Annotated in this window: 195 protein-coding genes, 2 tRNA genes, 8 pseudogenes, 4 CRISPR repeat arrays and 1 riboswitch (1 of these 210 cut by a window edge); of the genes and pseudogenes, 99 read left to right on the plus strand and 106 right to left on the minus strand. The window is 47.3% G+C overall.

The window, feature by feature from the left end:
* The 20 genes from SPI9445_RS0105395 to SPI9445_RS0105495 all read right to left on the minus strand — a co-directional run.
* A partial coding sequence (locus tag SPI9445_RS0105395; protein WP_026079551.1) for a hypothetical protein occupies window positions 1–831 on the minus strand: 831 nt, incomplete at its 3' end.
* Window positions 821–3,421, minus strand: coding sequence for an eCIS core domain-containing protein (locus SPI9445_RS27360; RefSeq protein ID WP_017303713.1), 2,601 nt, complete (start codon window positions 3,419–3,421; stop codon window positions 821–823). The genes SPI9445_RS27360 and SPI9445_RS0105395, both read right to left, overlap by 11 nt.
* Before the next feature lie 106 nt (window positions 3,422–3,527).
* Window positions 3,528–3,956, minus strand: coding sequence for a hypothetical protein (locus tag SPI9445_RS0105405; RefSeq protein WP_017303714.1), 429 nt, complete (start codon window positions 3,954–3,956; stop codon window positions 3,528–3,530).
* Window positions 3,957–3,980: 24 nt separating this feature from the next.
* Complete coding sequence (locus SPI9445_RS0105410; protein WP_017303715.1) at window positions 3,981–5,891, minus strand: phage tail protein; 1,911 nt, start codon at window positions 5,889–5,891, stop codon at window positions 3,981–3,983.
* On the minus strand, window positions 5,870–6,859 hold the full coding sequence (locus SPI9445_RS0105415) for a baseplate J/gp47 family protein (protein WP_017303716.1): 990 nt from the start codon (window positions 6,857–6,859) through the stop codon (window positions 5,870–5,872). The genes SPI9445_RS0105410 and SPI9445_RS0105415 overlap by 22 nt, the downstream gene beginning before the upstream one ends.
* 198 nt (window positions 6,860–7,057) lie before the next feature.
* On the minus strand, window positions 7,058–10,669 hold the full coding sequence (locus SPI9445_RS0105425; protein WP_017303718.1) for a baseplate J/gp47 family protein: 3,612 nt from the start codon (window positions 10,667–10,669) through the stop codon (window positions 7,058–7,060).
* 9 nt (window positions 10,670–10,678) lie between these two features.
* The gene (locus SPI9445_RS0105430) at window positions 10,679–11,065 is read right to left on the minus strand and encodes a GPW/gp25 family protein (protein ID WP_017303719.1); all 387 of its coding nucleotides are present in this window, start codon (window positions 11,063–11,065) and stop codon (window positions 10,679–10,681) included.
* On the minus strand, window positions 11,065–11,772 hold the full coding sequence (locus tag SPI9445_RS0105435) for a phage baseplate assembly protein V (RefSeq protein ID WP_017303720.1): 708 nt from the start codon (window positions 11,770–11,772) through the stop codon (window positions 11,065–11,067). The genes SPI9445_RS0105430 and SPI9445_RS0105435 overlap by 1 nt, the downstream gene beginning before the upstream one ends.
* Window positions 11,769–12,836 (minus strand): phage late control D family protein, encoded by a 1,068-nt coding sequence (locus SPI9445_RS0105440; RefSeq protein WP_017303721.1) that lies wholly within the window; start codon window positions 12,834–12,836, stop codon window positions 11,769–11,771. The genes SPI9445_RS0105435 and SPI9445_RS0105440 overlap by 4 nt, the downstream gene beginning before the upstream one ends.
* Window positions 12,837–12,843: 7 nt before the next feature.
* Window positions 12,844–13,488 carry a CIS tube protein gene (locus SPI9445_RS0105445; protein ID WP_017303722.1) on the minus strand — a complete coding sequence of 215 codons (645 nt, stop codon included), beginning with the start codon at window positions 13,486–13,488 and terminating at the stop codon, window positions 12,844–12,846.
* On the minus strand, window positions 13,479–15,854 hold the full coding sequence (locus SPI9445_RS0105450; RefSeq protein WP_017303723.1) for a hypothetical protein: 2,376 nt from the start codon (window positions 15,852–15,854) through the stop codon (window positions 13,479–13,481). Before SPI9445_RS0105450 ends, SPI9445_RS0105445 begins: the two co-directional genes overlap by 10 nt.
* Window positions 15,855–15,902: 48 nt before the next feature.
* Window positions 15,903–16,361 carry a phage tail protein gene (locus SPI9445_RS0105455; protein WP_017303724.1) on the minus strand — a complete coding sequence of 153 codons (459 nt, stop codon included), beginning with the start codon at window positions 16,359–16,361 and terminating at the stop codon, window positions 15,903–15,905.
* Window positions 16,362–16,665: 304 nt separating this feature from the next.
* On the minus strand, window positions 16,666–16,839 hold the full coding sequence (locus tag SPI9445_RS31945; RefSeq protein WP_017303725.1) for a DUF6760 family protein: 174 nt from the start codon (window positions 16,837–16,839) through the stop codon (window positions 16,666–16,668).
* The gene (locus SPI9445_RS0105465; protein WP_017303726.1) at window positions 16,839–17,201 is read right to left on the minus strand and encodes a hypothetical protein; all 363 of its coding nucleotides are present in this window, start codon (window positions 17,199–17,201) and stop codon (window positions 16,839–16,841) included. The genes SPI9445_RS31945 and SPI9445_RS0105465 overlap by 1 nt, the downstream gene beginning before the upstream one ends.
* 41 nt (window positions 17,202–17,242) lie before the next feature.
* Window positions 17,243–17,683: a phage tail protein gene (locus SPI9445_RS0105470; protein ID WP_017303727.1), complete on the minus strand. Its 441-nt coding sequence runs from the start codon at window positions 17,681–17,683 to the stop codon at window positions 17,243–17,245.
* 47 nt (window positions 17,684–17,730) lie between these two features.
* On the minus strand, window positions 17,731–18,930 hold the full coding sequence (locus tag SPI9445_RS0105475; protein ID WP_017303728.1) for a phage tail sheath family protein: 1,200 nt from the start codon (window positions 18,928–18,930) through the stop codon (window positions 17,731–17,733).
* 142 nt (window positions 18,931–19,072) lie between these two features.
* Window positions 19,073–20,383 carry a phage tail sheath family protein gene (locus tag SPI9445_RS0105480; RefSeq protein WP_017303729.1) on the minus strand — a complete coding sequence of 437 codons (1,311 nt, stop codon included), beginning with the start codon at window positions 20,381–20,383 and terminating at the stop codon, window positions 19,073–19,075.
* Window positions 20,384–20,429: 46 nt separating this feature from the next.
* Window positions 20,430–21,305: a carboxypeptidase-like regulatory domain-containing protein gene (locus SPI9445_RS0105485; protein ID WP_017303730.1), complete on the minus strand. Its 876-nt coding sequence runs from the start codon at window positions 21,303–21,305 to the stop codon at window positions 20,430–20,432.
* 6 nt (window positions 21,306–21,311) lie between these two features.
* Window positions 21,312–21,893 (minus strand): Pvc16 family protein, encoded by a 582-nt coding sequence (locus SPI9445_RS0105490; protein WP_017303731.1) that lies wholly within the window; start codon window positions 21,891–21,893, stop codon window positions 21,312–21,314.
* 6 nt (window positions 21,894–21,899) lie between these two features.
* On the minus strand, window positions 21,900–23,909 hold the full coding sequence (locus SPI9445_RS0105495) for a hypothetical protein (protein WP_017303732.1): 2,010 nt from the start codon (window positions 23,907–23,909) through the stop codon (window positions 21,900–21,902).
* A gap of 1,022 nt (window positions 23,910–24,931) precedes the next feature.
* Here SPI9445_RS0105495 and lepA point away from each other — a divergent pair.
* Both lepA and SPI9445_RS24465 read left to right on the plus strand, forming a co-directional pair.
* The gene (gene lepA, locus SPI9445_RS0105500) at window positions 24,932–26,737 is read left to right on the plus strand and encodes a translation elongation factor 4 (protein ID WP_017303733.1); all 1,806 of its coding nucleotides are present in this window, start codon (window positions 24,932–24,934) and stop codon (window positions 26,735–26,737) included.
* A 107-nt stretch (window positions 26,738–26,844) separates the two neighbouring features.
* The gene (locus SPI9445_RS24465) at window positions 26,845–27,282 is read left to right on the plus strand and encodes an AAA family ATPase (RefSeq protein ID WP_017303734.1); all 438 of its coding nucleotides are present in this window, start codon (window positions 26,845–26,847) and stop codon (window positions 27,280–27,282) included.
* A 228-nt stretch (window positions 27,283–27,510) separates the two neighbouring features.
* Here the strand turns inward: SPI9445_RS24465 and SPI9445_RS0105510 are convergent, their stop codons facing one another.
* A complete protein-coding gene (locus SPI9445_RS0105510; protein ID WP_017303735.1) occupies window positions 27,511–27,828 on the minus strand; it encodes a P-II family nitrogen regulator in 318 nt (105 codons plus the stop codon).
* A 138-nt stretch (window positions 27,829–27,966) separates the two neighbouring features.
* On the opposite strand from SPI9445_RS0105510, the gene SPI9445_RS31585 reads away from it, so the two are divergent.
* Together SPI9445_RS31585 and SPI9445_RS0105515 are read left to right on the plus strand one after the other, a co-directional pair.
* Window positions 27,967–28,098: a hypothetical protein gene (locus SPI9445_RS31585; RefSeq protein ID WP_272943225.1), complete on the plus strand. Its 132-nt coding sequence runs from the start codon at window positions 27,967–27,969 to the stop codon at window positions 28,096–28,098.
* Between the two features lie 289 nt (window positions 28,099–28,387).
* Window positions 28,388–29,530, plus strand: coding sequence for a sodium-dependent bicarbonate transport family permease (locus SPI9445_RS0105515; RefSeq protein ID WP_017303736.1), 1,143 nt, complete (start codon window positions 28,388–28,390; stop codon window positions 29,528–29,530).
* Window positions 29,531–29,673: 143 nt separating this feature from the next.
* On the opposite strand, the gene SPI9445_RS0105520 is transcribed toward SPI9445_RS0105515, so the two are convergent.
* A complete protein-coding gene (locus tag SPI9445_RS0105520) occupies window positions 29,674–30,933 on the minus strand; it encodes an S-layer homology domain-containing protein (RefSeq protein WP_017303737.1) in 1,260 nt (419 codons plus the stop codon).
* A gap of 874 nt (window positions 30,934–31,807) precedes the next feature.
* Between SPI9445_RS0105520 and SPI9445_RS24470 the strand changes: the two genes are divergently transcribed.
* From SPI9445_RS24470 to SPI9445_RS0105590, 14 genes and pseudogenes are all read left to right on the plus strand, one after another.
* Window positions 31,808–32,950 (plus strand): GGDEF domain-containing protein, encoded by a 1,143-nt coding sequence (locus tag SPI9445_RS24470; RefSeq protein ID WP_017303738.1) that lies wholly within the window; start codon window positions 31,808–31,810, stop codon window positions 32,948–32,950.
* A gap of 303 nt (window positions 32,951–33,253) precedes the next feature.
* Window positions 33,254–34,609, plus strand: a complete 1,356-nt coding sequence (locus tag SPI9445_RS0105530; RefSeq protein ID WP_017303739.1) for a sensor histidine kinase — start codon at window positions 33,254–33,256, stop codon at window positions 34,607–34,609.
* A gap of 13 nt (window positions 34,610–34,622) precedes the next feature.
* Window positions 34,623–35,219, plus strand: coding sequence for a hypothetical protein (locus SPI9445_RS0105535; RefSeq protein WP_017303740.1), 597 nt, complete (start codon window positions 34,623–34,625; stop codon window positions 35,217–35,219).
* A 595-nt stretch (window positions 35,220–35,814) separates the two neighbouring features.
* A pseudogene (locus SPI9445_RS24475) lies at window positions 35,815–36,666 on the plus strand (ribonucleotide reductase N-terminal alpha domain-containing protein); the annotation flags it as partial.
* Between the two features lie 283 nt (window positions 36,667–36,949).
* Window positions 36,950–39,355, plus strand: a pseudogene (locus SPI9445_RS28215) (LAGLIDADG family homing endonuclease); the annotation flags it as partial.
* 199 nt (window positions 39,356–39,554) lie between these two features.
* Window positions 39,555–40,277 (plus strand): Uma2 family endonuclease, encoded by a 723-nt coding sequence (locus tag SPI9445_RS0105550; protein WP_017303741.1) that lies wholly within the window; start codon window positions 39,555–39,557, stop codon window positions 40,275–40,277.
* Window positions 40,278–40,345: 68 nt separating this feature from the next.
* Complete coding sequence (locus SPI9445_RS0105555) at window positions 40,346–41,110, plus strand: Uma2 family endonuclease (RefSeq protein ID WP_017303742.1); 765 nt, start codon at window positions 40,346–40,348, stop codon at window positions 41,108–41,110.
* A 68-nt stretch (window positions 41,111–41,178) separates the two neighbouring features.
* On the plus strand, window positions 41,179–41,880 hold the full coding sequence (locus SPI9445_RS0105560; protein ID WP_017303743.1) for a Uma2 family endonuclease: 702 nt from the start codon (window positions 41,179–41,181) through the stop codon (window positions 41,878–41,880).
* A 74-nt stretch (window positions 41,881–41,954) separates the two neighbouring features.
* The gene (locus SPI9445_RS0105565) at window positions 41,955–42,146 is read left to right on the plus strand and encodes a hypothetical protein (RefSeq protein ID WP_017303744.1); all 192 of its coding nucleotides are present in this window, start codon (window positions 41,955–41,957) and stop codon (window positions 42,144–42,146) included.
* A gap of 282 nt (window positions 42,147–42,428) precedes the next feature.
* Window positions 42,429–43,307: pseudogene (locus SPI9445_RS0105570) on the plus strand (ribonucleotide-diphosphate reductase subunit beta); the annotation flags it as partial.
* 260 nt (window positions 43,308–43,567) lie between these two features.
* Window positions 43,568–43,930, plus strand: a complete 363-nt coding sequence (ndhC, locus tag SPI9445_RS0105575; RefSeq protein ID WP_017303746.1) for a photosynthetic/respiratory NAD(P)H-quinone oxidoreductase subunit C — start codon at window positions 43,568–43,570, stop codon at window positions 43,928–43,930.
* Window positions 43,927–44,673 carry an NADH dehydrogenase subunit K gene (locus SPI9445_RS0105580; RefSeq protein WP_033374235.1) on the plus strand — a complete coding sequence of 249 codons (747 nt, stop codon included), beginning with the start codon at window positions 43,927–43,929 and terminating at the stop codon, window positions 44,671–44,673. Before ndhC ends, SPI9445_RS0105580 begins: the two co-directional genes overlap by 4 nt.
* Window positions 44,666–45,184, plus strand: coding sequence for an NAD(P)H-quinone oxidoreductase subunit J (locus tag SPI9445_RS0105585; RefSeq protein WP_017303748.1), 519 nt, complete (start codon window positions 44,666–44,668; stop codon window positions 45,182–45,184). Before SPI9445_RS0105580 ends, SPI9445_RS0105585 begins: the two co-directional genes overlap by 8 nt.
* Window positions 45,185–45,353: 169 nt before the next feature.
* Complete coding sequence (locus SPI9445_RS0105590; RefSeq protein ID WP_017303749.1) at window positions 45,354–47,387, plus strand: diguanylate cyclase; 2,034 nt, start codon at window positions 45,354–45,356, stop codon at window positions 47,385–47,387.
* Here the strand turns inward: SPI9445_RS0105590 and SPI9445_RS0105595 are convergent.
* The 4 genes from SPI9445_RS0105595 to SPI9445_RS0105610 all read right to left on the minus strand — a co-directional run bounded on the left by SPI9445_RS0105595 (window position 47,357) and on the right by SPI9445_RS0105610 (window position 53,564).
* A complete protein-coding gene (locus tag SPI9445_RS0105595) occupies window positions 47,357–47,758 on the minus strand; it encodes a response regulator (protein WP_017303750.1) in 402 nt (133 codons plus the stop codon). The genes SPI9445_RS0105590 and SPI9445_RS0105595 overlap by 31 nt on opposite strands.
* Before the next feature lie 14 nt (window positions 47,759–47,772).
* Entirely contained in the window at window positions 47,773–49,143 is a 1,371-nt protein-coding gene (locus SPI9445_RS0105600) for a hybrid sensor histidine kinase/response regulator (protein WP_017303751.1), read from the minus strand.
* Between the two features lie 4 nt (window positions 49,144–49,147).
* On the minus strand, window positions 49,148–51,691 hold the full coding sequence (locus SPI9445_RS27365; RefSeq protein WP_017303752.1) for a sensor histidine kinase: 2,544 nt from the start codon (window positions 51,689–51,691) through the stop codon (window positions 49,148–49,150).
* A gap of 553 nt (window positions 51,692–52,244) precedes the next feature.
* Window positions 52,245–53,564, minus strand: coding sequence for a Glu/Leu/Phe/Val family dehydrogenase (locus tag SPI9445_RS0105610; protein ID WP_017303753.1), 1,320 nt, complete (start codon window positions 53,562–53,564; stop codon window positions 52,245–52,247).
* 460 nt (window positions 53,565–54,024) lie between these two features.
* Here SPI9445_RS0105610 and SPI9445_RS0105615 point away from each other — a divergent pair, with 460 nt between their 5' ends.
* The 3 genes from SPI9445_RS0105615 (at window position 54,025) to SPI9445_RS0105625 (ending at window position 58,201) form a co-directional block, all read left to right on the plus strand.
* Window positions 54,025–54,600, plus strand: a complete 576-nt coding sequence (locus SPI9445_RS0105615; RefSeq protein WP_017303754.1) for a DUF4126 domain-containing protein — start codon at window positions 54,025–54,027, stop codon at window positions 54,598–54,600.
* A gap of 189 nt (window positions 54,601–54,789) precedes the next feature.
* Complete coding sequence (locus tag SPI9445_RS0105620) at window positions 54,790–57,072, plus strand: hypothetical protein (protein ID WP_017303755.1); 2,283 nt, start codon at window positions 54,790–54,792, stop codon at window positions 57,070–57,072.
* Between the two features lie 235 nt (window positions 57,073–57,307).
* On the plus strand, window positions 57,308–58,201 hold the full coding sequence (locus tag SPI9445_RS0105625) for a hypothetical protein (RefSeq protein WP_017303756.1): 894 nt from the start codon (window positions 57,308–57,310) through the stop codon (window positions 58,199–58,201).
* A 186-nt stretch (window positions 58,202–58,387) separates the two neighbouring features.
* Here SPI9445_RS0105625 and SPI9445_RS0105630 read toward each other — a convergent pair whose 3' ends face one another.
* Complete coding sequence (locus SPI9445_RS0105630; RefSeq protein ID WP_017303757.1) at window positions 58,388–58,822, minus strand: DUF29 domain-containing protein; 435 nt, start codon at window positions 58,820–58,822, stop codon at window positions 58,388–58,390.
* A gap of 324 nt (window positions 58,823–59,146) precedes the next feature.
* The gene (gene ndhM / locus SPI9445_RS0105635) at window positions 59,147–59,500 is read right to left on the minus strand and encodes an NAD(P)H-quinone oxidoreductase subunit M (protein WP_017303758.1); all 354 of its coding nucleotides are present in this window, start codon (window positions 59,498–59,500) and stop codon (window positions 59,147–59,149) included.
* 228 nt (window positions 59,501–59,728) lie between these two features.
* On the opposite strand from ndhM, the gene SPI9445_RS0105640 reads away from it, so the two are divergent.
* Together SPI9445_RS0105640 and SPI9445_RS0105645 are read left to right on the plus strand one after the other, a co-directional pair.
* Window positions 59,729–60,664 (plus strand): hypothetical protein, encoded by a 936-nt coding sequence (locus tag SPI9445_RS0105640; RefSeq protein ID WP_017303759.1) that lies wholly within the window; start codon window positions 59,729–59,731, stop codon window positions 60,662–60,664.
* A 25-nt stretch (window positions 60,665–60,689) separates the two neighbouring features.
* Window positions 60,690–62,048, plus strand: coding sequence for a TrpB-like pyridoxal phosphate-dependent enzyme (locus SPI9445_RS0105645; protein ID WP_017303760.1), 1,359 nt, complete (start codon window positions 60,690–60,692; stop codon window positions 62,046–62,048).
* Window positions 62,049–62,251: 203 nt separating this feature from the next.
* On the opposite strand, the gene sfsA is transcribed toward SPI9445_RS0105645, so the two are convergent.
* The gene (gene sfsA / locus SPI9445_RS0105650) at window positions 62,252–63,010 is read right to left on the minus strand and encodes a DNA/RNA nuclease SfsA (RefSeq protein WP_017303761.1); all 759 of its coding nucleotides are present in this window, start codon (window positions 63,008–63,010) and stop codon (window positions 62,252–62,254) included.
* A 128-nt stretch (window positions 63,011–63,138) separates the two neighbouring features.
* Between sfsA and dxr the strand changes: the two genes are divergently transcribed.
* Both dxr and SPI9445_RS0105660 read left to right on the plus strand, forming a co-directional pair.
* Entirely contained in the window at window positions 63,139–64,329 is a 1,191-nt protein-coding gene (dxr, locus tag SPI9445_RS0105655) for a 1-deoxy-D-xylulose-5-phosphate reductoisomerase (protein WP_017303762.1), read from the plus strand.
* A 230-nt stretch (window positions 64,330–64,559) separates the two neighbouring features.
* On the plus strand, window positions 64,560–64,778 hold the full coding sequence (locus SPI9445_RS0105660; RefSeq protein ID WP_017303763.1) for a hypothetical protein: 219 nt from the start codon (window positions 64,560–64,562) through the stop codon (window positions 64,776–64,778).
* 109 nt (window positions 64,779–64,887) lie between these two features.
* Here SPI9445_RS0105660 and SPI9445_RS0105665 read toward each other — a convergent pair whose 3' ends face one another.
* Window positions 64,888–65,130, minus strand: coding sequence for a hypothetical protein (locus tag SPI9445_RS0105665; RefSeq protein ID WP_017303764.1), 243 nt, complete (start codon window positions 65,128–65,130; stop codon window positions 64,888–64,890).
* A 339-nt stretch (window positions 65,131–65,469) separates the two neighbouring features.
* Here SPI9445_RS0105665 and SPI9445_RS0105670 point away from each other — a divergent pair, with 339 nt between their 5' ends.
* From SPI9445_RS0105670 to speB, 3 genes are all read left to right on the plus strand, one after another.
* Window positions 65,470–65,835, plus strand: coding sequence for a VOC family protein (locus SPI9445_RS0105670; RefSeq protein ID WP_017303765.1), 366 nt, complete (start codon window positions 65,470–65,472; stop codon window positions 65,833–65,835).
* Between the two features lie 9 nt (window positions 65,836–65,844).
* Window positions 65,845–67,161, plus strand: a complete 1,317-nt coding sequence (locus SPI9445_RS0105675; protein ID WP_033374238.1) for a recombinase family protein — start codon at window positions 65,845–65,847, stop codon at window positions 67,159–67,161.
* Window positions 67,162–67,254: 93 nt separating this feature from the next.
* Window positions 67,255–68,205 (plus strand): agmatinase, encoded by a 951-nt coding sequence (gene speB / locus SPI9445_RS0105680; protein WP_017303767.1) that lies wholly within the window; start codon window positions 67,255–67,257, stop codon window positions 68,203–68,205.
* Here speB and SPI9445_RS24490 read toward each other — a convergent pair.
* Window positions 68,154–69,053: a polysaccharide deacetylase family protein gene (locus SPI9445_RS24490; RefSeq protein WP_017303768.1), complete on the minus strand. Its 900-nt coding sequence runs from the start codon at window positions 69,051–69,053 to the stop codon at window positions 68,154–68,156. The two genes, speB and SPI9445_RS24490, sit on opposite strands and share 52 nt — an antisense overlap.
* A 133-nt stretch (window positions 69,054–69,186) precedes the next feature.
* Window positions 69,187–69,387 carry a hypothetical protein gene (locus SPI9445_RS0105690; RefSeq protein ID WP_017303769.1) on the minus strand — a complete coding sequence of 67 codons (201 nt, stop codon included), beginning with the start codon at window positions 69,385–69,387 and terminating at the stop codon, window positions 69,187–69,189.
* 204 nt (window positions 69,388–69,591) lie between these two features.
* Between SPI9445_RS0105690 and SPI9445_RS0105695 the strand changes: the two genes are divergently transcribed.
* Complete coding sequence (locus SPI9445_RS0105695; protein ID WP_100227066.1) at window positions 69,592–70,905, plus strand: YcjF family protein; 1,314 nt, start codon at window positions 69,592–69,594, stop codon at window positions 70,903–70,905.
* Window positions 70,906–71,008: 103 nt separating this feature from the next.
* Here the strand turns inward: SPI9445_RS0105695 and SPI9445_RS0105700 are convergent, their stop codons facing one another.
* Window positions 71,009–72,538 (minus strand): alanine/glycine:cation symporter family protein, encoded by a 1,530-nt coding sequence (locus SPI9445_RS0105700; protein WP_017303771.1) that lies wholly within the window; start codon window positions 72,536–72,538, stop codon window positions 71,009–71,011.
* Window positions 72,539–72,790: 252 nt separating this feature from the next.
* Here SPI9445_RS0105700 and SPI9445_RS0105705 point away from each other — a divergent pair, with 252 nt between their 5' ends.
* Window positions 72,791–73,219, plus strand: coding sequence for a universal stress protein (locus tag SPI9445_RS0105705; protein WP_017303772.1), 429 nt, complete (start codon window positions 72,791–72,793; stop codon window positions 73,217–73,219).
* Between the two features lie 242 nt (window positions 73,220–73,461).
* Here SPI9445_RS0105705 and recJ read toward each other — a convergent pair whose 3' ends face one another.
* Entirely contained in the window at window positions 73,462–75,771 is a 2,310-nt protein-coding gene (recJ, locus tag SPI9445_RS0105710; RefSeq protein WP_017303773.1) for a single-stranded-DNA-specific exonuclease RecJ, read from the minus strand.
* A gap of 146 nt (window positions 75,772–75,917) precedes the next feature.
* On the opposite strand from recJ, the gene SPI9445_RS0105715 reads away from it, so the two are divergent.
* Window positions 75,918–77,456 (plus strand): TM0106 family RecB-like putative nuclease, encoded by a 1,539-nt coding sequence (locus SPI9445_RS0105715; RefSeq protein ID WP_017303774.1) that lies wholly within the window; start codon window positions 75,918–75,920, stop codon window positions 77,454–77,456.
* A gap of 244 nt (window positions 77,457–77,700) precedes the next feature.
* Here the strand turns inward: SPI9445_RS0105715 and SPI9445_RS0105720 are convergent, their stop codons facing one another.
* Both SPI9445_RS0105720 and dndD read right to left on the minus strand, forming a co-directional pair.
* Window positions 77,701–78,144, minus strand: coding sequence for a DUF4168 domain-containing protein (locus tag SPI9445_RS0105720; RefSeq protein ID WP_237747928.1), 444 nt, complete (start codon window positions 78,142–78,144; stop codon window positions 77,701–77,703).
* 137 nt (window positions 78,145–78,281) lie between these two features.
* On the minus strand, window positions 78,282–80,279 hold the full coding sequence (gene dndD / locus SPI9445_RS0105725) for a DNA sulfur modification protein DndD (RefSeq protein WP_017303776.1): 1,998 nt from the start codon (window positions 80,277–80,279) through the stop codon (window positions 78,282–78,284).
* A 297-nt stretch (window positions 80,280–80,576) separates the two neighbouring features.
* On the opposite strand from dndD, the gene aqpZ reads away from it, so the two are divergent.
* Window positions 80,577–81,356, plus strand: coding sequence for an aquaporin Z (gene aqpZ / locus SPI9445_RS24495; protein ID WP_017303777.1), 780 nt, complete (start codon window positions 80,577–80,579; stop codon window positions 81,354–81,356).
* 80 nt (window positions 81,357–81,436) lie between these two features.
* Here the strand turns inward: aqpZ and SPI9445_RS0105735 are convergent, their stop codons facing one another.
* A complete protein-coding gene (locus tag SPI9445_RS0105735; RefSeq protein ID WP_017303778.1) occupies window positions 81,437–83,167 on the minus strand; it encodes a helicase HerA domain-containing protein in 1,731 nt (576 codons plus the stop codon).
* Between the two features lie 684 nt (window positions 83,168–83,851).
* On the opposite strand from SPI9445_RS0105735, the gene SPI9445_RS0105740 reads away from it, so the two are divergent.
* Window positions 83,852–85,150: an RNA-guided endonuclease InsQ/TnpB family protein gene (locus tag SPI9445_RS0105740; RefSeq protein ID WP_017303780.1), complete on the plus strand. Its 1,299-nt coding sequence runs from the start codon at window positions 83,852–83,854 to the stop codon at window positions 85,148–85,150.
* Window positions 85,151–85,200: 50 nt separating this feature from the next.
* On the opposite strand, the gene SPI9445_RS0105745 is transcribed toward SPI9445_RS0105740, so the two are convergent.
* Window positions 85,201–85,719 carry a Ycf51 family protein gene (locus SPI9445_RS0105745; protein WP_017303781.1) on the minus strand — a complete coding sequence of 173 codons (519 nt, stop codon included), beginning with the start codon at window positions 85,717–85,719 and terminating at the stop codon, window positions 85,201–85,203.
* A gap of 138 nt (window positions 85,720–85,857) precedes the next feature.
* Here SPI9445_RS0105745 and SPI9445_RS24500 point away from each other — a divergent pair, with 138 nt between their 5' ends.
* Window positions 85,858–86,112 carry an NfeD family protein gene (locus SPI9445_RS24500; protein WP_017303782.1) on the plus strand — a complete coding sequence of 85 codons (255 nt, stop codon included), beginning with the start codon at window positions 85,858–85,860 and terminating at the stop codon, window positions 86,110–86,112.
* Complete coding sequence (locus tag SPI9445_RS30345; protein ID WP_164674471.1) at window positions 86,060–86,230, plus strand: AraC family transcriptional regulator; 171 nt, start codon at window positions 86,060–86,062, stop codon at window positions 86,228–86,230. The genes SPI9445_RS24500 and SPI9445_RS30345 overlap by 53 nt, the downstream gene beginning before the upstream one ends.
* A 13-nt stretch (window positions 86,231–86,243) precedes the next feature.
* Here SPI9445_RS30345 and hflX read toward each other — a convergent pair whose 3' ends face one another.
* Window positions 86,244–87,971: a GTPase HflX gene (gene hflX / locus SPI9445_RS0105755; RefSeq protein ID WP_033373967.1), complete on the minus strand. Its 1,728-nt coding sequence runs from the start codon at window positions 87,969–87,971 to the stop codon at window positions 86,244–86,246.
* Window positions 87,972–88,157: 186 nt separating this feature from the next.
* Between hflX and SPI9445_RS0105760 the strand changes: the two genes are divergently transcribed.
* Window positions 88,158–89,096, plus strand: a complete 939-nt coding sequence (locus SPI9445_RS0105760; RefSeq protein WP_017303784.1) for an undecaprenyl-diphosphate phosphatase — start codon at window positions 88,158–88,160, stop codon at window positions 89,094–89,096.
* On the opposite strand, the pseudogene SPI9445_RS24505 reads toward SPI9445_RS0105760, so the two are convergent.
* Window positions 89,093–89,443 (minus strand): annotated as a pseudogene (locus SPI9445_RS24505) (MgtC/SapB family protein); the annotation flags it as partial. The gene SPI9445_RS0105760 and the pseudogene SPI9445_RS24505 overlap by 4 nt on opposite strands.
* 43 nt (window positions 89,444–89,486) lie before the next feature.
* Between SPI9445_RS24505 and SPI9445_RS0105770 the strand changes: the two are divergent.
* Complete coding sequence (locus SPI9445_RS0105770) at window positions 89,487–89,951, plus strand: CYTH domain-containing protein (protein WP_017303786.1); 465 nt, start codon at window positions 89,487–89,489, stop codon at window positions 89,949–89,951.
* Window positions 89,952–90,033: 82 nt separating this feature from the next.
* On the opposite strand, the gene rpmB is transcribed toward SPI9445_RS0105770, so the two are convergent.
* From rpmB to SPI9445_RS0105785, 3 genes are read right to left on the minus strand one after another with little or no spacing between them, the layout of a single operon-like run.
* Window positions 90,034–90,270, minus strand: a complete 237-nt coding sequence (gene rpmB / locus SPI9445_RS0105775) for a 50S ribosomal protein L28 (protein WP_017303787.1) — start codon at window positions 90,268–90,270, stop codon at window positions 90,034–90,036.
* Between the two features lie 55 nt (window positions 90,271–90,325).
* Window positions 90,326–91,306, minus strand: coding sequence for a cysteine synthase A (locus SPI9445_RS0105780; protein ID WP_017303788.1), 981 nt, complete (start codon window positions 91,304–91,306; stop codon window positions 90,326–90,328).
* A 48-nt stretch (window positions 91,307–91,354) separates the two neighbouring features.
* Window positions 91,355–91,891 (minus strand): tetratricopeptide repeat protein, encoded by a 537-nt coding sequence (locus SPI9445_RS0105785; RefSeq protein ID WP_017303789.1) that lies wholly within the window; start codon window positions 91,889–91,891, stop codon window positions 91,355–91,357.
* A gap of 239 nt (window positions 91,892–92,130) precedes the next feature.
* Between SPI9445_RS0105785 and SPI9445_RS0105790 the strand changes: the two genes are divergently transcribed.
* Window positions 92,131–92,682, plus strand: a complete 552-nt coding sequence (locus SPI9445_RS0105790) for a cyclic nucleotide-binding domain-containing protein (RefSeq protein WP_017303790.1) — start codon at window positions 92,131–92,133, stop codon at window positions 92,680–92,682.
* A gap of 193 nt (window positions 92,683–92,875) precedes the next feature.
* Here the strand turns inward: SPI9445_RS0105790 and sir are convergent, their stop codons facing one another.
* From sir to SPI9445_RS0105815, 5 genes are all read right to left on the minus strand, one after another.
* Window positions 92,876–94,783, minus strand: a complete 1,908-nt coding sequence (sir, locus tag SPI9445_RS0105795; protein WP_017303791.1) for a sulfite reductase, ferredoxin dependent — start codon at window positions 94,781–94,783, stop codon at window positions 92,876–92,878.
* A gap of 394 nt (window positions 94,784–95,177) precedes the next feature.
* Window positions 95,178–96,050 (minus strand): S-methyl-5'-thioadenosine phosphorylase, encoded by an 873-nt coding sequence (locus SPI9445_RS0105800; RefSeq protein ID WP_017303792.1) that lies wholly within the window; start codon window positions 96,048–96,050, stop codon window positions 95,178–95,180.
* A gap of 4 nt (window positions 96,051–96,054) precedes the next feature.
* Complete coding sequence (gene mreD, locus SPI9445_RS0105805; protein ID WP_017303793.1) at window positions 96,055–96,678, minus strand: rod shape-determining protein MreD; 624 nt, start codon at window positions 96,676–96,678, stop codon at window positions 96,055–96,057.
* An 85-nt stretch (window positions 96,679–96,763) separates the two neighbouring features.
* Window positions 96,764–97,507 (minus strand): rod shape-determining protein MreC, encoded by a 744-nt coding sequence (mreC, locus tag SPI9445_RS0105810; protein WP_017303794.1) that lies wholly within the window; start codon window positions 97,505–97,507, stop codon window positions 96,764–96,766.
* A gap of 145 nt (window positions 97,508–97,652) precedes the next feature.
* A complete protein-coding gene (locus tag SPI9445_RS0105815) occupies window positions 97,653–98,660 on the minus strand; it encodes a rod shape-determining protein (RefSeq protein ID WP_017303795.1) in 1,008 nt (335 codons plus the stop codon).
* Window positions 98,661–99,174: 514 nt separating this feature from the next.
* Between SPI9445_RS0105815 and SPI9445_RS0105820 the strand changes: the two genes are divergently transcribed.
* Both SPI9445_RS0105820 and SPI9445_RS0105825 read left to right on the plus strand, forming a co-directional pair.
* Window positions 99,175–100,683, plus strand: a complete 1,509-nt coding sequence (locus tag SPI9445_RS0105820; RefSeq protein WP_017303796.1) for a DUF2079 domain-containing protein — start codon at window positions 99,175–99,177, stop codon at window positions 100,681–100,683.
* Window positions 100,684–100,795: 112 nt separating this feature from the next.
* Window positions 100,796–101,455: a bifunctional 4-hydroxy-2-oxoglutarate aldolase/2-dehydro-3-deoxy-phosphogluconate aldolase gene (locus tag SPI9445_RS0105825; RefSeq protein ID WP_017303797.1), complete on the plus strand. Its 660-nt coding sequence runs from the start codon at window positions 100,796–100,798 to the stop codon at window positions 101,453–101,455.
* On the opposite strand, the gene SPI9445_RS0105830 is transcribed toward SPI9445_RS0105825, so the two are convergent.
* Complete coding sequence (locus SPI9445_RS0105830; protein WP_017303798.1) at window positions 101,432–102,751, minus strand: glycosyltransferase family 4 protein; 1,320 nt, start codon at window positions 102,749–102,751, stop codon at window positions 101,432–101,434. The two genes, SPI9445_RS0105825 and SPI9445_RS0105830, sit on opposite strands and share 24 nt — an antisense overlap.
* Before the next feature lie 1,282 nt (window positions 102,752–104,033).
* Here SPI9445_RS0105830 and SPI9445_RS27370 point away from each other — a divergent pair.
* Window positions 104,034–108,470, plus strand: coding sequence for a CHAT domain-containing protein (locus SPI9445_RS27370; protein WP_017303799.1), 4,437 nt, complete (start codon window positions 104,034–104,036; stop codon window positions 108,468–108,470).
* A gap of 128 nt (window positions 108,471–108,598) precedes the next feature.
* On the opposite strand, the gene SPI9445_RS0105845 is transcribed toward SPI9445_RS27370, so the two are convergent.
* Together SPI9445_RS0105845 and SPI9445_RS0105850 are read right to left on the minus strand one after the other, a co-directional pair.
* Complete coding sequence (locus SPI9445_RS0105845; protein ID WP_017303800.1) at window positions 108,599–112,207, minus strand: DUF4347 domain-containing protein; 3,609 nt, start codon at window positions 112,205–112,207, stop codon at window positions 108,599–108,601.
* A gap of 177 nt (window positions 112,208–112,384) precedes the next feature.
* Window positions 112,385–114,145, minus strand: a complete 1,761-nt coding sequence (locus SPI9445_RS0105850) for a beta-barrel domain-containing protein (protein ID WP_017303801.1) — start codon at window positions 114,143–114,145, stop codon at window positions 112,385–112,387.
* A gap of 288 nt (window positions 114,146–114,433) precedes the next feature.
* Here SPI9445_RS0105850 and SPI9445_RS0105855 point away from each other — a divergent pair, with 288 nt between their 5' ends.
* From SPI9445_RS0105855 to proA, 6 genes are all read left to right on the plus strand, one after another.
* Window positions 114,434–114,664, plus strand: a complete 231-nt coding sequence (locus tag SPI9445_RS0105855) for a hypothetical protein (RefSeq protein ID WP_017303802.1) — start codon at window positions 114,434–114,436, stop codon at window positions 114,662–114,664.
* Window positions 114,665–114,710: 46 nt separating this feature from the next.
* A complete protein-coding gene (locus tag SPI9445_RS0105860) occupies window positions 114,711–115,223 on the plus strand; it encodes a Tic20 family protein (protein ID WP_017303803.1) in 513 nt (170 codons plus the stop codon).
* 105 nt (window positions 115,224–115,328) lie between these two features.
* Window positions 115,329–115,598: a 30S ribosomal protein S15 gene (gene rpsO, locus SPI9445_RS0105865; protein ID WP_017303804.1), complete on the plus strand. Its 270-nt coding sequence runs from the start codon at window positions 115,329–115,331 to the stop codon at window positions 115,596–115,598.
* A 20-nt stretch (window positions 115,599–115,618) separates the two neighbouring features.
* Window positions 115,619–116,119: a PAM68 family protein gene (locus tag SPI9445_RS0105870; protein WP_017303805.1), complete on the plus strand. Its 501-nt coding sequence runs from the start codon at window positions 115,619–115,621 to the stop codon at window positions 116,117–116,119.
* 104 nt (window positions 116,120–116,223) lie between these two features.
* Window positions 116,224–117,282 carry a 3-deoxy-7-phosphoheptulonate synthase gene (gene aroF / locus SPI9445_RS0105875; protein WP_017303806.1) on the plus strand — a complete coding sequence of 353 codons (1,059 nt, stop codon included), beginning with the start codon at window positions 116,224–116,226 and terminating at the stop codon, window positions 117,280–117,282.
* 104 nt (window positions 117,283–117,386) lie between these two features.
* Window positions 117,387–118,664: a glutamate-5-semialdehyde dehydrogenase gene (proA, locus tag SPI9445_RS0105880; protein ID WP_017303807.1), complete on the plus strand. Its 1,278-nt coding sequence runs from the start codon at window positions 117,387–117,389 to the stop codon at window positions 118,662–118,664.
* 213 nt (window positions 118,665–118,877) lie between these two features.
* Window positions 118,878–120,796: a CRISPR direct-repeat array (repeat unit 37 nt; unit sequence GTTTCAATACCTAATAGGCATTATACAGCATTTCAAG).
* Between the two features lie 262 nt (window positions 120,797–121,058).
* Here the strand turns inward: proA and SPI9445_RS0105885 are convergent.
* On the minus strand, window positions 121,059–121,481 hold the full coding sequence (locus SPI9445_RS0105885) for a secondary thiamine-phosphate synthase enzyme YjbQ (RefSeq protein ID WP_017303808.1): 423 nt from the start codon (window positions 121,479–121,481) through the stop codon (window positions 121,059–121,061).
* Between the two features lie 5 nt (window positions 121,482–121,486).
* Entirely contained in the window at window positions 121,487–122,233 is a 747-nt protein-coding gene (locus tag SPI9445_RS0105890) for a phycocyanobilin:ferredoxin oxidoreductase (RefSeq protein WP_017303809.1), read from the minus strand.
* A gap of 106 nt (window positions 122,234–122,339) precedes the next feature.
* Between SPI9445_RS0105890 and SPI9445_RS0105895 the strand changes: the two genes are divergently transcribed.
* Window positions 122,340–122,504: a Sec-independent protein translocase subunit TatA/TatB gene (locus tag SPI9445_RS0105895; RefSeq protein WP_017303810.1), complete on the plus strand. Its 165-nt coding sequence runs from the start codon at window positions 122,340–122,342 to the stop codon at window positions 122,502–122,504.
* A gap of 195 nt (window positions 122,505–122,699) precedes the next feature.
* Window positions 122,700–123,239, plus strand: coding sequence for a YdcF family protein (locus SPI9445_RS24520; RefSeq protein ID WP_100227129.1), 540 nt, complete (start codon window positions 122,700–122,702; stop codon window positions 123,237–123,239).
* 51 nt (window positions 123,240–123,290) lie between these two features.
* Here the strand turns inward: SPI9445_RS24520 and ilvC are convergent, their stop codons facing one another.
* Entirely contained in the window at window positions 123,291–124,286 is a 996-nt protein-coding gene (gene ilvC / locus SPI9445_RS0105905; protein WP_026079560.1) for a ketol-acid reductoisomerase, read from the minus strand.
* 158 nt (window positions 124,287–124,444) lie between these two features.
* Entirely contained in the window at window positions 124,445–125,581 is a 1,137-nt protein-coding gene (locus SPI9445_RS0105910) for a GNAT family N-acetyltransferase (protein WP_033374252.1), read from the minus strand.
* 250 nt (window positions 125,582–125,831) lie between these two features.
* Between SPI9445_RS0105910 and SPI9445_RS24525 the strand changes: the two are divergent.
* Window positions 125,832–126,239, plus strand: a pseudogene (locus SPI9445_RS24525) (Uma2 family endonuclease); the annotation flags it as partial.
* Window positions 126,240–126,478: 239 nt separating this feature from the next.
* Here the strand turns inward: SPI9445_RS24525 and queD are convergent.
* Together queD and SPI9445_RS0105925 are read right to left on the minus strand one after the other, a co-directional pair.
* Window positions 126,479–126,865: a 6-carboxytetrahydropterin synthase QueD gene (gene queD, locus SPI9445_RS0105920; protein ID WP_017303815.1), complete on the minus strand. Its 387-nt coding sequence runs from the start codon at window positions 126,863–126,865 to the stop codon at window positions 126,479–126,481.
* Between the two features lie 8 nt (window positions 126,866–126,873).
* A complete protein-coding gene (locus SPI9445_RS0105925; protein ID WP_017303816.1) occupies window positions 126,874–127,446 on the minus strand; it encodes a 7-carboxy-7-deazaguanine synthase QueE in 573 nt (190 codons plus the stop codon).
* Window positions 127,447–127,465: 19 nt separating this feature from the next.
* Here SPI9445_RS0105925 and SPI9445_RS30350 point away from each other — a divergent pair, with 19 nt between their 5' ends.
* The gene (locus SPI9445_RS30350) at window positions 127,466–127,801 is read left to right on the plus strand and encodes a hypothetical protein (RefSeq protein ID WP_164674472.1); all 336 of its coding nucleotides are present in this window, start codon (window positions 127,466–127,468) and stop codon (window positions 127,799–127,801) included.
* On the opposite strand, the gene SPI9445_RS0105935 is transcribed toward SPI9445_RS30350, so the two are convergent.
* Entirely contained in the window at window positions 127,779–128,120 is a 342-nt protein-coding gene (locus SPI9445_RS0105935) for a hypothetical protein (protein ID WP_017303818.1), read from the minus strand. The two genes, SPI9445_RS30350 and SPI9445_RS0105935, sit on opposite strands and share 23 nt — an antisense overlap.
* A gap of 528 nt (window positions 128,121–128,648) precedes the next feature.
* Here SPI9445_RS0105935 and SPI9445_RS0105940 point away from each other — a divergent pair.
* Window positions 128,649–129,074: a hypothetical protein gene (locus tag SPI9445_RS0105940; RefSeq protein WP_164674473.1), complete on the plus strand. Its 426-nt coding sequence runs from the start codon at window positions 128,649–128,651 to the stop codon at window positions 129,072–129,074.
* A 134-nt stretch (window positions 129,075–129,208) separates the two neighbouring features.
* Here SPI9445_RS0105940 and SPI9445_RS0105945 read toward each other — a convergent pair whose 3' ends face one another.
* Entirely contained in the window at window positions 129,209–129,463 is a 255-nt protein-coding gene (locus tag SPI9445_RS0105945; RefSeq protein WP_017303820.1) for a CRR7 family NDH-1 assembly protein, read from the minus strand.
* A 48-nt stretch (window positions 129,464–129,511) separates the two neighbouring features.
* Here SPI9445_RS0105945 and SPI9445_RS0105950 point away from each other — a divergent pair, with 48 nt between their 5' ends.
* Window positions 129,512–130,936, plus strand: coding sequence for a protein adenylyltransferase SelO (locus SPI9445_RS0105950; RefSeq protein WP_017303821.1), 1,425 nt, complete (start codon window positions 129,512–129,514; stop codon window positions 130,934–130,936).
* Here the strand turns inward: SPI9445_RS0105950 and SPI9445_RS0105955 are convergent.
* On the minus strand, window positions 130,900–132,108 hold the full coding sequence (locus tag SPI9445_RS0105955; protein ID WP_033373974.1) for a helix-turn-helix transcriptional regulator: 1,209 nt from the start codon (window positions 132,106–132,108) through the stop codon (window positions 130,900–130,902). The two genes, SPI9445_RS0105950 and SPI9445_RS0105955, sit on opposite strands and share 37 nt — an antisense overlap.
* Before the next feature lie 621 nt (window positions 132,109–132,729).
* On the opposite strand from SPI9445_RS0105955, the gene csx18 reads away from it, so the two are divergent.
* From csx18 to SPI9445_RS0106060, 15 genes are all read left to right on the plus strand, one after another.
* A complete protein-coding gene (gene csx18, locus SPI9445_RS0105970; protein ID WP_017303825.1) occupies window positions 132,730–133,011 on the plus strand; it encodes a CRISPR-associated protein Csx18 in 282 nt (93 codons plus the stop codon).
* 268 nt (window positions 133,012–133,279) lie between these two features.
* Window positions 133,280–134,266, plus strand: coding sequence for a CRISPR-associated endonuclease Cas1 (gene cas1, locus SPI9445_RS0105980; RefSeq protein ID WP_017303827.1), 987 nt, complete (start codon window positions 133,280–133,282; stop codon window positions 134,264–134,266).
* Window positions 134,263–134,541, plus strand: coding sequence for a CRISPR-associated endonuclease Cas2 (gene cas2 / locus SPI9445_RS0105985; RefSeq protein ID WP_026079564.1), 279 nt, complete (start codon window positions 134,263–134,265; stop codon window positions 134,539–134,541). The genes cas1 and cas2 overlap by 4 nt, the downstream gene beginning before the upstream one ends.
* 195 nt (window positions 134,542–134,736) lie before the next feature.
* Window positions 134,737–136,702: direct repeats of the CRISPR family, unit length 36 nt; unit sequence GTTCCTCTTTAATGGGGGACTAAATTGAATGGAAAC.
* 281 nt (window positions 136,703–136,983) lie between these two features.
* A CRISPR array of direct repeats spans window positions 136,984–137,383; the repeat unit is 36 nt; unit sequence GTTCCTCTTTAATGGGGGACTAAATTGAATGGAAAC.
* A gap of 443 nt (window positions 137,384–137,826) precedes the next feature.
* Entirely contained in the window at window positions 137,827–138,288 is a 462-nt protein-coding gene (locus tag SPI9445_RS0106005; protein WP_017303831.1) for a hypothetical protein, read from the plus strand.
* A gap of 428 nt (window positions 138,289–138,716) precedes the next feature.
* On the plus strand, window positions 138,717–141,731 hold the full coding sequence (gene cas10 / locus SPI9445_RS0106010; RefSeq protein ID WP_017303832.1) for a type III-B CRISPR-associated protein Cas10/Cmr2: 3,015 nt from the start codon (window positions 138,717–138,719) through the stop codon (window positions 141,729–141,731).
* 94 nt (window positions 141,732–141,825) lie between these two features.
* Window positions 141,826–142,074 (plus strand): UPF0175 family protein, encoded by a 249-nt coding sequence (locus SPI9445_RS0106015; protein WP_017303833.1) that lies wholly within the window; start codon window positions 141,826–141,828, stop codon window positions 142,072–142,074.
* 1 nt (window position 142,075) lies between these two features.
* Window positions 142,076–142,564: a PIN domain-containing protein gene (locus tag SPI9445_RS0106020; RefSeq protein WP_017303834.1), complete on the plus strand. Its 489-nt coding sequence runs from the start codon at window positions 142,076–142,078 to the stop codon at window positions 142,562–142,564.
* A 146-nt stretch (window positions 142,565–142,710) separates the two neighbouring features.
* A complete protein-coding gene (locus tag SPI9445_RS0106025; RefSeq protein WP_017303835.1) occupies window positions 142,711–143,799 on the plus strand; it encodes a type III-B CRISPR module-associated Cmr3 family protein in 1,089 nt (362 codons plus the stop codon).
* A gap of 52 nt (window positions 143,800–143,851) precedes the next feature.
* Window positions 143,852–144,745 (plus strand): RAMP superfamily CRISPR-associated protein, encoded by an 894-nt coding sequence (locus tag SPI9445_RS0106030; protein ID WP_017303836.1) that lies wholly within the window; start codon window positions 143,852–143,854, stop codon window positions 144,743–144,745.
* 2 nt (window positions 144,746–144,747) lie between these two features.
* The gene (locus SPI9445_RS0106035; RefSeq protein ID WP_026079566.1) at window positions 144,748–145,323 is read left to right on the plus strand and encodes a hypothetical protein; all 576 of its coding nucleotides are present in this window, start codon (window positions 144,748–144,750) and stop codon (window positions 145,321–145,323) included.
* Window positions 145,323–147,011, plus strand: a complete 1,689-nt coding sequence (locus SPI9445_RS0106040) for an RAMP superfamily CRISPR-associated protein (RefSeq protein WP_017303838.1) — start codon at window positions 145,323–145,325, stop codon at window positions 147,009–147,011. Before SPI9445_RS0106035 ends, SPI9445_RS0106040 begins: the two co-directional genes overlap by 1 nt.
* A 102-nt stretch (window positions 147,012–147,113) precedes the next feature.
* The gene (gene cmr4, locus SPI9445_RS0106045) at window positions 147,114–147,923 is read left to right on the plus strand and encodes a type III-B CRISPR module RAMP protein Cmr4 (protein ID WP_017303839.1); all 810 of its coding nucleotides are present in this window, start codon (window positions 147,114–147,116) and stop codon (window positions 147,921–147,923) included.
* Window positions 147,924–147,940: 17 nt separating this feature from the next.
* Window positions 147,941–148,336: a hypothetical protein gene (locus tag SPI9445_RS0106050; RefSeq protein ID WP_017303840.1), complete on the plus strand. Its 396-nt coding sequence runs from the start codon at window positions 147,941–147,943 to the stop codon at window positions 148,334–148,336.
* Between the two features lie 98 nt (window positions 148,337–148,434).
* Window positions 148,435–150,357, plus strand: a complete 1,923-nt coding sequence (locus SPI9445_RS0106055) for an RAMP superfamily CRISPR-associated protein (protein ID WP_017303841.1) — start codon at window positions 148,435–148,437, stop codon at window positions 150,355–150,357.
* A 62-nt stretch (window positions 150,358–150,419) separates the two neighbouring features.
* Window positions 150,420–151,247, plus strand: coding sequence for a DUF3037 domain-containing protein (locus SPI9445_RS0106060; protein WP_017303842.1), 828 nt, complete (start codon window positions 150,420–150,422; stop codon window positions 151,245–151,247).
* A 168-nt stretch (window positions 151,248–151,415) separates the two neighbouring features.
* Here the strand turns inward: SPI9445_RS0106060 and SPI9445_RS0106065 are convergent, their stop codons facing one another.
* From SPI9445_RS0106065 to SPI9445_RS0106085, 5 genes are all read right to left on the minus strand, one after another.
* Entirely contained in the window at window positions 151,416–151,610 is a 195-nt protein-coding gene (locus tag SPI9445_RS0106065; protein ID WP_017303843.1) for a hypothetical protein, read from the minus strand.
* Between the two features lie 166 nt (window positions 151,611–151,776).
* Complete coding sequence (locus tag SPI9445_RS24535) at window positions 151,777–153,033, minus strand: polysaccharide biosynthesis/export family protein (protein ID WP_017303844.1); 1,257 nt, start codon at window positions 153,031–153,033, stop codon at window positions 151,777–151,779.
* Window positions 153,034–153,050: 17 nt separating this feature from the next.
* Complete coding sequence (locus tag SPI9445_RS0106075) at window positions 153,051–153,770, minus strand: cyanoexosortase B system-associated protein (RefSeq protein ID WP_017303845.1); 720 nt, start codon at window positions 153,768–153,770, stop codon at window positions 153,051–153,053.
* On the minus strand, window positions 153,767–154,690 hold the full coding sequence (gene crtB / locus SPI9445_RS0106080; protein WP_017303846.1) for a cyanoexosortase B: 924 nt from the start codon (window positions 154,688–154,690) through the stop codon (window positions 153,767–153,769). The genes SPI9445_RS0106075 and crtB overlap by 4 nt, the downstream gene beginning before the upstream one ends.
* Before the next feature lie 46 nt (window positions 154,691–154,736).
* Window positions 154,737–155,873 carry a DegT/DnrJ/EryC1/StrS family aminotransferase gene (locus SPI9445_RS0106085; protein WP_017303847.1) on the minus strand — a complete coding sequence of 379 codons (1,137 nt, stop codon included), beginning with the start codon at window positions 155,871–155,873 and terminating at the stop codon, window positions 154,737–154,739.
* A 352-nt stretch (window positions 155,874–156,225) separates the two neighbouring features.
* Here SPI9445_RS0106085 and SPI9445_RS0106090 point away from each other — a divergent pair, with 352 nt between their 5' ends.
* Window positions 156,226–157,176 (plus strand): sensor domain-containing diguanylate cyclase, encoded by a 951-nt coding sequence (locus SPI9445_RS0106090; protein ID WP_017303848.1) that lies wholly within the window; start codon window positions 156,226–156,228, stop codon window positions 157,174–157,176.
* A gap of 114 nt (window positions 157,177–157,290) precedes the next feature.
* Here the strand turns inward: SPI9445_RS0106090 and nadC are convergent, their stop codons facing one another.
* Window positions 157,291–158,154, minus strand: coding sequence for a carboxylating nicotinate-nucleotide diphosphorylase (gene nadC, locus SPI9445_RS0106095; RefSeq protein ID WP_033374256.1), 864 nt, complete (start codon window positions 158,152–158,154; stop codon window positions 157,291–157,293).
* 212 nt (window positions 158,155–158,366) lie between these two features.
* On the opposite strand from nadC, the gene gatA reads away from it, so the two are divergent.
* The 3 genes from gatA (at window position 158,367) to SPI9445_RS0106110 (ending at window position 161,694) form a co-directional block, all read left to right on the plus strand.
* Complete coding sequence (gene gatA, locus SPI9445_RS0106100; RefSeq protein WP_017303850.1) at window positions 158,367–159,824, plus strand: Asp-tRNA(Asn)/Glu-tRNA(Gln) amidotransferase subunit GatA; 1,458 nt, start codon at window positions 158,367–158,369, stop codon at window positions 159,822–159,824.
* Window positions 159,825–160,024: 200 nt separating this feature from the next.
* Window positions 160,025–161,119 (plus strand): AAA family ATPase, encoded by a 1,095-nt coding sequence (locus tag SPI9445_RS0106105; protein WP_017303851.1) that lies wholly within the window; start codon window positions 160,025–160,027, stop codon window positions 161,117–161,119.
* Window positions 161,119–161,694 carry a DUF3226 domain-containing protein gene (locus SPI9445_RS0106110; RefSeq protein WP_017303852.1) on the plus strand — a complete coding sequence of 192 codons (576 nt, stop codon included), beginning with the start codon at window positions 161,119–161,121 and terminating at the stop codon, window positions 161,692–161,694. Before SPI9445_RS0106105 ends, SPI9445_RS0106110 begins: the two co-directional genes overlap by 1 nt.
* A gap of 521 nt (window positions 161,695–162,215) precedes the next feature.
* Here SPI9445_RS0106110 and ilvD read toward each other — a convergent pair.
* A complete protein-coding gene (ilvD, locus tag SPI9445_RS0106120) occupies window positions 162,216–163,901 on the minus strand; it encodes a dihydroxy-acid dehydratase (RefSeq protein WP_026079570.1) in 1,686 nt (561 codons plus the stop codon).
* Between the two features lie 375 nt (window positions 163,902–164,276).
* On the opposite strand from ilvD, the gene SPI9445_RS0106125 reads away from it, so the two are divergent.
* Window positions 164,277–165,137 carry a pentapeptide repeat-containing protein gene (locus SPI9445_RS0106125; protein WP_017303855.1) on the plus strand — a complete coding sequence of 287 codons (861 nt, stop codon included), beginning with the start codon at window positions 164,277–164,279 and terminating at the stop codon, window positions 165,135–165,137.
* A gap of 146 nt (window positions 165,138–165,283) precedes the next feature.
* Here SPI9445_RS0106125 and cax read toward each other — a convergent pair whose 3' ends face one another.
* The gene (cax, locus tag SPI9445_RS0106130; RefSeq protein ID WP_017303856.1) at window positions 165,284–166,369 is read right to left on the minus strand and encodes a calcium/proton exchanger; all 1,086 of its coding nucleotides are present in this window, start codon (window positions 166,367–166,369) and stop codon (window positions 165,284–165,286) included.
* A gap of 128 nt (window positions 166,370–166,497) precedes the next feature.
* On the opposite strand from cax, the gene SPI9445_RS0106135 reads away from it, so the two are divergent.
* Window positions 166,498–169,209, plus strand: a complete 2,712-nt coding sequence (locus SPI9445_RS0106135; RefSeq protein WP_017303857.1) for a DUF3536 domain-containing protein — start codon at window positions 166,498–166,500, stop codon at window positions 169,207–169,209.
* 213 nt (window positions 169,210–169,422) lie between these two features.
* Here the strand turns inward: SPI9445_RS0106135 and SPI9445_RS0106140 are convergent, their stop codons facing one another.
* Both SPI9445_RS0106140 and SPI9445_RS30355 read right to left on the minus strand, forming a co-directional pair.
* Window positions 169,423–169,776, minus strand: a complete 354-nt coding sequence (locus SPI9445_RS0106140; protein WP_017303858.1) for a hypothetical protein — start codon at window positions 169,774–169,776, stop codon at window positions 169,423–169,425.
* 24 nt (window positions 169,777–169,800) lie between these two features.
* Window positions 169,801–169,953, minus strand: a complete 153-nt coding sequence (locus SPI9445_RS30355) for a hypothetical protein (protein WP_164674474.1) — start codon at window positions 169,951–169,953, stop codon at window positions 169,801–169,803.
* A gap of 207 nt (window positions 169,954–170,160) precedes the next feature.
* On the opposite strand from SPI9445_RS30355, the gene SPI9445_RS0106150 reads away from it, so the two are divergent.
* Window positions 170,161–171,300, plus strand: a complete 1,140-nt coding sequence (locus tag SPI9445_RS0106150) for an esterase-like activity of phytase family protein (protein ID WP_017303860.1) — start codon at window positions 170,161–170,163, stop codon at window positions 171,298–171,300.
* A 16-nt stretch (window positions 171,301–171,316) separates the two neighbouring features.
* Entirely contained in the window at window positions 171,317–171,907 is a 591-nt protein-coding gene (locus tag SPI9445_RS0106155) for a chromophore lyase CpcT/CpeT (protein ID WP_017303861.1), read from the plus strand.
* Between the two features lie 280 nt (window positions 171,908–172,187).
* Here SPI9445_RS0106155 and rnc read toward each other — a convergent pair whose 3' ends face one another.
* Window positions 172,188–173,321 carry a ribonuclease III gene (gene rnc, locus SPI9445_RS0106160; protein WP_017303862.1) on the minus strand — a complete coding sequence of 378 codons (1,134 nt, stop codon included), beginning with the start codon at window positions 173,319–173,321 and terminating at the stop codon, window positions 172,188–172,190.
* Between the two features lie 450 nt (window positions 173,322–173,771).
* Between rnc and SPI9445_RS30360 the strand changes: the two genes are divergently transcribed.
* A complete protein-coding gene (locus SPI9445_RS30360) occupies window positions 173,772–173,945 on the plus strand; it encodes a hypothetical protein (RefSeq protein WP_017303863.1) in 174 nt (57 codons plus the stop codon).
* A gap of 76 nt (window positions 173,946–174,021) precedes the next feature.
* Window positions 174,022–175,425: a hypothetical protein gene (locus SPI9445_RS0106170; RefSeq protein ID WP_017303864.1), complete on the plus strand. Its 1,404-nt coding sequence runs from the start codon at window positions 174,022–174,024 to the stop codon at window positions 175,423–175,425.
* A gap of 23 nt (window positions 175,426–175,448) precedes the next feature.
* On the opposite strand, the gene SPI9445_RS0106175 is transcribed toward SPI9445_RS0106170, so the two are convergent.
* Both SPI9445_RS0106175 and SPI9445_RS24540 read right to left on the minus strand, forming a co-directional pair.
* Entirely contained in the window at window positions 175,449–177,110 is a 1,662-nt protein-coding gene (locus tag SPI9445_RS0106175) for a mechanosensitive ion channel family protein (RefSeq protein WP_017303865.1), read from the minus strand.
* 191 nt (window positions 177,111–177,301) lie between these two features.
* A complete protein-coding gene (locus tag SPI9445_RS24540) occupies window positions 177,302–177,775 on the minus strand; it encodes a helix-turn-helix domain-containing protein (RefSeq protein ID WP_017303866.1) in 474 nt (157 codons plus the stop codon).
* Between the two features lie 242 nt (window positions 177,776–178,017).
* Here SPI9445_RS24540 and SPI9445_RS0106185 point away from each other — a divergent pair, with 242 nt between their 5' ends.
* On the plus strand, window positions 178,018–179,082 hold the full coding sequence (locus tag SPI9445_RS0106185; protein WP_017303867.1) for a RuBisCO accumulation factor 1: 1,065 nt from the start codon (window positions 178,018–178,020) through the stop codon (window positions 179,080–179,082).
* A 97-nt stretch (window positions 179,083–179,179) separates the two neighbouring features.
* Here SPI9445_RS0106185 and SPI9445_RS0106190 read toward each other — a convergent pair whose 3' ends face one another.
* The 6 genes from SPI9445_RS0106190 to sufB all read right to left on the minus strand — a co-directional run bounded on the left by SPI9445_RS0106190 (window position 179,180) and on the right by sufB (window position 185,214).
* Window positions 179,180–180,442, minus strand: a complete 1,263-nt coding sequence (locus SPI9445_RS0106190) for a SufS family cysteine desulfurase (RefSeq protein WP_017303868.1) — start codon at window positions 180,440–180,442, stop codon at window positions 179,180–179,182.
* Window positions 180,443–180,547: 105 nt separating this feature from the next.
* On the minus strand, window positions 180,548–181,069 hold the full coding sequence (locus SPI9445_RS0106195; RefSeq protein ID WP_017303869.1) for a hypothetical protein: 522 nt from the start codon (window positions 181,067–181,069) through the stop codon (window positions 180,548–180,550).
* Between the two features lie 12 nt (window positions 181,070–181,081).
* Window positions 181,082–181,357, minus strand: a complete 276-nt coding sequence (locus tag SPI9445_RS24545; RefSeq protein WP_052646626.1) for a hypothetical protein — start codon at window positions 181,355–181,357, stop codon at window positions 181,082–181,084.
* Window positions 181,358–181,415: 58 nt separating this feature from the next.
* On the minus strand, window positions 181,416–182,795 hold the full coding sequence (gene sufD / locus SPI9445_RS0106205) for a Fe-S cluster assembly protein SufD (RefSeq protein ID WP_017303871.1): 1,380 nt from the start codon (window positions 182,793–182,795) through the stop codon (window positions 181,416–181,418).
* Window positions 182,795–183,586 carry a Fe-S cluster assembly ATPase SufC gene (gene sufC, locus SPI9445_RS0106210; protein WP_017303872.1) on the minus strand — a complete coding sequence of 264 codons (792 nt, stop codon included), beginning with the start codon at window positions 183,584–183,586 and terminating at the stop codon, window positions 182,795–182,797. The genes sufD and sufC overlap by 1 nt, the downstream gene beginning before the upstream one ends.
* Before the next feature lie 185 nt (window positions 183,587–183,771).
* A complete protein-coding gene (gene sufB / locus SPI9445_RS0106215) occupies window positions 183,772–185,214 on the minus strand; it encodes a Fe-S cluster assembly protein SufB (RefSeq protein WP_017303873.1) in 1,443 nt (480 codons plus the stop codon).
* Window positions 185,215–185,490: 276 nt separating this feature from the next.
* Here sufB and sufR point away from each other — a divergent pair, with 276 nt between their 5' ends.
* Window positions 185,491–186,135, plus strand: a complete 645-nt coding sequence (gene sufR, locus SPI9445_RS0106225; RefSeq protein WP_017303874.1) for an iron-sulfur cluster biosynthesis transcriptional regulator SufR — start codon at window positions 185,491–185,493, stop codon at window positions 186,133–186,135.
* Between the two features lie 5 nt (window positions 186,136–186,140).
* Here the strand turns inward: sufR and SPI9445_RS0106230 are convergent, their stop codons facing one another.
* From SPI9445_RS0106230 to SPI9445_RS30870, 3 genes are all read right to left on the minus strand, one after another.
* A complete protein-coding gene (locus SPI9445_RS0106230; RefSeq protein WP_017303875.1) occupies window positions 186,141–186,680 on the minus strand; it encodes a CPBP family intramembrane glutamic endopeptidase in 540 nt (179 codons plus the stop codon).
* 100 nt (window positions 186,681–186,780) lie between these two features.
* Window positions 186,781–187,878, minus strand: a complete 1,098-nt coding sequence (locus tag SPI9445_RS0106235) for a DUF3326 domain-containing protein (protein WP_017303876.1) — start codon at window positions 187,876–187,878, stop codon at window positions 186,781–186,783.
* A gap of 91 nt (window positions 187,879–187,969) precedes the next feature.
* The gene (locus tag SPI9445_RS30870) at window positions 187,970–188,683 is read right to left on the minus strand and encodes a hypothetical protein (protein WP_017303877.1); all 714 of its coding nucleotides are present in this window, start codon (window positions 188,681–188,683) and stop codon (window positions 187,970–187,972) included.
* Window positions 188,684–188,934: 251 nt separating this feature from the next.
* Here SPI9445_RS30870 and SPI9445_RS0106245 point away from each other — a divergent pair, with 251 nt between their 5' ends.
* Complete coding sequence (locus SPI9445_RS0106245) at window positions 188,935–190,590, plus strand: ABC1 kinase family protein (RefSeq protein ID WP_017303878.1); 1,656 nt, start codon at window positions 188,935–188,937, stop codon at window positions 190,588–190,590.
* 168 nt (window positions 190,591–190,758) lie between these two features.
* On the opposite strand, the gene SPI9445_RS0106250 is transcribed toward SPI9445_RS0106245, so the two are convergent.
* Window positions 190,759–191,559: a class I SAM-dependent methyltransferase gene (locus SPI9445_RS0106250; protein ID WP_017303879.1), complete on the minus strand. Its 801-nt coding sequence runs from the start codon at window positions 191,557–191,559 to the stop codon at window positions 190,759–190,761.
* A gap of 187 nt (window positions 191,560–191,746) precedes the next feature.
* Here SPI9445_RS0106250 and SPI9445_RS0106255 point away from each other — a divergent pair.
* Both SPI9445_RS0106255 and SPI9445_RS0106260 read left to right on the plus strand, forming a co-directional pair.
* A tRNA-Gln gene (locus tag SPI9445_RS0106255) sits at window positions 191,747–191,818 on the plus strand.
* Window positions 191,819–191,831: 13 nt separating this feature from the next.
* Entirely contained in the window at window positions 191,832–192,656 is an 825-nt protein-coding gene (locus tag SPI9445_RS0106260) for an HAD family hydrolase (protein WP_017303880.1), read from the plus strand.
* A gap of 10 nt (window positions 192,657–192,666) precedes the next feature.
* On the opposite strand, the gene SPI9445_RS0106265 is transcribed toward SPI9445_RS0106260, so the two are convergent.
* Both SPI9445_RS0106265 and ftsH4 read right to left on the minus strand, forming a co-directional pair.
* Complete coding sequence (locus SPI9445_RS0106265; RefSeq protein ID WP_017303881.1) at window positions 192,667–193,041, minus strand: phage holin family protein; 375 nt, start codon at window positions 193,039–193,041, stop codon at window positions 192,667–192,669.
* A gap of 256 nt (window positions 193,042–193,297) precedes the next feature.
* Complete coding sequence (gene ftsH4, locus SPI9445_RS0106270; protein WP_017303882.1) at window positions 193,298–195,172, minus strand: ATP-dependent zinc metalloprotease FtsH4; 1,875 nt, start codon at window positions 195,170–195,172, stop codon at window positions 193,298–193,300.
* 403 nt (window positions 195,173–195,575) lie between these two features.
* Window positions 195,576–195,856: riboswitch (cyclic di-AMP (ydaO/yuaA leader) on the plus strand.
* A 432-nt stretch (window positions 195,857–196,288) separates the two neighbouring features.
* Between ftsH4 and SPI9445_RS0106275 the strand changes: the two genes are divergently transcribed.
* On the plus strand, window positions 196,289–196,621 hold the full coding sequence (locus SPI9445_RS0106275) for a hypothetical protein (RefSeq protein ID WP_164674475.1): 333 nt from the start codon (window positions 196,289–196,291) through the stop codon (window positions 196,619–196,621).
* 6 nt (window positions 196,622–196,627) lie between these two features.
* On the opposite strand, the gene queC is transcribed toward SPI9445_RS0106275, so the two are convergent.
* The 6 genes and pseudogenes from queC to SPI9445_RS0106300 form a co-directional block, all read right to left on the minus strand.
* Window positions 196,628–197,293: a 7-cyano-7-deazaguanine synthase QueC gene (queC, locus tag SPI9445_RS0106280; protein ID WP_272943226.1), complete on the minus strand. Its 666-nt coding sequence runs from the start codon at window positions 197,291–197,293 to the stop codon at window positions 196,628–196,630.
* Between the two features lie 260 nt (window positions 197,294–197,553).
* Entirely contained in the window at window positions 197,554–198,144 is a 591-nt protein-coding gene (gene leuD, locus SPI9445_RS0106285; protein ID WP_017303885.1) for a 3-isopropylmalate dehydratase small subunit, read from the minus strand.
* Window positions 198,145–198,390: 246 nt separating this feature from the next.
* Window positions 198,391–198,765, minus strand: a complete 375-nt coding sequence (locus SPI9445_RS0106290) for a hypothetical protein (protein ID WP_017303886.1) — start codon at window positions 198,763–198,765, stop codon at window positions 198,391–198,393.
* A gap of 210 nt (window positions 198,766–198,975) precedes the next feature.
* Window positions 198,976–199,356: pseudogene (locus tag SPI9445_RS31950) on the minus strand (DUF4912 domain-containing protein); the annotation flags it as partial.
* Between the two features lie 1,242 nt (window positions 199,357–200,598).
* Window positions 200,599–201,546: pseudogene (locus SPI9445_RS31955) on the minus strand (DUF4912 domain-containing protein); the annotation flags it as partial.
* A 573-nt stretch (window positions 201,547–202,119) separates the two neighbouring features.
* Window positions 202,120–203,265, minus strand: coding sequence for a hypothetical protein (locus SPI9445_RS0106300; RefSeq protein ID WP_026079574.1), 1,146 nt, complete (start codon window positions 203,263–203,265; stop codon window positions 202,120–202,122).
* A gap of 132 nt (window positions 203,266–203,397) precedes the next feature.
* On the opposite strand from SPI9445_RS0106300, the gene SPI9445_RS0106305 reads away from it, so the two are divergent.
* From SPI9445_RS0106305 to SPI9445_RS0106315, 3 genes are all read left to right on the plus strand, one after another.
* Window positions 203,398–204,585, plus strand: coding sequence for a GNAT family N-acetyltransferase (locus tag SPI9445_RS0106305; RefSeq protein WP_017303889.1), 1,188 nt, complete (start codon window positions 203,398–203,400; stop codon window positions 204,583–204,585).
* Between the two features lie 80 nt (window positions 204,586–204,665).
* Complete coding sequence (locus SPI9445_RS0106310) at window positions 204,666–205,838, plus strand: response regulator (RefSeq protein ID WP_017303890.1); 1,173 nt, start codon at window positions 204,666–204,668, stop codon at window positions 205,836–205,838.
* Between the two features lie 339 nt (window positions 205,839–206,177).
* Window positions 206,178–206,528, plus strand: coding sequence for a YbaB/EbfC family nucleoid-associated protein (locus tag SPI9445_RS0106315; protein ID WP_017303891.1), 351 nt, complete (start codon window positions 206,178–206,180; stop codon window positions 206,526–206,528).
* 233 nt (window positions 206,529–206,761) lie between these two features.
* Here the strand turns inward: SPI9445_RS0106315 and SPI9445_RS24555 are convergent, their stop codons facing one another.
* The 3 genes from SPI9445_RS24555 to SPI9445_RS0106330 form a co-directional block, all read right to left on the minus strand.
* A complete protein-coding gene (locus SPI9445_RS24555) occupies window positions 206,762–208,345 on the minus strand; it encodes a HAMP domain-containing methyl-accepting chemotaxis protein (RefSeq protein WP_017303892.1) in 1,584 nt (527 codons plus the stop codon).
* A gap of 238 nt (window positions 208,346–208,583) precedes the next feature.
* On the minus strand, window positions 208,584–209,228 hold the full coding sequence (locus SPI9445_RS0106325; protein WP_017303893.1) for a pentapeptide repeat-containing protein: 645 nt from the start codon (window positions 209,226–209,228) through the stop codon (window positions 208,584–208,586).
* Between the two features lie 642 nt (window positions 209,229–209,870).
* Window positions 209,871–210,269, minus strand: coding sequence for an AbrB family transcriptional regulator (locus SPI9445_RS0106330; RefSeq protein WP_017303894.1), 399 nt, complete (start codon window positions 210,267–210,269; stop codon window positions 209,871–209,873).
* Between the two features lie 389 nt (window positions 210,270–210,658).
* Between SPI9445_RS0106330 and SPI9445_RS0106335 the strand changes: the two genes are divergently transcribed.
* From SPI9445_RS0106335 to SPI9445_RS0106360, 6 genes are all read left to right on the plus strand, one after another.
* Window positions 210,659–211,102 (plus strand): Rrf2 family transcriptional regulator, encoded by a 444-nt coding sequence (locus SPI9445_RS0106335; protein ID WP_017303895.1) that lies wholly within the window; start codon window positions 210,659–210,661, stop codon window positions 211,100–211,102.
* 113 nt (window positions 211,103–211,215) lie between these two features.
* Window positions 211,216–211,755, plus strand: a complete 540-nt coding sequence (locus tag SPI9445_RS0106340; RefSeq protein ID WP_017303896.1) for a hypothetical protein — start codon at window positions 211,216–211,218, stop codon at window positions 211,753–211,755.
* Window positions 211,756–211,784: 29 nt separating this feature from the next.
* Window positions 211,785–212,099 carry a hypothetical protein gene (locus SPI9445_RS0106345; protein WP_017303897.1) on the plus strand — a complete coding sequence of 105 codons (315 nt, stop codon included), beginning with the start codon at window positions 211,785–211,787 and terminating at the stop codon, window positions 212,097–212,099.
* Between the two features lie 269 nt (window positions 212,100–212,368).
* Window positions 212,369–212,674, plus strand: a complete 306-nt coding sequence (locus SPI9445_RS0106350) for a hypothetical protein (protein ID WP_202803645.1) — start codon at window positions 212,369–212,371, stop codon at window positions 212,672–212,674.
* 77 nt (window positions 212,675–212,751) lie between these two features.
* On the plus strand, window positions 212,752–213,099 hold the full coding sequence (locus tag SPI9445_RS0106355) for a YtxH domain-containing protein (protein ID WP_017303899.1): 348 nt from the start codon (window positions 212,752–212,754) through the stop codon (window positions 213,097–213,099).
* Complete coding sequence (locus tag SPI9445_RS0106360) at window positions 213,092–213,508, plus strand: hypothetical protein (RefSeq protein WP_017303900.1); 417 nt, start codon at window positions 213,092–213,094, stop codon at window positions 213,506–213,508. The genes SPI9445_RS0106355 and SPI9445_RS0106360 overlap by 8 nt, the downstream gene beginning before the upstream one ends.
* Window positions 213,509–213,744: 236 nt before the next feature.
* Here SPI9445_RS0106360 and rbsK read toward each other — a convergent pair whose 3' ends face one another.
* Window positions 213,745–214,665 carry a ribokinase gene (gene rbsK / locus SPI9445_RS0106365; protein ID WP_026079575.1) on the minus strand — a complete coding sequence of 307 codons (921 nt, stop codon included), beginning with the start codon at window positions 214,663–214,665 and terminating at the stop codon, window positions 213,745–213,747.
* A gap of 105 nt (window positions 214,666–214,770) precedes the next feature.
* On the opposite strand from rbsK, the gene SPI9445_RS0106370 reads away from it, so the two are divergent.
* Window positions 214,771–215,340 (plus strand): Uma2 family endonuclease, encoded by a 570-nt coding sequence (locus SPI9445_RS0106370; RefSeq protein ID WP_026079576.1) that lies wholly within the window; start codon window positions 214,771–214,773, stop codon window positions 215,338–215,340.
* Window positions 215,341–215,421: 81 nt separating this feature from the next.
* Here SPI9445_RS0106370 and SPI9445_RS0106375 read toward each other — a convergent pair whose 3' ends face one another.
* From SPI9445_RS0106375 to SPI9445_RS0106385, 3 genes are all read right to left on the minus strand, one after another.
* Entirely contained in the window at window positions 215,422–216,150 is a 729-nt protein-coding gene (locus SPI9445_RS0106375; protein ID WP_017303903.1) for a class I SAM-dependent methyltransferase, read from the minus strand.
* Between the two features lie 43 nt (window positions 216,151–216,193).
* Entirely contained in the window at window positions 216,194–217,405 is a 1,212-nt protein-coding gene (locus SPI9445_RS0106380) for a glycosyltransferase (protein WP_017303904.1), read from the minus strand.
* Between the two features lie 88 nt (window positions 217,406–217,493).
* Window positions 217,494–217,566: transfer RNA gene (locus SPI9445_RS0106385), tRNA-Thr, on the minus strand.
* A gap of 251 nt (window positions 217,567–217,817) precedes the next feature.
* On the opposite strand from SPI9445_RS0106385, the gene SPI9445_RS0106390 reads away from it, so the two are divergent.
* Both SPI9445_RS0106390 and SPI9445_RS24560 read left to right on the plus strand, forming a co-directional pair.
* Window positions 217,818–218,084, plus strand: a complete 267-nt coding sequence (locus SPI9445_RS0106390; RefSeq protein WP_017303905.1) for a DUF3493 domain-containing protein — start codon at window positions 217,818–217,820, stop codon at window positions 218,082–218,084.
* Between the two features lie 159 nt (window positions 218,085–218,243).
* Entirely contained in the window at window positions 218,244–218,972 is a 729-nt protein-coding gene (locus SPI9445_RS24560) for an FHA domain-containing protein (RefSeq protein ID WP_017303906.1), read from the plus strand.
* 38 nt (window positions 218,973–219,010) lie between these two features.
* On the opposite strand, the gene recA is transcribed toward SPI9445_RS24560, so the two are convergent.
* From recA to SPI9445_RS0106425, 6 genes are all read right to left on the minus strand, one after another.
* Window positions 219,011–220,087: a recombinase RecA gene (gene recA / locus SPI9445_RS0106400; protein ID WP_017303907.1), complete on the minus strand. Its 1,077-nt coding sequence runs from the start codon at window positions 220,085–220,087 to the stop codon at window positions 219,011–219,013.
* A gap of 126 nt (window positions 220,088–220,213) precedes the next feature.
* Complete coding sequence (locus SPI9445_RS0106405; protein ID WP_017303908.1) at window positions 220,214–220,966, minus strand: amino acid ABC transporter ATP-binding protein; 753 nt, start codon at window positions 220,964–220,966, stop codon at window positions 220,214–220,216.
* A gap of 12 nt (window positions 220,967–220,978) precedes the next feature.
* The gene (locus tag SPI9445_RS0106410; RefSeq protein WP_017303909.1) at window positions 220,979–221,698 is read right to left on the minus strand and encodes an amino acid ABC transporter permease; all 720 of its coding nucleotides are present in this window, start codon (window positions 221,696–221,698) and stop codon (window positions 220,979–220,981) included.
* 5 nt (window positions 221,699–221,703) lie between these two features.
* Complete coding sequence (locus SPI9445_RS0106415) at window positions 221,704–222,519, minus strand: transporter substrate-binding domain-containing protein (protein ID WP_017303910.1); 816 nt, start codon at window positions 222,517–222,519, stop codon at window positions 221,704–221,706.
* Between the two features lie 113 nt (window positions 222,520–222,632).
* Window positions 222,633–223,316 (minus strand): DUF4276 family protein, encoded by a 684-nt coding sequence (locus tag SPI9445_RS0106420; RefSeq protein WP_017303911.1) that lies wholly within the window; start codon window positions 223,314–223,316, stop codon window positions 222,633–222,635.
* Window positions 223,316–224,419: an AAA family ATPase gene (locus tag SPI9445_RS0106425; RefSeq protein ID WP_026079578.1), complete on the minus strand. Its 1,104-nt coding sequence runs from the start codon at window positions 224,417–224,419 to the stop codon at window positions 223,316–223,318. The genes SPI9445_RS0106420 and SPI9445_RS0106425 overlap by 1 nt, the downstream gene beginning before the upstream one ends.
* A 266-nt stretch (window positions 224,420–224,685) precedes the next feature.
* Between SPI9445_RS0106425 and SPI9445_RS30365 the strand changes: the two genes are divergently transcribed.
* Complete coding sequence (locus SPI9445_RS30365; RefSeq protein WP_017303913.1) at window positions 224,686–224,856, plus strand: hypothetical protein; 171 nt, start codon at window positions 224,686–224,688, stop codon at window positions 224,854–224,856.
* Window positions 224,857–224,863: 7 nt separating this feature from the next.
* Here the strand turns inward: SPI9445_RS30365 and SPI9445_RS31960 are convergent, their stop codons facing one another.
* Complete coding sequence (locus tag SPI9445_RS31960) at window positions 224,864–225,142, minus strand: DUF5615 family PIN-like protein (RefSeq protein WP_017303914.1); 279 nt, start codon at window positions 225,140–225,142, stop codon at window positions 224,864–224,866.
* Complete coding sequence (locus tag SPI9445_RS0106440; protein ID WP_017303915.1) at window positions 225,139–225,363, minus strand: DUF433 domain-containing protein; 225 nt, start codon at window positions 225,361–225,363, stop codon at window positions 225,139–225,141. The genes SPI9445_RS31960 and SPI9445_RS0106440 overlap by 4 nt, the downstream gene beginning before the upstream one ends.
* Window positions 225,364–225,780: 417 nt before the next feature.
* Here SPI9445_RS0106440 and SPI9445_RS26910 point away from each other — a divergent pair.
* Window positions 225,781–227,594, plus strand: a pseudogene (locus SPI9445_RS26910) (aspartate kinase).
* Window positions 227,594–229,267: an AMP-binding protein gene (locus tag SPI9445_RS31965; protein ID WP_026079579.1), complete on the plus strand. Its 1,674-nt coding sequence runs from the start codon at window positions 227,594–227,596 to the stop codon at window positions 229,265–229,267. The pseudogene SPI9445_RS26910 and the gene SPI9445_RS31965 overlap by 1 nt, the downstream one beginning before the upstream one ends.
* A gap of 67 nt (window positions 229,268–229,334) precedes the next feature.
* Window positions 229,335–230,686: direct repeats of the CRISPR family, unit length 37 nt; unit sequence GTTTCAATACCTCATAGGCATTATACGTTATTTCAAG (it continues 656 nt past the right edge of the window).

A 230,686-nucleotide genomic window follows, 5' to 3' on the forward strand; every position in this document is an offset into this window, starting at 1 on the left:
AACGTCCTTTTGTTCACATCCCCATTTCCCTTCCTCATAGGTCACGGTCAGATGACCCTTCCCTTTCAAGGCGAGGAGTTCGGGTGAACCCAAATCTATCCCAAAGTCTCCCTCAAATTTTGACTTATACTTTTCAGATGCCCCGGCAATGGTGGCTTGAGCGTTGGTTAGCTGGACGTAATTCCCTAGGGCTAACTTGGGGGCTTTGAGTTGGACTTCTTTCCAGTTCAAGCCACTGGGGTCAATCTTGGCTTCACTCACACTAGCCGTGACGTTGTTGAGGTCAGGAACGCTAATTCCTGCTTTCTCTATGGTGACGGTTTTGCTGCTGTGGTCGTATTGAATATTACTAGCCTTGAAGGTCAGAAGCTTGGCTATTTCTCCCTCAATGCCAACGTCCTTTTGTTCACATCCCCATTTCCCTTCCTCATAGGTCACGGTCAGATGACCCTTCCCGTTCAAGGCTAGGAGGTCGGGTGAACCCAAATCTATCCCAAAGTCTCCCTCAAATTTCGACTTGTACTTTTCAGATGCTCCAGCAATGGTGGCTTGAGCGTTGGTTAGACTAACGTAATTCCCTAGGGCTAACTTGGGGGCTTTAAGTTGGACTTCTTTCCAGTTCAAACCACTGGGGTCAATCTTGGCTTCACTCACACTAGCCGTGACGTTGTTGAGGTCAGGAACGCTGATTCCTGCTTTCTCTATGGTGACGGTTTTACTGCTGTGGTCGTATTGAATATTACTAGCCTTGAAGGTCAGAAGCTTGGCTATTTCTCCCTCAATGCCAACGTCCTTTTGTTCACATCCCCATTTCCCTTCCTCATAGGTCACGGTCAGATGACCCTTCCCTTTCAAGGCTAGGAGGTCGGGTGAACCCCAAATATATCCCAAAGTCTCCCTCAAATTTCGACTTGTACTTTTCAGATGCTCCGGCAATGGTGGCTTGAGCGTTGGTCAGACTAACGTAATTTCCTAGGGCTAACTTGGGGGCTTTGAGTTGGACTTCTTTCCAGTTCAAACCACTGGGGTCAATCTTGGCTTCACTCACACTAGCCGTGACGTTGTTGAGGTCAGGAACGCTGATTCCTGCTTTCTCTATGGTGACGGTTTTGCTGCTGTGGTCGTATTTAATATTACTAGCCTTGAAGGTCAGAAGCTTGGCTATTTCTCCCTCAATGCCAACGTCCTTTTGTTCACATCCCCATTTCCCTTCCTCATAGGTCACGGTCAGATGACCCTTCCCGTTCAAGGCGAGGAGGTCGGGTGAACCCAAATCTATCCCAAAGTCTCCCTCAAATTTTGACTTGTACTTTTCGCTGGCTCCGGCAATGGTGGCTTGAGCGTTGGTTAAACTAACGTAATTTCCTAGGGCTAACTTGGGGGCTTTAAGTTGGACTTCTTTCCAGTTCAAACCACTGGGGTCAATCTTGGCTTCACTCACACTAGCCGTGACGTTGTTGAGGTCAGGAACGCTGATTCCTGCTTTCTCTATGGTGACGGTTTTGCTGCTGTGGTCGTATTGAATATTACTAGCCTTGAAGGTCAGAAGCTTGGCTATTTCTCCCTCAATGCCAACGTCCTTTTGTTCACATCCCCATTTCCCTTCCTCATAGGTCACGGTCAGATGACCCTTCCCGTTCAATGCTAGGAGGTCGGGTGAACCCAAATCTATCCCAAAGTCTCCCTCAAATTTCGACTTGTACTTTTCGCTGGCTCCGGCAATGTTGGCTTGAGCGTTGGTCAGACTAACGTAATTTCCTAGGGCTAACTTGGGGGCTTTAAGTTGGACTTCTTTCCAGTTCAAGCCACTGGGGTCAATCTTGGCTTCACTCACACTAGCCGTGACGTTGTTGAGGTCAGGAACGCTGATTTCTGCTTTCTCTATGGTGACGGTTTTACTGCTGTGGTCGTATTGAATATTACTAGCACTAAAGTTGAGCAGGTTAGCAATGGTTCCCTCAATGCCAACGTCCTTTTGTTCACATCCCCATTTCCCTTCCTCATAGGTCACGGTCAGATGACCCTTCCCTTTCAAGGCTAGGAGGTCGGGTGAACCCAAATCTATCCCAAAGTCTCCCTCAAATTTTGACTTGTACTTTTCGCTGGCTCCGGCAATGGTGGCTTGAGCGTTGGTCAGACTAACGTAATTGCCTAGGGTTAAATCGGGGGCTTTGAGTTGGACTTCTTTCCAGTTCAATCCCTCCTGATTAATTTGAGCCTGACTGACTGTGGCCTCGACGTTGTTAAGGTCGGGGATTTTTAGCCCAGCTTGTCCAATAATGATGCTTTTCTGGGTGGGGTCGTATTGGAGATTGGTGGCGTTGAATTGGAGGATGTCGGAAATTTGTACCTCTACACCAATATTTTCAGTTTTATAGTCCCATTTTTTCGTTTGGCTCTGATAATTGATTTTGAAAGTTCCCTCGGGTTTGATGGTTGCTAAATCAGAACCTAGATTAAGTTCTACTCTTCCCTGAATATCAAGCCCGTAGTTTTTGCCTTGCTGGTCTAGTTTTAATTTGGGCTGAGTGACTTTTAGCCAGGGGAATAGTTCAATTTCTGTGGGTGTGGATTCTAACCAGGTGGCTGAAAAACTAGAAATTTCTTGGGAAACTTCTTCAACCAAACTGCTGAGGATGGCTGGTACTTGTTCTAGGGTGTGAAGTGACCCGTCTCCTTTACGTTGGATGGTTCTCGCCCTCGAATTTTGCTGGACAACATGGGTAAGCTCATGGGCTAGGAGTTCTTGGCCTTGAAGACTATGGGGTTGATACTTGCCGCGCTGAAAAAAGATATCCTGTCCGGTGGTGAAGGCTAGGGCGTGAATGGAGTGATTTAACTGATGGGATTCTTCATCGGTGTGAATCCGAACACGTCTGAAATCGGTTTGAAAGGCTTCTTCGAGGGGTTCGCGTATATCGCTTGGCAGGGGTTGTCCTTGACCTCGCTGTTGCCGGATGGCTGTTTCAACTTGGGGGGTGACGGTTGTCCCAAGAGGGCTAGAAGTTGGGGTGATTTGGGGGAGGATGGGTTTGGCTTGGATGGTTTGGGATGGGTTGGGAGTCGGGATAGTTTTATGATGTATCTTTTGCATGACTTGAGCGGCCATGCGGTCGGCTTCTTGCTCGTGGCGATTCCTTTGGAAGGCTACGCTAACGCCTGCTGGGGTAATTGTTAACTTAGCTTGTACCCTGTTTTCCTTTGGGGGATTTAGTTCTTGAGATAAGCCCCGAAATGGGGACTCCCCCCCTCCCTTCGGCTGCCCAGATTGGCGTTGAGCTTGTAAAAGCCCTAATGCTTGGTTCCCCCAAGGGGTTGGGAAGTCTTCCTGTAATAATGATGGTGGCGTGTGGTAGGTCTGCGCCGTTGGAGTTGCTGACTGGACTCGTACTTTAGGTTCAGATTGTTGTCTATCCCTCATGATTCCCCTCTCCCGATTCAATCGGTCCCTTGTTGTTCAACCAAGCTCTTAGCTCCCTAAGCGGGAATCCTCCCGTGATTCCCCTTCTATGTCTATTCTCTAGGATTTAGGTGCCTTTAACCCTAAAATTGGTGGTGACAAAGCTCCCAGTCCCAGCATATTGAGGAGTGGCATCAGGTACAGGCCCTCCGGGTGTGGGTTGTTGAGCGGGGACAAGGACTTGGAATTTTGCATTAAAGGTCCCTCCCTTCAGTAATACGGGTTTATGATTGGACTTGACGCGGAGTGCTTTTTGATTGGGGGCTAGGGAGGCAATACTGAGGATGCCTACTCCGGGAATGTTGTAAACCGGGGTCATATAGGGACAACCGGGAACAATCACGGTTTTTTCATCTCCATCGATACAGACCAGTTTTTGATTGATTTTCATTTTCCCGGTTCCGCTTAGGTTGCCGGGTCGAACTGTGACAATGGCTGGCCCAAAGGTTGGGTTAAACATCGCTAAATCCCCTGTTGTTAAAATAAAGTCAGACATAAATCTCCCCCAAAATTAAGCGTTTTAATCGATCCAGTCCTCAGTTTGTACGGCGTTTCGCAGCATATAGGGCGTAAGTCGGCCAATAATGGTATTCCCTGCCATGGTGCCATCGGGATGGTGATGACAAATTTCTAGGGCGTGAACTCGTGGACTCAGGGCAAAACTTTCTTCTAATATGACTAAGGAAATCGGTCGCTGATTGAGGTTAAATTTGATCCGAATGGTGACAGTTCCGGTCACGATTTGAGGATTGAGATTAGTTAACACTACATAGAATCCCTGAAGATTGGCTAAAAACTGTCGGTAGGTGACGGTGTGGGTGGCGCGAATCCCTTGGGCGGAAAACTCTAGGTTTGGGGTGTTGGGATAGTATGACCCGGGAAAGGGCGAAAGTTTGGCGGTTTGGGATTGGATGCGCAGGAGCAAAAGATGGTTAATTTTTAGGGCTTCTTCTGGGATGGGATGATCTGGTTCAACCCACACCTCAATCTCTAGTTTTTGTTGTTGGGGAAGCTCGAAAAGACGGAAGCGGTAGATTCGCTCTAACCATTGGGAGTTTGGAATGAGGCGCAGGGTGTCGCCGATGGCTGGTCCGAGGCGGGTGTTGCCAATTTTGTACTCTGTACGGCGAGTATAAACCCGGAGGGTGGGTGTTTGGGGGTCACGGGGCAATTGTAGGGTTGATTGTTGGTCTGAACCGAGGCGGGTGGTTTGTTCTACGGGGTCCCAGAGGGGGCGCGGTTGATAGATCCGCAGTCGGGCATCATGGACTAAACGCAGGGTTTGAGGGCGTTGTGAACCGAGGCGGGTGTTGCCGTCGATGGGCTGGATTTGAGGTTCATGGATTTGCAGGGGGGGGTCATTTTGCAGTTGCAGGGTGCTGGCTGGGTTGCTGTCGAGGCGGGTGTTACCGGACATGGCGGCTAAGTCGTTCCAAGGCCGATAAATCCTCAAGTTTGGCTCTAGGTCAAAGGGTGCGGTTAGGATGAGACAAGAGAAGGGTTGACCATTGAGTGTAAAGTGCAGATGGAGGGTGAGGGTACCCCGGAGATGGCGATCGCCTAAATTCGCTAAAGCCACAAAAAAGCCCCGAGGATTCCCCACCCACTGGTCATAAAATATCCGTTGGCGAACTACAGGCCCCCTCTGGCTACCCTTGGGTTCTAACAGTTTCTCGGTCCCCTGAATGCGAATTAAAATATCTTGCCCCAATTGACTCTCAAACTCTTCGGGATCGAGATGAACCGAGGCCTCAAGTTCTAATCGCTGCTGGGAGGGGTCTTCCCACAGGGTAAAGGGATAACAACAGCCCCACCCCTGACTTAGCTGCATCGTAAGGGTTAAAATCCGCAGCGCGTAAAAGGTATGAGCGGGCTTTTCTTGGTTAATAATCGCCTGGGCTGCTCGGCATTCTCGCCAGTAACGCTCCGGTTGGATCACCTGATGACTGGGTAAGGCTAACTGAACCTGAAAATAATGGGGTTGATCGGGAAATTCAAAAATCGAAATCGTCCGCTCTGGGTAGCTCAACCCAGAATTCTCTAGGTAAATGGTGAGCATTTTTTTCAACCCCGGAACCGTTCCCCGAATCCGGTACAGCGGCACCATTTGGCTGATAAATTGCCGCTTTACAGCTTCGTTCCAATCTTCCTGTAAACTCAGGGCAATCCACCCCGCCAACCACGGCAAAAATTCCGCCGGAGTCTGTTGGGGGTCAAAATAACGATGAATCTCGGAAATCACGGTTTCTACCCCCACGGTCGATTCTGATTCAGCCGTGAGGATGTGGGGTTGAAAAGGGGGAGCTTCTGGGGAGGGAATCCCGCTCAAAATCTGCTCAAAAGCCCCGAGAAACTGACCAATTAAGGGGTCAGTTTGCAGGTAGGCCGGGAGGTATTCTAAATAACTGCTTAATTGGGGTTGGTTTTCCATTGCTCTCTGAACCGTTGTAAGGTTGGCATCTCACCGATCTGAATCCGGACTAATTCATGGTCTTGAATGGACAGACCAATCACTTGATTTTGTTCGTTAAACTGTTGGCGTTCCGGTTCAATATCCGTTAGGGTCAAGTCTTCGACATAATCAACCCCCGGCAGACCATCGAGGAGTTCATAAAGTTGGGAGAAATAAATATCAGCCCCAAAGGGGTAGCCTTGACCTTGCCAAAAGTCTTGGGAGTCTAGGGGGGCAAAGTATTGATGAACCCGCTCTTGGGCAATCTGTCGGACGCGGCGGAAATCGGCACTATCTTCAAGGTAAAGACGGGCGTTGAGGGTGACGTTGACCCAGTGGGGTTCAATAATGTGCAGGTGGGTACTCAGGAGGCGGCGTTGATTCAGGAAGCGTCCTAGGGTGTGCCGTAGGAGTTGGGTGTCAGCTTGGGGATAGCGGGTCAGGACGACTAAGGTAATATGACCCTCAACCACTTGGTTAATCTCGGCATGGTCTAGATCCCGTTGGGGGAGGCAGTGAACCCGGGCAATTTCGGCATCGGTGCCAAAGTCTCGCTGGGCGGTGCGGGTTTTAAGCCAGTCGATGAGGATTAGTTGCTCAAAGTCTTGGGGGGTGACGGCACGGTAGGGGTGACGGAGTTCGGCGAGGGTTTTTTGTATTTCGGCTTGGATGAGGGCGGCTTGAGCGGTGGTGGTCAGGTCTGGGGGCAGGGTCCAGGGTTTGCCTTTCAACAGGGAGAGGAAGACGGCCTGATTGGCGGGGGGGATTTGGTGGAGACGGTAGAGAACCATCTCGGTGAGCCAAGCGAGGAGTTCAATGAGAATGATCCCGGGGTCTGAGGGGTTATGGTCAGTCCACTGGGGGGCTTCGAGGGGAATTCGATTAATGGCTTCGGCTACCAGGTCGTCCCAGGTGCGTTCTTCTAGGGGTGGATTGGGGATGGGCATGGTTTTAGGATTGGGGGTTGGGAGTTGGGAGTTGGGAGTTGGGAGTCGGGTGTCGGGTGTCGGGTGTCGGGTGTCGGGTGTCGGGAATCGGGAATCGGTGTAGGGGCGCAATGCTTGCGCCCTAGGGAGTCGGGAATCGGGAAAAGGCAATAGTCAAGAGTTTTAGCTATTCCCCTGCTCCCCCTCTCCCCCTCTCCCCTATTCCCCATTCCCTGTTCCCCGTTCCCTGTTCCCCGTTCCCTGTTTAAGAATGACTTGGTGGTTTCCCGAGTAGATCAGGGTTTGGGGGTCAATCTGGAGTTCGGTGGGTTGGATCTCTAGGGAGTAGACATAACCCAACTCAGGAATGGCTTCGAGAACGGCGTAGATGTCTGAGGGTTGGGGGCGACGGCCAAACTGCCAGCCCGTCCCGTCTTGACCTCCGGTGAGGGGGTGCAAAAATTCCTCTAGTCTTTGGAGGACGGTGGCTTTAAGGGCTCCGGCTTGGGCGAGGTTTTGGGGGACAATTTCGGTGATGATCTGGATTTCTTGCCATTTCGGCCCTGAGAGGTGAAGGTGTAAGGTGGGAATAGAGCGGGCTTTGAGGAATTGTTCAACGCGGTTGAGTAGGGCAAGGTTCGGGGTGGGTTGACGGTCGGGGCTATGGGGGACGATGATCACGTCTACATGACCCGCCCGGATAGGATGGTTAAAGACATCGATTTCGTTCCCTGCAATGGGGGTTTGTGGGTTAGGGTTGGGATCTATCCAGAGTTCCTCTAGGAGGGGGTTAAAGCCGGGGGCGAGCATTTCGGGGGTGATGACTTGAACGCGGGCGACTTCGATGGAGGCTTCATAGGTGAGGTCGGCGAAGTCTTGGGCGGTGACGGCGCGATCGCGATGTCGGAGATGTTTGGGCGATCGCAATTTCAGACGCTCCACAGATTCTCGGTCGCTGCCCCCTAATGCCGCTTCCGGGTTGATTACCCCGTCCAAGTAGGGGATCGTAGTCTTCAGCGTGGCGATGGTTTGGGTGCCTTGATTTCCCCGCACTCCCCCGCCAATACTATAGTGAGCCAGACGGATGTTCTGACGACCCCGAGGAGGAATTCTACCCCCCTGACCATCCCCAAAGCGAATAGTCCCCAGTTGACGATCAATGACATAGTGGCGATCGCTCGGACCCGAACTATAGAAATCCGGCACTTCCTGCCAACGCACCCAAACCCTTTCCAGACGACCATTTTCATCCCAACTCGGTCGAATGGCATCGCCTCCCCAAAGACGGTTTAAAGCCTGTTGATCAGAGGCCGAGGGCATCTGTCCCTCCTGAACCTCCAATTGCTGCCCCCACAAAATGGGAACCTGACTGCTCCGAAAAACCTGATTCGGTTCATGATTACTCGATCCCAACACCTCCCCACGCAGACCAATAGACTGACTCGCCCAAGTGGTATTCGTGCGCACCGCCTGAATCCGAGGAGCCGGAGTCAAGTCCGCCGAACGAGCCACCTGACCACAGAAATAGCGCATCAGACCCCAGAGCCTAAACCGTGGGTAGGTAATCGCCCACCGGAAGAGAGCCAATAAAGGCCAAGGTAACTCACCCGGAGGAGTCAGTTGTTGGCGAACCCGCAACCAATACCGGGATTGACCAAAATGGGGAGACTCCATCCAATCAGTCGGTCCAATAAACTGCACTAACCCTTTTTCCGAAAAACCCTGAGTCTGATCTTCCACCACCAAAGGCTGCCAGCCTTGGGGACTGGGATATTCCCAAACCTGACGCAGACTATTGTAGGCTGACGAATCCAGGCGTTTTCCGGGAGCAACCTCTTGGGGTTGGGGGGGCTGGATCTGAAAATAAAGGCTATTGGCGCGGTTAGGGAAAGGACGATTAAACCCCAGATAAAGGGCTGAATCCGAATTCAGTTGAGGAGTCAGGGGATGAAAACAACGGGCGACCCGGGTTCCCCCCGGATAATCTTGCTCTAAAGGGTCACGCAAAATCACCTGTTGACCCCCTCGATCAATCAGTTCAATTTGCCGTTTTTCGGGAGGCTGTCCCGGAAAAACCAACAATTCCCCCAAAGCCAAAGAACTCACCTCTTTAAACTGCACCACTCGCTCCCCTTGGTGAACCGGACGCTGGAGAAACAAATCGAGAGGCTGGGCATCCGCAAAAATAAAATCATTGTAGGCTTTGACCCTCGCCGGACTCTGGAAAACAAAGCGATAGGTCAACGTCAAACTCTGGAGAATAGGCGGGTCAAACGTATCCGGTGTAGATTCCGTCAGGGTTAATTTCCGCAAAATCCGACTACCGCTTTCGTAAGGATGGCGGGTAGGATGATTGAGAACAATCATCTGCTCTTGGGGGCGCAAATCTACCACTTTCGCCTCTTCCTGACGGAGTGGATCCACCAGAGATTGTAGGCGGAGCGTATCCCCTAGCGCGACACCCTCTAAATCATCCCCCTCAATTTCCAGTTGACCCGAGGAGATAGTCCGAGCCACCATCGTCACCTCGTTATACACCACATAGGGGCGCGTTCTGCCTCGACTGCCATACAATCCCTCAACAATCCGCGCCCGTAACCAGTAAATCGCCTCCCCCGCCGTCCCCGACCCGGGCAAAATCGAGGGAAACTGAAACGCCCCCACCACACTCCCCGCAACCAAGCGCAGGGGTTCAGAATCCGGCAACCAACGGAATTTAGCCTCCTCATCCGTTCTCTCAATTTCCTGCCATTCCACCCCTTGCCCCACTTCCCAAACCACCCTTAAATCATCGGTATAGCGAGGGCTACGGCTCATTTCGGCCTGAATTTCCATCACCATCCCCGGCTGAATCAGGCGACCATCTAAGGCAATCCGAAAAGTGTCGTTATACTGAGGTGCCGTGCCGAACGGATAAAAATCCTTACTCAAATCCAGCAGACTCGTATTAAAAAAACAAGCCCGGGGAGACTTCCTTTGATCCACCGCCGTACTCACCCCCATGGTTCGCAATTCCGGCAATTGCTGCCGTTGATGGTGACTCAACCTCACCCGCAACCATTTCCCAGACACCCCATCCACCTTAACCTCTTGGAGTTTCGGCAATTGGCCCAGAGTAACAACGACTTGCCCCCCTCCAGACAACCCCGACGGCTCCACCCCCCGCAAACCTTGCCACTGTTTGCCATCCCAAGCCTCCCAATCCACCAGACGACCCGCCAACTGTTCGGCGCTGGCCGTTGAGTCCGTTTCTAACATGACCGTGATTTGGGTCAACTCCGGCAAATCAAAGAGATCCCTAGCCTGCCAGTACAGATAATGGTCTACAGGTCTATCCCCATGCCAAGGACAAAAAGGCGGATCTTCCTCCTGAGTTTTTGGGTTGCGTTGGCTATAGTAATCATGATCCTCAATGACAAAAATTGACCGGAGTTGAGTCTCTGTGACCAGCAACTCCTGCTCCGTCTCAAACACCACATCCTCATCCTCCCCAGCCCTCGGGGGAGCCGCCACCTGAGTCTGGGGCGGAATTAATACCCCTGACCCCCCCGTAGCCAAACGGAACGTTACAGGCACCCGCGCCGCTTGGGGCGGAATTAACTCAGTTCCAATAAGATTGAGAAAAGCCAACTGATTGCGATTCGGCACATCATTCAAATGGTTTTGAACCACGGTCATCATCTGACCAAAAATCCGCACCAACGCCAGACCCAAATCCGGCGCATCAGTTCCCGGTGTTTGCCAATCGGAATAAGATTCCACCAAGGTAAGAGTCTGTTGAATAATCTCTTCCCGACTCCGTTGATCTAATTTAGGGGGGTCTAAAGACATCTTCGTTATTTATTGCAAATAGAAAGGATAAACTAAATTAAATTCATTAGTAGTCGTTCTGACTTGATAATGAATCGAAATTTGTAATAAATTCGGCTGGGCAGATTGGGGCAACAAATCAACATCTAAAACATCAATCCGAGGTTCCCATTCCATCAAAGCCGACCGTACATCGCTAATAATTTGCCCCACCGTTCCCGGAGTATTGGGCGCGAAAACATGATCATGAATCCGACAGCCAAACTCAGGACGCATCAGCCGTTCACCCCGGGCTGTACTGAGAATAGCCCAGATGGATTGTCGCACCGCCGCCTCATATTTCGCCGTCGCAATCTGCTGTTCCTCATCCAGTTGTACCGGGAATGACCAACCCACTCCCAAAAAATCAATATCCATTACATCACTTCCAACGCACTATTATTAACTTTCACTCCAGCAGAACAAGTCAACTCCAGCCCAGACTGTGCCTCAAACTCCGCTTTAGTTTGTGCCTTAATCTTACAGTTTGAACCCGCCTCAATTTCACAATCTTGTTGGGTCTTAATCTGCAAATTGTTACACTCAATCACCAAATCATCATCACTGCTTTTTAAAGAAATCTTACCCTTCGCCTTAATTTTTAAATCCTTCTCTACCTCAATTGTCATCTCATCATTTTCGCAGTCAATCATAATTTTATTCTTGCCACTTTTATCCTGAATAATCACCTGCTCCTTATCTTCCGTATCATCCAGAATAATCATGTGACCACTGCGAGACTTAATCAGACGTTTATTATTTTCTCCATCATCATTTTTTTCCGGTGGCTTATCTTTTCCATTCCATAAACTGCCCAAAATATAGGGAAACGCCATATCCCCATGTTCAAACGCGACTAACACCTCATCATCCACCTCCGGCAAAAAGTAAAACCCCCGATCATCCCCCGCCATCGGAGTCATCACTCGCGCCCAAGGACTCTCATCCTCATCCGTTAACCAAGGAAATTTTACCTTAATTCGTCCTAATCCATCCTCATCTTTAATATTAGTCACTACCGCAATTGTCACCCCATAAAATCGGGCGGATTGGTCAGGAGGCATTAATAAATCAAATCCCATCATGATGCAGTTCTCCTCGCAGTAAATGACGTTTTATAACCCGATCTTTGACTATAAAAATGTTCAGTTGATGTCACATAATAAAGCCCACTAAAGCGTTTTCCGACCTGTTCAATCTCAATCACCTTCGCAATGCGTAGCGTGGGATTGCCGGGACAAGTCCCCTCCGCCGTGATGTACGCGATCGCCATATCCTTAAACTGCCCTAAAGCAATTTCATCAGCCTCCGCCTTAGTCGCTACAGGCTGATGAACAATAGTCGCCGTCGATTCCCCAAAAGTTTCTACCACCTTCGGCCCGGTTTTTTGCCCCCCCATCTTACTCCCCTCCTTCCCACTTCCTGCCTTTCCTAGCACCTCCTTTTTATCCTCCGGTAGCCAGCCTCGAACCTCCACCTTTTCCACCTGATTCATCGTACTTAAGCGCGGAAAAAACTCGCTTAAATTCTCCTTAAATTTCAAAGTCATTACTTTTTGACCATCATTTTGGGGCGGTTTAAAAGAAATATTTTTTTTCTCAATCACAATTTCATAACCAATCCGTTCAGCCCGCCCCCTTAAAAAATCCCAATCCGTTTGATTTCGTTGTAAAACATAATCATGCTGAACGTCACTATCCTTAACTTGAGGGGTTAAACTCCTCTGCCGCGCAATATTACTAAAAATTTCACTATCCTTCATCTTCGTAAAAGATTTAGTCTTTGTTCCTCGTAACAATCGGTGTCGGAGATCATGACCTCGCACCACTAAACGAGGTGTAGAACCTTGGCTAAATTCAGGCTCTAGCCCCGTAATTTCCCCATAAATAACCGTCTGCAAACTATTCTCATAGCCCATTTTAATTTCAACTTCATTCCCCAAATCAAATAAATCATCATCCACCCAAGTAAACTTTTCTTTCGGCAAATCCCAACTAATCAATTCCAAAGTAAACATACTTGGTGCGTCAATATCTTCAAAAACCTGAACCCCAATCAGATCCGCGTCAGTTTTCGCCGATAGTTTTTTCCCTTGAACTAAAATTTCCACATTAGGAGCAAGAGTTTTAGCCCCAGAATAGTTAGACATTCCCCCATTACCTCCCCTTCAAAGCCGGAATCGTTAAAACCAATCCGGGCGTTAAAATTCGCGGATTCGTGAGCTTATTTTCATCGGCAATAATGCGCCATAAAGCCGAATCTCCATACTCCTCATAGGCAATCCGACTCAACGTTTCTCCCCGTCGGACAATCCGCACCGGATCATCAATTAAATTCGCTTCTTTCTTGCGTTTTTCCGAATCCGCCCACTCTCGGAATGTACAGTTTAATAAAGCACGGACTGGCGTTCCATCTTCCAAAAAATGGGTCAAAGTTTTACTCACTCGTTCTAAAAAACCATCCGGGAGCAAAATACTATCATTTCCCCCAATAGTCCCCCAAATCAACTTACAGCGCGGCGGTCGTTTTTCGCTGTTGCCAATTTTGGGATGGGTGAGGTTAAAAATTTTCTTAGTGTGTTTCTGGACATTCTCCGGGGGCGAACCGCTTAGGGTAGTATCAAAGAATAAGTTAATAGTCAAAGTGGCTAACTCATTGGCAGCCACCGGATAACCGTCCCCAACTCTCCAGCCCGTTTTATCAATTTGCAGTTGATTGGGATTAAAGAGAACCTCGATTTCTTCCGCAAAATCCCCTTCTTGATCTTTTTCCGCTTTAATTTTTAATTTTTCTAGAGCCATTTTCGTTTACCTCGACGTTCACTTTCAACAACTAATCTTTTGAGTATTTTTCGCTCTACTTTGGTCACTAAAGCCTCCAGATCCACCTCGCTTAAACCTTGCCCTTCACCTTCCCGTCGAGGGACTGGGGAAACAGTCTGTAGGGCATTAAAAACACTGTTTTTGGGGGCTTCCTGACTCACGACCGATGCTTTAGGGGCAGCGACATCCGCGCTGGATTGAGTGGGTACAAGAGGGGTCAGTGGGGTAGGTTCAAGGGGGGTAACGAGAGGATTGGGGTAGGTGAGCGGGGGTTGGGAGTTCGGGGCGGAGGGACTATCTCTGCCCAGTTGTGGGGTTCGCCGGGTACCTCGGAAGGTGAAAGGAACGGTACTGTTGGGATAAGACAAAATCAGGGGTTTAACGGGTAGTGGAGGCGGTTCTAGGGTGGCCTCAATGATGGGTAGGGTGGGTTGCTGGACTGGAGCGGAAACTGGCTCCGAAGTCTCAGGAGAGGAGGGAGTTGGGGAAGTCACAAAGGACTGGGAGTGAGGACGAGAGGGCTGGGGGGGGTGTGACTGGGTGACAGGGGTGTTAGCGTTGTATCTCCCAAGGGTGGGGTTTTCCCGCTCAAGAATCGGGGGGTCTGAGGGGGGGGTGAGGGGATGAATGTTGGCGTAGCCTTCCAAAGGAATCGGCAGGACGGGCGACCTTGAGGGATCTAAATCTCTGGGGGGAGGGGTTGCTGTTTTGGGGGGCAATGACTCGCGTTCGTCGCGTCCCACTGGGATGGGTTGAGAAGGGACTACAACATTCTGGGGGATAGGACTTGCATCTCTCCGGGTTGGAAGGGGTGCTAGGGGTTGAGCTTGAACCACTGGCACGGAATCCCAGACCACTGGGGCTGAGGATGAGCGGTCGAGTTCAAGGGGTGGATAGAGAGGGTTAGGGGCAACATCCATCACCGGGACTGGGGGGGTGATGTTGGGGGTTGAGAGGTCGTACCGAGCCTGAATAATGGTGTTTTCTGGGGAGCGAAGGGTTAGGGGTTGGAGGGGGACAGGGTTTCCCCCGGGTGTTGCCTCAAGCGGTTCTATCGGAGTGGGTGAGGGGTCTATAACCTGTTCTCTCTGAGTGGGTGCTATAACCTGTTCTCTCTGAGTGGGTGAGGGGCTTACAAGCGGCTCGATTTGGGAGGGCGAGGGGGCTACAGATGAGGGAGTTGGGGAAACCCGGGGGGTTTCAAGAGTCCCCTGTGAGGGGGGGGCAACGGGTTGACTCTCTAGCGGTTGGGGCAAGACGGTAGAGGGTGGGTGGGCTGCCGTGAAGTCTGTGTCGCGGTTGGGATGAACCGAGAGAATGGGTTGTTGGGGTTCTAAGTGCGTTTGGGGGAGGGTTCTAGGGTGAGGTGGGGTGGGGAGATTCGCGGACTCGGTTGGGGGCAATTCTGCACTAAGGAGCGGGGGAATGGTTCGCTCTGGATTGGGATCGGGTTTGGCCTGAATGATTCCCTCACCGCCAAGGGGGGTTAGGGGAGTTAGGGCTTGGGGGATGGGCCCGACGGAAGGTAGGGCAGGGGTGGCAACCTCTGGGTCAGTGGGGGAGAGGGCTGGCTCAGAATGGGGGCTGGTTAGGGCGGGAGAAAAGGAGTCAAGGGGGTTCTGTTCCCGTGGGGAGGGAAGGTCAGGGGATGGGGTAGGGGTGGGTTGTACCACAAGGGGGGCCAGGGTTGCCGTCTCGGAGGGCTGTGTTGGGGGTGGAGTTGGGGGAGTCAGGGGTTGGGGAATTGCCGTCTGAGGGGGCGTGGCTGTCTTGTCTCCCTCGGAACGCATTGGTTGACGGGCTTGTTGGCGGGCTTGTTTACGGGCTTGTTTACGGGCTTTCCGGTTAGTGGGGGGGGCGGGATGGTGAACCTCTCTCCCTCTGCTCTCAGGGGGCTGTTGCGCTTGAATGAGTCCCTCACCTTGAAGATGGGGGTTTACTGGTTCTAAGATGGGCTGGGTTCGCGGGGCTGGTTCTGGGGTAATGGGGGGTTGCACTGGGGATTGAGCCTCAGTGCTGTGGGCTGGGGTGGGGGGGATGAGGGGATGATCTGCGCTGGGTGCTTCTCTCTTGGTGGGGACTTCTAAGGGGCGCTGGTCGGGGGTTTTAAGGGGTTCGGTTTCGAGAACCTCTGGGTCTGAATTTTCGACATAGACAATAGGAACTTGCTCTGGGTCTAGTTCTACTACTGTTGACCAACGACTCAATTGTTGATCGAGTAAGGGTAAACGATCTAGGAAATACTGCGATCGCGCAATCAAATGTTCCGCCATCCGATGATTGGTTACACCCGGACGCTGTAACGGTCGATTCAAACGTTGTACCAGTTTAGGATCAAAATACATAGGCCCCCAGCCAAAACATTAACCCGTCTGATTAAAAACTCGCAAAAACTAGGCTTTATACACGCCCCGATGAACCAATTCCAAGCGCTCAAATGCAACCTCTGTTCCATTCGATGCGTTCAGTTGTGGCCCTTCCCACGCTACCGGATAAGCCTTCTTAAAATTCCACGCTAAGACCTTCGATTGTTGGCTATCTTTCAAGATAATTGTCCCGTTTTGTAGGCGGATCTTTCCCCGTGTAACATCCTCGTACCATTTCCAAAGATCATCCCGTTCGGTCAAACCTCGCACCAACACTAAGTTAGGATAATCCATCTGTTTTGGGAAGCGATGCACACGATGATTAACACCGCCCTCTACATAAGTCTCAAGTTCTAGCTTGCCACTTAATCCAATGACCTCTGAGAATCCCCCTACTGTTAAACCTTCAATTTCTACGGTGAAATTAAAAGCCATATAGGGATCACGATTTTTCTCTTTCCCTCCTTTCTGCTTAGATTTTGCCATTCCTTTTCCTCCTTCAACCAATGAGGATTATTTTAAACAACGGGTTACTATTTTGTTGGGTTTCGCTCACGCTACACCCAACCTACAGAGCATTTAAAGATGCTGTTTCTTGGTGTTTTGTTGGGTTTCGCTCACGCTACACCCAACCTACAGAGCATTTAAAGATGCTGTTTCTTGGTGTTTTGTTGGGTTTCGCTCACGCTACACCCAACCTACAGAGCATTTAAAGATGCTGTTTCTTGGTGTTTTGTTGGGTTTCGCTAACGCTACACCCAACCTACAACGGGTTACTACAAATCAAAAGCTAGGCTCGACTATTATGGGATTGTCGATTAATTTGTTGATTCATTTCAGACAATTGTGCAACCCATTGCTGACGCTCCCAATGTTCCATATTCATGACATTTTCATAGGACCAATGGAAATGATAAGAAAGGTAGGCTACCTCCTCAAGTAAGCGCTTGTGGGGGTAGCACATCACTCCCCCACAGGAGATGTTTCTACCTCAAACTCACCACTACAATGGGGACAAGTCACCCGAAAGCGAGTGTTCCCATTTTGGTTAATGCGTTGATAAAAGTCCTGAAGATAGGCAAAATCTCCAGAAAATAACTCCTCAATAATTTTTGTATTGAGTTGGTCAATTGTACCCAGCCTCGTGATAACCCGTGCTAACAGAATAATCACGAGATAGCCTGAATTCCTCTGCACTCTTGGATCGCGAAGGGGTATAATTTCATCGGCGGCTTTAGAGAGTCGCATCACTCCTTCTCGATGTAAGCAGCCCTCAGCATCAATATAGCCGTGGGGTAAGGTAAAAGGAAATTCAGTTTGGTGCATTTTTGACTCCATTAACCAAGAGTGAATTAATTACCCGTGAATTAATCAACAGTGATCCCTTCATGAACCAATTCTAGGGACTCAATCGCTACTTCACTCCCTGTTGCATTAAATTCAGGCCCATTCCAATTAGTCGGCCAGCAATTTTCTAAATTCCAGCGAATTTGTTCCTTGCCTTTATCATCAGCCAAAATAATAGAAACATTACGACGTTCTGTTTCTCCACTTAACAGTTTTTCGTGCCATTCCCACAATTCAGCATTGTCTGTAAACCCTCGTTTCAGACTAATATTGCCGAAACTATTCAAGCCCGGAATCTGTCGCTGTGCTAAATTTTTATCAGTTCCTTCACGATACAAACTCGCTGTCCTTGTTCCGGTTAAACCACTACATTCACGGAATCCAGCATGAACAATGCCATCCCATTCAACCCAAAAGTTATAACCATTATAAGGATCGTGAGTGTCTTTAATATTCGGCATAGAATTTGCTCTCCTTTCGTTCAAACAAGGGAAGTGTTAACCATTTTTTAGGCAAAGCTGACACCACCATTACCATGAATCAGAGAAATGACAATAAACTCTGCGGGTGTGTTGGGGGATAAACCGATTTCGACTAAAACTTGACCTGCATTCCGAATATCGGGCGGGTTGGTTTCTTCATCACACTTGACATAAAACGCCTCTTCTGGTTCGTTGCCTTGGAGAGCGCCTTGCTCCCACAGAGATTCACAGTAAACTGTTAATTCTCGGGTGACGCGAGTCCAGAGTGTTGTGTCGTTGGGTTCAAAAATAATTCCCCCTAAGTTATATTCAGCCCAGCGCAAAAGGGTAATCATCAGTCGTCGGACATTGACATACTGCCAACCCGGAATTTGGCTTAGACTTCTGGCCCCCCAAACCCGAATCCCGCGATTTCTAAAACTCCGAATGCAGTTCACCCCAGGGCCATAGTCTAGATTGAGATATTGCCAATCCTGATCTCTAAATAAAAGACTCAGGTCTAATACACCATTCAACACATAGTTAGCGGGGGCGCGATGGACTCCACTCTCTCGATCATTCTGGGCATAAATCCCCGCAATATGTCCACAAGGGGGAATATAATGGGCAACGGTTTCAACTTGAATCCAAGGTGCATAAATCGCGCCATTGTTGCCGATTAATTGCTGTCGCTGTTGATTGATCTCTTCAAGATTAGTGGTATTAATACTATCTAGAATGGCGAAACGATCACCCATTCGATCACAATGTTCCAGGACGAGGGATTGTAGATGAATGATTTCGGTGCCCGAAGGGGTCTGCATCAGGTCTGGGATACAGATTAGATCAATGGTTGTGAGGGATTCCAGTATTTCTAACCCGTGACCTAATGTGGCGGTGTTTAAGGAAAATAATGGCTCTTGTTCTGACTCTTGGGGTAAGAGCAGAACATAACATAAACGGCCACCATTTTCAAAGAAACCTCGCAGGGCTTGAGTTAAATAAGAACTCAGGGGAAATTCTGCAAACTGTTGCAAAAATTCAGGCCAAAGGGTTAGTTTTTTGGGGCTGGCTAAATAGTCAAGTTGTTGTTGATCTAGCCTTCCGTGGGAATCACTTTGCGCTTGAGTCCCTCCAACAAACACCGGAACACCTGTCATTAACCCCTCTCTGGGAGTGGGGGCAATGTCTTGAAGGATGACACCGGGGGCGGTGAGTGTTGGGGCAGGGAGTTTAAAGCGGCTCACGGGACAATTTTGATCTAATTTAGGGTGGGCGATTAAGGGGTTAAGCCTTTAATGTTTTGTCTCGATTCCAGTTAGCTAAATTTTAGCTTGGGGCATCGGTGGTTTAAAGAGAAACCCGCTTAAACGTTACGCTGAAAGGCTATTATTGATCTTCGTTTACTAACTGGGTGATGCGGAAGATCACAAATTCGGCGGGTTCAATGACGGCTACGCCAATTTCGGTGACGACTTGACCGAGTTTCCGAACGTCAATGGGGTTGGTTTCGGCATCACATTTGACAAAGAAGGCTTCTTGAGGACTGGTGCCAAATAGGGCTCCTTTGCGCCATTCATTGGTTAAAAAGGCGGAAATGTTGCGCCGAATTCGCGCCCAAAGTTCGGGGGTGTTGGGTTCAAAAACGGTCCACTGGGTTCCTTGATCAATGGATTCGCGGATATAGTTGAAGTGCCTCCGAATGTTGATGTATTTAAAGTCGGGATTGTCTTGGCCGGAACCTAGGGTGCGTGCGCCCCAGATCCGGATGTTGCCGTTCATATTTCGGATGCAGTTGATCCCCACTTGGTTCAGGGGTTCTTGTTTAATTTTGCTGATTTCTTGCTTTAAGCCAATGGCACCGAGCAGGGGTTCATTAGCGGGTGCTTTGTGTACTCCGCGCTGATTGTCAACTCGGGCGTAGACTCCTGCGACATAGCCACTGGGGGGAATATATTTGGGCTGGTTGAGGATGGGATCAAAGACTTCAATCCAAGGGAAGTACAGGGCGGCATAATCGGAGTTACCGAGAATTTTGGGGGTGCCGGGTTTGAGTTGATCGATGGGAATGTCTTCTTCTGCATCGAGGATGGCGAAGCGATCGCCTAATGAACGACAATGAATATCCAACTTGGCTAGGATTGCCTTGGATGTTACACCCGGAGCGGCGACAATGGCAATTTCATCAATGGCTTCAAAGACATCTAAAGCGGCATCCATTTGTTTTTCGGCGGGTATCCAAAGGACAAAACACCGAGTCCCACCGTTGCGAAAGAATCCATAAACGGCATGGGTTAGGATACTGTGTCCGGGATGGGCGGAAAAGTCGCCAAAGTATTTTTTATATTCACTAAAGTTTGTACAAAGTTTGACTTCTCCGGCCGGGACGGATTCAGATGACACCACAGAATCATCTCCGGTTTTTTGATCCTGAAGGACGACGGAATAGGTGTCATTACTGGGGAGAAAGTCTCCTTTTTTCGCCAGTTTCTTTTTCGCCGCGCTTTTGTCTTTTTTAGACGTAGAGGTTGAGTCCCCAGCCGCGGCCTCTTCGGCGGATTCTGATTCGCTTCCGGTGAGGGTTTCGGTCAGGGCAATCACACCGATAAATCCGGCGGTACTGGTTCCTACTCCCGCAATGGGAGCGAGTCCTGATGGAACTTCTTCAACATAAACACCGGGGGATAAATAAGTAGGCATTCTCCTTATTCCTTGGTTTGAAAATGATTGTAAGCGGTTGAATTAATTATCTTTGAGCATGGAGTTGAAAGTTCAGTTTTTTGATTTCTCCTGTTTGAATGGGAATGTTTTGGGTTTGGCTGATATAACCTTGAGCGGATACGGTAACGGTAGTTAAGGGATCTTGTGGCTCAAAGGCACTCAGGCAATAGTTCCAGTTTCCGAGATCATAATCTTCGATGGTTTGGGATCTAATGGTTCTGGAACTGATGGCTTTAGAACCATTGGCTTTAAACCCATTGGCTTTAAAACTGATGGTTTCAAATCTGAGGGTCGGGTCTTCACTCTGGTTAATTTTAACCGTCGCAAGGTCGATCATTTCTTGATTTTCTGCGTCTATGATCTGACCTACAAGGGTTGTCGGTTTTATCCATAGGTTTAGATCCAGTTTATCAGAAAATCGGCTATTTTTTGAGGGTTGATTGTTTTTTAGTGGGTCTTCAATTTCTACGGTCAAGGATGCGGTGCTATAGCGTAATTTTGCTCTAGGAAGAGAGGCTTCAAGCTGATAACAACCGGGGGGTAAATCGGTGAAGTAAAACCAACCATCGGGGGCGGTTTTTGTCCGATCTGGGATGGCGTGAGAGGATGGGTTTTTGTGTTTCTGATCTAGGTGATCAAAAAGCTGTTGAAGGATTTGGAATTTCTCTCCTAGGGTGAGGTTGGGGTCTGTGAGGGATTGGGGAAAGGAGGGGTTAGACCATCCGGGGCGGGCGAGAGGTCGGGGTAAGCCATACAAGCGGATTTTCAAGATCAGCCTCTGAATAAAGGCATCGGGGGCTTGAACTATTTTGACGGTGGCTTGGGCGATCGCATTTCCTGTGACCTCATTGTTGACCTGTCCAGCGAGGGCAATCCGATGACGACGTTTTAAGGGAATCATAGGCGGTTAAGACAGACGGGAGAGGCGGGGTTGATTTTCCAAGACTAAAGGCCATTCTCCCGTATCCTGCTCAATGGGAATGGCGATGGTTGCCATACAGTGTAATGACAGTTTCGGGCGGCCTCCTAGGGCTTGCCAAAACTCTCCCGGACTCTGTAAATACCCCGGTTGCAGGGCTTTCAACAGTACGGGATAGTCTTGATTCCCTAAGCTACCTTGGAGCAGTTCTGGGGGCAAAACTGGATGGTGTAGGAGCAGTTTCAGGATCTGACTGAGAAGGTGATGTTCTTCTTGAGGATCATCGCCATTAACCCAGACGGTGATTAAATAAGAACAATTAATGCGGGCGGGAGGCTGAATTTTAATCGCCGTCCCGTTTGCTTTGCGCTCCATTGCCCAGTCTCCACGGCGGAGTTCCAAGTTTTCTCGCACATCATAGAGAAACAAATTAATGGCGGGTTTTTGTTGAATTTCCCCTTCTAAGGGCGTGACAAAACTAATCGAAACCTGGGTTTCTGATTGATTTTGCAGTTCTGGCAAGCCGTAGAGTAAAAATCGCTTCAGGCTGCTATCTAAATCCTCCAGCATGAGTTTTTACTCCTCTGAGGTTGGGGGCTTCAGTAAGGGAACTTCGAGGTCATGGCTGCCGATTTCTCGGAAGTAGATTCGATCCTCAAAATCATTCTTGGCCTCTTGCTGTAAGCTGAGATCGACTTTAATGGTAATCAGTTGGGTGGTGCGATCGCCCGGTTGACTGTTCGGTAGGGCTTTAGCGATTAAATCCGCAGAAATGCAGGCCGCGATATAGCGGTTATACGATCTACTGTTCCAATGGCGGGCAAAGGGGTTGTCATAGCTGGCGAGGAACCGTTCAATGGGGACATATTCGTTGCCAATTTTGATCGAAAGGCCTGTATGGAGGCACCCATTCCATTCGGCGTTGTGTTCGATCACATACAGCAGTTTATCGCGACCCGATGGAACAACCGGAACCCTGATGTCATAGGTTCGGAGATTATCAAAACAAAATAAGATATCATCGTTCCAGCTATCAGAGTTCCAATCCACTGGATCGCCTTGATTGACCCGATCAGCCGAATGATAGCCAAATCCCGATTGAGCCGCATGACCCCAAGGGTTTTGACTAAAAGCGACCCCAGAAAGCAGCATCCACGCTCCGGTCTCTCCTTTGTGAACTAACTTCACTTGACCCGATTGACCAATGGGGATGGGCAACCATTGATGATAGGGTCGGCTTGAATCGCCTAAAGACCCGTCTGGACAGTATTGATTCCCTTGTCTGTAGCCTGCGGTCCAGTTGCCTAAGTCTCGGAAGGTCTTGCCATCGGAGGAAAACTGGGCATTGACAATGTGCCATTCACGAGAATTAGCAATCCGAATCCAAACGGTATCATAACCGGGGGGAAGGTTTAAAATAGCCCCGCCTTTGTCTTCTTTCCCTACGCCATATCGAATGCCCTTACGCCCCCAATAGGAACCTTTTGCGGCATAGGTCTTGTTATCGTAGGAGCTAACGGGTAAGTCATCAGATTTGGCGATCGCGCCTGCTTTCTCGGCCTCGAAAATATCCTGGTAGATGATCGGATTATTCGGATACATTCGATGGCGCATAGGGTTACTTAACTCCAAATGCACCGCACGAATGACCCCATTCACATCTAAGGCCGCGCTGGGGTTTGTCACCCCAACCCCCACATTGCCACTGTCTCGCATCACAATGAGACGGGATTGATCCAGATTATCCTGGGTAGAGATTAACTCAATCCAAGCGGTGGGGTCATTGGCGGGGCCGCCTTCGGTTTTCCAGCCAATGGTTTTCCCGTCTTTGGTGGTGAGACGGACTGAAGATTGTTCTTCTGTGGGGGCGTTTAAACTGGCCAGACGATCATTGATCCGCCGATTGATATGTTCTTTAACGGCTTTTTCTGAGGGAATCACATCAATCCGGTCTTCATCTAAGGCGATACTTTGGGAGATCGCGGCGAGGAGGGAATGACTTAACTGTAAGGCTCCCGAAATGGTGAGATTGCCTTGAATGCTCAAGCCATTACTATCAGCGCGAAGCCCCATTGCGTCCCCAGGACTGGGTAATCGCACTCCTGAATATTGCCGGACGCTTGAATCAATGGTGACTTGTCCCTCTTCTAGGCTGACTTTGGCCAGAGTAATGGTTTGCAGATCCTTTGATTCAATGGCTTCTAAGGTCAGCAGGGGCGTTTCTTCAAAGCGGGTGAAACTATCGGGAATTTCGGGCTGTTGTAGGACTTTGGGTTCTTGGTGATAACGTAGACATAGCCACCCTAAGCCGTTAATTTTCCGGGTGACGGCTTGGGGCAGAATAACTAGATTCCCTTCTCCATCAATGGCGCTCCCAGCTTTGATGATGACTTCCGGTTGACCTGCGATCGCCTCTACCTCTAGTCCTTCCACAATCCCGGCTAAGTGCAACCGACTATTGATATAGCGCAGGCGATCGCTCAAATAGCGATGAGCTAATTCAAAGTCTTCGTCTAGCAAATATTGTCCCGGAAAATAATTAGGACGTTGTAATACAAAGTTAACCCAATCCCATTGTGTTGACATAAGATACTCAACTTCATGAAATGAAATGTATGCAGGGCATAACGACCCAGCAAAGCGCACTGTTCGGACAACAGCAAACCCAATAGACCCATGTTTGCAAAGGGTAGCTGAGAAGAAAAACCCTATACTGTGTTAGGGAGAATACTTCCTAAACCCAATATTCTCGAAGAACAATCAATACTCTCTCATGAAAGAACTTTGAGAGGGTACTTATGATGAAAACCCTTTAGGCACGACCCTTTTAGTTGAGTCAATTAACCTTGGAATCCCGACAGCGAAAAGAACCCCCTGACCCAAACAAAACCGCATAGGCACAAGCGGCAAGCCTGTTTCCATCAAGTCTCCAGTAATATTTTGAGGTACGTCGGCATCACACAGTAAACTACATTGTGCTGTAGATTACTACCTTCAAAAAGACCTGACGCGATTCAACGGGTCAAATCAGATATTTCGGAGAATACCATTAAACTTCAATAACTTTTGACCTTTTGTTTTATTTCTTAATCTTTTTTATTCTCCCTAAAAAGGTTAATAGAACTAAATTAGCCGTAGGACAGAAGAGATATAATTACCCATTAGAAATTGATAGTTTATTATTCAAAACTTAAAATTGATGCTTCATTTTATAAAGATTGCCGGGAAAACTCGATCCCCTGGTGGGTGGGGCAGTTGGCTTGAATGTCATCAGAACAACCACGCCAGAAGCGACAGCTTTTGTCTTTCGGGCTTGCTGAATAAGCCCGAAAGTCGGGACTCAGGGAATTCAAAATTCTGGCCTTTTGCCTCTTGCCTCGTGCCTATTCCCTAGGATTCAGGAACGCTGGCGACGGGATGAATTGCGACTGAGGCCAAAAATGCGTTAATCTTAACGTGGCAAATGCCTTTTGACAGACCTTTTCAGGTGTGGTCTGAAGAATCTGCGTGGCCTCAGCCCGCAGATTGTCAACATAAGCCAGATTCTTTAAGCCAGATTTTTTGGTGTTAGGTCGTTCAAAACTTTGGTTGGTCGTTATTTAACTCTTATGACTGACGTTCCCGTATCCCGGATTCGCAATTTTTCGATTATTGCCCATATCGATCATGGTAAATCAACCTTGGCCGACCGTCTCCTACAGGCGACTGGCACCGTTGAAGATCGCAAGATGAAACAGCAGTTCCTCGACAACATGGAGTTAGAACGGGAACGGGGGATTACCATTAAATTACAGGCTGCTCGGATGGTGTATAAAGACCAAGCGGGAGAGGAATATGTCCTCAACTTGATTGACACTCCCGGCCATGTAGACTTTTCCTATGAGGTGTCCCGCTCTCTGGTGGCCTGTGAGGGGGCGCTCTTGGTGGTGGATGCCTCCCAAGGGGTAGAAGCCCAAACCTTGGCTAATGTCTATCTCGCCCTTGAACAGAATTTAGAAATTATCCCGGTTTTGAATAAAATCGACCTGCCGGGGGCTGAACCAGAACGGGTGATCCAAGAAATTGAGGAAGTGGTGGGCTTAGATTGTAGTCAAGCCATTTTAGCTTCTGCCAAGGAAGGGATCGGGGTTCCCGACATTTTAGAATCCATTGTGCATCTGGTTCCCCCGCCCCGAGATACGGTAACAGAACCCTTGCGGGCGTTGATTTTCGATAGTTATTATGATGCCTACCGGGGGGTGATTGTTTATTTTCGGGTGATGGATGGGAGGGTGAAAAAAGGCGATCGCGTTCGTCTCATGGCCTCGGGTAAAGAGTACCAAATTGATGAACTTGGCGTACTCTCCCCCCACCAAATCGAAGTAGACGAACTGCACGCCGGAGAAGTCGGTTATTTCGCCGCCGCCATCAAAGCCGTAGAAGATGCCCGAGTGGGGGATACTATCACCCTCGCCAACAGTCCGGCACCCGAACCCTTACCCGGTTACACCGAAGCCAAACCCATGGTCTTCTGTGGCCTGTTCCCCACGGACTCAGATCAATATGAGGATCTGCGGGAAGCCCTCGAAAAGCTGAAACTCAGCGATGCCGCCCTCTCCTACGAACCGGAAACCTCCACCGCCATGGGGTTTGGCTTCCGTTGCGGCTTTTTAGGCTTGCTCCACATGGAAATTGTCCAAGAGCGCCTAGAGCGGGAATATGATCTTGAACTGATTACAACAGCCCCCTCGGTGATCTATCGCGTAACCACCACCGCCGGAGAAGTCTTTGAGATTGACAATCCTAGTCAGTTACCCCCAGCCACCAACCGGGAGAAAATCGAGGAGCCCTATGTGGCCGTGGAAATTATCACCCCAGAGGACTATGTAGGAACCCTGATGGACTTGTGCCAAACACGGCGGGGGGTATTCAAGGATATGCGCTACTTCGCCCAAAATCGCACCACGTTGGTTTATGATTTGCCCTTAGCGGAAGTGGTAACGGACTTTTTTGATCAACTCAAATCCCGTTCTCGTGGTTATGCCAGTATGGAGTACCACTTTATTGGCTATCGAGAGGATGCCCTCGTCAAGTTGGATATTTTGGTCAACGGGGATCAGGTGGACTCCCTCGCTATGATTGTCCATCGGGATAAAGCCTACAGTGTAGGGCGGGCTTTAGTAGAAAAACTGAAAGAATTAATCCCCCGTCATCAGTTTAAGATTCCCCTACAGGCTTCCATCGGCACCCGCATTATTGCCAGTGAACATATTCCGGCCTTGCGGAAAGATGTGTTAGCCAAGTGTTATGGCGGGGATATTAGCCGTAAGAAAAAACTGTTACAGAAACAAGCCAAAGGGAAAAAGCGGATGAAATCCATCGGCACCGTAGATGTTCCCCAAGAGGCGTTTATGGCGGTTTTACGCTTGGAATAGAGCGCATTAATTGACAATTAACCGGGGTTTCCTCAAGGGGTTTGTGGGTCAACAATATCCTGAGAGTAACTCCGGTTTTTCAGTTAGGATGAAACGGGAACTTAAGGATGAAAATTCAGGTTAAAAATTTAGGCGTTCTCAAACAAGCGGAGTTTTCCCTAGGAGAGATTACCATTATTTGCGGAGGGAATAACACGGGAAAAAGTTATGCAACTTACGCACTGTATGGCTTTTTATCATCGTGGAAATATCTGGTTAAAGAACTGAATACTTTGATTATGTTAAGTCAAGATAAACCTTATTTAAAAGACATTGCCAAGCAGGAAGGATATAGTTTAGATGAACTTTTATCTGTTGATCAAGTGAAAGCCTATATTGCAGAACAGGGTTTAATTTCAGTAGAAGGGAAAAGTCGTCGGAGTCGTTGTCAAACGTTAATCCCAGCGAAAATAACACCAGAATTTGGCGTAGAGATCACAAGTTTTGATACGGCTATTGCTGAAATGAATCGGATTCAAGAGGCTATTGTTTGGGGTGGTGAGTAGTGTATGAGTCACAAGATTTACACATTTTAGATCAGATGATTGCAGAGGAGGGAAGAGCTAGAATTATTACCGACAATTCTAAATCTAAAGCGGATTAGCAGTTTAATAGTCAACTCAAGAATTCAGATAAAAGAACAAAAAGAACGGGGTTTAGGGATAGGCGCTCAAATCCCTGTTCTACCCCGCTCCAGCATAGACGGGGCTAGTAAGCTCCCGTTTTTTCTTGTATCAAAACTTGTGCGCGTGCAGTACCTCCATCACGTCACAGAGATAGGCGATACCGGAATAATCGTTGAAAAACCGCGCTGCGACTTCATCGGAAATCTTCAGGGCCATATCCCGATTGGCAGTGAGTACCTCGATTTTTATATTCGAGTTGGTGTCGGAAACGGTGGGTTGTCCCGAGGAGCGCACGTTGCGACTCCCTTTCCCGCCAGTTTCAATCACTGTGTACCCGGTAGCCCCGGCTTCGTCGATGATTTTGACGATCTTTTTCAGCAATAACTTTTCTGTGACAATGACGAGCTTGCTGGCTTGCTGGGTCATGTAGGTTACCTCTTGATCTGTTCTGTTGTAAAAAACTCAAGACAATTCTCTATGGTTCTGTCTTGAGCCATGTATTTAAGTGTATACCAAAGATCGGCGAATTCATGACCCTCTCTGGGGCAGGATTGATTCAGATTAATGGAAGGATTTTATAAAAAACACTTATCCTTTTGGGGCTATAACCCCTATCTACCCGAAGGAATAGACCAAATCTTGCGATCGCCATTGGCATTGACCAAAGCTATAGAGGTCTTGACTGAATATAAATAAAACTTATTACTTAAATTGGAAATTACTTAGTCGATCGAGGGGATTGCTTGCTAATTTGTGCAGATTTCACGATAGACTTAAGCGCATAGAAATTCTGGTATCGATAGAAATTAGTCTATGGAACGTGGTGTGGGACAGCAACCCCTGATCTTCCAGCACACGATGCACCAGGATAGAGAGGCCGTTCACAGGTGACTCATCCGGATGCGTTAAGCCAGCTACCTAGGATTCGATGCCGCGTTTGCCTACCGTCCTGACCCCTAAAATCTCATTAAGGAGGAATTACAAAGTGGATTTCTTATCCAGTTTCTTAGTGCGCTTCTTAGCGCAGTTGCAGTCCCCGACACTCGGCTTTCTGATTGGTGGGATGGTTATTGCTGCCGTTAATAGCCGACTGGCCATTCCAGATGCAATCTATAAGTTTGTCGTCTTCATGCTACTGATTAAAGTTGGCCTGAGTGGCGGTATTGCGATCCGCGGATCCAATCTAACGGAGATGTTGTTGCCCGCCCTGTTTGCCGTGGCAACAGGGATCGTGATCGTGTTCATTGGGCGCTACACTTTAGCCAAGCTGCCCAACGTCAAAGTGGTGGATGCTATTGCTACTGCGGGCTTGTTTGGTGCTGTAAGTGGCTCGACTATGGCCGCCGCCCTGACACTACTCGAAGAGCAAGGCATCGAATACGAGGCCTGGGCGGCCGCCCTCTATCCCTTCATGGATATCCCGGCACTGGTGACGGCGATTGTCTTGGCGAGTGTTTATGTCAGCAAACAGAAGCAGCGCCTTGCAGCAGAGGAGTCTTTCAGTAAGCAGGAGTCTCTCAGCAGGCAGCCTGTGGCCGCAGGGGATTATTCCAGTCAGTCGGGATCCGGGTATCCGACTACTAAGCAGGAGTATTTCGGCCAAGAGCGTGATAACGCACCGAAGCGGGTTGAGATTTGGCCGATTGTACAGGAAAGCCTCCAAGGTTCTGCTCTATCGGCACTGTTGCTCGGTCTTGCTTTGGGGCTGCTCACCCGGCCTGAAAGTGTTTTTGAAAGCTTCTATGAGCCTCTCTTTCGCGGTCTGCTTTCGATCTTGATGCTGGTTATGGGTATGGAGGCCACGGCAAGGCTGAATGAGTTGCGTAAGGTGGCTCAGTGGTACGCTGTATATGCCTTGGTCGCGCCTTTGCTCCACGGGTTCATTGCCTTTGGTTTCGGGATGATTGCCCACTATGCTACGGGCTTTAGCTTGGGTGGGGTCGTGATCTTGGCTGTCATCGCTGCCTCTAGTTCGGACATCTCGGGGCCTCCCACGTTACGAGCGGGTATTCCCTCGGCTAATCCTTCCGCTTATATCGGTGCTTCTACGGCCGTTGGTACGCCAGTTGCGATCGCCTTGGCCATACCACTCTTCATCGGACTCGCCCAGGCACTGATGGGCAATTGATTCCAGACGGGTCGGGGTCTATGGGTGATCCCCTGGCCTATTCTGGATTCCCGAAACCCACTCGATACGCTCACAAAAAATGAATCGGGGCAAGGTTAACCTTGCCCCGACTGTGATAGAAGAGATGCACTGAATTAAGACGATTAACGAGCGCTGACCACAAAATCAGAATTTAAGGTGAGGTTCAGGTTCGTATCCGGTTTAACGACTAACACATCTACACTGTTCCGACCGAGGAAGCTTTGAATTAAGGTGGTTAAAGCGCCTACACCCGTTCCGATTAAGACCTCTTCTGTGGCAATGGCGCGATCGCCTGTTACCGCAGAGATAGCGGCCGCGGCAGCGGTCCCTAAAGCCGCATTCCTTACTACATTCCAGGCATTCGTTCCCTGACGGATGGTTTCTTTTTCCGTGATGATGTTGGATTGTGCGTCTAGGGTGCGGGTTTGCCCGTTGGGGAACACAATTTGCTCGGCGACAAAGCGAGTCCCACTTCCGGCCGGAACCAGCTTCCCTCTGACTTGGCTATTGACGGGAATCAATAACTGTCCTTCACGACTTAAAACATTGGTCGTAGTGCTAAAGGTGACAGGTAAGGTTTCATTGGCCATTAACAAAATTTTCTCTTGTTGGTAAGACACCGGAAGATTAGTCCCCGCCGGAATGCGATAATCCACAGCTACCGGAGTGGGTGAAACAATATAGCTGGAACTGATTGCTGGGGCGGTGCCTTGGCTGACTAGGGCTTGATACAAGAAGGCGGCTACTTCGGCGCGGGTGGCATTGCGTCGGGGGTTTAAGCTGCTTAAAGAGGGGTGGTTGACGACCATCCGCCGTTCAGTGGCGGCCGCAATGGGAGAACGGGCAAAGTTGGAAATGTTGACCTGATCGTTGTAGAAACCCAACACTTGATCCACCGAATTGGAGGCGCTGTAGTTTAACCCGTTGGCTAAGGAAACTAACACTTGTTCCCGAGGGATATTTTGTTCCGGTTGGAAGATGTTGCCGGGATATCCGGCTAAAAAGCCTGTTTCGTAGGCGCGACTGATGGCAGAAGCGGCCCAGTGAGTATTGGGAACATCAACGAATCTGGGGGCGTTGCGCACTCTGTTGTTATTGAATGCCGCTTGTAACATGGAGGAAAATTGAGCGCGAGTCACAGGTGCATCGGGGCGGAAGGTGCCATCAGGGAAACCTGCAATTACACCTCGACTGACTAAGGCTTCAATAAAGTTAGCGGCCCAATAGTTGGAGGGAACGTCTCGGAAGCTGCTGTTAAAGTTTTGGGCGATCGCGGGTTGGGCGGAAAGCATGGGTGCGGCAATCGGTGCGATCGCTCCAGCATTCATTCCGAGGGCAAGAACAACGGCAGTAGTGGCTTTCAAGCGTTTGAGGTTCAACATAATCACAGTCTCCCTTTAATGTTGATTGGCTGAGTTATTTGACTTGAGAAAGAGTGAGAAGTTCCAAAAAGAAATTAGGCTATTATTTTAGGAACTTTTTGTTTAAAAACAGGTCAATTTCGCCGTCTTTAGCGGTTTTAATTGCGCTGCTTTGTTCCCTAAGACGGTGATAGATGCAAATATGTTGCCAAGGCAGAAAGAATTTTTGGCTTGGGGTAGAACGTTATATATAGGGCTTGCTGAAAAGCCGGGGAATAGCCGGGTGTAGCGGTGATTCACAGCAACTCCCTCCAGAAGGGCGATCGCTGATGCCCAACACAAAACCTATCTTCCCTATTTAAGGTGTCGGGGAGAGCCAACCTCAACATTGACCCTGACTTTGAAAAAACTGTGCTTGGAAAGGAAGGCTAAAGGTAGATCGATAGGGGTTTTTGTGACTTATGATGGCATTACAAACTTTACCCTTTAGGTACTGTATAGCAATAGTAGGAACTTTATTAAATTTTTCATAAAGCTAAGTATAGAAGATCACATTATTGCCCATTTAGTCCCTTGACACTATACCACCCCTTCCCATAAATTGAGATAATAGCAAATAGGAGAGTCCCAACAGAATTCATTGTATCCCAACGGTTGCGAACCAGAGGAATTATGCCACCACTCAAAACCCTTTTTTACGTCTTCGCTTTAACCAGTGGCTTATGGCATTGCTTAAATTTTGTTGAATTAATAATTAAAGTTACTTAAATAAACTGTGGAAAATACTCATTTCTGAAGTCCTGTATATTTGATAAACTTAAGTGTTGATTCCCTCGGAAGATTGAAAATTAGATTGAAAACTTCTGAGTATCTCTGCCGTTTATTCTGAAAAATCATGGTTTTGCAACAACAAATTCTAGAAATGTTTCCTTCTTTTAAAGCCGTGTGTTCTGAAAATTATCACCCACCATTTTATCACCATCCTGATCCGGAGTCAACAGAATTAACTGTAGATTCAAGATTAGAAGAACTATCCTTAGATTTTATTCAAGTGGACTGGTCTTGTATTACTTGGGAAGTGGCTAAAAATCTAGAGAATAATCGTACTAGGGCAGGAATTATTTTAACTGAAAATCAACAATTTCAAGGCATGATTTCCCGTCGTCGGTTTTGGGAACAGATGAGTCGTCCTTATAGTTTAGACTTATTTGCACAGCGTCCCATTCAGTTCCTTTATCCTTTTGTTGAAACAGATCTGTTAGTATTAAATAGTAAAACAACCATTGTAGAAGCCACTCAATTAGCTCTTAAACGTTCGGCAGAGTTAGTTTATGAACCTCTAGTCGTTTTCACCGATCAGGGCAAGTATGGAATTTTAGACACCCATCATTTATTAATGGCTCATGCTCACATTCATATTCTCACCACAAAACTTTTACAGCAATCCTCTCAGCAGTTAGAAGCCGTTAATCTCGAACTAAAACGTTTAGCCTCGTTAGATGGTTTAACTGAAATTGCTAATCGTCGTCATTTTAACGACTATTTATGCCAAGTTTGGCAACAAGCCTATCAAGTTAAATCCCCTTTGTCTCTGGTTTTAATTGATGTGGATTACTTCAAACGTTACAATGATGCCTATGGTCATTTAGCAGGAGATGATTGTTTACGTCAGGTGGCTAAGACCTTAAAAAAAGTCGAGCGCAATTCTTATAATTTAGTCGCTCGTTATGGGGGTGAAGAGTTTGCTGTTATTTTGCCTAATTCCACCCCAGAACAAGCCCGTGAAATTACTTCAGTAATTCAACGGAGTATGAATGACTTGGCCATCCCTCATGTTCGTTCTAAAGTGAGTCCTATTGTTACGCTGTCTATGGGGGTGGCGACTTGTATTCCCAGTTGGGAAAAATCACCACAGGATTTAGTTCAAGCGGCAGACGATGCACTGTACCAAGTGAAAAAAAGTGGCCGGAATGGCGTACTTTTTGCCGAGGAACTTGTTGCTTATTCTGAATCAGAGTCCAGTCGGGAGCAACCCTGAAATCAGGTCAATTTTCAGCCAGACAGTAGCCAGGCTGGGGACCAGTAGATTAAAAATTAAGTCCGTGGATTTATCTCCTAGGTTTAAGTGAGATAAAAATTGTATACATAATAGGTTAATTTTGAGTTAAGAAAATGTAATTTTTTGTTTAAAAAAACGCAGCTTTATCAGAACTTTATTTTAAAAAAAATTCTAGCTTTTGTGATTTATTAGAGACAAAATAGGGAAGAATAATAAAAGGCTGGGGGTACTATATCCCTAGTTTCTTTTGGGTCTATATCGTGTTGTAAGGATGTTGAACTTATGTTAACTTTAGCCATGACTCCTCACCTTTCTGTTCCCTCCACTCATTTTGATTTCAAAACTCTAACCCTGGATTCCACACTGTCTAAGTTGTTTCTTTACGATGCGGAAATTGAGGACACTCACCCAGTCGTTGAAGTGGCGGAATTATTTGATAATTACCCAATTTTGCCGGGGATTATTTTGAAACATCAAGGTAAGTTTGTAGGGATGGTTTCCCGACGACGGTTTTTAGAACGGATGAGTCGTCCCTATGCGCGGGAGTTATTTTTACAGCGTCCTATTCAGTCTTTATACGGATTTATTCAAACGGAGTTAGCCATTGTACCGCTAGAGACTGGTATTGTAAAAGCAGCTCAATTGTCTTTAAAACGTCCGGCAGAGTTATTATATGAACCTCTAGTGGTAGAGATAGGAGAAGATGACTATCGTTTGGTTGATATTCATCAGTTATTAGTGGCACAATCTCAAATTCATAAGTTAACCAGTCGTTTGTTAGATGAAAGTCATTATGCGCAACAGGTGCAAACGGAAAAGATGGTGAGTTTGGGGCGAATGGTGGCAGGTGTAGCCCATGAATTGCGCAATCCGATTAATTCGGTGAGTGGGAACATTGATTTTTTAATTAACTATTTTGATAACTTGTTGTGTTTATTAAATTGTTATCAAGAGGAGATGGGAATCAAGAGTGAACGGGTGAAGCAACTGGAGGAAGAGCTAGATTTAGAGTTTGTGCTGGAGGATATGCCACGCTTGTTAAAGAGTATGCAAATTGGCTCTGAACGTTTAACCCAAATTGTCAATAGTTTGCGCAATTTTGCCCGGATGGATGACCGGAAAAAGCAAATAATGGATGTTCATGAGTGCCTTGATGGGACATTGTTGATTTTAGATAATCGTTTGAAACAGGGGATTCGGGTGTTGAAAGATTATGATAAAATTCCGTTGCTGGATTGTTATTCAGGCCAGTTAAGTCAGGTGTTTATGAATTTGTTGGCGAATGCTATTGATGTGTTGATGGAGAAGAAAGAAAAACAAGCGGATGCAGAGTGGGAGCCTCAGATTGAGGTGGTGACGCGGTTGTTGAAGGGGGAACAGGGGCGACAAGGGGTGAGTGTTAAAATCATTGATAATGGTTCGGGGATTTCTGAGGAAAATCAGGCGAAATTATTCCAAACCTTCTTTACGACAAAACCCCTAGGGAAGGGAACGGGTTTTGGCTTGCCGATTAGCTATCAAATTGTGACGGAAAAGCACCAAGGAGAGTTAAAATTTAAGTCACAGGAGGGAGTGGGAACGGAGTTTGAGGTGATTTTGCCTTTGTCTTCCTCGGTTCCTAATCCTGAGTTGAATTAAAGGCAGGATTGTTATGGCGAAAAGTAAATCGGTGGCACATTTTGTGGCGGTGAGTGATACGTCTAAACCTCTGGCGGAACAGGAGGGAATTTTAGTCACCGTTGATGGCAGAGGGGGGGATACGGAAAAAAATCGAGCGAAGGCGTTGGAAGTGGTAACGCAGATGTGGGAAGTGGGGGAAATTGAGGAGGAAAAGTTTCCCAATGGGATTTCTCAGGAAAATATTTTTTTTGTTCCTCCCCAAAGTCCTCAATTACAAACGCCAGATGATTTAAAGCAGGAGGAGTTACCGCCAATTGTGCAGGGTGCGCAGGAAATTATTGAGTTGACGCGCTTACAGGTGGAGGTGCAGGAGGCGGCGGAGGATGTGGCTCCCTATACGCCGATTATTGAGGCGGTTTTAGAGCGTACTCGGCCGTTAACGGCGGAAGAGAAGGAGATGGCGAAGGAGCGAAAGTATGGCAAGGCGATTGAACGGGTGGGATATGCGATCGCCCAACAAGATGAATGTCGGGAACGTTCTACAGGCAACGGGAAGTTAATTCTCAATGCGATCGCTTGGCAACTGCAACAAAATTCCTCAACAGCACCCCCAGATAACCCAAAATAAGCTCGATTTTGTCTGTGTTCACAGAACCCTAGATGTCCTCTATTCATATTCCTCCGCAGCGATTTGCTTATCTAAGAATATATGAGTAAAATCGAAAAGTCAAGAAATAAGCTGTTCGTCCATTTTAGATTTGCCTGAACCGCTTGAGATTGAGTTAACTGGAGCAGAGTTAATAGAGCATTTAAAACAGAAAAAAATGTGGTTAAATCTTGAGGCTTTGACCTTCTTCTGGCCGCTCCGTTAGAGTCCGTCACTGGTACAATCAATCTCCCTTGACAGAAACTGTATTTAGTGGCAAGAGCTTACAAATTGTTGAAAAATCCACCATAACTAGGGAGAGGGTGTACACTTGGGAGAGTCAAGACAAAGAGTTGGTCGATTGAATTTAAGCAGTTCGATTGTTCGCAAAATAGCTAAACTCTTTGTGGAAATACTTACCCTTCAGCAGTTGAAAATGCAATTAGAACAAAGTTTATCTGGTGCGATTCCTCAAGGGAAGGCTTACGCCAACGCAACTCCCCTAGAAATCGAGGAGCGATTCCCCCATGGAAAGCCAACGCCAACGCCTGTTCCCCTAGCTGCTCACCATCCCAATATTCACGTGATTAAGCGGGATGGTTCAAGCGCGGCGTTGGATGTGGTGAAAATCCGCAAGGTCGTAGAATGGGCTTGTGAGGGGTTGGAGGTGAACCCCATCACCTTGGAAGCGGGGATGAAAACCCGGTTACGGAACGGGGTGACTACTCGTGAGATTCAGGATAATTTAATCAACTGTGCTTTAGAGTTATGTAGTCCTGAAAATCCCGACTGGCGCTATGTGGCCGGGAGGCTGCATATTTGGAGTTTGTGGAAGGATATTCTAGCGAGTCGGGGGTATCAGTACGGAGATTATGCCCGCACGGTGCAGATGAAGGTTTGTGAGAATTATTATGATCATCGGATTTTAACCTATAGTACCGAGGAGTTAGCTGAGGCTGGGTCTTGGATTAACCCGGATTGGGACACGGATTATGATTATGCGGGGGCGGTATTACTGACGAAACGTTACCTCTTACCCAACGAATTGCCTCAAGAAGCCCTGTTAACCTGTGCGTTGTTGTTAGCAGTCCCTGAAGCCCCGGATAAGCGGTTATTTTGGGCGAAACGGTTTTATGAAGCGATCGCACAACGGAAAATTTCCCTCGCTACCCCCATTCTGGCCAACCTTCGGATTCCCCACGGTTCCTTAAGTAGTTGCTTTATTGTCGCCATTGAAGACAATCTAGAGTCTATTTTCGGCGAAATTACCAACACCGCCCGCATTTCTAAAAATGGCGGGGGTGTGGGCGTGAATGTCTCCCGGATTCGATCCACAGGTAGCACCGTGATGGGGAAACCCAACGCCTCGGGGGGGGTGATTCCTTGGATTAAATTGTTGAATGATACGGCGATCGCCGTTAATCAGGGTAAACCCATCTGCCCCCTGGCGGCGTAAGTCGCCCGGAAAACTCCTCTAATTGCTGGAAACTCTTACTAAGACAATCAGCAGCCAAGGGAGTGCAGGAGGTCAAACCCTTGTATCTCTGCACTTCAAGGTTCAACGACCAGAGCGTGATGGCTCGTAGCTCCAAGCGGGGCGAAATGGGGAGCATCCTGTGTCTAGGATGGTGATATGGTCTGATCTATCAGGTAACTGGTAGCAGTGGCGAAAAGCAGCAATCGTCACGGGGTAGAAGTCGCGAATCTATCCGAACAAAATGGGACGAAGAGCGGGCGCTGTCACCGTTTCCCTTGATGTCTGGCATTTAGATGTTCCCGAATTCCTCGAAATGCAGACAGAAAACGGCGACCAACGGAGGAAAGCCTACGATATTTTCCCCCAACTGGTCATCCCAGACGAATTTATGCGCCGGGTGATCAATTGTGAGGATTGGGTTTTGGTGGACCCCTACGAAGTGCGAACCCAGCTAGGAATTGAACTCGCTCCCCTGTGGGGGGAAGGGTTTGAACTCGCCTATCGGCAAGTGGAAAACGCCCTAGATCAGGAGATTACCCTTTATAAACGGGTGAATGCGCGGGAACTGTTTAAAACCATTATGCGATCGCAAGTGGAAACAGGAATGCCCTACCTCGCCTTTAAAGACACCATCAACCAAGCCAACCCCAACAAACATGAGGGTTACATTCCCAGCGTGAACTTGTGTGTCGCGCCCGAAACCAAAATCCTGACTCGTCACGGTCAACTCCCCATCGCCGAATTAGAAGGACAGCATATTGATGTTTGGAACGGCGAAGAGTGGTCAAATGTTCTGATTCGCAAAACCGGTGAAAACCAAGAATTAGTCAAAGTCACCTTGAGCAACGGGGAAATCTTAGAATGCACCCCTCAACACCACTTTTGGGTTCAAAATAACTACCGACAGCGACCGGAACGGATCAGCGCCCAAGACCTACAACGGGGGGACAAGCTCATAAAATATGAACTCCCTGTGATTTCTTCAGAATTTGATGTTGATTTTCCCCATGCTTATACGGCTGGGTTTTTCACAGGTGACGGGAGTTACGGCGGAAACAATAATCAATTTCCTGAAATCGACCTCTACGGGGGTAAGCGTGATTTACTCCCTCACCTTGAAGTGCGCAATAAATTCAAAGGCAGTCGCTACTACAGCAAAGAGACGGAAGAAATCGCTGTATTGGATGACCCCAACTCAAACCGCATCGTTTGTAAACTCCCCTTAACTGTCCCCCCAAAATTCACCGTTCCCACCAATGGCTACACAGTTAAATCACGCATCGAGTGGTTAGCGGGACTGTTGGACAGTGACGGAACCGTTTCGCGCAATGGACTCAATGAAAGCCTGTCGATTTCATCGATCAATCTTGAGTTTTTGCGTGAAACTCGCTTAATGCTTCAGACCTTGGGCGTGGATTCCTTTATCAACGAAATGCAGTCATCTGGCGATCGCCTATTACCCGATGGCAAAGGTGGAGTCAAAGATTACTATTGCCAGACAGGTTATCGCTTGCTGATTAGCAGCGTAGGTCTAGCCAAATTAGCAGAACTCGGCCTAAAAACCCATCGCTTACAGTGGACGTATCGAAAGCCCCAGCGTGCCGCCTCTCGATTTATTCAAGTGGTAGCCGTCGAGCAAACAGGGCGGATTTCAGACACTTACTGCTTCACTGAACCCAAGCGTCACATGGGGATGTTTAACGGTATCCTGACCGGGCAATGTGTCGAGAGCTTTTCCAACGTCGTTCCCGGACAACTCGCCCACACCTGTAACCTCAACTCCCTGAATCTCGCTAACCTAGAACTCGACGAACTCCCCCTAGTGTGTGAAATCGCCGTTCGTCTCCTCGACAACACCATAGAAATCACCCACACCCCCTTTGAAGCCAGCGCCGCCCATAACCATCGTTACCGTACCATTGGCGTGGGGGCGATGGGACTCGCCGACTGGATCGCCAAACACCACCTCTCCTACAGCAACTTAAACGAAATTAACCACCTGTTCGAGGAAATTGGTTATCACTGTACCCAGGCCTCCATGAAACTCGCCCAAGAACGCGGCGCTTATACCGCCTTCCCCGGCAGTGATTGGAGTCAAGGAAAACTGATCGGCTCAAAACCCGTCGAGTGGTTCAAAGAAAACGCCCGACACCCCGAACGCTGGGAGGCTTTAGCCCAAGACATTCAAACCTACGGCATCCGGAATAGTCATATTACCGCGATCGCCCCCAACACCTCCTCCTCCCTCGTCCAAGGCTGCACTGCCAGCGTCCTCCCCACCTACAGTCGCTTCTTCTACGACAAATGGGCAAAAGGCACCGTCCCCATCGCCCCCCCCTTCATTCGGGATTGCTTCTGGTACTACCCCGAAAACAAAAACCTCGACCAGCGCACCGTCATCCGCGCCGTAGCCGCCATGCAGAACTGGATAGACACCGGAATCAGCATGGAACTCCTATTCAACCTCAACGCCGGAGTCTACTTCCCCGACGAACCCGAACGCTGCATCCAAGCCAAAGACATCTTTGAAGCCCTCATCCTCGCTTGGCAACAAGGATGTAAAGCCGTTTACTACATCCGCACCGTTCAAAAAGACACCTACAAAGACGGCGTTGAAGCGTGCAGCAGTTGCGCCAATTAAACCCCGTTGACTTTAACCAATCTATAATTTTGTACCGTCTTCGCAAAATTCAATGACAACGTTTAATTGACTTGGGGGTAAGAAACACTTACCCCCAAAAAAATGCTTTCATTCCCCCCCACCCCAAACAGTAAAGCTCAATTGAAGACTTGCTAAACTAAAAAAGACAATTCCCCCTCACCCAGAGGAGATAATTGATATGACCATTTCCTTGGATTGTGAGAGACTCTACCCCGACAGTGACGGTCAGCCCATGGCAGACAATACCTTACAATTTCGCTGGATTGTCCTGATTAAAGAAAACCTAGAACTCCTCTTTGCTGACCGACCCGATGTTTTTGTAGCCGGAGATTTACTCTGGTATCCTGTAGAAGGACACCCAGAAATCCGCGTCGCTCCCGATGCTCTAGTAGCATTTGGTCGCCCCAAAGGAGAACGAGGGTCTTATAAACAGTGGGAAGAGGATAATATTGCTCCGCAAGTAGTCTTTGAAATCCTGTCCCCCGGCAATCGTTCAGGGGAAATGAGCAAAAAGCAGCAATTCTATGACGATTACGGAGTAGAAGAATATTATATTTACAACCCAGACCGGAACAATTTACAGGGATTTTGCCGTACAGAGTCAGGATTGAGAGGGATTGAAGAAATCCAGAACTGGACAAGTCCCCGTCTAGGGATTCGGTTTGTTGTAACGGCGACCACATTGGAACTGTATCGTCCCGATGGGCGAAGATTCCTGAGCTTTTTGCAGTTGGAACAAAGGGCCGAACAAGCTGACCAGAGGGCGCAACAAGCTGACCAGAGGGCAGAACAAGAGCGCGAACGAGCCCAACAAGCTGACCGAAGGGCAGAACAAGCTGACCGAAGAGCCGAGCGATTAGCCGCACAACTGAGAGCGTTAGGCATTGACCCTGACAGCTAAATTCTGGACTCTGAAGACTTGCTAAACTAAAAAAGACAATTCCCCCTCACCCAGAGGAGATAATTGATATGACCATTTCCTTGGATTGTGAGAGACTCTACCCCGACAGTGACGGTCAGCCCATGGCAGACAATACCCTCCAATTTCGCTGGATTGTCCTGATTAAAGAAAACCTAGAACTCCTCTTTGCTGACCGACCCGATGTTTTTGTAGCCGGAGATTTACTCTGGTATCCCGTAGAAGGACACCCAGAAATCCGCGTCGCTCCCGATGCTCTAGTAGCATTTGGTCGCCCCAAAGGAGAACGAGGGTCTTATAAACAGTGGGAAGAAGGGAATATTGCCCCGCAAGTGGTCTTTGAAATTCTCTCCCCCGGCAATCGTTCAGGGGAAATGAGCAAAAAGCAGCAATTCTATGACGATTACGGAGTAGAAGAATATTATATCTACAACCCAGACCGGAACAATTTACAAGGATTTTGTCGTACAGAGTCAGGATTGAGAGGGATTGAAGAAATCCAAAACTGGACAAGTCCCCGTCTAGGGATTCGGTTTGTTGTAACGGCGACCACATTGGAACTGTATCGTCCCGATGGGCGAGGATTCCTGAGCTTTTTGGAGTTGGAACAACGAGCGGAACAAGCTGACCAGAGGGCGCAACAAGCAGACCAAAGGGCAGAACAGGAGCGCCAACGAGCCCAACAAGCTGACCAGAGGGCAGAACAGGAACGCCAACGAGCCCAACAAGCTGACCGAAGGGCAGAACAAGCTGACCGAAGAGCCGAGCGATTAGCCGCACAACTGAGAGCGTTAGGCATTGACCCTGACAGCTAAATTCTGGACTCTGAAGACTTGCTAAACTAAAAAAGACAATTCCCCCTCACCCAGAGGAGATAATTGATATGACCATTTCCTTGGATTGTGAGAGACTCTACCCCGACAGTGACGGTCAGCCCATGGCAGACAATACCCTCCAATTTCGCTGGATTGTCCTGATTAAAGAAAACCTAGAACTCCTCTTGGCTGACCGACCCGATGTTTTTGTAGCCGGAGATTTACTCTGGTATCCTGTAGAAGGACACCCAGAAATCCGCGTTGCTCCCGATGCTCTCGTAGCATTTGGTCGCCCCAAAGGAGAGCGAGGGTCTTATAAACAGTGGGAAGAAGGGAATATTGCCCCTCAAGTCGTATTTGAAATTCTCTCCCCCGGCAATCGTTCAGGGGAAATGAGCAAAAAACAGCAATTCTATGACGATTACGGAGTAGAAGAATATTATATTTACAACCCAGACCGGAACAATTTACAGGGATTTTGCCGTACAGAGGCAGGATTGAGAGCGATAGAAGAAATCCAGAACTGGACAAGTCCCCGTCTAGGGATTCGGTTTGTTGTAACGGCGACCACATTGGAACTGTATCGTCCCGATGGGCGAGGATTCCTGAGCTTTTTGGAGTTGGAACAACGAGCGGAACAAGCTGACCAGAGGGCAGAACAAGAACGGCAACGAGCGGAACAAGCTGACCAGAGGGCGCAACAGGAACGCCAACGAGCCGAGCGATTAGCCGCACAACTGAGAGCGCTAGGTATTGACGCTGACAGCTAAATTCTGAAGTTTGCCGTTCTATTTTTCCCTTTTTTCTATACAATGCGGAAGGACTTATAACAGCAAAATCTCTCATGACTTATACACCGGAAAAACGGCAAAAAATGCCCGTCAACCCCATTTTTAATCCCCAAGGCGACGACACGATTGAAAACCGTACCATGTGGTTTGGCAACACCACCAACCTCATGCAACTTAATGATGTCCGCTATTCTTGGGCTGTGGGATTATACAAACAAATGAGAGAGAACTTCTGGATTAACTAGGTAGTCCAGACTAAATCCCTCGAAAACGGGGAAACTCTGGTTTTTACAAATTCGTAAAAATACCGAATATTGCATGACAGACAATCCCGTGCCAAGCTTGCCAAAAGCAAGAAGGTGTAGAGACTATCCGAGTTTACGGAGTAGGCAGTAAGCGATTGACTGTCGAAGCGGGGGACTCTTTTGCTAGGGCAAAGGATGATGATATAGTCCGATCTGTGTGGTGACACATAGCAGCTTAAATAAAGCGGGCAAAGTGTAGCGAACTTTGTTGAACATGAATGACCAGAAAAGCTCGATATTACCCAAGATGTTACAGATTACTGGAATTTGACTCCAGAAGAACGCTATGCCTTTGATGGAATTCTTTCCTATTTAACTTTTTTAGATTCCATCCAAACCTACAATATCCCTTACCTAAAAAGCCCCATTACTGCCCCGGAAGTTACCCTATGTATGACGGAACAAGCCTCCCAAGAAGGCTTACATAATCAAAGCTATCAATGGATGATTGAAACCATTATTCCCGCCGAAAAACGGAGTAGTGTTTATGATTTTTGGCGAACTGATAAAGTCTTACTAGAACGTTGTGAATTCATCGCGTCCCTCTATCAAAAATATGTCGATGACCCTAGCTATGAAAACTATTTCATCGCCCTAGTTGCCGATTATTTACTAGAAGGATTGTATTTCTACAATGGCTTTATTTTCTTCTACAATTTAGCCTCACGAATGTTGATGCCCGGTAGTGCTGACATTTTTAAAATGATCAACCGCGACGAATTAAGTCATGTCCGCTTATTTCAGCGTTTAGTCCCCGAAGCCATGACGACGTTTACTCACTCTGTCGAACAAATTTATGAGATGTTCGACAATGCTGTTCGCCATGAGTGCAAGTGGACTAACCACATCGTCGGCAACCAAATCCTAGGGATTACCGAGGCCAGCACGGAACAATACACCAAATATTTAGCCAATATTCGTCTCCGTGCCATTGGTCTAGAACCCCTGTACAAGGAAGACAAGTTTACTAAGAGTCCCTACACCCACCTAGAGAAATTCGCGGACACCAAAGCTGATGGCAACACTAAGGCCAATTTCTTTGAATCGGGAGTTACCAGTTATGTCATGTCTTCGGGTTTAGGCGGTTGGGACGAAATCTAAAATAGGGTTTCCCTCGTTCGTAGTTGCGCTTTAGCGCCTTTGGTTTAGGGCTAAAGCCCAACAACGAGCCAACAACGAGCCAACAACCAGCCAATAATGAAGTAGGACAAACTCACAACTTATCGCACAACCCAGACTGAACCGCCCTATAAGGGCGGGGCTTGTGTCCCATTATTTTTGGTCGTTCCTTCCCCTATAATGAACAAAGTGTTCAGACACTGAGCCAATAGTTTCAGCAATCAGCAACGGGGAAATCAGTAGTGTTTCACTTAAGCGGTTACGAATATTTTCTAGGATTTTTGCTCATAGCCAGTTCCGTCCCCATTTTGGCGCTGACAGCTTCTAAGCTGCTCCGCCCGCCAACCGGAGGGCCCGAACGACGCACCACCTATGAATCTGGGATGGAACCTTTGGGGGGTGCGTGGATTCAATTTAATATCCGGTACTATATGTTCGCCCTTGTCTTCGTTGTCTTCGACGTGGAAACGGTCTTTCTCTACCCCTGGGCGGTTGCTTTTAATCAATTAGGGCTACTAGCCTTTGTAGAGGCTTTAATTTTTATTGGAATTTTAGTAGTAGCTCTGGTCTACGCATGGCGAAAAGGAGCGCTGGAATGGTCATGAAATCTGATAACCCAACGGATGCTGCACTTTTGGAGCAGCAGCAAAAAGAAAAAATTCTCAATCCTATTGCTCGGACAACGGTCACTCAAGATTTATCGGAGAATGTCATCCTAACGACGGTGGATGATCTGTATAATTGGGCGAGATTATCGAGTCTCTGGCCGATGTTATACGGAACGGCCTGCTGCTTCATCGAATTTGCGGCGATGATTGGTTCTCGTTTCGATTTTGACCGTTTTGGCCTTGTTCCTCGTTCCAGTCCGAGACAAGCGGATTTAATCATCACGGCGGGAACGATTACCATGAAAATGGCTCCGGCTTTGGTGCGACTCTATGAGGAAATGCCTGACCCCAAATATGTGATTGCTATGGGGGCTTGTACTATTACTGGGGGAATGTTTAGTATGGACTCTCCTAGTGCGGTGCGAGGGGTGGATAAGTTAATCCCGGTGGATTTATATATTCCCGGTTGTCCTCCTCGTCCTGAAGCGATTATGGACGCGATTGTTAAATTGCGCAAAAAGGTGGCTAATGAGTCGATTCAGGAACGGGCGAGAGTTCAATCTCAAACGAATCGCTACTACAGCACGACTCATAATATGGTGGCGGTTGAACCGATTTTAACGGGAGAATATCTCCAATCTGGTACTCGTCAAGCTCCCCCGAAGGTGTTAACGGAAGGGTACGGAATGCCTGTCGCGCCGGGTTTTGCAGAATCTAAAGAGGAAGTCAATCGTGGCTGAAGAAGAAAATCAAGTTGAAACAACTGCCATTGTAGAAGCGGGTCCGGTTTCTCAGTGGTTAACGGAAAATGGTTTTGACCATGAAGCCCTCGAAAAGGATCATTTAGGGGTGGAATTAATTAAGGTGGATGCGGAGTTTCTCATCCCGATTGCTACGGCTTTATATGCCTATGGCTTTAATTACTTGCAGTGTCAAGGGGGGTATGATGTCGGCCCTGGTAAGGAGTTGGTCAGTTTCTACCATTTAATTAAAGTGGGGGATAATGTCACCCAACCGGAGGAGGTGCGGGTGAAGGTGTATTTGCCTCGGGATAATCCTAAAGTGCCTTCGGTTTATTGGATTTGGAAGGCGGCGGATTGGCAAGAGCGGGAAACCTATGATATGTATGGCATTGTTTTTGAAGGACATCCTAATCTGAAACGAATCTTAATGCCGGAAGATTGGGTCGGTTGGCCGTTGCGGAAGGATTATATTTCGCCGGACTTCTACGAGTTACAAGATGCTTATTAAAAGGAATCAATTCTTAATGTTTTCAGCACTTCCTAGAGGGGGGTGCTTTTTTGTGGGGTAGGGAGAGGAGGGGGGGTTATGATTCACCAATTTAGTCACTATGATGGAAGAACATTCCCCTTGATTTTGCTTTCCTCATCCCCTTGATTTTGAGTTGCACGCAGTTATTGTGCTGAAACATCGCTTTGCTCTGTTTTTATCCGGTGCGATCGCCTTTGGGGTAGCAGTTCTCCTGTGCCTGCTTCCCGGCTTCCCTTCGAGTCCCCACACCACCCTTGCGAAAAGTCCCTCTCCTCCCCCCCTAGAAACCGTCACCCTCCAACTCAAATGGCGGCACCAGTTCCAGTTTGCCGGATACTACGCCGCCAAAGCCCAAGGCTATTATGAACAAGCGGGATTAGATGTTCAAATGCAGGAAATGCCCGAAAATACCCCCCCCGTTGAAGTAGTCCTTAACGGTGAGGCAGAATTCGGTATTGCTGGTTCTGATTTAGTCCTTCTACGCAATCAAGGCTATCCCGTCGTCGCTCTCGCCGCTATTTACCAACATTCCCCCTCCGTTATCATTGCCCGTCGCCAACCCAACTTAGATCATATTCATGATCTCATCGGCAAACGAGTGATGATACGAGATCATGCTGTCGAACTCATCGCCTATTTAAAATCCGAAGGGATTGCATTAGACCAATTCATTCAAGTTCCCCATAGTTTTACTCCCCTTTCTTTAATTAATGGCCGTGTCGATGCCATGTCCGGTTACTCAACCGACGAGCCTTTTTTTTTAGAGCAAGTGAATATCCCCCACATTATTTTTAATCCTCGGGCGGGAGGAATTGATTTTTATGGCGATACTTTATTCACGACCGAAGCTCAAATTAAACGCCATCCTCAACGAGTGAAAGCCTTCCTTGATGCTTCCTTAAAAGGCTGGGCTTATGCCCTCGAACACCCGGAGGAAATGATTGAGCTAATCTATACAGAATATAGTCCCCGCCACAGTCGGGCGCATCTGAGATATGAAGCAGAAGCCAGCAAGCGCCTCATTTTATCCGATGTCGTAGAAATCGGCTATATGAACCCCGGACGCTGGAACTATATTCTGCAAATCTATCATGATCTCGGATTTGCCACGCGCTATAGTTCACTAGCCGGATTTATCTATGAGCGCTATCCTCAACCTAACCTCACCTGGGTTTATTTCATCTTCATCACTATTTCGAGCATTTTAGGGTTTGTATCTTGGATTGCCTTACGCTTTTATCAACTCAATCATCGCATTCGACAGGAAGTAGCGGAACGAATGCAGACCGAAAATAGTTTACGGGCTTTAGAAAAAAGATATCGTTTCTTAGTTGAAAGCTCTCCTTTCCCTATTGTGATTTCTCAATTTGAAACGGGCGAAATTGCCTATCTTAATCCTAAAGCATCTCGAATTTTTAAAGTTAGACGAAATCAGGCAATTGGTTATCTAACTGAAGATTTTTATGTTCAACCAGATGATCGAAATATTATTCTTAAAGCGTTAAAAAAACAAGGTTTTATTCAAGATTTTGAAACCCAATTATTTAACTCAAAAGGAGAGATTTTTTGGGCAAATATATCCGGTACGTTAATTAACTTTGATGGAACTCTTTCGATATTTATTACCTTAATTGATATTACTCAACACAAACACCTAGAAGACCAATTATCTCGACTGGCGATGACGGACGAATTAACCGGACTTTATAACCGTCGCTATTTTTTTCAACGGGGGCGTGAAGAAGTGAACAATGCTATTACCCATGATGTCGCTCTACTATTACTAGACATTGACTTTTTCAAAAAAGTTAATGATACATTTGGTCATGATATTGGAGATTTAGTCTTACAATCTGTTGCACATTTGCTCAAATCTCAAGCCACACCTCATGACATTCTAGGGAGATTAGGGGGGGAAGAATTTGCCCTTTTACTCCCACAAACTAGCCTACAAGACGCGACCTATCGGGCTAAAACTATTTGTGAGATCATCGCCCAAGAAAAAATTCCAATACAGTGTAGTTTTATCCAGATTACGGTGAGTATTGGAGTCGCTACAACTTCCCCTCAAGATTTAGACATTCGGGAACTATTCAAACAAGCAGATTTAGCGTTGTATAAAGCCAAGAATTCAGGGCGTAATTGTGTCGTTCAATTATCACGAGTCGAGAGTCCAGACTGAATGGCATAAATCAGATCATCACTATTCCAAGGTTTAGCAAGATAGGAATGTAGTTCAGCTTCTTCTCGGGCGCGTTCAATGGCACTTTGATCCGCTTGACCCGTCAAGAGAATTTTAACCACTTTCGGATATTTTTGGTGAACTTGAATCAAAAATTCATCCCCTTTAATGCCGGGCATCAACCAATCAGAAACAATAACAATCACATCTGCTCCTTCACTGCGATATTCTTCAATAATTTCTAAAGCTTCATTGGCACTTTCTGCCATTTCGTATAAATAAGTGTCTTGAAAAGCATTTCTGAGTTGAATTTTCAAACTATTTAAAACAACTGCCTCATCATCAACACACAAAATAATAGGTTTAGTCATAATTTGGAATACTCCTAGATGTCAGCATGAATGGGTAAGGTGATAATAAACTCTGTTCCTTCCCCTAGGGAAGAAACAAAATCCAGATGTCCATTATGATTATCCTCAATAATTTGTTTGACGATTGACAAGCCAATCCCTGTTCCTTTGCCTAAAGGCTTGGTGGTGAATAAATATTCTAACGCTTTTTTCTGTACTTCTTCAGGCATTCCCCCAGCATTGTCTTTAATCCGGATTTCTAGTTGATTTGTGTCGGGATGTAAGGTGGTCGTGATCAGGATTTCGTCTGGGGTGGTGGGGATGGCATCGGATTCCCTGTTTTGATGGCGTTCGTCAAAGGCATCAATGGCATTGGCGAGTAAGTTCATAAATACTTGGTTAATTTGACTAGGAAAACAAGTAATACTCGCTTTTTCTGAAAGGTTTTGAGTAATAATAATCTCTGGGCGCTTTGGAGTGCCTTTAATGCGATTTTTTAAAATAGATAGGGTACTTTCTAACCCTTTATTGATATCAAATTTAATTTTTTGTTGTTTATAATCTGAACGAGAGAAGATTCGCATAGAAGAGCTAATATGTTCTAGTAGTTTCGCCCCCTGCTGCATAGAATGAATCAGTTCTGGCAAATCTTGGAGAATATACTCTAAATCAATTTCTTCCATGTAATCCTGAATTTCAGGAATGGGTTGTGGGTAATTGTTTTGATAAAGTTTAAAAAGAGCAAGTAAATCAGAACAATAGTTTTTGATATAAAACAGGTTGCCAGTAATGCTGGCAACGGGATTATTAATTTCATGGGCAACTCCGGCAACTAATTGCCCCAGACTGGACATTTTTTCTTGTTGAATCAGTTGGACTTGGGTTGTGGTTAATATTTTCTCTTTTTCTTGTAGTTTTTGGATTAAATAAGCTTGTTCAGTGTTGAGTTTTTCTAAGGTCTGATTCATTTTAGTCAGTTGTTGGTTTTGCTGAATCAGCTTTTCATCTTGCCAGTAACGATTGAGGGCTTCTTGAACGGTCAGAATGAGGTCGGCAGTTTCCCAAGGTTTGGACATATAGCGATATAAATTAGCATATTGAATCGCATAGGCAACTCCTTCTAAATTAGCCTGACCTGTTAACATAATTTTGCGAGTCCGGGGGGATAAGTTATGAATTTTATGCAGGAGTTTATCCCCGGTAATATCGGGCATGGTGTAGTCACAAATGACGAGGGGAATGATATGTTGATCCTCCAGTAATTCTGTGACTACTTCAAGGGCTTCTGTCCCGGATTCAGCCGTTTCGATGAAGTAATCCTGATTGAGTGACTTCTTGAGTTGAATCCTTAAACTATCTACAATAGTGTGATCATCATCAATGCAGAGGATTACAGGTTTAGGCATAGGATTATTCTCCTTGATCTAGGGGAATCATCACCTGAAATGTGGTGTTCCCCGGAACTGATGTGACGTTAATCATCCCTTGGTGTTTGTCTATGATCTTTTTAACAATATCTAAGCCTAATCCACTCCCTTCTCCGGAGGATTTGGTGGTAAAAAAGGGTTGGAAGATTTTGTCTTGGATTTCTGGGGGGATGCCTTTGCCATTGTCGGTAATGTTGACTTGAATATGGCGATCGCGCACTCCCACCTCCAACGTCAGGATTCCCTTATACTCCATAGCTTGCAGGGCGTTGTGAATCAGGTTAGTCCAAACTTGATTCAGTTCATCAGGATAGCAGAGAATCTCGGGGATTTCTTCGTATTTCTGCACCACTTCTACCCCATGTTTTAACTGATTATGATACAGAGTCAGAACGGTATCTAAACCTTCAATAATATTGGCTTTCAACAGTTCCCCTTTATAGTCATGGCGGGCATAGGTTTTGAGGGCAAAGACTACTTTAGCCGCCCGTTCTGTAGCCGTAACAATGGTTTGGGTGCTACGTTGTAAGCTAGAAATTTGATAGGACATTTCTAAGAGATGATCTTGTTTAGGATCTTGTAACATCTTGATCAAGGATTCGATATTATCGTAAATCCCAATGTCCACTAAGGTATCGGCAATACTATCACTGTTGGGAATATTATGCTCTTCTAGTTGTGCCATCAGTTGACGACGGATTTTCCGTTTTTCTTTGCTGGTAATAGCAAAGGGTTGTTGATTGGTTCGTTCAAGGAGTAGTAAAAACTGTTGTTGATGATCTGGACTCAAATTTTGGAAAAATTGAGGTATATCTAAGAGGTGACGTTTCAAAAAATCATCAATGTTTTCAATGGAGGAACGAATCGCCCCGAGGGGAGTATTAATTTCGTGGGCAATCCCGGCGACTAATTGCCCCAAAGCCGCCATTTTTTCCGATTGAACGAGTTGCGCTTGAGTGTTTTGGAGGTTGGTTAGGGTGATACTCAGTTCTTCTTTTTGTTCCCCTAATGCCTTATTCACTTGACGTAAATCTTGAAACTGTTGGGCGAGTTTGTCGGCCATATCTTGGAAGTTTGTCACCAAGGAGGCAATTTCTACTACAGGACTATCCGGCAGGCTGAAATTTTGGTCTGAGGCCAGTTTATCGGGCAGGTTTGAGGTTTCAGTGGCCAGATGACTGAGGGGATTAACGAGGGTGCGACTAACGAGGGTAGAACTGAGCAGGGCGATCGCAAAAATGCCCAACAGTACACCCAAACTTACCACATACTGGTATTGCAGCACATCTATATAACTGCGTGCTGGCACAAAGGTAAACAACGTCCAAGGAATATCTTCCCCGATTTGCATCGTTTTGAAATAAAACGACCGGGAATTCCGTGTCATAATGGGTAAGGATTCTTTCGTTAACCACTGAGAAAGTCCCGAATCTAAGGTAATGATTTCTCCCTCATCCAGTGCTACTAAAGTCTCATCCTCTGGGTAAGAAGCAATCACTTCTCCTGTCGGTTTACGCAGAATAAACTGAATAGCATCACTGGCTAAAACATTATTCAGTTGTTCCCCGAGTGTTTCTTGCTCAACAAGACCTACGACACAAGAGTTCGCCGAGAGTGGATTATCCCCCACCTTCAGGAACAATTCAGATGTCTCTGGATTAAAGCGAATATTCGGTAAAGTTTCGCAATTTAAACCCCTTGCACCATCATTGACTACTTCAATCGATTTAAAATCAGCAAAATAGGGGCTATTTAAATCACTTACATCTCCATTTTGAATATTTTCCCAAACAGCATTTAAAACCCCTGATTTCGTCTCATACCAATCAAAAATCAAATTAGAGATTACAACTTTCTGGGTATCAATGCGATCTTGAACATTCTCCTGCATGGATTTATAGGTATTATCCGCCGTCCAAGTAATTAACAGCAAGGCCGGCACAACGACAAAGGCAAACAGTAAGTTAAACAGGACATTCTGAAAGGAGAGGCTATATCCACCACGCACCCAGTTTTTTTTCTTATCTAATGCTTCAATGACACTAATAATAAAAATGGCAATTAAAGCGTTAAAGATGCCATTCAGTGGCTGTTTAAACAAAATCATTAACGCCGAAACTGTTCCCAAATCCATGACAATGTGGTAAAATACCCAGACTAAGGGCATCCCCACTAAAAGCCAAAATAAACCCGTTAAAGTCAGTAAATTTTGTTTATTGCGTCGCCAAAAATAACCGACTACAACTGTTTCTAACGTGAAAATAATCACCGCATAGGGATGTCCCCAAGCAACCCATGTTTTTAAACTGGTCAGGAAACTAACAGCCCCTCCAATGGGAACCCCATACAACCAAACCACAATCCAAACGGCAACACTGGCAAAGATAAAATCAATACTCAGGAATAGATTGATTTTCAGGGGACCATTGCCCAAATAAGCTACCACCGTTAATAAAACTAACAGGAGCAAAGAATAAAATTTGGGCAAATTTAATTCTCTTGGTTGTAAAGTCTTGGTATTAATCATTAGTCAGCACTGATTAAATCAATTAAATTAATAGGTTCATGAAGATACCCCTGAACTTTCTCCGAGTTAACTTTTTTTCCGAGTTAACTTTTTTTCCGAGTTAACTTTTTCTCCTAGTTAACTTTTTCTCCTAGTGGGATTGTCTTTAAACAATACAATTATACGATGCCAGAACACAATCTTATTCTTAAACTTAGACAGTTGTCAACTCATTTGTTACTAAATATTTACCATTTGCAACAAAAATTAATATAAACATTTCTCTGACTGGGTGAGATACACTTGAAAGGCCATCCTCAACTCTCGAATCTGGACTCCTGACTCCTGAGAGTCAAAAATGTTGTGCCTTATGAGTCCAAGAAACGCTATATTTTTTGAGCTAAATAGTATTACCTAAATAATATTGCTTCTTCACGATTTACGGAAGAGTCAAAGAATAAAGCTAGGATAATCCATGAAGAAACTCAGCTGCTCAATCATGGGGATATCAACAGACTATCATGATTTTAACAACTGAGTTTTCTCTGACCTCAACACAAGCAGAAACTAATCATTAATGCTTGCCATTGACATAATAATCTCTTGTCCCTTTAGCATCTAAAGCTTCACCTAAACGGTTAATGGCGTGAACATAGGCTGCTGTCCTGATAGAAGTTCGTAACTCTTGGCAAATTTGCCAAGTTGCCTCCGTTTCTTCTACCATTTTTTGGCGTAGACGTTCTTGAACTTCTATGGCGCTCCAATACAAACCACTCCGGTTTTGTACCCACTCAAAATAACTAACTGTAACACCGCCAGCATTGACTAAAATATCCGGGAAGACCTGAATCCCCTTTTGGGCTAGAATTTGATCGGCGGCGGAGGTAGTGGGGCCATTGGCAACTTCAAAGATATATTTAGCCTGAATTTGCTCGGCATTAGCGGCGGTAATTTGGTTTTCGAGTGCCGCAGGAATTAACACATCTACATCAAGAGTTAAGAGTTCCTCATTGCTGATGGCGGCGTGTTCATCAATGCTGCAAACAGTATCTTGACAATAGAAATTAGTCAGACTTTGATGATCTTGTTTATAGCGGCGAATCGTGGGAATATCTAACCCTTTTTCCCGATACATTCCCCCTTGAGAATCACTCACGGCGACGACTTTGTAGCCTGCTTTAGCTAATAATTCAGCCAAAATTCCCCCCACGTTACCAAATCCTTGAACAGCGACGGTGGTATTGCCGGGGACTTGATCGAATTTGGGTAAGATGGTTTGAATACTATAGAATGCTCCTAAAGCTGTGGCGCTTTCTCGGCCTTGACTGCCTCCCATCATGAGGGGTTTTCCGGTGACGACGGCGGGGCAAACTTTTCGTTTAATAATGGAGTATTGATCCATCATCCACCCCATAATCATGGCGTTGGTGTAGACATCGGGAGCGAGGATGTCGATATCGGGGCCAATAAAATCGGCGATCGCATCAATATAGCCTCGACTTAAACGTTCCAACTCATGCCGGGATAACTCCTTGGGATTTAAGGTAATTCCCCCCTTCGCTCCCCCAAAGGGTAAATTCAACAACGCGCACTTAAAGGTCATCCAAAACGCTAAAGATTGCACTTCATCCAGTGAAACATTAGGATGGAAACGCACTCCCCCCTTACCGGGGCCGCGAGTGTCGTCATAACGCACCCGATAGCCTTGGAATACCCGCAAAGAGCCATCATCCATCCGTACCGGAATGGAGACACTTAAACTCGCTTTCGGGTGTTTTAAACGACAGAGCGCGTCCTCTGACACCGTGACATATTTTAAGGCTTCTTCTAAGCGAGTGCTAGCATCTGCTAAGAGGGATACTACAGGTTTATTCGTTGCTAATTCAATGGTCATAACTACCTCAACGGGTGAATTTTAATATCAAATGTCTAACATTTTGTGACAAATAATATGGCTTGAAATGGGGGGGTTAAAGCATCATAATTCAACATCCCCTCCTCGGGGAAAAATGCCGCATCATTCTGCTATAGGTGCAGTGGTTGGGGTGCAGTGATTGCCGATTGCCCATCTGCATCTAAAAGAATTGAAAATCTGTTGTGCTGCCTACTTTTCATTAAAACATAGTAAAACAGTATAATAGGCTACATCTCAACACTTATTTACAATTGCCAAAGCCGGGGAAATTTCTCAGTCCCCTAGGACTTTTGCGGAAGAAAAGGTGAAAATGGGAAAAAGCAACCGAGTGGGTTACATCTTCTTCTGAACCGCTTTCTAGAGATAAACTAAGTACAAATGCTTAAACGACTCTCGGAACATCGGGGTGCATTAACCGTTCCATTAGGTTATCCGCACAATGGTTATAGTTATTGGAGTTTTAGCCGCGCTTTCGGCTGCCGCAGCCGCAGGACTCAGAATTGGTCTGCCTTTACTATTAATTGGTTTATTGCGGACTGAAGAGCTTTGGGACAATATGCCTATTTTATCGGTCATTGACCCGGCTGTTGTGTTTGGGGTCTTAACCAGTTGGTCTTTGTTTGAACTATTTGGTTCAAAAAAACTGCTCGGACAACGGGTATTACAGCTAGTTCAACTGGGATTTAGTCCCATTGTCGGGGGATTAATGGCAGTAACTGTTATGAAATTAACCCCCTTAGAAGTCGATATCTTATGGTTAATTGGTATTTTGGGCGGATTATTTGCCTTTGTGTTGAAGTTGGTACAAGTGGGTTGGTTTTTCCGTCTGCGTGGTTTGCCTGTGTGGGTGGCACTATTAGAGGATTTATTGTCCATTTTTTTGGTCATTTTTGCCCTGAATGCACCCCAGCAAGGAGGATTAATTGCGATGTTCCTTTTGTGGCTGTGTGTGCGGAGTTCTAGCACTTGGTATCGTTGGTATCGCAGTCAGGGAGCAGAGCGACCGTTACCTTAGTTCATCCGATAGCAGAGGGTTGGGAAAAATTCAGTAGATAACATTTTTTCTTGAGAATTCGCTGTCGGTTCTGCTAGAATTTAGCTTAAAATTTAAGCTAAAACTTGGTCTAAAATTTCTAGCAGGAACAAGACGAGGGTCTGCCTTGGGTCGGTGTCTTGATTGTTTTACCGCAGAAAATCAACTATTATGGCGAGTATACAGCATTTTCTCCCTAAGTTAGAGAAGTCCCCCGATGCAATTATGGAATATTGGCTAACTGAGACTGAACAACAAAGCAAGCTTTTACAAGCGGTTCTCGATCCGCACAACTTTAAGATTCTTTACGCCAATGATCAATTTTGTTATTGGAGTGGTATTGCGGAGGAAGGGGGAGATTTTCGGGATCAAGACTTTTGCCTGTTTGATTTGTTTGCGGATTTTGAGGTAGAAACTCAACAAGCGTTATACCGTCGCCACATTTTCCCGTTAATTTTGCGGGATATTTATGGCATTGAACCCCCACAATGGCGGTTGTCCGATGAACCTCATGTGGTGACGTTTTACAATGAGGTGACGGAGGAAAAACATTATATTCAGTTTTGGTTACGTTCGGAACACTTACGGGTGGAACGAATTGATCCAGAGTTGGATGAGTTTGGGGAAATGGACTGGGAAAATCAGGTTTCTTTGCCGTCTCAGTTGTTAGAAGAACGGATTCAATGGTCTAATTATCGGGTGCGGGGCCAATTGCTCTGGGAAGGGTTCGAGATTACGAGTCAGGAAACGATTAAGCGGTTAATGGATCTTTTGATCTCCTGTGAGTCGATGTTTGAACAGGAGGCGTTTTGTGACTTTGGGGATCAAATGCGATCGCTCTTCCATGCGGAAACCTTAGCGATTTTGAGTCTACAACAGGGACAAGTGCAGTTTTTGATCTGTAATCGGAAGCAACTCGACACCTATCATTTCAGCCGTTTAGATGAATTCCCCTGCTCCCATTTTCTCCGTGCCGCAGAAGGAAATCGGGTGTGGAATGTCCCCAATTTAGAGCAAGATCATCCTACGGTATTAGAGGAATATTTACTGAATAAGGGATGTTGTTCCTTGTTGCTCATCCCCCTGCGTTTACCGTTATCTGACATGGAAGAAGGCCAAGCGGGACAATTATTAGGGGTGGTGGCAATGGGGAGTCAACGGCCTAATAATTTTGAACAAATTGATGCTTGTCATGCCGAAGAATTGATCCCCGCCTTGCGCATGGCTTTACGTCAAGCAACAGGAGAAAAATTAGCTCGTGTTCATCCGGCGGTAGAATGGCGGTTTCGTCAAGAAGCCGAACGCCGCAGTTTAGGCATGGCTTCAGAACCGATTGTATTTACTCAGGTTTATCCCCTCTATGGGATGTCAGATATTCGGGGATCCTCTCAGGAACGCAATCGAGCCGTTCAAGAGGATTTAGTGACTCAATTTAGGCTGGCGCTGGAGTTGGTGGAGTCGGCGCTGGAGTTTAAGGCGATCGCCTTTTTAGTGCAATTAAAGCTGGATCTCTTGGCCTATCTTGAACGGATTCAAGGGGGAATTCAAGTCGAAGATGAAACCACCGCCTTACAGTATTTACGCCAACATATCGAGGTTTATTTTGATTATTTCCGCCAGTGTGGAGAAAAAGCAGAACGCCAAGTGAGGGAGTATCTGGACGCTTGCGGGAATGAACATCTTTGTATTTATACTTCCCGCGATCGCTACGACCAACAGATCAATCAACTCAACCGCCACCTGCGGGAAACTTGGGAGAAATGGCAAAGCCGAATGCAGGACATTTTCCCCCACTACTGCGATTTACAGATGAGTGATGGCATTGATCACATGATATATGTGGGATCCAGCATTCATGAAGGGTTTTCTCCCTTCCACCTGCACAGTTTACGCTATGAGCAACTACGGGCCCTCTGTGATTGTGGTCGAGTTTGTTTTGAACTGCGCGATCGCTACGGCAGTGACTTTGAAGTATCCCATCTCATCCTTATCCAAGGCGACACCGTGGACATTTTCCACGACGAACACACCGAACGTCTGTTTGATGTCATGGGAACTAGAGACACCCGTTATGAAATCGTGAAAAAGCGCATTGATAAAGGCTTTGATAGCAAAGACGGCACCCGCATCACTCAACCCGGAATGCTCACCCTCGTCTATGCCACCGATGGAGAATGGTCAGAATATCATCAGTATTTGCGTTATCTCGTGCGAGAAGGCTGGGTGAGTCCTAAAATCGAGTCCGGCACCGTTGAGGCACTCCCCGGCCTGACAGGCTTAAAATTCGCCCGTGTGCAGATCCTGCCAGCCCCCCAAGACAGTCCCACCCTAGCCCCAGAAGAGGATTTAGAGGAGTTGAACGAAGACGAGGAAGAAATTCCCCCCGTTTTGTTAGTGACATCAGGAGAAGAAATCCCGGAAGAGCAGGAGGAGGAACAGAGCGAGGAATTCTAGGCATTCCTCCCCTTGCCTATTCCTACTGCTTTGAATGAACTAAAATGAACCCAAAACGTCACTTGGCAAAGTGGCACAATAGCCACTCTAGCGGGAGAGATTCCTGAGTAGTATCGGATCGACTCAGAGATCACGACGGATAGACACAGCACAGGGGAAAGACGCAGCGTTAACCCTTTCCCGGATTAAGTTCTGATGGTGCTGTATTGTTTTTGGTGTGAGGTAAGTAAAAAAGATGAAAACGGCCGAACTGACGTTACTCCAACAGGGGGAAGGGTATCCCCTGCCACAAGATGTATTACCCATTGTACCCCCATCCCTAGAGCGAGAGGATTTAAGAGAATGGCGATCGCACCCTCTCCCCGAAAATCGCACCCTACCCTTTTGGGATGCCACCTCCCACCAGCTACACAAAACCACCTTTTTTCAACAGGCCACCCCTCGGGAAAAATGGCTCATCCGTCAAGCATTAAGTCAACATTTGCTCACAGAAATTTATTGTCTCAAACAAATCGGCCGGGAATATATGGGGAAAATGGCGCGACTCTCCCCCACCAGTGAAGAGCAAGTGCAATATACCCTATTTTGTGCCGATGAAACCTACCACCTCACCCAACTCCGGAAATTTTTTCACCCTCCCGAACATCTGGGAATGGAATATCTCTGGTTTCGTCTCCTGCAAAATACCATCCGACAAGAAGAGCAACCCCTGTTATTATTTGTCATCCAAGTATTTTTAAAAGGCTGGACTGTCACCTACTATCAGCAATTAATCCGGGAGTGTTGTCATCACCAATTCGCGCAAATTTTAACCGGATTTCTTCCCCAAGAGTCCTTTTATCACATCACTGGGATAACACGCTATAAACAACAGGGAGAGCCATACAAGGACTTACCCCGCCTGACCGCCATCATGACCGATCTGTTAGCCTTAATGGAATGGACCCCTCATCCCGTTTTGGCGATCGCCGAACAAATGACAGGCTACCTGACACCCCGGCAAAAACAACAACTTCAGGCTGAATTAAACCTCCCCCACTACCATCAAGAACGCTGGCGGCGAATGGGTTTTTTATTGGGTAAAGAAAAGAGTGGAATTCTCCTCAGCCTAGCCCACAATAGTTTCTAGCATAAGTTGCAATAGGTGCGGGTAGGAATCCTTCATGAATTACCCCCACCTAGGGCTTGCTGAATAACTCCGAGAGTCGGGAATAGGGAATAGGTAATAGGTGATAGGTGATAAGTATCAACTCCCCATCTCCCCTGTTCCCCGTTCTCTAAAACAAGGAAAGAAACTATAGAAAATTCCTAGATTTCAACGCCAAAACACACCGCTTAACAATGACTCCAAATCATCAGGAAAAGGGCAATCTTGGGGAAAATCAAGACTGGGATAAAGGTCTTGAATATCCGATAAAGCATCTTCCCAAGTTTCCCCAAAAATTTGGCTCAAATAGTTTTTCAAACTAGGAGACGCTTTTAATAAACGTTTAATCTGTTTCCGTTGTTCTTTAACCGTTAATTCCCAACCTCGATTATCATAAATATTGTTCACATAACAGCGTTTTAATAAATGTTCTAGGAGGACTTCTAAACGGTTTTGTAATTCGTATTTCTCACTCCTGCCCAAAGCTAATATCTCCTCTAGGAGATGCTCCCAATCAATAGCAGCCAAATCTCTCTTTTCAAGGGATTGTGCTTGTTGCTCTGTCCATAAAACAAAGTCATTTTGATAGAGTGAATCGGCCATACGACCCTCCTGACTTTATGGTGATTAGCAAAACTGATCACTTTGAGGGAATAGGGGAGAGGGGGAGAGAGGGAGCAGGTGAGTTGATAATTAGGGTCTGCTGAATAACACGCCTATGCTAGGCTCAACAAGGGAACAGGGAACTCTTAACAGGGAACAGATCATCTAAAACTGGCACGATTGCCTATTCCCGACTCCCGACTCCCGACTCCCGACTCCCGATTCCCCAACTCTCGGACTTATTCAGCAAGCCCTAATTATTCCCTATTACCCTGTTCCCCGTTCCCCGTTCCCCGTTCCCTTATTCAGCAAGCCCCAGTTAAGCTACCATTTCCCCTCACTCTCAGGACTCTCTACCCTAGGCAGTCCCATGCTGTAATTGACAACACGACCCTGTAAGTTATAACTAATCACACCGGATTGTAGAAGACCTCGAATAAAATGCTCTAAATCTGAACCAATCCGACGCAAATTATATTCCGTTAAGGCTTGACCACTAAAAGACTCAACCAACTCGTCAAACTTGCGATAGACCCCCTGAAGGGCATCTTCACTCCAGTTGAACTCATTATCTGGGTCAACATCCAGTGTCAACACCTTGTCACTTTCCACAAATTCACTGCCTCGGATCTCAGCCGTATAAAGGCGAATGTGGCGGGTGGTTGACTTTAAAAGCATTGATTCTACTCTCCTCCGGGGTATTCCCTATCAGTCCATCACTATTGTAAACGACGGTAAAGCTTATCGGGATCGGGCAAGAGGAAGAGAGAAGTATAAAATAGCGGTTGGTCGAAAATTTGGGGTCTAGTCTGTCAACCGACATAAAACGATAAGATTATTCACAATTCTTGGTAAAGTGTAGAGTACAGTCGGGGATCAATGTGGATGGAGTGTTAGTGAGCGCCGATGAATGAGATCGCAAAACAAGCACGACAAGGAAGTATGGCCGCCATCATTCAAATCCTGAATGAGCAATTGGCCGATCAAGGAGTTCGGACTCGTGCCGTTTTAGAAAATGGTGTTTTACAGGTGTTATGTGAAGCGGCAACCCAAGGAGAATTAGAGCAGGCAGAGTTAGTCCCGCGAGTGCGTGAGATTCTCGAAGATATTGACCCCCAACGGTTGCGGCGGGTTCATATTTGTAGTCGGATTGCTCAAGAACAACAGTTAGTCTGGTTACAGGAAGTTCACCGCAATCCAGAGCAGCAATTGTTATGGTCAGAAACCATTGTGCTGCACAAACCCAATGTTTTTCAACGGTTGGCTGGTCAAGGGAAAAAGCCGATCCCCGAACCGAAAGGGATTGAGTTTCCCAGTTTCTCGGACCAAAAACCGGGGAAACAGAAGTCAGGACATTGGCGCGGTCTGGTGAGCGTTATGGTGTTGTGTGGGGCAAGTTTTGGGGCTGGACTGCTCTACAATCAAGGGCGATCGCAACTCAGCCTGAGTAATCCCCTCCGCTTTGTCCAGCAAACCCTTGTACCCCCTTCCCCTCCCTCCAATTCTGCCCCCAATCCCCCCGTCGTGGAGTCCCCAAACTCTGGAGCCTCCCCCCAACCTACCACCGTATTAGTTCCCCCGGCCAACGGTTCCCCCGTCGCTAGTCCCAGTGAAGATCCTTTTGCCGAGGCCGTGCGTTTAGCCGAACAAGTCTCCACCCAAGGACAAACGGCCAGCACAGCCGCCGAGTGGTTAGTTTTGGCGGAACAATGGGAACGAGCCTCTAAATTAATGGAATCGGTTCCGGCCGATGATCCTCGCTATAATATGGCGCAAAGTCGGATCACCACCTATCAACAAAATAGTCAGGTGGCGCAACGACAGGCTAAAGCGCGACAATAGTTCAACCCAACTCTAGGATCATCATATGGACAGCGTTAAATATCTCCTGAATGAGAACCAACTCCCCACCGCTTGGTATAACATTCAGGCCGACCTTCCTCAGCCTCTCCCCCCCGTCTTACACCCCGGCACCCAAGAGCCTGTCACCTTTGAGGATATGCGTCCGATCTTTGCCGATGCGCTCCTAGAACAGGAATTTAGTACCGAGCGCTGGATTCCCATTCCTGAAGCTGTGCGGGACATTTACCGTCAGTGGCGACCCACTCCCCTCTACCGGGCGCGACGCTTGGAAAAAGCCCTTGATACTCCGGCTAAGATTTACTACAAATACGAGGGACTCTCTCCGGCGGGGAGTCATAAACCGAATACGGCCTTTCCTCAAGCCTATTACAACGCCCAACAGGGGATTAAACGGCTAACGACGGAAACGGGGGCGGGTCAATGGGGATCTTCTTTGGCCATTGCTGGGGTGATGTTTAACTTAGAAATCTTGGTCTATATGGTCAAGGTGAGTTATCAACAAAAGCCCTACCGTCGGGCTTTAATGGAGGCCTATAATGCGCGGGTCGTGGCTTCGCCCAGCACCGAAACGGCAGCCGGACGGCAGATTTTAGCCCAATCCCCGGACAGTAGCGGGAGTTTAGGGATTGCCATTAGTGAAGCGGTGGAAGTGGCGGCTCAAGCGGAAGATACGAAATACACCCTAGGCAGTGTGTTGAATCATGTCTTGCTCCATCAAACGGTAATCGGGTTAGAGGCGATCGCACAATTTGACCTCGCCCAAGACTACCCCGACATCATCGTAGGCTGTACCGGAGGCGGGAGTAACTTTGCAGGCATCGCTTTCCCCTTCATGCAGCACAGCCTGTCTGGCGACAAAACCATTGAATTTATCGCCGTTGAACCCATCTCCTGTCCCACCCTGACTCAAGGGAAATACGCCTACGACTTCGGCGACACCGCCCAAATGACCCCCCTGATCAAAATGCACACCCTCGGCCATAGTTTTGTCCCCCCCGGCATTCATGCAGGCGGCCTCCGTTATCACGGCATGGGTCCCCTGGTCAGTCATTTAGTCAACCTCAACTATGTGAAACCCATCGCCTACGACCAACTCGACTGTTTCGCCGCCGGACTCACCTTTGCTAAAGCCGAGGGTATTCTACCCGCCCCGGAAGCCAACCATGCTGTTCAAGGTGCGATCGCCCAAGCCCTGCGCTGTAAAGCAGAAGGAGTCTCCAAAACCATCCTATTTAACCTCTGTGGTCATGGTCACTTCGATATGCAAGCCTACATCGACTATCAAGCCGGAAAATTACAAACCAGCGAATATAGCCCCGAAGAAGTAGCAATGGCTCTCGCCGGATTACCCAGTATTAAGTGACATCCTCCCGACGCTGACCCAACGGGTACAGCGCGGGCTTCCCAAGATCGCTCTTGAGTATTCCTGCCCCACGCCACTTATCTAGGTCATAGACCCCCGACAGACCGACTTGACAGGCTGTTTCCGTTCAAAAGTTAATCGGGAGTCGGGAGTTGATTAGTATTACCTATTACCTCTCCCCTGCTCCCCGTTCCCTAGCCCAGTTACTCAGTAAGCTCTCTAGAGGGCTTGCTGAGTAAAAACTCTGCTAAACCCAATAAATAAAGCCCTTGGGGAGTCACCTTAAAACGATAGGGATAGACTTCCACCCCTTGATGATAAGCCTGACGCAGTAACTCCCCATACTTGGGATCGGTGCTATCACCGGGGGCAAATTGTTCACAGTCTCCCCGATTAATAAAATACACAATCGCGGCCTTAGCTTCCCCTAACACCCCCATTAAATCCCCGAGGTGTTTTTGTCCTCTAGTGGTGACAGTATCGGGAAAAACGGCAATTTTGCCCTGAGTCCAAGTGACGTTTTTCACTTCTAAATAAAGGGGGGGGTGATGGGTGCTGGAAGTGAGGAGAAAATCAACCCGACTTTTGCCTTGGGTGCCATAAACAACTTCTCGCTGGACTGTATCATAACGGGGGGCGAGTTCGGGGAGTTGTTTTTGTTCAAGGAGCGATCGCATGACCCGATTCGGTAAGCCTGTATTCACCCCCACCCACGTCGGCTCCGGATGCGGCACTTGAATCATTTCCCAGGTATAGGCCAGCTTCCGTTTAGGGTTATTACTGCGGGATACTTGCACAGGACTCCCGACGGTACAAACATCTGTCATCGGCCCGGTGTTGGGACAGTGGGCGGTAATCACTTCCCCAGAGGTGAGTTCAATCTCGGCAAAAAAACGTTTGTAGCGTCGGACTAAAATTCCCGCTTCTAAGGGGGGATAGGTATAAATCAGGGGGGAGGACATGAAGGCTAAAAGTTCGGGTTTAATTCTTGTGCATTCTACCCCCTTCGGTTGCCCGAAAACCTGACAGAATCGACCTGAATAATCTAAAGTAATTATTAAATTCTCTTGACTAAAGGTTATAAAAATCAGTGAAAGCTATAACAATTCTTGGTTCAACGGGATCTATTGGAACCCAAACGCTGGATATTGTCCAGCAATACCCCGAACAATTCCGCGTGGTAGGATTGGCGGCGGGTCGCAATGTGGAATTATTAGCCGAACAAGTGCGTCAATATCGCCCGGAAATTGTGGCGATTCAAGAGGAGTCGAAGTTAGAGGAGTTACAAGAGGCGATCGCCACTCTCGATTATACCCCTATTGTTTTATCAGGACAGGAGGGCGTGGTGGAAGTGGCTCGCTATGGGGACGCGGAAAGTGTCGTCACCGGGATTGTAGGCTGTGCGGGACTCTTACCCACCCTAGCGGCCATTGAAGCCGGAAAAGATATCGCCCTGGCCAACAAAGAAACCCTGATTGCGGGAGGGCCAGTGGTGTTACCCCTTGTGGAAAAACATCAAATCAAACTCCTCCCGGCAGATTCGGAACATTCTGCCATTTTCCAATGTTTACAAGGAGTTCCTGAAGGGGGTCTGCGCAAAATCATTTTAACGGCTTCTGGGGGGGCTTTCCGGGATCTGCCTGTGGAACAGTTAGCCCAGGTCACGGTGGCCGATGCCCTGAAACATCCGAACTGGTCGATGGGGCGGAAAATTACCATTGATTCAGCGACCTTAATGAATAAGGGCTTAGAGGTGATTGAGGCTCATTATCTTTTTGGGGTCAATTACGACGACATTCAAATTGTCATTCACCCTCAAAGTATTATTCACTCCCTCATTGAAGTCCAAGATACCTCGGTGTTAGCCCAATTGGGTTGGGCGGATATGCGTTTACCTCTGTTATATGCCCTCTCCTACCCTGAACGGATTCACACCCATTGGGAAACCTTAGATTTAGTGAAAATTGGCAGCCTCACCTTCCGGGAACCGGATCATCATAAGTACCCCTGTATGGGTTTAGCCTACGAAGCGGGACGGATTGGGGGGGCTATGCCTGCGGTTCTCAATGCGGCGAATGAACAAGTTGTGGCCTTATTTTTAGAGGAAAAAATCCGCTTTTTGGAGATTCCTCGCTTAATTGAACAAGTGTGCGATCGCTTTTCCGCTCACAACACCCTCCAACCCACTCTAGAAGACATTCTAGAAGCCGATCGTTGGGCAAGGCAAGAAGCCTTAGAAATCATGAAAACTTTAGAAAATCCTTTAGTCTCTGTCGGTTGACACTCCCAAGCCCTAATTAGGGTCTGCTGAATATCCCTCTAAGCAGTGTTACTAGGACTTTTAGCCGTTTTAAGAGCGAGAAACTGTAAAGTTTTAGGGATAAATCATCAAAAAGGCTTGCCTTTTTCCGATTCCCCTTCCTGTTCCCCGTTCCCTGTTTTCCACCCAGAGTAGAGTTATTCAGCAAGCCCTAATTATCAATTATCAATTGCCCTTTAAGCTGCCCTCCCATGCCCACTGATTTAATTGTCCTGATTGCTGCCTTACTCATCACCTGGCTAATTTTCACTTGGTTAGTCAAGGTCTTAAAAGCTAGTGTGAAAACCGCCCTAGTGATTGCCCTAGTTGTGTTATTGTTACAATTTTTCTTCGGCATTAACCCCCAAGAACTCTGGCGACAGATTACGGAACTGCCGCAAATCCTCCAATCTTTGTTTAATCCTGAATAATCTCTCACAACAAAATAAAGTCCGCCAAAGCGGACTTTGAATATCTAATGTTACCTTGGTTTTGAACTTCAGGATATTATGGTGAGTCTGATTTCCCTCTCTCCTTGAACTACGAACTCGCGCAAGAAATAGTTGAGATTTCATCAACAATTTGGATGTGACCTAAACGAATACCCCGCAGTAAACGATCAATATATAATCGTTCATCCTGACCTAACGAGTTCCCTAAAAGTGCTGCCATTAAACCATAACGGTCAGCTAAAGTAAGTTTTCCAGATTCGCTAACTTGAGCGTACAAGTCTGAAAAAGCACCGGGTAGGAGCAGGGGAAAGTCACTGTTTACTTTTGTCATTACAGTTCCCCTCCGATGTTATAATAAAGTTTTGCCTTTTTAAACCTGAAACCCCTAAACAGCAAGGTTTAGAGCCTGTAGTGCTTTAACTCAAACCGGAAATTAAAGCCTGATCTTAAGTCTTGATCAGCTAGCACGGCTTAAAAACTTTTTATCTTATGTATATTATTTCTTAAGCTTAAGAAATAACTTGTGATATGGGGCTGAATATATTGTGATTATTGTCAGAGTGACCTGTGACCTAAATCACTGCTTTTGCTACTATTGAAATATCTCCCCAAGTCATCAGGAGAGGGGGGAGCGAGACGGTTTAGATTAAGATGGCCAAGGAATGGGGTGATGAAGATTTTAGACTGTTTACACACGGCGATATTAGTTTCTAATTTGGAACAAGCCCAAAAATTTTATCAGGGAATTCTCGGTCTTGTGCCAGTGGATCGGGCGCTCAAGTTTCCGGGGATTTGGTATCAGGTAGGTGGGTATCAAATTCATTTGATTGTCAGTCCGGGGTTTCAGGCCTCGTTACAGGAGGAGGAAAAATGGGGGCGCAATAGTCATATTGCCTTCTCCGTGGATGATTTAGAGGCCTTGGTGAAGCGTTTAGAGGCTCAAGGGTATGTTTACCAGAAAAGCGCCTCGGGACGGGCTGCGCTGTTTGTCCGTGACCCAGATGGGAATGTGGTTGAAGTGAGTCAAAGTGTTTGAAAGATGGCGATGAGAATTGTGGCCTATCTCTATAGCAACCTGTTGTTAGAAACGCCCCCAGAGGAGGGAATTTGGGGGCTGGAAGTGGATCAGGTTTATCAGGATGTGGGGATGGGGGAGTCTCGGCCAGAATTAGAGCAGTTATTACAGGAGAGTGCCAAGAGTCCGCCCAATTATCTCCTAGTGCGGCGCTTAGGGGAATTGGGGGAGGACTTAGAAAGTGTGGGTCGTGCGATCGCCCTTTTAGAAAGCTACGGGGTGGAAATCATTGCCACAGAAGACGTTTACACCACCGCCTCCCCTCCCCCCAAAGCCGCCCTACTGCAACTGTTAGCCCACCTGCAACGAGAACAACGGAGTCGTCGCCTACGGCAAGGTCACGCCCGCAACCGTCTTCAAGCCCTGCCCCCACCTGGGAAAGCCCCCTATGGCTACCGTCGGGGCAAAGACCGCTATATTTTAGACCGCAGCACCGCCCCCGTCGTCAAAGACTTTTTTGAGCGCTTTCTGCTCTTTGGGTCCCTCCGCGGTGCCGTGCGTTATCTTGAGAAAAAATACGGCAAAAAAATTGCCGTTTCCACCGGACGACGCTGGTTAACCCATCCCATCTATCGGGGAGATACCGCCTACCGTAACGGCGACATTATCCCCCAAACCCACACCCCCCTCATTTCCCCCGAAGAAGCCGCCCAGATTGACCGTTTATTGCGTCGCAACCGCCCCTTAGCCCCCCGCAGTGCCAGCGCCCCCCGTTCCCTAGCGGGTTTAGTCTTCTGTTCCCACTGCCAATCCCCCACCACCATCACCCGCGTTACCCGTCGGGGTAAATCCTCGGAGTATCTCTATTTACGCCCCCTCCATTGTTCCTGGCACCCTAAATGTAAAGCCCTGCCCTATGGGGAAGTTCTTAACTGCACAATTCAGCGCATTTGTCAAGACCTTCCCGCCGCCATCGCCGCCACCCGAAGCACAGCCCCCCCCAGCCCAAAAGCGGCCATTCAAGGGGAAATTGCCCGCAAAGAGGAGATATTAGCCCAACTCCCCCAACTCGAAGCGACGGGGATTTTAGATCAAGATACGGCGAATTTACGGCGGTATCAGTTACGGAACGAAATCGCCCAACGGCAAGCCCAATTAGCCCAACTCCCCCCGGAAAACCTACAAAATATTGCCCAGACTGTCTCCTTGCCCCAATTTTGGCTAGATTTATCCGAGGCCGAACGTCGTTTTTATTTCCGGGAGTTCTTGGAGCAGATTGAGTTAGTGCGGGGAGAAAATGGGGAGTGGGACGTGGAATTAGTGTTTATTTTCCGTCGAATTCCCTAGTTTTGGTCTGTTTTGGCTTGTGAACTTCAAGGAGGCTCAGAAATGAGAAAATGAGAGAATTCACCTCGGTTACAGGGTAGGTTTGTGACAACTATGCAAATTTCTGAGTATTCCATTCCCTTCATTGGCGAAGAAAGTCAAGCCCCTTACGAACAGGCGAAGGTGGTATTGTTACCTGTGCCGTATGAGTTAACGACAACCTACCGCAAAGGCTGCGAAACCGGGCCAGCAGCGATTTTAGAGGCCACCGATCAACTGGAGTTTTATGATGTGGAGTTGGGAAAAGAGGTCGTTTTTGAGACGGGGGTTTTTGTCCATGATGCGATCGCCGACACCCAACAACCCAATCATCAGTTAACCCCAGAGTTGATGGTGGAACAGGTAAAAGCTAAGATTTCTCATCTATTTGCCGATGGGAAATTTGTGATTACCTTGGGGGGAGAACATGGCATTACGGCGGGTGTAGTGGCAGGTTATCAACAGGTTTTAAGTGAACCCTTTACAGTCGTTCAGATTGATGCTCACGGGGATATGCGGGACAGCTATCACGGGTCCATTTATAATCATGCTTGCGTCATGCGGCGAGTGTTAGAAATGGGTTTACCCACCTTACCCGTAGCCATTCGCAGTATTTGCCGAGAGGAAGCAGACTTAATTGCTGAGAAAGAAATCCCCGTGATTTGGGCCCATGAGATTGTTCAGTCGCCGGGGGATTGGATTGAAAAGGCGATCGCACAAATTAAAACCCCTCGCGTCTTTATCACCATAGACCTCGACGGCATGGATCCCGCTTTTATGCCCGGTGTTGGTACCCCCCAACCCGGCGGCCTCGACTGGTATCAACTCACCGCCTTTTTACGCCAAGTATTTTTAACCCATGAGGTGATTGGCTGTGATGTAATGGAATTAGCTCCCCTTACAGAATCCGTCGTTTCTGAGTTCACCGCCGCCAAATTAGTGCATAAATTAATCGGTTATTATAGCCATTCTAGTTATTCTTGTCCTTGTAATTCCAACAATTGGGGAACTGTAACAAACTCATAACCTTGTTGACGCAAACCCTCAATAATTTTAGGCAAAGCCGCCACCGTTGTCCGATGATCTCCTCCCCCATCATGTAACAACACAATCCCCCCCGGAGTAGCATCATTAAGAACCGTTTCTGCTATCACTTCCGCCGGAGGTTGAGGGTTACTATCGGGGGCAATTTGCGACCACATCACAATCCCATAGCCCTGTTTTTTTGCATAATCAGCCACACCGTTATTTAACACACCCCCCGGAGGACGAAAAAGCATTGTTTTCATCCCCGTAATGTCATAAATCATTTTCGCGGTGCCGTCTACTTCCTGGGCGGCCTCAGTTGAAGTCATTCGATGATAACGATGATTGATGGTATGATTGCCAATCGCATGACCTGCCGCAACTACTTTTTTCGCTGTTTCTGGATACATTTGCAAGGCTTGTCCTATCCAGAAAAAGGTCGCTTTAATGTTATTCTGTTCCAAGATATTCAAAATTTCCTCGGTTTGACTTCCCCAAGGTCCATCATCAAAGGTTAGAGCAATTACCTTGTCAGATTTTGTCCAATTATTTCCGAAAATCACTTGACCTTGAAAACCGCTAGGGATGCTAAAAATAAACCAATTATCCGCATCATTCCACTGACCAAAAACAGAAGTTAACCCTTCTCTAATTGGAAGAATATTCCCCGATTTAAAGGGTCGAAAAGTTGTAGAATTTAGATGAGAAAAAACAGTAACCCCTAAAGCTAAAATACCTAGTCCTAAACCCAGACCCAAGAGATTTTTAGCAGACAAGACAGAGGTTCTTTTTCGTTTAATGCGATAGGGGTCTGACCATCTGCTGCGTCGTGTCCCGTAGCTTTTCATAAACTTTCGCTTGTGCCTCCAAGATAGTACGGAAAATAAAAGGGATGGCTCACTCACTCTTTTTGGTCAAATCCTCTGCCCTAGTTAGGGTTTGCTGAATAGGGCTTTAATCTAGGGAACACTGACTGAAGAGTTAACCATCAGGAAATTGCCAACAGGCGATATATTCTAACTTCTGGCTTTGACAAGCTGGACAGGACACATTTGGACTAGAATCAACCCATTCCTCCCCACAATCACGACAATGACAAAATATATTGTTGCGGTTGGCCATCTGGATTTTTTGCCGCCATTGGGCAAAAACGGCCTCGTCGGAGTCGGAAAATTCGCTCATTGTAGAATGCTCCCTGAGTTGGAGAAAGGTATGGGGGGGTTATCAATCCCTGTTAGGAGTTGGTTTCCGATCACAAGGGAGATGTTTTACCTAGGGCAATGATAGCATTGTGCCTAGGTTGTAGGCTAAGAGTAAAGCCGCCCTAGAAGGGGGGTATCCCATAAATTTGGGTCACAATTAGGAAAGAGTGGGTAGATAGATGTAATGACTGAAGAACCTGTGAACAATGTTCCTGAAAGGATGACGGAGGGGGAAAAGGGGAAAATCCAACCTCGTCAGGGGCGTTTAGATGCCCTTGGGAGGCGGGTGGGCGAGTTGTTGGGCAATACGACTCATAAGGTGCAGCAAGCCCTTCCGGTGGGTCAGGTGGCTCAACAAACCCTACGCTGGTTTACTGTGAGTGAGGAACGGGTGGCGGAAATTTTGGCGGCAGTGCGGGAGGAGTTGCCCACGACGGAGGCGCTGTTAATTGGTAAACCCCAAGCGGGGAAAAGTTCCATTGTGCGGGGGTTAACGGGGGTTTCGGCGGAAATTGTCGGGCAGGGGTTCCGCCCCCATACCCAAAATACTCAACGTTATGCCTATCCGTCGGAGGAGCTTCCGTTGTTGATTTTTACGGATACGGTGGGCTTAGGGGACATTAATCAGGATACGGAGGGCTTGATTGAGGAGTTGCTGGGGGATTTGGCGCAGGAGACGAAACGGGCGCGGGTCTTGATTTTGACGGTAAAAATTAATGATTTTGCCACGGATACGTTGCGGCGAATTGCTCAAAAGTTGCGGCAACAGTATCCGATGGTGCCTTCTGTGTTGGCGGTGACTTGTCTCCATGAGGTGTATCCCAAGGAGGTGATGGAACATCCGCCCTATCCGCCGGATTTGCCGGAGGTGGGGCGGGTTTTGACGGCGCTGCAAGGGGATTTTGCGGGGTTATGCGATCGCACGGTTTTATTAGATTTTACGTTAGAAGAAGATGGCTTTACCCCGGTTTTCTACGGTTTGGAAGCCCTGCGGGATACCTTGGCGGATCTGTTGCCCGAAGCAGAAGCTAAGGCCATCTATCAGTTGTTGGATGAAGGGGCAGGGGAACAGTTGGGGATGTTATACCGGGATGTGGGGCGGCGTTATATTTTGGCGTTTTCGGTGATGGCGGCGACAGTGGCGGCGGTACCGTTACCGTTTGCAACGATGCCTGTTTTAACCACGTTGCAGGTGTCTTTAGTAGGGGTTTTAGGGCAATTATACGGCCAGACTTTGACTCCTTCTCAAGCGGGGGGTGTGGTGAGTGCGATCGCCGGAGGATTTTTAGCCCAAGCCATTGGCCGCGAGTTAATCAAGTTTATCCCCGGTTTAGGCAGTGTGATTGCTGCCTCTTGGGCGGCCGCCTATACTTGGGCGTTAGGGGAGGGGGCTTGTGTTTATTTTGGCGATTTAATGGGGGGGAAAAAACCGGATCCCCAAAAGATTCAACAAGTCATGCGGGAAGCTTTTGATGCCGCAAAACAACGGTTTAAGTAGGGCTTGCCTTTTTCCGATTCCCCTTCCTGTTCCCTGTTGCCTGTTTTCCACCCAGAGTAGAGTTATTCAGCAAACCCTAGATAGGATGGCTATGGGGAGTGGCTCAAGATTCCCCGGGGGTATAGATTCTCATTTCCCCTGAGTCTAAACGATTCATATAATCTTTTAAATCTTGCCCGACCTGTCCACAGAGGAAATAAGCACCGATGAGGTTGGGCAAGGCCATTGCTAATAACATCCCATCACTAAAATCAATGACTGGACCGGGGGCGGCAATGGAGCCGAGGAAGGTGGCAAAGAGAAACAGAACTTTATAAACAATCATCGCCCGTCCTCCGGTGAGATAGTCCCAACAGCGCTCGCCATAGTACCCCCAAGAAATCATCGTCGAGAAGGCAAAGAGGAAAACGGCGATCGCTAAAATGGCCGGAAACCAAGGAATCGCACTGCCAAAGGCGGCTGAGGTCAATTCAGCACCGGCTCCCTGTTCGCGCAGGTCTGCCAAAGCGGGATCATTATAAGCCCCGGTAATGACAATGACGAGGGCGGTCATATTACAGACCAAAACAGTATCAATAAAGGGTTCTAACAGGGCGACAATGCCCTCCCGCACCGGTTCCTCAGTTTTGGCGGCTGAATGGGCGATCGCCGCGGAGCCAATTCCAGCCTCGTTGGAAAAGGCGGAACGTCTTAATCCTTGGGCAATCACCCCGACAATGCCCCCTTGTACCGCTTGGGGATTAAAGGCTTCTGTAAAAATAGTGGCGATCGCACCGGGAATTTCTGTAAAATTAACCAACAGAATAAACAGCGCCGCTAACACATATAAACCACACATAGCCGGCACCACCGCCCCAGCGACCTGGCCAATGCGTTCCACCCCTCCGATAATCACCAACCCCACTAAACCCGCCAGAATTAAACCGTAGAGCCAAGGGGGTAAAATGGGTAAAATGCGGGAAACCGCCCCATAGGATTGGTTGGCTTGAAACATATTTGCCCCCCCAAAAGCCCCAAAGATGCAAAACACAGAAAAGACAATGGCCAACACCCTCCCCAAGATTCCTTGACCCATTTCCGCTAATCCTCGGGACAGATAACGCATCGGCCCCCCGGAAATTGTGCCATCGGGATTGACTACCCGGTACTTCTGCCCGAGGGTACATTCCACAAATTTACTCGTCATGCCGAAGAGTCCCCCCACCGTCATCCAAACCACTGCACCGGGGCCTCCCATGCTAACCGCGATCGCCACTCCCGCAATATTCCCCAATCCCACCGTTGCCGACAAGGCCGTTGCCAGCGCCTGAAAATGGGACACCTCCCCTTCATCTTCGGGATCATCATACTTCCCCCGCACCACATCCACCGCGTGCTTAAAAGCCCGAATATTAATAAACTTCATGCGGATGGTGAAAAACACCGCCCCCGTAATCAGCCACAGCACAATAAAGGGAAATCCTGTCCCCGCATCAAACAACAAAACCCCGAAAATAACATTATTGACAAACCAAGTAAACCCCTCACTCAGGCCGTCTAAAAATCCCGGCGTTGCTGTACCCTCTTGAGCTAAGGCCTGAACCTGAGTCACCAGTAGCACCAAGACAAAATAAATCCATAGTTTACGTCTCATTTGGAAAGTGATACGTCATGTATTGATAACAACGCCCCCAAAATAACCACCTTCTGACCCAGAAAGTGTTAATTCTAAACATTTTCTTGCACAATTTATGATATAGAGTTAAGTTATTATTTAGCTCATCGTCACGAAGTGAACGCAAAGCGTTGCGTAGCAAAGCGTTGCGTAGCAAAGCGTTGCGTAGCAAATGTCAGTGTCGGGAGGATGTCACATAAATGTGCAAGACAGAAACAAAAACCATTACTTATGAGTTTATTTACCAGCGATCGCGTCCTTGTTCCCATTGACTTTTCAGACGAGTCCTTTCAAACCCAAGCAGAAGCCTTAGACTTTGTAGAAGATCCCAGAAAACTGCATATTATTCATGTTCTCCCCCATCTTAACCCCGCAGAACCCGGCATGGCTTGGGGAAAAATTGATGATAAAACTCGCAAAGAAAATGTTTTAAAACACCTCCATAGTCGCTTACCTAATGCAGAAGAAGAAGGGGTTAATTTTCATATTGCCGTAGGAGATCCTAGTTCAGAAATTATTGATTATGCCAAAGCTCAAAAAATCACCCTAATTGTCATTTCTTCTCATGGATTTAGTGGGTTAAAACGCTTTTTATTAGGGTCAGTTGCAGAACGAATTGTCCGCCATGCCCCTTGTCCCGTTCTAGTCAGAAGACATTAAGGTAAACTATCTGTAAAAAAATCATCATCAGCCAAGCAATTTATTCAACTCTTGCCATTTTATGACCAACCTACTTGAGTCGTGCAAAAAATACTCGCCTGCAATCCAGATAGGACAATAGCCTAGAGTTCACCTCCCATGAAGACTAGCTATAACTGAAACTTGGCAAGCCATGAAAATGTTAGCTTAAGAAAAGCAGAAATCCCAGACATTAAAGCCGATTTCTCCTACTTTCATTCTCCTTATAAACTAGCTAGTTGATGTTGAATAGTTGTTAGAGGAACTTGATAAAAATAATCCTGTTTAAAGTAGGCTTCCTCAATGGCTTCTAAGAACAAATTTAAGGCTATTTTCTCCAGAGTAAGAGGCGGCCAATAATCATCAATCGTGATCATTTCTCCATCACGCACCACAGAAAACCCAATCTCTTCCAAAGCCGCTAAACCTAATCTAACAATTTGTGAATTTATAGCTAATTTTTCGCCAATTTGTGCTACAAGAACCTGTTTTTTGGTGCGGAAGAGATACTTTGCAATGCCTTGGAGTTGCTGCCAAATTTGGGCAGAGTTGAGGGGAGGAGGAGAAGGATAAGCTAAGGCCAGTTTGCGGGAGGCTGACAGAGCGCCGCGATGGGATAATAATAAATCATCCCAACTCGATGGACAAGTGGTTAATACCGTACAACTTTCTGAGGGATTGGGGGTAAAAACGTCCCCTCGGTAATCAACAATCCATTCCCCCTCCATTACCTCTGCATAAACAGACACTTCTCGAACATCAACCAGACGTACTTGATAGCCTTTTTCTCCAGATTTTTCACTCCAATTAAAGTCTAGTTCAACTAAAGCATCATAGCGTTTCTGCTCAGAAAGTTCTGTGCTGTAGTGTCCCCACCAAATGCCGGGGAATCCTTTCATCTCTGATGAATCACAAAGCTGGAAAGTGGTTTTGATATATTTAATTTTTTCCCGATTAATAGGGTCTTCAATATTCTTGTTAAATAACCGACGAAACCAGCAATTTTTTATCAAAAGTTTAGGCACAGGATTCCCCATGCCACAGGGTTCTAATACACTTAATTCTCGAAATAAACTTTGCCCTAACTCCGCAACAGTTACCACTAAATCTGCTTGTATTTTGGGTTTTAATAGATTTAGATCCGGAAACCTGTGCCGCATTTCTTGTTCAAGGGCTTCTTTAAATAGGGGTAAATTTTCTAGCCTAATACTTAATCCTGCGGCGTAGGGATGCCCCCCAAAGCGGTGCATTAAATGCTGTTGACTTGCTAGGAGTTCATAGAGATCAATTCCTTCAATAGAACGGGCTGAACCTTTGGCAAAAGCGGGCTGTTCTTCCTGTTCTTCTGTGCTTAAAAGAATAGTAGGGCGGTGGTATTCTTGGGCAATTTGTCCGGCGACTAATCCTAGGACACCTACAGACCATTGAGGATCATCTAGGATAATAATAGGGGTAGTGGATAGGTCAACTTGAGCGAGTCGTTTTTTAACGGCTTCAACTACAGCATTTTGTAGTTCTTTCCGTCGAGCATTGGCAAGTTCTGCATCTTGGGCTAATTTTTGGCAGCGTTCTTGATCAGAATTGGTTAACAGTTCAACGACATATTCAGCCTTGCCATAGATGCGACTGACGGCGTTAATTCGGGGGCCTAAACCAAAGGAAATATCAGTCACACGGTCGCCGTTTCTTTGACAAAGTTTCAGTAATTCTGCTACCCCGGGGCGTGTGGGGCTGCCCTGTTGTGTTTTTAACTGTTTAATTCCCTGTTTTGCTAAGTAGCGACAATCCCCTTTTAGGGCGACTAAATCGGCAATTAAACCAATGGCGACTAAATCTAAAAGTTCGACTAAAGGTTTTCGGGGAATATCTGGAAATGCGGCATATAAAGCTTCAACTAATTTATAGGCAACGGCTACCCCCGATAAATGATAAAGGGGGTGTTCTTCGTGGAAGTAACGAGGATTAATAATGGCTGTAACAGGAGGACGTTCTGGGGGTAAAGTATGATGATCGGTCACAATAATATCAATGCCCCAGTCTTGGGCTTGTATAATTTCTGTTAGGTTGGTGCTTCCCGTGTCGCAGGTGACGATTAATTGTGTCCCCCCTTGGGCTAATTTTTCGATGCCGGGGAGATTCAAACCATGAGATTCTGTTAAGCGATTGGGGATATAATAATTTAGCTGCAAGTGTTGGGTTAAAAACTGTCCTAGTCCTTCCCAGAGAACACTGGTTGAGGTGACACCATCTGCATCAAAATCTCCCCAAATTGTAACTCGTTCCCCCCGTTCTCTGGCTTGTTGCAAGCGTTGAATCGCCCATTTCATCTCCTGTCCAAATTCTAAGGGACTGCTGGGCGTATAATGACGATCTGGGTCTAAAAAGGGGGGTAAGTCGGCGGGGTTTTGTAGCCCCCGTTGCCAGAGTAATTGAGCGGCGAATTTTCCGCTAGACTGGGGGCAGAATTTCTGCACAATCTCTAGAAATTCGGGGGGAATTTCAAAGGTGGGGGCAATTTGCCATTGTTGCTGCATCGTGGGAGTTAATTGATTAAGGGTGAGTGATTCAATGTTTAGGAGTAGTTTAGAAAACCTTAGTGAGTTTGAACGGAGTTGTTATAAAGTTCCCTTGTCGGGGTGAAGTTTTCCGGCTTTTACCACAACCGACTGAGGACTGCTATATGATTAAAATATTAACCCTCAGATCGACTGTAATGTTGTTGAATGACGAACTGTTGTTAGATTATCGGCGCTGTGAACGTCGATCCTACTTAAACGTCTATGGTGACATATCCCAACGTGAACCGGAACGGGATTTTGTCCTGAAACTACGGCAAGAAAACCGCTTGCAGGTAATGGAGTTTTTGGCGGGACGGGAACACTGCACCCCTCATTTTCCGGCCTCGGATTGGCAGCTAGGAGCGAAGCAGACGGCTGAATGGATGGCTGAGGGTGTAAATTTAATTGAGCGGGGGGTTTTGTTGCTCCATGAGCCGATTTCTCGGGTGTTGGCGGAGTTGAGTCCTGAAGGGGAGACGGATGGGGATGCCGAGAGGCGAGGGGAGTCGGTTGTTTTCGTGGGTCGTCCGACGCTGTTGGTGAAACAACCGGGACAGTCTCGTTGGGGGGATTGGTGTTATGTGCCTGTGAATATTCGCTTAGGGAAGCGTGCGAAACCGGAATATAAGATTGTCTCGGCGTTTCATGCCTATTTGTTGGGACGTTTGCAGGGGGAAAGACCTTTAGAAACTCAGTTAATCTTAAGAGATTTGGATTACTACGGGGTGGATTTAACGGTGTGGTTTCCCCGTTTAGCGGAAACTTTGGCTGGATGTTGGCAGATGTTGGCGGAAAAACGGGAGCCGGAGGTGTTTATTTCTAGGCAGCGCTGCGGTTTGTGTCACTGGCATTCCTCCTGTCATGCGATCGCACAAACTCAACAACATCTCTCTCTTGTCCCAGGTGTCACCCCCAGTCGCTACGAAGAATTACAGCAACTGGGGGTTAATAGTTTGGAACAACTCGCTCATTTTACCCTGCCAGAAGTGACCGAAAACCTTGATTTCACCGTCGGGGAACAGTTACAACTGCAAGCGCTGGCCTTGTGGGACAATAAGCCCATTTTACGACCTCAAGCACCCTACCACTTTAAACAACAATTGCCCCAGAATACCATTGAACTCTATTTTGATATAGAAGCTGAACCGGAGCGCAATGTGGATTATTTACTGGGGGTTCTCTATGTTAACCACACCACCCAAACCCAGAAATTTTATACTTTTTTGGCCGAACAACCGGAAGATGAACCGTTTATCTGGCATCAATGTTTAGCCTTATTTGAACGGTACCCCCAGGCCCCGATTTTTCACTTTGCTGATTATGAGGTAGACACCGTAAAACGCTTGAGTCGCTCCTATGGTATCCCCTCCCAACCTTGGCGTAAGTTTCTCCAGCGCTTTGTTGATATTCACCACTGGGTTACAGCGTCGGTGGTGGCTCCGGTGGAAAGTTATTCTCTGAAATCTTTGGCTAAGTGGTTGGGGTTTGAATGGCGAGATCCGGATATGAGTGGGGATCAAACGGTGTGCTGGTATGATCAATGGTTGCAAAAAGGCGATCGCCATTATCTAGATGCCATTGTGCGCTACAACGAAGATGATTGTCGCGCTACTTATCATCTCAAAATGTGGTTACAGGAGTTTTTGAATGGCGAACCGTGAAGAGGCAAGAGGGGGTAATAGGGAATAGGGATTAGGGAATAGGGAGTTGGGAGTCGGTGTAGGGGCGCAATGCCTGCACCCTAGGGAGTCGGGGGGAGGGGGAGAGAGGGAGACAAGGAATTAAGACTGATTACTTATTACCTATTACCTCCTCCCTGTTCCCCGTTCCCTAAAATAAAAGAGTTTTGGCTATTCACTAGCCACTATTCCCCTGCTCCCCTGGGTGTTATTCAGCAAGCCCTAACTATTGACCTATTTGAGATTCCATCATTTGTTGAACTCGTTGTTGCAAGGTTTCATCTTGCTGAATCGTGTTATAAATCTCAGAAAAACGATCCGGAGCTAAACCTTCACTTTGCAGCGCGTTTTCCATTTGGACTTGTGTACGCTGACGCAAAGGTTCAATTTGAGCCACGATAGTATCTAACTTTTCTTTTTCTTGATTCGTTAGCGCAGGAGTGGGTTCTGCTTGATTGCGGAATGCTTCTAAAATGGCATTAAAACGTTCTGGGGTGAATCCTTGTTCTTCCACAATTTCCACGGCTGACTCACGAAAAGCGAGTTCAATTTCCCCTAACTTTTGCCAAGCACTAACAAATTGTGCAAGTTCTCGCTCACTAATTGCCGCGCCACTCGCTTGAGCTATATAATGATTGACAGTTGTTTGCTCCGACGCTGCGACTGCCATCGGGGCAAAAATAGAAATCTGAAGACCCAGCATGACAGCAACTAGCGCGCTTCCGGTGCAAAATCTGTGTTTTAACATGAAATAGGATTTTGTAACTACTCCCCTTCAGCTTATCGCGCTGGTTGGGAATCGGCAACCTAGAAGAAATAACCAGATTTGATCGTGGTGCGTTGTTCTTTAGGATTGTATTCTAGGAGGTATTCCCGAGCGATCGCATTTTGATCCCGCAATTGTTCGACTTCGGCCGCCCCAATTTCCGTATCCGTAGAGAGTAAAATCACTTGACTAGACGCGGCCGGAAAGTAGCGTTCCACTAGGTTATTGCGGTGGGAAGAGTCCAGACGACCTAGGGGGGTATCAATGGCAATGGGTAGGTTTTGACCGGAGACTCGCGCTAAACTCCATAAAAATGCGATCGCCAGTAACTGTTTCTCCCCCGCAGAAAGACGATGTTTCGGCACAGCTTGACCCCGAGGATCATACAAAGAAATCCGAAACGAGTCTACCTCAATCGCCACCCGATGGACTAAATCCGATTTATGGAGTAAATAACGAAAACATTCCGTCACCTCCATCTCTAACTTATTGAGTTTTTTCAGGGTCAACCGTTCCCGAAATAGGGTTAACGTAGTTTGAACTTTAGTCGCCGAATCAATGAAATCTTGATTCACTTTCCGATCTAACGTTAATCGGCTATAATCCTCTAACTCTTTTTTCAGAGTCTTAATCGTTTGACCTAACCCCTCAATTTGCTTCTTTTTATGCTCAATTTCAGTGACCAGTTGAGACACATTTTTTTGCGCCTCTTGTAATTCAAGTTGCAACAGTTTATAAGCTTCTGGAGAAGCCGCCGTCTGTTTTTTCTGTTCTAAAGAGGTTAACTCTTCCAGCCGATCTTCTAACTCCTTTAATTCTTGCTTTGCCTGTTCCTTCTGACTCACCAGTTGATGATTTAAAACCCCATGAAGAGCCTCCAAGGTTTTAGCATCCGCTTCTAACCACGATTTAAACTCCGGATCTAGATCCTGCTTAATCGCCTCCTGTTCTTCTTGTAAAAAAGCTTGGATCTTTTTAAACTTCGCCGCAGGTAAGGCAATTTCCTGTAAATACGCCACTAATTTCTCATCCCGTTTTAATAACACATCCTGCGCAATTAACGCATCCTTAACACTTAACTCCTTTCTCCCCTGTTGATGAGCCGCTTCTAACAAAGGGGTAATTAACGCCAGAGGTAAAACCCCCCCCGCTACTTGGGCTAAATTCTGCCGTTTTGCCTCAATTTGTTGGTTGATGTGTTTTTCTGCCACCGCTAATTCTGTTTGTTGGGCTGCAATTTTTCCCCCTTCTGTCATAAACCGATCTGAGGCCTGTTGTTCGAGATATTCGGCCTTCATTTTCTCCCGTTCCAATCCCTTAAGCACTTGTTCTAATTCCTCTTGTTCCTCCCGCAATTGATCAATTTTTCGTTCTAAAGCCTCAATGGTTTCTAACTCTTTTTGACTCGCACTATTTTTACGTTTGCGGTTAATTAAGGTTTCTAAATCCGTCGCTAATCGTTCCGCTAATTCTAACCCCAATAACGATTCAATAGCCTCTACCACTTGGGAGGGAGGACTTTCCTGTTCTGCCAGTTCTTTAACCTGTTCCCCATCAAATAAGAATAAATTAGAAATGCCCAAGGGTAAAATCTGCTCCACTCGTTCATCCCATGTTTTCGTCATGGTTTCGCCCAAAGATTGATCCCCTACCCATTTATCCGTGATAATTTCTAGCTCATCTTTGCCATTTTTTGGGGAACGAGTCCAACGGCGACGAATGCGAAAGGTGACATTATCATTGTCGTGAATATGCTCAAAAGCCAGTTCAATAATGGTTTCTTCTAAGTCCTTCGCTGGCCGACTTACACATTGTTCTAAAAAATCACTATAGTTTAAATTCCCTCGGGTGGAACATTGGGCGCGTTGTCCATAAAAAGCCAGACGAATGGCATCCATGAGGGTAGTTTTTCCTCCCCCATTCATACCCCCTAAAAGAATAATCGGCTTTAATTCTTCATCGTGGATGGGAGATAAATCAATCACCTGACGACCCACATAAGGCCCAAAATTTTGTAGAACTAATTCTTTAAATAACATCTTTGTTTAACTGACGCTTCACCCAGCTTTAATTCAATCCCGACAAGACAATCCCTGAATAAACATCCCTGTTTTGATTTTTTAATTGACCCTAGGCATCAATTTTTCCGTCCCTGCCAACACCTTCACTACTTTACCTCAAAATGCTCTATGCACAAAATAGTAATTTTTGCAAGTATTTTTTAGGATTTTTTAAAGATTTGAAGATGCGCTTTGTACCTAAAATTACGGTGGACTTTCTCGCTTTACAAAAAAAACGTTTTCGAGTTTTTACTGGTTTTCATAAAAGGAGTCACAATGTCTCTGGTTAAGAAATGTGCGGCTGAGTGCATTGGTACATTTTGGTTGGTCTTTGGTGGCTGCGGGAGTGCTGTGTTGGCGGCGGCGTTTACGGCGGAGGCGGCCAAGATTGGGGGGGATACCCTGTTCCCCTTGGGGATTGGTTTGGTGGGGGTGTCTCTCGCCTTTGGTTTAACGGTGATGACGATGGCCTATGCCATTGGTCATATTTCGGGCTGTCATCTCAATCCGGCGGTGTCTTTTGGGTTGTGGGCGGCGAAACGCTTTAATGGGGCGGAGTTGTTGCCTTATATTGGCGCTCAAGTCGGGGGCGGCATTTTGGGGGCGGTGGTGTTGTATATCATTGCCGCAGGCCAGCCCGGTTTTAGTTTAGCTCCCAATAGTTTGGCGGTCAATGGGTTTGGGGATTTGTCGCCGGGGGGTTATGGTTTGATTGCGGGGTTTGTGGCTGAGTTTGTTCTCACGTTCATGTTTTTAATTGTGATTGTGGGATCTACGGATCGTCGTGCGCCTGCGGGTTTTGCTCCGGTGCCAATTGGTTTGGCGTTGACGTTAATCCACTTAATTGGGATTCCGGTGACGAATGTTTCCGTCAATCCGGCCCGCAGTTTGGGGCCGGCTTTGATTGTGGCGTTGTTTGGGGGAGGAACTCAGGCGATCGCACAAGTCTGGTTATTTTGGTTAGCTCCCATTCTAGGGGCGGTGGCGGCGGGGGGATTATACCTCGCGCTGTTCACTGAACCAAAAATCGCCACTGAACCAAGTCTAGTGGATTGATAGACTGCCCCGTTAGATATCTGATTTAACGGGGGATTCTTGCCGAGAATCGGGAAAATGGGGGTATAGCAAGCCGTAAGCTAAAAGCCTAAATCAGCCTTGGCTGCGTCGGCGGCGGCGAAAACTTCATGATCCGGTAATTCTTGCCAATCCGTTGAACCAATTTCCTGATAAAACTGTGCATCGTAGGGGCGAGTTTGCACCACAACAGGCATGGGGACAGCATGACCCAAAATTAACGCCTGTTGTTTAGAGTCTAATTTCGCCAAAACCGATCTTAAACTTTGACCCCCAGACACTCCGGTAAAAATGGCATCAATATCCTTGTCATCGTTCAATAAACAAGTGATACGGGTACCGATTTGAGACATCACCTCATTATCAATGCCGGAGGGTCGTTGGTCTACTACTAAAAGGGTGACAAAATATTTGCGCATTTCCCGCGCTATGGTGCCGAAGATGGTTTGATGAACAATGCTGGAGTCTAGGAAGCGGTGGGCTTCTTCGATGGTGATCACTAATTGCTGGGGTCGATCTTGGGGGTTTTTTGAGCGTAAAAACTGCTCAGATTTGGTGACGTAACTTTGGTGAATCCGACGGGTGATCATGTTGGTGGCCAACATATAGGAAAGCAGGTTAGACTGGGAGCCAAATTCGATGACAACGTGCTTGCCTGCGTTGAGGGACTGGAGAACTTGATCAATGTAGTTGTAGGGACAGGTGGTTTGAATGTATTTGAGGCTATCAAGGCGCATCAGTTTCCGTTGCAGTGCCATGATTGACCCGGTATGACCTTGTTTGGTTTCGCAGAATTCCCGGATGTCTTCGTTGGTCATGTCGAGAAGGTTCACAATCCAGGATTTGCCGAAGTCGGCGGCGAGGATGTTGGCATTGTCAAGGCTGGCATCGGATAACCCTAGTTCACGACTGACTAAGCGCAAGTCTTCGATTTCGATTTGATCATAGCTCAAATAGAGTTCCTGAGCATCCCGAACGCCTCGTCTGCGGGTGGATTGGGGGTCTAGGGTGTAAATCTCCACTTGACCGGGGAAGAGTTGGCGCAGTCCTTTAACGGTGCTAATTTGTTTGCCTTCCTGCATGGCTTCCCAGCCATATTCGGAGTGCATATCAAACATCAGGTTAACGGCGGCTTTTTTGCGGATAATGCCGGAGATCAGGAGGCGGGTAAGGAAGGATTTCCCGGTGCCGGATTTGCCGAAGATGCCGTTACTCCGTTCTACCACGCGATCCAGATTGAGGCAGACGGGAACATCCATATCTAGGGGTTTGCCTACGGTGAAGTTTTTGCGCTGGGGGTCATCTTCCCAACCAAAGACAATCCGAAAGTCGTTTTCGTTGGCTTCATAGACTGGGCTGAAGTGACTGGGGATGGTTTTGACGGGGAGCAGAAGAACGTCGCTGTTGCTGTTGGGAGTGAAGGAGGCGAGGGGGCTTTTGCCGTTTTGGGTTTGGGGGAGGGCGAGTCCGGTGGGGAAGTTGTTAGGGCGTTCGTCGGGGGTGAACATCAACATGGGGGAGAGGTTGATGGTGCCGTAGGTGCCACCTCCGGCGAGGACTTCGCGTAAAAAGTCGTCTTCGAGACTGGGGGGATTGACTAAGATTCGGGGGTTGGCGGTGTCAAGGGAAACGTCAGTGAGGAGACAAAAGAAGCGCGATCGCACCCCCTGAATGACTAGGAATTTACCCACCCGCATATCTTCTACAGAAATATCTGCATGAAGACGGACTTCCAACCCTTGACTTAATGACCCCTGAATCACGGAACCAAGGGGTTGTTCAATACTACTCATAGGTCTGTTTTCTGACGGGATCAATCTGTCCCGAGGGGGATGGCTAAAGGTTAAGAGATCAGAAAGAATGGCTGTTGAGAAGTTACATCACCATTGACAGAGCCAATCCTCCTCATTTGAACCTTTGGAAGGGGGGGCTTTTTTTTGTTTATTGTTGGCGATTTGGGGTGGGTTGTCAAGGGGCAAGGGTTTTTTACGATTGCTTGACAAAACCTCAGACTTATTTAAAGTTTCTGTAAAACAGGCTAGGCCAGACTTTCGCGACCTCGGGGAAGTGAGTAGACTTTAGGTAATGGAATTCGCAGACAGATGTAAAAAGCTGTAGGGCAAATAGGGTTAAATTTGGTTATTGCATTGGTGACTCCTGATCCTGCTGCGAGTGAAGTCAGAAAAGAGCAGTCTAACTGGTTTGAATCTAGAAGTGCTGCTCTTTTCTTGTGAGAATTTTTAGCTCATCGTCGGGAAGCCCCGCACTGTACGTTCGCGTTCACTTCGTGACGCTTCGCGAACACGAAGCGTCACGAAGTGAACGCGAAGCGTTGCGTAGCCAATGTCAGTGTCGGGATGAAAGACGGTTAATTGAGGGGTTCGATGCCCCGAAAATTAACCAACAATCATTTACTAGGGAGTGACGATTTATCCCTAGATATTGTATAATAGGTTCAGGTCAATAAGCTACTATTCGTGTTAAACCTCAACTATTGCTACAGAATTTATCCAGATGCCAGTCAAGAAAAAGAATTACTTGACTGGCTAGAAATCTGTCGAGGGGTATATAATTATGCCTTGGCAGAACGAAAAGAGTGGATAAATTCTCGCAAGTGTCAGGTTAACGCTTGTAGCCTCCATTCTGAGTACATTATACCTGCGGATCAACCTTTTCCCGACTATTATAAACAGAAAAAAGCTTTAACTCAAGCCAAACAGCAATACCCAGAACTAAAACGGGTTCAGTCTCAGGTCTTGCAAGAGGTTATGGGGCGTTTAGACAAAGCGTTTAACTTTTTCTGGAAAAGAAGTTTTGGTTTTCCTAGGTTTAAGAAATATGGTCAGTTTCGGTCGATTAACTTTCCTCAATTCAGGGAAAACCCTGTAACTGGATATCAATTGAGACTCCCTAAGCTAGGCTCTGTGGTCATTAATCTACACAGACCTATACCGGATGGATTTGTAGTTAAACAAGTTCAGATCGTTAAAAAAGCTTCGGGTTGGTATGCTGTCCTTTGTATTCAATCAGACGTTAATATTCCTTCTCCAAAACCTGAAGGGACATCTCTAGGGATTGATTTGGGACTTGAGAAGTTTATGGCAACATCTCAGGGGGAATTAATAGCTAGACCTAAGTTTTTCGTGGAGCTTCAAAGTCAGCTTAAATGGCTACAAAGAAGATTATCAAAGAAACAGAAAGGGTCAAAAAACTGGCATAAAGCCCGGGAAAAAGTAGCTAAACTTCATGAACATATTTACAACACTCGCAAAAACTTTCATTATCAAGTCGCTCATCATCTTTGTGACCAAGCCGATATCATTTTTGCCGAAGATTTAAACGTCCAGGCCATGTCTAGAGGGATGTTGTGTAAGCATACTCTTGATGCTGGTTTTGGGGGGTTTCTAGAGGTATTAAAGCACGTGGCCTGGAAACGAGATGTTTATTTCGAGAAAGTTGATGCTAATTTCACTAGCCAAATTTGTCCGAGTTGTGGTGTAGTGACTGGTAAGAAAGACTTGTCTCAACGAGTGCATAAATGTTCTCATTGTGGGTTTGTAACGGATAGGGACGTTGCTGCGGCGATGGTTGTTGAGCAACGTGGACTTGCAGCCCTTGGACTGGGGGTAAAGCTGCCTGTAGAGGAAGAGGTTATTGCTACGCAACGCTTTGCTACGCAACGCTTCGCGTTCGCGAAGCGTCACGAAGTGAACGCGAACGGGGATGTCCCGAAAAAGACATCTAGAGCCTCCCGTAGAAACAGGAAAGCCTCATAGTAATATGGGGAAGCCCGCACCGTACCCCTAGGGTCGGTGTCGGGAGGATGTCACGTGTTCAAATCGGCAATTTTTTGCAGGTTTTCGCTAAAGATGTAAACTTGAACCGCTTCTTGTTCTCGGTCGGCGACTCGTTTGGTGGCTTGGCCGAGGTAGAGGGGAACGGAAATTCCCGGTTCCGGGTGGATGAGGGCGCGGGCGCGAATGCTGACTTGACTGTTGTCTCCTCCTAAACGACCGAAGGGGGAAATATCAATGGCGGCCTGTTGTAGGGTGGCGGTGAGTTCGTCTTCAGTGACGGTGGCGGGAATGGTGACGACGACGTTGTTGGCGGCGTTATCAAAGACGAGGGTATAACGTACTGCGCCGGGGATGGCGACGCGCTGGAAGAGGCCTAAACTGAGGCCAAATACGCCGATGGTCAGGACGACCATAAAGGAGGTAATCCCCACAAGGCGAAAGCGGAAGCCCCATTTGAGGGCGAAGGCGAGTAAGGTGAGTAAGAAGAATAAACCTGTTGCGATCGCACATCCTTGAATATAGACGGCGAAATCAGTTGGAAGCTGCATAATTTTGGCGGTGAATTAACCCAAATGTTCTTAGTTTTCTTAGTATAGCCCCATTGTTTGCCCCCTCTGATGGCTGCATCAAATCCGGGGTTTTAACGGGAGATCCCAATAGTTAGGATCTTGCAGGAGGTTCGACCCATGACGGAATTTTGGCAGCATTTTCCCGCCCAGTTTCATCAGCATTCCTTAGCATCTGGCGATCGCATAGCTTTGAGGGAGTGGCAAGCCGTTGTGACCCAACGCATCACCCCCCAACAAGTGGGACAGGTGCGTTATCGGGGGACTTGGTGGCGCGCCGCTTCTGGGGGCGGGACAATTTTGGAAGAGGGAGAGGTGGTCTATGTGGTGGGGCGTTCCGGAACGACGCTCTGGGTCGAACAAGTGGGGAGTTGATGAGAGTCGGGAGTCGGGAGTCGGGAGTCGGGAGTCGGGAGTCGGGAATCGGGAATCGGGAGTCGGGAGTCGGGAGTCGGGAGATTGCCTCTCCCCTGCCCCCCTGCTCCCCGAATGAGACACTCCCAGGCCTAAAGGCGTGGGGATTCTTGGGCTGAATCCTGCATCCAATAATTGACCAACTGCCCTAACTTTTGTCGTAAGGTTTCCAGCCCAATCCGTTGACTCGCGGCAATGAAAACCGCTCCTGGGAATTGCTTTTTCGCCTCAGCCAAAGCCTCACTATCGGCCTGATCTAACTTATTAAAGGCGATTAAACTTGGCCCCGGACAGGTTGGCATTTCCGCTAAAATCTTTTGCACCGATTCAATATGACTCAACCAAGCCGGATGGGATAAATCGACAACGTGCAGCAGGGCATCCGCTTCCGTCACCTCCTCCAAAGTCGCCCGAAAAGCATCCATCAAGGCCGGGGGTAACTCATGGATAAAACCCACCGTATCCGTTAACAACAGAGTCAAGGTTTCCCCTGTCTCCGAATCCATCACAGATAGGCGGCGAGTGGTGGGGTCTAGGGTCGCGAACAACTGATCCGCCGTGTAGACCTCCGCATTAGTCAGGGCATTAATCAGGGTAGATTTACCCGCGTTGGTATAGCCCACAATAGCCACCGTCGGGACTTCCTGCTGTTGTCGTTGTTGCCGTAAACGGGAACGATGGGCTTGAAGTTCGTTGACCTCCCGTTGCAGTCGGGCGATACGTTTTTGAATAGTACGCCGTTCCGTCTCCAGTTTGGTTTCCCCCGGCCCCCGGGTACCAATCCCCCCCCCTAAACGGGACATGGCCTGACCTCGCCCGGTGAGACGGGGTAACATATACTCCAACTGGGCTAATTCCACTTGGAGTTTCCCCGCCCGGGATTGAGCGCGCTGGGCGAAAATATCTAGAATGACCTCCGTCCGGTCTACTACTCTCACCCCAAATTGTCGCTCTAAATTGCGCACTTGAGCGGGGGAAAGATCCCGGTCAAAGACCACCAGATTAGCGCCCAAAGTTTGCACCGTGAGGGCGATTTCCTCCACCTTCCCGGAGCCGACGAGGGTTTGAGAGTCTGGGCGCGATCGCTTTTGCCGAGAAACCTGTAACACCTCGCCCCCGGCACTCTCCACCAAGCGTTCCAATTCCGCTAGACCATCTTCAAACCCTTGGGCGGTCATCTGTTGGGTCATCAGTCCCACCAACAACACCCGCTCATGATCTGCGTCCACCTGTTGGGCCACATATTCCCGGCGAAATTCTGCCTCTAGTCCTTCGACTAGGGCGAAAAAGTCCTCTTGGGCGAGTTCTTCGAGTGCGATCGCCTCGGATACCGTCCAATAGGCACTTTCTCCCTCCTGACCCTCTAACTCCGGGATTAAATGGGCAAAATAGGCCGCCTTCACATAGCCCGTCGCCCCACCCCCCCGGCGCTCGAACCCTTCCCCGGTCAGGGTTAACAGGACTAAAGCATCTAAACGCTGCATCACCATCGCCGTCAAACTCGACGTTTTCGGTGGCGCGTCCTTTAAACTCGTGGCAATACAACGGATGCCCGACAACCGTTCAGCACCATAGCGGGGCAACTCTAGGGGTGGAATTTGCGTCTGGCGAGGAGATCCTACCCCCACCCGAATCACCTGCCCCCGTCGATTGATATAGGCACAGATTCCTTGTTTGATATCTGTACTAATGGCGGCTAAACGTTGGGCAAATTCTCCTGTCGTAAAGCTATCCCTCGGCAAACGCTGTTGATAAAGGCGCTGAAGTTGCTTGAGTTGACTGGGTTTTAAACCTTGAAGGTTTCCGTAGATCGTATCGATAGGCTTTGTTGACCAATTCTTCAGTCTATGTATTTTAGACCAAAATTCCGGGGATCACCAGAACCGTCAAGGATGCCCCAAAGGAGCAGACCGGATCCTGTTTTTCGGGATTGCTCCCTAGATGATGACGGGTCTAGGTATAATCCAGTACGGATGAAGTTTTTGATTTTTTATATATCGTTAACGATGAGCTTATTTGAATCAATTTTACTCGGCATTATTCAGGGGATTTTTATGTTTTTCCCCGTCAGTTCTACCAGTCATCTCGTTTTAACCCAACATTGGCTGATTCAACGGGGTTCTAGTTTGCCTTCCCCGGAAAGTGCCGAAATGATTTTCTTTGATTTAGTCGTTCATGTTGGCACCCTCATTTCCATTGCCGTGGTTTTTCGTAAGAGTCTTAGCCGTTTAATCCAGCGTATTTTCCAAGACAGTCAAACGCTGTGGAGTTACTGGCAAAAGCCCGCTCAAACGGCCTTACTCCCCCAAGCGTTGAGCGTAAAACCTCATTCTCTCCTCGTCCCAACTCCCCAACGAGAGCAGGATTTACTCTACCCCCGTCTGGCGATTTTGGGGATGTTTTCGGTCTTCGTAACAGGTTTAATCGGGTTTCCCCTGCGCTCCGTGTTTAAAGAAATCTTCGCCCGTCCTCTTGCCGTGGCGATTACCCTCACGATTACTGGGATTTTGTTGTGGTATACCGATCGGAAATTACGTCAGCCCCGAGGACTGCGCCAACTGACTCCTACTGTGGCGGGTATCATTGGCATTGGTCAAGGATTAGCCCTCATTCCGGGCTTAAGTCGTAGTGGGATGACTATTTCCTTTGCTCTGTTCACGGGGCTAAAGCGACAGTGGGCAGCGGAATATAGCTTTTTTATCGCCTTTCCCACCATTTTGGGGGCCACCGCACTCCAAGCCCTAGATGTGTTAAAAGCAGACTCTTGGGGGGAGATTGGCTGGTTGCCCTTGACGGTGGGATTTTTTGTCTCTGCTGGTGTGGGAGTTGTTGCCCTACAATTGGTGCTGAAACTGCTCTATAAAGCCCGATTTCGCTATTTTTCCTATTATTTATGGGTATTGGCGGGGATTGTCGCTTGGGGAAGTTTCCGGGGGGTGTTTTAGCCAAATTCTTGCTCGATAATCCGCCAACTGACCGCCGTTACGCCGGGTTCCATGCTTAAACGACTGACAATTTGTTCCATCCGCCCGTCATCCCGGGATTGGGTAATCATTTCGGCTTCCACTTCCACCCGGTTGTTGCTTTCTTCTAAATCTTCACTGCGGAGCGATCGCAATTTTAAACCACTTGGTGCCAACGCTTGCAGAATTAACGCTCGGACATGGGCTTCATCCTTACTGTGACAAATGAGCGAGCATTGATAACATAATTCTAATTCGGTTCCCTGTAAGGGTTGTTGGTTGATCCGGTAGCCCAAGGGACGGAGAATGGTATTGGAGATTAAAACGGCGATCGCGCTGGAACCCATTAACCCGATAAAGGAAATCCTAATCATGGGTCAAGAAATAGAACGGAAATATTTAGTCAAGGGGGAGAGTTGGCGAATCGGAAGCCAAGGAGCGGTTTATTGTCAAGGTTATATCACCCGTGAACCCCAGCGCACGGTACGGGTTAGAATTGTGGGAGAACAGGGCTATTTGACCATTAAAGGGGCTACTCAGGGCATTGCTCGCTGTGAGTTTGAGTATCCGATCCCCGTCGCCGATGCTCGCGCTTTGTTGGACTTATGCGATCGCCCCTTCATTGAAAAAACCCGCTACAAATTACAACTCGGAGATTTTCTCTGGGAAATTGACGAGTTTCACGGGGAAAACCAAGGTCTAATCCTAGCAGAGGTCGAATTACCCCACGAAAACACCGTTATTCCTCTGCCGGATTGGGTGGGGGAAGAGGTTTCCCACGATGGGAGATACTACAACGCCAATTTAGTCAAGTTTCCTTACTCTCAATGGCCGTAATCTTGCTATCACCTCAAAACTTAACCCATCCCGAACTCGGAACAGAGGGGATGGGTTAAGACCAGACCACACACAGGCAGAATTAATAGTGATTGAGATTGAGGCCCGCCTCTTGGGCAACCGCTTGTAATCCTTTTTTTTGAATGGTTTTAATCGCTTTCGTAGACAGTTTCAGACGAACCCAACGGTTTCCTTCGGGCCACCAGATTTTTTTCCACTGGAGATTAACCTGTTGTAGCTTTTTCGTCCGACGGTGGGAGTGGGAGACAGCGTAGCCATTATTGGCTTTCTTGCCCGTGACTTGGCACTTACGAGACATGAAAATCCTCCATGATATTTATTCGCAATCTCCCATTATAGGATAAAATCTCGCCCTACACACCCTCAGTCCATAAGCCGCGCTCTTTTAACCAAGCCTCATTAAACAACTTAGACTGATAGCGAGAACCCCCATCACAGAGTACCGTGACAATGGTATGACCGGGCCCGAGTTGTTTGGCTAAGGCATAGGCCGCCCCTACATTAATTCCCACAGATCCGCCCATAAATAACCCATCTTTTCGCAGTAGTTGATAAACCACCCTTAAACATTCTGGGTCATCAATTTGAATAGCATCATCAATGGGAACATCTTCCATATTGCCTGTAATGCGGCTATTCCCGATACCTTCGGTGATGGAACTCCCTTCAGGGTTAATTTGCCCGGTTTTGACATAACTATAAAGACCACTTCCCATTGGATCCGCCACCACACAGCGAATCTCGGGATTTTGTTCCTTGAGGAATAAGGCCACCCCCGCATAGGTTCCCCCGGTACCCGTTGCGGCAACCCAAGCATCTACTTTTCCCTCGGTTTGTTGCCAAATTTCGGGCCCCGTCGTCTCATAGTGGGCGTTCCGATTGGCTAAATTATCAAACTGATTCGCCCAGATAGCGTTTTCCATTTCTTGGGCGAGTCGTCCTGAGAGTTTGACGTAGTTGTTAGGATCTTTATAGGGAACCGCCGGCACCGGACGAACTTCCGCGCCCAGGGTGCGCAATAAGTCCATTTTTTCCTGAGATTGGGTTTCGGGAATAATAATCAAGCATTTATAGCCCTTAGCATTGCAGATATGGGCTAAACCGATGCCCGTATTGCCTGCGGTCCCCTCAACGACGGTGCCACCGGGTTTGAGTAATCCTTGTTTTTCCGCATCTTCAATAATATAGAGGGCGGCGCGGTCTTTAACAGACCCTCCGGGATTGAGAAATTCAGCTTTTCCTAGAATTTCGCATCCGGTTTCATCGCTAAAACTATTGAGACGAATTAAGGGGGTATTCCCTACTGTACCGACAAAGCCTTGTTTAATATCCATTAGGGGGTGTTTCTCTAAGGTTTTCAAAAATTGCGCTTTCCTCGTCCATTAGGACGCGCTGCCTACTCGTTTGCGTAGGGACTCGGCGCGGCGCTTGGCGATCGCATTTTTGGGATCATGTTGCAAGGAGGCCTCATAGGCTTCTAAGGCCGGACTAACCAGCTTTTTCTTCTCATACACATTGCCCAAATTATTTAAAGCAATCACATATTCGGGATACAGTTTGATGGCTTCTTTATAATTCCGAATGGCTAAATCATACTGTTCCTGAGAAAAATAAGCAAAACCGAGAGCATTGTAGATTAAAGCAGCGTTTTCTGTGGGAATTTCTTCTTTTTCAGCCGATTTTAACGCTTTTTGTAACAGTTTGACGGACTGGACAAAGAGCTTTTTGTCTAAATACAGGCTGCCCAGTTCATAATACTCCTCGGCTGTCCCTTGTTCCTGTTCTAGTTTCCGTTGCAGTTTAGAAAAGCGACTTTCTTGGCGACGGGTGCGGAAAATCTGCTGAAACAGAAAGACCGCGACCCCCGCCAGTAAGACCAATAGGGTAGATATATAGATGATGGGCAGAATGTCATCCATGAGCAGTTAAAGGTTCGAGTTAAAAATTTACAGTTTTTCTATTCTCCCACGACTATCCCTCTCTCCCAACTCTAAACTCACGCTTATCCTCACAGGGGAATAGATCAACCGCTTTCTAATGTCTTGAGAGGATCAAACCGTCTTCAGTATCCCAATCCAAGGCCTAATCCTCTAGGCCGCTTTCAAATCTATCAGGAATCGGGCATACAATGAGGAAGATAGAAGCAAAAGGGGAAGTTATGGAGCAAACCAAAACCATGACGATTAAACGCCGGAAAGCATTGTTGATGCTAGGCGAGTTGAATAATGATGATCTCGATTGGATGCTGAGGACGGGGAAAAAGGAAACCATTGCACCCGGACAGATTTTAATTCATGAGGGGCAGCCCTCTATGGCGATTTATATTGTTCTTGATGGGGAGTTTAATATTTTGTTGGGGAATCGCCCTCTGGCTAAAATCGGTACAGGGGAGTTAATAGGGGAGGTTTCGTTTCTCGATCAACAGGTTCCGGTGGCAACGGTACAAGCGGCTACGGAATCGGTGATTCTCTCAATTCCTCGCTGGCATTTGGTGCTACAACTACAAAAAAGCATCGGTTTTGCGGCACGTTTTTACCGAGGTTTGGCCTTGTGTCTCTCGGATCGGATGCGCGGCACGATCAAGCGTTTGGGCTATGGTATTGATGTAGCACAACTCTATGAGGAGCATGAGTCCTTTGATGAGACGGAAGTTGAACGTTTGGAGTTAGCCCAAGCTAAGTTCAATTGGTTATTGCAATACCAAGACTAGAACTTATGAATTCATCAGGGAAGCAGGGGGCGTTCATCGGAACGCCCCCATTGCATTTTAGATAGGGAGTCGGGAATCGAGAAAAGGCAATAGTCAAGACTTTCGGCTATTCACTACCCACTATTCCCCCTCTCCCCTAATCCCCTGCTCCCCTGCTCCCCTCCCCTGTTCCTTCCCATTCCCTGTTCCCTAGTTAAAGATAAGCGTCAAGGGCTTCTGCGACTAATTGGGTCATGGATTTATTCTGCTGTTGAGCGGCGACTTTGAGCTTTTCGTAGACTTCATCATGAACACCAATCCGATAACGGATTTTGCGGCCTTTACGGGCTGTTTTGGCGGATTCTTGGTATTGGGCGGAGAATTGACGGAGGGCATCAAAACCAACGCGATCGCAAAATTCCCCAAAACTCTCCCCAGTTTGCCGCTCCTGCTTGAAATACACAAACAATGGTTCAAGGAAGATTTCCAGATCCCGAATGGGCAAACGGTCAATATAGGGGCGAGCGAGTTTGGTTTGATGGGGTGTTCCCCCTAACCAGATTTGATAACTTTCCGGCGCACTCCCCACAAAGCCCAATTCTGCCATATAGGGACGGGCGCACCCGTTAGGACATCCGGTCATGCGAATGATGATTTTTTCGTCTCCTAATCCCACTTGATTGAGTACCCCTTGAATCCGGTCGAGAATGCCCGGAATCGCCCGTTCCGATTCAGTAATGGCTAAACCACAGGTGGGGAGGGCTGGGCAGGCCATCGCATAACGAGTCAGGGTGGGGATTTTTTGAGGATCGGTAACAACACCATACTGGTCAAAAATCGCCTGAATTGTGTCCTTAAATCCGGGGTCAATTTCGTAGAGGATCAGGTTATGGTTCGGGGTGAGACGCATGGGCAGATGAAACTGCTGGATGATGGCGTGTAGGGCGGTTTTGAGTTTAAAATCTCCCTCGTCTTTCACCCGACCATTATCAATAGAAAGGCCTAAAAATAGTTTGCCGTCTCCTTGGTCGTGCCAGCCTAAATAATCCTCGTATTGCCAAGGGGGGAGGGACTTAAAGGGTTCAATGGGACGACCAAAATATTTTTCTACCATGCTGCGGAATTTGTCCACCCCCCAATCATGGATCAGGTATTTCATCCGGGAATGACGACGATTGACGCGATCGCCATAATCCCGTTGTGTGGCCACAATCGCTTTCATGAAGTCATAAATATCCTCCTTCGCCACATAGCCAATTTCATCCGCTTGACGGGCAAAGGTTTCCTCTTTATTATGAGTCCGTCCTAAACCCCCCCCAGCATAAACATTAAACCCCTCTAACTCCCCCTGTGTATTCGTCATCACCACTAAACACACATCTTGGGTGTAGAGATCCACCGAGTTATCCCCCGGCACCGTCACACAGCACTTAAACTTACGGGGCATATATTGAGTCCCATAAATGGGTTCTTCCCCCTCATGGAAAATAGTCCCGTTGCCGTTGCGTTGGCGGGCAGCCTTCACTTCTGGGGCTTCTTCAGCACTGATCACCTTTTCCCCATCCAGCCAAATTTCATAATAGGCTCCCGTTTGGGGAGTTAATAAATCGGCGATGCGGTCGGCATAATCCCAAGCATAACGATAGTCTGGGCGGTTCTTATAGGGGGCTGGGGGAGCCATCACATTCCGGTTCAAGTCCCCACAAGCGCCCAAAGTAGACCCCATACTTTTGACGATGGAACTAATCACCGTTTTTAAGTTTTTCTTTAGAATGCCGTGTATCTGAAAGCCTTGGCGGGTTGTAGTGCGTAGGGTATGGTTACCGTATTCATTGGAAAGACGGTCTAGGGTTAAATAGAGTTCAGGAGGAATAAAACCGCCGGGGCTGCGGGTGCGCAACATCATTTGATAGTCTTTTTCCTGCCCTTTTACCCGATTATCTCGGTTGTCTTGTTGGTAAGACCCATGAAATTTAAGAATTTGTACGGCCGTTTCACTGAAGTGGGTGGTATCTTCCAACAGTTCTGTTGCAACAGGTTCACGGAGATAGTGGCTCCGTTCTTTGATGCCTTCGAGTTTGGAGCGTTTTCCGGTAGATTGAGGGGTGGGAGTTTGAACCATAGGAAGTTAATGGGTTGAAATAAACTTTCACTTGAGCTTCGGTTGATTGCTCTATCCGCCGTAAATCCAGTAAATCGGCTCTCCGGAAACAGGTATATCCGGTAACTCGGTAGGGATTACGGGAATTCTTATTATACCAAGTCCGTCTATTTGCGATCGCAAAGAATTTTCAACACAAAGCAAAACGTTGGACAATCGCCCCATTGCCCAACGCTTGACTTGTAATTAGGGTCTGCTGAATAACACGCCTATGCTAGGCTCAACAAGGGAACAGGGAACTCTTAACAGGGAACAGATCATCTAAAACTGGCACGATTGCCTATTCCCGACTCCCGACTCCCGATTCCCCAACTCTCGGACTTATTCAGCAAGCCCTAATTAGGGCTTCCCTGAATTACTGGTATTTCCCCAATAACAACGCTAACTTTTCCTTCGTCGCCGGGGGAACCTGATCCAACGGAGTTAAAATGGCATACTTGAGCGCTGAATGAGCCTCAGACTCCGGAGGGTGAATTGCCAACGTCTTCACCACCTCCCGAATCACCTGTTGAGCATTACTAGCATTGCGATGTAAATTGTCAATAATCATCTCCACCGTGACGCTATCATGTTCTGGATGCCAGCAGTCATAATCCGTCACCAGTGCCAACGTCGCATAGGCAATTTCCGCCTCCCGCGCTAACTTGGCCTCCTGCAAATTAGTCATGCCAATAATACTCGCCCCCCAACTGCGATAGAGATTAGACTCTGCCTTGGTGGAAAACGCCGGGCCTTCCATACAAACATAAGTCCCCCCGCGATGTAGGGCCACCTCCGGCAAGCTTAACCGTTCCACCGCATCGGCGACAATGCTCACCAAACGGTAACAAACCGGATCCCCGAAGGCAATATGTGCCACAATCCCCTCCCCGAAAAAGGTAGAAATGCGGTGTTTCGTGCGGTCGATAAATTGATCGGGAACCACCATATCCAGAGGTTTAATCTCTTCTTGGAGGGATCCCACGGCTGAGGCTGAAATGAGATACTCTACCCCCAATTGTTTCATGGCGTAGATATTCGCGCGAAAGGGGAGTTCTGTGGGGGTTAAATGATGGTTTCTACCATGACGGGCTAAAAAAGCTACTGGTGTCCCTTCTAGCGTCCCCACAATGAACGCATCGGAGGGTTTACCAAAGGGGGTGTCAAGATAAACCTCTTCAACCTCTTGCAAAGCGTCCATTTTATACAGACCACTGCCGCCAACAATGCCAATTTTAATATCTTTCATTTCCTCAAGAATTCTGCTCAATGTTGTTAATATATTCCCACCAACGATTAAGGGGATAATAGACCACCGGAGCCCATAAACTGCTAAGAATCGCTGAAGAAAGGGCAATGCGTTGATGTTCTTCCCAGACTAAAGTGAGATCCCGAATTCCTTCTAAACTGTACTGGATCGCCGTCACCGTCTCTGCAATGACCGCCATCCCGAACACAATCAAGGCAATAGAAATAAAATCCTCTTGAATATAGCGTTGCTTTTGGATTTTAGCCGTCAAAACCCCTACAATGACCAAACTGAGGATATGGGAGGGATAGGTGGCAAAAATTTCATCAATGGGCATCAGATTGGGGTCAGGCATCTCGGGACCCACCAAAAAGGTGATACTGTCTAGGGCGGTCATGCCGTCTTGAATCAGACCGAGAGCGAGTCCTGCGATCGCACCTTGCCACACCGTCCGCTTAACACTCCACACCACCACCCAAATTAAAAGCCAATTGGGTCGAATGCCTAACAGTTCCGTCCCCGGTAAGCGGGCAAACACCACCATTAAACAAATCAGCACAGATCCCGTAATAATCAACCAATTACAGAGTTGGCGAATGGGGGCTGAAACCTCAAAAATCCTTGCCACAGGTCTTGTTAGTCCTCTACTTGTTGTCCTTTAGAGTTTCGGTTGAAGCTTTCCCTACCTGTGAGAGAGGTAGGGGAGTGCGTCGCTATTTCGGTTCAAAGGGTTCAACCACAACCCATTCTAAATACTGAATGGGGGTGGTTAAGCGGACAATAACTTCCGGTGCCGGACTTTTCTCTAAATCAACAGATTCCACTTGCCCAATGGGGATACCTGGAGGAAATAAATGACTCACATGGGAGGTCACGATTTTATCGCCTTTCTCCACATCTGGCACCTTCTCGAAAAACTCCATCACGGCTTCATCAGAGCTTTCCCCTCGCACAAACCCCATATAACGAGTCCGACTGACCACAGCACCCACTTTACTGGTGGGGTCACTCACTAATAAAACCCGACTGGTGTTTGGTGTCACCTTCACCACTCGACCCACTAAACCACCCGGACTGGTGACAATATAGCCTTCTTGAATGCCATCTTTGCTCCCTCGCCCCAAGGTAACTTGTTCCCACCAATGCTCAACACTACGACCAATTATTGGCGCTGTAATCACATTGGTAGGGCGCTGCTGTACATAACCCAGTTGGTTTTTCAGCAGTTGGTTTTGCTGTTCGAGTTCGTCCACTTGAGCCTGTAACTCTAGAAGACGGGCGTTAGACCGCATTTCTTCAGGACGAGGGCCTGTTTGGAAAGGTCGAACAATTTGATAGTAAAGTTCTGAAACTATGGCCCCTTGTGTCTGACGGATAAAGAGGGCAATCCCTAGAACAACCCCCGTTAAAACCAGTTGTGACCCGTAACGTTCCCACCAGCGACGCACTGTAAACATAGTCAATTGTTAATAGTTCATCGTTGGGTGTTGAGAGTTAGCCGGGTTTTGGAGTGGGGGAAAAAATGAGGGTGATGGGGTAATTCCTTCACGATTCATTTTTAGTTCCCCCTGACTAACCGTTCACTATCAACAACCCATTCATTTAGATAGTCCTGGAACGACCACTGAAGACCCGCTCCAATTGCTTGAAGTTTTCCAAGACACGCCCAGTTCCCAAAACTACACAACTGAGGGGGTCTGCCGCAACGTGGGTGACAATTCCCGTTTCATGGCTGATTAGGGTATCTAACCCTTTCAGCAGGGCACCCCCTCCCGCTAACATGATGCCTCGATCAATAATATCGGCGGCTAGTTCTGGAGGAGTGCGTTCGAGGGTTCGCTTGACGGCATCCACAATCACGGCCAGAGGTTCGGACATACTTTCGCGAACTTCAGGCGCTTTAATGGTGACGGTACGAGGTAAACCTGAGAGCAGGTGCAAGCCTCGGACTTCCATGGTGACTTCATCATCATCATGGGTGGGGTAGGCGGAACCGACTTGAATTTTAATTTCTTCGGCGGTGCGTTCCCCCACGACGAGGTTATGGACTTTTTTCATGTATTGGGTGATGGACTCGCTGAGTTCGTCCCCAGCGACCCGCACGGACTCACTTAACACGGTTCCTTGCAAACTGAGAACGGCGACTTCAGTCGTCCCTCCCCCAATGTCAATGATCATGTTCCCGGTGGGTTCAGCAACGGGCAATCCGGCTCCGATGGCGGCGGCGACGGGTTCATCAATCAGATAAACGTCCCGCGCTCCGGCTTGGGAGGCGGCTTCCATCACGGCTCGACGTTCTACCCCGGTCACGCCACTAGGAATCCCAATGACAATTCGGGGAGAAACTAAGGCTCTCCCTTCGTGAACTTGGCGAATAAAATGCTTGAGCATTAATTCGGCTGTATCAAAGTCGGCAATGACTCCATCCCGTAAAGGGCGTAAAGCAACTACGTTGCCCGGTGTCCGACCGAGCATTTTTTTGGCATCCTCGCCGACCGCGAGGGGTACTTTTAAGTCTTGGTCAATGGCAACCACTGACGGTTCTTGTAAAACAATGCCTTTTCCGGAGACATACACTAAGGTGTTCGCGGTACCGAGGTCGATACCCATATCTCGTGATAGTGAAAAGCGACTAAACAAACCCACTCGTTTCTAAGCCCCCAAAGTCTAATAATGTCGTGTTTAGCTAACTTTTAAGTTCATTTAACTGTAATCGATGTGGATTTTATTATGTTTTTCCCCATCCGTCTAGTAATCTCTCTCATTTGACTGCCTGTTCATTAGCCCATCTGAGATAATCCTCGGGCAATGCAGGGGAACAAGTCCATGAGAGTTATTCCTTCTGCCGATTTTGACACCCTTGGGCGCATTGGCTGTTCAGATTCTAGCACCAACTCTTCTTTCTGCCCCCTTGATTTTTGTACAAGGGGTTTCGGTTTCTGTTTTTCTGGGGTTTTGGGGCTGTTCCGGAGAGATTAACTGGGGGTGGCTGAAGAGAACGGGAGTCGGGTGTCGGGAGGGAGGGAGAGGGGGACTTGACAAAATGCACACAAGCTTAAATGGTCAAGAAGGGAATAGGTAAATTGTCCATAATGGGAAAAATTCTCTCAAAACTCCCGTACCTATGATCAGTCACAAATTCTCATCTTCAGCCCACCGAACCCCCCTCCTCAAACTGGTTGTAGTGGCTTTTGTCGTCTTGTTCCTCGCCAGTAGCGTCAGACACGCGCTTTTCCAGTCTACGGCCTATGATTTGGGCTGGTTTGATCAACTGGTCTATTTGATTAGTCGGGGAAAATCCCCCATTGTTTCATTTTCCGGCTATCATCTGCTGGGGGATCATGCGGCCGTTGTGTTATATCCCCTCGGCCTGTTCTATTGGATTTATCCTGATGTTCATTGGTTGTTTTTGGTGCAGGCATTGGCACTAGCTAGCAGCGCGATTCTGACCTATATTCTCGCCCAACAACGGGGATGCCCAGAACCTCAAGCCTATGCCCTTGCGGTGGTCTATTTGCTCTATCCCCTAGTTTTTAATGTCAACTTATTTGATTTTCACCCGGAAGTATTGGCAATCCCCGGCTTTTTGGGGGCAGTTTGGGCGGCTAAAAGCGAACGCACCCTACCCTACTGTTTCGCTCTCCTGCTGATTCTGAGTTGTAAAGCCGTCCTCAGTCTTCCGGTAATATTCCTCGGGATTTGGCTACTGCTTTGGGAAAAAAAGCGGATCGCTGGGAGTGTTGCGATCGCCCTTGGAACCCTCTGGTTCATCCTCACCACCCAAATCATCATCCCCCATTGGAGTGGACAAGAACCCGCCGCCATCAGTCGGTATGCTTACTTGGGCAATTCAATCCCCGAAATTCTTTTAAATCTCTTCGTTCAACCCCAACTGATCCTGCAACATCTCCTCACCTTAGACAATTTTTTTTATCTCTTCCTGTTGTTTCTCCCCCTCGCTTGGGGCATCTCCCCTCGTCATCTGGCCCCCCTGATTCCTGCCCTGCCCGTGCTACTGCTTAACGTCCTGAGTCAGTTAGAGTTACAAAAAGACCTAATTCACCAGTATTCTGTTCCCATCCTGCCCTTTCTCCTGATCTCTGTGATGGATGCCCTCGCGGGTGAAAAAACCCTCTGGCGCAAACCCCGTTGGATCATCCTTTGGGCAATCCTAACCTTTATTGCCCTCGGCAAATTTGGCTTTTTTTGGACAAAATATCTCACCCACATTGACACCTGGCAAGCATCCCGCACCGCCGTTAGCTACATTCAATCATCCGAAGCCCTGTTAACCACAACTCACTATATTCCCCACCTGAGCCACCGTTCCGAGGTTGCCCTAGCCCGTATTGGCAGCGAAACCCTAGACTTAGACCCCTTCACCTACGTTTTACTCAATCTCCGCCATCCCGGAATTGACAGCGCACCGGAAACCGTTGCCCACCTCAAGGCAAGACTCCAAGAAATTCCTGAGTTTCACCTGCAATATGAACAAGATGATGTGGTGGTCTTTGCAAAAGTAGGGAATCGGGAATCGGGAACAGGGGGTCGGGAAAATCCGGTTGTGTCCAACATTAGGGAACAGGGAACAGGGGGGTCGGGTGTCGGGAGTCGGGAATCGGGAGTTGATTAGTATTCCCTATTACCTATTCCCTATTCCCCCTCTCCCCTTGTTACTTCGAGTGTCCGGGTGTTATCATCTGAAGATCCCAGTTTTCCCACTGAAGTGATTGTCGCCGTTAACCGTGTTCACTGAGTCTTGGTTACAAGCCCTCCGACAATACCGAGTCATTGCGGTGTTACGTTCCCCGTCTTTGGAATTAGGGGTTCATCTGGCAGAAATTGCGATCGCTGCCGGGATGGGGATGATTGAAATTACTTGGAATAGTGACCAGCCCAGCTTGTTGGTTCAGCACCTACGAGCCAGTTTTCCCCACTGTTGGGTGGGGGCGGGAACTTTGTTAACTGAAGCTCACTGGCAAGAGGCGATCGCATCGGGAATTCAATTTGGCTTTTCCCCTCACTTTAACCCCCGCTTTGTCCAACAAGCCAAACGCTTGGATCTGCCTTTTATCCCCGGTGCGCTCACCCCCAGCGAAATTGTCGCCGCTTGGCAAGCCGGGGCGACCTGTGTCAAGGTTTTCCCCATTAGTGCGATGGGGGGCGTAAGCTATTTACGCGCTATCCGCCCCCCGTTGCCGGATATTCCCCTGATTCCTACCGGGGGTGTCACTCTCGACAATGCTCTGTCTTTTCTTGAAGCGGGTGCGATCGCCGTCGGTCTATCGGGTCAACTCTTTCCCCCAGACCTCATTGTTGCCGAAGCATGGGACAGTCTACAACAACGCCTGCAACTATTCCAAACCCGCCTTCTGCTGCACTCAATCCCCGGCAGCGGCCGCTAAGACCTGCAAATACTGCAAGGCCACAATATCCGGCGTAAAATGGGCCTTGAGATACCGTCGCCCAGAGCGCCCCAAGGACTTAGCCAGTTGGGGATTCGCCCTCAAATCTCGGATATACTGCGCCAAGGCCTCCCCATCCCCATTTAAAAAGGCCTGACCACATTTCGCCTCCCGTAATAAGTCCCGCAAGTAGGAATGAGGCTCACAAATGGCCGCCACCGGACGACCGGCCGCTAAAATGCCATAGAGTTTACTGGGGGCGACAATCCCCTCTAAACCCGGACTAATACTCACCAAAGACAAATCACAGGCCGTTAATGAGTAGGGTAAAACTGACTTATCTTGATAGGGCAAAAATTGACAGTTGGTTAACCCCAACGTCTCCACGCGGTTTAGACACCCCTCTAGTTTCGCCCCCTGTCCAATGAACAAAAACCGAACGGGTTCATCCTTCAAGAGTTCCGCCGCCATTAGGATGGTTTCTAAGTCATGACAGCGCCCTAAATTCCCCGAATACTGCACCACAAAACTATCCGTTAAATTGTGTTCAGCGACGAACCAATTTTTCTGTTTATCGATCGGGTGAATCAAACTGGGATCCGACCAACTGGGAATCACACTAATTTTATGTTCCAAGTTGGGGGCTTTATGGAGAATCCGTTCCTTCATGGATGAACTGAGAACAATCACCCCTTCCGACTTTTGCCAAATTTTGCGGTTAATTTTATCCCATAACCGCACGAGCCAATGATGACGGGACACTACCCCCAATTGCACCGCTACATCGGGATATAAGTCATAGAGCAGACAGATGTATTTAACTCCTAATAAACAATGGGCTAAATAGCCAATAATGGGTAAATAAGGGGGTTCTGTGGTAATCAGTAACAAGTCCTTAGATTTGGCACAGCGCAATAAATGGGCGGCTGTGCGGACACAAAACAATAACCCGTTAATGGCACGGCCACGGATGCGGAGGGGCCACAAGCGGGAGGTGCGCGATCGCTGTACCATAACTCGATGGCGCTGTTCCTCCTTCGGAGCCGAGTTTTTCTCGAACGCATACCCCGGTTGTCCGGTAAAGATCCGGATATTCAGACCTAACTCAGACAATTTCTCGACCAATTCCGCAATTAACTGTCCTGTCGCCGCATAATCTGGGGGGTAGAACTGACTGATGATCAGTAATCTTTTATGAGGCGGGAAGAGCGCGGAAACTTTGCCATGATCCTCGACGGGATGTGTAGAAGGCAGCAAAGCTAATTGTGGTAGATGTGGATTGGTTTGATCTAGCATTCCCAAATTTACATAGTAACGATATAAGTTGATGACCAAATTTGATGGGATTAGCGATTATCTCTTAATTATGTTGGTCAGATTCCCCTCTTGATTTTTTACCATTCAATAGTCAGAAACTGGGGAAAAAATTATAACTAACTGTAATGCTTCTTGAACACCTCACATCCTTTACCTAGTAGTTTAAATCGAACAGTTGAAACGATTTAGACATCAGAGAACTAATCGCCCTACACCAAGTTTTGACGTTTTTTCTCTTCCCAATTCTAATTCAAATTTCCCCCAGGTCAATTAAATGAACCCCAAAATTATAATTCGATACATTTGGTTTAGATGGCATCTAGCCAATGTAACAAACTCCCTTAATCTCTTGACGTTAGGTCATTTTTTGCTGAAAATGACGGGGGGGACGTGGTTTATTGGGCAGGGATCAAGAGAACTCCATCAACTCAAGATTCTGAAAAGGACTAGAGCAAGTTGATATCCATAGCCCGTGCGTGATTCATAGCTCCTGATCCATAGCTCCTGATCCATAGCTCCTGATCCATAACTGTTCACCCGGCAAGAGAAGCCTTAAGTTAAGAGAAGTGATCATCAGTAATAGTCATTAATTAGAAATCATGAGTCCATAGGGTAACATACTTTTTGATTCCGAGAAAATACTGAATCCGCCCCAATGGATATTCAAGAGGGTAACACAATTTTGACAGGAGAGAACAAACACAATTGGCTGAAAAATATATTTATCTCTAGGAGAAAAGAAAAGAAGTCCTTAAAATTGTAACTGTATCAAGCTGTAAATTTGGCTAAAGGCTCGGGTGAAGACAGAGACTTCTTCCGTATATTTAACGAGAAAACCAGAACAGGAGAGTAGTCCTCTTCGGTCACTCCGAGGGATTTTAACGAATTTTCGCTATCACAGCCAAGGAGAGAATCAGGGTTTGAACCTGATCTGACAGAAGAGGATTAATTTGGTATAACTGGGACAATTTAGGCTTGTGTGCATATAGCGTTTAATCAATCCGATCCAGAAGGATTGCAAGCTTCTTAAGTTCAGTCCATCATTAAGGCCTAGCGATAATCCGGTTCAATAGTCTACAGTAGAGAATAAGACTAGAGTATAAGTTTTTACCTAAACAGTCGGGAGATTGGAAGCCCCGCATTTTTAGACCAAGTAGGTTTAGCCTTGATATCGGGTGTGTCAGAAATCAAATCTTAACTGTGCATTTCTGAGAAGTGGCACTCAGATGACCTCCTAACGCCTGGGGGCGTTTATCAACCCATGAATTCTGGCAACTACCACAGGGAAATTACAAGAATTCTCCTCCCTTGGGGCATCGCAACGACTCATTTTTTGGGGGTTGAAGTCGTATTTGCCCAAGGGGTAGTTCCCGCAATGGACGGGACTCAAACCCAAGTAGTGCAGGAAGGACAACAATTTCTGATTCACGGAGGGGCGCTTTCTGGGGACGGGAGCAACTTATTCCATAGTTTTGAGCAATTTGGTCTAAATCGAGAACAAGCGGCTCAATTCCTCACCTCCGAGGGCATTCAGAACGTTTTAGGGCGGGTAGTGGGAGGAAATCCCTCCCTGATTAACGGCCTAATCGAAGTCACGGGGAGTCAGGCGAACTTATACCTCATGAATCCGGCCGGGATTATTTTTGGCCCCGATGCCCGCTTAAATGTACCGGGGGACTTTTTCGCCACCACCGCCACCGGGATTGGATTTGAGGATGACGCTTGGTTTAACGCCATCGGGAGCAATGATTATCAGGCTTTAGTGGGAACTCCCTCCGTCTTTGCCTTTGATACCCCCCAACCTGCCCCCATTATTAACGCGGGGGATTTAGCCGTCAAGAACGGGCAGCAATTAACCCTGATGGGGGGAACCGTGATGAATCAGGGGCGCTTAGAAGCACCGAGGGGGCGGGTGAATGTGGCCGCGGTTCCCGGAAGTCGCTTGATTCGCCTTTCCCTGCCCGGTCATTTGTTAAGTTTGGAAGTGGAACCCCCTCGGGATGCAGAGGGGCATATTTTGCCCTTTTCTCCCCTAGATTTGCCCAGTTTACTCACCACTCCGGCCGTGCAGGAGATGGTTACAGTATCGGAAGAGGGGGTAAACACCGGGGAGGTGTTTGTTTCTGGGTCGATTCAAGGGGACGCCGTGACATTCGGGGCCGTGAGTCGGGTGGTGGTATTGCCGGAGGCTGAAGTCCGCACGGGAAGGGGAGACGTGAGCGCCCCCACCGTAACCATTTTTCCCCAGAGTCCAGAAGATCCCAAATCCTTCACCTTTTTAGATGCGACGGTGACGGACTATGAAACCCTACTCTATAACGGAAAACCGGGCAATACTACAGTAGTAGTGACACCCCAAGAGGATGGCATGGCCAAGATTACCGACACCTTGGCGGAAGTGTCTGGGGTGGATGAACTCCATATCCTCGCCGAGGGGAATGAGGGCTATTTTTGGTTAGGTCATGCCTATGTCACCCATGAGAATATTGAGCAATACCGTTCCCAGTTAGCCACCTGGTCTAAGTCCCTCTCACCAGATGCCCAGATTCTGCTCTATAGTTGCTTTACAGGCTTAGGATTAGCGGGGGATTTGTTATTGGGGGTATTGGCGCAAGAAACCGGAGCCAGTGTCGCCGCCTCTACTACGGCCGTCGGGAACGCTGAGTTAGGGGGGAATTGGACTTTAGAAAAACAAATCGGCACCATTACCGCCCAACTGCCCTTTAATCCCGCCCTAACGGTGGATTATCGGGGAAAACTAGAAGTCTTGACGGCCAGTAATGTGGCGGAACTCATTACCGCGATTAATACCGCCAACAGCAATGGTCAAGATACCACTATCAACCTAACTCCGAACACCACTTTTTCCCTAGCACTGGTTGATAATTTCAGTCTATTTGATGGAGCCAACGGTTTACCTAGGATTCAAAACAACGGCAGTTTAACCATTCAAGGCTTTAACTCCATCATTGAACGCAACTCCCTGCTCGATTTCCGCCTGTTTTATGTGGATACGGGCGCTAATTTAACCCTCAATAACCTAACTTTGCGCAATGGAGCCGCCACAGGACTCCTCAATGCAGGCTCCGGGGGGGCAATTATCAACTATGGCACCCTGACTGTTAATAACAGCACATTGACGAACAATCTGGCTCTGAATCAAGGGGGAGCGATTTTCAATAATGGCGGTAATTTGACCATTAATAACAGCACCCTTGATAACAACACCAGTGTAGTGGCGGGGGGAGCAATTTTTAACACGACTCAAACCGTTACCGCCACCAACACGACGATTAGTAACAATACCAGCGCCGATGGGGGCGGGCTGTTGAATAATGGGGGGAATGTCTCCTTAACCCATAGCACCATCACTCAAAACCGCTCGACGGATTTATTGGGACTCGGTTCCGGGGGTCTGACCAATAATATCGGCACAACGACCCTGCGCAATAGTATTGTGGCGGAGAATGTTAACAATCTCAACGCGGCTCGGTCTGATGTGGTGGGTCTCTTTAACGATGGGGGAAATAACCTGATTGGGATTAGTAATGGGACGAATGGCTTTACGGTGAGTCCTTTGGTGGGAACTCCGGCCACTCCCTTAAGTCCCCAACTCAAGCCCCTCGGCAATTATGGCGGCACGACGCGGACTCATGTTCCCTTACCCACCAGTCCGGTGATTCAGGCCGGGGCTAATGTGGGAGTGGCTACAGACCAACGGGGGAATAATCGCGGGGTGCCGGATATTGGGGCAGTGGAGGTTACGGCGGATTTAGCGGTGTCTAAGACGGTGAGTAATCCCACCCCCCAGCCTAACGATACTGTGACCTTTACGGTGACATTAACCCACAATGGGGGCGATGATGTGGGTGGGGTGACATTAACCAGCTTGTTACTGCCGGATTTAGAGTTTCTCAGTGCGACTCCTTCACTGGGGGCTTATAATCCGGTGACGGGACTTTGGACGGTGGGAACTCTTGTTCCGGGTGGTAGTGCGACGCTTACTATCACCAGTCGTCTCAATCCTAACTTTGTGGGAACGACTTTGAGCCAAACGTCTGATAATTTAATGCTATTGGGGGAAGATCCCAATTTAGGGAACAATCAGGCCACTGTTGCGCTCACAATTCCTCAACCTCCCCCTCCTCCTCCTCCTCCTGCTCCGACAGAACCTCCCTCTCTTCCCATTCTTCCCCCGGCAGAACTTCCCCCTCCTTCGCCGGATTTATCGGTGTATCTGCCTGTTCTATCTCCTGTGATGCTGTCTGTGGAGTCTCCCGTGAACACGGAAACTGATGATCTAGTTGACGTTAATCGGGGGGAAGCGATTCGCCGCTTAGTTAGTGGTCCTCCTTGGGATTCCTTGCGTCGAATGCCTCTATCTCTGATGTCTGAGTTGGTGCAGCATCTCGAAGAGCGTTCAAGTTCGGCTTTTTTGAACTATTTTGGGGATGTGGATGTTCCTCAGCGTCCGGTGACACTCTATGAGATGCAACGGAGTTTGACCCAAATTGATAATTTGACGGGGGTTAAACCTGCTTTAATTTACGCTTTTTTCCAGTCTACGGAAGAACCGGAAGAGTCAACGATTCTCTGGCAGTTCAATGATTTGGCGTTTAATGCGAATCGGGAACAGTTTATTACTCCGATGACGAATCCGCGACCGACTGATGAGTTGGAGTTGGTGTTAGTGACTCAAAGTGGGGATATTGTGCGTCGTCGGGTACCGGGGGCGACGAGGGAACGGGTGTTAGGGATGGTGCAACAATTGCAGCGTCGGGTGACAACTCCCCTACGGGGGGAGGCGGTGTTCCCTCCGGCACAACAACTGTATGATTGGTTAATTCGTCCGCTTAAGGGGGATTTAGAGGAGCGACAGATTGAGAATTTATCGTTTATTGTGGATGCGGGTCTGCGGTCTTTACCGTTTGCGGCGCTCCATGATGGCGATCGCTTTATCATTGAAGAATACAGTGTGGGGCTAATGCCTAGCTTCTTTCTGACCGATACCCGTTATCGCAGTATCCGCAACGCCAGCATCTTAGCAATGGGAGCCGCCGAGTTTGATAATAAGGCTAATTTACCCGGTGTTCCCCTAGAATTAGCCACCATTGCCCAACAACTCCCCCGGGGTGATGTTTACTTAAACGAACAGTTCACCCTCGCTCAGTTTAAGTTAGCTCGCAGTCGTCAACCTTATCAAATCCTCCACCTCGCGACTCACGGGGACTTTCAGCCCGGTTTACCCCAAAATTCCTATATTCAATTTTGGGATGAATTAATTACGTTAGATCGGATTCGGGAATTACAATTAAATCACCCTCCTGTGGAGTTGTTGGTGTTGAGTTCTTGTCGCACGGCTTTGGGGGATGAAGGGGCAGAATTAGGTTTTGCAGGTTTAGCGGCTTTGTCTGGGGTGCGGTCAGCATTGGGGAGTTTATGGTATGTCAGTGATGGTGGCACCTTAGCACTCATGACCCAATTTTACAGCACCCTAAGAAGCGCACGGATTAAAGCGGAAGCATTACGGGCGAGTCAACTCAGTTTGTTGCGGGGTGAGGTGCGTTTTGAGAATGGGGCGCTGGTGACACCCCACGGCCGTTATGCGTTGCCGCCAGAGTTGAAACAAATGGGGGCACGGACGTTTACCCATCCTTACTATTGGAGTTCTTTTACATTTATTGGGAATCCTTGGTAAATAGGGGAGAGGGGGAGCAGGGGAGTTGATAATTATTACCTATTACCTATTCCCTATTCCCTATCACCTATTCCCTATTCCCTATTCCCCAACTCTCGGACTTATTCAGTAGACCCTAAGTATTAGGCTCAAGCAAGACTTAATTCAGCGCGAACAATCAAATCGTTGAAATCGCGATCGCCACCAAAGGGCAGATCCTCAAACCCGAACACATTGCCGCCCAATAACTTGATGTGATCCACCCCGTCTGAATTGGCCGCACCATAGATAAAGTAAGCCTGAGCATCTAAACCCACCGCATTATCAGGATTGAGACTCAAGAAATTATCTGGCGTGCTATTGACAAAGATCACCGGAGCATACAACGCACCACCGCCTAACACCGCATTCGTCCGTCCAATCCCTTCATTTTCAATTCTCAAATCTACTCCGACGCGATTCTGTAACACAGCCTGCACATATCCGGCTTGACCCGGCAGAAGGCCATTAACCGCCCCCTGTTCATTATCAATGCGGTACAGTGTCACCGTATTATTAAACGCCGCCTCACGGAACACCGTAAAGTTAGCTGTCACCGGCCCAGATACATTGCGCAAATCAATCAACTCCAGACCATCCCGTTGGAGATTTTGACCCAATCCTAAGCGAGCAACAGGCGGCACATTTAACTGTTCCACCGTTAAGCCCAAATTCCTCACCACTCCCGCAGAATCCGTTACTGTCAGGGCGAAACGATTGGGCGAGGTTTCCCGGACTTGTAACTGAGGACTATCAAAGGCAATGGTTCGACCATCTTCAAACTGGATATTAAAGGCAAACCGTTCCCCAGCTTCCAAACCCCCCAACAAGAACCCTTGCTTATTAACCATAAAGCCATTGGGATAAAAAGCTTGGGGTAAGAAGGAGAACAGAGGCGTTGAACCTGTAACCTGACCTGTGGCATTAAAACGGGTAATCCCCACCGCCGCAAAACCGTTGATGTTCCCCCCTGTCAGGGACACCGACAAACCATTCCCTGCCCGTTCTCCAAAGGCGAAGAAGCGCCCGGTTGCATTGAAAGAAAGTGTCCCCAAAATAGGAGTCGGAGGTTGAGGGGGTTGGGGTCCAGGAGGAACAGGGGGTTGGGGCGGTTGGGGGGGTTGAGGCCCGGGATCAACGGCTTGCACCGTACTCCGCACGGCGAAATCAAAGGGGCCTGACACTGTAGGATCATTGGTGGTGAACTGAATCGCCCCATCGAAGACATTGGGCGTTGCTGTATTCACGGACACCCCGAAGGTGGTTGAACTATTGGGTGCAATGGTTCGGTTGTAACTAGCGGTATCCAAAACAAAGGCTGGATTCGTTGCCACCAAATCCCCTAACAGCAGATTCCCCTGGCCTCGGTTTTCAATGCGGAAGGTTGTCGTCGCGCTAGGAGTCCCGACTGGGAATAAGCCTAAATCAATGGGTAAGGTGGTGCCGTCGGTGATTTGCCGCAGGACGTTGTTATTGGCATCCAGTTGACTGACCACAATTTGCGGCGGTTGTTGCACTACCCCACGCACCGCAAAGTTAAAGGGTTGGCTAATGGTGGGGTCTGTATCGGTGGTAAAACGAACTTCACTGTTAAAGGTCCCCTCAACCGCTGTATTTAAACTCACTCTAAAGGTGGTTGCTGCCCCGGCGGCTAAATTATTTTGGAATCCGGCCCCATCTAAAGAAATTCCCGTGACATTGGAAAGGGTGGGATTGCCTAGGGTTTGGGTTTGACCACTGGTGTTTTCAATGCGGAAGGTGGTGGGTTGGGGGGTGCCGTTAATTAAAACGGTGCCTAGGTCAATGGGGGGGGTGGTTGTGCCATCGGCAATGGTTTGTACCACCTGACCTGTTGCGTCGAGTTGGGAAACTACTAAACCCCGATTCACCGTTCTGGCGACATTGAGGTTAAACACCCCATCATCACTAATATTGCTGGCGTTGGAGTTAAATTGCAGGTCTATTGTTCCTGACCCAACGGTGTTGGTGTTGGGGGTAATCGTGAAGGTGGTGGTTTGACCGGGAGCTAGGGTGGTCTGGGCGGGAGGGGTGAGGGTTAACTGGGCGTTGTTGGTGATGAAGTTGGAGAAGGTGAGGTCTTGTTCCCCAGTATTGGCAATGGTGAAGGTGGTGGCTTGGGCGGGTCTACCCACGGGGAAAATGCCTAAATTGGCGGTGCCACCATCACTAATGGCTCCGGTCACACCTTCTTGAGTGAGGCGGATGATGGGGTTATTGGTTGGCTCAATGGTGATGGCGTTGGGGGTGGTTTCTACGTTACTGGGTTGCCCGGTGGTGGAGTTGGTGTTCCCACTAATCTCTACATCAGGACCGAGAATCACCGTTGTCCCGGAATCGTCAGGGGCGCGCCCTTCTGTGACGTTGGCAATACCTGCTCCTCGGGCGGCGGTGTTATTCGCAATGACGGTGTTCCCGTCAATCGTCAGTTGCCCACCATTGACATTACGAATCCCCCCTCCAGATCCCGCACCACTGACGTTTCCGGTGATGGTACTGTTGGTAATGGTCATCACGGCACCTAATGCGCCGTTTTCTTTGTTGCCGTCGTTATCAATCCCGCCGCCCCCATCGGTAATATCTACACTCCCCGCAATGGGTGAGGCGGTGGCGGTGTTGTTGGTGATGGTGCTGTTATTAATGACGGCGACGGCTTGACGGTTGCCTGTCCCAACGTTAGTTAGGCCTCCCCCGTCGTCTCCGGCGGTGTTGTTGGTGACGGTGACACCATTGAGGGTAATATTCCCCCCGACGTTGTGAATCCCGCCGCCGTCGTTGGGAACAACTCCTCCTCTTACGGTCAGATTATTTAGGGTGAGGTCGCCGATGTTGTTGGTCAGAAGGCTTCCGGGACCCCCTACGAGGAAAATACGGAATAGCTCCTCTGAACCGGGATCTCGTTGGAGGGTGGATCCGTTCCCGTTGATAATGATGGGGGAGGTGATCACCGGGAGGGCGGTGGCTCCGTAGTTGATGAAAGGAACTTGGGGGTTGGGGTAGGGGGTGGTAAAGTTAAAGGTGGTGTTGGGGGCAAGATTCAGGGTGTCAACGGTTCCTGGGGTGTTGTTGGCGGCTTCAATGGCGGCGATCAGTTGGGAGACTGTTGAGATTAATACACCCGGATAAGTCGCTTGGGTTTCTGGGGTCAGGGCGAGGGGTGAGGTGATGGCTCCGGTGTGATAGCCTAGGTTCCAAGTGCCTTGGAGTTGGGTGTTTCCGGTGAGATCGAAGGAGGCGGCGATCGCACAACCCACAATTTCGCTGAGTTCCTTGACAAATGCCCGCCCTTGTGCGTCCCGAGCGATTTGACAACCATATAAGAGAATTTCTGAGCAGAAACCCCGCCATTCTTGCAGTTGTGAGCGATAATCAACCAGATTTTCTGAGGTGATTAATGTATTGCCTAAATATAACCGCCCGGGTGCGCCGTGGGTGATCAGGTGGAGACTGTGAATCCGGGGGTTTTGTTGGAGATAATCGCGAATCTGGGCGATCGCATCTTGAGTTAAATCGAGAACCAAAACCGACGCTCCCCCCCACACCCCTGACACCAGCCGGGATGAATCGGCTACTCCGGGGTCAATCACAACCAACATATCCTGACCCAGTGAACCATTGGGGAGTTGGTGATCATGTTGGTGATCATTCAGTGGGACAAGGTTAGTCGGACGGTTTTGGTTTATGCACTCAATCGTTTTCATGATCCGTCACTCCATCAATAAGACGTGGTTAAATCCATGATTCCCAAATCGCTGTCACTAGCATAACTTGAGAATCCCAGTTTTCCTCTAAGAGAAGGTAAAAATTTTACTTGAGGGTTGATGATAATTTTAGTCCGGCGCGAAATGTCTTAGACTTTCTCCATTAAAGCATCAAGATTAACGAACTTGCTTCAAGCTTTCAATCTGATTGGTAAACAGTTCAATAAATAAACTAATCACCTTGCGATTTTCACGCACTTTTACATTGACACTAATTGACATCCCTGATTGTAGGGGGATGTCTCTACCTTGACTGCGTAGGACTTGATCCTCTAAGGCAATTGTGGCAGGGAAGCGATAGAAATTATACACTTCATCGGGAGCTAAAGCATCTGAACCTAATGATTTCACGGTGCCTTTAATGTCGCCAAATTCACTAAAGGGAAAGGTATCAATACGGACATCAGTATTCATTCCGGCTTGTACAAAGCCAATATCTTGATTAGTAATAAAAACTTCTCCAACTAAATTATCTTGAGGCACAATAGAGAGCAAGGTTTGAGTCGGGTTAACCACAAAACTACGATAGGCTTTAAGATCAAAAACCGTCCCGGCCACCGTGGCGCGTAGTTCTTTGTATTCTAGGGCTTGAGCGCTTCTGACCAGTTGGCTTTCTAGTTCCTTAATCCGTTTCTCATTATTGACCACCACATTTAAAACCGCTTGGGTTAATTGACTATCAATTTCTGCGATTCGTTGGTTATTTCTAGCCATAGCTTCTTGAATGTCTTTCTGGGTGATGGCGGCGGTATTTGTAAACTGTTGCCCCCCTTGTTCAATGGCTAATTGAAGACGGCGATTTTCTTCCGTTAAACGGCTAATGTCGGCGCGGTTTGTCTCAATGCGTTGCAGTTGTTCCCGTTGTTCAATGCGGCTGTCATTTTGGATTCTTAAGACCTCAGAACGACGATCATTGACGGTCTGGCGTTGTTGTTCAATTTGGAAACGGGCGATCGCACCTTCTTGACCGAGTGGGGCCATTTCAGCGAGTAATCGCTCCTCTAAGGCTAAACTTTCTTGAGCTTGTTGTAGGGAACTTTGAGCGCGTTGGCGAATATCTTGTAAGAGATTTTGCTGAGTGATTAAATTGTTGCGCGCATCGGCAATTTGTACTTGATTTTGCTGTAATTGTCGTTGAATTTGCTGAACTTCTAAACGAGCGGCATTTTCACGGGAACGGGCTTCAATTTGGGAGACTTGCAGGCGATCGCGCTCTTGGGGAGAAAGTTGGCTCACATTGCCCGTCAGTTGGGCTTGATAGTAGCGATTTTCGGCTAGTAATTCGTCCCGATTGCGCGTCAGCCCTACCATAGCGGGCGGTAAATCCAAAGCCGCGATCGCCTTTAACAAATCCTCCCGACTCCCCGACTCAATCAACTGCCGATAGAGTTGGTTTTCCTTCTCCAGTGCTTCCTTAATCGCTTTGGTCGCCTCCAAATCTGCCCGAGACGTATTCGACTCAAAACGCATCAACAAATCCCCCGGCCGCACAAAATCCCCCTCTCGGACATAAACCGTTTCCACCACCCCATCTAAGGGGGCTTGCACTTCCTTCACCGTGTCCTGTGGCTTCAACTGTCCCGTCGCCTGAACCACTTGTTCAATTTCCGCTAAACAAGCCCATCCCACCCCAAAGGACACCACACTAATAATCGTCCAAACAATCGCCCGCGACCAGGTGCGAGGTTGTCGGAGAATCACCGCCTGATCAAAACGACGGTCTAGCCCAGATGCCTTTTTATCCCGACTCACCGGAGCCAACGCAGAACCATTTTTCGGTTGCGTTTGCACAGCACTACTCCTGCTGTTCTTGGTTGAGACGGCCTGCATCGGGTAGCGAATCCGTTGCCCGTTCCGATTGCCATTATTCCCATTCATGGTGTCCGCATCCTTCGCTCAATTCCAAAATTCACCCCAACCCCTTACCCCTTTTCAGTTGTCCTTACCTTGCTTCGATGGGTTGGGTGGCCTGCCCCAAATCTTAACACGGAACTCTGGAAGTGATCTTTACTTCCCCCTAGTCTCGGGGGAATTTACGAATTTCCGCGACTTCCCCCTCCAGAAAAAAGTTAAGCTCTGTAGCAAAGCTAACCAGACTTTCAAAAAATTAACTTAAGATTAAGGAAAGAGAGGAAAAATCAGATTCAGAAATAAGGGGAGGGCAAAATGTTAGTAATTTTGACCGATGACCAGATACTTTCCCCCCAAAACATCTGTAGTGGATGTTTACTCGCCAATCGTCAAGGTTTACCGCGTTGGCGGAACGGGAAATTAGGCTGTTGTGCCGCCACCTATCCTACACCCAGCACCCGAGCCAGTATTGCTCCCTGCTCTCAAACCAGTTGTTTAGAGTCCTACGTCTGCCAGATGGGCTTTCGAGTCGCTAACATTGATTAGAAGCCCCCGTGCTTCTGGTTAATCTGTCCTCGGAGAACACAAAATCATGACCTGGCGGAGTTCCACCACCTTACAGCAAAGAGTTTTAGCCTGTTTACCCTATCTAATCCCCATGTTGCAAGTCTTACAACTGGGGGGATTAGTCTTTTCCCTTGTCCCTCCCTTAACGTTAGTTTTTTTCCCCTTATTCTTAATCGCCCCCATTTATTTCTTCAGTTTAGGGGGTTTTGCCATCGGTCCTCTGATTGTCTTTTTTGCCCTGTTTCTGCTCGTCGTCCAAAACTACAAAGTCGCCCACTTTATCCGGTTTAATACCCTACAGGCGATTATGATTTCCCTAGCGGCGTTCCTTTTACAAATTGTCTTAGAGTTTTTCGGCATGACCCAACAAGCCCTTTCTCCTTTAGGTGGTAGTAACTCCCTGTTTATGCAGATATTAGTCACCTTAATCTATCTCGCCGCCACCGGATCCTCAATCTATGCCATTGTCCAGTGTTTACGGGGACGTTATGCCGAAATCCCCGCCATTTCTGAAGCGGTATATAACCAAGTTCGGTGATTAATGATCAATTCCCCACGGATCGGGGAACAGTGATCTGTCCCATTGCTCATCCCATGTGGTAAAATCAGAGATTGCTGTGTTTAAGAGAGCAAGAAGATCACAATGAGCTTGACCCAAGCGTTAAAGCAGGAAATCATCTCCGAGTACCAAGTCCACGAGACAGACACCGGATCCTCAGATGTGCAGGTTGCCATGTTGACCAAACGGATCAACCAACTGACGGAACACCTGAAAATCAACAAAAAAGACCATTCCTCCCGTCGGGGATTATTGAAACTGATCGGTCGCCGTAAACGCCTCTTAGCTTACATCCAAAAGCAAGACTATGAGCATTATCAGACGCTGATCGGTCGCTTAGGCATTCGTCGGTAAACCGCACAAAACATTATCTTATGCCTGCTGAATCTGAACGCAACCCGCTTCCCTTTGAACCACGTTCTAAGGGGAAGAAACCTAAAAAAAATCCGGCTGCGTCCTCCAGTCGGGCTCCTTCCCAACCTGCGTTAAACAATTCCTCCCCTCCTCCCCGGAAAAACTCACGGGAGGAGGCGGATTTATCGGCCATTCCTGAACAAGTGAGTCGCAGGATGATCCGCAGGATGGCTTTATTTTCGGGCAGTCCCACGATATTAGCCCTATCGAGCTTATTTATTTTTTATTGGATTAAAACCCAAACGGATCTACAAGTCCCGAATCCCCTGATTCTCTTGGTGAGTTTCGGGTTATTTGGTTTAGGGGTGCTGGGATTAAGTTATGGGATTTTTTCCGCGTCTTGGGATGAAGAACAAGCGGGGACTTTAATTGGATTTCGAGAATTTCGCGTGAATTTAGGGCGCACGATTCGGGCGTGGCGTAGTTCTCGCCAAGCGCTTAAAAAAACAGAAAGCGATTAAGAATTTAGGGAATGTTCCCCCTAAAATGTCTGATATCGGGCATCTGGGGCGGAACAATGCCCTCCGGTTTTGAAAGTTTGTCATCTAAATATAAGGAATAGAACATGATTGTTGTAATGAAAGTGGGCTCCCCCGAAGAGGAGATTACTCGTTTAACGGAAGAGTTCACGACTTGGGGACTTAGCCCTGAGAAAATTGTGGGGCAACATAAGGTTGTCATCGGTTTGGTGGGAGAAACGGCGGATTTAGATGAGCAGAATATTCAAGAAATTAGCCCTTGGATTGAAACGGTTTTACGGGTAGAACGGCCTTATAAGCGGGCGAGTCGTGAGTTCCGTCATGGGGAGTCCAGTCAGGTGGTGATTCCTACGCCCAACGGGGATGTGATCATTGGTGAACAGTTCCCGATTTCTATTGTGGCGGGGCCTTGTTCGGTGGAAAACGAGGAAATGATTGTGGAAACCGCTCGTCGTGTGGGGGCGGCTGGGGCGAAATTCTTACGGGGTGGGGCTTATAAGCCTCGGACTTCTCCCTATGCGTTCCAAGGTCACGGGGAAAGCGCGCTGGAGTTGTTGGCGGCAGCGCGGGAAGCGTCGGGCTTGGGGATTATTACGGAAGTGATGGATACAGCCGATCTGGAGAAGGTGGCGGATGTGGCGGATGTGGTGCAAATTGGGGCGCGCAATATGCAGAACTTCTCGCTGTTGAAAAAGGTGGGGGCGCAGGATAAGCCTGTTTTACTGAAACGGGGGATGTCTGCAACGATTGATGAATGGTTGATGGCGGCGGAGTATATTTTAGCGGCCGGGAATCCCAATGTGATTTTATGTGAGCGGGGTGTTCGCACATTTGACCGTTCCTATGCTCGGAATACGTTGGATTTAGCGGTGATTCCGGTGTTGCGGACTTTAACCCATTTGCCGATTATGATTGACCCGAGTCACGGCACGGGGCGCTGGGAATATGTTCCGGCTATGGCGAAGGCGGCGATCGCAGCCGGAACGGATTCGTTGATGATTGAAGTTCACCCCAATCCGGCTAAGGCTTTATCGGATGGGCCTCAATCTCTCACCCCGGATCGCTTTGATGCCTTGGTGAAGGAGTTGGCGGTGATTGGCCGGGCGGTTGAACGCTGGCCTGAACCTCAAGTGGCTTTGGTTTAGGTGGTGTATCCCCCCTAGCCCCCCTTTGGAAGGGGGGAATAATAGCCCCCCTAGCCCCCCTGCTCCCCTGCTCCCCTGTTCCCTGTTCCCTGTTCCCTATTCCCATGGAAATTGCTCGAAAAACACGCCAAGCGGCTCAAAATTTAGCGGTTTTGTCTAGTGAGGAGAAAAATCAGGCTCTGGAGTCTATCGCCCAAGCGTTGGACGGGGCGACTCCCGAGATTGTAGCGGCGAATGAGGAGGATTGCCGGGTCGCTGAAGCGGAGGGGATTTCCTCGGCTTTGTTTGCCCGGTTGAAGTTGGGGGAGAGTAAGTTACAAAGTGCGATCGCCGGGGTGCGAGATGTGATCAAGTTACCGGATCCGGTGGGGACGGTACAGATTCATCGGGAGCTAGACGACGGGTTAATTCTGCGGCGGGTTACTTGCCCGTTAGGGGTGTTAGGGATCATTTTTGAGGCCAGACCCGAAGCCCTCATTCAAATCACTAGCTTGGCGATAAAATCGGGCAATGGAGTGATTTTGAAGGGGGGGAAGGAAGCGATTCGCTCTTGTCAGATTTTGGTGGAAGTGATTCACCGGGCTTTAGCGGGAACGGCGGTGAGTCCCGACGCGGTGCAGTTGCTCACGACGCGGGAGGAAATTCGCACGCTGTTGGGGTGGGATGACTATGTGGATTTGATTATTCCCCGAGGGTCTAATGCGTTTGTGCGCTATGTTCAGGACAATACCCGGATTCCGGTATTAGGCCACGCGGATGGGATTTGTCATCTGTATGTTGACGAAGCGGTGGATTTTGCCCAAGGGGTGAGTTTAGCGGTGGATGGGAAAACTCAATATCCGGCCGCTTGTAATGCCATTGAAACTTTGTTGGTACATCAGGGAGTTGCAGCCCAATTTTTACCCCTAGTTGCTCAAGCGCTACAGGAGAAGGGGGTTAAATTGTTGGGGGATGGGAAGACTCAAGCGATTATCCCTGTGGAAGCGGCTACGGAGGAGGATTGGCGAACGGAGTATAGTGATTTGATTTTGTCGGTTAAGGTGGTGGAATCGGTAGAGGAAGCGATTGGGCATATTAACACTTACGGATCTAAACATACGGATGCGATCGCCACCACTAACCCAGAAACGGCGCAACTCTTCTTAAATCTTGTCGATGCGGCCGGAGTCTATCATAACTGTTCTACCCGTTTCGCGGATGGTTTCCGCTACGGATTCGGGGCAGAAGTGGGCATCAGCACCCAACAAATGCCCCCCCGTGGCCCTGTGGGATTAGAGGGATTAGTGACTTATAAATATAAGTTGATTGGGCAAGGTCATATTGCCGCAACTTATTCAGGGAAAGAGGCTAAACCTTTTACCCATCGGGATATTGCAGAATAATCAGAAATTTATTTAGGGCTTGCTGTTCGCGAAGCGTTGCGTAGCAATATAACTCTACTCGTGGGGCTAGGGAACAGGGAACGGGGAACAGGGAACAGGGGAAATTCAGGTTTTTGCCCTCAAGTCTATTTAATTTGGTATAAACGGCTAAAAGTCCTAGTAACACTGCTTAGAGGGATATTCAGCAGACCCTATTTAATTTCAACGCCTAATGTTTCAATACCTAATAGGCATTATACAGCATTTCAAGTTTCTATTCTTTTGTGTTTTATCCTAATTTTTCTGTTTCAATACCTAATAGGCATTATACAGCATTTCAAGACAAATAGTTAAGTAAGCGGATCTGAAGATCAGAAGTTTCAATACCTAATAGGCATTATACAGCATTTCAAGATTAGAGATTGTCCGTCCCAATGCTCAACAAAAATCTAGTTTCAATACCTAATAGGCATTATACAGCATTTCAAGGTTTAGCACCGTGTTGGTCGTCGGGTCTTATTCCGTTTCAATACCTAATAGGCATTATACAGCATTTCAAGAGCATCAAAGCCGCTTATGAAAGCGAGAAATGGGTTTCAATACCTAATAGGCATTATACAGCATTTCAAGTCGGATAAGTAGGGCAGGGAATTGGGCTGAGTTTCAATACCTAATAGGCATTATACAGCATTTCAAGTTTAGATGAAGGTTTCCAGAACTTAGAAGCGGTTTCAAAGTTTCAATACCTAATAGGCATTATACAGCATTTCAAGGGGGCGGCCCGGCAGGACGACAGATTCCGGGGTCTTGTTTCAATACCTAATAGGCATTATACAGCATTTCAAGCCTTGCTGCCCCTGCGTTTCGGTCTTCGGGTGTGTTTCAATACCTAATAGGCATTATACAGCATTTCAAGAAGTAGTAGCAGGTAGAGCGTTAGCATTAACGCTTTTTAAGGGGTTTCAATACCTAATAGGCATTATACAGCATTTCAAGTGGTCTTGACGCTAGCACCGCTCATCGTACAATGGCGTTTCAATACCTAATAGGCATTATACAGCATTTCAAGTCGTTTTTCCGTGAGGTTTGAGGATGTTTTTGAGGTTTCAATACCTAATAGGCATTATACAGCATTTCAAGGGAAGCCAAATGTACGAACGCGTCGTTAGGAGAAGTTTCAATACCTAATAGGCATTATACAGCATTTCAAGGTCGAGGAAAGCAAAATAGACCCACCAGTACCAGGTTTCAATACCTAATAGGCATTATACAGCATTTCAAGGAGTTAGAAGAGGAGATAAATCAGTGGTTTGCCAGTAGTTTCAATACCTAATAGGCATTATACAGCATTTCAAGGAGGATGGGCGGGCAGACTGCGCCCCCTTGAGCGCGTTTCAATACCTAATAGGCATTATACAGCATTTCAAGCATAGTTCCTCCTATTTCCCCTATCATACCATCTCTCTTGTTTCAATACCTAATAGGCATTATACAGCATTTCAAGCTTCATCGGTACGATCAAGGCTGGGGGCGTTGGCATCACTTTGTTTCAATACCTAATAGGCATTATACAGCATTTCAAGATTTGGGCATAGTGTCAGCAGTGTGCTATGATAGGTTTCAATACCTAATAGGCATTATACAGCATTTCAAGATTTCCTGCATTTTGACTATGGATTCTACGCCTTTGTTTCAATACCTAATAGGCATTATACAGCATTTCAAGGTGGAAAGTTTCGGTGATATCTTCAACCATCTGCCGTTTCAATACCTAATAGGCATTATACAGCATTTCAAGTCTGCGATCTACGGTCTGCCCGGTAAGGGTAAATGTTTCAATACCTAATAGGCATTATACAGCATTTCAAGCATCTTATGTGGGCTGTGACGTTGTTACGGATGTTTCAATACCTAATAGGCATTATACAGCATTTCAAGGAGCGAACGGGTGTACCCTCGGTGAATGAGTTCCTGTTTCAATACCTAATAGGCATTATACAGCATTTCAAGAGGGAGATTTGCTGCTTGGGCGATCGCCATCAAGTTTCAATACCTAATAGGCATTATACAGCATTTCAAGATGATTTAGCAGGATCTATTAAAGATTATTTAGCGAGTTTCAATACCTAATAGGCATTATACAGCATTTCAAGAGCGGCGGTCTGAAAGCGTTACCTCACCTTGTTTTCCCGCTTCACTTGCGCGACACCCACAAGAAAACTATAACACAGCCTCCGGGAAAAGACAAGAAACGGCTGAAACCCTTGCCCTGTAAGGTGCGCGACACCCTCCAAACCTCGACAGCCCCCAAAACCAGAGCCACCTTGGGGTTCAGCCCGCCTCAGCGTTCCTCGAAAAAAAACACCTACCCCGTCGCGCAAAAAACCCCCAGAGAAACCATTCCTGCTCACCCAATCACGCCCCCTGGACATGAATCACCACTTGGCGCTGATGGGGGCGTTGGCGATGTTCCCACAAATAAACCCCCTGCCACGTTCCCAAAACTAAACGCCCGTGAGCGACGGGAATCTGTTCCGAGGTGCGAGTGAGAGCAGAACGAATATGAGCGGGCATATCATCGGGGCCTTCTGCGTCGTGAATGTAGCTTTTGCCATCTTCGGGGACTAATTTGGCGAAAAAGTGGCTTAAGTCCCGCAAAACGTCAGGATCCGCGTTTTCCTGAATCACTAGACTGGCTGAAGTGTGACGAACAAACAAGGTACAAAGTCCCGTCTCAATCCCCGATTGAGCCACTACCGACTGCACTTGAGCGGTGATATCGTGGAAACTCTTCCCTTGGGTATGCACTTTAAGAATTTGTTGGCTGAGAGTAGACATAATCACTAGGGAGTAGGCAAATCAAACAAGACTTCAGTCATATAGGTTTGGGCCCAAGCGTTCCCAAAGGCCTTTTCTAACACTCGTCGGGTTTTATCGTTTAAACGCTGTTGAGTGCAATAGTGATTTTGCCCTTGCCAGTTCAGTTGACGGGCTTGGGGGCTGAGGGGTTCCGCTTGGATGGCTTGGCGGCAGTGGAGGCTGAGGAAGTCCTGCACAGACTGGATAAATTGCTGTTGTTCCTTTTCGTCGGTTGGACGTACAAACAGACAAAAGTCTGAGAATATCTCACCCCAAGGGGGGAGTTCCCGAGGTTGGCTAAATTGGGGAGAGGGTAGGGCTTCTAGACCTTTTTGGTAGGAGTCGGGGAGTTGACGATGGGGGAGGGTGGGGGAGAGGTCAACAATGGCGGCGCTGATTTGCCCTCGTCCGCCTACAATATCACTGCCAAACATGGGTAAGCTGAAATCTAGGCGGGGGAACATGACACAGTGGAGGATGTCTAGATTGTTGCCCACTTTAGCTAGTTCTAGGTGGAGTTTGCGGAATTGGGGGGTTTGGTGACATCGGTTTTCAATGCGTAACCGTTCCCCTTCGAGTTTCCCCTCTACATAGCCTAATCCTTCTGGCAGTTGATAGGGCGACAGTTGAAGCTCTGTTTCCCAAGTGGTGAGGATGACATCAGCCAGTTGACGGATGAGGGGGTGGAGATCATCACGGAGGCTGGAGGGGGGGACGGTGGAAGATGTCATAATGTGGTGGAGAGTGTGAATAGGGGGCAGGTCTATAGTGGGTCTAGATCAACGATATACTGAGATCGCCCCCTTGTCATGTTGATTTGTTTCGGGAGGAGCGAGAATGTTTGGTTTAGGTTGGCCGGAAGTGGTGGTGATTGCGATCGCGGGATTGTTGATTTTTGGACCCAAAAAAATCCCCGAAATGGGGGCAGCCCTCGGAAAAACCCTCCGGGGATTCCGAGAAGAACTCAACAATCCCCCCAAAGAAGAGGACGAGGAACTCTAGGGTTAATAGGGTGAGCTTCTCTGTCCCTTGGATTACAAGTCACAAAGGTATCGGGATAGCAGAAAAAAGGAGTGAGAGACGTTGAGCGTACTTCGACCCGCGATAAATTCAGCCCATCGGGTACATTTTCCGACGCTTTGCCTTCAGATTCTTGGGGGGCTAGGATTGGCTGGAGTCGGTTTAGGGGGGTATCTGATGGTGAGAATTGCGATCGCCACCTATCAAGCCCCCCAACCTCAAGCCATCCTCACCCTCGGGGGAGACTTTGACCGAGAATTCTTTACCGCCCACTTTGCCCTCTCCCGTCCCGACTTAGACATCTGGATATCCTCGGGCGGCCTCCCCCAAGACCTCTCCCAGCAATACTTTCACGACCTCGGCATCCCCGAATCCCGCCTACACTACGACCAACGGGCGGTAGATACCGTAACCAATTTCACCTCCCTTGTTCACGACCTCAAACAACAGGACATTCAACATCTTTATCTCATCACCTCCGACTTTCACATGAGACGAGCAAAACTCATTGCAGCCCTCGTCCTCGGCAGTCACGGAGTCATTATCACCCCCGTCTCCGTCCCCACCCGCACCCCCCCAGAATCCCCCGTCCACATCCTACGGGATGGCCTGCGGGGAGTCCTTTGGATACTCACCGGACGCACCGGGGCCAATCTCAACCGCACACTCTTGTTCACCTCACCCGGGGACTTGGAACAAAGGGAAAGGAGGGTTTAGGCCGTTCCCTATCCCCTCCTTTGCTAACAAATCTAAGACTAACCTAGAACCTTAGACCTTTTTCAACCAGCTAAACATAGCGCGTAAATCCTTACCCACTTCCTCAATGGGGTGTTCCGCTTCTTGACGACGCATTGCGGTAAAGCCCGGTTTACCTGCTTGATTTTCCAAGACAAAATCCCGAGCAAATTGACCCGACTGAATTTCCTGTAAAATCTTGCGCATTTCCGCCCGAGTTGCATCGGTGACAATACGGGGGCCGCGAGTATAGTCGCCATATTCAGCCGTATTAGAAATGCTATCCCGCATCGTCGCTAAACCGCCTTCAACGATTAAATCCACAATCAGTTTCACTTCATGGAGACACTCAAAATAAGCTAACTCCGGTTGATAACCTGCCGCGACTAGCGTTTCAAAACCCGCCTTAATCAGGGCAGAAAGCCCCCCACAGAGAACCACTTGCTCCCCAAATAAATCCGTTTCCGTTTCTTCCCGGAAAGAAGTCTCTAAAATCCCGGCACGAGTCCCACCGATACCTTTAGCATAGGCCATGGCGCGATCGCGAGCCTGTCCCGTCGCATCCTGATAAACCGCAAACAAACAAGGCACCCCCTCCCCTTGTTCATAAGTGCGTCGGACTAAATGTCCTGGTCCCTTGGGGGCAATCATTACCACATCCACCTCAGCCGGAGGAACCACTTGCCCAAAATGAATATTAAACCCGTGGGCAAACGCTAAAGCCTTCCCAGCCGTCAAATGAGGTTTAATTTCTTCAGTGTAAACCGTCTTCTGCACCTCATCCGGCAACAGAATCATAATTAAGTCCGCTTCCTTCGCCGCATCCGCCACAGACAAAACCTTTAAGCCCGCATCCTGGGCTTTTTGAGTAGACTTACTCCCCGGATACAGTCCCACGACGACATTTACACCACTATCCTTTAAATTTAAAGCATGGGCATGACCTTGAGAGCCATAACCAATAATGGCAACCGTTTTACCATTCAAGAGGTCTAACTTAGCATCTTCATCATAGTACATTCGCGCCATAAAAACGTATCTCCTTTCCTATAACCACGAGGGGCGTGCAAACATAACATTGTATCACAGTTAGCAGTTCAAAACGCTGCGGTGTACTAATTAGCATTTTGTGGGACGCTATATCTGGGACTTGACAAAATGCACACAACTTTAACTTGTTCAGGCGATTATGAATTACCCCCCACTTGCTCTAACTTCTTCTCATAAATTCGATAGCGCTTACAAATCTTAGCCCCAGCCGCCTCAATTAAACGGCGAGAGGGAAAATTATCCTCCCAAACATAAGACAACTCAGCCCGTTGATAGCCTTTTCGACTCCCTTTTCCCTTTTGTATAACCCAATGAATTAACCCCAACGACACCATCTTCCGACGATATTCCGGCAAAGAACAAATCACCAAAATACGCACCTGATTAATTTGCCGACGATACCATAAAAACTTAAGAATCCCGCAAATATTTAACTTGCCATTGACCCGTTTAAAGGCAATATTTAAATCCGGTAATGCCATCAAAAACCCGATCATTTTTCCATTATCCTCCGCAATCGGAAAAATATCCGGATCGACCACTTCTTTTAAATCCTGTGCCTCCGCTAAAAACTCCTCCTCACTTCTGGCGCTAGAACTCCAATTCCGCTCAAAAGCTGTTGTAAAAAGTTGATATAAATTGCGACAATCCTCCTCAAACCCCTCCCCTTTTGTCCGCATCGGGCGAAACGTAATCCCCGATTGACAAGCAATCCGATAGCCTTTTTCAAACTTAGGATCTAGTGCCATCTCTCGGGTGAAATTATAAGCATAGGCATCCTTCGCCTTCTGCCATCCCAGCTGATCCATAAACTGGGGATAATAGGGCGGATTATAAGGCATCATCACCATAGGAGGACTATCAAACCCTTCCGTTAACATCAAACAATTATTATGGGTTGATAAATCAATCGGCCCTCGCGCTACCGTCATCCCCTGTTCTTTTAACCACTGACAAGCCGCTTCTAATAAAGCCTCTGCTACGGCTAAATCCTCGATGACCTCAAAAAAGCCAAACAACCCTACAGACTGACCTTCTCGCTCAATTAAACTCTGATTCACGGCGGCTACAATACGCCCTACAACCTGTTCATTTTGCCAAGCTAAAAAGCCTTGAAATTTGCCATATTTACAAAAAGGATTGTCAGGACTTAGAGATTTTTTTACACTACTTTGTAACGGTTGTACCCAGTTCGGATCGTTTTTATAAATATGTCTTGGGAGTTGAATAAACTGTTCAAGTTCTGCTTCCGTTGAGATTGGTTTAATCTCCATTTCTTCTCCTGTTTTGGATAAATGAATACGTTCTGCTGGGGGGGATTCACGAATTCCCTCGACGATATGGGGTAATTTTCCAAAAATCTTAGAACATAAATTAGGATGGCTATAGACAAAAAGCAATTCGATCCATCCCCTTAACTTAGATGATAAACTAGAAATATCCCCTCCCTCTCAAATTTTTCTAGGGTGATGGGGAAACTGCTATCAGCCGACTGTCTCGAATCCCTCCCTTAACTGTTAAGCCATGATGGCCTTAAGCGAAACCCGTAAACTAACAATAGAAGAGTACCTCGCTTTTGAGGAAAACAGCCCCATTAAACATGAGTATCGGGATAGAGAGGTCTATGCAATGGCTGGGACAACAGATCGCCATAACACGATTGCGCTCAATCTAGCAACTCTTATCCGTAACCATTTGAGAGGAACAGATTGCCGGGTTTATTTCGCGGATATTAAAGCGAAAATTGAGGCAAAACATTGTTTTTATTATCCCGATTTATTCGTAACTTGTGATGAACGAGATCGGGAGACGGCAACCTATAAATCGTTTCCGAAGCTGATTATTGAGGTTTTATCTGAGAGTACGGAAGGATTCGACCGAGGGGATAAGTTTAATGATTATCAAACTTTAGCGAGTCTGGAGGAATATGTGGGGCTTGCTGAATAAGTCCGAGAGTTGGGGAATCGGGAGTCGGGAGTCGGGAGTCGGGAGTCGGGAATAGGCAATCGTGCCAGTTTTAGATGATCTGTTCCCTGTTAAGAGTTCCCTGTTCCCTTGTTGAGCCTAGCATAGGCGTGTTATTCAGCAGACCCTATGTGGTGGTGAATAGCAAACATCAAAGGGTTGAGATATTTCGGCGAAAACGCACCCATTGGCAGTATGAAATCTATTTACGCTTTACTGAAGCGGGCTGCTGAGGTACAGGTTTCGTGAATTTCTACGGCGTGTAAACCTTGTAAACCTGCGGCTTCGAGCCGTTCATAAACCCATTGTGCGATCGCCTCACTGGTGGGACTCTCTAATCCCGTTGTCTCGTTGAGGTAGTGATGATCTAAAAATTCCTCAAGGAGGGGCTTGAGATAGGCCTTGAGATCCCCAAAATCCTGAATCATGCCTTGTTTTGCCCCCTCTCGAATCAGGCGATCGCCTTTTACATACACTCGTCCCACCCAACTATGACCATGGAGACGGCGACACTTCCCGTCATGGTAGGGCAAACGATGGGCGGCTTCAAAGCGAAATTCTTTATAAATAATCCACTGCTGACCGTTGGACATGAAAAACCTTAAAGAACTCCTAAAAACTTATGAGTTTGTAGACTAATCCGCCAGTCGGGATGGGCTAGTACATAATCAAACACTAACTTTTGACTACTGGGGGAATTCCATTCCGGTTGGAGGTATTTCGTGGCAAATTCCCCCACCTTCTCCCCTTGCAACTCCGCCCATTCTAAATCTGCGCGATCGCACACCACCACCTTTAACTCATCCACCCGTTTATAAATACTCTCATGGGGCGGTTTAAACCGTTTCGGAGAAAACGTCACCCAATCAAAACAACCACTAAAGGGATGAGCGCCCGACGTTTCCAGATGGAGGCACAATCCCGCACCGTGCAGCGCCTCAGTGAGGGGATGGAGATCATGGAGTAACGGTTCCCCCCCCGTAATTACCACCATAGAAGGATTAACCCCCTTTGCCGCCTCTAGAAGCCTTTTTAGGGACTCTTGGGGGTGATGATTCATCGGCCAGGACTCTTTCGTATCACACCAAGAACAGCCCACATCACACCCCCCCAAACGAATAAAAAAGGCATTAGTCCCCGCCCAAGTCCCCTCCCCTTGAACGGAATGGAACATCTCCACCACCGGGTAGGTGATGGACGTGAGAACATTGGGAGAGAGTGAGGAAATTTCAACAGTCATTACTGTAAGGGAACGGGGAACGGGGAACGGGGAATCGGGAATCGGGAATCGGGAGTCGGGAGTCGGGAGTCGGGAGTCGGGAGTCGGGAATGGGGAATGGGGAATAGGGAGTCGGGAGTCGGGAGTCGGGAATGGGGAATGGGGAATAGGGAGTCGGGAGTCGGGAGTCGGGAGTCGGGAGTCGGGAGTCGGGGAAGAGGTAAGAGGGAATAATTATCAATTCTCCCCGGCTCCCCCTCTCCCCTGTTCCCCGTTCCCTAGCCCAGTTATTCCGTTTTTGGGGCAATAAACACCTTATAGAACAGGAAAACCACCCCAGCGAGAACTGCCAGAGCAATCAGAGAACTAACCAATTTTAAAACCGTATTGAGTAGCGATAAAACAATCCCCCCAATAATCACTAATCCTAAAATTTTTCCCGCCGGAGGAAGGTCATTAAACCATAGCTTAAACCGTTCAAAAACGGGTTTTAGTTCCTTTAAGCCCGCCTGAGCATTAAATGACGACTCAGATTCTGTACCGAAAGGAGTAGATTGGGACGGAGGCTGAACTTCTGTTTCAAGTTCTTGGAGTCTGCGCTTTAGGTTTGGATCATCTTGAAAAGTCATAAGCCAAATTCGGTAAAGGTGAGAAGCCCTAGTGCTAGGAGATCAAAGGTAATATCCTGTGTTTTGCCGGATCCCATCGGCATCAAGTAGCAACACATTTTAGCAATTCTAGCGCAGGGATTGGAAAAATACCGGATTTTTCTTCGGGATCGCGCAAAAGTTCGGCCGTAATAACGAGGAACTTTTTAAATCAATGTGAGATCATTAAAGGGTAGAGATCAATTTCGCGATCAATAATGGTCAATTCCGGCGAAATATAGCCGATTTTCAGGAAAAAACAGGGACCTGTGATCGGATTGATTTGACCATGCTAGAATATCGAAGCGGTTATGACAGAAACCCTAGGGTAGGGTAAAAATCAGTAGATTTTCTGGGAGTTTCTCTTAGGTTACGCCAGTTTCTCCCGGGTTTCAGCGTTTAAGCCCAAACTGCCCTGTTTTGTCAACAGGAGAGTTTGTCAAAAATCGATTAGTCTAGAATCGATGTTTACTCAAATTCATCATTGCCATCTCATTTAGGAGCAAGTGAATGATGTCACGAAAAACTTGGACTCGTCTTGTGTTGTCTACCACGGTGACGACTGGGTTATATCTAGGGGGTGCTATGAGTGTGAAAGCGGATCCCATTGCGATCGCACCAAATTCAACCTATCAAACCCTATTATCAGGTCGTTCCGGGGGCGACATCAAAACCGCCGACTGTGGTTTTGTTTCCAGAACCCCCAATCATACCATCCGTTTAGACAATTCCATTGATTCCATGACCATCGGGGTGGAAACAGATCAAGGAAGACCTACTTTGCTCATTGACGGTCCCGATGGTCGTTTTTGTGTGCAGGCCCGTCAAAACAAAATTGCCGAGATTACCGGACTCTGGCCTTCAGGGACTTATTTAATCCGGGTAGGAGATTTAGAAGGAAAACGTGCGAACTATACATTAAACATTAATCAGTAATTCTAGGGTGGATGATAGCGCAATCTTAACAACTCAGAACTATCCCCTTTAGCTCCCCATTCAATGGGCAATCCCCCGTTATAATCTTTATAATGGGGGGTTTCCTGTCTCTGAACGAACCAACGGCTTCTCTCTCACTTTTCTAAGCGCACTACATACCATTGAAGATATTGCCCCGGTGCAATGTCCCACTCGCAAGCGGTTTCAAGGAGATGGCGGGCTTGGGCTTGGGGGGAGGGGAATTTTTTGAGGTAGGGGGGGAGGTCGGTTTGTTGTTCGAGCAGGGTTTGCAGTTTGGCTAATAGTTCGGCCTCACAGAGGAATTGTTCCGGCTGGTCGGGTTCAAGCACCACATAACCATCCTCTTGGTACATAATAGAATTCGCCATTTTTGGGTTTTTCCCCTTATTTTGTCTCGTTTTCCACCACTTTAACTTATGTCTAACGCTTTTCTCTCTCTCAACTATGAACCCGCTTTAGAACAACTGGGTGAGGATTATTATGATGTGGTGACGGCGGCGGATTTTCCTGAACACCGTCTGCGCTTCCGCAATGACCAACTTTTACCGATTTTGGGCTTAAGTCCCCAAGGGGTGGGGGATGATGATTTTATTGAGGCCTTTGGGCTGTTTATGGGGGCGCGTCCTTTTTTGGCCTTGCGCTATCACGGATATCAGTTTGGGGAGTATAACCCCTATTTGGGCGATGGTCGGGGTTTTCTCTATGGACAGGTGCGAGGGGTGGATGGGGAGTTATATGATTTCGGAACGAAGGGCTCCGGGAGAACGCCCTATTCTCGCAATGCGGACGGACGGTTAACCTTAAAGGGCGGGGTGCGGGAGGTGTTGGCGGCGGAAGCGCTGCATCAGTTGGGGGTGAAAACGTCGCGCTGTTTGAGCTTGATTGAGACGGGGGAGGCGCTCTGGCGAGGGGATGAACCTTCTCCTACTCGGTCTTCGGTGATGGTGCGTTTTAGCCGCTCTCATTTGCGCTTTGGCACCTTTGAACGGCTGCATTTTTTACAACGACCGGATTTAATGGGGCGGCTGTTGGATCATTTAATCGCGGTCTATTATCCCGAGATTCCGGGGGATAAATCCCCTCAAGATCGTTACGCGCTCTGTTATGGGGCTTTGGTGCGACGGACGGCGGAGTTGGTGGCGCAGTGGATGGCGGCGGGGTTCTGTCATGGGGTGTTGAATACGGATAATATGTCCATGACGGGGGAAAGTTTTGATTATGGCCCCTATGGGTTTATTCCTAGTTATGACCCCTATTTTACGGCGGCCTATTTTGACTATGGGCGACGCTATTGTTATGGCAATCAACCGGGGATTTGTCACTTGAATCTGGAAAAGTTGCAGGTTCCCCTTAAGTTGGTGGTGAGTCGGGAGGAGTTGGAGGCGGCTTTAGGGGAGTTTGATGGGGTGTATTTTGCCGCCTATCGTCGGTTGATGTTGGGTAAGTTGGGGTTTGAGGAGGGAATGCTTCCCGAGGAGATGGGGCGGGAGTTGGTGAGTTTGACCCTGCAACGGTTGGGGGAAACGGAGATTGGCTATCATGGCTTTTTTGCGGAGTTGGCCCAACAGTTTGGCCTGCGCTGGCGAGAGGATTGGTTAAAGGTGTTTGGGCGTTCTTCTTTTCCGGTGGAGGGCTGGGATGGTTGGCGTAAGTTGTATTATCAGGCGTTGAATGAGTTGCCGGAGGGGGAAATGATGGGGGTGAAGGGGAGATTAGGCGATCGCAATCCTAAAACCGCCCTCCTCCGTCCAGTGATTGAGGAGGTTTGGGAGGCGATCGCCCAAGATGACAACTGGGAGCCCTTTTATGGGCTATTAGAAACCCTCTGGGCTAAAGGATAATGCTCCAACAACCGTAAAGCCATCTGTCGATGTTTCTCCACTAACTCCGGTGGTGTCAGCACCTGAACCTTATCAGCGTAGCGTTGAACCCAAATACTAAACTCATCGAGCGATCGCCTTGGTAACACCACCCCATAATCTAAATAGTCCTGTCCCTTCCCTCGCCCCCGTTGCAGCGTCTGGCGGGGGTGGCGTAATTCCCCCTCCTGTATAAACTCACTAATGGGGGGAAAAAAGCGCACAGCCACCTCCACCTCCTCCCCCTTCCCCTGTAACTCCGCCTGTTGTTCCTCCAGACTCCCCAACTTCAACCCCCAACCCCGCTCCAACAAACAATAAGCCTGTTCTAAACTCAACCACTGGGCATCAATCCCCCGGCCTTTGGGAATCAACACCCGGCAATAATCCCCATAGCGATTCATCCGCCCCACCACTAACTGATTATTGGCACAGCGTTCATAGAGCAAATACCAGGCCGTATCCCGATACATTAACTGAAGGGGCCAGACCAAATCCGTCCCTAACGCCTTCTCCCCATACCAATCCACCGAGCGAGAAATTTCCACCGGGAGCCCTTCCAGAATCACCTCCTCCAACAACGGCACACAATGAAAGAGGGTGTCCCGATACTGTTGTTTTTTGTACATTTCATCGGGGTCCGTGTAATTAATCGCCCGGTTGATATTTTGCCGCACGGGATAGGGTTGATTTTTGCTCCCTTGAGCGGGAAAAGGAAACCCCCGCAGTCGTTGTAAAATCTGTTCATACATCCGGCGAATTTGCGGATCTCCCTGATACTTACCTTGGGACTCCAAACTATTGAGCGCCGCTTGCAGTTCCCGCACCGTCATCACCCCAGTTCCCAAATAGTAGCCCCAGCGATACATTCGCGGCTCTAAAATGCCGTAGTCTCGCAAGCGTTCCAAATCCTTCCGCAAGGTTCCCAAGGCCGGGTAGCGCTCGGACCAATCATAGCCATGTTCCCGTGCCACCCGTTGCATTTGGGTTTGTAACTCAGCCAGCGCATTGTGTTGTCCTTGGGCTCCGGTGCGAGTCGCGAGGGGCTGGGGGCAACCCACCCCCGGAACACGGATTAAGGTGACAATTAACACCATAAGGCGCTCAAAGGATTTGCGATCGCTATAAGGATGAGATTGAGAAGGGCGGGGCATAGTTGGGGAATAGGGAACGGGGAACAGGGAACAGGGAGTAGGGAGTAGGGAGTAGGGAGTAGGGAGTAGGGGGTAGGGAGTAGGGAATAGGGAACGGGGAACAGGGAACAGGGAATAGGGAGTAGGGAGTAGGGAATAGGGAGTAGGGAGTAGGCACTAATGGACTACTCTCTCATATTTCCCCCCCTTCCAAAGGGGGGTTAGGGGGGATAATATTTCCCCCCCTTCCAAAGGGGGGTTAGGGGGGATAATATTTCCCCCCCCTTCCAAGGGGGGGTTAGGGGGGATAATATTCCCCCCCCTTCCAAAGGGGGGTTAGGGGGGATAATATTTCCCCCCCTTCCAAAGGGGGGTTAGGGGGGATAATATTTCCCCCCCTTCCAAAGGGGGGTTAGGGGGGATAGTATTTCCCCCCCTTCCAAAGGGGGGTTAGGGGGGATAATATTTCCCACTCCAGCAAAAAGCCACTACTTTAAACTCCCCCATTAAACCCCCTTTACCCCTTACCCATCAAGCTTTTTAGCCATTTCTTAATTAATCGCAAAATAGCGGCAAAATCGAGACAAACCCCCATCCCCTCAGCTAGAGTAAAACGAATAGAGCTATCAAGGAATTAGCCTCATGTACATCTCCACCAGAGCCGCCCTTGTCCGGAGTACCGTCGCCGCCGCCGCCAACGGAGCCATCACCCTCGCCCTCCTGCTCATTGCCCCCCTCGGATTAGCCGCCGTCATCACCAACACCGTCCTCATCACCCTCTCCACCCTTCTGGTTTGTATGGGCGGAGATTTGGTCGTCGCTTGGTTAAGCGGTACCGTTCCCCCCTCCCCCTTACCCCGAGGTTCCAGCGCCCCCCTCAACCCCCACCACCGGGAGGATGTTCACGACATCCGGCGTTATTAGGAACAATGCCGGGGTTTACCTGAACAACGACAAGTTACACAGGCATTGTGCGGCTTTGCCCCTTGGAATGGAGGCAGAGCCTCCAAGATGGCGTTACTTAGCTCCAGCCAAGTAACGAGGGTGAGGGTGAACTTCAGAAACCGGGTTTTTAACAGAGTTTGGAGGGACTACCACCAGATAAACCCAACCCGGTTTCGTCCGAGGGTTCAGCGTCAGAATCCAACCCACCACTCCCCATTCCCCATTCCCTATTCCCCATTCCCTAATCATGTCCTCCCTCTACGTCTCCCAACAAGGTTGTTATATCGCCCTCCAGCAAGAACAATTGCTGGTGAAACGCCATAACGAAATCCTCACACAGGTTCAACTCCCCCACCTAGAGCAAGTCCTCATTTTCGGCAAATCCCAAGTCACCACCCAAGCCATCCGCGCTTGTTTATGGCGCAATATCCCCATTGTCTACCTCTCCCGCATGGGTTACTGTTACGGCCGCATTATCGCCATTGAGCGGGGATATCGCGCCCTCACTCGCTATCAACAAGAACTAAGCCTTGGGGAGCGTCTCGGTGTTGCCCAAAATATTGTCCTAGCCAAGTTAAACAACAGTCGCACCCTGTTAATGCGGCAAAAACGCCGTCATCCTTCCCCCTGCCTGACTTTAGCCATTGAAAGTCTCGATTATTTGCAACAACAAGTAAAACAGGCTGACTCCCAAGACCGATTATTAGGCTTTGAAGGAGCGGGGGCGGCGAGTTATTTTGCCGCCTTGGGGGACTGTCTCCGCAATCCGGATTTTGTCTTTACCGCTCGTTCCCGTCGGCCTCCGGGTAATCCGGTGAATGCCTTGCTCAGTTTTGGTTATCAGGTCTTGTGGAATCATCTTTTAGCCCTGATTGAGGTACAGGGCCTTGACCCCTATCAGGCCTGTTTACACAGCAGCAGTGAACGTCATGCTGCCCTTGCCAGTGATTTAATTGAGGAGTTTCGCGCCCCTTTGGTGGATTCGTTGGTGTTGGAGTTGGTGAATGGTCGAGTGTTGAAGTTAGAACATTTTGACTATCGCAATGGGGGGTGTTTTTTAAATGAGCTAGGCCGGAAGAAGTATTTACAGGGGTTTGTCCAACGAATGGAGGAACAAGTTCAGATTGGAGCCGAGTCTAAGCTGCGCTGGGAGACTCTAATGGAGCAGGTCAAGGGGTTTAAAGCTTTTGTGTATAACCCCAGTGGGGGATATTCCCCTTATCTGATTCGCTGATGTTGTATGTCATCGCCTATGATATCCCGGTGGATAAACGCCGTAAGAAGGTGGCGGACTTGTTGGAGGGTTACGGCCAGCGTGTTCAGTATTCTGTGTTTGAGTGTGTGTTAGATAGTCGTCGTTATGAGGAGTTACGGAATCGGTTACGTCGTCACTACTGTGAGGGAGAGGATAGCATCCGTTTTTATCCGCTCTCGCAGCACACTTTGGGACAGGTGGAGGTGTGGGGGGAACCGCCTGTTACAGGTTTGCCGAGTTCGGTCATTGTTTGAGGATGGGGGGGTTTATCGAACAGTCGGGCAAAGTGCCTCAAACCCGCATTCTTTCGTCGGACTGTTCGATAGTCCACAGGGCAAGGGTTTCAGCCATTTTTTCGGAGGAAATTTCCCTAAAGTTTTGTCAATTTTTGCTAGTGTTCGCAAATGGGGTCTAGACATCAGGCAGGGCAAGGGGTTAAAATGGGGGGGGTTCCTCTTTAATGGGGGACTAAATTGAATGGAAACTTTGACTGGATGACAGAAGCCTGGGGCGAAGTGATTGCGGTTCCTCTTTAATGGGGGACTAAATTGAATGGAAACTGAGAGGTTGCGTATAAGAGTTTGGCCAGGGTGGTGAAGTTCCTCTTTAATGGGGGACTAAATTGAATGGAAACTGTTGTCACCCCCGCTGAAGTTCGAGAAGGTTCCTTTATAGTTCCTCTTTAATGGGGGACTAAATTGAATGGAAACGGAAGACGTTTGCAAGGAAGGACCGACGGCCTTGTATGGTTCCTCTTTAATGGGGGACTAAATTGAATGGAAACGAAAAAGCAAACAAAGCAGGAAAACAGGATTTGGTTGAGTTCCTCTTTAATGGGGGACTAAATTGAATGGAAACAAAATCAATGGATTTGGCAGGATTTTAACTTAACCCTTTAGTTCCTCTTTAATGGGGGACTAAATTGAATGGAAACTACATTTTGAACTGCAAGAACCAGACGGAACACCAGTGTTCCTCTTTAATGGGGGACTAAATTGAATGGAAACATCACTGGAATTGCCTGCTGTAGCAAATCCCATACCTCGTTCCTCTTTAATGGGGGACTAAATTGAATGGAAACTTTCAAATCGTTGATGACTGTCTAGGCCCAACTTGTTTGTTCCTCTTTAATGGGGGACTAAATTGAATGGAAACAGCCATCTAATCGCCCGCATTGATGCGGCGCAAAAAGAGGTTCCTCTTTAATGGGGGACTAAATTGAATGGAAACTGTCTTTTTGGCCGGTGTCTTTTTGGCCGTTGTCTTTTTGTTCCTCTTTAATGGGGGACTAAATTGAATGGAAACCCATAGAAGATGTTGCTGCTATAACAAAAAAACTGGGTTCCTCTTTAATGGGGGACTAAATTGAATGGAAACTTCGTGAGTAGAGGTGGAACCTCCTTCCTCCTTCAAAGTTCCTCTTTAATGGGGGACTAAATTGAATGGAAACATCTTCCCACATATCGCACGCTTGACCACGTTTCGGGAGTTCCTCTTTAATGGGGGACTAAATTGAATGGAAACCATCTGCTCTGGGTTAAGCAGTGTTTCCGTTTCTGTTTGTTCCTCTTTAATGGGGGACTAAATTGAATGGAAACAGCAAATTCTCCTGACGCAAGAGTTTGTTCAGATCCGTTCCTCTTTAATGGGGGACTAAATTGAATGGAAACCAAAATCTGGCCAAAACTATCAAAAACCTCCGAAGGAGTTCCTCTTTAATGGGGGACTAAATTGAATGGAAACCGATTTCTTCCTTGTCCAAAACCGTTTCCTCGAAAGAAACGGTGTTCCTCTTTAATGGGGGACTAAATTGAATGGAAACTTCTATTCCGGTGATTGTGTAATCAGAAATCGTGATTTCGTTCCTCTTTAATGGGGGACTAAATTGAATGGAAACAGTGAGGATGTCTGCGATCCAGTATTCGTGTTGAACAAGGTTCCTCTTTAATGGGGGACTAAATTGAATGGAAACCTTTTTTAGCGATTGCCACTTCCTCCTCTCGCTCCCAGGTTCCTCTTTAATGGGGGACTAAATTGAATGGAAACCCACCCACGGGGGACTGTCTCCCTCATCCCTGCAAGGTTCCTCTTTAATGGGGGACTAAATTGAATGGAAACGAAAAATAGGATAAGCTAAAGGTAGCCCGTCAAGGCTGAAGTTCCTCTTTAATGGGGGACTAAATTGAATGGAAACACCCGGTGGACAGTCCCCTCCTGTGGGGCGATCGCGAAAAGTTCCTCTTTAATGGGGGACTAAATTGAATGGAAACACGCATAGTTTTGATAATGTGGCTGCGAATTTCTCGTTCCTCTTTAATGGGGGACTAAATTGAATGGAAACGAATCCATTGGATTCCATATGCCTGAGAGATAGTTAAGTTCCTCTTTAATGGGGGACTAAATTGAATGGAAACCCCAGTAGGTACCGCTACGAGAGCATAGTGCTCCTTGACCGTGTAGGTCATCTGCGTCATTTCTTCAGCAGTTGCGGCACTGCCTTCAACGGGTGCAGTGGAGCCCACGAGCTTTTTCCACATATTGCTATCGATGGTGTTTTTTTCTTCATCGTAGCTGTTAGTGATGAGCTCTAGGACTTCATGGAGCTTTAGAGGTTTTTGTTTCAGCCCTTTCTTTTGGCTGACGTCAGCGAAGAAATCAAGTAGATCAGGATTCTTCTTCCATTCCCCAAACAGGGTGTTCCTCTTTAATGGGGGACTAAATTGAATGGAAACACTGGTTCAGGAGTTGTGGAGTCTGACCAATGTTGCAGTTCCTCTTTAATGGGGGACTAAATTGAATGGAAACCTGATCTCTATCTCTAAAAAGCACTCTTTTAGGATTAAGTTCCTCTTTAATGGGGGACTAAATTGAATGGAAACAATCCAAACTATCGCTTGGATCTCGAACACCAAAGAGTTCCTCTTTAATGGGGGACTAAATTGAATGGAAACACCTCATAGCACTCTTTACGTACTTTATACGGAACTTGGTTCCTCTTTAATGGGGGACTAAATTGAATGGAAACTTAGGGTTTTGAAAATCTATGTTCTGAAAATCCATGTTCCTCTTTAATGGGGGACTAAATTGAATGGAAACAAAGGAAAAGGGGGTGATTATTTTCACCCCCTTTTCCCTATTGAATTTTTGTTTTCATAATGGCCACCAGTAGTCAAAACTATGGCAGTGGTTCAGCCATTGCTGTAGCACTCAAACGCCTCAGTTTTGGTATTCATGAACAATACGGAATCATCACCAGATGAACCACCCTCTCCCCCCCCCCTTCCTGAAACCGTAACTCCCCCCACCCCCAAAACATCATTCTAAGCGCAACCCAACAGCGAACAAATGACCCACACCAGAGCGACCCCTCCCAAACCCCAAAAAAGAAACTATTTAAAACAGTCCCTCTTAATCCACCCAAACCCCTATAAAAAAAGCTATCCAGCCCCTCCAAAAAACATTCATAAATCCCGTCTTTTTTGAGACATTCCCCCCTTCCCTAGACTATAGTAGAAAAACAGCCGATACCAATTGAGAACATGGGAACTCAACAACCACTCACCAAAATTCAGGGGACACTCGGAACAAGCGTCGGATCCCTAATAGTTCCCAGATGGGGAACCATTACCCTCGAACTCCAAGGACATCTCCTGTATAGCCAACAAGAAAGTATTTTTGCCCTAGAAAGTACAAAATCCTATACAGTCCTCAGCAAAATAGATAGCGTCGAAATCGTTTCTGGACGCATTTGGTGGTTATTATGGCTCGGCCTAATTACATCGTTCTTATTGTTGGGTATTCTTTTCATCATCGCCTTTTTCCTCATTAAACAAGAATGGTTACTCATTGTATCCGGCCGCACTACCTACGTCCTCTTTTTCCGACGCAATAACCGCCAAAATATCCAACAATTTGCCCAAAACCTACTCACCCAAATCCGCATCAATTCCGCTCCCCGCACCCAACCCAACCCCAAGAATTTATCCCCCAAAAAAGTATAAACCCCATCCACCCTAAAAATTATTGCCGTTTCTAAAAAAATGTAAACTCCCTTAAATATTTATGAACCATCCTGTCCCCATTCCAGCTAAATCTAAAGACAATATGGACAAAAATCTAAACCGTTTCCTTCCCCTGCTACCATGCAGAAATGACCAAAAGATCAATACAGAATAAAACGGATTAAGTAACGATTCGCCCTGTGTAGCTAGGCGTAGATAAGTGTAGGTTGGGTAAAGCACCAGCGCAACCCAACCCATAAAACCTATTCTCCTGACCCACCATTCAGGACATAGGCCGCCTTTATCACCCTACCCCCCTGCACACAGAGCCACAAATCAACCCTTTTTGCATATTCCTAAAATTTGTGAATCGATTTCGTTAACCCATTATCTTTCATCATGTTTCTGTTATTAAGGAGTATTGATTTATGTCTGAAGTCTATTGGCAAGCAAAAATCTGGGGACTTCTCCACGACCCCATCTTAAAAGGCTTGCACAACAACACCGGACGGGGAGACAATAGCTTCTGGTTAGACCTTGAAGCTATGGCAGACTGGAAAGAAAATAACTGGAACCCTGAAGCAAAATCCGGCAAAATTTTTAAACACCTCAAAAACGCCGATTTCATCACCTCAGCCAGTGACCGGGGAGCCATTGCCAACCTGACCACCTCAGTAAATTATGATAAGGAAAAGGGCATTGAAATTAGCCATCTCCTTTCCGGCGAAAAGCAATTTCTCCGACTCCCTGACACCCACCACCAAGAACTCACAAACAACCGCAAAAACTACCTCCAAAGCAAAGAACAAGAATTACGAAATAAGATCCCCAGCGACATTAGAAACGACCCCAAACGGCTTTTCTGGTGGCTGTGGCGCTGTTTACCCGAAGAAACCTGTAAACTCTTCGATGATGAATCTCTGCTCTTAATGCCCGCAGAAACCCGTTTTCCAGACGCTTCCATCTGGAGTCACGCCACCTTAACCTCCGCCTTAGCTGGGTCATTCATCGGCTATGATGCCACCTCCGAAATACTAGCTAAGAATTGGCCCGCCAACGCACCCCTTCCCCATGCCTACCTAACCATTTTCAGCTTTTCCCCCGTCCAAGAATTAATCAAAGCCAGTCGAAAAATGCGCGACTTTTGGGCTGGGTCTTGGCTCCTCCATTACCTCTCCGCTAGAGTGTGCTGGATACTCGCCCAAAAATACGGCCCCGACTGCTTCCTTTACCCCAGTTTGTTTCAACAACCCCTCATCGACCACTGGATTAGAGAAGAATTCGGAGACTGGGTAAATCCCCCCTCAGAACGTCGCCTATTAACCGCCGGATTCCCCAACGTTTTGTTATTAATTCTCCCGAAAGAAAAAGTCGCCGATGCCATGCAGATGGCACAACAAACCCTAGTCGAAGAATGGCAAAAAGTCTCCCATCTCGTCTTTGAACACCTAGAACAACGTCACTGGACTGGAGAACTCCGAGAAACTGACCCCACCTGGCAGGGATGGCTAAAAGCCCAATGGCAAACCTACTGGTCGGCGGTTCCCATTGGTAGAGAAGGAGAAGAACTCAAAAGTAGTGAAATTTATCAAGAAGACAGCCCAAAAGTTGAGGCAGAAAAGTTAGAAAATGATAAGATGTGGTGCGAAATCCAAAACGCCACCTATGGACTCTCAGAGAAAGAAAAACTGTTTTTAGAAGAAGAATTAAACTTTCTGCGCGCTACAGGCAAACTGCGGAAAGCAGAACAAGGGAGAAATCCCTGTGGTGCGAATATCGGCTCTTGGTGGGCTGCCATTTTTGACCAAACTCGCTTTAGTCTTGCGGCCATTAAAAACGCCCGCAGTTGGGACATTCCCACCGCCTTTGGACCCCGTTCCACCATTTCCGGTTTAGGCCCAGTAGTCTATCCCCAACAAGAGAAAAAACGGAATAAAAATAATCAACATAAAAATAATCAACTAACGGACTGGGTAACAGAAGGAGAAACCCCTAAGCAGTGGAAAAGAGATGCTGGATTATTTGACGGAATTGAGGAACTAAACGCCACCGAAACCGTTAAACGATGCCTCCAGAATATTTTACCCCAACTGTTAAAGCTAGAAGGCCAAAAAATTGGGGCTTCCTACCCCGACTTAACGGCGGGAGTGGCAGGGTATCTCAAACAGGCAACACCGGAACAAATTGACCATTTTCACGGGACTTGTCAAGCACTGAGCAACAAAATCCTCAAAGATAATCGCAGAATTTCTGATGCGGTTACTCAAGACTGGGGGATTCCTTGGATTGACGAAGAAAACCCCAAAAATATTGCTTACCATCCCCGCTTTTTAAATGCAGGTTGGCTGGTAGAAGAGTTAGCACTTTCTAAAGATGAAGAGCAAAAACTTTCTGCTGAGGAAATCCAATCCAACCGCCGTGAATTCCAAAGGTATCGCGCTGAATTACAACAGGAAATTGATAAAAATTACCCCAACAATAACCCCGCCAACTGGTATGTTATTGTAGCCGGAGATGGGGACGGGATGAGTGAATGGCTGAAGGGTAAAAAAATGAGGTCTTATGGGGAGTATTTCCCCACCGCTTTGGATGTGCCGGATTCCGTCAAAGAAGAGTTTAAAGAATTCAAAGGACTTGACAAACGCATGGGACCTTCTACCCACAGCGCCCTGAGTCGGGCATTACTAGATTTTTCTAATCAACTGTTACCCTATCTCACAGAACAACGCTATGCGGGGCGCTTAATTTATGGCGGGGGGGATGATGTTTTAGCCTATACTAATCTCTGGGAGTGGGATGATTGGCTGTGGGATGTGCGACAGTGTTTTAAGGGAGGTGAAGACCCTAAAGGAGAGTTTGAGGAAAAGGGCAATTATTGGCAGATGACAGAGCCTAAAAAGGGCTTCCCCAATCGTCCTTTATTCACAATGGGAGAAGATGCGACGATTAGTTTTGGGGTGGTGATGGCTCATCATAGTGTGCCGTTGGCTATTGCCTTAGAAAACCTCTGGGAGGCGGAAAGTGAGGCGAAAGATCATGTTTATGAACAGTCGGGGAAAGAAATTAAAAAAGACGCGGTACAGGTGCGGGTACTTTACGGCAACGGGAACATATTAAAGGCTACGAGTAAGTTTAAGACTTTTGACCTTTGGCGTGGTTTATTAGACCTTGGTTTAGAACCTGCTTTATTTGAGGGTGTGGCGCAGTTGTGGGAACAACATCCTATTCCGAAAGAGACGGCGATTAAACCGTGGGTGCAGGCTTTTGTCTCTCGTCGGGAAGTGTTTAAGGGGGATAAGCGCAAACGGGAGAATTTCACAGCACAATTAGCGCAGTTTTTGCGAGAAATTTGGTTAGCTACAGACCCTAAAGATTTAGAACAGGAGGTGAAAAACTGGTTCAAGTTAGCCGCTTTTGTCGTCAGAAATCGTGAGATTGAATAACCTCATTTTGTCGGTTGGGTGAAGCGACAGCGAAACCCAACAAGTCACGATAATTGAAGCGGCAAATTATGATCAACTTGGAGAATATGTACTCATGAGTGTTACAATTCCAGACGATATTCTAAGCGCATCTGGTTTATCGGAAAAAGAACTTAAACTAGAAATTGCGATTTTACTGTTTCAACAAGACAAAATAAGTATTGGTAAGGCCAGAAAATTAGCCGAATTGAATGTATTAGAATTTCAGGCAGAACTGGCTAAACGAAATATTTGTATTCACTATGATCTGGAGGAATTTGAGCAAGATTTAAAAACGTTACGACAACTGGGACGAATTCAGTGAGATGTTGGTAATCAGTGATACTTCTACCATTACAAACTTAGCTGCAATTCAGATGCTTCATCTACTCAAAATTCTCTATGAAGAAATTATCATTCCTCAAGCCGTATATGAAGAAATGGTCAATCTTCCCTATTCCGTTCCTGGTGCTAATGAATTACAAAATTCGTCTTGGATTAAAGCTAAATCGGTTTTGGATAAACAACCCGTGATGAATTTGGAAAATGAGCTAGATAGAGGAGAAGCTGAGGCAATTATCTTAGCATTAGAGTTGAATGCTGATTTATTATTGTTAGATGAACGAAAAGGTCGAAAAGTAGCCCTAAAGTTGGGATTTGATAAAATCACTGGCTTGTTAGGAGTACTGATTGAAGCAAAGTCTCAAGGCTTAATCAGCCAAATACAACCCATTATGGATCAGTTGATTTCTGAACAAAATTTTCGGATTAGCGAAGCGTTGTATAAACAAGTGCTGGAGATATCCAATGAATAACAATTTAGGCAATCTTTGGTCAAATGTCCACAAAAAAGACTGGGCGTATGCAATGGATTCCGACTTAAAATCATGAATTTTTGGATTTTTTTCTGAATGAAAAACCTTCTCAATTGTTGCGATTCAATGAACAGGAACTTACAATAATGTACTGGTATATTCTGACCCCTCTTGATGTTCTCTTATTCCGCGATGCCAAGCCCTTCACGCCGGGTGAACGGGCTTGGGCGGGGGGGATCTTTCCTCCTCACGGACACACCCTTGCTGGGGCTTTACGGGGGGTTTTAGACAGCAAGGATCTAAAGATGCGGGGGCCGTTTTTGTGTTATGAGAAGGAGTTATATTTTCCCCGGCCGTTGAGTTATTTTAAGGATGAGCGTTTAATTCCGGTGCCGTGGTTAAAGGAAACTGATCCAGAACATCCGACTCAGTTTATGCTGTGGGATGAGAGTCTCCCGGCTCCTTTGGTACAGCGCGAGAAGAAGGACTCAAACCCTAAAAAGTCGGATGAGCGGCTTTATTTATCGAGTCAGGTTGTGCTGAAAATCCTCAACAATGAGCCACTGAAGGAGGAGGATTGGCAGCTTAGGGATGGGGAGGAGAAACCTTGGAAGGTGGAGTCACGTTCCCATAATGCGATCGCACCTGGAACCCGACAAGTGAAAGATGCCGACGGTTACTTTGTGGAAAATGCTGTGCGTCTTCAGCCCGGATGGAGTTTAGCCATTGCTTTAGAGCAGAAAATTCCCCACACTCCCACAACATTACAACTGGGGGGAGAAGGTCATCGGGTGTTGGTAGAAGCTTGTGATGGGTTGGGGAAACAGTGGGAGGAGATTCAAAAGATTTCTAAGCGGAATTTTGATTGGGGGAAAAGGGCGATCGCCTATCTCATCACCCCCGGCGTTTTTGAACACCCCAAAAAGTTCCGCCAAAGCAAGCTACAAGCGCGCTGTCGGCCTTGGCCGTGGGAGTGGGAACTCAAAGAAAACGGCACACCCAACGGAGGCCCCCTAGTGAGTGTAGCCACAGATCGGGCGGTTCCCATCAGTGGCCGAATTCGCGACAAAGACCAGAAAAGCATTCCCGCCCCCCAAGTCTTCGCCGCCCCTCCGGGGAGTTGTTACTACCTCGAACGCCCCCAGAGTTTGTTTCAAGACAACCCTAACGCCCAACGTTGGCAGAATCTGGGCTATTCCGAATTGCTTTGGATGGCTTATAAGAAAAACAATTAAGCCATTCATGCCGTGAGATTTGTTATTAATTTTTTACAGAGGATAAACACAAATGACTGATTTTCGTGTTGGCTACTTATACAGTCTTGCTCCTATTCACTGTGGAGGAGAGGGGGATTTAGGCAATATTTTAGAAATTGCCCGTGAAGTTCATACCGATTTCCCTTATGTGCCGGGTTCTTCCTTACGGGGAGGATTGCGGAACGAAGTCCAACAATTGGATGAAAGGGTCGCTAATATTCTCTTTGGTAAAGAATTAGATGATGATGGACAAATGGGGGTTCATCAGGTGTGGTTTGGAGATGCCCGTTTACTGTGGGTTCCCATGCGCACTATGTCCAGTCAAGCTGGGGATGTTTTTACGTGGGTTAGTTGTCATACTCTTATCCGTGACCATGCCCTTTTAGCGGGCAATTCCCCGGTTCTTTTTCCCTCGGAACCTGTGGGAACAAAAACCGGACGCTATGAAGTAGCAGACGCTCAAATTCAAGTTGCAGCAATGAATGACGAGCAGAAACAAGCCATTAATTTAGCGGGAAATTGGCCACCTGCCTTGAGTAGTGCGGTTCAACCGACTTGGAATAATAATCGCTTAATTTTGCCCGACAACGATTTTCAAGTATTAATGGAACATTCCCTCTGGACTCAGATCCGCAACAAAATTCAAGAAGATGATACCGGGGCAGGAACGGCAGGTTCTGCGGAGGTTTTTTGGACAGATATTTGCATCCCAAGAGACACAATTCTCTATTATCCGTGGGGCTATCGTTTGCTGAAAGATACAACCTTAGAAACAAAACATCACGATCTTTTAATGGATGTTCTCACCGGATTAATTCAAGTGGGAGGACAAGCTAATGTAGGGCGAGGATGGGCGCATAGTTGGGTTACTAATGCCGCTTCTCCTGTGGCAAATACTCAAGCAACAGCTACTGTCGGAGGTTAATTATGGCGAAGGGGAATAAAAACAAAAAATCTGCTAAAGATGCCGGGAATAAACCACAATCTCAGCCTAAGTCTGGACAAAATTCTGCACCTGTTCCTTCAGTCTCTAATTCTACTGAATTATCAACAGTCCAAGCCCCGACGAATCCTCCTGCGGCATTGAAGAGTAAACCGACTATGAAAGTTCAACCGGAACAAACCAGTTTACTCGCTCATAGTCATATTCAGGCCTATTTGAAAACGCATAATCAAAGTAAATTGACGAAAAATGATGTAACGGCCGTTTTGCGATTATCCCAACATTTGCGAGTGTTTGGCTTACTTTCTGCGGTGGGTTATGTCAATCAATCCAATGAACAAAGGGGAGAGGTTCGGGAGCGTACTGTTCCGGTTTGGGAGTCTCTTTTAGGTCAATTTATGACACAAACAAACCCGAACCGAGCGGAATTAATGCGGCAAGTAACCCAACTGGCACAGAACAACGCTCCTGAATATATAGCCCAATGGCGTAAAGTCCTAACCTTATCCAAACATTGGAACTTTTGGGCAAGAGCTTATGCAGAAAAGGAGACTAAATAATGTATAGTGGGACGAGATTAGTAGACCTGCTTAAACAACAACATCAAACCCGCCACCCCGGTTTATTTAAGTCAGGGACATTCACGGTTAAATGGCGGGCAAAAGTTGGCTCATTTCCCCATCCTGATGTTGAAACAATTGTTTCGGCAGGTGAACCTTGTGGCAGTTGGAAAACGGGGCAAGATAAAGAATGGCGACCCGAAGATAAACGCAATGTTGCAGAAAATTGTCAACAATTATATCAGTTACCTTTGAATGGGTATATTCCGGGGTCTTGTATCCGGGGAATTGTGCGGGAGTGGGCAAAAAAACGCCCTGAAATTAAGCCCAGAATGCTGGAGTTATTGGGGTATCAAACCGATGACAAAATTTATTCAGGTAAAATTGAATTTTTAGATGCTTGGCCTAAAGAACCTGAACCCTTAACTTTAGATATTGTTAACCCCCAAGAAACCTTCCAAGTTTTCCACCAAGATCAATCTACTCCCTTATCTTTATATACCCTTGGAGATGGAGAAGATCCAATTCCTGTTACAGTTGCCATTCGTGGAATTCCCAGTAAAAAAGCCACTCCTGAAGAGGTCGATGAGGTGTGGGGATGGGTGCAACAAGCTTTGACTTTGTATGGGGTAGGAAGTCGCACCGCTTCGGGATATGGTGCGATAAAATCGAGAGATCCCAATGCACCTAAAGCAGAACCGGATCCAAACTGTAAAACTAAGGTATTGACGTTTAAATTGTATAGTCAAGGGTGTTATGGGGTTGATTCTCAAGATCCTGTTTTACGCCCTTCTCATTGGCGGGGGTGGATGCGGTCTTGGATGCTGCGGTTTTTGTTGGGGGTGATGTCACCAGAAAATGCGAAGAAAACCCTAGGGGAGTTATTCGGAGTTCTCGAACCAGAGGGACAAAAGGGCTGTGTGCGGATAGAGTTAGTCAAGGGCAGAACTTGGGGGGAAAAATCGACAAAAGTTCCTTATTTTTACACTTGGAAAGGACAACTTAAAGTGACTGCCCCTCAAGAGGTTCTCAATACTATTATTTGGCCTGTGCTGAAGTTTGCGGCAATGGTGGGAGGTGTTGGACGGGGATGGCGTAGACCTTTGCATATTTTTAGAACCGATAGAGGTTATGAAGCAGCTAGGGGGAGTCATGTTGTGCTAACTCATAAGGTTAGGGGTGAAACTAAAGGGTTTGGAATGGCTTTGAAACCTGAACAGTGGGTCAGTGTTTATCAAAAATGGTCTGAGGCAGTGCAGCAAAAATGGGCTGAACGATTTAGACCAAATCAAAATCCAGAGGCTGAGGTTTTTTCTCCTTGGAGTTGCGCGGTTTATTTGGTGCCTGAACCTGTGGAAGATCCTTTAAATCAGGCTGAGATGGACTGGGAATTTACAACTCCCCAGGAGACTCGTGGTGAGGGGGTTAACTTGATTTACCAGCCCACCTACAAGCGCAAGTCAGATGTCGGGGGTGATGCGGCAGGAGGGGGCAATTCTCACTGTTCCTGGGTGAGTATTAAGCGGGTTACGATTCGCAATCCACAAGCAGATACGGACTGTAAAGAGGTGGTTTGCCTGTTTATGGGAGGACAAACACCGAATACTGGGCATTTGCGATCGCGATTTCTCCAAGATTTAGCCAGAATTCAAGGTGCAGTGCGTCTTTTCGGAGTTCGTCCCCATTAATCGGCTTAAAATGAGATTGAGGCGTTTTCTCTTGACTGAACTATACAACAAAAACTCTAGGCGCTTAAACTTATTATTCATTTTCACTGAGGATTAAAACAAATGAGTGCATTAGTTTATCTCTATTTACTCTCTCCCTTACATACCGGAGGAACAACCCAAGAGGGCAATTTATTAGGCATTGCTCGCGAGTCTCACACCAATTTTCCCTATATTCCATCCAGTACCATCCGGGGGAAAATTCGCTCCAGTGAATCAGATCAAACCAAGCGATATTTTCTGTTTGGCAATGAGTTAAACGACGGAAAAACATCAGATGGTAGTGAAAATTTAACTCAAGGGAAAATTTGGATCGGAGATGGTTCAATTCTCTGGTTGCCCATTGCTTCCCTCAGTCATGGGGTGGTGTGGATTAGTTCCCCCTTATTGCTCAGTCGTTGGGCAAAATGGCACAACCCCAGGGCTAAAATTCCGGCGGAATATAGCTGTAACTTTAAGCAAAACAACACCAATGTTTACTTAAAAGATGCCTTATTGAAAGCCCAAAATTTAGTAGATTTTCCCAACTGGAAAGAATTCGTTCCTCAAAGTTCAGAAGCCAAAGGAATTGAGCGGGTGATTGTCTTACCGGATCGTCACTGTGCTACTTTAATTCAAATGGGACTTTGGCGACAGGTGAAAATCAAACTAGATGACAGTAAAACAGTGAAAGATGGTAGTTTCCGCTATGAGGAAGCGATTCCTCCCGATACTTTAATGTACTTCCCTTGGGGAACAACGGCTCAAAGTAATGGTTCCAGTGCGAATGCAGAACAGGATTTTAAACAACTGCTTCAGCGTAGCGACATCATCCAAATCGGAGGACAGGAAAGCCTCGGACGCGGTTTTGTTCAACAATGGCTCAATAATTAAAAGAGGGAGAAGACACGATGAACACCTTTGATCCACGCACGATCAGCAAACCCGTTTGTGAAGCTTTGCAGAATTTGCGATCGCAACCCAATCAAGACGATAGCCGTTTGAAAGAACAGAAAAACCAAGCCGTTGAACTTTACACCTATTTATCAACTTGGGGAATGATGCGACTGAAAGCTGAAGAAAGAGCTTTAAGTCAAGAAGGCAAGAAACAAGTTGTCAAAAAGTTTTTTGAATGTTTGCAAGTTTTATCTGGTGTACAACCTTTGGCTGGAGATCAAGGTTTAAAAACCATTAAAGACCTTAGTTCAGATGATTACCTCGGACTCACAGGATTAGGCTTAGAACTAGCCAACGAGTTTAGTTTCTGGGCTAACGCCATTTATTACGATATCACAGGAGACGCATAATTTTGTGTCGTTATCCAATAGCAAAACAGTTAGCAAAGTAACCCCCTAACTATTACCTGCTGATCAATTTTTTAATCCTTTAATCAGGAGAAAAACTAATGGTTTTTAACCGTCCTAACAAGCCTTCTAAACCTATCAAAAAAGCACCTGAAACTCCCTCTAAAAAAGTCATAACAACCGGGGGAAATAAGGGGAGTAACAACTCAAATAATCCCCCTCCTCCCTCACCTTGGCTCGACCCAAACAATGAACCCAGTCCCCACGAAACCGCCAGTTTTGTCGAATACTTGCGCTGGATGCGTGAACCCGATCGAGATAACTATAAAGACGGAACAAAAGTCCAAATTTTACAGATGGCGACAGAAAAGGCAGACTATCGCCAACGTCTCACCACTTTAGTTAAACGAACTGAACTGATTGCTGGAAAAAATAATACCTTTCAAGTGAAATGTGCTTGGCGGATTCGAGTGGGAGGTCATCGCGGCCCCGAAAGTATTTTACTCCCCGCTTTTGATGCTTTGGGAATGCCTTATATTCCCTCCAGTACCCTGAGAGGAGCAGCAAGAAATCAGGCGATTCGGGAGTTAATGGCTGAGAAAAAATTAGAATGGGGAGATGCCGAAAAACATCCTGAAATTGCTAAATATTTCGGTTCTCTGGAGGCAGAAGATAAGCAAAATAAAGCCGGAAAAGTAGTGTTTCTAGATGCTTACCCTTTACCTAGTAAAGGGGGAGGTTTAGCTATGGATATGGCTAATAATATTTGGAAATGGGAAAATAATTCACTGGGTTATAATCCTAATCCCAACCCCTTTTTATCCTTACAAGAAACAACCTTTGTGATTGGCTTAAAGTTGGGAAGTCTGAGCGATGATCCTAAAGTATTAGAAAAGGTTAAAAATTGGCTGATTAAGGGACTACAAGCGGGTATAGGTTCTCAAGTCAATACAGGTTATGGATTGTTACTCAAAGCGGGAGCAGGACAACCGAAACAAAAACAAGAATTTTTGCGGGTTGAATTTGCCTTAGAAGGGCAATTAATTCACGGTCATCAACGCTTTACCCAATGGCAATTTAATGACCGTCGTCAGGAGTGGCAAATGCGGGGACAAGCTGAAGCAGAAGTGCGTCCTACGGCCTTTAAATCCATGCTACGTTATTGGTTTCGTGCCTTTGCTTTGGGGGTATTAGAACCCGGTCGAGTGCAAACTTTAGAAGCTGAATTATTTGGTGGCATTGATCCCAAAGGGTATGGCTATTTACAGGTCAATATTTTAGATGGTCGAATTGCCAAAAAAGAACCGCGACCTAATTATAAGGGAAAAAATGATCCTTGTGGAGAACAACAGGGAACATTAGTGTTATCTTTTTCGCCTGCTGCTCCAACTAATAAAGCACAAAACCTAAAAACTTTGTTTACTAATCTCACGTGGTTAATGTTTAATTTAGGGGGAATTGGTCAAGGGGCAAGACGACCTTGTTATTCTCGTCAAACTCGGGAAAATGCTCCTTGGTTTCGCGGTTCAACCTTCTTTATTGAGGAGGAAGATAATAAATTGTGGGTTGCTCCTGAAGAAATTTCTGTCTTTAAAACCCAATTTCAACAACGATTGAAAGAATTTTATACCAGTTTGGGGGCATTGGTATCTCAACAGTTCAATTACAATCGTCGTAGAAATGACTTCCCGGTAAGTCAACAGAATTGGACAGATGCCGTCGATGCTAACTGTGAAATTGTCATCTGTAAGGGCAGAGGGCAGAATAATAAACCCTATGCGTTGAGTATTCTACACAGTCCCCAGTTTAAAATTCAAAAAGGTTCTCGGCAGGATTATGATGGGAACTTATGCGGGCAAGTTACAAAGGGGGTGAAACCGTCTCCGGTGTGGATTGCAGATTTAGGGGATTATCAAGTGGTGACGGTGTTTGGTGCGAATCAAAACCCACGTAGACAGTATTTGGAGGAGTTAAAGAAACAAACCTCGGCTCAAAATTATGTTAAAGTGTTTCCTCTTCCCTAGTGTGTTGGTGTTCAAAACCTAGATTGAGCCATTGGCAGAATCCCATCCCAAAGACAAAAGTCATGGTAAGTCGATATAGCATTATCCAATATGTTCCTAATCCCATCGCTGATGAGCGGATTAATGTTGGGGTGTTGGCGTTTGATGAGGATTTAGTGCGTGTTCGATTCCTGAACAATTGGGAACGAGTGCGTCATTTTGGTAGGGAAGATCCCCATTTTTTACAGGATTTTGCCAGTCGGAGGGAAAAGGTAGCCGCTCAAGGATTATTGTTTCCGGGAGATTTTCCTAATCAAGTTTCTCGTCAAGATCGTTTATTAAAGGTTGCACAGGGTTGGTTTAATTCGGTTCAATTTACAGAACCTAGGGGTTCTTTAGAAACCGTTGAGTTTCTGATTGATGACTTGGCTAAAACCTATTTGGTGGAGTCTTGTGTTCCCCAGATCAGGAAACATGACCGCGCTTTTGCTGTTCAGGTGACAAAACAACGGATTAAGAAGGTTTTGGAGTCTCATTTTAACGAGAAAGCAAAACAATTGTTCAGAACAGATTATCGGTTATCTGGTTGCTTGAAATCCCATCAGTTTGATGTAGTTGTGGCAAATGGTAAGCCTTATTTTGCGGCTCAAGGGGTTTCTTTTGATGTGAAAATTCGCTCAACTGAACAAGACTCTATGATTTTAAAAATTTCTGATGTTAAGCAGAATAAACCTGATTTTCCCTTAGCTATTGTGACTGTTCCTCCTCAGATGAATAACCCTAAATATCAGCAACTGAATCAAGTTTATGAAAAAACTACAGGACTTTTTTCAGATTTAGGGGCAGAGGTTTTAACCGCAGAAAAAGTTGAGGGTTGGGTGAGTCGTCATCTGGGAGAGATCGAGGTGTGATCTGAAATACTGTTTTGTTGGGTTGTGCTTCCTGTGCCGAACCTACGGGACGGGCTGTAAACTGTTGTGGGTGATCTTGGGGAAAAAAAACCGCTTAGGGGTCTAAGCGGGTGTGAGGATGTTGTTGTCGTGAGTTAAGCGATGAACTTCAGTTGGGGGAGAAAATTTTTAGGCCCACTGAACTCGACCGCGTTGGACGGAACGGAGAAGGCGGTTAACGGCGCGGCGTTCTTCTTCGTTGAGGGATTCGTCTAAGGTGGCGGCTAATAAACCGTAGCGATCGCCTTGGGTCAGACGGCCGGTTTCAGCAACGGAGGCGAGGATTTCAGAAATGGCACCGGGGAGAAGTTGAAGGTTTAACATGGTTTTTTAGGGGGCTTAACTCTCGACATCTTTATCATCCCAAGTTTTTACGGAAAAGAATGTGTTCGCCTTCCCTATGCCCCCGTGTACTTCGTCAACGTCCAAGGTGAGCGAAACCACAGCGACACCGTGACAAAGATCACCCCCTCCTAGACTTTTAAAACGGCTACTGTCCACCTCCACCGGGTTGGAATAAATCACTGGCGCTATTCACTAACTGATTAAAGAACAGCAAAAAGCCCAAAATATCCCGGAAGGGTTGAGTAAAGGTATTCAAAGCATAGCTAATCCGACCGATTAAGTTACGGTTCACCACCAAAATATCGTTATGGCGTAAGGGAGGATTTTCTGAGAGATCCCCCTGTAGTGCCGCCCGTCCACTTAAATACTGCACCACTGGCCGCCCCAATTCGGGGTCAAAACGAATTAAGGCAATGCGGTTCAATTGACTTTGATTAAACGATCCCATCTGAGTGACCGCATCCAAAAAGGTGCTACCGTTGGGTAAATTCACCGTTGTAGCAACCATATTGGGATGACTCACAATCCGGACGGCAATTGCCACTTGAGACACATTAGACCGAGCGACTAAATTCTGATCATAAAACTGTTCTTCCCCTACCGGAATCCGGTTGACAATCACCGAATCCCCATGTTGTAAAATCAGGGTTGGGATTTTAATCCCTTGGCTGAGAGGATCGAACAAGTTCACACTTTGTTCAATTATCGTGCCATCGACTAAAGTCCGCCGCACTATAACTGAGCGTAAATCCGCATCTTGGGTGCTGCCTTGGGCATATTGCACGGCATCAATCGGATCTGAACCCGGAGGGAGTTGATAAAATCCCGGTTCAAACACCTCCCCCACAACGGTTACATCGGGGGCGCGAGGGGCATTCAAGAGGACTAAAACTTCAGGAGGTCTTTGCAAAAAGCGTTCCCCCAGTTCATAGCTAATTTTGGCTTGGGCTTCTTCAATGGTTAAACCGACCAAGGAAATGGGGCCGAGAATGGGGATAGAAAAATTGCCTTCTAGGTTAATACTGCCTGCGGCCTGAAATTCGGGAAAATTCGGCACAGAAACGGCAATCCCATCCCCAACCGCTAAACGGTAGCGGTTGAACTGGTTTAAGGGGCTTTCATCGCGCACTGGGGGCGTGTAACCGGGAGGAATGCGCTCCCCCTCTGGGAAGGTGGGGGGAGGGGCATCAGATTCTGTGGGAATGGGGGGTGGGATCACGGGAAACCCCATCGTCCCAGCGGGGCTGTGGAAGATGGGAATGGGGCCCCGTAGGTTAGGGTCGATGGTTTGATCTTGGGCGATGGCCGGGGAGACGCTTCCTAGGATGATGCCTAGAGATGACCCAGCCAAGGCCGTGACCCACACCCTTGATAGTCTAATATTCAAGGCAGAATCAGGCATTTTAATCTCCAAGAGACTCAAAACACATCACTCATAATGGTGGATTGTACGGTTTCAATCAAGGTGGTGGCTAAACCTTCGCTATCTTCTAAGTCCCGCAGAGGACTGACGGGAATTAAGAGACTCACGGCTACCCAAGGCACGCGCTGGCCGCGGAGTTGAGCCCATTGGTCTAACCAAAACCAGCGCCCGGGGGTGGGGGTTCCTTCTCGGTCTAGGGCGTACCATTGAACTACGGCAAAGGTTTGATGTTCGGTGAAGGCTTGGAAAAAGCGGGCGGATACGGGAATGGTTTGTCCGTCGTGTTGTACGTCTACCGTGAGGGTGGTCATAGTCCCCATTTTCCAGCGCATTTGTCCAGACACATCCACCCATTCCACATCGGGCTGATCTCGGATGGTTTTCTGGGGCAATAACAACAGGGTAATGGGTCGATCATGATCGTCACCGATGATAGATTGACCGGACCAGCCTTGTCCGCCTAATCTGACTTCGGTTTGTTCTTGGGTTGTCCAACCGGGCAATTCTAAGCCGTTGCGGGTCAGGGCGAGCATTTCCGACAGGGCGGGAATGGCGGGGGGTTCACGCCAAGACCAAGCCCCTTGAATATATTGGGGGACTGCCCCCACCAGTAACACGATGGCTAAGAGAATCACCATCACCAGATGGGGACGGGAGACGCGGGAGGCTGTTGTTGGGGATGGGATGGGTTGGGGATTGGTATCGCTGATTTTCATGGTTCAGAGTCTCCCGTCGGGTTTTGTGGGGGTTCTGGGGCTAAGGTGGGGGTGGGGGTGAGGTGTAAACGGTCGAGAATGTTCATCCAGACGAGGACTAATCCTAACATCCCGGCGGAATAAAGATCCCCGCCCCATCCTTCGTGTAGCCAAGCGAAGAGTTGATCTTGATGGCTGCCATGAAAGTAGGTTAGGAGGGTATTGCGTAGAATGTTGGCTGTGACACTAATGAAAGCGGCTCCGAGGAGGAGGGCGATGGTTTTGGGGCGCGATCGCAAGTTATCGGTCCAATACAATAACATTAGCCCCACATACAAGCTGGTGAAGAGCATTTTTAACCCGGAACAGTGGGGCGCAACTTCCACCAAACGCCCCCCTACGGTGAGATAAATACTTTCGACTTGAACATCCATCCCAGCATGGATGAGGATAAACCCGGCCACATTGGCAATAAAGGTCTGGAGGATAATGGAAAAGGGCGAGATTAAATAGGGCATGGCGTTAGGGGTGGCTAACCAGACTAAAATCAGGGGAAAGCCTTGTAATTTAAGCCCCGGCACCCCTTTGAGCCACAAACAAAGGCCGGTGAGGAGAATGGGCAGGGAAAGGTTCACCAGTTCCCCGGTGCCGCTAAAGTAGCACAGCGCCCCAAGGGCTAAGAGAATCCCACCGACGGGATGGGTGCGATCGCCTAATCTGCGCCATTTTTTCCGTTGCAGCCAGACAATATAGGCGGCAAAGGGAAAACCGATCAAGCCATGACTAAAATATTCATGTTCAATGCTAATGGTTTTATTGAGCCAACCATCGACCCAGTGAACCATTAAGGGAGCATAGAGGAGGATAAACAATCCCCCCATCATGGCATAGAGCCAACGGCGCTCTAGCAGAAAAGCTGGGTTTTTTAAACGTTGTACCATAGTCTTTCATGGGTAGATTTCGAGAAAAGAAAGCGTTTTAGCCCAATCAATCACCCTGAATCACGCTTTTAATCGTTTCCACCACTTGCTGAACTTGGGCTGCACTCAGTCCGGGGAACATGGGCAAGGAGAGAATTTCTTGTGCCAAGGTTTCGGCATGGGGAAAGTCTCCGGTATGATAGCCCAAGTGTTGATAGGCAGGTTGTAGATGACAAGGAATGGGATAGTGAATTCCGGTTTGAATGCCCCGCTCTCCTAAAGCCTTTTGTAAATTATCGCGAGTTACGGGGGATTCCGATGTAACTCGTATCACATAGAGATGGTAGATATGACCCGTGCTGCCGTCATTGCGAAAGGGAAAAATCCCGTAGTCGGCTAAAGGTTTCAAGGCTTCGTCATACTGAGCGGCTGCCTGATTGCGGGCTAAATTCCACTCCTGTAGATGGGCTAATTTCACCTCTAACACGGCCGCTTGCAGACTATCTAAACGGCTATTCGTACCCAGTTCAGTGTGAACATACTTTTGACTGGCCCCGTAGTTACGATAACAGCGCACTTTTTGGGCTAAGGTTGGATCGTTGGTCAAGACGATTCCCCCATCCCCAAAACCGCCTAAATTTTTACTGGGATAGAAACTATACCCCGCCGCGACACCTAATGATCCCGCCTTATAGCCGTCCCGTTGGGCTAAATGAGCTTGAGCCGCATCTTCAAACAAGAGGAGAGAATGGGCGGAGGTAAACTCTCGCAACTGCTGGGGGGACACCATTTGCCCATAAAGATGTACCGCAATCAGGGCTTTCGTTTGGGCTGTTACCACGCTATGGACTTGTTCGAGGTCTATTAAAGCCGTGGCGGGGTCACAATCAACAAATAGGGGCTTTGCTCCAGTGCGCAACACTCCGATTACCGTTGCAATAAAGGTGTTCACGGGAACAATCACCTCGTCACCGGGGCCAATGCCACAAGCTTGTAGACCCAAGGCGATCGCATCTGTCCCACAGCCCACCCCTACACCATACTCCACCCCAGAGGCTTGGGCAAAAGCCTGTTCAAACTGAGTAACCGTTTGACCTAAGATGAAATCACCCCGTTGGACTACCTTTGCGATCGCTTGGTCAATTTCCCTCTGAATTGGCTCATGTTGCCAAGAAAAATCAACGAAGGGGACTTGCATAATCATTCGTATTCTAGACAATTCAATCATGTTATCGCGTTTCTTCAACGGGTGTAGTAAATTTACCCATTCCCCTAGGACTCTATTGGCACTGGCGAGGGAATCCGTAAGCTCTAACCCCTCTCTTGTAAATTAATATGAATTAAAACCGAAGATTTCTCATTTCTTTGCCAGATTTGGCCGCCATTTCTGAGCTTAATTTTTCCTCACGACCTTGGCATGGATCAAGATTGAGTCTATTTTTCTTTATCTTAAGATTCATTACAAACTTTCTAAAGCTTTCCTTTCAATTAGTTGAATTTTGAACCACAACCCCATTTAATGGATTCCATACGGGACATGGAAGCTAAGTAGTATTATGTATCAAATAAGACAACACAAGCAGGAAATTACGGATTATTCTTGGTATCAATCCATTATTGATAATTTGTTCGACGGTGTTTATTACGTTGATCTAGACCAAAGGATTTTATTCTGGAATCAACGGGCTGAAGAAATTACCGGGTACAGTCGAGATGAAGTCTTGGGCAAAAAATGCGCCGACGGTTTTTTAAATTACCTTGATGAACAGGGTCATGAAATCTCTTCGCATAGATGCCCTGTGACAGCGACCTTACACGATGGACAAAAACGGGATGGAGAATTTTACTTAAATCATAAACAAGGGTATCGTGTTCCCATTTCCTTGCGAGTGTTACCCATTCATGATGAACGGGGTAATCTTTTAGGCGCGGTGGAACTTTTTTTAGATCGTTCTCAACTCAATCGTGACAGAGAAACCTTGAGTCAGTTAAAAGAAAAAACCCTCATGGATAGCGTCACAGAAGTGGGGAATTTTCGTCTAACTCGCCTTAATTTACAACATCGTTTTGAGGAACTGCATGATTATCAGATCAAGTTTGGTTTGTTGGTTTTGAAAATTGATAAATTGGCAGAAATTGAACAACACTATGGACTAGCCATCCGGGATCAAGTGTTATTAATGGTGTCGCAAGCCCTAGGCAATTCTATCCGCCGGAGTGTAGACCTCCTGACTCGCTGGAATGAGGATGAATTTATTATTTTATTCCCCAATATTAATGAGCGGGTGTTGAAAATGTTGGCGGGTCGTCTTTCCTCATTAGTGAAAGATACCAGTTTGATATTAGAGCAAGCTGCACCCCTTCATATTACCCTTTCCGTCAGTGGAACAATGGCACAAAATAACGATTCAGCCCATACTCTCCTAGAACGAGCCCATCAAACCCTAGCCGCTTGTCAAGCCTTGGGTGACAATCGGGTTTCGATTGTCACCGGAATTTACGAATAAAAACCTCTCCGGGTTTTAGATTGTCCCATTTTTGCCCCAACTGGATCATTGTCCTGTAATCGTTTTTCCCTCAAACTAGAGTCAGTATTTCCCTTCGACTAAACGCATTTACCCCTACATTTTCATGCTTAAATCTAACCAAGTTGAACGAGTAATCGGCGCGCTACTAGAGATATAATCTACCCCCGTTTCTGCCACCCCTCGGATGGTTTCTAAGGTAATATTGCCCGAGGCTTCAATTTTAGTCCGCTCACTGGCAGCGCGAATGAGTTGCACCGCTTCCCTCATGAGTTCTGGGGGCATATTATCTAACATAATAATATCGGCCTGATGGTCGAGAGCCGCTTGCACTTGAGCGAGGTTTTCCGTTTCCACTTCAACGGTAAGAGGGTAGGGAATGCGATCGCGAATTTGGGCCATTGCCGCCCCAATCCCCCCAGCGGCCGCAATATGATTATCTTTAATTAACACCCCATCATCCAACCCCATGCGGTGATTCATGGCACCCCCAACCTGCATGGCGTATTTCTCTAAAATACGCAAACCTGGGGTAGTTTTGCGCGTATCCACCAAACGAGCGGGTAAATCCGCAATTCTCGCCACATATTGCCGGGTTAAACTCGCAATCCCACTCAAGCGCATGGCTAAATTAAGAGCAACTCGTTCCCCCATGAGTAGGGGGGAGAGGGGGCCTTTGAGGGTGGCAATGATTTCCCCGCGATCGCAAACTTGACCCTCAGCCACCATAGGGGTAAATTCGACCCGAGAATCCAGTAAGGCAAACACCCGTTCCGCCACAGGCAAACCTGCAATCACCCCCGCCTCCTTAACCCCCCAACGGGCCTGGAATAGACGGTCATCAGGAATCCCTAATCCGCCACTGGTGCGATCGCCTCGTCCAATATCTTCTAATAACCAAGTTTGCAACAACGAGTCAAGCACAATCCAAGGGGGAAGGACAGCCGTGATAGGTTTCATAGACCAATAGAGTAAGGAGCGCTCCCCCATTTTATCCCAGGGGGGACGAGCAAAAATCAAGGCAGAGTCCCCCCTCCCATTTAAACCCCACAGCACCCCGATTTCACTCCAGTCTCTCCCCCCAGAATTGAGATCAAGAACAAGGAAACTATGTTCGAGGTTCCCCAAAACGGTACACTGGAAAATGGTTCAATCCTAAGAAATGTAGACGCATGGCATCCATTCGCGAGTTGCACACCCAGTTAGTCCGCAAAGAACGTTCTGCGGTTGAGATCACCACTGAAGCTCTAGAGCGCATCCAAACCCTAGAGCCGAAACTTCATAGCTTTCTCCAGATCACGGCAGATCACGCCCTCGCACAAGCCAAACAGGTAGATCAGCAGATTGCGGCTGGGGAAGAAATTGGTCTACTCGCCGGAATCCCCATCGGGATTAAGGATAATATGTGTACCGACGGGATTCCCACGACTTGCGGTTCTCGGATTTTAGAGAACTTTGTCCCCCCCTACGAGTCCACAGTGACCGAGAAACTGAAAAAAGCCGGGGCCGTCATGGTGGGGAAAACCAATCTGGATGAATTTGCCATGGGCAGTTCTACCGAGAATTCCGGCTATCAGGTGACAGCCAACCCTTGGGACTTATCCCGCGTCCCCGGAGGCTCTTCCGGTGGCTCTGCGGCGGCCGTAGCGGCTCAGGAATGCGTTGTAGCCTTGGGGTCTGATACCGGGGGATCGATTCGTCAGCCCGCGTCCTTGTGTGGGGTAGTGGGGATGAAACCCACCTATGGGTTAGTGTCGCGCTATGGTTTAGTGGCCTATGCCTCCTCCTTAGATCAAATCGGCCCCTTTGGGGGGTGTGTAGAAGATGCGGCTATACTATTGGGTGCGATCGCCGGATACGACCCCAAAGACTCCACCAGCCTCAAAGTAGACATCCCCAACTATGCCCAACTCCTCAAGCCCAATTTCCGCCCCAAATCTCGCCTACGCATTGGCGTTATTAAAGAAACCTTTGGCGGTGGATTAGATTCTCAAGTCGAAGAAAAAGTTAAAGCCGCCATCGAAGTTCTACAAAACCTAGGCGCCGAAATTCAAATTGTCTCCTGTCCCCGTTTCGGCTACGGTTTACCCGCCTACTACATCATCGCCCCCTCAGAAGCCTCCGCCAACTTAGCCCGTTATGATGCCGTAAAATATGGCATCCGGGCAGAAGAAAGCGATAACCTCGTGGATATGTACAAAAAAACCCGCGCCAAAGGCTTTGGAACCGAAGTCAAGCGGCGGATTATGTTAGGCACCTACGCCCTTTCCGCCGGGTATTATGACGCTTATTATCTCAAAGCGCAAAAAGTCCGCACATTAATCAAACAAGATTTTGACTCCGCCTTTGAAAAAGTCGATGTTTTAGTGTGTCCCACCTCTCCCACCACCGCCTTTAAAGCCGGAGAAAAAACCGCCGACCCCTTAAGTATGTATCTTTCCGATTTAATGACCATTCCCGTTAATTTAGCAGGCTTACCCGCCATCAGTATTCCCTGCGGTTTTGACCAGCAAGGTTTACCCATTGGAATGCAGTTAATTGGCAAGGTATTACGAGAAGATCAACTCTTCCAAGTAGCCTATGCTTACGAACAATCCACCGACTGGCATTTAAGAACCCCCATTTTGTAAGCGCCCGTAGGTTGGGTGAAGCGACAGCGAAACCCAACACAACGGTAAAAATTAGTCTACACAATAATAAAGTTTAGGAAGAATTAGCACACCATTTTAAGCGGGTGAGCCTGAATAAATTACCCTTAAGGTCGTTAATGACCGAGGCAATGAATTGTTAGTAACAAAAAAACAAACCAATCCTTTGTTTGTAATTAATTATGTTTAAAAGTCTTACCGTCAAAAACTTTAGATGTTTTGAAGAATTGACCCTTAACCAAATAGAGCGCGTCAACTTAATTGGAGGAATGAACAACATTGGCAAAACCGCTTTATTAGAAGCCATTCACTTAATGACCAGCTTAGATTCCCTTGAAATTCCCTTAAAGCTAAACTTTGATAGGGGAATTTTTAGTCCCAAGACGTTTGACGTAGAAGAAATATGTGAATGGTTATTTTATCAAAAAAAAGCCCATAAAGCCATTAAAATAGAAGTAATCGATGAACAAGACATTAAAAGCGAACTGAAATTAAGCCTCGAAAAAGCTGCCAGTCCAAGATTGTTTCCCTTGACATTGAATTCCAACCGACGCAAAACCCTTAAAGACTTGAAATTAGAATTCAAAACAGCAGACCAAAAACCTTGGCAGTTCACCATATTTTTAGTCCCAGACAAGGAAGACCCTGATACGGCACGCTTGGGCATAGAACACCAAAATGACCCCTTAGAAGACGTAGGAATTCCCTCTTTTCCCCTCAGCGATTTTATCAGTAGTCGTCTCCGAATTTCTCCAACTCAAGATGCGGAAAGATTCAGCGTTTTGGAAGCTCAAAATAAGCAAGATGAAATTGTCAAAATTCTGAATATATTAGAACCACGGTTAAAGCGTTTATCTGTGTTGGTTACAGGTGGAGTGCCTATGATTAATGGTGATATCGGAGGGAGTTATTTAATTCCTGTTTCTTTAATGGGAGAGGGCATCAATCGGTTATTATCGATGGTTTTATCCATCATGAATGCTTCAGGAGGGACAGTTTTAATCGACGAAATAGAAAATGGCATCCACTATTCAGTTTTAGCTAAAATCTGGGAATCCATAGCAGAAGCTAGTCAAAGATTTAATACCCAAATTTTTGCCACCACTCATAGTCAAGAATGTATTAATTCCGCTCATGAAGCCTTTGCCAATCTAGAATCCTATGATTTTCGGTATTTTCGATTGCAAAGAGAACAGAACACGGGTTTAATTAAAACAGCGATTTATGAGAAAGAAAATATTGAAACTTCTATTGATTTGAATCTGGAGATGAGATAGTGAGGAAATCGATAAAAATTGATAAGCCAAAACTGATTATAGGTGAGGGAACAGAAGAAAAGATTTTTTTTTCAACGCTGATTAAATACTTAAAAATTGACGATATCCAAGTAGAGTGTTATGAGGGAAAAGGAAACCTAGGAAAATTTTTAAAAACCTTAAGTTTAATTCCGGGCTATCCAGAATTGCAATCCTTGGGAATTACCCGAGATGCAGATGATTCCTTTGAATCAGTATCAACCAGTATAGATAATTTTATAAAATCAATTTTTGGGGCAGATCATGTCAAAATCACCAAGTTTATTATGCCAGATAATGGTTCTTCGGGAATGCTAGAAGACCTCTGCTTAACAGCCATAAAATCTAGCGAAATTCAATGTGCTGATAATTTTCTAGAATGTATATATAATTGCTCACAAAGAAAACCTAAAAATTTAGCAAAAGCTAAAATTCAGGCTTGGCTTGCGAGTCAAACTAACCCAGGTCAAAGATTGGGAGAAGCGGCACAATCTGGATGTATAGATTGGGAAAATGAGGCTTTCCAACCGCTTCGAGAATTTATCAAAAATCTTTAAGAGAAAGGTATAAAAAGAACTTGACCCTCATATTCTTCGGGTTCACTATAACAAATACCCTAGAAATCGGGTTGTTTAAAGCTCAGACGACAGAGAAAAAAAAAGCTACCTGTAGGTTGGGTGAAGTGACAGCGAAACCCAACACAACGGTAAAAAAACAGAATACCCCCCGTAGGTTGGGTAAAGCGACAGCGAAACCCAACACGCCTCACTGTCGCCCACATTACCCGTGAACTACCCCACCCTGCCTAGGCGCGAGGATGGAGCTTCCTGATTCAATGGGAAGTGCTTTCTATACCGAAATATAGCGAGTCTTATCTTCCCTCCCCAGGCAGAAGTCCTAGTTCCTAAGACCCAAATTTTCTCTTGCAACACAGCCCTTTTTAGCTTGGTTTTCGCTTTGGGAGTTAGTGGTCAAGATCTATTGATTTTATCATGGATTCGCTGTCGCTCAGTATATTGCTGGGTTGCTATCCATCCCCTCCCTGCAAGCGAGGAAGGGGAATTCCGCAACATTTTTGTTAAAACAAGTCCTTATCCGTCACCGCCCCAAAGTGACTCGAAGAGACAACCTTCGCATACTTCGCCAACGCCCCTCGGGTATAACGGGGAGCCGGAGGAGTCCAAGCGGCGCGACGTTGAGCTAGTTCCTCCTCGGAAACGTGCAGATGGAGGGAACGGGCATGAGCATCAATGGTGATGGTGTCCCCTTCTTGAACTAGGGCAATGGTTCCCCCAACGGCGGCCTCTGGGGCGACGTGACCGACGACCAGGCCGTAAGTTCCGCCGGAGAAACGACCATCGGTAATTAAGCCCACACTATCCCCTAATCCTGCGCCGATAATGGCCGAGGTGGGGGCTAACATTTCCCGCATTCCGGGGCCACCTTTGGGGCCTTCATAACGGACAATGACCACATCTCCCCCTTGAATTTTCCCGGCTAGAATGGCATCTAAACATTCTTCCTCCGACTCAAAGACCCGGGCGGGGCCAGTGATTTGGGGGTTTTTCACGCCGCTAATTTTGGCGACTGAGCCATTTTCGGCGAGGTTGCCTTTGAGGATGGCGAGGTGTCCGGTGGTGTACATGGGATTGTCCCACTGACGGATCACATCTTGATCTGTGGGGGGATGATCGGGGACATCGGCGAGAACTTCGGCGATGGTTTGCCCGGTGATGGTGAGGGCATCGCCATGTAAAAGGCCGTGATTGAGCAACATTTTCATCACTTGGGGAATGCCCCCAACAGCGTGGAGGTCGGTGGCGACGTAACGCCCACTGGGTTTGAGGTCGCAGAGGACGGGGACGCGGCCGCGAATGGTTTCAAAGTCGTCGAGGGTGAGGGGAACGCCAATGGTGTGAGCGATCGCCAATAAGTGTAAAACCGAGTTCGTCGAACCCCCCACCGCCATGATCACGGCGATCGCATTCTCAAAGGCCTCCCGGGTTAAAATCTGGCTGGGTAAGCGTTGCGCCTTAATCGCCTCCACCAACACAAACGCCGATTTTTCCGTACTATCCGCCTTTTCTTGATCCTCCGCCGCCATAGTAGACGAATAGGGCAAGCTCATCCCCATCGCCTCAAACGCCGAGGACATGGTATTAGCCGTATACATTCCCCCACAAGACCCCGCCCCCGGACAGGCATTCCGTTCAATATTGGTCAGCGTCTCATCATCAATTTTCCCCGCGCTGTGTTGTCCCACCGCTTCAAAAGCGCTCACCACCGTTAAATCTTGCCCATTGTAGTGACCGGGCTTAATCGTTCCCCCATAGACGAAAATCGCCGGAATATTCATCCGGGCAATGGCAATCATCGCCCCCGGCATATTCTTATCACAGCCCCCAATGGCTAACACCGCGTCCATACTTTGGGCATTACAGGCCGTCTCAATCGAATCGGCAATCACATCCCGAGACACCAGAGAATATTTCATCCCCTCGGTTCCCATAGAAATCCCGTCAGAAACGGTAATCGTCCCAAACATTTGGGGCATCGCTCCGGCACTTTTCAAACCCGCCTCCGCCCGCAGTGCCAAGCTATTAATCCCCATATTACAGGGGGTGATTGTACTATAGCCATTCGCTAACCCGACAATGGGCTTGGTGAAATCCTCATCCCCAAAGCCCACCGCTCGTAACATCGCCCGATTTGGCGATCGCTGCACCCCTTGGGTAATCACCTGACTTCTACGATTATCTGCCATCCTGTGACATCCTCCTAAATTTAAAAATCGGCTCTCTTGATCCATTGTCTGTGACCTAGGACACAGATGGCACAACTCCCCCAAAAATTAAAGGATCTCTTCCCCCCTTGCCCAAACCCCTCCGTTATATATCCTGCCAATCCGAAGTAAGAACCCAAGGAATATATGAAGAAAACCCCTACTTTTGTAAGATTTTCATAAAAACTCCGCCAAATGGCTGACTATTTCTCTCCCAATACAGTAAAAACAAGAGATGATAAAAAAAGGGGTTTAGTGTAAACCGACCCCCAGCAAGCGAGAAGTGTAAAGTTCCTGCACCAATCCTGTGATCTTGCGAGACAATGGTTATAGAAGAAGGATAGATTATTGAACAAAATGGATGCCGCAGAACTACTACGGCGCTACAAAGCGGGAGAACGAGATTTTAGAGAAGTCAACCTCCAAGGAGCGTTTTTAGGAGGGGCTGACTTAAGTGGAGCTACCCTGCGCGAATCAGACCTTAGCCGTGCGAACTTAATTGGCGCTGATTTAACCCGGGTAAACTTTCGAGAATCCAATCTCGTCGAAGCCCACCTTGAAGCCAATTTAACCGAAGCCAATCTGATTGGCTCAGATTTGCGCGGCGCAATCCTTACAGGAGCAAAATTAGTCGATGCCAGTTTACGCGCTGCCAACTTGCAGGGAGCCGTACTCAAATCGGCTGATTTAAGTTATGCCGTCCTAAGTGAAGCCGACTTAAGAGACACAGACCTCACCCGAGCGAAAATGGTAGAGTGTAACCTCGGACGAGCCAAACTGATGAAAGCCCTCATGATGAAAGCCGATTTACAAGGGGCCAACCTCACCAATGCCATTTTAATGGGGGCAAATTTGGAAGATGCCAACCTCGCAGGAGCGATTTTACATGGGGTAAATGCGACTAATGTTAACGCAGCCGGGGCCGATTTTAGCCGCGCCCAGATGAGTAGTTCTAACTTAGCCAATATTAATTTAAAAGGGGCAAATTTACGGGCGGCTACCGTGACGTGGACAACCTTAAGAGGAGCAGATTTAACAGAAGCTAAACTCTATCGAGCTAAACTCTGTTGGTCAAATTTAATTGGGGCAATTTTAGTCGATGCGGTGTTAATTGATGCTAATGTCAATGAGGCCAATTTCCGCAATGCAAATTTACAGGGGGCGATTCTTCCTCAAGCGGGAACTCGCGGTCAGAGTATTGTCGCTGATGGAGAGTAGAGGGAATTAATAATTTAGCTCCCCACCGAGAAGCGCCGCGCTCTCGCCATCGGGGAGCGTCACGAGGGGGCTTTTAACCTGCGGACATCGGTTTATCCAAACAGCCCCTCATCATGCGCGGTTCAATCCTTGTTATTCAGCAAGCCTTATCCTAAACCTTCCACGACAGGATGGAAGAAAAAGGCAAACCCTAATACCAAGTAAGTGGCTAATAGTAACCCTCCTTCTAACCAATTTGATTGACCATCCGAACTGATGGAATTGGCAATTAAAACTGATACGGCTACCGCGACTAATTCAAAGGGATTAAAGTTTAAATCCATCGGTTGACCAATAATCCAGCCTGCAATGACTAAAACAGGGGCAACAAATAGGGCAATTTGTAAACTCGAACCCATCGCAACAGACACCGATAAATCCATTTTGTTTTTCATGGCTACTGTAATGGCTGTGGCGTGTTCTGCGGCGTTGCCAATGATAGGCAGTAAAATCACCCCTGTAAAGAGTGCGCTGAGGCCTAAACTTTCGGTGGCCTCCTCAAGAGAGTCTACTAAAAATTCGGATTCTACCGCCACCAATAGCGTCACCACTAATAAAACGCCAACCCATAAAAGCAGATTCGGTTTTTCCTGTTCTTCCTCTCCTTCACTTTCCAAATCTGCCACGCCAACATCATAAAGATAAGCATGGGTTTTCATGGAAAAAACCAGTGTCAACCCATAGACAATAATCAAAATAATGGCAACAGCAACTGACAGAGTTTGTATGGTCGATTCTCCCACACCGGAGGAGGTGTATTCTACGGCTGTTGGGATTAATAAGGCAATCACGGCCAGGTTCATGGAAGAGGCATTTAAACGAGCAGCTGTGGGTTGAAATTCCTGTTCTTTGTAACGGAAACCCCCTAATAACATGGCAAACCCCATAACTAATAATAGATTCCCAATTACTGATCCGGTAATAGTTGCTTTCACAACTTCTACTAAGCCACTTTTGAGGGCAACTAGGGCGATAATTAATTCAGTGGCGTTGCCAAAAGTAGCGTTCAGGAGTCCACCTAAATTCGGTCCGACGACTACGGCGATTTCTTCAGTGGCGATTCCCATAAAGGCCGCCAGGGGAATAATACCGAGTCCGGCAGTGATAAATATTACTTCAGATCCCCAGCCCAAAACGTGGGCGGCAATGGAAATCGGAATAAAAATTAACAAAATGTAAAGAATTTTGTTCATGTTTTGTTACGAGAGGGTGTAAAAGTTCTCTAGTTAATCATACTCAGTTCTGGCAGGGACTGACTAGGGTGATTTGGGGCTTTTTTTATCTCGAAATATGAATAAGTTCTTAATTTTTTTAAGAAATGATGCAGATTCTGGAGAGTTTGCGCTTTATTGGAAAATGTAGGTTTTTGTTTTTACGTTCTCTGCACAATCCATCGTTGTATTTACAATTAGGTGATAATATGAATGCCGCTCAAATCGCTTCAGGACAATCTTCTGCGCTGTTGAATGTAAAGTATGATGCCGATACTTTACCCAAAACGACGGGGGTTTATGTTACGGTACATGGGCATTTTTACCAACCGCCTAGGGAAAACCCTTATTTAGATGCGATTGAGCGCCAAGGGAGTGCTTATCCCTATCATGATTGGAATGAACGGATTAATTATGAGTGTTATCGCCCCAATGTGTTTGCTCGGATTGTGAGTGAACAGGGGGAGGTGTTGGGGATTGTTAACAATTTTGAGTATTTGAGTTTTAATGTGGGGGCAACGTTGATGTCGTGGCTGGAACGCCATGATCCGGAGGTGTATGAGGGGATTGTGGAGGCGGATCGGAGTAGTGGGGAACGGTTGGGGGGACATGGAAATGCGATCGCCCAAGTCTATAATCACATCATCATGCCTCTGGCCAATGAGCGGGATAAATATACCCAAATCCGTTGGGGAAAGGCGGATTTTCGCTCCCACTTTGGACGAGATCCCGAGGGGATGTGGTTAGCAGAAACGGCTGTAGATTATCCCACGTTAAAGGCTTTAATTGATGAGGGCATTCAGTTTATTATTCTCGCCCCCTCTCAAGCAGAAAGTTGCCGTCCTTTACCCACAGAGGAAGAATCAGATCCTGAATGGTTGGAGGTGGGAGGCGGACAAATTGATCCTACTCGCCCCTACCGTTGTTTTATTGAAGATGGCCGCCACATTGACATCTTTTTCTACGATGGTCCGATTTCCAATGATATGGGGTTTGATGATGTTCTCCTGACCAGTGCCTATAATTTCTGTGGTCGTTTAGGGCAAGCGGTGCGGGGAGATCATCGGCCGACTCAGTTAATTTGTGTGGCTACGGATGGGGAAACCTTCGGCCACCACAAAGGGGGAACTGAGAAATGTCTGGCCTATTGTTTCCAGACGGAATTTGCTCAACGGGGTTGGATTCCGACCAATTTCGCCCATTATCTGGCTCTCCATCCCCCCACTTGGGAGGTGGTGTTAAAACCGATCACCGCTTGGAGTTGTAGTCATGGAGTAGATCGGTGGCAAGAGGATTGTGGTTGTGGGGGTGGGGGCGAATGGCATCAAAAATGGCGGAAACCCCTGCGAGAGGCGCTGAATTGGCTGCGGGATGAGTTAAGGTCGATTTATGAGGCCAAGGGGATGGACTTTTTCCATGATCCTTGGTTGACGCGAGATGATTATATTGAGGTGATTCGCGATCGCACCCCAGACGCGGTGATGAATTTCCTCTATCGTCACCAACAGCACCCCCTCAGTGCCAATGAACAGGTGGATGCCTTGCGTCTGTTGGAAATGGCGCGTCACAGTCTCTTGATGTTTACCAGTTGTGGCTGGTTTTTTGAAGAAATTTCCCGTCCTGAAGGGGTGCAAATTCTCCGCTATGCCGCCCGTGCCATAGAATTGGCCGGAGAAGTGGCCGGGGTACAATTAGAACCCGAATTTCGCCAAAAGTTAGCCAGCGCCCCCAGTAATGTGGAGAGTTTCCGCAATGGTCAGGTGATTTATGATCAACTGGTGGTTCCGGTTCGCATCCCCTTTGAACAGGTGGCCGCCCACTATGCCATTACCTCTCTTTTTACCACCTACCAACCCCAAGACACCGTTTATTGTTACCGGGCGACCCAATTGGACTATCAACGCCAACAGATGGGCGCTTTGACTTTAGCGGTGGGGTATTTAAATCTGAGTTCTAAGATCACTTGGGAGAGTAGTGAGTTTACCTTTGCGGTGCTGCATTTGGGCGGGTGGGACTTCCACTGCTGTATTCAGCCCTTTACCGGGCGTTTGGCCTACCATAAAATCAAAGCGAAGTTATTTGAGGCCTTAACCCATGCCAGTGTGGCTAAGATGATGGTGGCCATGACCCAAGTTTTCGGGGATCAATCTTTTGATTTAGAAAATCTGTTTGCGGAGGAACGCCAGTGGATTATCCGCCAAATCACCGAACAAACTCGCACCAGTTTGGATCAGATTTATAGCCAAGTCTATCGGGATAATTACAGCATTTTGCGCGCTTTCCATCGGGAGGAGTTGCCAGTTCCCCAAGAGTTACAGGTGGCGGCGGAGATTTCTCTATCTCACCGCGCTTTAGTGGGGATTCGGCGCTTAACTCAGGTGGTGAGTGATCCCCCGTTGATTGATAATAGCCTGTCGGAGTTGGAGGCGATCGCAACGGAAGCGGAAAATATGCGCTGTCTCTTGAATATCCCGGAGGTGAAGCCCACCTTAGAAGGGTTATGTTTAGACCTCTTAATCCGTTTGCTGGCCGAGTGTCCGTCAGATGCCCTAGTGGAAGAGTGCGATCGCCTAGAACGTCTCATCCACGTCACAGAACAGATGAAACTGGGGTTATCTTTTGAGCGGGTGCAAGAGCGTTATTTTAGCTATCTCCATCATCGCATTGTCCCCCAATGTGTGAAGGCAGACGGGAGCATTGATCAAAATAGCAAACCCCTCCATCCCGCTCAAGTTGCCGCTTTATTACGTTTGGGGAAATGTTTAGGGGTAGATGTGAAACCCTGGTTGCCACAAGATGGCGTGGGAATGCTCCGCCCATAGCCCACAGACTTGGGGGAAGATGGGCTGTACACCTCGCTTCCTCTTGGCCTTTGGTCTAATTCGGGTCTGCTGAATATCCCTCCAAGCACTGTTACTAGGGTTTTTAGCCGTTTTAATATAGCACTTTCGTGACTCATGAGGTAGACCTTTGTTAGACGCTCTGTTCCCTTGACTTCTAACTTTGGGTCTTAACTTGTCAAGATTGAGCAAACCCTAATTCAACAGTGCGATCACCAGACTCATGAATAACAAGCCCAACAATAGCAATAACGCCCCATTGCGCTGACACCAAAACCTAAAACGTTGTTGGGGGGAGAGACGATAGGGGGGATCTTCTGTGGGGGATGTGGAATTGCAGTAGAGGGTACAAGTTCGGGCGTAGGGGCGTTGAGGATAATTACAAGAATCATCGGCATGGTAGAGACAAGTCTCACAGAGGAACGCTTCCCCCGTTGCTTGGTGGAGGGGAATTCCCGGATGACCGTGACCCTTCAAAACCATCTGACAATAGGGGCATTGAACAGCCAGGGGGGGGATAACTTTTTCACAACGGGGACAACTGGGCATAGCAAACTTCTAGAAGAAACCCACTTAATTGAGAAACTGGGTCATCGATTCTCCCCAGTTCACAATAGCTGTATTTGATTTGGGACTAAATGAGCGGGAAAACATTAACAAAATCACCGTAATGGCGATCGCGTGCAGGATCAGAAAGCCTTTCGAGTAACTGGTATTCTCTTTCATGATCCCCTCCTCCTTCAACAACATCTACCCCTCTAGAATCCCCTTTTATCCAAGGTTGTTGGGTGATTATTATTCCATCTCCCCTGTGCCACAAATCACAATCAACCTTTGTTCTGTTCCCCTTCCCCAGTATGCTAAAGAAAGTAACGGGACAGTTCAAGACTTATGATATTTCGCGCTCTTCGCTCACACTTAGCCCACTGGGGAATGATTGGCCTGGGTGCCTTACTTGCCCTTAGTTTAACCGCCTGTGACACCCGTCCACTCCAAGCCGAAAATCGGCTATTTTTGGACTTATCCCTAGAATTACTCGGCACCGTAGAACTCCCCACCTTTACCTTTCAAGATACCCCCGTTGGGGGACTCTCCGGCATCACCTACGACCGCCAAAACGACCGCTATTATGCCATTTCCGATGATCGGAGTATCTTAGCCCCCGCCCGATTTTATCAGCTAAAACTGGCCACCATTCCCGATGCACAAGCCCCAGAAAAAGCCGTAGAAGTCGAAAGCGTGACCTTCCTCAAAGACACTCAGGGCGAACTCTACGCCCCCCATACCATCGACACAGAGGCGATCGCACTTTCCCCCCGCCATACCCTTTATATTGCCAGCGAAGGCAACCTAGGGCGACAAATTCCCCCCTTCATCGGTGAATTTGATCCCACCACCGGACAACTCCTAAACACCCTAGGTTTACCCAAACGCTTTTTACCCAACACCCCCATCCGCAACGAAGAAGATATACCCCACGGCATCCGGGACAACTTAGGATTCGAGTCTCTCACCCTCGGCATCACCAGTTTAGCCCCCGACGACCCCTTTCGCCTCTTCACCGCCCCAGAATCCGCCCTCCTACAAGATCAACTCGAACAAGACGACTCCCGCTTGCGTCTCCTGCACTATGTCATTAATCCCATCGGCCCCGAATTATTAATTTCCGAAAACCTCTATCTTTTAGATCCCATTCCCCCCGATTCCATCACCCTAGCCCAAGGATTAGTAGAATTATTCGCCCTAGAACGCGAAGGATATTTACTCAGTTTAGAACGCACCCTAAGTTTTACAGGATTTGGGGCGAAACTCTTCCAACTTTCCACAGGTAACGCCACCGACACCTCCCGCATTGAAACCTTAAGCGGCAGTTTATCCAACGTCGAACCGTTACGCAAACAATTATTATTAAATCTAGAGGACTTAGGAATCCCCCTCGATAACTTAGAGGGAATGACCCTTGGCCCTCGTCTCCCCGATGGCAGCCAAATCCTGCTCCTCGTCAGTGATAATAATTTTAGTGAAGACCAAGTAACTCAATTTATTTGGTTTCGCTTCACCCAAAAACCTTGATTTTTTAAATAACTCCATGACCCATTCTACAGATTTATTAACCCTAGCCCGTTGGATGGCCGCCGATTTTAGCAATCAAGAACAAGCCTTTGAAAATCCGCCCTTTTTTGCTCATATTCGGGTTTGTATGCGTCCCCTACCCCACTCCGTTTTAGATGGAGTCGGATTCCTAGTTGAACAAGCCTATGATTATATGTTAAATAATCCCTATCGGTTACGAGCCTTAAAACTGTTAGTCGTTGGGGATCATATTGAGATTGAAAACTACTTAGTCAAAGACGAAAAAGAATTTTATGGAGCCAGTCGTGATTTATCCCGTCTGCACCATTTAGCTGCCGAACATTTGGAAAAACTACCCGGTTGTAATATGGTAGTTACATGGACAGGGCGCAGTTTTAAAGGCAATATTGAACCGGGGAAAAATTGCCGCGTCGTGCGCAAAGGTCAGGAAACCTATTTAGACAGTAGTTTTGAAATTGACAGTCAACTATTTACCAGTTTAGATCGGGGTCGAGATTTAGAAACCGATGAGCGAGTTTGGGGTTCCGTTGCCGGATCTTTTCGCTTTGTCCGGTGGCATAGTTTCGCCGATGAAGTGCAAGTTTAACAAAAATGTTGCGGAATTCCCCTTCCTCGCTTGCAGGGAGGGGATGGACTTGACCACTAACTCCCAAAGCGAAAACCAAGCTAAAAAGGGCTGTGTTGCAAGAGAAAATTTGGGTCTTAGGAACTAGGACTTCTGCCTAGGGAGGGAAGATAAGACTCGCTATATTTCGGTATAGAAAGCACTTCCCATTGAATCAGGAAGCTCCATCCTCGCGCCTCGGCAGGGTGGGGTAGTTCACGCCAGTAGGGGCAATTCATGAATTGCCCCAACCCCAACCAATTTAGATTAATCCCAACCGCCTACAAGCTTTAAAAGCCGCATTTTGTTGGGCTTCTTTTTTAGTTTTACCCTCCGCCTGACCATACTGTTTCCCGCTTATCATCACTGTTACCGTGAATTTTGGACTATGCTCCGATCCCAATTTGGTGGACTTATATTCAGGTAAATTTTGCCGTTTAGTTTGCGCCCAATGTTGCAGTTTATTTTTATAGTTTAGAGATTGGGCAACACTAACATCTTGAGCCACAGAATCCGGGAAACTTTGAAACATTGACTCAATAAAAGGAGTCAAAAACTGTTGCACTGCATTTAAACCAGAATCCATGAAATAAGCCCCCATTACGGCTTCAAAGGCATCACTCAGAACCTTTTCACTCTCTTGACTTTCTCCCTTCCCAACTTTGACAAAATCCCTGAGTTTTAATTGCTTGGCAAAACGTGCCAGATTCGCATTATTTTCAATGTTGGATTTCACTTGAGTCAGTTCCGCTTCACGATAACGGGGATTATTGCAGTAAAAATAATGAGCAATGACTAAAGCAATCACGGTATCCCCCAAAAATTCCAACCGTTCATTATCATCATGAACTTCATAGGGATTCTGCCACAAATAGCTGGCATGAGTTAAAGCTAAATCTAACTGTTTAACCTCATTAAAGGGTAATTTTTCCAGTAATTCAGCATACTTTTGTTTGAGTGCCTTAATTTCTGGCGTTTCATCCTCTTTGGGTCGTGTTGGAGGCTGACTAATTTCTTTCAACAGTGCTGTAACTTGCTCCTCTAACTTAGTTTCAAGGTCTAATTTTAGAATACTGGCAAAACGCTGTATGCTGTCCAAAGCGCGGTAAGTATCCCGGAGGGAAAAATCCTCCTGATGAGCGTGATCATTGCGAATTTCCCGTAGTTCAGAAATTAAAAACCTAGCTTGTTTTTGGTCTTGCTGAGGAATAATCTCTTTGAAGTTATTCCAATATTGATCCATGGCTTTCAAAAGAAAACAAATATCCTTTTGATTGGATTGGTAACATTTTAGTTTCTCCAAATCTTTCTGATCAATTTTTCCCGTAACAATAGGATAAAGTTGGTCAGCTAATTCAAGGAGAATACTGTCAATTTGTTGTCTGTGGGTAGTCATGATCTTTGGCTTTATTTTGATTGATCATGACTACATTTCCCCTGAGTTTAGTTACGCAGAATGGGGTGAGTAGATGCCGTAAAACGACAGGAGGGAAAACCGAACCGATTCGCTTTCTTTACACCCTATCTAGGGGGCAGGGGTTTCCGGTGTTCACTCTATATTAACCGTGAACTCTTGTTAAGTCAGACTAATCTAAGGAACTCCTGACAGACCTTCAAGGTCGAAAGACTTTAACTGGGTATAGGGATTTGATCGTAAATTTACCCAAATTTTCAGCAATTTGCTGAGAGAATATCAGTAATTTCTCGGATATTATTCAAGGGGACTCATGGCAGGATGAGAGACAAGGAAAATCTTTTTTCGTCTCAATTAGGGTCAGCCTTGACGGCTTCTGGGAACTCCCTAAACCTTTTATCTGCAACAGTAACTCAGGACAGGAAAAATGTCATGGCTCAACTCTCAAATGCTCCACTAAAAGAAAATCCCTTTACCAGTTATCGGAATCCGCAAACGGGGGAATGGATGATTGTTTACCCGATGAATCATGGTGTGATCTCAACGCAAGGAGTGGGTGTGTCACGGGTGCGACTGGTGCCGAACTGTGAGAAAATGTCCGCCTGAGAAATTCCGCGAAATTGCGGAACAGAGGGAACTTGTGCTACGTCCGTAAGGGAATCTTTCAGTAGGACAAAGTTCTATGTTTCAGGAAGCCCAAGGGATCCCCAATCTACCGGATTTAACGCAACCTTCCCAACTGGTAGAACTGGGACAATCGGCATTGTGGGGTTTGGTGCTGTTGGTTTTGCTGTTGAGTGTTTTAGGGATTGCGATCGCCGTTTTCAATTTTTCCCTCCGTTCTGACCTTACCACTCAACGACAATGGTTAGAACAGGAGACAAGATGGTATGGTTTCGCCTTACGCGCCCTCCCCCATCTTTCCCTTGTCTTAGTGTTGCTCGTTTTCGGGTTTTTGGGTTGTAGCACCCTCAGCAAACGTTATCATTTCTGGGAACAGGCGAAAGTCGCCCAAGTCGCTCAAAGTGTGGCTGGGGAACGAATGGAACAAGCGTCTCCCCGTTTCTACTACGTCACTCAAGAGCCTTATACTTACACCACCTTTGTTAATGGTAATTTGGTGACGGTGGAAGACACTCACGAGATAGACCGTTCCTTACCCTTAACGGGTTCACAAATTCAAGTCACCCTTGAGCAAGAAGAAGATGTACAGAAAACCGGACAAACCCTCTACCTAGTGGATTTTGTCGGGGAATTTCAGGTCAAAAATACCCTTGATGAAGCCCAAGAGTTTATCTGGCAAGTGAATCCTCCCTCAGACTATAAATTATTGCAAAATTTCCGGGTAGAACGGGCAGGGAATCCCTTATCTCCTAAAGTCTCTCAACCCTACCATTTTCCCGTGTCTTTAGAGGCTGGAGAAGAAACCCAGTTTCGGGTGAGTTATAAAGCCCAAGGTGCGCCCCGTTGGGTCTATACGGCCTATGGTGAATTATTATCCAACTTTGAGTTAGCGATCGCCGCTCAATTCCCTAACGCTGATTTTGCCAGTGGCATCAAACCCACAGAAACCGTCGTCAGTGGCAACCGCACCCGCTACACCTGGACCTTTACCGAAAATGTCTCAGTCCAGAATCCCTTCGGCGTTTTTACCAGCACCCCCGCCCTGAAAAATACAGGCGTTCTGCCCCGTTTATTATTGTTAGCTCCGGCCGTATTTTTGTGGTGGGTATTATTGCTGTATCTTTCCCTCCCCATGACCTTCTCAAACATCGCCCTCATTGGGGGGCTGTTTTACGCTCACCTTCTCGCCCTAACCTATCTCAGTCGTAGTCTTCCCCCATTGCCCAGTTGGTTAGCCTTATCCGTCTTTCTCTTGGCTTTAACCTGGGGTTTAGGTCGCAAAACCCAAACCGTCACGGCCGCCCTTGTTTGTACCGTAACCGGGGTAATCCTGCCCATTCTCGGTCTATTAGTCCCTTATACCGGTTTAACCCTTGCCTTAGCGGGGTTAGGGAGTGCCACCTGGTTAGCTGTACATCATTGGTACATGGACGGGAACTTAACAATCTCTGCACGGAAATAATGAAGATCCTCTTGAGATGCGTCTCACCTCTTTAATTGTGCTTCGCTTTGCTTCAAAACTTCCTCAATTTTTAACCAAATCTCCTCTTGAAGTTTTAGATATTCTTGGAAATCTTGAGTCAAAATATGAGCAAACACTTCTAACTGAATGGTCGTTCCATTCAATTCAACTAAAGTCACTCGTTCATCCGTCACTTGCGGATGTTCATTTAGCATCTTACGCAAATTCTTCATCGTTTCGCTTAACTGTTGATGAGTGGTTTCATAAACCAAATTCAATTTACTGTTAAAGGTGTATTTATCCCGCCGACTATGATTGACAATTTGTGACGTAGAAACCACCGTATTGGGAACAAAAATTAACTTTCGATCCATCGTGCGGATCAGAGTTGCCCGTAACCCAATGTCTTCAATCGTGCCGATATTGCCTCCAAACTCACAAAAATCACCAATTTTCATGGGACGATTCACAAATAAAGTAATCCCTCCTACAATATTTTCAACATAAGGTCGCATCCCAAAACCAATGGCAATACTACTCACCCCTAAACTGGCGAAAAACGGGCCGACGGGAATTCCTACCGCTTCACTGGCATAGTATAGAACCGTGGTAGCAGCAATAAATCCAATCAGCCGGAAACAATTTCGCACAATGGTTGTTTCCAGATGTTGGCCTTTGAATTGGGGAGCAGCAATAATGGTTCTACCCACTGCATTAAAGGTTAAAAAAATAAACCATGCCCCAATCATCCCATCCACAAAAACGGAAACGGTAAGCAGCTTTTCTAAGGTACTACCTGTAATATTAATCAACCGATCAACGAAAAAGACCCAACCTGTAACCACCCCTAAGAAACCTAAGGGCAGTAACAAACCAGACCAAGCTTCCTTAACGCTATGGCTTCCGGTGTAATACCAGCCTAAAACTTTGTAAATTCCCCAGAGAATGGCGATCGCCAACAGCGTCCCTAAACCAAAGCTAACCCACTGCCAGAGTGCCTGTTCCCCAATCATCAACATAGTCCAATGAGGCAGCCAATTCGTCCACTTTGGGGGCATTAAGAAACCCGGTGTGCCGATGTAAAATTGATAAAAATTGGTCGAACTTTGACTCTTATAGGGCAGATCCTTGATCTCATCATAAAAGTCGTGTAGCTGTTCAATTGTCTCAGCCGAAAACAGAAATTGACCGGAGTTCACTCCCTCTTGAATTAAAACTAGGGTCATTTCCGTATGGGGCAGAATCCAACGTTCTAAAGACTCTTCCTCAACCTCTGGTTGATCCGGAATACTACTGAAAGGGGGCAACGGCAAACGATCTAGAATTTCCTTAAGCAAGAATGCTGACTCCGCCCCCCGATCAAAACGAATCGCGGCGGGGATTTCTGATAAATCTAGGGTTTTGACCGCTCGTTCAAAAGCTTGTTGAGCAAGATTCGCCTGTTCTCGGACGGCGGGAGAGTGGCGAAACCCTCGCTCCTGTTGACTTTGAGCCTGAGCCGCCATCAGCACGCTGTAAGCTTCATTCATGTTAGCAATGAATGCCGTTACAGTAGCGCGAGGGCTATTTGTGGCGGGGGGAGTTAACGGACTCGGGGAAGAGGTGCCGAATAGGACGGATTGACTGAGGAGAATGAGGAAGAATACACAAATCCCTTGGGTGATAAATTTTTTCAGGTTCTTCATGGATTATGAGGCTAGGGAAATCATCCGTGAAACCATTATAGGCTTGAGAAATCCTCATTGAACCTCCCATCGCTGAAAGCGAGGGATTCCCATATAGACTCTTATCTAGACCGAAGTCCCCGACAGAACGCCATTACTGGGCTGTTTGACCACGGGCGCACCGACCGCAGTTAATCCACGCTGTTTTACTATCATTGAAGCAGCAACATCCCGATCCACGGTGTAGCCACATTCAGAGCAAGAGTGAACCCTTTGAGAGAGTTCTTTCTGACCTGTCTGCTACTAACTAAATTAAAAGACTTCATGTTCCTTTTGAAGCGAGGAAAACCTAGTCCCTTGCTTTTCATGTCGTTAAACGCCCGATCCAATTTCCGCAATGTTTGCTGCATCGCTTGGGCATTACCAGACTTAAGGAAATCGTTAGTCTTTTTAGCTTGGGTTAGATTGGCAGATTGAGTAGGGTAGTTAGGATATTCAAAGGGAGCAACAATATATTCAGAACGAATAGAGCAAGCGTTAACCTGACAACTACGACTGTTAGACCAAAGCTTTCTTTGAGCCAAAGCATAGTTCCAAACAGATTGGCAGACAGTTAAATTTAATTCGATCTTCTCTGTCTGCTCTTTGGTTGGAATTATCTTATAGTTGTAAGTAAGGTTAAGCATTCAATTCTTGCTCATTGTTAGTAAGATTATAGCACAATTTTACAATTCGGGGAATACTGTTGTAATATGTCGTAATTCATCCCGTCGATAAAATCGAGGGTCTTCTTCCGACGATCAAGATAAACATGAGAAGACAAGGGGATATCTCTAGAGCATCCCGCCCTGAGTCCCGAAAAAACCGACGGCAATTGTTGCTAAGATCAATGGGATGCAAAGTTGATGTTACTGCTCATCCTGATTTTATGTCTCAACCTAATCCTATGTCCGAAGAAGAAGCCCAAAATTTACTGTTAAAACTCAGACGCAGAGAGGGATCTTGGGTAGACTGGGGACAGCGCTGCTATGCCCTACAACAAGCAGGCTATCCCCCTGAGCAGATTTTTGAGGAAACGGGGATTGAAGCCAGTTATCAAAACTTGATGAAGGTGGCCGGGCAAGTCTACGAAAGCTTGGTCAAAGAACAGGCATCAGAAGCCCTTCTCAGCTACTGCCAAGGCCCCCGGAGCGATGTGTTATATGAATTTAGAGTTTTGACCCAACCCCAGCGTTTAAAGGCCGCAGAACTGGCAATGGAGAAGGGTTTAGATGTGGATGAAGCCCATATCGTTGCTCGGGCGATTCAAGACTTTGCCCGTTATAGTACCCCCCCCGATGGGTTTAGTCCCAATCCGGGGGATGCGGTGGCTTATCAGTGTTGGAAACGGGCGAGGGCGAAAAAAGATTTACAAGAGCGATCGCGCCTCATTGCCCAAGGCCTTAAATTTGCCCAATCTCCCGGCGCAAGGCAGCAAATTGAAAAACTCCTCAGCGACTTTACCGTTGTTCCCATGCAGCGCGCCCCTCTGCTGCCCGTCTATCGTTTAGAAGCTGAGGATGAGTTACCGCGCATTATTCCCGTCGCCGGAACCTTTCCCCTCCCCCCCGATGCCCTAGCCGCCGTCGCCCCCCTAGAAGCCCTCGAACCCTTCCGCGTGGTAGAGTTACCCCAGCCTATGAGTGTTGTTCCCATTCCGGGCTGGCAAGTCATCCTCAAAGCGAGTGATCCCGTCGCGATTCTTTGGCCAAGCGATCGCCTCCCTAACCTCACCCTCGAAAAAGTCGAACCCGTCGTAGTCGTCATTGATCGACAACAACAAACTTGGGAAGGAAACAGTTACTGGTTAATTGAACAAGACGACACCCTACAAGTGCAATGGTTCCCCGAACCCCCAGCCTATAAAATTTTAGGTCAAGTTCTCTTAATTCTCCGACCCAAGAGCATTTTAGATGAGGGCAACCTCTTAGAACCCTGGCAAATGGATGATTAGCCCCTCTCCACCCCTAAAAAATCCCCGAACACTCGATTATCCATAGGTTAGGCATAGGAAAAGCGCAACCCAACAAAAGGCCGCGAAACAATCTAATTCACTCCAACGTACTACGGAAAAAGTCGATGGTTTCCTGCAAGGCCACCACAAAGCAGTCAATCTCCGCCCGGGTATTGTAGAAATAGAGACTCGCCCGAGCGCTCCCTGTGACCCCTAGGAGGCGATGTAAGGGCTGGGTGCAGTGGTGGCCTGAACGGATAGCCACCCCCTCATGATCCAACAGCGTGGAGAGGTCGCTAGCATTCAATCCGGCCACGTTAAAGGCGGCTAGGGCTGCCCGTCCTTTGCCCTCGGGGGTGGGTTGGGGGCCATAGGTTTGGAGGTCGGGAATTTCGGCTAATTTGGCGAATAAATGGGCGGTTAATTCCTCTTCGTAAGCGTGGATGCGCTCCATACCCAAGTGGGTTAAGTAGTCAATGGCGGTCCCAAGTGCGATCGCCTCCCCAATGGCCGGAGTTCCTGCTTCAAACTTATGGGGTAATCCCGCGTAGGTGGAATGATCTAAAAACACATCCTGAATCATCTCCCCACCCCCCAAAAAAGGCGGCATTGCCTCTAAAACCTCTAATTTCCCATAGAGGAAACCAATCCCCGTCGGGGCGCACATTTTATGACCCGAGGCCACCAACCAATCACAGCCAATGGCCTGGACATCAAGGGGTAAATGGGGAACACTTTGACAAGCATCAATTAACACTTTCGCTCCCACTTGCTGGGCTTGTTGCACAATTTCCTCAATGGGATTAATACAGCCCAAAGTATTGGAAACGTGAACCACAGAAACCAGTTTCGTTTTCTCAGAAAGTAGGGTTTTAAAGTGGTCTAAATCCAGTTCTTGAGTCGAGGTTAAACCGATATGTTTAATCACAGCCCCAGTTTTTTGGGCGATCATTTGCCAAGGGACTAAATTACTGTGGTGTTCCATCACCGAGAGGATAATCTCATCCCCCGGTTTTAGGGTATTGAGTCCCCAACTGTAGGCGACCAAATTAATGGCCTCTGTAGCATTGCGGGTGTAAACAATTTCATTGCGATCGCCTGCGTTAATAAACTGAGCGATTTTATCCCTTGTCCCCTCATAATTCTCCGTCGCTAGGGTGCTTAAGGTATGCGCCCCCCGGTGGACATTGGCATTATACCCCCGATAGTATTCCTCTAATTTACTCAGCACCGCTAAGGGTTTTTGTGAGGTGGCCGCACTGTCGAAATAGATTAGGGCTTTATCATGGATTCGTTGGTCTAACAGGGGAAAGTCTGCGCGGATTTGCTCGGCTAGGGTTTGTTCTTGTAAGAAGGTCATAATGAGTTTAAGGGTAAGTTTTACTGTACATCAGGGGAAAGTTTTTATTGATATTTAGCCCATTCGCCATTGCTTAAATCTCGTAATGGAGGTGAATCTAAAGCATCAATAACTAGATAATCCATTCTGTTTTTTCTGTCGTGTTACTTCAATCTTTTCGATTAGATTTTCATGCAGCAAATTGACTCCTGTAAATATACACTCATTAATTCTGTCTTCCATGACCATTTTTTCTAATTTATCAGCTATAGGAAGTGATAGTTGAATTTTAGTCACAAATTTATCGCGCTCCTTCCGGGGTAAACCTTCTGGCTTAAGTTGTTCTAACTCAGTGTTATAGATTTTTGCATGATCTTCAATGATTGGGTTGAGACTTTCTAAATTATCAGCAAAACAATAATAAACATATTGAATAGCTGACTCCACTAAAGTTTCCTGACTTAAATTGAGACTCAATTTTAAATCTCTCATTTTGTCTAATTCTGACTGAGTAAAATTAATCCTTATCCTCTGATCAATTGAGAGTTGCTCTTTGACTAATTGAGTTCCTTGTTCAATAGCATCTTGTTCTAAGTAATCGTTTTTAGCTCTATCTATTAAGTGACTTTGCTTGTCTGTCAAAGACATGATTCACCTCCTTTAATCCTCTAATAAATCTACAAAGTAATCATATAAAAAGCTCCAATTACTATAATCCCAAATATACTGACGTTCGCTATAGATGGCCTTCTGCATATCGTTTTGACAATCATCCATTGCTTTAAAGACTTTACAATGTCTTGGTTTGTCGCTCTCTTCTAGTTTGTCAACTACTTGAGTAATAGGACTTGTGGATATCCCTAAAGGTACAATAATTACACGAGGGTTAGAACCTGCTGTCCAATAGCCTCCTTGATTTTTCGCTTCAACGGTCAAGATTACCGAACTTTAGCCCCATTCATCAGGGGCTAAAGCCCAACAACGAACCTATTGCCTACTCATAGGTGCGACAAGAAACACATTGAGCGACCATTTTCCGCAATGACGGCAAGGGCAAACGATCTAAAATTTCCGCCGCAAAAGCATCAAGGAGTAAATTCCGCGCACTGTCGGCATTAATGCCCCGACTTTGTAAATAAAATAGCTCATCGGCATCAATTTGACTAATAGTTGCGCCGTGAGTACATTTCACATTATCGGCCGTGATTTGTAACTGGGGTTTGGTGTCCACTCGCGCTTTAGGAGACAATAATAAATTGCGATTGAGTTGGGCGGCATTGGTTTCTTGTGCCTTTTGGGGAACCGTTACTTTGCCGCTAAAAATAGCATGGGCTTTCTGGTCTACAATGCACTTATGGAGGTGATTGGTGGTGCCGTGAGGATAGTTTAACCACACCCCGCTATGAGTATCAGAAATCTGATCTCGCCCAATTAAGGTTAACCCGTTTAAATAGGTTTCGGTGTGTTCTCCTTTTTGCCAAACATCTAAGTTATGGCGAGAGAGTTTCGCCCCCAGATGTAAGGTGTTACAGGTGTAATGGCTATTGCGACTTTGAGCCACGGCGGTTTTACAAATATGGAAAGCATCCCCCGATTCCCGTTGCAGGAGGGTATGATTCACCCGGGCATTTTCTTCGACAAATACCTCCATCACGCTGTTGGTGAAGTAGGGGTGTTGGGTGGGGCGATCGCTACAATCTTCGGCCGTGACGCTATACTGCTCTAATACCGTCAAACTCGCCCCTTTTTCGGCCACAATTAAACCCCTCGGTAAGCAAAAGGTGGGATGTTCTTCTACACTGGTGACAAAAACCAGATGAATGGGCGTTTCTACAATTACATTGGCTTTCGCCCAAATCACCGCCACATCGGGGAATCCTGTACTGTTGAGGGCAGTAAACACTTCCTGCTCCCCCTCATGATGGGCAATGTACTTAATAGCCTCATAGGTATCTTCCAGGGGCAATTGGGCTAAATTCCCCACAAAAACCCCCTCTGGTAAAGCCGAAACGTCGGAATGTTCCGGCGAATATAAACCATTAACGAACACCAGACGACTCTGGGCCGCTTCTTTTAGGGTAAGGGGTGCGATCGCACTTTGTTGAGGAACCACCGTCTGAGCCTTCACAAACGGAGTCGCCAACAACTCCGACAAATCCGTAAAGCGCCATTCCTCATCTTGGCGCGTCGGCATTCGTTGCTGTGCCGCATCATAAGCCGCCCTCTGGCGCAATTCCTGCAACCAGCCTACAATTTCCGCATGAATTCGGATTTGTTGCCCTTCACTTTGTCGTAACAAAGCGCCTAAATACTCATCGTGCGTCATAGCTTCACTGACTAAAACAGTCGGACTGGGAGACAATTGAACAGACATTAGCCGCCTACCCCCGCAACTGCTGCCTCTTCGTCTAAGAAGTCATACCCCCGAGACTCTAGCTCTAACGCTAACTCCTTACCGCCACTGGTGACAATTTGCCCCCCGTGCATTACATGAACATAATCCGGTTCGACGTAGTTCAACAGCCGTTGATAGTGCGTAATCATAACTGTAGCATTCTCTGGGGTAGCCAGTTGATTCACACCGTTTGCTACAATCTTCAGCGCGTCAATATCTAACCCGGAATCTGTCTCATCTAAAATGGCCAGTTTATGCTCCAGCAAGGCCATTTGCAGGATTTCGTTGCGTTTTTTCTCTCCCCCAGAAAAGCCCTCATTGAGACTCCGACTCAAAAAACTGGCATCCATTTTTACCACATCCAGTTTTTCCTCAATCAAATCCTCAAAGTCAAACATATCTATCTCTTCGAGTCCCAAATATTTCCGCCGGGCATTATAAGCCACCCGCAGGAAATCTAAGTTACTCACTCCCGGAATTTCTAAGGGATATTGGAAGGCTAAAAATATCCCCCGTAAGGCTCTTTCTTCCGCTTCAAGGTTTAGAATATTCTCCCCTTGAAAAATAATTTCTCCCCCGGTTACTTCATAGTCAGGGTGTCCCGCTAAAACCTTAGAAAAGGTACTTTTCCCTGAACCATTGCGCCCCATAATGGCGTGAATTTCCCCGGCTTTCACTTCAAAATTAACCCCTTTTAAGATCGGAGTTCCGTCTACACTTGCCGTCAAGTTTTTGACCGATAAAATAACTGGGCTATTTTCTTGAATCATGATGGTATGGGATGAAAATAAGAGATTTGAAGAGAGAAAACATTCTATTTTCCCTCCCGCCAATTTGCTGGAATAGCCAAGGCTTTACAGCAAACTTTAAACAATTTGTCAAGTCATTTTTTAACAATCAAGGAGACAAGACTATGCCCCAAAAATTAGAGTAAAACCGCTCTAATTTTGCGCCATTAACCTACAGTTCCTTCTAGCTTGAGACTCAACAGTTTATCCGCTTCTGCTGCAAATTCCATGGGCAATTGATTAAAGACATCTTTACAGAAACCGCTAATCAACATAGAAATAGCATCTTCTGCACTAATTCCCCGTTGAGCAAAATAGAATAATTGGTCTTCCCCAATCTTAGAAGTGGAGGCTTCATGTTCCACCTTAGCGGAATTGTGTTCCACTTGGATATAGGGAAACGTATTCGCTTCGGCACAGTCCCCAATTAACATGGAATCACACTGAGAATAGTTCCGTGCGCCCACGGCTTTGGGTCCCATTTTTACTAAGCCCCGATAGCTATTTTGGGAGTTTCCGGCGGAAATTCCCTTAGAAATAATCGTGCTACGGGTGTTTTTGCCAATATGCACCATTTTAGTTCCGGTGTCTGCTTGTTGCTTGTTGTTGGTTAGGGCAATGGAATAAAATTCCCCGACAGAATTATCCCCAACTAACACACAACTGGGGTATTTCCAAGTAATCGCGGAACCGGTTTCTACTTGAGTCCAAGAAATCTTAGAATTGACTCCTTTACAGAGGCCCCGTTTGGTGACGAAATTATAAATTCCGCCCTTGCCGTTTTCGTCTCCAGCGTACCAGTTTTGAACGGTAGAATATTTAATGCTGGCGTTATCTAAGGCCACTAATTCCACGATGGCGGCATGGAGTTGATTGCTGTCATACATGGGGGCGGTACAGCCTTCTAAATAGCTCACAGAAGCCCCTTCTTCGGCCACAATTAACGTCCGTTCAAATTGCCCGGTATCCCCGTTATTAATGCGGAAATAGGTCGAGAGTTCCATAGGACAGGTGACTCCTTTGGGAATATACACAAAGGAACCATCACTAAACACGGCGGAGTTGAGGGCGGCAAAGTAATTATCGCCCACGGGTACCACGGAGCCTAGGTATTTTTTAACTAACTCGGGATGCTCATGGATGGCCTCGGAAATGGAACAAAAAATCACCCCCGCTTCTGCCAGTTTTTCTTTAAAGGTGGTGGCAATTGAGACACTATCAAAGATGGCATCAACGGCTACATTACTTAAGCGCTTCTGTTCAGATAAGGGAATCCCTAGTTTCTCAAAGGTTTCGAGGAGGGCGGGATCGACTTCATCCAGACTTTTTAATTTTTCGCCTTTGGTTTTTGGGGCAGAGTAGTAGATAATATTCTGATAATCAATGGGGGGATAGCCCACGTGCGCCCAAGTGGGTTCGCTCATCTTTAACCATTGGCGATAGGCTCGCAGACGAAACTCCAGCATGAATTCCGGCTCGTTTTTCTTGGCGGAGATGAGACGGACTACTTCTTCACTCAGCCCCCGTGGGATGGTGTCAGTCTCAATGTCGGTGATGAAACCGTATTTGTAGGGCTGGTTAACTAAGGTTTTAACAGATGTAGCAGTCATTGGGCTTTTGGTGTTCTCTCAGTGATTGAATTTACGGCGATTAGAATTTACGGGGACTCCGGTTAAAGCGGCTCGGTTTAGCGTGTTCTCTATAGGGTGGGAGTAAATCCCCTTGGGGGGTATCTCTCTTTGTCCTTTGGTCTAGTATAGAGGGGAAAGATTTAAACAACACCTTGGTTGTTTAACTATCTTTAGGCTACATTAACAACAAAGATGTTGTCAAAGTTCTTTAGAAAGATTTTTTGTAGTCCATCACGCTCAGTCAACCACGAAATCATGACCACTACTCAGCAAGCCTCCACAAAACAGGATATTCTGCGCTATCTCCTCAAGCAAGGTCACGCGACGGCTCAACAGCTAGCGGATGCGCTGGAGATTAGCCCCCAAGCGACGCGCCGCCATTTGAAGGATTTGGAGGCGGCCCAGTTTATCCACCATGAATTGATTCAGGTGGGGATGGGGCGGCCTCAGCATAAGTATTTTTTGAGTCGTCGCGGGAAGGAACAGTTTCCCCATCGCTACGGGGAGTTTACGGTTTCTTTTCTGGATACGCTGTTGGAGACGGTGGGGGAAGAACAGGTGGGGGTGGTGTTACGGAAGCAGTGGGAACGGAAGGCGGCGGACTATCGCGATCGCATTGGCTCAGGATCTTTACGGGAACGCCTAGAAAAACTGGTCAGATTGCGCCAAGAAGAGGGCTATATGGCAGAGTTGCACGTTCTGGAGGAAGCGGGGGAGGAAACCGGGTATATTCTGGCGGAACATCATTGTGCCATTTCTGAGGTGGCGGAGTCTTTCCCCACTGTCTGCGGCCACGAGTTGGAGATGTTCAGCGCGGTTTTGCTCGATTGTACGATTGAGCGCACCCACTGGCTCAATGATGGTGAACATCGTTGTGGGTATTTGGTTAGGGTGGGTTGAACTGGTCAAGATTGCCGATTTCCCATTCCCCCCGAGTGGGTAAACTTCCATAAAAAACCGGAGAGGAAATTAGTAATGATATGCGCCACAATCGGCACGAGTAGGTTTTGAGTGGCGATCGCACTATAGCCCAACACACACCCGATCACCGTGGCCCAAATCATATAGGGCCACTGTTGTAGTGTACTCATGTGTAAGATGCCAAACAGCAGACTAGAGATAATTAAAGCCAGCCAAGCCCCCCCGAAAGCGGGCAACATCACTCCCCGAAACAGTAACTCTTCACTTAATCCCGGCAGAAGTCCCAACCAAATTAAATCCGGCCAGACGAGGGGTTTTAGCACTAACTGAAGGTAAAAGTTAGCGCTGCGACGGTAAGGCTCCCAGAAGCGATAAATCAGGCTACTGAGAAGGCTAATCCCAAGGGCTATCCCCACCCCCACGGCGAGACTCTGCCCATTAAACCGAATGGGCATTAGGGACACATTGCCCAAGTATTGCCAAACCCGAGAGACGACCAACAAGACAAGGGCTGTCACCCCCATTGCGACAAGGACTTGAGTACGAGTTAACGGTTCTATATCTGGTTTTTGAGTGTGATTCACAAGTTTTCGGGAGAAGTAGTCAAGAGCTAGTGATGAAGTTTTATAATTTATCATTAATCGTGGAAAGGGCTGTCGGAGCAATCCCAGCCCGGTAACAAGCTAACACGCCCAAGGCTTCTAGATAGGAGTTAACCCGAATGGCTTTAATTCCTAACGGTTCTGGGGGGACTTGCATCCGAGTCTCATTCGCCCCTACAGCAATGACGAGAGTATGGCTCAACGCGAGGGTTGCACCCCCCCCGCAAGCATTAGCTGGAACTACGATAGCATCGACGTGATCCGCCCAAATTTGTTCGGGGGTTCTGTTTTGACCTGCGGTGACGAATTGGGGGGCGCGGGCGAGGCCGACTAAAACACAGGGCAGGAAGGTATAACCCAACTCCTCGGCGGCTGCCCGGGGGGAGAGTTGGGGGTCTAGGGGCAGGGGGGAGAGGGCTGGGGCGTGGGCGCAGGGGATTTTAAATTGGCGAACAATCAGATGAGAAATGACGGCTTCGGCTCCGGCGAGGGGGTCTACTCCTGAACCGTGGCGGTAGTTTTGCAGGGCGGTGCTTTCGAGGTCATCGGGGAAACGGGCAACAACGGCGATCGCATTAACTCGGCTTTGGTGGATTAATTGTTCCGCCGCCCGCAGAAGACTGTCGGGACGGGCAAGGGTTCCCCAACTCGCACCAGAAGGGGCTGTGCGCAGTTCTACACCTAGGGGAGCGTCGGTGAGGATGTAATCGGTCACGGGCAGCCCTAGGGTGGCTTTGGTGGCTTCTGCGGCTTGAATATGGCGCAATTGCAGGTCCGGTTCTATGCCGGAGTCTAAAATTAAGCCCACACGGTTCTGATGAACTGGTTGCAGGCCCCAATGGCCTTGGGCAAATTGATCTAAACCGTAGCCTTCCACATAGAAGAGATGGGGGCTAGACCAGTAGAGTTGTGCGCCGTTGAGGACATTGGGATGCGTGATCAGGCGATCGCAAATTTCCGCCATTGCCCGCGCCACAGGTAGAGCATCCCCCGCATAGCCCCCAATCGATGCACCGACTCCAGTTGGTACAATTAAAACCGCCGTTAATGGATGTTGTTGTTTCACAAACTTTTTATCAAAATTCGGTACAAGATGGGCTAATTTTTCGGTTTGTGTCATTAACCTCTAAACTGAACGGTTTTGGACTCGTCGGGATCATCGCCAGATTTTTGATTTTGGCGATCGCCAATTCCCTCGGTTTCCCGTTTCCCTAAACAGAGGGAAGCGAATCCTTTTCCGGTAAAACCAGACGGCGAATCTGACCCACAGTACGGTAGAACTTGCCATTGCTGGATAATTCCACCTCATCCACCACATAAAGCGCCCCAACTTCTCGGATACTGCGGGGAAATTGCACATTCAGTTCCCGATTGTACCCTTGAGAAATCACCCGAATTCGCAACTTTCCCGATATCTTCTCGCCGCGTAACAATACCGCGCTTGGAATTTCTGTAATGGTTTTGGAATCCTCGGGATCATCGCCAGATTCTGGATTCTGGCGATCGCCCAATAGCACCGAATCCCGTTTAACATAGGTGATAACTCCCGCACCATCAACATAAGTATACCGATCAAGATAGCCAAAATAGTCCTTTCCTTGTCGGATAAAAACCTCACTCGCTCGGCCAAACTGCCCTCGATTAAACCCCCCATTAAACCCAAAGCGTTCCGTTTGTTTCCCATTGACCCAAACCATTTTCTGGAAGTTTCCCCGCTTGAATACAAGGTCAGGTCCTGCATTCTCGCGACGGTATTGGCTCAAATAATTAAATTCTACTTCCTCTGCTTTGATGGTTTCCTCTTCCTCTCCTTGGAGTGCTGAAGAGTCATAGGTGAAAAATCCGGTAAACTGACGATCTTTCATGGATCCTGACAAAATATTCACTGTGAAATCATAAGTGATTTTTTCTTGTGCTTGAACCATTGTCTCTCCGTGTTAACTCAATCTTGCTCGGGGAAAGTATCAAGATACCCTAGGTTTATTTTAAGCCATCGGACGTACTACGCTCTTCTTAACCTGTGCTACCGTTAGACATTGGACTCCACCACGAATGACCCATCTGAATCTAACAATCTTGATTGATTCTCGGCAAATTTCTGAGAATTTGAGTTATTTTGGCTAAAATTGGCTAAGTTTTCCGCTTCTGTAGTTAACCCTCTTCATTCAAAGACAATATGGTTCTTGCACTGACACAAAACACCGCACGACAACGGGAAATCCTAGAAATTGTGCTAGGCAATGGTTGGGACTATATGCGCGGGATTTTAACCGTCGGGAAAGCCGATGAACCGCAAATTCCCCCTCCAGAAGTGCTACGCAATATTTTGGTCGAACTTGGACCGGTTTATGTCAAGCTCGGACAACTGCTCAGTACCCGTCCTGACCTACTCCCCCCTCGTTATATTGAAGCCCTCACGGCACTACAAGCCAAAGTCCCCACCATTCACTGGTCGGAAATTGAACAGGTCATCCGTCAGGAATTACATCGACCCATTGAAGAGGTCTTTATTACCATCAATACCAATCCCATCGCCGCCGGTTCCATTGCCCAAATTCATCGCGCTACACTCAAAGATGGTCAAGAAGTGGCGATGAAAGTCCAGCGACCGGGCATTGAGACGATTGTGGCTCAAGATACGGCCTTGATCAAGGCGATCGCGGAATTAGTCGGGGCCACCGAGGTAGGACGGGATTATGATGTCGTCTCCCTCGCCGAAGAATTCACCAAAGCCCTACAAGCTGAACTAGATTTTACCAAAGAAGCCCAATATACCGAAGAATTGCGCCAAAACCTCTCAAAAACGCGCTGGTTCGACCCGAAAGACCTCGTAATCCCCAGTATTCACCGCCATCTCACCACAAAAAAACTCCTCGTGATGGAATGGCTAGAAGGTCAACCCATTCTAGAAGCCCCCATCGTCCCCGCCGATTATAGCCGAGACGGAGAACAGAAGCGACGAGAAGAGATCACCACCCTGTTATTCCGGGCTTTTTTCCAGCAGATGTTTGTGGATGGCTTTTTTCATGCCGACCCTCACCCCGGCAACATTTTTTACTTGAAAAGTGATCAAGTTGCTCTCATTGACTGCGGTATGGTCGGCCGTTTAGACCCCCGCACCCAGCAAATTCTGGTCGAAGTTTTATTAGCTATTGTGGATCTTGATGCCAAACGATGCAGTCAACTCACCCTAGACCTCTCAGAATCTAGCCAATTGACGGAACTTGCTCGACTCGAACAAGATTATGAAAAAATGCTGCGTAAGTATTATAACGTCAGCTTGTCCCAAATCAATTTCAGTGAGGCCTTTTATGAGATTTTGCAGATTGCTCGGGCGAATAAGATCAGAATGCCGGGAAATTTAGGCCTCTATGCCAAAAGTCTAGCGAATTTGGAAGGAGTTGCCCGAGGATTTAACCCTGAAGTCAATTTATTGAATGAATTCAAGCCCCTTATGACGGATTTATTTAGTCGTCAACTGTTTGGGGACAATCCCTTGCAAACAGCTTTAAGAGCCGCTTTAGATATCAAGGCGTTATCGTTACAAAGTCCCCGACAATTTGAAGTGGTTTTAGATCGTCTAAGTTCAGAAACACTCCAATGGAATCTAAGAATTCGTGAATTGTCCGGGTTACGTCGCAGCATTGATGATTCAGCCAATCGTCTTTCTTTTAGTATTGTGGTGGGGTCTTTAATTATGGGCGCAGCGATCATTTCTACGGGCGCTCATACCCGTCAGTTAGCGTTACTGAGTGATGTGTTATTCACGGTGGCCACTTTGTTCGGGTTATGGTTAATTATTAGTATTTTGCGTTCGGGCTATTGGAAGTAATACAGAAATTAGTCTTTCTCCCTAAGCCCTATTTAGGGTCTGCTGAATATCCCTCCAAGCACTGTTACTAGGGCTTTTAGCGGGTTATACCAAATTAAATAGACTTGAGGGCAAAAACCTGAATTTCCCCTGTTCCCTAGCCCAACGAGTAGAGTTATGCAGCAAGTCCTATTTAGTCGCAACTACGGCTAGATTCCAGCACATTCGTTTCAAGAAAGGCAATTTCTTCAAAACTCGATCGAGTCGTTCTAAGCGAGTGTAAAGGGGCTTAAGTCGTTGTTGTTCTAAAATAATCTTTTTCCAGTATCGTTCCTGATTGGGGTTGACCTTTTCAATCAGATAAAATTGTAGAAAAATCCAGAGACTGGCTAACCAAAAAGCATCATATTGAACGTGAGTAAAGCGCGATCGCACCGTTTGCACAATCTGGATATCTAAGGGCGTTTCATCCTCCGTGCGGACTTCTGTGGCCATGCGGCGGTACACATTAATCACCGGATTATGCTTTAGGGGATCCCAAAAACAAGCTTTCCCCCCCGGTTTTAAGACGCGGTGCATTTCCCCTAAAACGATTTTTGGATTGGGGATATGGTGCAATAAATTGGCCGCGTAAACAATATCAAAACTCTCGTCAGGAAAGGGGAGTTCCATCGCATTTGCAACAGATCCCTCTATGGAAACGTGGTTTTTGGCCGCGAGGTGCAGCGCCACTTCTACCATACCGGGGGAATAGTCCGCCGCGACACAATGCGCCCCTTTTTTAGCAAAATAGACGCTGTTCTCCCCAGCACCACACCCGAGATCAAGTAATTTTTTACCCTGCACCTCCCCCAAATGATGCAATATAAAGCGATTTTCTGGGGCTGTACAGGCTTCAAAGTAGTCCCGGACTCGGATTCCGTCCACATCAATGGTCGAAGCCCATTGATCGTGAAATTGTCGTTCTTTCTCTAAAAAATCGTTGGACATTAGTTTTTTCTGGAATTTTAGCTCATCGTTGGGAAGCCCCGCACTGTACCCGTAGGGTCGGTGTCGGGAGGATGTCACCACCTACCATGATGGTTCATTGCTCCCCACACCTAGGCCAAAAAAATTTTTTCAACATCTTGACACAATCCCGGAAGGATCTGCTATGATGATCAAGGCAAGCACGCAATGGGGTGTAGCCAAGTGGTACGGCAGCGGATTTTGGTTCCGCCATTCCTAGGTTCGAATCCTAGCACCCCAGTTTTAAAAAATAAATGAAAAGTCAAGTGGGTTTATCAAAATTTGGTATTTCGGCCCCTGATATTTTAGCCTTAGATTTTGATGGTGTAGTTTGTGATGGGTTGCGGGAGTATTTTCAAACCACCTGCCGCGCCTATGAGCAGTTGTGGTCTGTTCCTGTAATTAAGCCTTTAGGGGAGTACGCCTCACGGTTTTATCGTCTGCGTCCGGTGATTGAGACGGGCTGGGAGATGCCTGTATTGCTCCGGGCTTTGGTGCTGGGACGGGGGGATGAGGAGATTCTCCAACACTGGCCCGATGTCTTGGGGGAGATCGTCGCGGGGGAACGTTTGGATAAACAGGCGATCGCCCATTGTGTGGATAAAGTGCGCGATCGCTGGATTGAGGAGAATCTAGAGGAATGGCTGAGTCTCCATGAGTTTTACCCCGGTGTGTTGGACAAATTACGCCACATCCTGAGTCAAAACACCCCACAACTTTATATTGTCACCACCAAAGAAGGGCGTTTTGTTCAGCGTCTGCTGAGTCAACAAGGAATCGAGATTCCCAGCACCTCAATTTTGGGTAAAGAAGTAAAGCGCCCCAAATACGAAACCTTGAGGCAACTTATCCATGATGCCCCCCTCTCTAGACCTTGTTTATGGTTTGTGGAAGACCGTCTCAAAGCCTTACAAGATGTTATCACCCACGGAGGGCTAGAGAATATCCAATTATTCCTAGCCGATTGGGGTTATAATACCGCCCCCGCCCGCACCCAAGCCCTCCAAGATCCGATCATTCATTTACTCTCTTTAGACCAGTTTGGAGGAGATTGGTCAGGATGGGGCCAGGGGTATTAATCGCGACAATTTAGCCCACGAGGTTGGGGAAAATTGAATCCAAAAATCGTAAAAATACATTGTTGAGAAAACTGACTACTACTGTCCCAAGCAATGCACTCCAAAAGCCAAATCTAAGCCGGAAACCACTAATTAGGCTAGCCGCTAAGGCAAACATCAAGGCATTGAGAATCAAGGTAAAGAGTCCCAAGGTCAGGAGGGTAATCGGGAAAGTCAAGAAAGCTAAAATCGGTCGAATCAGACCATTGAGTAGCCCTAGAACTAGACCTGCGGTAATGGCTTTCTCTGTGCTTTCGATTTCCACCCCAAAGGGCAACCGAGCGATAATTAATAAACTAAAGGCGGTGACTAATGCTGTCACCAAAAAAGCAATAATGCCGCCCATCTGTCAAAATCCTCCAGATACAATATCCCCATTGTACCAAAAGGCTTCTGTCTGCCAGTTGATGAACTACCCCGACTCAATCAACGTGATGAGGATGCAAGGTTTCCAGTCCATATTCCCGAAAAAAGAAAGGAACAGAAGTTAGACTTCTGTTCCTCCCCAGTGAAACCCAGCCACTAACTAGGACACTATCCAGCTATGAAGACGTAGACCGAGGGCAAAAAGTTGCCGGATGGGGAAATATTTTCCAAAAACCCTATACAGTAACGGTTTCAAGCTCAGAATGAGCCACTTGTCCCAACAACTGGGTGAGGGTTTCTCCCTCAATCACCTCCGACTCTAGAATTTGTTGGGTAATAGTTTCCATTAAGTCCCGATTCTGGCCGAGAATTTGTAAAGCGTGTTGGTGCGCTTGTTCGACAATTTCTTTCACTTCCTCATCAATGGCCTTAGCGGTGGCATCGCTGACATTACGACGGGGATTCATCATCCCATCGCCTAGGAAATTATTCTGTCCGCCTTTTTCGTAAGCTAAGGGGCCTAATACCTTACTCATGCCGTAGGTTGTGACCATGCGTTCCGCCAAATCTGTCGCCCGCTGGAGGTCGTTGGCGGCCCCGGTGGTGATGCTGCCGAAAACAATCTCTTCGGCGGCACGTCCTCCGAGGAGGGTGGCGATTTGATTCCGGAGTTCCGTCTCATTCATTAAGAAACGGTCCTCGGTGGGCATTTGTAAGGTGTAGCCTAGGGCGGCCATCCCTCGCGGCACGATGGAGATTTTGGCGACTTTTCCGCCACCGGGGAGGGCTGCACCGACGAGGGCGTGACCAACTTCGTGATAGGCGACGATTTTTTTCTCTTTATCATTGAGGACGCGGCTTTTCTTCTCTAGTCCGGCCACAACGCGCTCAATAGCTTCGGCAAAATCGGCTTGACTGACGGTTTCTCGTTGGTTACGGGCGGCGAGTAAGGCGGCCTCATTGACGAGGTTGGCTAAATCAGCGCCTGCAAAACCGGGGGTTCTGGTTGCGATCGCCTTTAAGTCTACATCATTTCCGATCTTCACCTTCTGGGCATAGATTTCCAGAATCTTCAACCGTCCCCCTAAATCCGGTCGGTCTACCAACACTTGACGGTCAAAACGACCGGGACGTAACAAAGCCGGGTCTAAGGTTTCCGGTCGGTTGGTGGCCGCCAAAACAATCACTGTCGCCCCTCCGGCCGCGAAACCGTCCATTTCCGTTAACAACTGGTTTAAGGTCTGTTCCCGTTCATCATTGCCCCCCATAAATCCCCCATTTGCCCGGGATTTACCAATGGCATCTAATTCATCAATAAAGATAATACAAGGCGCTTTTTTCTTCGCCTGTTCAAACAAATCTCGCACCCGGGCAGCCCCAGCCCCGACGAATAATTCCACAAACTCAGAACCGGAAATACTGAAGAACGCAACCCCAGCCTCCCCAGCTACCGCCTTGGCCAGTAAGGTTTTCCCGGTTCCCGGCGGCCCGACTAATAACACCCCTTTGGGAATGCGCGCCCCAATGTTTAAATAGCGTTCGGGGTTTTTCAGAAATTCCACAATTTCCTCTAGTTCGGTTTTCGCCTCTTCCACCCCCGCGACATCCGCAAATGTCACCTTAGTGGCATCATCTTCTACATAGACCTTGGCGCGGCTTTTACTAATCGATAGCGCCCCTTGAGGGCCACCACCCCCCCGACCTAGGAAAAACTGCCAAATCCCGACAAAAATTAGGGGCGGAATCACCCAACTTAGGATACTGCCTAGCCAGTTGTTCCCTTTCGGTGGGGCTGCCGCAAATTCTACCCCGCTATCTTCTAAGCGTTGGGGTAATTGCAGGTCAAAAATGGGAGTCGTGGCGAGGATTTCCCCCGGTTTATCCTCCACTCCTTTGAGTTGATACCGGATTTGGTCTTGGGTGACATAAGCCCGGGCTACTTCTCCATCACTCACCTGGTCAATAAAGAGACTATAGGGAACTTGGGGCGGTTTAGAGGCAAAGAGTTGAGGGAAGAAAAGGTTAATTAATAAAAAGCCTGTCCCAGCCAGTAACAGAATATTGCCGACTAACCGCGTCCAAGAGCGTTGGGGGGTGTTTTTAATGCTCATCGTTTGGTAAATCCCGTTTTTTATCTGAATTTTCCACAGGAGACAATCTGTAATGAATCGTTACCTTTTTATTCTTACAGAAAATAGTCGGTTGGGTGGGGTACGGTTTTCCCATCCTCTCAGCATTTATACTTATTTTTAGCAGCTAAGGATGGGATGAATGGGGGCAGTTTTACGCACTGTTAAGACTGTGAAAAAAGGTAACAAAAATCTGGCTGAAATTCTTGCCATACCGTTGACAGATTGAATTTTATTATGTTACAATCGAACCAAATCGATACAAGAGTCAGCTTAATCCAGCTAGCTCCAAAATAGGAGTCAGTCCTAGGATAGGTGCAAGGCTTCAGTAAGGTCGTTTTAAGGCGGCTTCATGGGTTTTTGCCCTACTAGGAATAGGTAAATCAAACGCCTATAGCTGGAACGGAGGAACCGATTTAATCGGGGCTAATCTGGTAACGCCATCTCTAGGACGAATAATATAGGTTGAATGGTATGGGTTGAATGGTATGGGTTGAATGGTATGGGTTGAATCGTATAGGTTGGTAAAACCTGATCAACTTTAACCCAATAAAACAACAGCCCAAGAAAACAACAGCCCAATAAATCAACCCCTAGAGAAACGGCAGAAGGGAATCTCTCAACCCTAGCCCGTCAGCTAACTCCGTCAGCATTGAGAGAAGACGATTAAAGACAAGCTGATTTACTGATGTCGAGGGGTCATTGTCAATCAATAACCACTTTTGTTCAGTAAATATCACTCATCGATTGTTCTAGTTAAGGAAGTTCTAGCAATAGATTGAATTGAGATAATTCAACCTATAGATGATAGGGCTTAGAAGTGCCTCATGGTGATCTCTCTTGGTGGAGATTATAACTGGGGTGACTTGTTGATCCGGCTTATCTTTGCATTGGGAGAACCTCTCTAGAGATAAGTTGGGAGGAAGGCTTTGTCTCTTTGCAGACTTCCGGAAACAGAACAGGGGAAAACCCACCAAAAACCCACTAATTATTGAGCGCTTGCGAGAGAATAATTAGTCAAAAGTTTTGGGATGTCGTTCTTGTATTGATTCGATTAGCGCGAAATAAATTGTCTTTATTATCCCAAGGGTTCTAACTATGTACGGAAAATTAAATAATGGATTCTCTTCAACCTCATGCCGAATCCAGTCGATTCTCTATCATCTACGCAAAATTGCCCAGCGATTACATCGTTTCCGTGTAATGGATTTAATTATTGTGCCTTTAGTGGCTATATTTTCAGTCATTATTATGGGGTTTACGGTGATGTCTTTTGTCACGACGCTTACTCCTAATCCCACTTGGCCAGTTTTGGTGACGACGGTTTTAACGTTTTCCGGTGCGTCTAAAAGTTATTGGGAAGTGTCCCATTATCTTTGGGAGTTGCCTGATGGTAGTGTTGAGACATGGCAATTTCCGGTAGAAGGATAAGTTTGGCTAATTTAACCCAGCTTCTTGGAGGGCGCGATCGCGGATTTGACAAGAATCACATACACCACAAGGGGTTTCTCCCCCCGCATAACAAGACCAAGTTTTTTCTAGGGGAATCCCCAGTTTTACCGCACGACGCACAATGTCCACTTTGGAATCATGGATGAGGGGGGCGACGAGTTGGGGCGCTTTCCCCTCTACTCCGACTTTAGAGGCCAGATTCGCTAAAGTTTGATAGGCACTGAGGTATTCGGGGCGACAGTCGGGATACCCAGAATAATCTACCGCATTAATGCCCAGAAAAATGGCCTCTGCTTCCTTGGCTTCGGCCAGAGAAAGGGCGATCGCAATAAAAACCGTATTGCGTCCCGGAACATAAGTCGAGGGGATAACATCCGCTTGGGGCCCATCTTCCGGTAGTGTTTGGGAGAAGTCCGTCAGGGAAGATCCCCCCCACTGGGCTAAGTTTACGTCAATTGTGTAGTGTTCTGTAATGCCTAAATGTTGTGCGATCGCCTCAGCCGCTTGTAATTCCCGTTCGTGTCGTTGCCCGTAGCGAAAGGAAAGAGCCATCACCTCATACCCGTCTGCGATCGCCTGTGCTGCCGTTGTTGAAGAATCCAACCCCCCCGATAGTAAAACAATCGCTCGTTTCATTAATGCCCCCGACACCTCAACAATAATTGATTTTATCCTAAAATACGGGGAATTCTAAGGGGGAGCATTTTGTCGGTTAGGTGGAGCGACAGCGCAACCCAACCGATCACCGCCAGAGGGATAGAAACAGAGGATTTAGCTCATCGTCGGGAAGCCCCGCACTGTACGAATGAAGGCAAGCCTTTTTGATTATTTATCCCTAAAATCTTGCAGTTTCTCGCTCCCAATCGAAAGACCTATTAAAATTGCTTCGAGGGATATTCAGCAGACCCTAGTTACGCCCAAGCGAGATAGGGTAATTGACCAGTAGTCGCCTGAATCTGCTCCCGATTCGCCACTAACTGCCCACAACTATCCCATGTTCCCGTGGTGAGCATTTGTTGCGGCCCAGCCCCCATTTCAACCTTCAGCGTTAAGCCATCAAAACGAGCGTCTAGCGCTTCTAAATCAAGGGTGAGCATTCCTTGAGGATTGTTCATTAAAGCCTCTTGTAGCTGGGAAACTTGTTCAGGGGAAGCCGTCACGCAGGGAATGCCAATCGCCACACAATTACCAAAGAAAATTTCGGCAAAACTTTCACCAATTAGGGCTTTAATTCCCCATTTTGATAAAGCTTGAGGGGCGTGTTCTCGGGAAGAACCACAACCAAAGTTTTCATTTACAACTAGAATATTAGCTCCTTGATATTGGGGTAAATCAAAAGGATGTTGTCCCTGCATTTGTTGACGGTCATCCGCAAAGGCCTGTTCTCCCAAACCGTCAAACGTGACACAGCGCAGGAAACGAGCCGGAATAATGCGGTCTGTATCAATATCATTACCTTGGAGGGGAATTCCTCGTCCTGAAACGGTTTTAACTTCACTCATAGGATCTATTTATTGAGATTCAGTTCCCATTATCGCAAATCTTGGGCTAGGTTTACCTAGGGTCGTCCGATGGGAGTCGGGCAATCTTGCGGGTGTCGGGAAAGCAGAAAGAAACATCAGGACAAAACCCAATGTTTCCAGAGTAAGTCGAAATCTGTAGTTCACCTGATAAAAAGGGGAGTCACGGGCTGAGGATGGCACAGCGGAGGCGGTTTTCTCCTCTCGGGTGCAGTACCATCTCCAATCTTAACGATATAGGAGAGTATTAAGGATAGTGCGTCCATTGCCATCTACCACTTGTAAACGAATTACGTTAGGATCAGCAGGTTGCCAAGCGACTTGATAGCGGATATTGCCATTATGCCAAGTGTAAACTCGTCGTTGGGCATTCCCGCCTGTGCTGGCTCCACTGAGGTAGATGTCATTGTCTGTGCGTCGATTGCGGCCGTAATAGCTGAGGGCGTTATTGTAATAGTCTAGGGTGACGGACCACTCAGCATTCTCGAAGGTGCCAATGGGTAAACGACTTTGAGCAACGACGGGACTGGGGACGACCATCTCTGCAATGGTGGGGGTGGCTAGGCCTAAAATAGCACTGAGGGCGATCGCAGAAATTTTCATAGAAGTTGGAAACTCCTTGGTTGTAACGGATTAAAGGACAATCAATCAAGCACCTAGGAAATACTCCACACCCTAGGGGGAGGATTTCGCAAAGTTGACCAAAATTCTAGAAGACTCGCCCCGTTCTTAATTTCTCACTTCTTGAAAAAGCCTCAACCCACAGGGTTGAGGCTAATCGATAGACCATGATAGGCTAGATTTTCGTCAAACTTAGCCCAACCATTCTAAAACGGCCTCATCTTTCGTGTTCGTGTCACGAGAGGGCGTTTCGCGGACGAACTTCATATGGATAGAACGCATTTGTTCCCCATCGGTCGCCACCGCCATAATGGGATAGTCAATCAGACCATCTTGGAAGGACATCTGGAAACGGAAAGTACCGTCAGAATTTAACTTAATCGGACGACCGCCAATCGTTACAGTAGCATCCGGTTCCGTGGCACCGTAGATGATGAGTTCAGCATCAGCCACTAACCAGAACTTACGAGGACGGATGGGGGGCGCAGAAGCAGAGAAGCCGACACCGGACATTCCCACACCGGACATGGTTAAACCTAAGCCCACGCCGGACATTTGCATTCCTACGCCGGACATTTGCATCCCGACACCGGACATTTGCATTCCCACACCGGACATGGTGGGAATTCCTAGACCATAACCGGACATTTGCATCCCGACACCGGACATTCCCACACCGGACATGGTGGGGATTCCTAGACCATAACCGGACATTTGCATCCCGACACCGGACATTCCCACACCGGACATGGTAGGTACACCTAAGCCCACACCGGACATTTGCATCCCGACACCAGACATTCCCACACCGGACATGGTGGGGATTCCTAGACCATAACCGGACATTTGCATCCCGACACCGGACATTCCCACACCGGACATGGTAGGTACACCTAAACCCACACCGGACATTTGCATCCCGACACCGGACATTCCCACACCGGACATGGTGGGGATTCCTAGACCATAACCGGACATTTGCATCCCGACACCGGACATCCCCACACCGGACATGGTGGGAATTCCTAGACCATAACCGGACATTTGCATCCCGACACCGGACATTCCCACGCCGGACATTTGCATCCCCACGCCGGACATTCCCACGCCGGACATGGTAGGTACACCTAAGCCGACACCGGACATCATCCCAACACCGGACATCATGCCGACACCGGACATCATCCCAACACCGGACATGGTTTCTAAACCAATGCCAGACATTCCCACGCCGGACATTTGCATTCCTACGCCGGACATTCCCACGCCGGACATGGTAGGTACACCTAAGCCCACACCGGACATCATGCCGACACCGGACATCATCCCAACACCGGACATCATGCCGACACCGGACATGGTTTCTAAGCCAATGCCGGACATTCCCACGCCGGACATTTGCATTCCCACGCCGGACATTCCCACGCCGGAAGTGGTTAAAGCGCCCACACCGGACATCATCCCGACACCGGACATGGTTTCTAAGCCGACACCGGACATCATCCCCACACCGGACATGGTTTCTAAACCAATGCCAGACATTCCCACGCCGGACATTTGCATTCCCACGCCGGACATTCCTACGCCGGAAGTAGTTAAAGCGCCCACGCCGGACATTCCCACGCCGGAAGTGGTGACAGCGCCCACACCGGACATCATGCCAACACCGGACATCATCCCCACGCCGGAGGTAGTGACAGCGCCCACACCGGACATCATTCCCACGCCGGACATGGTTTCCATGCCGACACCGGACATTCCCACACCGGACATGGTGGTTTCCATGCCGACACCGGACATTCCCACACCGGACATGGATTTTGCGATCGCCGCCCCGGACATTCCCACACCAGACATGGATTTACCAGCCCCAGAAGCCCACTGTCCAACCCCCGAGGGGAAGACATAGGAACTCACCGACTCTTCCGGTGCTTGCTGCATGGAGCCATAGAGAGAACCGGCCAAGCGTTGGGCTTCGGCGGACTCGGAGAGGCCAAATATCTCATCGTAAATGGGGCTACTCTTAGCTCCGGTGTAGCGTTCATTGGGAGCAACCAATTGGAAAACGCGCTTGCCTTGTAATTCTTGTTCCCAAGAAATGGTCATAAAATGATCTTCCACCCAATCCGAGGGATAGATGGGGGGAACTCGCACCGGATGGGAACGAGCGAGGACGAGCCAACGACCATCAAAGCAACGATAACCGATTTCTACGAGATAATCGCGATCGCTCACCGGGATGGGGATATACCATTCCCGCGCTAGTTCATCACAGGGATACTCTTGAACACTATGGGGACTGTGAAACTCAAACGTTAAATCAGTAATGTCATAAATCCGTAAAGCCAGTTGTTGCCCCCCTTGGCGGCGCAGTGCTTCCCGGTGGGTATTCGGCACATCCCAGTAGGCATAACACCATTGAGGATCCCGAGGCATTAACACAATCAGGCTTTCCCCATAACCAGAGGGCAAATCTGGCAACCCTTCATCAACCGATGCCAAATTATCATCAATGGGATCGTCTTGACCGACTTGAAACTTTGATGCTTCCACGTCTGCTTGAACCTCTGGAGGACGAGATGTTGTTTGAACTTGTACGTTGGCAGAGGAGGAGACAACCCCTTGTTCGTTTTCACTCTCTTGTATAGCAGCCAAAAGTTGCGACTTGCGCATCCGACTGTAACGGGAGATATTATATTGACTGGCAACCTTGCGCAGTTGCCGTAAGGTCATTTGATCTAAAGGTTGGCGTTCTTGTGCCATAGCATTTCTCTGAACTCGTCAGAAGATAAGGTGAGCAGGTACAGAATCAACAAACTCTGTAGGTAGAAGGAATGAGCAGAACTCATCCGAGGCAACAAACCCCTCCACGTTGCTCTGTTACCAAAAGAGCAAACACTCTTGAGCTTAAGAACCCTTTGATTTAGAGTGTTGGGAGTTATTTTGTTACATATACTTAACAAAACCTTTTAGGGAATGGTCAAGGGGGGGACTAGGAGAGTTTAGGAGTTTTAACGAAATTTTGGGATCAACGGGGATCGTTATGTCATGAATTTTTGACAATTGGCGGATCCCCCTTTCCAAGGAGGATAGAGTGAGGCAGGACATCCCACGTTAGACCCGCAATTCTCCACGCCTATTCAGTGTCGCTTAAAGTCCAGAAACTGATGGCTTACCGGGGAGAAATCCCATTCGTGAAACGTTGCGTAGCAAACGACTAGGGAGACAATCGCCTCTGCTATGGATAGGCAACTTGAATATGTCACTGAACCAGTAACAAGAATCTCTCAGCATACCCGTTAGGGTTGCTCGGAGAGTATGTCAAGTTCTGGAATTCTAAGCGGATTTTACTTGTTCAATCACCCAATCAAACTTCGCTAAAAACGTCTTTAGTGCCTCACTATCGGGAATGGTGGATAACTGAACATTGGGTAAACGGCGCTCATTAGGATTGACAGGTAATGCTAAACCTACCCCACTTAACTGACCGCGTAATTCATGCCAATGGGTTTCCTCGTCAAAGGGTGGCAAGGCTGCATAGACATCCGAGGCAATTTGCAACATTCCATCAATCCCGACAAAGAATAATTCAGCCATCTGACCATTAACTTCTAACTTGGCGGCAAAACCACCGTAGGAGTCTCCAATTCCCCACTGCACTTGTAACGATGATTGATGATGACGCACCCACTCATAAATGTCCTCGACTAAGCTGGCCTCATCTTCTCCGTAGCGGACTTGATATTCTTCTAAGAAAGAGCGCTCATCCCACTGTCTCCGTTCTCGGGCTGTGCTAGATTTTTTCTGTAAGGCCTCAGCCGTTTGACCAATCACTTTAGAAACTAAGGTTTTCAGCCCATCCTGATGGCTAATATACTGTTTAATCTCAACGGCTAATACTTCAGCCGGATCCATTTGTTTGTTCAAAAACTCTACCATGCGCTGTAATTCTGGGGAAATCCGGTCAGCCACAAAAATTAGGCGAATTTTGCCAGCCTGCATATTAGTTTTGACTTGTTGCCAAAACTGTTCCTCGTCACCGTCTCCCCCAAAGAATTCTTCAAAAACCTGTTCGGGGTCACGATTTTGACGATGACAGTTCACCTCAAACTGATCTAAAATCGACTCGACTGGCCAGTAAATTCCCACATTGGCGGCATAATCTAACATCTGACCAATCATTTCCTTGCGCAAGCGACTGTCCCCATCCCGTCTCACATCGACTAAAGTTGGAATGGCCTGTTGATCAAGAAAGAGGTGATTAATCGACCAACGTTCTGCACCGAGATCATCCGTCGGTAAGCTCCCAATCCGTTGTACAACCAACCAATGACGGACAGTTCTATATTCAGCCCCGTGTAAGGCTAAAAGATTCGGATAGCGTTCTAGCAACTCTTGCAGGAGTGTTTCAGAATCATAGGGGCGTTCGGTCATTTCTACAAGTTGGTCATCTTCTTGGACTAGGTATATACCTCCACTCACTGGAATCTCCCTTCGTTTAATCGATACTATGGTTTCCTCTCTTTCCCATTCTCTACCAAAATGGGAAGTTTGCTGTTTTCCCCTGCTACAATCCCTAAGTAATCTCGGCTCACTGATTACATATAGACGGTCATGGTTCAACAAGTCGCTCCTCAATATTCTCTTGCTTGGCTGCACAAGATGGCGGAAATCCCCCAAACTGAATGGGATGCCCTCGCTCAACCTTTGGCTACTCCTTTTTTAGAGTGGGAATGGCTGAATAATCTTGAAACGTCGGGTAGTGCAACGGCAAGGACGGGCTGGCAACCTTGCCATTTAACGGTATGGCGCGATCGCCAACTCATCGCCGCCGCTCCGTTATACATTAAAGGTCACAGTTACGGTGAATTTGTCTTTGACCATCAATGGGCTGATTTAGCTTACCGTTTGGGGTTAGAGTATTACCCCAAATTATTAGGCATGACTCCTTTTACCCCTGCTGTGGGGTATCGTTTTTTAATCGCTCCGGGGGAAGATGAGGATTTTATTACCGGGATGATGGTGGCGGAAATTGACCATTTCTGTAGCCGAAATCAGTTATCGGGCTGTAATTTTCTCTTTGTCGATCCTCAGTGGAAACCTGTGATTGAACGGCAGGGTTTTCAGGGCTGGTTACACCATAGTTACATCTGGGGAAATCAGGATTTCCAAACCTTTGAGGACTATTTAAAGATTTTTAACTCCAACCAACGCAAAAATATTAAACGGGAACGGAAATCTGTCGATCAAGCAAATTTACAGATGATGGTTCATGAGGGGGCGGAGATTCCCCATCACCTCTATCCCCTGATTTACCGTTTTTATAGCAGCACCTGTGATAAGTTCTACTGGGGCAGTAAATACCTCACGCGCCAGTTTTTTGAACAGTTGTATCCCAACTATCAAGAGCGAGTAGTGCTGTTTGCGGCCTATTCAGGCGATCGCAACCCCGAAAAACCCGTTGGCCTCTCCTTCTGTCTTCGCAAAGGAGACAACCTCTATGGTCGCTATTGGGGCTGTTTAGAACAATTTGACTGTCTCCACTTCGAGGCCTGTTACTACCGCCCTGTTCAATGGGCTATTGAACAAGGCATACAAATGTTCGACCCCGGCGCAGGAGGACGACACAAGCGACGGAGAGGATTTCCCGCCACCCCCAACTACAGTATGCACCGCTTCTATGATCACCGGATGGCGAAAATTCTCAAGGCTTACATCGGCGAGATCAACGACATGGAACAGCAGGAAATGGATGCCATTAATCAGGATCTCCCCTTCACCAAAAAAGAAATTGTCTTTTAAACCTGAGTTTTCCCAACTTTTTCACGTTGTTTTTCTAAGATTCTAAAGTTGAAGCCTATCAGATTGTGCCTTGTCTCACTATGACCCCTCCAACTTCTACCTTGAATCTTCTTTATTCCCTGATCAAAAAACTTGGGGAGACAACAGCCACAGGTCAATTAGTCCTCACTGCGCAAAATAAACGCTGGTATTTCTTCTTTTACCAAGGCCAATTAGCCCATGCTACCACCCAAACCCATCGCGTTCGTCGCTGGTACCGGGCGTTACGAAAACATGACCATTCATGGACTCCCACAGAATCTGATACTTTCCAACGAGAACCTTGGGAATATCGTGTACTTTTGCAAGAATATCAGCAGCAAAAACTACATTACTCCAAAGCTAAAGCTATTTTAAAAACCATTTTTCTAGAGATCCTGTTTTCTCTAAGTCAAGCGCAAGATATCACACATAAATGGATTAATGGCTGGTCTGTTGAAAAATATAATCAGCCAGAGTTTACCTTTGAACGGTCAGAACTTAAACCCCTTTTTAAAGAAGTCAAAGCCTTAAGTGAACAATGGCATTCCTTTAACTTTTTTCCCAGTCTTTCTAATCAAGGTATCCTCTTAAAAACTCCTCCCCTTTGTTCTGCATCTAGTAAAAGTCTGTTATCCCTGCAACCTTTACTCAACGGAAAGCGCACATTCTGGGATATTGTCGTAAAAACAAAACAATCCCCCACCATTTTTACCCGCACGTTATTTTATTATTTGCAACAGGAACTCATTCAATTTAAATCCCTGCCAGACTTACCGAATCCCACGGTAAATAAGGCGTGTGAGTTACCGCAACAACACCGTCCTCTAGTGATTTGTGTAGATGATAGTGCAAACATTTGTCATGAAACCGAAAAATATTTAACTCAATTGGGCTATCAATGTATTTGTATTCAAGATTCAACCCAAGCGTTACCCATCCTCTTACAACATAAACCGGATTTAATTCTCTTAGATTTAGTCATGCCCGTTGTCAATGGTTATGAACTCTGTACCCATTTACGCCGTGTTCCTCATTTCAAATCCATTCCTGTTGTCTTAATGACAGGAAATAAAAGCATTATTGATCGTATCCGGGCGAAACAAGTTGGGGCAACGGAGATTATTCTTAAAACAACGGAAAAAGCTGTACTTGCTCAAGCCGTCAACAAGTATCTGCGCCCCTCACATTCAACGAATCAGGCTGTTCCTATTCTGCAATATAGTTTAACCTGAACAAAAACTGTCTCTGTTCTGAAGCACTACATTGAGCCGCAATATTCCCCCTATAGTCTTTAGGAATCCACCTAATGGACATCAGAATATATCAGTATTTCTTATGAATTACAACTGGTTTGGGATTTCTCAGCGAAGGCGGCAATGTTTCCCGTGGTACAATTCAACGGGATATCGAAGCTCAAAGGAAAACCCGACGCAGCCTAAAAGCTGCCGCACTACACCCCACCTTTAAAAGAGGGTGGGATGTACCATAGGGGATCTATAATGATGTCAAAACACCCGCTTGAGCCATCCAGCCCAGCACTGTCAGTACAAAATTTCACATTCAAACGAGATATGACCCAAGGAAAAGGACAAGGATTCGGTTTCGGTTTAGGCAAAATGAAAGAACTAACCGAAGCATTTAAAAAAGCCCAACAAGTTCAACAAGGGGCGAAACAACTACAAGAAGAACTCGAACAAATGGAAATTGAGGGGCAAAGTAATGATGGTTCAGTAAAAGTCATCGTCAGTGGCAACCAAGAACCTCGACGAGTGGAAATCTCCGAAGCCGCTGTTGCCCAAGGTCCTCAAGCCCTCTCTGAGCTAGTGACAACAGCTATGAAAGACGCTTATGATAAATCCACAGAAACCATGCGTTCCCGCATGGAAGAATTAACCAGTGGTTTAAATCTGCCCGGGTTATAAAATTTTTCCTTATTGCAACTTATACAAGAGGTCAACATAATATTGACCTCTTTTTTCCGTTTTACAGAAAAAGGACGAGAGCTTGAAAGCCACGTCACTTTAGTGTGTGGAGGAAAAGCGAACGGGCGGTTTAAACGGCCTGTCAGAAAACGTCAAAAAAACTTGTCATTTTCCTGTTTGTAACGTTATCATTTTAGCCTAGGCTAAAACGATAACGTCATTTTCCTCTCAAGTTAACTTTTTTGCCCCCCCAAATCTTGTAAAACCACCGCAACCTGATTTAATAATTGAACCGTGCCTTGAGTCTGACTAATCCCCACAACCGTTTCCTGCGCACCCTGATTAATATTATTCATCGCTAGCATCACCATTTCAATCGCCTTAGCTTGTTGCTGTGCCGTCAAAGCAATTTGTTGATTTGTAGCAATCACATCTGCAACTGATTCGGAGACACTTTTGAAAGCATCCGCCGTTTGTTTTGATAATTGAATCCCCATGCGAGCATTGGTTTTGCTAGTTTCAATACTTTTGAGAACAGGCTGCATCACCCTTTGAGTTTCTGCAATCAAATTTGTAATTTTCGCCGCCGACTCCTTACTTTGATCGGCTAACTTGCGAATTTCAGTCGCCACCACCCCAAAACCTCTCCCCTCAGCTTGCGCACGAATCGCCTCCACTGAAGCATTCAAGGCTAACATATTAGTTTGAGTCGCAATATCAGTGACTAAGGCACTAATCACATTAACTTGTTCTAGTTTTTGATTTAACTCAAGAATTCCTTCCACAATTTTTTCTACATCCTCTGTCGTTTGAGAAATCCCCGTTAGTGTCTCTCCTACTGTTAAACTACCGACTTGAGCAAAATTCAAGACTTGTTCGGCATTTTGTAATGCTTGATTCGCTTGATCTGCTGATTGATTGGAGGCGACTTCAAGTTGATGAACAGTGGTTGTAGTTTCATTCACTGAAGCCGATTGAGCCGCTAGCACTCGCTCCTGTTCTTCAACATTCACACTTAGTTGACGGACGGAAGAGGCAATGGTTTGAATTACTTCTAACAAAGGCTTACTAATCATTCGACTTAATACAATCCCCAAAAAAATGGCTACACAAGGCGCAACAAAAACACCAATTAAAGCCCAAAAGATTGATAATTTTTGTTCGGACTGTGCTTTTTCTTGAGCTTGTCTAGATAGTTGTTCATTTATTCTAATTAATTCAACGATTTCTTGAGAAACTTGGTCAAACAGAGGTTTCTTTTTATTCTTTTGTTGCTGACTAATTTCTGTCCAGAGACGAATTGAATTATCGGCGGCTGTTATTCGCTCTATTCGAGTCTCCTCCGCTTGATTGAGAGCATTTAGTTTAACTTCCCAAGGATTGGTAAAACCCAAACTATGATAAGTGTTTTCCATCCTTAAGAATTCTTGATGGGCTTGTTTCCAGCCTTCCCAATTGGCTAAAAATCTTTGATAAACTTGCTCTTCTTCTAGAGTGCGTGGGGTTGCTTGGTAATTTGCTAATCCTTCCTCAATTTGTTGCCAGGCTGTTCGGATTCTCCCTAAAGCTTCTTCCCGATCTTGTTGTTCTAAACCCGGATAAAGGAGTATTCTTTCTGAAGCCTGAATTTGGGTTGTTCCTTCATTGATTTTCCAGAGTCCATTGATACTGGGTAAGGTATTTTCAGTAAAGATTTGAATGACTTCATTTAAGCGATTGACACTCAACCAACCCATACCCGCCACAATGAAAACAATCAAACCCATGACTGAAAAAGAGCCAATCAGTTTAACTTGTAAACCCGATTTATTGAACATAAGTTCCCTCCCAATTGGGAATAATTATATGAACCGGGGATTGACTGTAATTTTAAAGTTATACAATAGCCCAGCTATATAGGTATTTAAAGTTCCAATGTATAAATATAATGCCTAGATGAACAGTCATAATATTTATACTCCTTCTACACCTATTATTGTGGGCAGTCAGCCCCCATAAACTATACTGATCAAAACTAGGCTAATATATGAGCCGGACAAGCCTCTTAGAGCGGATTTAGCCCCTAGAGTGAGTAGCAAGACAAGTTCCAATGACACAGGCTTGTTCAAGATTAGCTCCAGTTAAATTACTGCCTAAAACCTCAGCACAAAGGAGATTTGCACGAGCTAAATTGGCTCCGGCTAAGTTAGTGCCTCTTAAATCGGCTTCTTCTAAGTTGGCTTCACTTAAACTCGCCCCTTGTAAGTCAGCCTGAGCTAAATTTGCTCCTTTTAAGTTGGCACTATTTAAATTCGCTCCTCGTAAATCTGCCCCGCGTAAATCCACCCCTTGTAAGTTCACGCCTGTGAGGTTAGCTCCACTCAAAAACGCCCCGGCTAAACTAGCTTGCACTAATTTTGCACCCATCAAGTTAGCACCCCGTAGATTACTGCCTCGTAAGTCAGTTTGGGTGAGATTCGTTTGCATCAAATTCGCACCGAGTAAGTTAGCTCGCAAGTCAGCTGCCTTTAAGCTGGCACCCAACAAGTTGGCACCATCTAATCTCGCTCCCCTTAAATTGGCTCCTGTGAAGTTTGTCCCCACTAAGTTAGCTCCAGCTAAATTAACTCGCTCTAGTTGGCAGTGGTTCAGGTCTTCATCTTCTAGATCAATTCCGGGGAAATTTTTTTGAGAACCGGAGCGAATCGCTTCAATATCCATAGACCATCTTCAGACTATCTTTGCTTGACAAAAATTCTAGGTGCTTGTAATAATTCCAAGGGAAAACAGAAGGTTGGGTATGGAAGGGTCTAAAGACTAGCCCAACAACCCTAGCCCAAAAACCCGCCAGCCCAAAAACTGGCTAAAAACTTTAGACTACTTAGCGACAAGGGTTCACTCACAACAGGTTCAACTTACAACAAGCCCAACTTACAAAGGGCAAATGCAAGGGCTGATGAGGGCAAAACCATTCACGACAAACTGTTAAAATAGTCAGGGAGAGCTATTTAGCTAAGATTCCCTGATAAACAGACAAATGCTAAGGGGAATGTAAAGATTCGGAAATGCTTTATTCTAGATCATCCCTGTATCATACCATGAACAATAAGCTGTATGGCGATTTTATATTTTTATAACGCGCTTGATAACAATTCTTCACTACTCTAGGTTCAGAAGTGTTAACTTTTTGTCGGGCTAGGGGCTTTTTCCTTCACGCATAGCCGCAGAAAAAAGCCCCTCTCTTGGCTGATTTTGGGCTGTAGCTGGGGGATTGGCTTGATGAAGGCTGAAGATTCTTGAGCATCCTGTTGTGGAGTTTACAGTCCCCAAAACTAGCTGAAGTTGAGCCGTTTGGATGGGGGGTTAATCTTCTTCTAACTCTTCTCCGCTTACCCCAACTTGTTTGAGATGAATGTGTTTCCGTCCTAGGGAAATTTCAAACTCATCACCGGGTTCTAAGCCCATTTTTTTGGTGTAGGCCGAACCAATCAGTAGATTTCCGTTGGACTGAACACTAATGCGATAGCTGGCCGAACGTCCTCCTCGTCCGTTAGTGCCTGTTGTACCATCTAACTCAATGCCTTCCGCATCAATGAGGGCGTTGAGGAATTTCATCATGTTGACTCGTTCGATCCCATTTTTGGTGAGGGTATAGTAACCGCAAGCTCTGGCTTTTTCTTCTTTGCTGAGGTTGCCCAGGGCTTTGACTTTTTCTACCAGTTCTTGACCAGTCAGGGGTTCGGGGTTTTTCTTTTTATTCATCAACTTAGGTCTTAAATGACTGCCTTATTTGTTGTGCTTGCTGATTGTCGGGTGACAATGTAACAACGACAATGTAACAACGACAATTTTACTCTGCGTTCACCAACACTATCCATCAAACTATAAAACCTGTCCAAACGTCAATAAGACTTTAAACTAATTAAAGGAATGGTGGAAACCAATCGGAGGGGAGGGAGACATTTAACCCTTGACAGTGGATGGTTAATAGCTAACAAATTTGCTAGGATAGCAGTCTGGTTTGAGGGATGGCTCAAAATTTGGGGGTTTTAGACAGGAGGGGAGGCTCATTTTTGGTTTTGAACCATCAGCCATCTATCGGTCAGGAGGATAGTTAGACTTGAAGGAGAAGCCGTAAGGAGAAGCAATGGATGAAACTAACAACTCGTGGTCATTACAGTGTAAAAGCTTTGCTTGATTTGAGTTTACAACCGGAGGATAAACCTGCTTCGGTTTCTGCGATCGCACAACGCCAAGATATTCCGGCAGCCTATTTAGAAAAGTTATTGATTGAACTGCGTCGAGCGGGTTTGGTGCGTTCCATTCGTGGCGCCCAAGGAGGATATCAACTCAACCAAGAACCCGCCCAAATTTCCCTAGGACAAATTTTAGCGGCTGTAGGAGAAAGTATTGATCCTTTACCTCGCCATACTCCCGATACCTCTCAGGCGGAAGACTGGGTAACATTTAGTCTTTGGCAAAGACTTCATGACAAATTGAAGGAGGCTCTTTATAGCATAACCTTAGCGGATCTTTATTATGATGCTCGGAGTTGGCAAGCCGTACAAGGGGAGGAAACCCGTTTTATTATTTAGGTTGTTGGGAGTTGTTTTGAGGGGGGGGTGGAGCGGGAAGCGTCAAAAATCTCGATAAAATCAACGCGAGAAGTGTTTAGACTATATAACATAAGGTGTGAGGGAAGGGAATTATGAAGAAAAATCAAGGTTCAAAAGGATCAAGGATTGGGGTTCGTCTGGCTCTTTTGGCTATGGGAATGATGGGGATTTGTTTAGGGGTGGAGAAACCTGTCTTCGCTCAAGCGGCTTATGGGAGTTATGTGGGTGTTGGGGGAGGTTTTGGGATGACGAATGATCAGGGGGGTAATGGGCAAGAGGTGAGTGGGGTGGTGGCTTTTCGCTATAAGTTTTTAGAGATTCCGGTGTCGTTACGGGCGCAAGCTTTTGTGGGGCGTTCTGTGGCGGTGGTGCCAACGGTTTCCTATGATATTCCTCTGAATTGGCAAACGGATCTTTATATTGGGGCTGGGGCGGCTTTTGGGAGTGGGAGTAATGGGGTGCCGTCTGCGGTGGGGGATAAAACCAGTTTTGCGTTACAACCGGGAATTGATTACGCGGTGCCCAATAGTAGGTTAGTGATTTTTGGCAATGCGGTAATAGCCTTTGATGCTTACCGCAATGGGGGCGGAACGGCGGTTTCTGTGCAGGGTGGGGTGGGTTATCGATTTTAAGCTGTTATGGGAAGGGGTATTGGAAGAAAATGCTGTTTTGGGTGGTGGGTTTTAATTGCTTGTTAGCATTGGTGAATTTTTATGTGGCGTGGAAAATTTGGCGCTTGGGTCGTTCTTTGGCGGGGGCGGCTCAGGTGATGACGAATTTAGAACGGACGATTCACAATATTTTTTACCCGGCTCCGATGGTGATTATTAAGGGACAGGTGGGAACTCGTGTCTTTCGTCTAGCTTGTGCGAGGTGGGGCTATCAGGTGGGGCAAGTGGAACGAATTCTGCGGTTGTTAACGGGGCTACCCCAGTTGTGGCGTGGGGTTTTGGGGGGGTATCGGCGGCGGAAGTGATGGGGGGTTTGAAACTGTAACGTAATTGTTGGACAGAGTTACCCATTGCTCCTCAAAAATGGGTAGCTTTTGTCTTGCCGTCAGATTTGGAGACATCCCTTAAGTAGTCGGACATTTTGGCAGGGGGACTAATTTTCGTAAATATACTAGAAGCCCTTGTGGCACAATAATGACTGGATAGCTGTTCGGGGCGCTTGCCCTCCCCCTGATCTACGTTTTGGCTGATTAGAGATTCAGGATACAAGCATAAAGAACGTGGTAGAAATGTGGTGATTTATCTCAAGGATGCGATCTCCTCTCCACTGCTATATCAAGGGATTGTCAAGTTATCTCAGACTAATATTGAGTTGATCACCGAGGCGAATAATATAAACCAAGTACGAATTGTCCCTAAACTTGACCACTATGTAATTGAGATTGTTTACACGGTTAGCGAGCCAGATAAATTTGATGGTCAATATCTAGCTGGTGTAGACTTGGGTTTAAACAATTTGGTGGCTATAACATCCAATCATCCCGGTATTAGACCTCTGTTGATTAGCGGTAAGAGATCATGGGTTATTGATGGGGTGTGAGTGGTGATTTTTGGGGGAGGTGCTTGTCCTCCGGCAAAGTTCCGATAGAATTGGGATAAGCGTAACAGACCAAAGCTATGGCAAAAAACAGCACTGGGGCATTTATTGGAGGAATCTTACTTGGGGGGGCGATTGGTACGATTGTCGGGGTTTTGGTGGCTCCCCGTTCGGGTCGAGAAACTCGTCAGATTCTCAAGAAGTCGGCGGATGCTTTGCCGGAGTTGGCGGAGGATTTGTCTACGACGGTTCAGTTCCAGGCGGATCGTCTTTCGGAGTCGGCGGTTCAGAATTGGGAAGGGACGTTAGAACGTTTAAAGGAGGCGATCGCAGCCGGATTAGATGCGAGTCAGTTAAAAGCCCAAGAATTGAACGAAATGCGCAATATTGCAGCTAAACCTACAAGTTCTTCAGAGCAGCGTGATTGACCCTATTTTTTGGTTAGGACTTTCTTTATTATTGGTGGCCGTTAGTTTAACGGCGGTTTTGGTGGCGGCGTTTCCGGCGTTTCTGGAATTGGCTCGGGCGGCACGGAGTGCGGAAAAGCTGTTTGATACTCTCCGGCGAGAATTCCCCCCTACGTTGGAGGCAATTCGACTCACGGGGCTAGAAATTAGTGAGTTGACGGATGATATTAATGAGGGGGTCAATAGTGCCAGTGGGGTGGTGAAACAGGTGGATCAAAGTCTTAGTGATGTGCGTCAGAATGTGCAGAATGTGCAGGTGAGAACGCGCAGTGTGGTGGCTGGGGTACAAGCAGCTTGGCAAACTTTGAATCGTCCTCCTTCGTCTACTCGTCGTTTGAAAAAGCCCCGGCCTGAGAGGAGTCGGGAATAGGTAATAGCAATCTTGACAAGTTAAGGCTCAACGTTAGAAGTCAAAGGAACAGGGAACAGGGGACTTGACAAAATGCACACAAGCTTAACTTGTCAAGATTGGGGAATCGGGAATCGGGAGTCGGTGTGGGGGCGCAATGCTTGCGCCCTAGGGAATCGGGTGTCGCGAATAGTCAAGAGTTTTAGCTATTCCCCTGCTCCCCTGCCCCCCTGCTCCCCTGCTCCCCTGCTCCCTATTTACTGCCAACTTTCCAAGGCGCTGAAGAAGGTTTTCTGATCGGGTAGAGAGGGCTGTGCGCCGTTTTTGGTGACGGATAATGCCCCGGCTACCATGCCCCAGTGTAGGGCTTCTGATAGGGGCTTACGGGAGGCGATCGCGGCGGCTAAGGCTCCATTAAAGGCATCTCCTGCCGCTACGGTATCAATGGCGGTGACGGGGTAGGAATCATACCATAAAGAGCCTTGGGAACTTTGCCAGAGCGCGCCCTGTTCTCCTAATGTAATAATCACATTCTGAACGCCTTTTTCCTGTAAAATTTGGGCGGCCTGTTCGGCGCTAGGGCGGTCTTCGACGGGAAAGCCGACTAAATGACTGGCTTCTACTTCGTTGGGGGTCAAAATATCAATCAGAGGATAAAAAGAGTCGGGTAAACCATCGGGGGCGGGGGCGGGGTCTAAAATGACTGTAACTCCCAATTCGTGGGCGGCTTGGGCGGTGGCGAGGACAACAGGGAAGGGGATGCCTAATTCTAGGAGTAGGACTTGAGTTTCCGGGAGATGCGATCGCACAAATTCCACCTCGACCTCATCTACAGCCCCATTTGCCCCAGCCGCACAAGCAATAGTATTCTCCCCCGTTTCACTCACCACAATGGAAGCCACCCCCGAATGGAGTTCGGGATGAGTGCGTAGCCCGCTAATATTCACTCCGGAGGCTTTTAACGCCAAAGTCAAGGTCTGACCAAAATCATCGTCTCCCACTTGACCGACAAAAAACACAGGCACCCCCAATTTAGCCACGGCTACCGCTTGATTAGCACCTTTGCCCCCAAAAGCTGAGAAAAACTCATGACCAATTAAGGTTTCCCCCACACTCGGCAAGCGCGGCACCTTAACCACTAAATCCATATTGATACTTCCAAGGGCAATGACACTCATTTTGATCTCCAGTTGTAGAGTATTGAGGATTAGGGAAGACAGAAGGGAGTGGTTAATATAGAGAGAGCATCCTTGTAGTTGCACATCCCCTTACTTTTCGTCACCATGATTGCTCATCTTGTTTATTTTAGCCCCCAAGAGTATCTAGAACTTGAACACAATAGTAATATTCGCCATGAATATCAGCAAGGTTTAGTCTATGCCATGACAGGTGGTAGTGATGATCATGATGAATTAACCCTCAATTTTCTTGAATTAATGCGCCAACAAGTCCGCAATCAGGGCTGTTCGGTTCGTTCTGGCAATGTAAAAGTAAATTATGCCGATGATTTTTTCTATTATCCCGATGCCTTTGTGACTTGTGATCCAAGGGACAGAGAAGATCGCTATATTAAACGCTATCCGAAATTGATTGTAGAAGTTTTGTCCCCTTCTACTGAAACTTTTGATCGAGGCACTAAGTTCACTAATTACAAAAAACTGGCGACCTTAGAAGAATATGTTCTAGTCTCTCAAGACCAGATGGAGGTTGAATGTCGCCGCGCTCAAGGGGAACTTTGGGAAACGGTTATTTATCGGCAAGGGGAACAAGTGGAACTGGTCAGTATTGGCTTAAGGTTTCCCATTGAGGTGTTATATCGGGGGGTGAGTTGGGGGGAAGAATCTTGGTTTTGATTTGACTGTTTAGGGTTTTGTTGGGTTTCGCTGTCGCTGCACCCAAGCTACAAGCCTGACTGATGAGGTGTAGTGTGTTTTTCATTCATCACGATTTTTGCAAACCCAAATCACGGTACTATTTATAAAGTGATTAAACCAAGGAAAGGGGGAGAAAATTTTACGGGTGATGGTGAGTCTATTTTGCAAAATTCGCTCAACTTTTTGGTAATTAAACCCTTTATGTCCTTTCAATTCGGCATCTAAACTATGGGAGGAGGGAAAGCTTTCTACGTCCCAAAGAATGGCGGCGGAAAAGAGTTCTTTCGGGGTGTAGCGTTCATAACCGTAATTCCCTTTTAAGTTAGCAAAGTAACGACCGATTTGTTTAAAAAGTAAGGATGGGCCAACTTCGAGGGGAACGGAAATAATAAAGGTGGCTTGGGGTTTACAGTAGGGTAAAACTAAATCAAAAACCTGTTCTATCTTGTTAACGTGTTCTAGGGTTTCTGTGCAAACAAAGAGATCACAACTTTGGGGTTCCAGAAATTGGGCTAGATTGTGGGGAAAACAATATTGTAAATCGGCAATGCCTTGTAAATTTTCGGCGCAGGCGTTGAGCATATAATCATCTACATCAACGCCAATCCCAGTTTTAATCCGTTGTTGTTCGTAGGCGGTTTTTAACAGCCAACCATCTCCACAACCATAGTCTAAGGCTTTTTCATAACAAGTCTCTTCTAAGAGGTCTAAGACTACTTTAAACCGGGATTGATGGGCTAAACGGGTGAGGGATGTTCCCTGTTGGAGTAGACGCTGAGAGTAGGACATGGGGAATAGGGGATTAATAATTAATCAACGGGGGCTTAAATGGTTACGGTTGGGGGAGGGGTTGGTGCTGAATAATGGCGTGATAGGCTGTTAATAGAGATTCTGCGATCGCCTGCCAACTGTAACGGGATTGTCCGAGATGGCGGCCATTGGCTCCCAAGGTTTGACGCAGGGTGGGAGAGGCCAGTAATTCGGCGATCGCACTAGCCCAAGGTTCAACGGCTCCAGATACCACCCGCCCGGTGTTTCCTTGGATAATATCGGGGGCAATTTGTACCTCTGGGGTGACAATCACAGGTAGTCCATGCGCCATGGCTTCGGCTACGGCAATGCCAAAGTTTTCTGAAAATGAGGGTAACACAAATAAATCGGAACCCTGAAGTAATAATTGTTTTGCCTCCCCAGTTACAAATCCGGTGAAGGTGGTACAGTCTTGTAGTTGTAAGTCCCGCACCTGTTGTTTAATCTGATTTACATAGTCCTCATCTCCTGATCCGGCGAGGAGTAAATGGAAGGGAGGACGAGGGGCGAGGTGATGGAGGGCTTCTAGGAGTAATTCTGGGCGTTTTTTGTAGTGTAAACGGGATAAAAACAGGATAATGGGGGTTTCTGGCGGGATATTGTAGGTTTGACGGAGTTTTTCCGGGGCATCGGGCCAGAGGGGGGGAGATTCTACCCCCAAGGGGAGGGTGAGGGTGGGGGCGGTAATGCCGAAGTTGCGCACGTCTTCCACTTCTCCGGGGGAGGTACAATGAACGGCGGCGGCTTGGTTGAGGTTGCGACGTTCGAGGAGTTGGGCGTACATTTGTTTTTTGCGGCGACTTTGGGCTAAAGCCCAAGGTGCTAATTGTCCCATGCTGCGGACGGTGTAGGGAATTTTTTGTTGACGGGCGATCGCACCTGCACAACTGGAGCCGTAGGAAAAGAGATAATGGAGATCCAGAACGTCGTAATGATGCAGGTTTTGCCATAACCACCTTGTCCAAGCAAGGGAGAATAAAAACCCCCGATCTCCCCCTAAACTCACTTGAGAGAAAGGACTACTAAAGCGGGGGAAAAACCACACCGGAACTCCTTCATAGTCCACCCGTTCCCCCAGCGGCACCTCTAACACCCCAGGGCCATGATCATTGGTGGCGGTAATTTCGGCTTCTACTCCGCGATCGCGCAAAGCCCGCACTAAATTTAATGCTACAGCCGTCGGCCCCCCCCGCAGGGGCGATAAAGAGGGGATGACATGGAGAATTTTGGTCATAGCGACAGGGTACAGGCAGGAAAAAAAACATTGTCGATTATCAAATCTCAATTGTCAAACCGTTGTATCCAGTTGTATCAAACGTTTAAGCTTCCCATGGGACTTGAACCCACAACCTTTCCATTACGAGTGGAATGCTCTGCCAATTGAGCTAGGGAAGCAAAATCACGCCAATTCCCGCACGAACCACAACCTGCGCTGAACTCAGACTTAGGTAAGCCAGATATTCATTGCAGTTTTTCACTATAGCAGATTCTGGGAAATTCGTCGAGATTGGAAAACCCATCCACAATACAGAGTAGACTGGGAGAAAGTACAAGATAACAATTTTTTCCCCACTGTTCCCGAATCGGACCCCAATCCCCCCAAACTCAGACGCTGACCACAAATTAACCCTTTCCTAGTGTTTCCTATGACCCATCCCCAACGTCCCCCCATCAGTCCAGAAAAATATGCACGCCTCAAGGCAGAAGCGAAAGCACCCTATCGAGGTTTACGCAAATTTATTTATTTCGGATTGGGTGCATCCGGGTTAATTGGGGCGTTTATCTTTTTGACGCAACTCCTAGCAGGTCGAGATGTTGGTGCTGCGTTACCCAATTTTGCTCTACAAATCGGTGTGGTTGCGTTGATGGTCAGCTTGTATCGCTGGGAACAAAGAAAAGAGCATAAATCTTAACCAAAGGGTTTTAATCCTTTCAGCATCTCAAGTATTGCACGCCAAAAGAACCTATCCCAGAACAGAGGATTGGCAATGGGGAATTGATTCTTGATACATTGGAAACATACCCCCTCTTGCCTTTTCTCGTAATCTACGATTTAGCGGGGCTTCCATCTCATGAATCATATTGACGAAAAACTCGGCCTCTATCAAATTTTTCTCAAGCTGTATGAACAAAATCGAGGGTTATTGGATGAAATTCTCAACCTCGAAATTGCGGGAGATTCCGGTTTAGCTACTTGGTCAGAGAATCATGTAATTGCTGTGATTGAACCCTCCCAAACCTATTTAATGAGTAATCTAGGCTGTGGGGTGATGCAGAAATTTTTTCAAAGTGAGGGCATTTGGACTATTGGCAGAGGTCAGGATTTAGTCTTATCCATTCCAGACGAACATCTGTCTCGACATCATGCTGCCATTCAATATATCCCGACGGAGGGGTTTTATCTCTACGATCTCAACAGTACAAACGGGACGTTTGTCAATCATGAATGGGTGCAAGATCGGGTTTTATTACGAGAGGGGGATCATATCCGTTTAGGGAGTTTAGTGTTTTCTTTCTTTGTTTGTCGGGAAGAAAAATATTTACCTGCTGTTTCCCCTGATGTCGCCAGAATGTTGGAACAGAGGCACATTATTCATAAAACCGCTTGTTGCGATCGCATCCCCAAAACCAAAATCAAAGATGAACCCACAAATCCCTTGTTTGACCAGTCGGATATGATGGGCTGGGATGATTACCTCCCCCCTACCGCCCCCGGTGGACTCACCCCAGAACAACAGGCCGAGTTGTTAGACCGTTTTTATCATGACCAACACGAGGGGAAAACGTTAAGTGAAGAGTAGGGAGCAGGGGAGCAAGGGAGCGGCAATCTCCCGACTCCCTATTCCTCCTCAGCCCCTCCCTCACCATCATCTCCCCGTTTCGAGGACTTTAGGGAGGTAGCATCAATAGGAACCCCCACCTGTAACTGTTCCCGCACCTCCTGTTCCACCTTCGCGGCTACTTCTAGATTTTCCTCCAAATATTTCACCGTGTTATCACGCCCTTGGGCAATGTTTTCCCCTTTGTAGCTGTACCAAGCCCCTTTCCGGGTGACAACGTTGGTTTGTTCGGCAATGTCCAACATACAGCCCATGCGGGAGATGCCATGACCAAAAATAATGTCAAATTCCGCGACTCGGAAGGGAGGGGCGACTTTATTTTTCGCCACTTTCACCTTGGCACGGATGCCATATTCCCCCTCACTCCCCTTTTTCAAGGTTTGAATCCGCCGAATATCTAAGCGGACAGAAGCGTAAAACTTCAGAGCATTTCCCCCCGTCGTGACTTCTGGACTGCCGTAGGTGACACCAATTTTCTGGCGCAGTTGGTTTAAGAAAATCACCGTCGATTCTGATTTCCCGACGTTTCCGGCGATTTTCCGCAAGGCTTTACTCATCAAGCGGGCTTGTAACCCCACTTGAGTATCCCCCATTTCCCCTTCAATTTCTGCCCGAGGAACTAAGGCCGCCACCGAGTCAATCACGACGACATCCACGGCCGCGGAACGCACCAGTTGATCGACAATTTCTAGGGCTGATTCCCCAGTATCGGGCTGGGCGACTAATAAATTCTCAATATCCACCCCCAAAGCCGACGAATAGGCCGGATCTAGGGCGTGTTCTGCATCCACAAAGGCGGCAATTCCCCCGGCTTTTTGGACTTCAGCAATGGCGTGTAAGGCTAAGGTGGTTTTCCCAGAACTTTCAGGCCCGTAGAGTTCAATAATCCGCCCTTTGGGGAGTCCGCCCCCTAGGGCTAAATCAAGGGTTAACGCCCCGGTGGAAATGGTTTCTACCCGCATCCGCGTTGCATCCCCTAGCCGCATAATCGCGCCCTTGCCAAAGTTGCGTTCTATTTGGCTCAGGACGGCTTTCAAGGCCTTGTCTTTCTCGGGGTTTTTGGTGATCGTAGCCATTAATGCCTCTGTGACAAACGTTCAAGTTCTAGCAGTCAAGTTCTAGTAGTTTCGCCTCAATCCACCCAAGGGGGGCGAGAACCACCTTGGGCTTATTGTGACGAAAATTGACTAAAAAATCAAGACCTAGAGAACTTTTTCTAGAAACTGTTGAGCGCGATCGCTTTTGGGGGAACTGAAAAACTCGTCAGGGGGCGCATCTTCGGCAATTTTCCCCCCATCGAGGAAGAAAATCCGGTCGGCCACTTCCCGCGCAAAGCCCATTTCATGGGTGACAATGGCCATCGTCATCCCACTTTCAGAGACTTGTTTCATCACGTCGAGAACTTCCTTGACCATTTCCGGATCTAGGGCGGAGGTGGGTTCATCAAAGAGCATAACATCGGGTTCCATCGCTAAAGCGCGGGCGATCGCAACCCGTTGTTTTTGTCCCCCAGACAGACGAGAGGGAAAGACATCCGCCTTTTCCTCCAAACCCACCCGCTTTAACAACGTCAGGGCTTTCTGACTGGCCTCCGCTTTGGGCATTTTCTTCACCTTAAGGGGGGCATACATCACATTTTGTAAAACCGTCATGTGGGGGAATAAATGGAAATGTTGGAACACCATGCCCACATTTTGCCGAATCCTCATCACATCCACATTAGGGGCTGTAATTTCCTCCCCATCAATATAAATCTTACCCGATGTAGGCATCTCCAGCAGATTTAAACAGCGCAAAAAGGTAGACTTTCCACAGCCCGAAGGGCCAATAATGGCGATAACTTCCCCTCGCTTAATTTCTGTGGTAATTTCCCGTAAAACCTTCAAACTCCCAAAGGATTTATACAGTCGATCCACTTGAATAGCAATCGATTGCTCCGTTGTAGCTTTAACCATTTTTTCCCTCCCTTAACTACTCCGGCGTAACTGATTTTCTAAGATGACGGATCCCACCGTTAAGATCATCACCATGGCGTAATAAATCACCGCCACTAATAGCAACGGTTCAAAGTAGACATACTTTTGCGCCCCCACAATTTGCGCCCGTCGTAATAAATCCTGCGCCCCAATGGTAGACACCAAGGTTGAATCCTTCAACAGGGCAATACTTTCATTGACCAAAGCTGGCAAAATATTTTTAATTGCTTGGGGTAAAATAATATCTAACATCATAGGTTTATATCGCACCCCTAAAGACATCGCCGCCTCAGCTTGTCCCCGATCTACAGCTAAAATACCCGCCCGAATCACCTCAGAAATATAAGCCCCAGAATTGAGGGTAAAGGTAATGATCCCCGCTTCAAATCCAGAAATGTTATAACCTGTTAATTGGGGCGTGGCAAAGTAAATCAGGGAGAGTGTCACCAGCAAAGGAGTTCCCCGAAAAATGGAAGTGTAACCCATGCCAAACCAGTAGAGGGGCTTAAAACTGGAAATTTTAAATAGGGATAAAACAGTCCCCCAAATAAACCCCAGAATGGCTGAAATTAAGGTAAATTGTAAGGTGACATTCAGCCCGGTCAAAATAAATGGGATGGACTCTGCAATACGAGCAAAATCAAGATTCATTTGTGCTAAAATTAAACTCGATGGCATTAGTCCATTCACTCCCCACAAAATATTATTCATCAGACCTATTGATTCTCCCCTGCTTCTTGTTCGGCGAAGTAATCCTCAAACCATTTTTGAACCAGTCGGTCTAATTCGCCACTTTCCCGCATTTCGGCTAAGACTTCATTAAACTTTTCCACTAACTCTGAACCTTGGGGGAAGGCAATAGCTGAACCGGCGGCCTCTTGATTTTCAATGGTGGTAAATTCCAAATCTGGGTTATTTTGAATATAGCCCTTGGCTACGGTATCTTCTACAATCGCCGCGTCAATGCGTCCCGCTTTAATTTCTTGGATTACTTCACTTACTCGGTTTCGGGATTCTACCGTCATGGTGGGAAATTCTTTAGCTTGTTCTTTGGTGGTTTGTTCTTGGGTAGAACCTAACTGTACTCCGACCCGTTTTTCAGCTAAATCTTCAAAGGTTTTGAAACCACTCCCGGCCCGAGCAACAATGGTGTTTTTGGCTTCATAATAAACATCAGAAAAATCAACACTTTGTCTCCGTTCTTCTGTGGGAGTCATGCCAGCCATAGCAAAATCGGCCCGCTTGGACTGTAGGGCGGGTATAATACCATTAAAGTCCATGTCGTTGATTTGTAGGCCATAACCCAGCTTATCGGTGATATATCTGGCAATATCAATATCAAAGCCTACAGGTTCGCCTAAACCCCGCCCAGTTTCGTAGAATTCATAGGGGGGGTAGTCGGCAGAAGTGGCCATAACGAGAATGGGTTTCCCGTCTTCGGTTGTAGCGGTTTGATTGGTACATCCGGCGATCGCACCAATGCTCAGAGAAGCGGCGAAACCTAGGGTAAATAGAAATAATCGGCGTTTCATAACGATTTGGGTCAAAGTGAATACTTAAGAATATATCCAATCTCCCATTTTGTAGAAGGCAACGGCCAGAATTTTCGGCGATTCGCTATAGATAGCCGTGAATCCCTCCCCGATTAACTCCCTAAAGACTCCAGTTGTAATAACCACTGGTTGAAATGAGGACATTTGTTCCGAATAGCTGACAGCCCAACTTTTTCAGCTAACTGTGGTCCGAAAGTAGATTTCGCCTTGCCATAGCTAGGGAATTGAGCGATAATCCGCTTGCTAGGCGCTGTTTCCTGCCCGTCGTTGATGAATTCAGGGCTTTGATACTCCCTAGCAACCCTTTGAAGGGTTTTAATCCCTTCTGGATTGCTCTCGTTCAGATACTCAAAACACTCTGGATCAGAAAAAAGATAGGCTTCATACTCATGTAACTGAAGGTAAGGAATGAAACGTTGATCATCAATATCTTTAGCAAATCTTTCCTCTAAAAATTCAACTCGCTTTACTGGATCTTGTCGTATACGTTCAGCCTCAGCTAATCCGGGAAACTGGGGAGAAATAGCATATAAATCAATCATAGTTGTGAAGAAAACATCAGAAGACTTTTCCTGCTTAAGAAACCGCATAATGTCATTCTTCATAGGCGTATACTGACGACCTCCTCCACGATGGACACGACCCTTTTTTTTAGCATGAGCAATGAGGATCGGATTATGCAAAAATACTTCATACTGAGACAGGTGTGATTTGATTAAGTTGTCCGCAAAGGTTTGCTCAGTTTGTCCTTCAGCAAATAGATAAAGACGCACCATTAATGAGGGCCTCCACCAATAACATTTTTTTGCCAAACTTCACCTAAACTATACTCATTTAGCCAATCGTCCAGTTCTTTGGAGGTTAATCGTTTGAATAGAGAAGCTTTACCCTCCCTATGCACTGTGATTACATCATCTGGATCAAAATTATCTAAAAAAGAACTAGATTGAGTGCTAATCAGTATTTGTGTGTGCAGTGCCGCCTGACTAAATAAATCAGCTACAATATTTAAGGCATAAGGATGAAGTCCTAACTCAGGTTCATCAACTACAATGAGTTCCGGTAGTTCGTCCTCTGGTTGTAAGAGCAATGTGATCAAACAGATAGCGCGTAAAGTCCCGTCTGAAAACTGGTGGGGGCCAAATACCCGATCTGAGTCTTTTTCTCTCCAGTTCAGCATGACACGATTAGAGACATCTGGCTCTAGAACAAAATCATCAAAAAAAGGAGCAATCAGACGAATTGTGCCAATAATACGCTGATAAGCTAAACTTGAATTTTCTGCACGAAATCTTAAGAGCAAGGCGGCTAGATTCCCCGCATCAGGTTTTAACCATCGATTATCCCCAACATAACAAGATTGACGAACATCTGCTGTGGATGAGGTGTCATGAAAATGATAGACGCGGCAACGGTTCAGTAAATATCTAAGGGTTTTAGCTGTTTGTTCGCCTTCCTCTGCTGCCTTGATCAGTTTGGTTTCTTGATGACCTGCCCCTAATTCATCAACTCTTGGCTCTGCCCAACCTGTTGCTAAAAAACTCAAGGTTTCTTGAGCAAAAATTAGCGTATCCCCGGCGGCATGAAATAATCGGAGGTGGTAACTGTCCAGTCCATTTTCAACCTGAAATTGCAGCTTTGCCTCAATTTGAGGTGTTATTTTGGGGCCAAAATGTAGGAGAGACTGGGCGCGTCCTGATGTTCCAATGTATTGCTGAAAGCGACCTGCCATCATCTCGTTCAGCATTTTAAAGAATGAGATAAGATTACTTTTACCCGCCCCATTTGCGCCAATTAATATATTTAAAGAATCCAGTTGAAGATCCATCTCTTTAATGGATTTGAAGCCATTCAGGGTTAGTCTTTGTAATTTGTTCAAAGGTCAAACTCCCTACTGTAAAATCGTATTTTTGTGGTTTAGATTAATGGACAATTCTATCATTTTTTTCATGTTTACCTGCCCCACAGTGACAGAAAAGAGATATCAGTTTCAATAAGTCCACATGAACCTGCTACCGCGTTGGACGGTGGTCACTTCCCTTCCTTCCTCTCTTATCTAGTACAATGGAATTTGCCCAGAGGAGGAAACTCTGAGTCAATCGTCCTTCAACCGGAGAACCAGTCCACACCTAGGTTAATTTGAGATTGCCCCAAGAACAAATTGACAGCGCCTTGCGGATTAGTGTGGGGAAATTTACCACCCCAGCTGAGATTGAGGAAGCGGCTGCTCTTTTAATTCAGGTCGTCGGTCAACTTGCACCTCTCATCTCTCAGCACGGTCATTCTCAATTGCTAGTAGAGGGTCAAGATGCCTAGGGTAGAGTCAGTGATTAAGGTTTGAATATCTGCCGCTTCGCAGGATTGTTTCAATGTCTGTGGTAGAGCAGTTGCCACGACGAATCCAAATTACTTTCGGGGGAAAGCCTCTTAATGTGAGGAGTTCGTTGTAATCGCTGTCTTTGGTGACGATAATGAATTCATCGTGCTTGGCATAATCCCAAACCTCGCGATCATTGGAGTAAACGTGGGTTGATTCAGGAAACAGGTCAGCGAGTCGTTGTACTAGCCGAGGTGAAAGATTGTGGTCAAATAGCAGCTTCATGCTTGCACCAGTAGGGTTTGTTGTTCCCGATGGGCGGCGTAACTGAGGCAAGCCAAGATATCTTCTTGGGTGAGGTAGGGAAAGTCGTCTAAAATTTCTTGGTAAGTCATGCCAGAGGCTAAATAAGATAGCACATCATAAACAGTGATCCGCATACCGCGAATGCAGGGTTTACCACTGCGTTTACCCGGTTCTAGGGTAATTCGTTCTCTGTAGTCCATTGGCTGTTCCTCCTTTTGTGGTTTACCGGGAAGGATTTTATCTAAGGATTCGCTGTCGCTCAGTTTATTACTGGGTTGCTATCCCTCCCCTCCCTGCAAGCGAGGAAGGGGAATTCCGCAACATTTTTGTTAAGGCGAGTTCGCGATGATCATAGCTCACTTGAGCAATCATATGAACTTTGGGTTCAGTGGAGCGGAAAAGGGCTTGTTCTAAGAGTTGGTCAAATTTTCCGGGGAAGATGGCAATAACCTTTTTCCCGACCTGGGCTAATTTGACTTAGAACAAAAGAACCAACAAAAACCCCTTAGACCGGGCTTAATCCCAAAAATATGTAAAATTAAGCGGTTTCTCTGAACTAACTTTGCTAAAGTGATTCAGCACCAATGATTGCGAGGCACCAGAGGAGTCTGAGAATTATGTCACTCATCGTTCAAAAATATGGGGGAACTTCCGTCGGGACAGTAGAACGGATTCAAGCGGTGGCAGAACGAGTCCAGAAGACGGTACAAAAGGGAAATTCTGTTGTGGTGGTGGTGTCGGCAATGGGTAAGACCACCGATGCTTTGGTCAAGTTAGCCCATGATATTACGGACTCTCCCAGTCGTCGAGAAATGGATATGTTGCTTTCGACGGGGGAACAAGTTTCTATTGCTTTGTTAAGCATGGCGCTGCAAACTCTCGGACAGCCTGCTATCTCCCTCACGGGGGCGCAAGTGGGCATTGTGACGGAAACTGCCCACAGTCGGGCGCGGATTTTGAATATTAAAACCGAACGGATGCGCAAACATCTGGATGAGGGCAAAGTGGTGGTAGTGGCTGGATTTCAGGGCATTACCGAAGGGGATGAGATGGAGATCACCACCTTGGGGCGGGGGGGGTCGGATACTTCGGCGGTGGCGTTGGCGGCGGCGTTACAGGCCAGTCAGTGCGAAATTTATACCGATGTGCCGGGGATTTTGACCACTGACCCCCGCATTGTGCCGGAAGCCCAGTTAATGGATGAAATTACTAGCGATGAGATGCTGGAGTTGGCCAGTTTGGGGGCGAAGGTGCTACATCCTCGGGCGGTGGAAATTGCCCGCAACTATGGCATTCCTTTAGTGGTGTTGTCCAGTTGGACGGATGACCCCGGAACGCGGGTAGTGTCGGGCTTACCCCAGCCTCGCTCTTTGGAGAATCTGGAAATTACTAAGGCGGTGGATGCTATTGAGTTTGACCCAGCCCAGGCGAAAATTGCCCTGTTGCGGGTGCCAGACCGTCCGGGGATTGCGGCCAAGTTGTTTGGGGAAATTGCCCGCCAAGATGTGGATGTGGATTTAATTATCCAGTCCATTCATGAGGGGAATAGCAATGATATTGCTTTCACGGTGGTTAAAGGGATGTTAAAACAGGCGGAAGCGGTGGCTGAGGCGATCGCACCTGTTTTAAGATCCCACCCCTCCAGCGCCCCCGATGAGGCGGAGGTGATGATTGATCGCACTATTGCTAAGGTGAGTATTGCGGGGGCGGGGATGATTGGCCGTCCGGGGATTGCTGCCCAAATGTTCCAAGCGCTGGCCCAGGCAAAGGTGAATATTCGCATGATTTCCACCTCAGAAGTTAAGGTGAGTTGTGTGATTGATGCGGTAGATTGCGATCGCGCCATCCAAGCCCTCTGTCAAAGTTTTGGGGTCAACACCTCCCCCGTCCAACTCACCCCCCCGCCCCCAACGGCAAAACCGCCCCCCCGGTGCGAGGCATTGCCCTAGACCGCAATCAAGCCCGTCTCGGCCTGCGCCATGTCCCCGACCGACCGGGGATGGCCGCCCAAATTTTCGGCCTCCTCGCCCAAGAAAACATCAGCGTAGACATGATTATTCAGTCCCAACGCTGTCGCATTATCAACGGCACACCCACCCGAGATTTAGCCTGTACTGTCGCCCAAGGGGATGCAGAAATAGCCCAGCAACTCCTTGCCGCCCAAGTCTCCCAGTGGGGCGTTGGGGAAGTTTCGGTGGATCGTGCGATCGCCAAAGTGAGCATCGTCGGGGCAGGCATGGTCGGTCATCCCGGTGTCGCCGCCAAAATGTTCGAGGCCCTCGCCCAACACCAGATCAACATTCAAATGATTGCCACCTCCGAAATTAAAATTAGTTGCGTCGTCGCCGAAGAACAAGCCGTGACCGCTCTCAAAGTGATTCATGAAGCCTTCGGCCTAGCCGGGAAATCTAAACTAGAAGTTCCCGTCTAATGAATCTGGTAGACCTCCTGCAAATCCCCGTTCACCAATCCCCAGAAACCATTGCCCTCTGGGATAGTTCCCTAAAACGCCCCCGTTGTCTCACCTTTGCCCAACTTGATGCCCAGGTGCAACGGGTGGCTATTTTTTTACAACGCCAACACCTTCAGCCCGGCCAAGGCGTTCTCATCCTCCACCCCCTCTCCGCCGAACTCTATATCATCCTCGGTGCCCTCTTTCGTCTCGGCCTCGTCGCCCTCTTCCTCGACCCCGCCGCAGGCATCCCCCACATTAACCACTGTTGCCGTCTCTTCCCTCCCCACGCCCTCATCGCCACCAGTAAAGCCTACAGTCTCCTCCCCCTCTCCGCCCCCCTACGTCGCATCCCCCTAAAAATCGCCATCGGCCCCCCCATCCCTGACACCCTCTCCTGGCACCATCTCCCCCCACCCGACCACAAAACCCCCGCCCCCGTCGATTTAACCCCCGACTCCCCCGCCCTCCTCACCTTCACCAGTGGTAGCACCGGACAGCCCAAAGCCGCCCTCCGCAGTCACGGCTTTTTACTCCACCAGTACCACATCCTAAAAGACATCCTCACCCTCCAACCCGGACAAATTGACCTCTGCACCCTCCCCATATTCATCCTCGCCAACCTTGCGGCTGGAGTCACCAGCATCATTCCCCCCGGAAATTTGAAGTTTTTGGCGAAAATCGACCCTAAGCCCGTCCTGCGTCAAATAGAGCGGCATCAGGTGACGCGATTAGTTGCCTCTCCCGCCTTCCTTGACCGCCTCAGCCACTATAGCCACCAGCACCATCTCACCTTCCCTTCCCTACAAAAGGTCTTTATGGGAGGTGCGCCCATTTTTCCCCCCACCGTCCAAGCCCTCCAACAGATGGCCCCCCAAGCCGCCTTAATCGGTCTATACGGGTCAACGGAAGCCGAACCGATGGCGAGGGTGGATTATGGCACAGTTTCCCCTCAAAACTGGCAAAAAATGGCCGCTGGGGGAGGATTACTGCTAGGAAAGCCTGTCCTGAACTTGGCCATCATCCCCCCCCGTTGGGGAGAACCCTTGGGGCCTTTCACGGTGGGGGAATTTCAAGACCACTGTTTACCCCCCCACCAAGCGGGGGAAATTGTCGTCAGTGGGGATCATGTTTTGGGGGGCTATTGGCGCGGGTATGGCAATCCCACGACGAAATTTAGGGTCGGGGAGCAAGTATGGCACCGGACGGGAGATATGGGTTATCGGGACAACGAGGGGCAGTTATGGTTATTGGGGCGCTGTGTAGGCTGTGTGGCAGATGAACAGGGCATTCTCTATCCCCTAGGGGTGGCGGGGGTTTTGGCGGAATGTCCGGCTGTGGTGCGTTCCTTCCTGCTCTCCCGTCGGGGGCAACGGGTGTTAGTGTTAGAGTTAAGCCCCAAGGGTTGGGGTTTAAAGTCTTTCCTCTGGCGACTGTTATTGTCCTTTTTCCCCCGCTTCGGTATTATTTCCCGCCACCAGTCCTCAGACTGGCCCCCTCACCCCTTACTCACCCCTTACTCACCCCTGCGCCCCTTCCTCGCCCGTTTGGACTGGGCGCATTTCCAGCAAGTCCAAATCGTCCCCCACATCCCCGTTGATCCTCGACATAATGCCAAAGTAGACTATGGTCTAGCCTTGAAAAAGTTTTGAGTTGACACAGACGATACGTTATTTCAAGCAAAAATGTTGCGAGAAAAAGATATGTATTAGAAATTATGTTTCAATACCTCATAGGCATTATACGTTATTTCAAGGCAGACACAATCTATCCTCAAAAGGGATAAAAGGTTTCAATACCTCATAGGCATTATACGTTATTTCAAGCTTTCCCTACCCCCTCACCAACGTCTGGATGGGAGTGTTTCAATACCTCATAGGCATTATACGTTATTTCAAGATAACAACCGTTGGGAGTCACCCGAGGAACGAACGTTTCAATACCTCATAGGCATTATACGTTATTTCAAGTTTTTGGAAAAAGAAGAAAAAATCAGGATTGAACATCGAGTTTCAATACCTCATAGGCATTATACGTTATTTCAAGGGGATGGGAACGTAAAGCCCAGAAGTGGATCAAAGTTTGTTTCAATACCTCATAGGCATTATACGTTATTTCAAGCAAAGGAGATGGTTTTTCGGGGTTGATTGCAGTCCGTTTCAATACCTCATAGGCATTATACGTTATTTCAAGTTGGATAAGGTGATCGCGCTCGCTCTCTTGGTCCGTTTCAATACCTCATAGGCATTATACGTTATTTCAAGATTTGCTCCTTATACTTGGGGAGGAAGTCCTCCTCCGCGTAAGTTTCAATACCTCATAGGCATTATACGTTATTTCAAGGCTACAGCCACGGTCACGGTTACGGGTCTCACAGAAGTTTCAATACCTCATAGGCATTATACGTTATTTCAAGGCAGAGTTACAGGCTAAAGCCCTCGCCGACCAGAAAAAGGCGTTTCAATACCTCATAGGCATTATACGTTATTTCAAGACTTGCCAGACTTCACCGCCAACACTCCCAAAAAAGTTTCAATACCTCATAGGCATTATACGTTATTTCAAGCCGGCTTGAATACCCAGTTGGGGGGAGTTACCGTGTTTCAATACCTCATAGGCATTATACGTTATTTCAAGTGTACTCCGAGCCGTCAGGATGTAAGTACAAATTGGTTTCAATACCTCATAGGCATTATACGTTATTTCAAGCCCCATCTATGCAAACATAAGGACAACCATGAGTACGTTTCAATACCTCATAGGCATTATACGTTATTTCAAGTCCCTGATTCCGTTATTGCCAAATCGTTAGGGGTGTTTCAATACCTCATAGGCATTATACGTTATTTCAAGCAAGTTGTTGTCGATGTCTTGCAATATACGGGATTGGTTTCAATACCTCATAGGCATTATACGTTATTTCAAGAATTGGCATCATGATATCTTCTAATCTCGTGTTATTCTCTGTTTCAATACCTCATAGGCATTATACGTTATTTCAAGTGGCGGAATCGGAGGCTTTAGCCTTGCCGCTAGGCGTTTCAATACCTCATAGGCATTATACGTTATTT

This window comes from Spirulina subsalsa PCC 9445 (assembly GCF_000314005.1).
In the GTDB taxonomy this organism is placed as follows: Bacteria; Cyanobacteriota; Cyanobacteriia; order Cyanobacteriales; family Spirulinaceae; genus Spirulina_A; species Spirulina_A subsalsa.

Bases quoted from the DNA above. Each gene is read 5' to 3' on its own strand.
- SPI9445_RS24535 (WP_017303844.1), bottom strand. From the start codon at position 153,033: ATGCCTGATTCTGCCTTGAATATTAGACTATCAAGGGTGTGGGTCACG.
- SPI9445_RS0106245 (WP_017303878.1), top strand. From the start codon at position 188,935: ATGGTTCTTGCACTGACACAAAACACCGCACGACAACGGGAAATCCTA.
- SPI9445_RS0106190 (WP_017303868.1), bottom strand. From the start codon at position 180,442: ATGACCTTCTTACAAGAACAAACCCTAGCCGAGCAAATCCGCGCAGAC.
- SPI9445_RS0106340 (WP_017303896.1), top strand. From the start codon at position 211,216: ATGAAGAAAAATCAAGGTTCAAAAGGATCAAGGATTGGGGTTCGTCTG.
- rpsO (WP_017303804.1), top strand. From the start codon at position 115,329: ATGAGCTTGACCCAAGCGTTAAAGCAGGAAATCATCTCCGAGTACCAA.
- SPI9445_RS0105615 (WP_017303754.1), top strand. From the start codon at position 54,025: ATGGTTATAGTTATTGGAGTTTTAGCCGCGCTTTCGGCTGCCGCAGCC.
- SPI9445_RS0105450 (WP_017303723.1), bottom strand. From the start codon at position 15,854: ATGTATTTTGATCCTAAACTGGTACAACGTTTGAATCGACCGTTACAG.
- SPI9445_RS30350 (WP_164674472.1), top strand. From the start codon at position 127,466: ATGGACGTGAGAACATTGGGAGAGAGTGAGGAAATTTCAACAGTCATT.
- gatA (WP_017303850.1), top strand. From the start codon at position 158,367: ATGGCATCCATTCGCGAGTTGCACACCCAGTTAGTCCGCAAAGAACGT.
- SPI9445_RS0106135 (WP_017303857.1), top strand. From the start codon at position 166,498: ATGCAGATTCTGGAGAGTTTGCGCTTTATTGGAAAATGTAGGTTTTTG.
- SPI9445_RS0105430 (WP_017303719.1), bottom strand. From the start codon at position 11,065: ATGGATATTGATTTTTTGGGAGTGGGTTGGTCATTCCCGGTACAACTG.
- SPI9445_RS0105845 (WP_017303800.1), bottom strand. From the start codon at position 112,207: ATGAAAACGATTGAGTGCATAAACCAAAACCGTCCGACTAACCTTGTC.
- SPI9445_RS0106235 (WP_017303876.1), bottom strand. From the start codon at position 187,878: ATGACACAAACCGAAAAATTAGCCCATCTTGTACCGAATTTTGATAAA.
- SPI9445_RS0105410 (WP_017303715.1), bottom strand. From the start codon at position 5,891: ATGGAAAACCAACCCCAATTAAGCAGTTATTTAGAATACCTCCCGGCC.
- SPI9445_RS24520 (WP_100227129.1), top strand. From the start codon at position 122,700: ATGGTGAGAATTGCGATCGCCACCTATCAAGCCCCCCAACCTCAAGCC.
- SPI9445_RS0105670 (WP_017303765.1), top strand. From the start codon at position 65,470: ATGAAGATTTTAGACTGTTTACACACGGCGATATTAGTTTCTAATTTG.
- SPI9445_RS0105770 (WP_017303786.1), top strand. From the start codon at position 89,487: ATGGGTCAAGAAATAGAACGGAAATATTTAGTCAAGGGGGAGAGTTGG.
- rpmB (WP_017303787.1), bottom strand. From the start codon at position 90,270: ATGTCTCGTAAGTGCCAAGTCACGGGCAAGAAAGCCAATAATGGCTAC.
- SPI9445_RS0106175 (WP_017303865.1), bottom strand. From the start codon at position 177,110: ATGAAGAACCTGAAAAAATTTATCACCCAAGGGATTTGTGTATTCTTC.
- SPI9445_RS0105705 (WP_017303772.1), top strand. From the start codon at position 72,791: ATGAGTTTATTTACCAGCGATCGCGTCCTTGTTCCCATTGACTTTTCA.
- SPI9445_RS0106415 (WP_017303910.1), bottom strand. From the start codon at position 222,519: ATGAAACGCCGATTATTTCTATTTACCCTAGGTTTCGCCGCTTCTCTG.
- SPI9445_RS0106085 (WP_017303847.1), bottom strand. From the start codon at position 155,873: ATGATTATGCAAGTCCCCTTCGTTGATTTTTCTTGGCAACATGAGCCA.
- SPI9445_RS0105870 (WP_017303805.1), top strand. From the start codon at position 115,619: ATGCCTGCTGAATCTGAACGCAACCCGCTTCCCTTTGAACCACGTTCT.
- SPI9445_RS0105625 (WP_017303756.1), top strand. From the start codon at position 57,308: ATGAAAACGGCCGAACTGACGTTACTCCAACAGGGGGAAGGGTATCCC.
- SPI9445_RS0105660 (WP_017303763.1), top strand. From the start codon at position 64,560: ATGCCCACTGATTTAATTGTCCTGATTGCTGCCTTACTCATCACCTGG.
- SPI9445_RS27370 (WP_017303799.1), top strand. From the start codon at position 104,034: ATGAATTCTGGCAACTACCACAGGGAAATTACAAGAATTCTCCTCCCT.
- SPI9445_RS0106290 (WP_017303886.1), bottom strand. From the start codon at position 198,765: ATGAAAATTTCTGCGATCGCCCTCAGTGCTATTTTAGGCCTAGCCACC.
- SPI9445_RS0105620 (WP_017303755.1), top strand. From the start codon at position 54,790: ATGGCGAGTATACAGCATTTTCTCCCTAAGTTAGAGAAGTCCCCCGAT.
- SPI9445_RS0106155 (WP_017303861.1), top strand. From the start codon at position 171,317: ATGACCCATTCTACAGATTTATTAACCCTAGCCCGTTGGATGGCCGCC.
- SPI9445_RS0106370 (WP_026079576.1), top strand. From the start codon at position 214,771: ATGATTGCTCATCTTGTTTATTTTAGCCCCCAAGAGTATCTAGAACTT.
- SPI9445_RS0105760 (WP_017303784.1), top strand. From the start codon at position 88,158: ATGAGCTTATTTGAATCAATTTTACTCGGCATTATTCAGGGGATTTTT.
- SPI9445_RS0105785 (WP_017303789.1), bottom strand. From the start codon at position 91,891: ATGGATGACATTCTGCCCATCATCTATATATCTACCCTATTGGTCTTA.
- SPI9445_RS0105910 (WP_033374252.1), bottom strand. From the start codon at position 125,581: ATGGAGATTAAACCAATCTCAACGGAAGCAGAACTTGAACAGTTTATT.
- SPI9445_RS0105510 (WP_017303735.1), bottom strand. From the start codon at position 27,828: ATGACCCAGCAAGCCAGCAAGCTCGTCATTGTCACAGAAAAGTTATTG.
- cas1 (WP_017303827.1), top strand. From the start codon at position 133,280: ATGTCCTCCCTCTACGTCTCCCAACAAGGTTGTTATATCGCCCTCCAG.
- SPI9445_RS0106185 (WP_017303867.1), top strand. From the start codon at position 178,018: ATGTCTCAACCTAATCCTATGTCCGAAGAAGAAGCCCAAAATTTACTG.
- aroF (WP_017303806.1), top strand. From the start codon at position 116,224: ATGATTGTTGTAATGAAAGTGGGCTCCCCCGAAGAGGAGATTACTCGT.
- SPI9445_RS0105455 (WP_017303724.1), bottom strand. From the start codon at position 16,361: ATGGCAAAATCTAAGCAGAAAGGAGGGAAAGAGAAAAATCGTGATCCC.
- SPI9445_RS0105645 (WP_017303760.1), top strand. From the start codon at position 60,690: ATGGACAGCGTTAAATATCTCCTGAATGAGAACCAACTCCCCACCGCT.
- SPI9445_RS0106380 (WP_017303904.1), bottom strand. From the start codon at position 217,405: ATGACCAAAATTCTCCATGTCATCCCCTCTTTATCGCCCCTGCGGGGG.
- crtB (WP_017303846.1), bottom strand. From the start codon at position 154,690: ATGGTACAACGTTTAAAAAACCCAGCTTTTCTGCTAGAGCGCCGTTGG.
- SPI9445_RS0105470 (WP_017303727.1), bottom strand. From the start codon at position 17,683: ATGCCGAATATTAAAGACACTCACGATCCTTATAATGGTTATAACTTT.
- ftsH4 (WP_017303882.1), bottom strand. From the start codon at position 195,172: ATGAGCATTAAAAACACCCCCCAACGCTCTTGGACGCGGTTAGTCGGC.
- SPI9445_RS0105815 (WP_017303795.1), bottom strand. From the start codon at position 98,660: ATGGGTATCGACCTCGGTACCGCGAACACCTTAGTGTATGTCTCCGGA.
- SPI9445_RS0106015 (WP_017303833.1), top strand. From the start codon at position 141,826: ATGAGTGTTACAATTCCAGACGATATTCTAAGCGCATCTGGTTTATCG.
- SPI9445_RS30345 (WP_164674471.1), top strand. From the start codon at position 86,060: ATGTGGTGGGGCGTTCCGGAACGACGCTCTGGGTCGAACAAGTGGGGA.
- rnc (WP_017303862.1), bottom strand. From the start codon at position 173,321: ATGACTACCCACAGACAACAAATTGACAGTATTCTCCTTGAATTAGCT.
- SPI9445_RS0105855 (WP_017303802.1), top strand. From the start codon at position 114,434: ATGTTAGTAATTTTGACCGATGACCAGATACTTTCCCCCCAAAACATC.
- recJ (WP_017303773.1), bottom strand. From the start codon at position 75,771: ATGCAGCAACAATGGCAAATTGCCCCCACCTTTGAAATTCCCCCCGAA.
- SPI9445_RS0106355 (WP_017303899.1), top strand. From the start codon at position 212,752: ATGGCAAAAAACAGCACTGGGGCATTTATTGGAGGAATCTTACTTGGG.
- SPI9445_RS0105610 (WP_017303753.1), bottom strand. From the start codon at position 53,564: ATGACCATTGAATTAGCAACGAATAAACCTGTAGTATCCCTCTTAGCA.
- SPI9445_RS0105445 (WP_017303722.1), bottom strand. From the start codon at position 13,488: ATGGCTCTAGAAAAATTAAAAATTAAAGCGGAAAAAGATCAAGAAGGG.
- SPI9445_RS0105550 (WP_017303741.1), top strand. From the start codon at position 39,555: ATGACCATTTCCTTGGATTGTGAGAGACTCTACCCCGACAGTGACGGT.
- SPI9445_RS0105630 (WP_017303757.1), bottom strand. From the start codon at position 58,822: ATGGCCGATTCACTCTATCAAAATGACTTTGTTTTATGGACAGAGCAA.
- SPI9445_RS0105745 (WP_017303781.1), bottom strand. From the start codon at position 85,719: ATGCAGCTTCCAACTGATTTCGCCGTCTATATTCAAGGATGTGCGATC.
- SPI9445_RS0105530 (WP_017303739.1), top strand. From the start codon at position 33,254: ATGTTAACTTTAGCCATGACTCCTCACCTTTCTGTTCCCTCCACTCAT.
- SPI9445_RS27360 (WP_017303713.1), bottom strand. From the start codon at position 3,421: ATGAGGGATAGACAACAATCTGAACCTAAAGTACGAGTCCAGTCAGCA.
- SPI9445_RS0106035 (WP_026079566.1), top strand. From the start codon at position 144,748: ATGGCGAAGGGGAATAAAAACAAAAAATCTGCTAAAGATGCCGGGAAT.
- csx18 (WP_017303825.1), top strand. From the start codon at position 132,730: ATGTACATCTCCACCAGAGCCGCCCTTGTCCGGAGTACCGTCGCCGCC.
- sufC (WP_017303872.1), bottom strand. From the start codon at position 183,586: ATGATTCAAGAAAATAGCCCAGTTATTTTATCGGTCAAAAACTTGACG.
- SPI9445_RS0106310 (WP_017303890.1), top strand. From the start codon at position 204,666: ATGACCCCTCCAACTTCTACCTTGAATCTTCTTTATTCCCTGATCAAA.
- SPI9445_RS0106195 (WP_017303869.1), bottom strand. From the start codon at position 181,069: ATGTCTTTGACAGACAAGCAAAGTCACTTAATAGATAGAGCTAAAAAC.
- SPI9445_RS30355 (WP_164674474.1), bottom strand. From the start codon at position 169,953: ATGAAAGAGAATACCAGTTACTCGAAAGGCTTTCTGATCCTGCACGCG.
- proA (WP_017303807.1), top strand. From the start codon at position 117,387: ATGGAAATTGCTCGAAAAACACGCCAAGCGGCTCAAAATTTAGCGGTT.
- SPI9445_RS24555 (WP_017303892.1), bottom strand. From the start codon at position 208,345: ATGTTCAATAAATCGGGTTTACAAGTTAAACTGATTGGCTCTTTTTCA.
- SPI9445_RS0106055 (WP_017303841.1), top strand. From the start codon at position 148,435: ATGGTTTTTAACCGTCCTAACAAGCCTTCTAAACCTATCAAAAAAGCA.
- speB (WP_017303767.1), top strand. From the start codon at position 67,255: ATGCAAATTTCTGAGTATTCCATTCCCTTCATTGGCGAAGAAAGTCAA.
- SPI9445_RS24540 (WP_017303866.1), bottom strand. From the start codon at position 177,775: ATGCTTAACCTTACTTACAACTATAAGATAATTCCAACCAAAGAGCAG.
- SPI9445_RS0106090 (WP_017303848.1), top strand. From the start codon at position 156,226: ATGTATCAAATAAGACAACACAAGCAGGAAATTACGGATTATTCTTGG.
- SPI9445_RS30360 (WP_017303863.1), top strand. From the start codon at position 173,772: ATGGCTCAACTCTCAAATGCTCCACTAAAAGAAAATCCCTTTACCAGT.
- SPI9445_RS0105860 (WP_017303803.1), top strand. From the start codon at position 114,711: ATGACCTGGCGGAGTTCCACCACCTTACAGCAAAGAGTTTTAGCCTGT.
- SPI9445_RS0105665 (WP_017303764.1), bottom strand. From the start codon at position 65,130: ATGACAAAAGTAAACAGTGACTTTCCCCTGCTCCTACCCGGTGCTTTT.
- SPI9445_RS0105535 (WP_017303740.1), top strand. From the start codon at position 34,623: ATGGCGAAAAGTAAATCGGTGGCACATTTTGTGGCGGTGAGTGATACG.
- SPI9445_RS0105435 (WP_017303720.1), bottom strand. From the start codon at position 11,772: ATGATGGGATTTGATTTATTAATGCCTCCTGACCAATCCGCCCGATTT.
- SPI9445_RS0105675 (WP_033374238.1), top strand. From the start codon at position 65,845: ATGAGAATTGTGGCCTATCTCTATAGCAACCTGTTGTTAGAAACGCCC.
- sir (WP_017303791.1), bottom strand. From the start codon at position 94,783: ATGGTTCAAACTCCCACCCCTCAATCTACCGGAAAACGCTCCAAACTC.
- SPI9445_RS31965 (WP_026079579.1), top strand. From the start codon at position 227,594: ATGAATCTGGTAGACCTCCTGCAAATCCCCGTTCACCAATCCCCAGAA.
- SPI9445_RS0106040 (WP_017303838.1), top strand. From the start codon at position 145,323: ATGTATAGTGGGACGAGATTAGTAGACCTGCTTAAACAACAACATCAA.
- aqpZ (WP_017303777.1), top strand. From the start codon at position 80,577: ATGTCTCTGGTTAAGAAATGTGCGGCTGAGTGCATTGGTACATTTTGG.
- SPI9445_RS0105940 (WP_164674473.1), top strand. From the start codon at position 128,649: ATGATGTCACGAAAAACTTGGACTCGTCTTGTGTTGTCTACCACGGTG.
- SPI9445_RS0105595 (WP_017303750.1), bottom strand. From the start codon at position 47,758: ATGACTAAACCTATTATTTTGTGTGTTGATGATGAGGCAGTTGTTTTA.
- SPI9445_RS0106230 (WP_017303875.1), bottom strand. From the start codon at position 186,680: ATGGGGGTGACAGCCCTTGTCTTGTTGGTCGTCTCTCGGGTTTGGCAA.
- SPI9445_RS0106140 (WP_017303858.1), bottom strand. From the start codon at position 169,776: ATGCCCAGTTGTCCCCGTTGTGAAAAAGTTATCCCCCCCCTGGCTGTT.
- SPI9445_RS0106420 (WP_017303911.1), bottom strand. From the start codon at position 223,316: ATGGTGCGTCTTTATCTATTTGCTGAAGGACAAACTGAGCAAACCTTT.
- recA (WP_017303907.1), bottom strand. From the start codon at position 220,087: ATGGCTACGATCACCAAAAACCCCGAGAAAGACAAGGCCTTGAAAGCC.
- SPI9445_RS0106260 (WP_017303880.1), top strand. From the start codon at position 191,832: ATGAAAAGTCAAGTGGGTTTATCAAAATTTGGTATTTCGGCCCCTGAT.
- SPI9445_RS0105690 (WP_017303769.1), bottom strand. From the start codon at position 69,387: ATGAGCGAATTTTCCGACTCCGACGAGGCCGTTTTTGCCCAATGGCGG.
- SPI9445_RS24465 (WP_017303734.1), top strand. From the start codon at position 26,845: ATGAAAATTCAGGTTAAAAATTTAGGCGTTCTCAAACAAGCGGAGTTT.
- ilvC (WP_026079560.1), bottom strand. From the start codon at position 124,286: ATGGCGCGAATGTACTATGATGAAGATGCTAAGTTAGACCTCTTGAAT.
- SPI9445_RS0105490 (WP_017303731.1), bottom strand. From the start codon at position 21,893: ATGCTGGAGGATTTAGATAGCAGCCTGAAGCGATTTTTACTCTACGGC.
- SPI9445_RS0105495 (WP_017303732.1), bottom strand. From the start codon at position 23,909: ATGTCAACACAATGGGATTGGGTTAACTTTGTATTACAACGTCCTAAT.
- SPI9445_RS0106170 (WP_017303864.1), top strand. From the start codon at position 174,022: ATGTTTCAGGAAGCCCAAGGGATCCCCAATCTACCGGATTTAACGCAA.
- SPI9445_RS0105440 (WP_017303721.1), bottom strand. From the start codon at position 12,836: ATGTCTAACTATTCTGGGGCTAAAACTCTTGCTCCTAATGTGGAAATT.
- leuD (WP_017303885.1), bottom strand. From the start codon at position 198,144: ATGAGTGAAGTTAAAACCGTTTCAGGACGAGGAATTCCCCTCCAAGGT.
- SPI9445_RS0106250 (WP_017303879.1), bottom strand. From the start codon at position 191,559: ATGTCCAACGATTTTTTAGAGAAAGAACGACAATTTCACGATCAATGG.
- SPI9445_RS0106125 (WP_017303855.1), top strand. From the start codon at position 164,277: ATGGATGCCGCAGAACTACTACGGCGCTACAAAGCGGGAGAACGAGAT.
- SPI9445_RS0106150 (WP_017303860.1), top strand. From the start codon at position 170,161: ATGATTGGCCTGGGTGCCTTACTTGCCCTTAGTTTAACCGCCTGTGAC.
- SPI9445_RS0105600 (WP_017303751.1), bottom strand. From the start codon at position 49,143: ATGCCTAAACCTGTAATCCTCTGCATTGATGATGATCACACTATTGTA.
- SPI9445_RS0106410 (WP_017303909.1), bottom strand. From the start codon at position 221,698: ATGAATAATATTTTGTGGGGAGTGAATGGACTAATGCCATCGAGTTTA.
- SPI9445_RS0106050 (WP_017303840.1), top strand. From the start codon at position 147,941: ATGAACACCTTTGATCCACGCACGATCAGCAAACCCGTTTGTGAAGCT.
- SPI9445_RS0105465 (WP_017303726.1), bottom strand. From the start codon at position 17,201: ATGCACCAAACTGAATTTCCTTTTACCTTACCCCACGGCTATATTGAT.
- SPI9445_RS0105640 (WP_017303759.1), top strand. From the start codon at position 59,729: ATGAATGAGATCGCAAAACAAGCACGACAAGGAAGTATGGCCGCCATC.
- SPI9445_RS0105850 (WP_017303801.1), bottom strand. From the start codon at position 114,145: ATGAATGGGAATAATGGCAATCGGAACGGGCAACGGATTCGCTACCCG.
- SPI9445_RS0106275 (WP_164674475.1), top strand. From the start codon at position 196,289: ATGTACGGAAAATTAAATAATGGATTCTCTTCAACCTCATGCCGAATC.
- cmr4 (WP_017303839.1), top strand. From the start codon at position 147,114: ATGAGTGCATTAGTTTATCTCTATTTACTCTCTCCCTTACATACCGGA.
- SPI9445_RS0106305 (WP_017303889.1), top strand. From the start codon at position 203,398: ATGGTTCAACAAGTCGCTCCTCAATATTCTCTTGCTTGGCTGCACAAG.
- SPI9445_RS0105935 (WP_017303818.1), bottom strand. From the start codon at position 128,120: ATGACTTTTCAAGATGATCCAAACCTAAAGCGCAGACTCCAAGAACTT.
- queD (WP_017303815.1), bottom strand. From the start codon at position 126,865: ATGTCCAACGGTCAGCAGTGGATTATTTATAAAGAATTTCGCTTTGAA.
- SPI9445_RS0105800 (WP_017303792.1), bottom strand. From the start codon at position 96,050: ATGAAAGATATTAAAATTGGCATTGTTGGCGGCAGTGGTCTGTATAAA.
- SPI9445_RS0105700 (WP_017303771.1), bottom strand. From the start codon at position 72,538: ATGAGACGTAAACTATGGATTTATTTTGTCTTGGTGCTACTGGTGACT.
- SPI9445_RS30870 (WP_017303877.1), bottom strand. From the start codon at position 188,683: ATGGTTCAAGCACAAGAAAAAATCACTTATGATTTCACAGTGAATATT.
- SPI9445_RS24560 (WP_017303906.1), top strand. From the start codon at position 218,244: ATGAATCATATTGACGAAAAACTCGGCCTCTATCAAATTTTTCTCAAG.
- SPI9445_RS0106390 (WP_017303905.1), top strand. From the start codon at position 217,818: ATGACCCATCCCCAACGTCCCCCCATCAGTCCAGAAAAATATGCACGC.
- sufD (WP_017303871.1), bottom strand. From the start codon at position 182,795: ATGTCTGTTCAATTGTCTCCCAGTCCGACTGTTTTAGTCAGTGAAGCT.
- SPI9445_RS0105890 (WP_017303809.1), bottom strand. From the start codon at position 122,233: ATGACATCTTCCACCGTCCCCCCCTCCAGCCTCCGTGATGATCTCCAC.
- SPI9445_RS0105555 (WP_017303742.1), top strand. From the start codon at position 40,346: ATGACCATTTCCTTGGATTGTGAGAGACTCTACCCCGACAGTGACGGT.
- SPI9445_RS0106345 (WP_017303897.1), top strand. From the start codon at position 211,785: ATGCTGTTTTGGGTGGTGGGTTTTAATTGCTTGTTAGCATTGGTGAAT.
- SPI9445_RS24490 (WP_017303768.1), bottom strand. From the start codon at position 69,053: ATGAAAAGCTACGGGACACGACGCAGCAGATGGTCAGACCCCTATCGC.
- SPI9445_RS0105485 (WP_017303730.1), bottom strand. From the start codon at position 21,305: ATGATTCCCTTAAAACGTCGTCATCGGATTGCCCTCGCTGGACAGGTC.
- SPI9445_RS0105720 (WP_237747928.1), bottom strand. From the start codon at position 78,144: ATGGCAGTCGCAGCGTCGGAGCAAACAACTGTCAATCATTATATAGCT.
- SPI9445_RS0106030 (WP_017303836.1), top strand. From the start codon at position 143,852: ATGACTGATTTTCGTGTTGGCTACTTATACAGTCTTGCTCCTATTCAC.
- SPI9445_RS0106075 (WP_017303845.1), bottom strand. From the start codon at position 153,770: ATGAAAATCAGCGATACCAATCCCCAACCCATCCCATCCCCAACAACA.
- SPI9445_RS0105790 (WP_017303790.1), top strand. From the start codon at position 92,131: ATGGAGCAAACCAAAACCATGACGATTAAACGCCGGAAAGCATTGTTG.
- SPI9445_RS31960 (WP_017303914.1), bottom strand. From the start codon at position 225,142: ATGAAGCTGCTATTTGACCACAATCTTTCACCTCGGCTAGTACAACGA.
- SPI9445_RS0106060 (WP_017303842.1), top strand. From the start codon at position 150,420: ATGGTAAGTCGATATAGCATTATCCAATATGTTCCTAATCCCATCGCT.
- SPI9445_RS0105580 (WP_033374235.1), top strand. From the start codon at position 43,927: ATGAAATCTGATAACCCAACGGATGCTGCACTTTTGGAGCAGCAGCAA.
- sufR (WP_017303874.1), top strand. From the start codon at position 185,491: ATGACCACTACTCAGCAAGCCTCCACAAAACAGGATATTCTGCGCTAT.
- SPI9445_RS0105560 (WP_017303743.1), top strand. From the start codon at position 41,179: ATGACCATTTCCTTGGATTGTGAGAGACTCTACCCCGACAGTGACGGT.
- SPI9445_RS0105945 (WP_017303820.1), bottom strand. From the start codon at position 129,463: ATGGCGAATTCTATTATGTACCAAGAGGATGGTTATGTGGTGCTTGAA.
- SPI9445_RS0106265 (WP_017303881.1), bottom strand. From the start codon at position 193,041: ATGGGCGGCATTATTGCTTTTTTGGTGACAGCATTAGTCACCGCCTTT.
- SPI9445_RS27365 (WP_017303752.1), bottom strand. From the start codon at position 51,691: ATGATTAATACCAAGACTTTACAACCAAGAGAATTAAATTTGCCCAAA.
- SPI9445_RS0105695 (WP_100227066.1), top strand. From the start codon at position 69,592: ATGACTGAAGAACCTGTGAACAATGTTCCTGAAAGGATGACGGAGGGG.
- SPI9445_RS0105925 (WP_017303816.1), bottom strand. From the start codon at position 127,446: ATGTTCCATTCCGTTCAAGGGGAGGGGACTTGGGCGGGGACTAATGCC.
- SPI9445_RS0106405 (WP_017303908.1), bottom strand. From the start codon at position 220,966: ATGGTTAAAGCTACAACGGAGCAATCGATTGCTATTCAAGTGGATCGA.
- mreC (WP_017303794.1), bottom strand. From the start codon at position 97,507: ATGTTTACAGTGCGTCGCTGGTGGGAACGTTACGGGTCACAACTGGTT.
- cax (WP_017303856.1), bottom strand. From the start codon at position 166,369: ATGAACAAAATTCTTTACATTTTGTTAATTTTTATTCCGATTTCCATT.
- sufB (WP_017303873.1), bottom strand. From the start codon at position 185,214: ATGACTGCTACATCTGTTAAAACCTTAGTTAACCAGCCCTACAAATAC.
- SPI9445_RS0106375 (WP_017303903.1), bottom strand. From the start codon at position 216,150: ATGTCCTACTCTCAGCGTCTACTCCAACAGGGAACATCCCTCACCCGT.
- SPI9445_RS0106335 (WP_017303895.1), top strand. From the start codon at position 210,659: ATGAAACTAACAACTCGTGGTCATTACAGTGTAAAAGCTTTGCTTGAT.
- SPI9445_RS0105885 (WP_017303808.1), bottom strand. From the start codon at position 121,481: ATGTCTACTCTCAGCCAACAAATTCTTAAAGTGCATACCCAAGGGAAG.
- sfsA (WP_017303761.1), bottom strand. From the start codon at position 63,010: ATGTCCTCCCCCCTGATTTATACCTATCCCCCCTTAGAAGCGGGAATT.
- ndhM (WP_017303758.1), bottom strand. From the start codon at position 59,500: ATGCTTTTAAAGTCAACCACCCGCCACATTCGCCTTTATACGGCTGAG.
- SPI9445_RS24470 (WP_017303738.1), top strand. From the start codon at position 31,808: ATGGTTTTGCAACAACAAATTCTAGAAATGTTTCCTTCTTTTAAAGCC.
- rbsK (WP_026079575.1), bottom strand. From the start codon at position 214,665: ATGAGTGTCATTGCCCTTGGAAGTATCAATATGGATTTAGTGGTTAAG.
- SPI9445_RS0106325 (WP_017303893.1), bottom strand. From the start codon at position 209,228: ATGGATATTGAAGCGATTCGCTCCGGTTCTCAAAAAAATTTCCCCGGA.
- SPI9445_RS0105715 (WP_017303774.1), top strand. From the start codon at position 75,918: ATGATTAAAATATTAACCCTCAGATCGACTGTAATGTTGTTGAATGAC.
- SPI9445_RS0106005 (WP_017303831.1), top strand. From the start codon at position 137,827: ATGGGAACTCAACAACCACTCACCAAAATTCAGGGGACACTCGGAACA.
- SPI9445_RS0106315 (WP_017303891.1), top strand. From the start codon at position 206,178: ATGACCCAAGGAAAAGGACAAGGATTCGGTTTCGGTTTAGGCAAAATG.
- SPI9445_RS0105520 (WP_017303737.1), bottom strand. From the start codon at position 30,933: ATGTTGAACCTCAAACGCTTGAAAGCCACTACTGCCGTTGTTCTTGCC.
- SPI9445_RS0105405 (WP_017303714.1), bottom strand. From the start codon at position 3,956: ATGTCTGACTTTATTTTAACAACAGGGGATTTAGCGATGTTTAACCCA.
- dndD (WP_017303776.1), bottom strand. From the start codon at position 80,279: ATGTTATTTAAAGAATTAGTTCTACAAAATTTTGGGCCTTATGTGGGT.
- SPI9445_RS0106105 (WP_017303851.1), top strand. From the start codon at position 160,025: ATGTTTAAAAGTCTTACCGTCAAAAACTTTAGATGTTTTGAAGAATTG.
- SPI9445_RS0106440 (WP_017303915.1), bottom strand. From the start codon at position 225,363: ATGGACTACAGAGAACGAATTACCCTAGAACCGGGTAAACGCAGTGGT.
- SPI9445_RS0105415 (WP_017303716.1), bottom strand. From the start codon at position 6,859: ATGCCCATCCCCAATCCACCCCTAGAAGAACGCACCTGGGACGACCTG.
- SPI9445_RS0105565 (WP_017303744.1), top strand. From the start codon at position 41,955: ATGACTTATACACCGGAAAAACGGCAAAAAATGCCCGTCAACCCCATT.
- SPI9445_RS0106025 (WP_017303835.1), top strand. From the start codon at position 142,711: ATGTACTGGTATATTCTGACCCCTCTTGATGTTCTCTTATTCCGCGAT.
- SPI9445_RS0105735 (WP_017303778.1), bottom strand. From the start codon at position 83,167: ATGAGTAGTATTGAACAACCCCTTGGTTCCGTGATTCAGGGGTCATTA.
- cas10 (WP_017303832.1), top strand. From the start codon at position 138,717: ATGTCTGAAGTCTATTGGCAAGCAAAAATCTGGGGACTTCTCCACGAC.
- SPI9445_RS31945 (WP_017303725.1), bottom strand. From the start codon at position 16,839: ATGTGCTACCCCCACAAGCGCTTACTTGAGGAGGTAGCCTACCTTTCT.
- SPI9445_RS0105895 (WP_017303810.1), top strand. From the start codon at position 122,340: ATGTTTGGTTTAGGTTGGCCGGAAGTGGTGGTGATTGCGATCGCGGGA.
- SPI9445_RS0105950 (WP_017303821.1), top strand. From the start codon at position 129,512: ATGTCTAACGCTTTTCTCTCTCTCAACTATGAACCCGCTTTAGAACAA.
- SPI9445_RS0105830 (WP_017303798.1), bottom strand. From the start codon at position 102,751: ATGCTAGATCAAACCAATCCACATCTACCACAATTAGCTTTGCTGCCT.
- SPI9445_RS0106020 (WP_017303834.1), top strand. From the start codon at position 142,076: ATGTTGGTAATCAGTGATACTTCTACCATTACAAACTTAGCTGCAATT.
- lepA (WP_017303733.1), top strand. From the start codon at position 24,932: ATGACTGACGTTCCCGTATCCCGGATTCGCAATTTTTCGATTATTGCC.
- SPI9445_RS0106330 (WP_017303894.1), bottom strand. From the start codon at position 210,269: ATGAATAAAAAGAAAAACCCCGAACCCCTGACTGGTCAAGAACTGGTA.
- SPI9445_RS0105955 (WP_033373974.1), bottom strand. From the start codon at position 132,108: ATGCCCCGCCCTTCTCAATCTCATCCTTATAGCGATCGCAAATCCTTT.
- SPI9445_RS0105480 (WP_017303729.1), bottom strand. From the start codon at position 20,383: ATGCCTACTTATTTATCCCCCGGTGTTTATGTTGAAGAAGTTCCATCA.
- SPI9445_RS0105425 (WP_017303718.1), bottom strand. From the start codon at position 10,669: ATGTCTTTAGACCCCCCTAAATTAGATCAACGGAGTCGGGAAGAGATT.
- SPI9445_RS0105820 (WP_017303796.1), top strand. From the start codon at position 99,175: ATGATCAGTCACAAATTCTCATCTTCAGCCCACCGAACCCCCCTCCTC.
- SPI9445_RS24500 (WP_017303782.1), top strand. From the start codon at position 85,858: ATGACGGAATTTTGGCAGCATTTTCCCGCCCAGTTTCATCAGCATTCC.
- SPI9445_RS0105780 (WP_017303788.1), bottom strand. From the start codon at position 91,306: ATGGATATTAAACAAGGCTTTGTCGGTACAGTAGGGAATACCCCCTTA.
- SPI9445_RS31585 (WP_272943225.1), top strand. From the start codon at position 27,967: ATGGAAGGATTTTATAAAAAACACTTATCCTTTTGGGGCTATAACCCC.
- SPI9445_RS0106065 (WP_017303843.1), bottom strand. From the start codon at position 151,610: ATGTTAAACCTTCAACTTCTCCCCGGTGCCATTTCTGAAATCCTCGCC.
- nadC (WP_033374256.1), bottom strand. From the start codon at position 158,154: ATGAAACCTATCACGGCTGTCCTTCCCCCTTGGATTGTGCTTGACTCG.
- ilvD (WP_026079570.1), bottom strand. From the start codon at position 163,901: ATGGCAGATAATCGTAGAAGTCAGGTGATTACCCAAGGGGTGCAGCGA.